183 protein-coding genes and 6 pseudogenes (2 of these 189 only partly in view) are annotated in these 230,686 nt (G+C 58.4%); 96 read left to right on the forward strand and 93 right to left on the reverse strand.

Annotation, left to right across the window (positions count from 1 at the left end):
- Both KUIN1_RS19265 and KUIN1_RS19270 read right to left on the reverse strand, forming a co-directional pair.
- Positions 1-986 carry the 5' portion of an McrC family protein gene (locus tag KUIN1_RS19265; RefSeq protein WP_011268608.1) on the reverse strand. It extends 271 nt beyond the left edge of the window, so 986 of the gene's 1,257 nt are visible here — the first part of the coding sequence; the start codon lies at positions 984-986; the stop codon falls past the left edge of the window.
- The gene (locus tag KUIN1_RS19270) at positions 983-2,536 is read right to left on the reverse strand and encodes an McrB family protein (protein WP_152092184.1); all 1,554 of its coding nucleotides are present in this window, start codon (positions 2,534-2,536) and stop codon (positions 983-985) included. Before KUIN1_RS19270 ends, KUIN1_RS19265 begins: the two co-directional genes overlap by 4 nt.
- Positions 2,537-2,965: 429 nt before the next feature.
- Between KUIN1_RS19270 and KUIN1_RS19275 the strand changes: the two genes are divergently transcribed.
- Positions 2,966-3,541: a BRO-N domain-containing protein gene (locus KUIN1_RS19275; protein WP_011268610.1), complete on the forward strand. Its 576-nt coding sequence runs from the start codon at positions 2,966-2,968 to the stop codon at positions 3,539-3,541.
- A gap of 52 nt (positions 3,542-3,593) precedes the next feature.
- Here the strand turns inward: KUIN1_RS19275 and KUIN1_RS19280 are convergent, their stop codons facing one another.
- From KUIN1_RS19280 to KUIN1_RS28805, 9 genes and pseudogenes are all read right to left on the reverse strand, one after another.
- Positions 3,594-3,905: a hypothetical protein gene (locus tag KUIN1_RS19280; RefSeq protein WP_046722284.1), complete on the reverse strand. Its 312-nt coding sequence runs from the start codon at positions 3,903-3,905 to the stop codon at positions 3,594-3,596.
- 402 nt (positions 3,906-4,307) lie between these two features.
- Positions 4,308-4,676, reverse strand: a complete 369-nt coding sequence (locus tag KUIN1_RS19285) for a hypothetical protein (protein WP_011268612.1) — start codon at positions 4,674-4,676, stop codon at positions 4,308-4,310.
- A gap of 82 nt (positions 4,677-4,758) precedes the next feature.
- Positions 4,759-5,103, reverse strand: coding sequence for a hypothetical protein (locus KUIN1_RS19290; RefSeq protein ID WP_164920505.1), 345 nt, complete (start codon positions 5,101-5,103; stop codon positions 4,759-4,761).
- Positions 5,104-5,139: 36 nt separating this feature from the next.
- Positions 5,140-5,424: a hypothetical protein gene (locus KUIN1_RS19295; protein ID WP_011268614.1), complete on the reverse strand. Its 285-nt coding sequence runs from the start codon at positions 5,422-5,424 to the stop codon at positions 5,140-5,142.
- Positions 5,425-5,439: 15 nt separating this feature from the next.
- Positions 5,440-6,783, reverse strand: a complete 1,344-nt coding sequence (locus KUIN1_RS19300; RefSeq protein ID WP_011268615.1) for a DUF6861 domain-containing protein — start codon at positions 6,781-6,783, stop codon at positions 5,440-5,442.
- Positions 6,784-7,421: 638 nt separating this feature from the next.
- Positions 7,422-10,538, reverse strand: a complete 3,117-nt coding sequence (locus tag KUIN1_RS19315) for an autotransporter serine protease (RefSeq protein ID WP_152092185.1) — start codon at positions 10,536-10,538, stop codon at positions 7,422-7,424.
- Positions 10,539-10,629: 91 nt separating this feature from the next.
- Positions 10,630-13,635 carry an autotransporter serine peptidase EprS gene (gene eprS, locus KUIN1_RS19320; protein ID WP_152092186.1) on the reverse strand — a complete coding sequence of 1,002 codons (3,006 nt, stop codon included), beginning with the start codon at positions 13,633-13,635 and terminating at the stop codon, positions 10,630-10,632.
- A gap of 559 nt (positions 13,636-14,194) precedes the next feature.
- The gene (locus KUIN1_RS19325; protein ID WP_419178427.1) at positions 14,195-15,229 is read right to left on the reverse strand and encodes a methyl-accepting chemotaxis protein; all 1,035 of its coding nucleotides are present in this window, start codon (positions 15,227-15,229) and stop codon (positions 14,195-14,197) included.
- 249 nt (positions 15,230-15,478) lie between these two features.
- A pseudogene (locus KUIN1_RS28805) lies at positions 15,479-15,760 on the reverse strand (PAS domain-containing protein); the annotation flags it as partial.
- A 242-nt stretch (positions 15,761-16,002) separates the two neighbouring features.
- Here KUIN1_RS28805 and KUIN1_RS19330 point away from each other — a divergent pair.
- The gene (locus tag KUIN1_RS19330) at positions 16,003-16,353 is read left to right on the forward strand and encodes a topoisomerase DNA-binding C4 zinc finger domain-containing protein (RefSeq protein WP_003402554.1); all 351 of its coding nucleotides are present in this window, start codon (positions 16,003-16,005) and stop codon (positions 16,351-16,353) included.
- Positions 16,354-16,385: 32 nt separating this feature from the next.
- On the opposite strand, the gene KUIN1_RS19335 is transcribed toward KUIN1_RS19330, so the two are convergent.
- From KUIN1_RS19335 to recQ, 3 genes are all read right to left on the reverse strand, one after another.
- Positions 16,386-18,599 carry a FimV/HubP family polar landmark protein gene (locus tag KUIN1_RS19335; protein ID WP_152092187.1) on the reverse strand — a complete coding sequence of 738 codons (2,214 nt, stop codon included), beginning with the start codon at positions 18,597-18,599 and terminating at the stop codon, positions 16,386-16,388.
- 95 nt (positions 18,600-18,694) lie between these two features.
- Positions 18,695-19,129: a MarR family transcriptional regulator gene (locus KUIN1_RS19340; RefSeq protein WP_003363288.1), complete on the reverse strand. Its 435-nt coding sequence runs from the start codon at positions 19,127-19,129 to the stop codon at positions 18,695-18,697.
- Positions 19,130-19,222: 93 nt separating this feature from the next.
- A complete protein-coding gene (gene recQ, locus KUIN1_RS19345) occupies positions 19,223-21,352 on the reverse strand; it encodes a DNA helicase RecQ (protein WP_003402551.1) in 2,130 nt (709 codons plus the stop codon).
- Between the two features lie 177 nt (positions 21,353-21,529).
- Between recQ and KUIN1_RS19350 the strand changes: the two genes are divergently transcribed.
- Positions 21,530-22,117 carry a UPF0149 family protein gene (locus tag KUIN1_RS19350; RefSeq protein ID WP_003314545.1) on the forward strand — a complete coding sequence of 196 codons (588 nt, stop codon included), beginning with the start codon at positions 21,530-21,532 and terminating at the stop codon, positions 22,115-22,117.
- Between the two features lie 10 nt (positions 22,118-22,127).
- Positions 22,128-22,541 (forward strand): YbaN family protein, encoded by a 414-nt coding sequence (locus tag KUIN1_RS19355; protein ID WP_024639720.1) that lies wholly within the window; start codon positions 22,128-22,130, stop codon positions 22,539-22,541.
- A gap of 38 nt (positions 22,542-22,579) precedes the next feature.
- On the opposite strand, the gene pap is transcribed toward KUIN1_RS19355, so the two are convergent.
- Positions 22,580-24,076: a polyphosphate:AMP phosphotransferase gene (gene pap, locus KUIN1_RS19360; RefSeq protein WP_024639721.1), complete on the reverse strand. Its 1,497-nt coding sequence runs from the start codon at positions 24,074-24,076 to the stop codon at positions 22,580-22,582.
- Between the two features lie 148 nt (positions 24,077-24,224).
- On the opposite strand from pap, the gene mnmC reads away from it, so the two are divergent.
- From mnmC to KUIN1_RS19400, 8 genes are all read left to right on the forward strand, one after another.
- On the forward strand, positions 24,225-26,222 hold the full coding sequence (gene mnmC, locus KUIN1_RS19365) for a bifunctional tRNA (5-methylaminomethyl-2-thiouridine)(34)-methyltransferase MnmD/FAD-dependent 5-carboxymethylaminomethyl-2-thiouridine(34) oxidoreductase MnmC (RefSeq protein ID WP_152092188.1): 1,998 nt from the start codon (positions 24,225-24,227) through the stop codon (positions 26,220-26,222).
- Positions 26,223-26,424: 202 nt separating this feature from the next.
- Positions 26,425-27,093 carry an ABC transporter ATP-binding protein gene (locus KUIN1_RS19370; protein WP_024639723.1) on the forward strand — a complete coding sequence of 223 codons (669 nt, stop codon included), beginning with the start codon at positions 26,425-26,427 and terminating at the stop codon, positions 27,091-27,093.
- Between the two features lies 1 nt (position 27,094).
- Positions 27,095-29,575 (forward strand): ABC transporter permease, encoded by a 2,481-nt coding sequence (locus KUIN1_RS19375; RefSeq protein ID WP_152092189.1) that lies wholly within the window; start codon positions 27,095-27,097, stop codon positions 29,573-29,575.
- Positions 29,565-30,644 (forward strand): lipocalin-like domain-containing protein, encoded by a 1,080-nt coding sequence (locus tag KUIN1_RS19380; RefSeq protein ID WP_152092190.1) that lies wholly within the window; start codon positions 29,565-29,567, stop codon positions 30,642-30,644. Before KUIN1_RS19375 ends, KUIN1_RS19380 begins: the two co-directional genes overlap by 11 nt.
- Positions 30,645-31,216: 572 nt before the next feature.
- Positions 31,217-32,989, forward strand: coding sequence for an N-acetylglutaminylglutamine amidotransferase (locus KUIN1_RS19385; RefSeq protein WP_116866445.1), 1,773 nt, complete (start codon positions 31,217-31,219; stop codon positions 32,987-32,989).
- Between the two features lie 3 nt (positions 32,990-32,992).
- Complete coding sequence (gene ngg / locus KUIN1_RS19390; RefSeq protein WP_024639726.1) at positions 32,993-34,741, forward strand: N-acetylglutaminylglutamine synthetase; 1,749 nt, start codon at positions 32,993-32,995, stop codon at positions 34,739-34,741.
- A 79-nt stretch (positions 34,742-34,820) separates the two neighbouring features.
- Entirely contained in the window at positions 34,821-36,017 is a 1,197-nt protein-coding gene (locus KUIN1_RS19395; RefSeq protein ID WP_003402538.1) for an osmoprotectant NAGGN system M42 family peptidase, read from the forward strand.
- 67 nt (positions 36,018-36,084) lie between these two features.
- A complete protein-coding gene (locus KUIN1_RS19400; protein ID WP_003314533.1) occupies positions 36,085-36,312 on the forward strand; it encodes a YheU family protein in 228 nt (75 codons plus the stop codon).
- Positions 36,313-36,368: 56 nt separating this feature from the next.
- Here KUIN1_RS19400 and csrA read toward each other — a convergent pair whose 3' ends face one another.
- From csrA to KUIN1_RS19425, 4 genes are all read right to left on the reverse strand, one after another.
- On the reverse strand, positions 36,369-36,563 hold the full coding sequence (csrA, locus tag KUIN1_RS19405) for a carbon storage regulator CsrA (RefSeq protein ID WP_003402536.1): 195 nt from the start codon (positions 36,561-36,563) through the stop codon (positions 36,369-36,371).
- Between the two features lie 170 nt (positions 36,564-36,733).
- Positions 36,734-37,066, reverse strand: coding sequence for a YnfA family protein (locus tag KUIN1_RS19410; RefSeq protein ID WP_003402534.1), 333 nt, complete (start codon positions 37,064-37,066; stop codon positions 36,734-36,736).
- Positions 37,067-37,257: 191 nt separating this feature from the next.
- The gene (locus KUIN1_RS19420) at positions 37,258-38,073 is read right to left on the reverse strand and encodes an SDR family oxidoreductase (RefSeq protein ID WP_096127126.1); all 816 of its coding nucleotides are present in this window, start codon (positions 38,071-38,073) and stop codon (positions 37,258-37,260) included.
- A 102-nt stretch (positions 38,074-38,175) separates the two neighbouring features.
- Positions 38,176-38,553 (reverse strand): DUF2784 domain-containing protein, encoded by a 378-nt coding sequence (locus KUIN1_RS19425; RefSeq protein ID WP_172980105.1) that lies wholly within the window; start codon positions 38,551-38,553, stop codon positions 38,176-38,178.
- Positions 38,554-38,869: 316 nt separating this feature from the next.
- Between KUIN1_RS19425 and KUIN1_RS19430 the strand changes: the two genes are divergently transcribed.
- Positions 38,870-39,028, forward strand: coding sequence for a DUF3309 family protein (locus KUIN1_RS19430; protein ID WP_002552554.1), 159 nt, complete (start codon positions 38,870-38,872; stop codon positions 39,026-39,028).
- 118 nt (positions 39,029-39,146) lie between these two features.
- Here KUIN1_RS19430 and KUIN1_RS19435 read toward each other — a convergent pair whose 3' ends face one another.
- The 3 genes from KUIN1_RS19435 to KUIN1_RS19445 form a co-directional block, all read right to left on the reverse strand.
- Entirely contained in the window at positions 39,147-40,811 is a 1,665-nt protein-coding gene (locus KUIN1_RS19435; protein ID WP_152092193.1) for a cation acetate symporter, read from the reverse strand.
- Positions 40,808-41,119 (reverse strand): DUF485 domain-containing protein, encoded by a 312-nt coding sequence (locus tag KUIN1_RS19440; RefSeq protein ID WP_003314526.1) that lies wholly within the window; start codon positions 41,117-41,119, stop codon positions 40,808-40,810. Before KUIN1_RS19440 ends, KUIN1_RS19435 begins: the two co-directional genes overlap by 4 nt.
- Positions 41,120-41,353: 234 nt before the next feature.
- Positions 41,354-42,208, reverse strand: coding sequence for a glycine betaine ABC transporter substrate-binding protein (locus KUIN1_RS19445; protein WP_152092194.1), 855 nt, complete (start codon positions 42,206-42,208; stop codon positions 41,354-41,356).
- A 40-nt stretch (positions 42,209-42,248) separates the two neighbouring features.
- Here KUIN1_RS19445 and KUIN1_RS19450 point away from each other — a divergent pair, with 40 nt between their 5' ends.
- The 6 genes from KUIN1_RS19450 to KUIN1_RS19475 all read left to right on the forward strand — a co-directional run bounded on the left by KUIN1_RS19450 (position 42,249) and on the right by KUIN1_RS19475 (position 48,999).
- Positions 42,249-42,485, forward strand: coding sequence for a hypothetical protein (locus KUIN1_RS19450; protein ID WP_003402529.1), 237 nt, complete (start codon positions 42,249-42,251; stop codon positions 42,483-42,485).
- Positions 42,486-43,388: 903 nt separating this feature from the next.
- On the forward strand, positions 43,389-44,687 hold the full coding sequence (locus tag KUIN1_RS19455) for a serine protein kinase PrkA (RefSeq protein ID WP_011268631.1): 1,299 nt from the start codon (positions 43,389-43,391) through the stop codon (positions 44,685-44,687).
- Positions 44,680-45,492 (forward strand): MlaA family lipoprotein, encoded by an 813-nt coding sequence (locus tag KUIN1_RS19460; protein ID WP_003402525.1) that lies wholly within the window; start codon positions 44,680-44,682, stop codon positions 45,490-45,492. The genes KUIN1_RS19455 and KUIN1_RS19460 overlap by 8 nt, the downstream gene beginning before the upstream one ends.
- A 134-nt stretch (positions 45,493-45,626) precedes the next feature.
- On the forward strand, positions 45,627-46,217 hold the full coding sequence (locus tag KUIN1_RS19465) for a polyribonucleotide nucleotidyltransferase (protein WP_024659541.1): 591 nt from the start codon (positions 45,627-45,629) through the stop codon (positions 46,215-46,217).
- Between the two features lie 203 nt (positions 46,218-46,420).
- Positions 46,421-47,623 carry an MFS transporter gene (locus KUIN1_RS19470; RefSeq protein WP_003402522.1) on the forward strand — a complete coding sequence of 401 codons (1,203 nt, stop codon included), beginning with the start codon at positions 46,421-46,423 and terminating at the stop codon, positions 47,621-47,623.
- Between the two features lie 299 nt (positions 47,624-47,922).
- Complete coding sequence (locus KUIN1_RS19475) at positions 47,923-48,999, forward strand: diguanylate cyclase (RefSeq protein ID WP_152092195.1); 1,077 nt, start codon at positions 47,923-47,925, stop codon at positions 48,997-48,999.
- Between the two features lie 4 nt (positions 49,000-49,003).
- Here the strand turns inward: KUIN1_RS19475 and KUIN1_RS19480 are convergent, their stop codons facing one another.
- The 5 genes from KUIN1_RS19480 to KUIN1_RS19505 form a co-directional block, all read right to left on the reverse strand.
- Positions 49,004-49,873 carry a hypothetical protein gene (locus KUIN1_RS19480; protein WP_011268633.1) on the reverse strand — a complete coding sequence of 290 codons (870 nt, stop codon included), beginning with the start codon at positions 49,871-49,873 and terminating at the stop codon, positions 49,004-49,006.
- A 692-nt stretch (positions 49,874-50,565) separates the two neighbouring features.
- Positions 50,566-51,297 carry a hypothetical protein gene (locus tag KUIN1_RS19490; RefSeq protein WP_003402519.1) on the reverse strand — a complete coding sequence of 244 codons (732 nt, stop codon included), beginning with the start codon at positions 51,295-51,297 and terminating at the stop codon, positions 50,566-50,568.
- Between the two features lie 182 nt (positions 51,298-51,479).
- Positions 51,480-51,749: a helix-turn-helix domain-containing protein gene (locus KUIN1_RS19495; protein ID WP_003402518.1), complete on the reverse strand. Its 270-nt coding sequence runs from the start codon at positions 51,747-51,749 to the stop codon at positions 51,480-51,482.
- A gap of 458 nt (positions 51,750-52,207) precedes the next feature.
- A complete protein-coding gene (locus KUIN1_RS19500; RefSeq protein WP_003402517.1) occupies positions 52,208-53,524 on the reverse strand; it encodes an MFS transporter in 1,317 nt (438 codons plus the stop codon).
- Between the two features lie 281 nt (positions 53,525-53,805).
- Positions 53,806-55,980: a TonB-dependent siderophore receptor gene (locus tag KUIN1_RS19505; RefSeq protein WP_111522635.1), complete on the reverse strand. Its 2,175-nt coding sequence runs from the start codon at positions 55,978-55,980 to the stop codon at positions 53,806-53,808.
- A 302-nt stretch (positions 55,981-56,282) separates the two neighbouring features.
- Here KUIN1_RS19505 and KUIN1_RS19510 point away from each other — a divergent pair, with 302 nt between their 5' ends.
- Positions 56,283-56,591 carry a PepSY domain-containing protein gene (locus KUIN1_RS19510; RefSeq protein WP_003402515.1) on the forward strand — a complete coding sequence of 103 codons (309 nt, stop codon included), beginning with the start codon at positions 56,283-56,285 and terminating at the stop codon, positions 56,589-56,591.
- A 93-nt stretch (positions 56,592-56,684) separates the two neighbouring features.
- On the opposite strand, the gene KUIN1_RS19515 is transcribed toward KUIN1_RS19510, so the two are convergent.
- The 8 genes from KUIN1_RS19515 to KUIN1_RS19550 all read right to left on the reverse strand — a co-directional run bounded on the left by KUIN1_RS19515 (position 56,685) and on the right by KUIN1_RS19550 (position 64,177).
- Positions 56,685-57,848: a PQQ-dependent sugar dehydrogenase gene (locus tag KUIN1_RS19515; protein WP_152092196.1), complete on the reverse strand. Its 1,164-nt coding sequence runs from the start codon at positions 57,846-57,848 to the stop codon at positions 56,685-56,687.
- Positions 57,849-57,903: 55 nt separating this feature from the next.
- Complete coding sequence (locus tag KUIN1_RS19520; RefSeq protein WP_003402512.1) at positions 57,904-58,224, reverse strand: hypothetical protein; 321 nt, start codon at positions 58,222-58,224, stop codon at positions 57,904-57,906.
- A 248-nt stretch (positions 58,225-58,472) separates the two neighbouring features.
- Positions 58,473-59,657, reverse strand: a complete 1,185-nt coding sequence (locus KUIN1_RS19525) for a GAF domain-containing sensor histidine kinase (RefSeq protein ID WP_054091826.1) — start codon at positions 59,655-59,657, stop codon at positions 58,473-58,475.
- A 113-nt stretch (positions 59,658-59,770) separates the two neighbouring features.
- A complete protein-coding gene (locus KUIN1_RS19530) occupies positions 59,771-60,958 on the reverse strand; it encodes a PAS domain-containing sensor histidine kinase (RefSeq protein ID WP_096135054.1) in 1,188 nt (395 codons plus the stop codon).
- Complete coding sequence (locus KUIN1_RS19535; protein ID WP_011268638.1) at positions 60,948-61,769, reverse strand: alpha/beta fold hydrolase; 822 nt, start codon at positions 61,767-61,769, stop codon at positions 60,948-60,950. The genes KUIN1_RS19530 and KUIN1_RS19535 overlap by 11 nt, the downstream gene beginning before the upstream one ends.
- Positions 61,770-62,061: 292 nt before the next feature.
- Positions 62,062-62,499: a nucleoside deaminase gene (locus KUIN1_RS19540; RefSeq protein ID WP_003402504.1), complete on the reverse strand. Its 438-nt coding sequence runs from the start codon at positions 62,497-62,499 to the stop codon at positions 62,062-62,064.
- Between the two features lie 30 nt (positions 62,500-62,529).
- Positions 62,530-63,030, reverse strand: coding sequence for a hypothetical protein (locus tag KUIN1_RS19545; RefSeq protein ID WP_148193639.1), 501 nt, complete (start codon positions 63,028-63,030; stop codon positions 62,530-62,532).
- 133 nt (positions 63,031-63,163) lie between these two features.
- Positions 63,164-64,177 carry an ABC transporter substrate-binding protein gene (locus KUIN1_RS19550; RefSeq protein WP_110393027.1) on the reverse strand — a complete coding sequence of 338 codons (1,014 nt, stop codon included), beginning with the start codon at positions 64,175-64,177 and terminating at the stop codon, positions 63,164-63,166.
- Positions 64,178-64,297: 120 nt separating this feature from the next.
- On the opposite strand from KUIN1_RS19550, the gene KUIN1_RS19555 reads away from it, so the two are divergent.
- On the forward strand, positions 64,298-64,708 hold the full coding sequence (locus KUIN1_RS19555; RefSeq protein WP_152092197.1) for a GNAT family N-acetyltransferase: 411 nt from the start codon (positions 64,298-64,300) through the stop codon (positions 64,706-64,708).
- Between the two features lie 24 nt (positions 64,709-64,732).
- Here the strand turns inward: KUIN1_RS19555 and def are convergent, their stop codons facing one another.
- The 3 genes from def to KUIN1_RS19570 form a co-directional block, all read right to left on the reverse strand.
- Positions 64,733-65,272 carry a peptide deformylase gene (gene def, locus KUIN1_RS19560; protein ID WP_003402497.1) on the reverse strand — a complete coding sequence of 180 codons (540 nt, stop codon included), beginning with the start codon at positions 65,270-65,272 and terminating at the stop codon, positions 64,733-64,735.
- 50 nt (positions 65,273-65,322) lie between these two features.
- The gene (locus KUIN1_RS19565) at positions 65,323-66,288 is read right to left on the reverse strand and encodes a YihY/virulence factor BrkB family protein (protein ID WP_011268643.1); all 966 of its coding nucleotides are present in this window, start codon (positions 66,286-66,288) and stop codon (positions 65,323-65,325) included.
- A gap of 223 nt (positions 66,289-66,511) precedes the next feature.
- Positions 66,512-66,703: a CsbD family protein gene (locus KUIN1_RS19570; RefSeq protein ID WP_003402493.1), complete on the reverse strand. Its 192-nt coding sequence runs from the start codon at positions 66,701-66,703 to the stop codon at positions 66,512-66,514.
- A 212-nt stretch (positions 66,704-66,915) separates the two neighbouring features.
- Here KUIN1_RS19570 and KUIN1_RS19575 point away from each other — a divergent pair, with 212 nt between their 5' ends.
- Complete coding sequence (locus tag KUIN1_RS19575; protein WP_003363371.1) at positions 66,916-67,296, forward strand: hypothetical protein; 381 nt, start codon at positions 66,916-66,918, stop codon at positions 67,294-67,296.
- A 77-nt stretch (positions 67,297-67,373) separates the two neighbouring features.
- Here the strand turns inward: KUIN1_RS19575 and KUIN1_RS19580 are convergent, their stop codons facing one another.
- The gene (locus KUIN1_RS19580) at positions 67,374-67,775 is read right to left on the reverse strand and encodes a DUF2177 family protein (RefSeq protein ID WP_011268644.1); all 402 of its coding nucleotides are present in this window, start codon (positions 67,773-67,775) and stop codon (positions 67,374-67,376) included.
- Positions 67,776-67,919: 144 nt separating this feature from the next.
- Here KUIN1_RS19580 and KUIN1_RS19585 point away from each other — a divergent pair, with 144 nt between their 5' ends.
- Positions 67,920-68,552, forward strand: coding sequence for a DsbA family protein (locus KUIN1_RS19585; RefSeq protein WP_011268645.1), 633 nt, complete (start codon positions 67,920-67,922; stop codon positions 68,550-68,552).
- 69 nt (positions 68,553-68,621) lie between these two features.
- On the opposite strand, the gene KUIN1_RS19590 is transcribed toward KUIN1_RS19585, so the two are convergent.
- Positions 68,622-69,458: a CvfB family protein gene (locus KUIN1_RS19590; protein WP_011268646.1), complete on the reverse strand. Its 837-nt coding sequence runs from the start codon at positions 69,456-69,458 to the stop codon at positions 68,622-68,624.
- A gap of 306 nt (positions 69,459-69,764) precedes the next feature.
- Between KUIN1_RS19590 and KUIN1_RS19595 the strand changes: the two genes are divergently transcribed.
- The 5 genes from KUIN1_RS19595 to KUIN1_RS19620 all read left to right on the forward strand — a co-directional run bounded on the left by KUIN1_RS19595 (position 69,765) and on the right by KUIN1_RS19620 (position 74,000).
- The gene (locus tag KUIN1_RS19595; RefSeq protein WP_002554403.1) at positions 69,765-69,953 is read left to right on the forward strand and encodes a hypothetical protein; all 189 of its coding nucleotides are present in this window, start codon (positions 69,765-69,767) and stop codon (positions 69,951-69,953) included.
- Positions 69,954-70,120: 167 nt separating this feature from the next.
- A complete protein-coding gene (locus KUIN1_RS19600; protein WP_003412760.1) occupies positions 70,121-70,633 on the forward strand; it encodes a hypothetical protein in 513 nt (170 codons plus the stop codon).
- A 144-nt stretch (positions 70,634-70,777) separates the two neighbouring features.
- Positions 70,778-71,506 carry a TorF family putative porin gene (locus KUIN1_RS19605; RefSeq protein WP_011268648.1) on the forward strand — a complete coding sequence of 243 codons (729 nt, stop codon included), beginning with the start codon at positions 70,778-70,780 and terminating at the stop codon, positions 71,504-71,506.
- 69 nt (positions 71,507-71,575) lie between these two features.
- Positions 71,576-72,439, forward strand: a complete 864-nt coding sequence (locus tag KUIN1_RS19610; RefSeq protein WP_003425465.1) for a DUF6279 family lipoprotein — start codon at positions 71,576-71,578, stop codon at positions 72,437-72,439.
- Between the two features lie 185 nt (positions 72,440-72,624).
- A protein-coding gene (locus tag KUIN1_RS19620) for an IS3-like element ISPsy9 family transposase (protein WP_152091779.1) occupies positions 72,625-74,000 on the forward strand; the annotation gives its coding sequence in 2 pieces (ribosomal slippage) (positions 72,625-73,096 and positions 73,096-74,000; 1,377 coding nt in all).
- A gap of 502 nt (positions 74,001-74,502) precedes the next feature.
- Here the strand turns inward: KUIN1_RS19620 and KUIN1_RS19630 are convergent.
- The 4 genes from KUIN1_RS19630 to KUIN1_RS19650 all read right to left on the reverse strand — a co-directional run bounded on the left by KUIN1_RS19630 (position 74,503) and on the right by KUIN1_RS19650 (position 78,414).
- Positions 74,503-74,805, reverse strand: a complete 303-nt coding sequence (locus KUIN1_RS19630; protein WP_003402479.1) for a hypothetical protein — start codon at positions 74,803-74,805, stop codon at positions 74,503-74,505.
- Between the two features lie 184 nt (positions 74,806-74,989).
- Positions 74,990-76,327: a DEAD/DEAH box helicase gene (locus KUIN1_RS19635; RefSeq protein WP_003402477.1), complete on the reverse strand. Its 1,338-nt coding sequence runs from the start codon at positions 76,325-76,327 to the stop codon at positions 74,990-74,992.
- Between the two features lie 150 nt (positions 76,328-76,477).
- Positions 76,478-77,713, reverse strand: a complete 1,236-nt coding sequence (locus KUIN1_RS19645) for a HAMP domain-containing sensor histidine kinase (RefSeq protein ID WP_164920569.1) — start codon at positions 77,711-77,713, stop codon at positions 76,478-76,480.
- Positions 77,714-77,724: 11 nt separating this feature from the next.
- Positions 77,725-78,414 carry a response regulator transcription factor gene (locus KUIN1_RS19650; RefSeq protein WP_011268650.1) on the reverse strand — a complete coding sequence of 230 codons (690 nt, stop codon included), beginning with the start codon at positions 78,412-78,414 and terminating at the stop codon, positions 77,725-77,727.
- Positions 78,415-78,630: 216 nt separating this feature from the next.
- Between KUIN1_RS19650 and bamA the strand changes: the two genes are divergently transcribed.
- Positions 78,631-81,003 carry an outer membrane protein assembly factor BamA gene (gene bamA / locus KUIN1_RS19655; RefSeq protein WP_152092199.1) on the forward strand — a complete coding sequence of 791 codons (2,373 nt, stop codon included), beginning with the start codon at positions 78,631-78,633 and terminating at the stop codon, positions 81,001-81,003.
- A gap of 113 nt (positions 81,004-81,116) precedes the next feature.
- Positions 81,117-81,530 (forward strand): hypothetical protein, encoded by a 414-nt coding sequence (locus KUIN1_RS19660; RefSeq protein WP_003402465.1) that lies wholly within the window; start codon positions 81,117-81,119, stop codon positions 81,528-81,530.
- 19 nt (positions 81,531-81,549) lie between these two features.
- Here KUIN1_RS19660 and KUIN1_RS19665 read toward each other — a convergent pair whose 3' ends face one another.
- Positions 81,550-82,449 (reverse strand): LysR family transcriptional regulator, encoded by a 900-nt coding sequence (locus KUIN1_RS19665; RefSeq protein WP_011268653.1) that lies wholly within the window; start codon positions 82,447-82,449, stop codon positions 81,550-81,552.
- A gap of 88 nt (positions 82,450-82,537) precedes the next feature.
- On the opposite strand from KUIN1_RS19665, the gene KUIN1_RS19670 reads away from it, so the two are divergent.
- Together KUIN1_RS19670 and KUIN1_RS28390 are read left to right on the forward strand one after the other, a co-directional pair.
- Positions 82,538-83,338 (forward strand): NAD(P)H-dependent oxidoreductase, encoded by an 801-nt coding sequence (locus tag KUIN1_RS19670; RefSeq protein ID WP_011268654.1) that lies wholly within the window; start codon positions 82,538-82,540, stop codon positions 83,336-83,338.
- A 279-nt stretch (positions 83,339-83,617) separates the two neighbouring features.
- Positions 83,618-83,971, forward strand: coding sequence for a cyclophilin-like fold protein (locus KUIN1_RS28390; RefSeq protein WP_032619965.1), 354 nt, complete (start codon positions 83,618-83,620; stop codon positions 83,969-83,971).
- A 57-nt stretch (positions 83,972-84,028) separates the two neighbouring features.
- Here the strand turns inward: KUIN1_RS28390 and KUIN1_RS19680 are convergent, their stop codons facing one another.
- Together KUIN1_RS19680 and KUIN1_RS19685 are read right to left on the reverse strand one after the other, a co-directional pair.
- Positions 84,029-85,057 (reverse strand): alpha/beta hydrolase, encoded by a 1,029-nt coding sequence (locus tag KUIN1_RS19680; protein WP_152092200.1) that lies wholly within the window; start codon positions 85,055-85,057, stop codon positions 84,029-84,031.
- The gene (locus KUIN1_RS19685) at positions 85,054-86,316 is read right to left on the reverse strand and encodes an MFS transporter (RefSeq protein ID WP_152092201.1); all 1,263 of its coding nucleotides are present in this window, start codon (positions 86,314-86,316) and stop codon (positions 85,054-85,056) included. The genes KUIN1_RS19680 and KUIN1_RS19685 overlap by 4 nt, the downstream gene beginning before the upstream one ends.
- A gap of 106 nt (positions 86,317-86,422) precedes the next feature.
- Here KUIN1_RS19685 and KUIN1_RS19690 point away from each other — a divergent pair, with 106 nt between their 5' ends.
- Positions 86,423-87,316 (forward strand): LysR family transcriptional regulator, encoded by an 894-nt coding sequence (locus tag KUIN1_RS19690; RefSeq protein ID WP_003425485.1) that lies wholly within the window; start codon positions 86,423-86,425, stop codon positions 87,314-87,316.
- 74 nt (positions 87,317-87,390) lie between these two features.
- On the opposite strand, the gene KUIN1_RS19695 is transcribed toward KUIN1_RS19690, so the two are convergent.
- Positions 87,391-88,305: a hypothetical protein gene (locus tag KUIN1_RS19695; RefSeq protein WP_141250142.1), complete on the reverse strand. Its 915-nt coding sequence runs from the start codon at positions 88,303-88,305 to the stop codon at positions 87,391-87,393.
- 341 nt (positions 88,306-88,646) lie between these two features.
- Between KUIN1_RS19695 and KUIN1_RS19700 the strand changes: the two are divergent.
- Both KUIN1_RS19700 and xopAF read left to right on the forward strand, forming a co-directional pair.
- A pseudogene (locus tag KUIN1_RS19700) lies at positions 88,647-89,216 on the forward strand (mechanosensitive ion channel family protein); the annotation flags it as partial.
- 565 nt (positions 89,217-89,781) lie between these two features.
- Positions 89,782-90,423, forward strand: a complete 642-nt coding sequence (xopAF, locus tag KUIN1_RS28095; RefSeq protein ID WP_332107650.1) for a XopAF/AvrXv3 family type III secretion system effector — start codon at positions 89,782-89,784, stop codon at positions 90,421-90,423.
- Between the two features lie 117 nt (positions 90,424-90,540).
- Here xopAF and KUIN1_RS19715 read toward each other — a convergent pair.
- Both KUIN1_RS19715 and KUIN1_RS19720 read right to left on the reverse strand, forming a co-directional pair.
- Positions 90,541-90,804, reverse strand: a pseudogene (locus KUIN1_RS19715) (transposase); the annotation flags it as partial.
- Between the two features lie 265 nt (positions 90,805-91,069).
- On the reverse strand, positions 91,070-92,182 hold the full coding sequence (locus tag KUIN1_RS19720) for an XAC2610-related protein (protein WP_152092203.1): 1,113 nt from the start codon (positions 92,180-92,182) through the stop codon (positions 91,070-91,072).
- A 158-nt stretch (positions 92,183-92,340) separates the two neighbouring features.
- Here KUIN1_RS19720 and KUIN1_RS19725 point away from each other — a divergent pair, with 158 nt between their 5' ends.
- The 5 genes from KUIN1_RS19725 (at position 92,341) to KUIN1_RS19740 (ending at position 99,736) form a co-directional block, all read left to right on the forward strand.
- Positions 92,341-93,645, forward strand: coding sequence for a mechanosensitive ion channel family protein (locus tag KUIN1_RS19725; protein WP_152092204.1), 1,305 nt, complete (start codon positions 92,341-92,343; stop codon positions 93,643-93,645).
- A 710-nt stretch (positions 93,646-94,355) separates the two neighbouring features.
- Entirely contained in the window at positions 94,356-95,279 is a 924-nt protein-coding gene (locus tag KUIN1_RS19730) for a HamA C-terminal domain-containing protein (protein WP_152092205.1), read from the forward strand.
- 1 nt (position 95,280) lies between these two features.
- Positions 95,281-97,386 carry a DEAD/DEAH box helicase gene (locus tag KUIN1_RS19735; protein ID WP_152092206.1) on the forward strand — a complete coding sequence of 702 codons (2,106 nt, stop codon included), beginning with the start codon at positions 95,281-95,283 and terminating at the stop codon, positions 97,384-97,386.
- 839 nt (positions 97,387-98,225) lie between these two features.
- Positions 98,226-98,843 (forward strand): hypothetical protein, encoded by a 618-nt coding sequence (locus KUIN1_RS27720; protein WP_172980065.1) that lies wholly within the window; start codon positions 98,226-98,228, stop codon positions 98,841-98,843.
- A gap of 65 nt (positions 98,844-98,908) precedes the next feature.
- Positions 98,909-99,736: a DUF6216 family protein gene (locus KUIN1_RS19740; RefSeq protein ID WP_152092207.1), complete on the forward strand. Its 828-nt coding sequence runs from the start codon at positions 98,909-98,911 to the stop codon at positions 99,734-99,736.
- 551 nt (positions 99,737-100,287) lie between these two features.
- Here KUIN1_RS19740 and KUIN1_RS19745 read toward each other — a convergent pair.
- Positions 100,288-100,827, reverse strand: coding sequence for an adenylate kinase (locus tag KUIN1_RS19745; protein WP_152092208.1), 540 nt, complete (start codon positions 100,825-100,827; stop codon positions 100,288-100,290).
- 376 nt (positions 100,828-101,203) lie between these two features.
- On the opposite strand from KUIN1_RS19745, the gene KUIN1_RS19750 reads away from it, so the two are divergent.
- A complete protein-coding gene (locus tag KUIN1_RS19750; RefSeq protein ID WP_152092446.1) occupies positions 101,204-103,324 on the forward strand; it encodes an alpha/beta hydrolase domain-containing protein in 2,121 nt (706 codons plus the stop codon).
- Positions 103,325-103,446: 122 nt separating this feature from the next.
- Here KUIN1_RS19750 and KUIN1_RS27725 read toward each other — a convergent pair whose 3' ends face one another.
- On the reverse strand, positions 103,447-107,190 hold the full coding sequence (locus tag KUIN1_RS27725) for a hypothetical protein (RefSeq protein ID WP_172980066.1): 3,744 nt from the start codon (positions 107,188-107,190) through the stop codon (positions 103,447-103,449).
- A 1,178-nt stretch (positions 107,191-108,368) separates the two neighbouring features.
- On the opposite strand from KUIN1_RS27725, the gene KUIN1_RS19765 reads away from it, so the two are divergent.
- A complete protein-coding gene (locus KUIN1_RS19765) occupies positions 108,369-108,806 on the forward strand; it encodes a DUF3757 domain-containing protein (RefSeq protein ID WP_172980067.1) in 438 nt (145 codons plus the stop codon).
- 56 nt (positions 108,807-108,862) lie between these two features.
- Here KUIN1_RS19765 and KUIN1_RS19770 read toward each other — a convergent pair whose 3' ends face one another.
- The gene (locus tag KUIN1_RS19770; RefSeq protein WP_152092209.1) at positions 108,863-109,438 is read right to left on the reverse strand and encodes a DUF1349 domain-containing protein; all 576 of its coding nucleotides are present in this window, start codon (positions 109,436-109,438) and stop codon (positions 108,863-108,865) included.
- A gap of 464 nt (positions 109,439-109,902) precedes the next feature.
- On the opposite strand from KUIN1_RS19770, the gene KUIN1_RS19775 reads away from it, so the two are divergent.
- Both KUIN1_RS19775 and KUIN1_RS19780 read left to right on the forward strand, forming a co-directional pair.
- The gene (locus KUIN1_RS19775) at positions 109,903-110,448 is read left to right on the forward strand and encodes a BRO-N domain-containing protein (protein WP_152092210.1); all 546 of its coding nucleotides are present in this window, start codon (positions 109,903-109,905) and stop codon (positions 110,446-110,448) included.
- Positions 110,449-110,526: 78 nt separating this feature from the next.
- Complete coding sequence (locus KUIN1_RS19780; RefSeq protein ID WP_044310166.1) at positions 110,527-111,261, forward strand: SDR family NAD(P)-dependent oxidoreductase; 735 nt, start codon at positions 110,527-110,529, stop codon at positions 111,259-111,261.
- A 1-nt stretch (position 111,262) separates the two neighbouring features.
- On the opposite strand, the gene KUIN1_RS19785 is transcribed toward KUIN1_RS19780, so the two are convergent.
- Positions 111,263-112,141: a carboxylate/amino acid/amine transporter gene (locus KUIN1_RS19785; RefSeq protein WP_152092211.1), complete on the reverse strand. Its 879-nt coding sequence runs from the start codon at positions 112,139-112,141 to the stop codon at positions 111,263-111,265.
- A 267-nt stretch (positions 112,142-112,408) separates the two neighbouring features.
- On the opposite strand from KUIN1_RS19785, the gene KUIN1_RS19795 reads away from it, so the two are divergent.
- Positions 112,409-117,241, forward strand: a complete 4,833-nt coding sequence (locus KUIN1_RS19795) for a M10 family metallopeptidase C-terminal domain-containing protein (protein WP_152092212.1) — start codon at positions 112,409-112,411, stop codon at positions 117,239-117,241.
- A 187-nt stretch (positions 117,242-117,428) separates the two neighbouring features.
- Here KUIN1_RS19795 and KUIN1_RS19800 read toward each other — a convergent pair whose 3' ends face one another.
- A complete protein-coding gene (locus tag KUIN1_RS19800) occupies positions 117,429-117,743 on the reverse strand; it encodes a 3-phosphoglycerate kinase (RefSeq protein ID WP_152092213.1) in 315 nt (104 codons plus the stop codon).
- A gap of 67 nt (positions 117,744-117,810) precedes the next feature.
- Here KUIN1_RS19800 and KUIN1_RS19805 point away from each other — a divergent pair, with 67 nt between their 5' ends.
- The 3 genes from KUIN1_RS19805 (at position 117,811) to KUIN1_RS19815 (ending at position 121,465) form a co-directional block, all read left to right on the forward strand.
- Entirely contained in the window at positions 117,811-118,734 is a 924-nt protein-coding gene (locus KUIN1_RS19805) for a LysR family transcriptional regulator (protein WP_003402385.1), read from the forward strand.
- Positions 118,735-118,967: 233 nt separating this feature from the next.
- A complete protein-coding gene (locus KUIN1_RS19810) occupies positions 118,968-119,531 on the forward strand; it encodes a peptidylprolyl isomerase A (RefSeq protein WP_011268675.1) in 564 nt (187 codons plus the stop codon).
- A 101-nt stretch (positions 119,532-119,632) separates the two neighbouring features.
- A complete protein-coding gene (locus tag KUIN1_RS19815; protein ID WP_011268676.1) occupies positions 119,633-121,465 on the forward strand; it encodes an ABC transporter ATP-binding protein in 1,833 nt (610 codons plus the stop codon).
- A gap of 525 nt (positions 121,466-121,990) precedes the next feature.
- Here KUIN1_RS19815 and KUIN1_RS19820 read toward each other — a convergent pair.
- From KUIN1_RS19820 to hrpA, 4 genes are all read right to left on the reverse strand, one after another.
- Positions 121,991-123,118, reverse strand: a complete 1,128-nt coding sequence (locus tag KUIN1_RS19820; RefSeq protein ID WP_152092214.1) for a GNAT family N-acetyltransferase — start codon at positions 123,116-123,118, stop codon at positions 121,991-121,993.
- 39 nt (positions 123,119-123,157) lie between these two features.
- Entirely contained in the window at positions 123,158-128,053 is a 4,896-nt protein-coding gene (locus tag KUIN1_RS19825) for an NEL-type E3 ubiquitin ligase domain-containing protein (protein WP_103714866.1), read from the reverse strand.
- A gap of 120 nt (positions 128,054-128,173) precedes the next feature.
- Positions 128,174-129,295 (reverse strand): beta-ketoacyl-ACP synthase III, encoded by a 1,122-nt coding sequence (locus KUIN1_RS19830; RefSeq protein WP_011268679.1) that lies wholly within the window; start codon positions 129,293-129,295, stop codon positions 128,174-128,176.
- 239 nt (positions 129,296-129,534) lie between these two features.
- A complete protein-coding gene (gene hrpA / locus KUIN1_RS19835; RefSeq protein ID WP_152092215.1) occupies positions 129,535-133,446 on the reverse strand; it encodes an ATP-dependent RNA helicase HrpA in 3,912 nt (1,303 codons plus the stop codon).
- Between the two features lie 173 nt (positions 133,447-133,619).
- On the opposite strand from hrpA, the gene KUIN1_RS19840 reads away from it, so the two are divergent.
- A complete protein-coding gene (locus KUIN1_RS19840; protein ID WP_152092216.1) occupies positions 133,620-133,865 on the forward strand; it encodes a type II toxin-antitoxin system Phd/YefM family antitoxin in 246 nt (81 codons plus the stop codon).
- Positions 133,855-134,145 carry a type II toxin-antitoxin system RelE family toxin gene (locus KUIN1_RS19845; protein WP_011268681.1) on the forward strand — a complete coding sequence of 97 codons (291 nt, stop codon included), beginning with the start codon at positions 133,855-133,857 and terminating at the stop codon, positions 134,143-134,145. The genes KUIN1_RS19840 and KUIN1_RS19845 overlap by 11 nt, the downstream gene beginning before the upstream one ends.
- 317 nt (positions 134,146-134,462) lie before the next feature.
- Here the strand turns inward: KUIN1_RS19845 and fadD1 are convergent, their stop codons facing one another.
- Both fadD1 and fadD2 read right to left on the reverse strand, forming a co-directional pair.
- On the reverse strand, positions 134,463-136,154 hold the full coding sequence (fadD1, locus tag KUIN1_RS19850; protein ID WP_011268682.1) for a long-chain-fatty-acid--CoA ligase FadD1: 1,692 nt from the start codon (positions 136,152-136,154) through the stop codon (positions 134,463-134,465).
- 355 nt (positions 136,155-136,509) lie between these two features.
- Positions 136,510-138,198 (reverse strand): long-chain-fatty-acid--CoA ligase FadD2, encoded by a 1,689-nt coding sequence (gene fadD2 / locus KUIN1_RS19860; RefSeq protein ID WP_024640260.1) that lies wholly within the window; start codon positions 138,196-138,198, stop codon positions 136,510-136,512.
- 368 nt (positions 138,199-138,566) lie between these two features.
- Between fadD2 and KUIN1_RS19870 the strand changes: the two genes are divergently transcribed.
- Both KUIN1_RS19870 and KUIN1_RS19875 read left to right on the forward strand, forming a co-directional pair.
- Positions 138,567-139,037, forward strand: coding sequence for a MaoC family dehydratase (locus KUIN1_RS19870; RefSeq protein WP_003402365.1), 471 nt, complete (start codon positions 138,567-138,569; stop codon positions 139,035-139,037).
- A gap of 171 nt (positions 139,038-139,208) precedes the next feature.
- Positions 139,209-140,840 carry a pectate lyase family protein gene (locus KUIN1_RS19875; RefSeq protein WP_148193625.1) on the forward strand — a complete coding sequence of 544 codons (1,632 nt, stop codon included), beginning with the start codon at positions 139,209-139,211 and terminating at the stop codon, positions 140,838-140,840.
- A 217-nt stretch (positions 140,841-141,057) separates the two neighbouring features.
- On the opposite strand, the gene KUIN1_RS19880 is transcribed toward KUIN1_RS19875, so the two are convergent.
- A complete protein-coding gene (locus KUIN1_RS19880; protein WP_003402363.1) occupies positions 141,058-141,216 on the reverse strand; it encodes a hypothetical protein in 159 nt (52 codons plus the stop codon).
- Between the two features lie 100 nt (positions 141,217-141,316).
- Positions 141,317-141,658, reverse strand: coding sequence for a hypothetical protein (locus KUIN1_RS19885; protein ID WP_003402362.1), 342 nt, complete (start codon positions 141,656-141,658; stop codon positions 141,317-141,319).
- Positions 141,659-141,891: 233 nt separating this feature from the next.
- Between KUIN1_RS19885 and rapA the strand changes: the two genes are divergently transcribed.
- Both rapA and KUIN1_RS19900 read left to right on the forward strand, forming a co-directional pair.
- The gene (gene rapA, locus KUIN1_RS19890; RefSeq protein WP_152092217.1) at positions 141,892-144,738 is read left to right on the forward strand and encodes an RNA polymerase-associated protein RapA; all 2,847 of its coding nucleotides are present in this window, start codon (positions 141,892-141,894) and stop codon (positions 144,736-144,738) included.
- A 396-nt stretch (positions 144,739-145,134) separates the two neighbouring features.
- Entirely contained in the window at positions 145,135-147,426 is a 2,292-nt protein-coding gene (locus KUIN1_RS19900; protein WP_103714870.1) for a putative bifunctional diguanylate cyclase/phosphodiesterase, read from the forward strand.
- Positions 147,427-147,576: 150 nt separating this feature from the next.
- Here KUIN1_RS19900 and KUIN1_RS19905 read toward each other — a convergent pair whose 3' ends face one another.
- Positions 147,577-147,882 (reverse strand): DUF2288 domain-containing protein, encoded by a 306-nt coding sequence (locus KUIN1_RS19905; protein WP_011268691.1) that lies wholly within the window; start codon positions 147,880-147,882, stop codon positions 147,577-147,579.
- Between KUIN1_RS19905 and KUIN1_RS28100 the strand changes: the two are divergent.
- The 8 genes and pseudogenes from KUIN1_RS28100 to KUIN1_RS19945 form a co-directional block, all read left to right on the forward strand.
- Positions 147,881-148,132, forward strand: a pseudogene (locus KUIN1_RS28100) (hypothetical protein); the annotation flags it as partial. The gene KUIN1_RS19905 and the pseudogene KUIN1_RS28100 overlap by 2 nt on opposite strands.
- Before the next feature lie 75 nt (positions 148,133-148,207).
- Positions 148,208-149,332, forward strand: a complete 1,125-nt coding sequence (locus KUIN1_RS19915) for a branched-chain amino acid ABC transporter substrate-binding protein (RefSeq protein ID WP_011268692.1) — start codon at positions 148,208-148,210, stop codon at positions 149,330-149,332.
- Positions 149,333-149,559: 227 nt separating this feature from the next.
- On the forward strand, positions 149,560-150,483 hold the full coding sequence (gene livH, locus KUIN1_RS19920; RefSeq protein ID WP_011268693.1) for a high-affinity branched-chain amino acid ABC transporter permease LivH: 924 nt from the start codon (positions 149,560-149,562) through the stop codon (positions 150,481-150,483).
- Entirely contained in the window at positions 150,480-151,745 is a 1,266-nt protein-coding gene (locus KUIN1_RS19925; RefSeq protein ID WP_011268694.1) for a high-affinity branched-chain amino acid ABC transporter permease LivM, read from the forward strand. Before livH ends, KUIN1_RS19925 begins: the two co-directional genes overlap by 4 nt.
- Positions 151,742-152,509 (forward strand): high-affinity branched-chain amino acid ABC transporter ATP-binding protein LivG, encoded by a 768-nt coding sequence (gene livG, locus KUIN1_RS19930; RefSeq protein ID WP_011268695.1) that lies wholly within the window; start codon positions 151,742-151,744, stop codon positions 152,507-152,509. The genes KUIN1_RS19925 and livG overlap by 4 nt, the downstream gene beginning before the upstream one ends.
- A complete protein-coding gene (locus KUIN1_RS19935) occupies positions 152,510-153,211 on the forward strand; it encodes an ABC transporter ATP-binding protein (RefSeq protein ID WP_003402343.1) in 702 nt (233 codons plus the stop codon).
- A 256-nt stretch (positions 153,212-153,467) separates the two neighbouring features.
- A complete protein-coding gene (locus KUIN1_RS19940; protein WP_003314432.1) occupies positions 153,468-154,148 on the forward strand; it encodes a COG3650 family protein in 681 nt (226 codons plus the stop codon).
- A 97-nt stretch (positions 154,149-154,245) separates the two neighbouring features.
- Entirely contained in the window at positions 154,246-155,859 is a 1,614-nt protein-coding gene (locus tag KUIN1_RS19945; RefSeq protein WP_003402342.1) for an NAD(P)/FAD-dependent oxidoreductase, read from the forward strand.
- Positions 155,860-156,079: 220 nt separating this feature from the next.
- Here the strand turns inward: KUIN1_RS19945 and KUIN1_RS19955 are convergent, their stop codons facing one another.
- The 5 genes from KUIN1_RS19955 to dinG all read right to left on the reverse strand — a co-directional run bounded on the left by KUIN1_RS19955 (position 156,080) and on the right by dinG (position 162,129).
- Positions 156,080-156,544 carry a glycine zipper 2TM domain-containing protein gene (locus KUIN1_RS19955; protein WP_003314430.1) on the reverse strand — a complete coding sequence of 155 codons (465 nt, stop codon included), beginning with the start codon at positions 156,542-156,544 and terminating at the stop codon, positions 156,080-156,082.
- A 147-nt stretch (positions 156,545-156,691) separates the two neighbouring features.
- A complete protein-coding gene (gene pdxH, locus KUIN1_RS19960; RefSeq protein WP_152092218.1) occupies positions 156,692-157,339 on the reverse strand; it encodes a pyridoxamine 5'-phosphate oxidase in 648 nt (215 codons plus the stop codon).
- 74 nt (positions 157,340-157,413) lie between these two features.
- Positions 157,414-158,574 carry an OmpA family protein gene (locus tag KUIN1_RS19965; protein ID WP_011268698.1) on the reverse strand — a complete coding sequence of 387 codons (1,161 nt, stop codon included), beginning with the start codon at positions 158,572-158,574 and terminating at the stop codon, positions 157,414-157,416.
- 153 nt (positions 158,575-158,727) lie between these two features.
- The gene (locus KUIN1_RS19975) at positions 158,728-159,876 is read right to left on the reverse strand and encodes a serine hydrolase domain-containing protein (protein WP_152092219.1); all 1,149 of its coding nucleotides are present in this window, start codon (positions 159,874-159,876) and stop codon (positions 158,728-158,730) included.
- A gap of 108 nt (positions 159,877-159,984) precedes the next feature.
- Positions 159,985-162,129, reverse strand: coding sequence for an ATP-dependent DNA helicase DinG (dinG, locus tag KUIN1_RS19980; protein ID WP_003402334.1), 2,145 nt, complete (start codon positions 162,127-162,129; stop codon positions 159,985-159,987).
- 107 nt (positions 162,130-162,236) lie between these two features.
- Between dinG and KUIN1_RS19985 the strand changes: the two genes are divergently transcribed.
- From KUIN1_RS19985 to KUIN1_RS19995, 3 genes are all read left to right on the forward strand, one after another.
- Positions 162,237-162,701 (forward strand): CopD family protein, encoded by a 465-nt coding sequence (locus tag KUIN1_RS19985; RefSeq protein ID WP_003402333.1) that lies wholly within the window; start codon positions 162,237-162,239, stop codon positions 162,699-162,701.
- Positions 162,702-162,881: 180 nt separating this feature from the next.
- Complete coding sequence (locus tag KUIN1_RS19990; protein ID WP_152092220.1) at positions 162,882-163,841, forward strand: nucleoside-specific channel-forming protein Tsx; 960 nt, start codon at positions 162,882-162,884, stop codon at positions 163,839-163,841.
- Between the two features lie 26 nt (positions 163,842-163,867).
- Positions 163,868-164,899: a purine-nucleoside phosphorylase gene (locus KUIN1_RS19995; protein WP_024661129.1), complete on the forward strand. Its 1,032-nt coding sequence runs from the start codon at positions 163,868-163,870 to the stop codon at positions 164,897-164,899.
- Between the two features lie 66 nt (positions 164,900-164,965).
- Here KUIN1_RS19995 and KUIN1_RS20000 read toward each other — a convergent pair whose 3' ends face one another.
- Positions 164,966-165,724, reverse strand: coding sequence for a hypothetical protein (locus KUIN1_RS20000; RefSeq protein WP_024641631.1), 759 nt, complete (start codon positions 165,722-165,724; stop codon positions 164,966-164,968).
- The gene (locus KUIN1_RS20005; protein ID WP_152092221.1) at positions 165,717-165,992 is read right to left on the reverse strand and encodes a DUF1145 domain-containing protein; all 276 of its coding nucleotides are present in this window, start codon (positions 165,990-165,992) and stop codon (positions 165,717-165,719) included. The genes KUIN1_RS20000 and KUIN1_RS20005 overlap by 8 nt, the downstream gene beginning before the upstream one ends.
- Before the next feature lie 220 nt (positions 165,993-166,212).
- Here KUIN1_RS20005 and KUIN1_RS20010 point away from each other — a divergent pair, with 220 nt between their 5' ends.
- The gene (locus KUIN1_RS20010; RefSeq protein WP_152092222.1) at positions 166,213-166,710 is read left to right on the forward strand and encodes a DUF6231 family protein; all 498 of its coding nucleotides are present in this window, start codon (positions 166,213-166,215) and stop codon (positions 166,708-166,710) included.
- Positions 166,711-166,713: 3 nt separating this feature from the next.
- Positions 166,714-167,187, forward strand: a complete 474-nt coding sequence (locus KUIN1_RS20015; protein WP_011268706.1) for a YchJ family protein — start codon at positions 166,714-166,716, stop codon at positions 167,185-167,187.
- 88 nt (positions 167,188-167,275) lie between these two features.
- Here KUIN1_RS20015 and KUIN1_RS20020 read toward each other — a convergent pair.
- The 3 genes from KUIN1_RS20020 to KUIN1_RS20030 form a co-directional block, all read right to left on the reverse strand.
- Positions 167,276-168,627 (reverse strand): IS3 family transposase gene (locus KUIN1_RS20020; protein ID WP_116892774.1). Its coding sequence is split into 2 segments (ribosomal slippage): positions 167,276-168,168 and positions 168,168-168,627, totalling 1,353 coding nucleotides; the frame shifts between segments, so codons are not numbered across the junction.
- A gap of 237 nt (positions 168,628-168,864) precedes the next feature.
- Positions 168,865-171,300, reverse strand: coding sequence for a TonB-dependent receptor (locus tag KUIN1_RS20025; protein WP_152092223.1), 2,436 nt, complete (start codon positions 171,298-171,300; stop codon positions 168,865-168,867).
- Positions 171,301-171,411: 111 nt separating this feature from the next.
- Positions 171,412-171,963, reverse strand: a complete 552-nt coding sequence (locus KUIN1_RS20030) for a hypothetical protein (RefSeq protein WP_003402313.1) — start codon at positions 171,961-171,963, stop codon at positions 171,412-171,414.
- A 117-nt stretch (positions 171,964-172,080) separates the two neighbouring features.
- Between KUIN1_RS20030 and KUIN1_RS20035 the strand changes: the two genes are divergently transcribed.
- Positions 172,081-172,572 carry an LEA type 2 family protein gene (locus KUIN1_RS20035; protein WP_003402312.1) on the forward strand — a complete coding sequence of 164 codons (492 nt, stop codon included), beginning with the start codon at positions 172,081-172,083 and terminating at the stop codon, positions 172,570-172,572.
- Positions 172,573-172,581: 9 nt separating this feature from the next.
- On the opposite strand, the gene KUIN1_RS20040 is transcribed toward KUIN1_RS20035, so the two are convergent.
- From KUIN1_RS20040 to KUIN1_RS20050, 3 genes are all read right to left on the reverse strand, one after another.
- The gene (locus KUIN1_RS20040; protein WP_003402310.1) at positions 172,582-172,911 is read right to left on the reverse strand and encodes a hypothetical protein; all 330 of its coding nucleotides are present in this window, start codon (positions 172,909-172,911) and stop codon (positions 172,582-172,584) included.
- A gap of 190 nt (positions 172,912-173,101) precedes the next feature.
- A complete protein-coding gene (locus KUIN1_RS20045; protein ID WP_003402309.1) occupies positions 173,102-173,350 on the reverse strand; it encodes a DUF1654 domain-containing protein in 249 nt (82 codons plus the stop codon).
- A gap of 128 nt (positions 173,351-173,478) precedes the next feature.
- On the reverse strand, positions 173,479-174,135 hold the full coding sequence (locus KUIN1_RS20050) for a LexA family protein (protein WP_003402307.1): 657 nt from the start codon (positions 174,133-174,135) through the stop codon (positions 173,479-173,481).
- Between the two features lie 158 nt (positions 174,136-174,293).
- Between KUIN1_RS20050 and KUIN1_RS20055 the strand changes: the two are divergent.
- The 11 genes and pseudogenes from KUIN1_RS20055 to pdeM all read left to right on the forward strand — a co-directional run bounded on the left by KUIN1_RS20055 (position 174,294) and on the right by pdeM (position 189,043).
- Positions 174,294-174,493, forward strand: a pseudogene (locus tag KUIN1_RS20055) (SEC-C metal-binding domain-containing protein).
- Between the two features lie 232 nt (positions 174,494-174,725).
- Positions 174,726-177,200, forward strand: coding sequence for a penicillin acylase family protein (locus KUIN1_RS20060; RefSeq protein WP_152092225.1), 2,475 nt, complete (start codon positions 174,726-174,728; stop codon positions 177,198-177,200).
- A 670-nt stretch (positions 177,201-177,870) separates the two neighbouring features.
- Positions 177,871-178,917 carry a ligase-associated DNA damage response exonuclease gene (locus KUIN1_RS20075; RefSeq protein WP_003402302.1) on the forward strand — a complete coding sequence of 349 codons (1,047 nt, stop codon included), beginning with the start codon at positions 177,871-177,873 and terminating at the stop codon, positions 178,915-178,917.
- Positions 178,914-180,617, forward strand: coding sequence for an ATP-dependent DNA ligase (locus KUIN1_RS20080; RefSeq protein ID WP_111522725.1), 1,704 nt, complete (start codon positions 178,914-178,916; stop codon positions 180,615-180,617). Before KUIN1_RS20075 ends, KUIN1_RS20080 begins: the two co-directional genes overlap by 4 nt.
- A 343-nt stretch (positions 180,618-180,960) precedes the next feature.
- Complete coding sequence (locus KUIN1_RS20085; protein WP_003402298.1) at positions 180,961-181,743, forward strand: transporter substrate-binding domain-containing protein; 783 nt, start codon at positions 180,961-180,963, stop codon at positions 181,741-181,743.
- 77 nt (positions 181,744-181,820) lie between these two features.
- Entirely contained in the window at positions 181,821-182,549 is a 729-nt protein-coding gene (locus KUIN1_RS20090) for an ABC transporter permease (protein WP_152092226.1), read from the forward strand.
- Positions 182,546-183,256, forward strand: a complete 711-nt coding sequence (locus KUIN1_RS20095) for an ABC transporter permease (protein WP_152092227.1) — start codon at positions 182,546-182,548, stop codon at positions 183,254-183,256. The genes KUIN1_RS20090 and KUIN1_RS20095 overlap by 4 nt, the downstream gene beginning before the upstream one ends.
- Before the next feature lie 12 nt (positions 183,257-183,268).
- Positions 183,269-184,387 (forward strand): succinylglutamate desuccinylase/aspartoacylase family protein, encoded by a 1,119-nt coding sequence (locus tag KUIN1_RS20100; RefSeq protein ID WP_024660072.1) that lies wholly within the window; start codon positions 183,269-183,271, stop codon positions 184,385-184,387.
- Positions 184,388-184,396: 9 nt separating this feature from the next.
- Positions 184,397-185,161: an ABC transporter ATP-binding protein gene (locus KUIN1_RS20105; protein WP_152092228.1), complete on the forward strand. Its 765-nt coding sequence runs from the start codon at positions 184,397-184,399 to the stop codon at positions 185,159-185,161.
- Positions 185,162-185,897: 736 nt separating this feature from the next.
- Positions 185,898-188,390 (forward strand): ligase-associated DNA damage response DEXH box helicase, encoded by a 2,493-nt coding sequence (locus tag KUIN1_RS20115; protein ID WP_011268715.1) that lies wholly within the window; start codon positions 185,898-185,900, stop codon positions 188,388-188,390.
- The gene (pdeM, locus tag KUIN1_RS20120) at positions 188,387-189,043 is read left to right on the forward strand and encodes a ligase-associated DNA damage response endonuclease PdeM (RefSeq protein ID WP_011268716.1); all 657 of its coding nucleotides are present in this window, start codon (positions 188,387-188,389) and stop codon (positions 189,041-189,043) included. Before KUIN1_RS20115 ends, pdeM begins: the two co-directional genes overlap by 4 nt.
- Positions 189,044-189,108: 65 nt before the next feature.
- On the opposite strand, the gene KUIN1_RS20125 is transcribed toward pdeM, so the two are convergent.
- Together KUIN1_RS20125 and dcd are read right to left on the reverse strand one after the other, a co-directional pair.
- Positions 189,109-189,330, reverse strand: a complete 222-nt coding sequence (locus KUIN1_RS20125; RefSeq protein ID WP_003405455.1) for a hypothetical protein — start codon at positions 189,328-189,330, stop codon at positions 189,109-189,111.
- A gap of 113 nt (positions 189,331-189,443) precedes the next feature.
- A complete protein-coding gene (gene dcd, locus KUIN1_RS20130; protein WP_002554836.1) occupies positions 189,444-190,010 on the reverse strand; it encodes a dCTP deaminase in 567 nt (188 codons plus the stop codon).
- A gap of 319 nt (positions 190,011-190,329) precedes the next feature.
- Between dcd and KUIN1_RS20135 the strand changes: the two genes are divergently transcribed.
- On the forward strand, positions 190,330-190,539 hold the full coding sequence (locus tag KUIN1_RS20135; protein ID WP_002554837.1) for a cold-shock protein: 210 nt from the start codon (positions 190,330-190,332) through the stop codon (positions 190,537-190,539).
- A gap of 143 nt (positions 190,540-190,682) precedes the next feature.
- On the opposite strand, the gene apbC is transcribed toward KUIN1_RS20135, so the two are convergent.
- Entirely contained in the window at positions 190,683-191,777 is a 1,095-nt protein-coding gene (gene apbC, locus KUIN1_RS20140; RefSeq protein WP_152092229.1) for an iron-sulfur cluster carrier protein ApbC, read from the reverse strand.
- Between the two features lie 185 nt (positions 191,778-191,962).
- Here apbC and metG point away from each other — a divergent pair, with 185 nt between their 5' ends.
- The 4 genes from metG (at position 191,963) to KUIN1_RS20160 (ending at position 195,939) form a co-directional block, all read left to right on the forward strand.
- Positions 191,963-194,011, forward strand: a complete 2,049-nt coding sequence (gene metG, locus KUIN1_RS20145) for a methionine--tRNA ligase (RefSeq protein ID WP_011268718.1) — start codon at positions 191,963-191,965, stop codon at positions 194,009-194,011.
- 128 nt (positions 194,012-194,139) lie between these two features.
- Positions 194,140-195,015 (forward strand): electron transport complex subunit RsxB, encoded by an 876-nt coding sequence (rsxB, locus tag KUIN1_RS20150; protein ID WP_011268719.1) that lies wholly within the window; start codon positions 194,140-194,142, stop codon positions 195,013-195,015.
- On the forward strand, positions 195,012-195,650 hold the full coding sequence (gene nth, locus KUIN1_RS20155) for an endonuclease III (protein WP_003405450.1): 639 nt from the start codon (positions 195,012-195,014) through the stop codon (positions 195,648-195,650). Before rsxB ends, nth begins: the two co-directional genes overlap by 4 nt.
- Positions 195,651-195,756: 106 nt before the next feature.
- Positions 195,757-195,939 (forward strand): PA3496 family putative envelope integrity protein, encoded by a 183-nt coding sequence (locus tag KUIN1_RS20160; protein ID WP_011268720.1) that lies wholly within the window; start codon positions 195,757-195,759, stop codon positions 195,937-195,939.
- 156 nt (positions 195,940-196,095) lie between these two features.
- Here KUIN1_RS20160 and KUIN1_RS20165 read toward each other — a convergent pair whose 3' ends face one another.
- Positions 196,096-196,722, reverse strand: a complete 627-nt coding sequence (locus KUIN1_RS20165) for a response regulator transcription factor (protein WP_002554843.1) — start codon at positions 196,720-196,722, stop codon at positions 196,096-196,098.
- A 1,271-nt stretch (positions 196,723-197,993) separates the two neighbouring features.
- Here KUIN1_RS20165 and KUIN1_RS20170 point away from each other — a divergent pair.
- Complete coding sequence (locus KUIN1_RS20170; RefSeq protein ID WP_152092230.1) at positions 197,994-198,521, forward strand: hypothetical protein; 528 nt, start codon at positions 197,994-197,996, stop codon at positions 198,519-198,521.
- 383 nt (positions 198,522-198,904) lie between these two features.
- Here KUIN1_RS20170 and KUIN1_RS20175 read toward each other — a convergent pair whose 3' ends face one another.
- Together KUIN1_RS20175 and KUIN1_RS20180 are read right to left on the reverse strand one after the other, a co-directional pair.
- Complete coding sequence (locus KUIN1_RS20175) at positions 198,905-200,122, reverse strand: argininosuccinate synthase (RefSeq protein ID WP_003363593.1); 1,218 nt, start codon at positions 200,120-200,122, stop codon at positions 198,905-198,907.
- A 120-nt stretch (positions 200,123-200,242) separates the two neighbouring features.
- Positions 200,243-201,145 carry a flagellar protein MotY gene (locus KUIN1_RS20180; protein ID WP_003405446.1) on the reverse strand — a complete coding sequence of 301 codons (903 nt, stop codon included), beginning with the start codon at positions 201,143-201,145 and terminating at the stop codon, positions 200,243-200,245.
- A gap of 148 nt (positions 201,146-201,293) precedes the next feature.
- On the opposite strand from KUIN1_RS20180, the gene pyrC reads away from it, so the two are divergent.
- From pyrC to bfr, 4 genes are all read left to right on the forward strand, one after another.
- Positions 201,294-202,337: a dihydroorotase gene (pyrC, locus tag KUIN1_RS20185; RefSeq protein WP_024660111.1), complete on the forward strand. Its 1,044-nt coding sequence runs from the start codon at positions 201,294-201,296 to the stop codon at positions 202,335-202,337.
- Positions 202,334-203,011 carry a ribonuclease T gene (rnt, locus tag KUIN1_RS20190; protein ID WP_003412908.1) on the forward strand — a complete coding sequence of 226 codons (678 nt, stop codon included), beginning with the start codon at positions 202,334-202,336 and terminating at the stop codon, positions 203,009-203,011. The genes pyrC and rnt overlap by 4 nt, the downstream gene beginning before the upstream one ends.
- 209 nt (positions 203,012-203,220) lie before the next feature.
- Positions 203,221-203,439 (forward strand): bacterioferritin-associated ferredoxin, encoded by a 219-nt coding sequence (locus KUIN1_RS20195; RefSeq protein ID WP_003350768.1) that lies wholly within the window; start codon positions 203,221-203,223, stop codon positions 203,437-203,439.
- Between the two features lie 200 nt (positions 203,440-203,639).
- Complete coding sequence (bfr, locus tag KUIN1_RS20200) at positions 203,640-204,110, forward strand: bacterioferritin (protein ID WP_002554851.1); 471 nt, start codon at positions 203,640-203,642, stop codon at positions 204,108-204,110.
- A 126-nt stretch (positions 204,111-204,236) separates the two neighbouring features.
- Here bfr and grxD read toward each other — a convergent pair whose 3' ends face one another.
- From grxD to KUIN1_RS20245, 9 genes are all read right to left on the reverse strand, one after another.
- On the reverse strand, positions 204,237-204,563 hold the full coding sequence (gene grxD / locus KUIN1_RS20205; RefSeq protein ID WP_003405440.1) for a Grx4 family monothiol glutaredoxin: 327 nt from the start codon (positions 204,561-204,563) through the stop codon (positions 204,237-204,239).
- A gap of 88 nt (positions 204,564-204,651) precedes the next feature.
- Entirely contained in the window at positions 204,652-206,760 is a 2,109-nt protein-coding gene (locus tag KUIN1_RS20210) for a molybdopterin oxidoreductase family protein (protein ID WP_103714064.1), read from the reverse strand.
- Between the two features lie 190 nt (positions 206,761-206,950).
- Positions 206,951-207,268 carry a PoNe immunity protein domain-containing protein gene (locus KUIN1_RS28105; protein WP_024652097.1) on the reverse strand — a complete coding sequence of 106 codons (318 nt, stop codon included), beginning with the start codon at positions 207,266-207,268 and terminating at the stop codon, positions 206,951-206,953.
- A gap of 688 nt (positions 207,269-207,956) precedes the next feature.
- On the reverse strand, positions 207,957-208,238 hold the full coding sequence (locus KUIN1_RS20220; RefSeq protein ID WP_152092231.1) for a hypothetical protein: 282 nt from the start codon (positions 208,236-208,238) through the stop codon (positions 207,957-207,959).
- Between the two features lie 607 nt (positions 208,239-208,845).
- Positions 208,846-209,238 (reverse strand): hypothetical protein, encoded by a 393-nt coding sequence (locus KUIN1_RS20225; RefSeq protein ID WP_024652095.1) that lies wholly within the window; start codon positions 209,236-209,238, stop codon positions 208,846-208,848.
- Positions 209,235-218,336 carry a hemagglutinin repeat-containing protein gene (locus KUIN1_RS20230; RefSeq protein ID WP_172980068.1) on the reverse strand — a complete coding sequence of 3,034 codons (9,102 nt, stop codon included), beginning with the start codon at positions 218,334-218,336 and terminating at the stop codon, positions 209,235-209,237. The genes KUIN1_RS20225 and KUIN1_RS20230 overlap by 4 nt, the downstream gene beginning before the upstream one ends.
- A gap of 40 nt (positions 218,337-218,376) precedes the next feature.
- On the reverse strand, positions 218,377-218,916 hold the full coding sequence (locus tag KUIN1_RS20235; protein WP_024652093.1) for a toxin-activating lysine-acyltransferase: 540 nt from the start codon (positions 218,914-218,916) through the stop codon (positions 218,377-218,379).
- A gap of 9 nt (positions 218,917-218,925) precedes the next feature.
- On the reverse strand, positions 218,926-220,704 hold the full coding sequence (locus KUIN1_RS20240) for a ShlB/FhaC/HecB family hemolysin secretion/activation protein (RefSeq protein WP_024652092.1): 1,779 nt from the start codon (positions 220,702-220,704) through the stop codon (positions 218,926-218,928).
- Between the two features lie 320 nt (positions 220,705-221,024).
- Positions 221,025-221,318: a hypothetical protein gene (locus KUIN1_RS20245; RefSeq protein WP_003405437.1), complete on the reverse strand. Its 294-nt coding sequence runs from the start codon at positions 221,316-221,318 to the stop codon at positions 221,025-221,027.
- 453 nt (positions 221,319-221,771) lie between these two features.
- Between KUIN1_RS20245 and argF the strand changes: the two genes are divergently transcribed.
- The gene (gene argF, locus KUIN1_RS20250; protein WP_003412919.1) at positions 221,772-222,692 is read left to right on the forward strand and encodes an ornithine carbamoyltransferase; all 921 of its coding nucleotides are present in this window, start codon (positions 221,772-221,774) and stop codon (positions 222,690-222,692) included.
- Positions 222,689-223,762 carry an ABC transporter ATP-binding protein gene (locus KUIN1_RS20255; RefSeq protein ID WP_003405435.1) on the forward strand — a complete coding sequence of 358 codons (1,074 nt, stop codon included), beginning with the start codon at positions 222,689-222,691 and terminating at the stop codon, positions 223,760-223,762. The genes argF and KUIN1_RS20255 overlap by 4 nt, the downstream gene beginning before the upstream one ends.
- A gap of 8 nt (positions 223,763-223,770) precedes the next feature.
- Here the strand turns inward: KUIN1_RS20255 and ybaK are convergent.
- Positions 223,771-224,242 (reverse strand): annotated as a pseudogene (gene ybaK, locus KUIN1_RS20260) (Cys-tRNA(Pro) deacylase).
- Between the two features lie 341 nt (positions 224,243-224,583).
- Between ybaK and KUIN1_RS20265 the strand changes: the two are divergent.
- From KUIN1_RS20265 to KUIN1_RS20290, 5 genes are all read left to right on the forward strand, one after another.
- Positions 224,584-225,441, forward strand: coding sequence for an MIP/aquaporin family protein (locus KUIN1_RS20265; RefSeq protein WP_024652090.1), 858 nt, complete (start codon positions 224,584-224,586; stop codon positions 225,439-225,441).
- Between the two features lie 59 nt (positions 225,442-225,500).
- Positions 225,501-227,006 (forward strand): glycerol kinase GlpK, encoded by a 1,506-nt coding sequence (gene glpK / locus KUIN1_RS20270; RefSeq protein WP_003405430.1) that lies wholly within the window; start codon positions 225,501-225,503, stop codon positions 227,004-227,006.
- Between the two features lie 99 nt (positions 227,007-227,105).
- Complete coding sequence (locus KUIN1_RS20275) at positions 227,106-227,861, forward strand: DeoR/GlpR family transcriptional regulator (protein WP_011169330.1); 756 nt, start codon at positions 227,106-227,108, stop codon at positions 227,859-227,861.
- Positions 227,862-228,381: 520 nt separating this feature from the next.
- On the forward strand, positions 228,382-229,920 hold the full coding sequence (glpD, locus tag KUIN1_RS20285) for a glycerol-3-phosphate dehydrogenase (protein ID WP_152092232.1): 1,539 nt from the start codon (positions 228,382-228,384) through the stop codon (positions 229,918-229,920).
- Positions 229,921-230,267: 347 nt separating this feature from the next.
- On the forward strand, positions 230,268-230,686 hold the 5' portion of the coding sequence (locus tag KUIN1_RS20290; RefSeq protein WP_103378879.1) for a glutamate/aspartate ABC transporter substrate-binding protein. The gene runs 496 nt beyond the window's last position; 419 of the gene's 915 nt are visible here — the first part of the coding sequence; it begins with the start codon at positions 230,268-230,270; the stop codon falls past the right edge of the window.

Raw genomic sequence — 230,686 nt, forward strand, 5'->3', positions numbered from 1 at the left:
CCCTGAGTAATCATGAGATCGGGCCTTAGCTGAAAGACCTTTTTGCCCTCATGAGTACACAGATACTCACTGCTGCGCTGCGTGTGTAGCGTAGCGTCTGGCGGCAGCGAATCCCTCAGGCACGCAGCCACGTAGCGTTCGAACAGTTTCTCCATCGGGAACAGTAAGCTCATGCCCTGCCATTCGCCCGCAATCGCCAGTGGCGTTTGCTGTTGGATGATGAGTTCGCACCACGGCTTCACAGGTTGGTAATGAGCCATGAGCCGATCGTGGCGCCACTGTTTGAAATCTTGAGCGGTGTCTCGGCTGCTTGGAATTTCTAGCAACAGTGAGCGCAGTTCGTGGGCGAGGCGCCAGTTACTGGGGTCTTGAGTGGTTTTACAGACGATACCTAACGCTGTTTTGAGAAGACGGTTCTCGGCCCGGTCGGGCAGGAATACGTCGTGACGAATTTGGAAGTGGTGTTGTCGGCCAGGAGGTTGGCGCATTTGGCGGGCGGTGTTGAGTTGGCCGCGCAAATATCGCTGTTCCTCTTCGACTCGTAGGTAGTCGAAGCGAAGGCCGCGTTTGATGAGGTGGTCGAGCGCTTCCAGAAAGCTGCTCATTACCCATTCGGTCAACGGCGCATCGAAGCGCTGTAACGCGGTTGCGCCGACCTTACGGGTTGGTAGGTCTAATGACCTCTGAATCATGCGCCTGAGCAACGCGCGGCTTTGCTGGATGCAGTCGCCTTGTTCAAAATGCTTAGGCAGGATTTCGATACGCGTACCGCAGGGTGTTTCCAGCGCGCCAACGTAGTTATCGAGCTTAAGCCAGCGGCGGCCTTCAACTTGAACCAGTGCGGCACCCGCTTTGCTAAAGCGGGAACTGGTTTCGCAGAGCCAGTCGAAAGCCGAGGGCGATACCTGGGCTACGTCGAGCGTCGGGCTAAGAACATTGCTGGTTGTCAGCCGAGCATATTCTCGGACCGTTACGGTGGTTTTCACCTTTGCTGTTCGCTAAGGAACTTGATGATCTTACGCCCGAGGCTCCGCGTGTTCAGCTTGATGCCCGACGCTGATGTAATAGGTAGGCCATGTTTGCTGGCAATCTCTCGCAAATGTGGCTTGGCAGGTTTGACCTGCTGGCCTCCACGATAGACCTCAATACTGCCATTGGCGGCTTGTCGTATGTCTACGCCTTCCGTTCTGACGCTCTTCGCTTCCAGCGGCGCGCTGACGCTCAGGTTGTGATCGATCACGCCCAGATATGACTCGATATTTTCGAATGCAGGCAGATTCAATTCCCAACGTTCGTTGTTCTGCCCCACTGTGACAGCATCTCCAAACAGCACGCTGAAGTCTTGGCTCGGCTGGATCAAGAACCTATTTTCTGGAGCTTTGCGTTGGTCGTTGAGGACCCACTGGATACGCTGCCAATCTTCGAAGAAGTACTCCTGAAGTAGCGGCAGGATTTGCTCTTGAAAAATGCCTGCCAGCCGCTCCAATGTCGGATTGCTCTCAAGAGGCATGAAGTACGCGTGCCCCAGGCAATGATCTTGATCAAGCAGGACGGCTATGCGCTGGTTCATCACACTGAGCAATTCGTCGATAGCGATGCCATCAACCTCTATGTCTTCAAGCAGCTCCGGGTTAGGCGGCACCTCAATGAACGTGAAGCGACGACGCAGGGCAATATCAAGTGCGGCCAATGATCGGTCAGATGTATTCATGGTGCCGATCAAGTGGATGTTGCTGGGGATGCTGAAGCGCTCTTTCGAGTAGGGCAGCGTAACCTCGAGTGCCTCTGATGCGCCCGCACGCTTGGAAGGTTCGATGAGGGTAATCAGCTCGCCGAAGATGCGCGAGACGTTGCCTCGGTTGATCTCATCAATGATCAGCACTTTTGGCCGTTCACTCTGAGCGACCTCTGCCGTCCGGAAATCTTCATTTCGCTTGCTGAGCATGTGTTCAATCAATACGGGAACGATATTGCGATAACCTTTGACCAAGTAAGGATCATAAGTAGAGTTCGGTAGTTTTTCCTCCCAATTACCTGTGCTCAAATCATTAACACTCAGTACACCTTGAGAAACGTCATCAGCCAGAGCATTAAGTAGACTCATAGCAAGGCCAAAATTTTTGCCTTTTGGCTTTTCTAACTCAAGAATATCGTCATTTGCTCGAATTACCTTATAGCCTGTGCCGTAGCGCTCACCAACCTTGAATGCTCGGTATTTTCCGCTCAGTTCACTCGCAATTGACTCGCAGAGGCTTTTGAAAACGCCAGATACCACCTCGTAACGGATCTGGCCTTGCTCATCAGTCGTAGCGCGAAGCCCTTCAACAAAGTCTTCATAGCTGAAGCTCTGATGAAAGGTCACAAAGCGCACGTCGCCTGCTGCAAGCAGCTCGTCAAATCGAGCTTTCAGCGCTGACCGATTATCAAGGTTTTTAGCAAGAAAAGGCTGATCAAGGATCTGCAACGTAGCTTCGACTGTGGCGTAGGTTTTCCCCGTACCGGGCGGACCGAAGAAAATCTGATTGAGCGAAGGCATTGCCGAACGTCCCTGTAGGAAAAGTCCGACAACAGTATCTAGATTGCCAGCATGGGTAAAGCGAAGCGTCGGTGGTGTCGTGTTTATGTAGCAGCCCTGAGCATGCGACGCAGAGCGTCGCGAACTGCATTCCTACGCGGAGCGTTGGAACGATATGGGTTGCTTAGCCCGATACCTCGCCTGAAGATCGGAAACCCCTGACATCCTCTCACTCCCCAGTCCGATATCGACACGTTGCCAGCGCCCGTATCGTATGCGCCGGTGCCTAAGAAACACCCAACGTAGATGCAGTGAGTTCACCATAGCCCCAGATTCCAATCGTTCTAATCAAACGGGAATCTCGGCCTTGCTGATCCGCTCAGTTGGGTTTTCTTACGCCCGCTCTACGTTGGTCTTTAACGTCATTTCAGCTCATACGTAGAGGTCAGCATGTTAAGCAATTTATTTCGGGCAAGCGCTTGTCAGGCGCGCAAGGTGTGTGCCGGTTTCACCCCAACCCCCTTCCACCGCCACAACCGCCAACTCCTCGCCCTCCTCCTCGAAGACCAACCCTGGTTCAGTGCCCGCGATCTGGGTCGCATGATTGGCTGGCCATTGAACGAGCGAACGCTGCGCAAGCTGGACGCTGACCAGCACCGAATGATCACGCTCGACCTGCATGGCGAAGCACGGTCAGAGCTGATGGTCAGTGAGTCGGGGGCGTACGCGATGATGGTGCATCACTATCACGCGGAAAATCGTGGGTTGCGGCAGTGGATTACCCATGAGGTGGTGCCTGCGTTGCGGGATGGGCAGGTGCCGTTCGATGACTGCACGCCGAACCTGAGCATGCTGCAGTGGCCGGGGTTGTCGGTAAGTATGTTGCACTGGCACAGCGAGCCGTGGATACGGTTGCGGGATATGCCGAGGGTGTTAACGCATCCGCAGATGCAGGTTGATGCGCGGCCGCATAGCTTGGCGCGGTCGTGGTGGCGGGCGGTGTTACCTGCCTCTCGGTTGAGTTGAATGCGGAGCGATGGCCGTGCCGTGTGTGTGACGGCCATCTTGCCTCATCGGATCAGTCTTTCAGGCGGCGTCGGTAGTCGCTGATCATTTCTTTGGTGACGTCATCCTTGTAGCAAATGGGTGCGTAGCCGCCTTTGCGGCTGTACGCACTGCGTTTGCCACATTGACTGCCATTGCTGGCAGAGTTGTAGGGGCACGGGCAGCGGCCGGGGTAGCTGTCGATGGATTCCTGGATGATGGTTTTGACGATTGAGGCGTCTGTTACCTGGGTTTCTCTGGCCTGTACGGTGAAGGCGCAGAGCAACGCGAGTATGGCGAAGAGGCCTGTCCCTGTCTTTTCATGGCTATTCCTTAGCGAGTGCAGACGAGCGTCTGTTGCAAGGCTTTACCATGGCATCACTAGGCCATCAATTTTTAGTGAGGTCCTTGTCCGGGCCTTGTCACGTCGCGGGAGGGAGTTTTGAGACGTGTGAGGTTTTTGTCATAGCGCACAGGGTCCGCTATATGGGGCGCACGTGAATGCGCTTGTCGCTATACAAAAATCCGAGTGAGTTCGGAAAAAGGGCTAAAAAACGACGTCGCAGACTAGATGTAACCCCAGTGGGGTGAACTAAACCTTCTGCCAGAATCGAAAACAGACTTATGTATAACAACGAGCGCTCTAAGTGGTGATGATGCTTGGGAGGCTCTGTGTCCAATTCAGAGTGTGCAGTGCAACGAAGACTCGTGATACACATCGTCATCTTGGCAATACCACTTTTAAAAGTCAGGAAATCACATCAAGACGTCCACAGGAGAAACTGATCATATCTCCGACGTTGATGTCTCCGGGTAGTACATCATCCAATTCAATAGTGATTTCACCCGCAACCACCAGCGATTTTTCAACACTAGCCACCTCAGCCAGAATTTCATGAACGAATCCATCGTCAATACGTAGTACGTATGGCTGAGAGCCTGCCGCCATCTTGGCTACATTTTTTATTGATATCGCAAGGACAGGCTCAAGCAGCATGTCCCCGACATTCATATGACATGGATGACAAAAGGCTACGCACTGAGTCTCAGCATCACCGATTGTCAGCATTGCCTCTAGAGCATCTTTCGAGATCCATTCACACTGTTTAACAAACATTTAAAATCCTGAGCCTTGGCTTTTTGCTGAGCTATCGATTTCACCATTGCACAACTTCAGTGAGACACATACCCCTTTAGCACTAAAGGCTTTTTAGTTCCTCGGAAATAAATATTTCCGGCCCCGAAAAAACCGCTTCATTTTGGCATGCCTTATAAATTTCCGCCAAGAAACTTTCGAAAGCTTGAAAATAGATACTCTCAACCTCATTATTGTCGTCAAGAAAAATCGACATATTTATCTGACCGTTGGTATATTTCTTGATGCCTGCGTATTCCTCTTCAAACTTAAGACCCAAACACCCAACCAAATACTCTCCGATACTTTCAGGAAGCCTTTCAAGACTATTAAACTCCCACCCATAATCGCCTAGAACCTTAGATGCGCCTGTAGGAACTATGAAAACTGCCTGATAACTTCTCTTCATGCGACCACTCAAGTTCCTACGAGCGCCTCGTAAATTTCAATTGGTTTTTTCATCCAATGGCTGCCACAGAATCCTTTTAATATAATCCTTAGCTTCCTGCTCAGTTTCAAAATCCAAGACCTCGTACTCATCATTTACTAACATGTCTCGCCAAGAAACATTTTGATCACGAAGACATTCAGCTAACTCATACCTCATCTCATCTGTTTTGCCACTAGAATTAAGGCTATTAACATATATACCTATAGCAACGTCTTCTGCCAGATTAAAATCCGAACAAAAAACAGTCTTTAGCATGTGCCGAACATTCTCATATTTCATAAATGCCTTACCTTTTTAGGGAGCAGGTGCTGGAAAAATAGTAATTGTCTCCCAAATTTTCTTGCTGGGATTATACTGATACAAGCCTTCTACACTTCGCAAATTTTCAAGCTTTTCTGGAGCGCCATTTGTCTCAAGGTTTTTAAGGATGTTACCAGTGGGTAATACCCGCTTGAAACCTCTTCCAAGATCAACGCCGATATCGCCTGCCTCTTGAGCCGTAACCCTTATGACATCTTGGCCTGGTTGGCGCGCTATAGCCCTTTCCAAAGCTCCACCATTTCTAATGGTTTGGTCAGCAAAAATCAATAATTCATCGCTGTGGAAAGCCGATGATAAAGGTGGGACTGACGGGCCGACGTCTCCGTTCGGCTTAATGGCTGATTTTGCCCGGAGCATTAGGTCTCCATCAGAGACTTTGCCACCGTGAACACTTAGGGAGTGTGCGTTGGGGTGGCCCGTTACAAGATCTAATTGTTTTGGATCTATCTTGCTTGAAACAGTTTTTTGATCCAATGCATCTGGTTTAGCTGCGTCTGCGGTCTTTGAGCGATTTGTTGACAAAGCCTCTTGAGCTTCCAGCGCCCCCCTACCCGGCTCCGGCCTCTGCAAATCAGGTCGCTTCTTCAGGTCATCTTCATGCTCAAGCATCCACTGGCCCAGTCGCTCGCCTTTGGCGCTGGCCCGCATTTCATTTGCCAACGCACGAGCGTTACCGCGGCCGCGTGTGATGTACTGAACCATCGCGCCCAATAGCAGAATCACAACCTCAACGTGCCCTTGTGCGATTTCCTGAACCGCACTGTTCTGTGCGACCGGGTCGTCTCCCATGAAGGAGCTCCACCCTTGTTCGCGGGGGCCTTGCCATGCTGTGCTGATACCGCGTGTGTAGTAATGAATGATGCGCGGAAAGCCGTCGATGACGGATTCAGCGATGGACTCCAGACCAAGAATCCCCAGTATGAAAGTACTGGCCTGCGCCCCTAATGCAGCGCCCATTAAACCACCGGGAGCAGCACCCACCCCGAAAAAAAGTGCACCCGCGCTTGCACCGGCGACCCCTCCGACAAAAGCACTGCCGACGACGATCATGGCCATCTGGGTGACTACGTCGATCAAGTCCTTGATGATGCTAGAGATGTCGAGGTCAACGAACCGCTGTCCCAGTATGCGGCAAGCTTCCCATTCGGCACGGTCGAACGCGGACCTGACACAATTGAAGCGGCGAATGATCAGCGCGGGCGACGGGAGGGGTTCATTTCGATGGGTGCGAAAATGGCCCCCTCTGTAGGGCTCGATGTCACGGTCAAGCTTTCGCCGTATGTCATCCCATGAAGGCAGCATGTGAAAAAAGAACATTCAGTGTCTCCCTGACAATTCTTGATACAGCTCTGCCTGAGCAACTTAACAGAAGAAGTGCAAAAAATTCCAAGAGCCGCATGGCACCTGCAAAAATTCGGAAAATTCGTACATCAGCGTTGGTTGTTCAAAAACAGCCTTTGCCTGAGTCCTATTCGGGCGTGTGGGGAAGATGTGAAGCTGAATTTGGATATCGTCTCCGAGCGGAGGAATGAAATCTATATACCAGCCCTGTGACCGATTCGGAGAACGAGCTTCTACACGGAGGGCGTAGGCGCTTCAGTAGGTGAAGACGGCTACGATGGGCTGCGAAGCGGCCCTGAAACTGGTGACCTCGTTTGAACCTGACGTACCGGGCGCACAGGTTTTGCTGCCGGTTCCCGGCAGATCGCGAACAAGTTCGCTCCTACGCCCTACGGGCAGAAGCGGGTCAGCGAAACGTCGACCGGTGCGCCCCACGGCCTCCGGCCAGAAGCCGGAGTTGTGAGTGATCAGGCATTTGCCTGATGGCTTCGATATGACGCAGAGCGTCACGAAATGCGTGCCAACGCGGAGCATTGGCACGATATTCATATGGAGTAATGGGCACGACAGGTGGCGAGAGCCTGCGGGGCTACTACACCCCGCAGCCCCCCCCATCAGAACTGCCAATCCAGCGACAGACCCACACCGTGGGTTTTATCCCGTGCACCCAGCAAACCGTTGTAGTCCAGGTTGATGCGCGCATCCCTGCCCAGTGCCAGGCTGGCGCGGGCGCCGACGACGGCGGCGTCGCGGTCCATGGAGACGCTTTGTACGTTGAAGCTGTTGCCAGCGCTGGCGAAGGCCAGGTGTTGTTCAGACGAGGTGTCGCTCAGGTTGTGCTGCCAGCCGAGGGTGGCGGAGACGTCGAGTTTTTGTGTGTCGTTGAGGTTGAAGCGGTTTCCGGCGCGCATGCCCAGGGTTGAGAGCACGGTGTCGCGGGTGTCGTCGCTGCCTTTGAGGGCTGTGGCGCCGCCTTTTTCGTTGAAGCTGTCGCTGTCGAAGTGTACGTAAGCCAGGTTGGCGAATGGCTCCAGTGCCAGCGGTTGCAGGTTCAGGCGGTAGGCGGCTTCGGTGAACACCTGGCTCGACTGGGCGTCGCGCTTGACCTTCTGGCGGTCGGAAAACGCGCCGAATTGCAGGTCGCGTTTCACGTCGATGCGGTGCCAGCTGTGCGACGCGCCTGCGGTGAGGCGCAGTGCGCCCTGTTCGTGGCCGATGTAGGCGCCCAGGTGGTAGCTGTCTGCCGAGGCCCGCGAGTGGGTGTCGTCGCCCAGGCTCAGCGAGGTGTCGCTGTATCCTGCCATCGCGCCCAAGCGGGTGTGCTCGCTGATCAGGCCGTCCACACCGGCAAGCAGGCCGCCCAGCGATGAGGTCGAGCTGGCGCTGTCGCTGCTGCCGCTGTTTTTGCCCCAGGCACCCAGCGCTTTGACCCACACTGAATTGTCTTCACTGCCCGGTGCTGGCTGGTCGTACAAGCCTTCTACACGCAGACGATCACCTACGGCGTCGCGCAGTTGGCGACTGTCGTTGATCAGCTGTGTAGCAATGGCCGGGTGCACTTCGCCCGATAGCTGGGTAAACGCCCGGCGTGCGCTGGCAGTGTCCTGGCTGAGGATGATGCTCTCGTAAACCGAGTTGCCCGCACTCAGTTGCTCGATGGCCTGGGCCACGCTGCGCTGGTTGTCGGTTTGTGCAGCGCTGGCGAAGCTGTCGCCATTGCGTGCAAGGGCCAGGGTCACGCCGGTGCCGGTATAGGCCAGGTTGCCGTCCAGGAATGCGTAGTTATCGGTCACAGAACCGAACTGACCCTGAACGCCGCCAGCCGCCTGCAGCACGTTGAACTGCTGACCCAGAACGCTGCGGGTCTGGTTGCTACTGAGCAGTGCGGGATTGTCGTTTTCCAGAGACAGGGCCATGTTGGCGCCGCTCACGGTCGCGGTGCCGCCGACCACGATACGGTCGCTGGCGGTGGGCGAAAACTCGACCGCGTAGGTCGAGCCCGGTGCCAGGTTGAGGTCGCCCGCCACTTGCAGGGTGCCGATGGAGTTGCCCGGCGCGACGGTGCCGCCCCTGTTGGCGCTCAGCGACGCGACGCTGCCATTGCCACCCAGAATGCCGCCGTTGTTGACGGTGACCGCAGAGGCCAGCGAGCCGTTGATGGCCAGGCGTCCTTGATTGACCAGGGTCGGGCCGGTGTAGCTGTTGGCCCCGCTCAACACCAGAGTGCCGATGCCTTGCTTGGTCAGGCCGCCGTGGCCTGAGATGTCGTTGCTCCACACGTCCAGTCCGCATTGCGGGCCGGTGCAGGTGCGTTGCGTCGGTTTGCCGGCATCGACAATAGCACCGACGCCGGGCAGGTCGGCCACGAACTGGCTGTCGCCGTAGGCGCCGTCGATACGAAACTCGGCAGGGATGTCCGCTTCGGTGACGAACATGCTCGGGCCGTTGATGGCCTTGCCGAGGTTGATCATGCCCCAGCCGTACAGCGCGTCGACGCCCGGCGCGCCAAGGTCGGTGGCGGTGGTTTTCAGGACGTCGGCGACCTGCGCGCCGGTCATGTACGGGAAGCGCTCCATCAGCACAGCCATGCTGCCTGCCACGTGAGGTGCGGCCATCGAGGTGCCGTTCTTGTTGGCCCAGCCGACGGTCAGGTCTGCCAGGCTGGTGCCGTTGAGCACCGAGCTGTAGATGCGCGTGCCCGGTGCCGAGACGCAGAAGCTGGCGGTGTAGCCGCAGCGCGACGAGAAGGTGCTCAGCGTGTAGGGCGTGGTAGCGGCCGCTGCGGCATCCGGATTTTGTTGCAGGGCGGCGACGGTCAGCCAGTTGGGGGCGATGTCTGGTACGAAGTAGCCGAGCCCAGCCATTGCGTCAGGGTTGTTGAGGTTGTAGTCGTTACCTGCGGCAAAGATGGTCACCACGCCGCTGCGTGCGGCGTCGATCGCGCCCTGATACGCGCCACCCGGACGCGTGCCGAGGATCTGGCGAATCTGGTCGAACTGTACTTGCGCGTCCTGCACGGTGAAGTGCGGGAACGCCGGATCGCGACCGCCTTTGTCGAAGCGGTCGGTGATGCCGATGCCCCAGCTGTTGTTGATGACCCGTGCGCCGCTGTTGACCAGCGCGTTCCAGCCAGCCTGATACACCGCGCCGTCGTTGCCCAGCACGATGCCGTCTTCCGGGCCCGGGTCGCCGTTGTCGGCGCTGATGATTTGCGCGTTGTAGGCCACGCCGTGCATCGGCCCGCCGTCGCGATTGCCACCGGCAATGCCGCCGACGTGGGTGCCGTGGTTACCGAGTTTGCCGCCGGAGTCCAGGCTCGGTGCGCCGTCGTAGCGGAAAGCGTCGCCCGCCTTCACCGGGATGTACGGGTCGGTGTATTCGCGGATGCCGCTGGTGACCAGATTGACTACCTTGTTGGGGCTGTCGAATTCCGGATGCGGGGCGTAGACCGGCTGGTCGAAGATGCCCAGTTTGATGTCCTTACCGCTGTAACCTGCGGCATAGGCTTGATCAGCGTTGATCGCGCCCAGGCCCCAGTCGGCATTGAACTCGGCGCTGCGCCAGCTGGCAGCGTTGCCCGCCTGCCCTGCTTCCACATAAGGTGCGGCATGAGCCACGCCCAGTGTCGCCAGGTAGCAGGCGAGCGCGCCGCAGGAGGCGCGATTGACCGCTCGAATGGCCTGTCTTAGGGATTTGACAGAGGTGTGTCGGGTACTGAATGCATCTTTCATGAAAATTACCGTCCTTAGTTAACGCGCGCGAATCTCCGCGCGCATGCATCTGCATGCGCGTCGTTCTTTTGGGTTTAGGGTTGTCTACTGCTTAGAACTGCCAGTTAAGACTCAGGCCGACACCGTGACTTTTCTCACGACTGGACAGCTGGCCGCTGTAATCAAGGCTGATCCTTGCCTCCTTGCTCAACGCCAGACTGGCGTGAGCACCGACCAGCGCGGCATCACGCACCAGCGGCGAGCTTTCGATGCCGAAGCTGTTGCCGCTAGAAGCGAATGCCAGGTGCTGTTCGGAATCGGTGTTGCTCAGGTTGTGCTGCCAGCCAAGGCTGCCGGACAGGTCGACCTTCTGCCGGTCGCTGATCGCGATGGTCTTCAGGGCACGCAGGCCCAGAGTGCTGAGTACCGCATCACGGTTGTCGCTACCGGCAGACAGCGCGGCAGCGTCGCCCTTCTCGGTGAAGCCATCGGTGTTCAGGTGGACATAGGCCAGATTGGCAAACGGCTCAAGCGTGGCGGGTTGCAGGTGAATGCGATACGCCGCCTCGGTGAACACTTGGGTGCTCTGCGCATCGTGTCTGGTTTTCTCCTTGCCCGCTGCACCGCCGACCTGCACGTCGCGTTGCGCATCGATGCGATGCCAGCTGTGTGCGGCGCCGAGGGTCAGGCGCAGTGCACCGATTTCATGGCCCAGGTACGCACCCAAATGGTAGCTGTCCACCGACGCCCGCGAATGCGTGCCGGAGCCCATGTTCAACGAGCTGTCGCTGTAGCCTGCGACGACGCCCAGACGCGTGTCATCGGCAAGGTTGCCATCGACACCGGCCAGCAGCCCGCCAATCGAAGAGGTGTAACCCGCTGTGTCGTCACGCGAGTCGGTCTTGCCCCAGGCACCCAGCGCCTTGAGCCAGACGTTGTCTTGTGCGGCAGTGTTGCCATCAGTGCCGAACACGCTGGCACCCAGGCGCTCACCCACGGCATCGCGGACCTGACGGCTGTCGTTGATCAACACGCTGCCGATGGCCGGGTAAATTTCGCCGGACAATTGCTGGAAGCTGTCGCGTGCAGAGGCAGCGCTCTGGGTGAGCAGCAGGTTTTCGTACACCGCGTTACCGGCGCCGAGTTGTTCAGCGGCAGTCGCCACCGCAGCCTGGTTGGAGGTTTGCGCCACGCTGTTGAAAGCGGCGGTTTGCTCGACGTTCAGTGCGACCGCGTTGGCTGCGTAGTCGAGTCGACCACCGAGGAAGGCGTAGTTGGAGGACACGCTGCCAAACTGACCGTTGATGCCATTGGCGGCTTGCAGCACGTTGTACTGGCGACCGACCACGCTTTGGACGGGTGCAGCACTCAAGGCCACTGGCGTCGCATTCTCCAGCGCCAGTGTCATGTTCGCGCCTGACACAGTGGCGCTGCCGGTGGCGACGATGCGGTCACTGGCGGTTGGTGAAAGCTCCACGGCGTAGGTTGAACCCGGCTCGAGGGTTACATCGCCATTGACCTGCAATGTACCGATGGAATTACCCGGCGCGACAATACCGCCGTTGCGCGCTGTCAGCCCGCCGATCTGGCCGTTGCCGCCCAGCGTACCGCCCGCGTTGACCTGCACGGCTGACACCAGCGACCCATTGACCGACAGCACGCCGCCGTTGACCAAGGTGTCACCGCGATAGGTGTTGGCACCGTAGAGAATCAGGCGGCCTGCGCCGGATTTGATCAGGCTGCCCTGATACTGGCGCTGTGCAGCAGCGGCGGCGCGAGCGGTGCCGGTGGCGTAGTCGGCCTGATCCTGCTGGCTGGCGGTGCTGGCAACGCCGTTCTGCCAGCCTTTGCTGATCAGCGTCTGCTGCCAGGTGGCCTGCTCGGCGCTGTCCTCGGCCTGACGCTGGATCAGCGCCTGATCGGAAATATTATTGCTCCACACATCAGTCAACCCTGCACCCAGACTGGCATCGAAGGTGCCGAGCAATTGGCCCGGACCACGCATCGCCCGCTCCAGGTTCGCCACACCCCAGCCGACGCTGTTGGTCGGTGCCTGAGTAATCGAACCGTCGAGCTGGGTGGCGGTGGTCAGCAGCACTTGCAGCGCCTGCTCGTTGGTCATGTACGGGAAGCGTTCCATCACCAGCGCCAGTGCGCCGGTGGCATGCGGCGCGGACATCGAGGTGCCGGATTTGATGCCATAGCCGCCGCCCGGCACGGTGCTGTTGACCAGCCGACCGGGCATGGTGATGCACCAGTATTTGGACAGGCCGCACTGGTTGTAGCGTTGACCGTTGCTGCTGTCGAGGCCCGACACGGCCAGCCAGTGGCCTTCAAGATCCGGCTCGAAAAAAGGCAGCGAAGCGCGCACGCTGGCGTTGGCGTAACCGGTGTTGCCTGCGCTGAAGACGTTGATCACGCCCTTGCGCGAGACATTCGCCGCTTCGTCCAGCCAGGTGCCGCGGTTGTAGTGCTGAGCGTAGGCAGCGCGCACGCCCGCTTCGGTGGCGTAGGTCACGTCGGCCGGCTGGCTGCCCCAGCTGTTGTTGATGGCGCGCACGCCCGCATCCGCCAGGGCGCCGTACACCGCCTTGAAATACTGCGGGTCAGGGTTGGGGCCGAACAGGAAGCTGTCATTCTGGTTGGTGTTGCCGACGTAGACCTGGGCGTTGTAGGCCACGCCGTGCATGCCGACGCCATCACGCGCCGCGCCCAGGGTGCCGGTGACGTGCGTGCCGTGGGTGTCGTTGTTCGGGTTGATGGCGCCGGTGATGCTGAACGGTGAGCCGTCAACGTAGGTGCCGGTGGCGGTGACTGCGTGGTAGCGGGACGGCGTGGCTTCCGGGTGGGACGGGTCGAAACCCGAGTCCAGCGCACCGATCTTGACGCCTGCCCCGGTGATGCCGGCGGCGTAGGCCTGATCAGCCTGGATACGGCCCAGACCCCAGTCGCTCTGGAATTCTGCCGAGCGCCAGCTGGCCGCGTCACCCGGCTTGCCCTGCTCGACATAGTCAGCATAAGCCGAGCAGCCAAACGTAAAAGACAGCGCACACAGCGCACCTGTTGCTACAGGCTTGAACGAATAACGGACAACACCCACGCACTTCGACTTTTGCATCCCTGCACACCTGATACTGGTTGGCTCTTGATTGAGCGATTCCAGAACATAGTCCGCAGTTTAAAACTTGGCAACAGTTTTATTTCAATTCTGATACAAAGGTTAAGACATAAGGAAAACGCATCGCAGAACATATATATCGTTGATAGGCGCTTGAATCTATTGAGATTATTTTGGATTTTATTGTGCCGTTGAATTATTGCGTAGTGGCCATTTAATTGCACGCGACTTGTTTTTCTTGCGCTCTACCTACTGTTTCCAGTAACAGTTGCCAACAGCGTTACTTGTCTGAACACACCAAGACTTGTCCGGTAATAACAAATGTCCATTCGGAGATTCCCGGAAAAAGCTGACGCAGAGCGTCATGAACGGCATGCCCACGCGGAGCGATGGGCACGATAGAGGTGGGCTGGGGCTTGCGTGAACACCATCAAGCCCCCGCAGCACGGCACCAGGACGCGGAGCGATGGGCACGATAAGTGGCGGTCGATATCGTTCCCACGCTCCGCGTGGTAATGCCGTTCAGGACGCTCCGCGTCCTATCCAGGGAGTGGCCTGCCTAGCGGCTGAACCGTTCCGCCAGACTGTGCAGATACTGCGCCATTTCTTCCAGCTCGCTGCTGATCTGCGAGCCTTGCTGCGCCTGGCTGGCGCTCTCGTCGCAGAGTTGCGCGATGCGGGTGATTTGCTGGCTGATGGTTTCCGCAACGTGGCTCTGTTCTTCAGACGCCGACGCCATCTGCTGGCTCATGCCGGTGATGCGGGTCACCGACTGGCTGATGCCATCCAGCGCCTTCTGCACGGCTTCAACGCTGGCGACACTCTCCTGAGAGATCTGCTCGCCCTTGTTGGCGGTCTTTACCGCCCGGTCGGCGCCATCGCGCAGCGAGGTGATGATTTGCTGGATCTGCTCGGTCGACGACTGCGTGCGAGACGCCAGCGAGCGTACCTCGTCGGCCACCACCGCAAAACCACGTCCCTGTTCACCGGCACGCGCCGCTTCGATGGCGGCGTTGAGCGCCAGCAAATTGGTTTGCTGAGCGATCGAGGTGATCACATCGACCACACTGCCGATCGATTGAGTCGCATCAGCCAGTTCCCCCACGGCGTTGCCAATATCGGTAACCGAGGTGGCCATGTGCCGAATCGCCAACAGGCTTTCATCGGCCAGGCCACGCCCCTGTTGCGCCAGCTTGTCGGCCTCTTCGGCAGCATGGGCAGTGTTCTGCACGTTGTGGGTGACTTCCTGAATGGTCGCCGCCATCTGGTTGATGGCCGTGGCTGACTGATCGGCCTCGCTGCGCTGCTGATCCAGCGACTCGGCCTGGCGCAGGGACAATTGTGCTGACCGACCGGCATGCTGGCGCACGCTTTCGCCGGTATCCGCCAGTCGCGTCAGGGCCGTTTGCAGGCGCGCCTCTTCGCTGAGCATGGCCAGGTCGAGCTGCGCCTGCGGGCCGCGACTGTCGCTGTAGGTCAGCGCAATCAGTGCACTGGTGAAGGCCTTGGGGTGTTCCTCAAGGGTTTTGCGGATGCTGCTGCGCTGACGTACTTCAAGAAAAACGCCCAACACGACCATCACAATCGGGATCATGATGATCGACGGCAAATCGTCGAGCAGGTAAACACCCACAGCCAGCGCAAGCGCGCAGAGAATCATCGGTAACTGACGAATCAGGTGATAGGCCGCCGAGCTGCTGGCGGACACCGCCGCCTTGCCAGCCCGCAACCGCGCATAGAGTGCTTCGGCACGCCGCACCTGATCGCGGGTCGGCAGCGAGCGCACCGACTCGTACCCGACGATACGGCCGTTTTCGTACACCGCGGTTACATAAGCGCTGACCCAGTAGTAATCGCCCTGCCTGGAGCGATTCTTGACCACGCCCATCCACGGCTTGCCCTGTTTGATGGTTTCCCACATATGCGCGAACACCGAGGCTGGCATGTCCGGGTGGCGCACCAGGTTATGCGGCTGCCCGACCAGCTCTTCGCGAGTAAAGCCGCTCAGGGTGACGAAAGCGTCGTTGCAGTAAGTGATGTGGCTGTTGAGGTCGGTGGTAGAGATCAGACGTTCAGAGGCCGGAAAAGTCCGCTCAGTCTGCGTGATAGGCATGTTGACGCGCATTAAGAATCGCTCCGTGATAATGCTGATACTCAGGGCAGTTGTTGAAGGTGTAGCACAGCGTTTCAAAGACAGCCGATAGTCATGATGCACTGTTATCGCCCACAGGACTCAGGGTTTAAAAAGCGCTCGGGGGTTACGCCGCTCAATAAACGGCAGGCATGAGGGCCGAGTCAGGTATTTGCGCCACGACGAGGATGCCTGCACCATGCTGCCCTGATCGCGACCCGACCCAAGGCAATCCCATGGCACGCAACACGGCCTCTGCGCTGAAATCACTGATCAAGGCACTGCGCGGCTTATGGAGCCGGGTTGCACGAGGCACACCGAGCCAGCGACAGCCCCCGGAGCCCGCTACGCCTGCAGTGCAGTCGCCTGAGCCACAAGCGCCGGTCAGAACCCGCCGCGCCAAACCCGACAAGAAGCCCCGTCAAGCTGCGCCGCCAACACCCGCGACGGAGCCTGCGGCACCTGCATGTCCGCACTGCCGGAAAACCATGGTGATCAAGGTGGCGCGCACCGGCAAGAACGCCGGGGAATTCTGGGGTTGTGTGGCCTATCCGAAATGCCGGGGGATCCGACCGATCTTTCGCTAAACGCCAGACCGGTCGCCCCTCAAGAGCTGCGCTCAGCTGATGCTGGCCAGCAGCTCCCGCGCCATGCGCTGATGCTCTTCGTCGGACTCGTCAATGATCTGCTGGAGGATTTCACGGGCCGATTCGAGATCGCCGTCCTCGATCAGCACCTGCGCCTGATTGATCTGGCTGAGCGGCGGCTCTTCCAGGTCCAGCAGGTCGAAATCGGCGTCATCGTTCATGAAACTGTCGAGGAAATCGTCACTCAGACCGTCGGCGGCGGATGGCACGATTACCTCAACAGGCTCAACGACCTCAGGCTCGGAGAAATCACTGAGGAACTGTTCGTCCGAGAGTTCGAAGACTTCCGGCAGTTGGGTCAGGTCCGAAGAAAAACCGGGATCGACTTCAACGGGGGCTTGCGTAGCGGCAGGCTTGGCACGCGGCGGTGGGCTGTCGAACGGGTCGACCAGGTCCCAATCGGCGTCCATCGACAGGTCATCCAGGTTCAACTGAAACTCGTCGGCGGGCTGCGGATTCAGCGCCGCAGCGGCGCTTTCATCCAGCTGCGCGGCGGGTTCTGGCTCAGGCTCGGGCTGCAGGTAGCGCGAAGGCTCGGGCTCGGATTTCTCGAACGACAGTGTGCTGGCTGCCAGCGCGGCAGCCGGGACGATTGCCGCCACGGGAGCGACCTCGGCGGCCTTGAGTTGCGGGAAGCGATCGCGGATGTCCTGAATGGTCTGCGGATCGACGCCATGCTCCAGCGCGGCCTGTTCTTCGCGAACGAAGCCGCTGCCGTCGCCCTGCTCAGCGAGCAACTCCAGCAGGCGGATGCGAATGTCATCACGCTCAGGCTGGGTTTCCAGGGCGCTGCGCAGAATACCCATCGCCTCGGTGAACCGCCCGTAGGCGATGTAAATGCTCACGCCGTCCAGCGCATCCGGGGCAGAACCGGGCGAACGTTGTGCTGGCGATGGCTTGGCCGGAGGCGGTGTCGACGGGCTCTGTGCCACGGGCTGCGGTGCCACGGCAGGCACTTCGAACACCGGCAGCATGGCGGCCTGAGCGGGCTTGATCAGCGGGTCATCCGGAGTGACTCCGGGTGCCGCTGATTCCTTGCGCTGCTGACGTCGCTTCGAATAAGCAAACGCCACCAGCAGTAGTACGATCAATACGGCAGCGAGCAGTATCGGCAGGCTCAGGAAGGAATCGCTGCCCGACGCAGCAACAGGTTGCGCAGGAGCGGCAGGCGCAGCTACCGGCATGGCGGGTGCAGGTGTGGTTGTTGCAGGTGCAGGTACAGCTGGCGTAGCGGCGGATTGCGCCGTGGCCAGATCGCTGCGCAAAGCAATGATCTGTTTGTCCTTGCCGCTCATCTGCTCTTGCAGTTCCTGAGTCTGGGCCTTGAGCGCCTCCAGCGACTGAGTCAATTGCTGGTTTTCGATGGCAGCAGCCGACAACTGCTCGGCGGTGCGCTGCAGTTCGGCAGGCTTTGGCGACGGCGCCGCAGCGCTTGCGGCAGGCGCTGCGGCGGTTGGCAGCACTGCGGCGTCCGGCAGCAACAGGTCCTGGCCGACTTTGAGCGCAGAGCTGGCGCCTGCGGCGAAGACCTGCGGGTTGAGCGAACGGATGCCGTCCGCCAGTTGGCTGGCCGACACCTTGTTGCCCTGCAAGCGGCTGGCGATACCATTCAGCGTGTCGCCACTGGCAACCGTATAGTGTTTGCCCTGCACGGCCGCCGGTGGCGCGACCGGCATGCGGCTTTCCGTGGCGGAGCTGGCCGAGCGCTGCTGGTTGCGGCTGCGCGTGGCGGCCAGGCCTTGCGCCGAGGTGGCAGGATCGAGCAGCAAGGTGTATTCGTGCAGCAAATCGCCATTCGGCCGCGCCAGCTGAACGAGAAAACTCAGGTAGGGTTCGGTGACCGGCTTGCTGGACACCACCCGGATCACGCCGCGGTCACCACGCAGTACCGGCGTGAAGCGCAGATCATTGAGAAAGAACACGCGTTCCATGCCTGCTTTGGCGAACGCTTCGGGCGAAGCGAGCCGGGCGACCACGTCTTCATTGCTCAGACCGCCGGTTTCCAACAGCTGAATCTCGGCATCCAACGGCTGGTTGAGCGCCGAATGCAAGGTGATTTCACCCAGGCCCAACGCCGACGCCAGCGTGGAGCAGGTCAGCAACGAAACCGCCAACACGCCCTTGCCAAACGCCTCGCGCGCCTTGCGACCTGCACCTTCGACAGCAGCCAGTGAACTCTTCAGCATGCGAACCCTTATGGAAACCACGGCAGGCTTCTCACGTAATCAGATGGACGTCAGTATCCGTTTAACGATTATGGTTGAGAATGCGCAGCTTCGTCTCAGGATCTTTCCAGATTGGCCAGAATCTGCGAATGCACGCGCATGCTGACGCGCAAATCCTCCTCGCTCACGCCCTCGAACAACTCGATACGCAATACATTGGCGATGTTTTCAATTTTTTCGATCAGGGGCAATGCCGTGTCACTGAGCAGGATCTTTTTCGCACGGCGATCTTCGAGCACTGCCTGACGCTGCACCAGGCCCTGTTTTTCAAGACTGTCGAGCAAACGCGCCAGGGTGGGGCCTTCTACGCCAACGCTTTGAGCCAGCTCGCGCTGGGTGGGCGGTTCGGTAAAGCGCGCGAGGTGCAGCAAAACCAGCCAGCGGGCCTGGGACAGGCCAAGATCGGCCAGCCGACGATCCAGCTCGGCACGCCAGCCTCGCGTGAGATGTCCGAGCTGCATCCCGAAACGATGTTCATCAGTCATTGGCATAAGGAAACTCGTGATTCAAACTAATTATTAGCGAGCTAAGCATGGTCCTTATGTTCAGGCAAGCACGGGACGGTGACGTTTCGTCGCACGCCGTTATACCTCAAACTCCGATTGCAGCGCTGCACGCACGCAATACAAAACACCCTCAGGCACCCGCCCGGCAAACTGCTCGGCAATCGCCGACACCGGCGGCAGTTCGCCTTCGCCGTCGAGAAAGGCGTCCTGCACCTCACCCAGCAGGTCCTCCGGCAAGTCCAGCGCCTGCTCGATGGATAACTGCTGCTTGCCGATGGCTTCGGCCAGCAGGGTGTAGACATTCTTTTCCGAGCACTGCAACTGACCGGCGATCTGCGTCGGGGTCATACCCGCGCGCGCCAGGCTGATCAGTTCGTGACGCACATCGGCGACCACCCGTGGTGCCTCGGCCTTGCCGCTGAGCACTTCGAGAAAGGCTTCGCCATAACGCTCCAGCTTGCGCGCACCGACGCCACTGACCTTGGCCATCTCGGCCATCGATCCGGGTTTGCTGCGCAGCATTTCCAGCAGGGTCGAGTCCGGGAAAATAACGTAAGGCGGCACGCCGTGCTCTTCGGCCAGCTTGCGGCGCAGCGCGCGCAGGGCTTCCCACTGCTCGCGCTCTTCGCCACGCACCAGTTGACTGGCCGGGCTGCCGGAACTGCTTCTCGACGTGGTTTGTGGCTTGAGGTCCTGGCGCAGTTCCAGAGAAACTTCGCCCCGCAGCAAAGGGCGACACGTCTCGCTGAGGCGCAGCCCGCCATAGCCTTCAAGGTCGATGTCCGCCAGACCCCGCGCAACCAGCTGGCGGAACAGCGAGCGCCACTCGGACTCGGTGCGCGCCTTGCCGACCCCGAACACCGACAGATGCTGATGACCGAAGCTCTCCACCTTGTCGTTGGACTTGCCGAGCAACACGTCAACCAGATGACCGACGCCATAACGCTGGCCGGTACGGTAGATGGCCGACAGCGCCTGACGCGCAGGTTCGGTGGCATCCCAGGTTTGCACGCCATCGACGCAGTTGTCGCAATGGCCGCACGGGTTGGGCATGTCTTCGTCGAAATAGGCCAGCAGGGTCTGCCGACGGCAACGGGTTTCTTCGCACAGGGCCAGCATGGCATCGAGCTTGTGCTGCTCCAGCCGTTTGTGGCGCTCGTCGCCTTCGGAGTTCTGCAGCATCTGCTTGAGCATCAGCACGTCTTGCAGACCGTAGGCCATCCAGGCATCGGCGGGCAGGCCATCACGCCCTGCCCGGCCGGTTTCCTGATAATAAGCCTCAAGCGATTTGGGCAGGTCCATGTGCGCGACAAAACGCACGTTGGGCTTGTCGATGCCCATGCCGAACGCGATGGTCGCAACCATGATCAGCCCTTCCTCGTTGAGAAAGCGCTTCTGGTTGGCCGCCCGGGTTTCGGACGGCAGACCGGCGTGATAAGGCAGCGCGGGATAGCCGTTGTCACTCAGGAATACGGCGACCTCATCGACCTTCTTGCGCGACAGGCAATAGACGATACCTGCGTCGCTGCGGCGCTCGGAAAGAAACGCCAGCAGCTGCTTGCGCGGCTGTTCCTTGGGTACGATGCGATAGAAGATGTTGGGCCGGTCGAAGCTCGACAGAAAGCGCTCGGCGTTCTGCAGGTGCAGACGCGTGACGATTTCTTCACGGGTGCGCTTGTCGGCGGTGGCGGTCAGCGCGATGCGCGGCACCTCCGGAAACAGCTCGGCGAGTTGCCCCAGTTGCAGGTATTCAGGGCGGAAGTCATGACCCCATTGCGACACGCAGTGCGCTTCGTCGATGGCAAACAGGGCGATCTTGAGGTTTTGCAGGAATGACAGCATGCGCGGCTGGACCAAGCGCTCCGGGGCGAGGTAGAGCATTTTGACTTCGCCCAGACGAATGCGGTTGGCCAGGTCGCGCTGCTGCTCGGCGCTGAGGGTCGAGTTGAGTGCAGCGGCCGACACGCCCAGCTCATCCAGTGTGGCAACCTGGTCGTCCATCAGCGCGATGAGTGGCGACACGACCACGCACAGCCCGTCACGCAACAGCCCCGGCACCTGAAAACACAGGGACTTGCCGCCACCGGTGGGCATCAGCACCAGCGCATCACCACCGCTGGCTACACGCTCAATAATGGCACCCTGGCGACCACGAAAGCTGTCGTAACCGAAGATGTCTTTAAGTACGCGTTGTGCCTGCTCAAGCATAAAAAACCCCGGAATATCCTGCTGCACTGCAAAACGGGGGAGTATACCCGAGCACTCGGGAGCAATGGATGACTGGGACATGAGCGGTCGAAATTAACTGCAATTGGCCTGCGCGCTGGCGCCACGGACGCTCAGGGCCTAGAATCCAGCATCGTTTATTTTCAAGGTAGCGCTTCCATGTCCTTCGCTGAGCAATTAACCCGCCTGCAAGTCTTCCTCGATGCAGATGAACTGCACGAAGAAGCACTGGACTACGTGGCCGCGCATGGCTACCTGACCGCCCTGTCCATCTGCGCTGAAGAGGTGCCGGAACGCGAGTGGATCGACGCGCTGTTCTCCGAGCCGCCGCAGTACTCCAGCGAAGCGCAACAGACAGAAGTCGAAGCGACGCTGATCGCCCTCAAGGCACACATTGCCCGCCAGCTGGCTTCGGACGAAGAGTTCGAGCTGCCCTGCGATCTGGACCTGGGCGACGACCCGGATGATTCCGACCTGCGCGGCTGGTGCATCGGCTTCATGGAAGGCGTGTTCCTGCGTGAAAACGCCTGGTTCGAAAGTGCCGAGGAAGAAGTCAGCGAAATGCTCCTGCCGATCATGGTCGGTTCGGGCCTGTTCGACGAGCAGCCGGAGTTCGCCGACATCGCCCAGGACGCCAACCTGATGGACGACATGATCGTGCAGATCCCCGAAGCGCTGACCGCCCTGTACCTGCTCTGCCAGGCACCGGACGAAAAGCCGGCGATCCTCAAGCCCCGCCACCACTGAGTCGGCGCCTATGGCGCAAGGCTCACCGCGCACCAGCCGTCACCGGTCGGTGCGCTATCTGCTTGTAGCGATTGGCTGGCTGAGCGTGGTGCTGGGTGTCATCGGCATCTTCCTGCCCGTGCTGCCCACCACGCCTTTTCTGCTGCTGGCCGCTGCCTGTTTCGCGCGCAGCTCTCCGCGCTTCTACGACTGGCTGGTCAACCACCCGCAACTCGGTCCGTGGGTTCGTGATTACCTCGAAGGCAACGGCATCCCGCTCAAGGGCAAGGTGTACGCCATCGGCCTGATGTGGCTCAGCATCAGCCTGTCCTGCTACCTGGTGCCCTCACCCTGGGCACGCGTCTTCATGCTGACCAGCGCAGTGCTGGTGACGCTCTATATTCTCAGGCAGAAGACGCGAGCGCCGGGCGATCGTACAAGGTAGCGCCGCCCCAGGCGGACGCCACCGCAACACTCAGACCGTCACTTCTTTTTGTCCCTGGCGAACGCCGCTTCCAGCGCTTCGTTGAGGGTGCGCAACACCTTGACCCTGGCCCAGCGTTTGTCGTTGGCCTCGATCAATGTCCACGGCGCGATTTCGGTGCTGGTACGATCCACCATGTCGCCGACTGCCTGGCGGTAGTCAGGCCACTTCTTACGGTTGCGCCAGTCGTCTTCAGTGATCTTGTAGCGCTTGAACGGGATCTTTTCGCGCTCCTTGAAGCGTTCCAGCTGAGTCTGCTGGTCGATGGCCAGCCAGAACTTGACCACCACAACGCCCGCGTCGGTGAGTTGCTCTTCGAAGTCATTGATTTCCGAGTAGGCGCGCTTCCAGTCCGACTCGCTGCAAAAACCCTCGACCCGCTCGACCAGCACGCGGCCGTACCACGAGCGATCGAAGATGGTGAATTTGCCGCGCGCCGGTATCTGCCGCCAGAAACGCCACAGATACGGTTGCGCGCGCTCATCCTGGGTGGGCGCGGCGATCGGCACGATGGCGTATTGCCGCGGGTCCAGCGCCGCCGCCACACGTCGGATCGCACCGCCCTTGCCTGCCGCGTCGTTGCCTTCGAACACTGCCAGCAGCGCGTGGCTTTTCATGCGCTTGTCGCGCATGTTGCCGGACAGCCGCGCCTGCTCGGTGATCAACTGTTGCTGATAGTCGTCCTTGCTCAGGTTCAGGCTCAGGTCGAGGCTGTCGAGCAGGGTCAGCTCGTTACTGTGAATCGCCAGCGGCCCGACCGTCAGCGCCGCGGTCTCGGGTTCGGCCTTGTTCAGCGCGGCCTGCATGCCTTCCAGCAACAGGCGGCCGACGGTCAGGCTGCGGTAGTTGGCGTCCACCCCCTCGATCACATGCCAGGGTGCGTATTCGCGGCTGGTGCGGCGCAGGACCCGTTCGCCGAAGCGCACGAACTTGTCGTAGGTCTTGGACTGCTGCCAGTCCAGCGGGCTGATGCGCCAGCTGTGCAGCGGATCGTCCTTGAGGGTCTTGAGGCGCAGCTTCATCTGTTTTTTGGACAGGTGAAACCAGAATTTGAAGATCAGCGCGCCTTCATCGCAAAGCATCTTTTCCAGACGTTCGGCGCCGCTGATGGCTTGGTCGAGAACGGCGTCCTTGAAGCGCCCGTGAACCCTGTCCTGGAGCATCTGGCTGTACCAGTTGCCGAAGAAGATACCCATGCGGCCCTTGGCCGGCAATTGCCGCCAGTAACGCCATACGGGCGGGTGAGCGAGTTCTTCGTCGGTCTGCTGATCGAAGGTGCGTACCTCGATCAGACGCGGGTCCATCCACTCGCTGAGCAGCTTGACGGTCTCGCCCTTGCCTGCGCCTTCTATGCCGTTGATCAGCACGATGATCTGGCGACCGGCCTGCTCGTGCAGGTCTATCTGCGCTTCGAGCAACGCTTCGCGCAGTTGCGGCAACGCAGCCTCGTAAGTCTCATCGTCAATGGCATGACCGATTTCAGCGGATTCAAACATGCACAGCTCCTGATTGATGTTGGCTCAGAGAACGCCTGATGCAGATTGTGACCATTGATGACCGGCATCGGTCAATCCACACAACCTTGATAGCACTTTTCTCTGCGCAGACGGCTAAAATGCCGCCACTGCCTCCGCTGAGCCCGACATGACCATTACCCGCCACGCCCAGATCGACTGGGACGAACACGGCAACCCGCGTTCCCGCGATTTCTCCGACGTGTACTTTTCCACCGAATCCGGCCTGGACGAAACGCGCCATGTGTTTCTGGTGCAGAACGACCTGCGCCGGCGCTTTACCAAGTTGCCGGACGGCGGCAGGCTGATCATTGGCGAGACCGGATTTGGCACCGGGCTGAATTTTCTCTGCGCCTGGCAGTTGTTCGACGAGTGCGCGCCCGCCAATGCACGCCTGCAGTTCGTCAGCGTCGAGAAGTACCCGTTGAGCCACGCCGACCTGCAGCGTGCCCTGGCGTTGTGGCCCGAGCTGTCGCCGTTCGCGGGTCAATTGCTCGACCAGTATGTGGCTGTGCACGAAGGCTTTCAGCGTCTGGTGTTCGCCGGCGGCCGCGTGACCCTGACGCTGCTGATCGGCGATGCACTGCAGATGCTGCCGCAGCTGGACGGGCAGATGGACGCCTGGTTTCTCGACGGTTTTGCGCCGGCGAAAAACCCGGAAATGTGGACTCCGGAACTGTTCGCCGAACTGGCGCGCCTGTCCACATCGAGCACCACGATTGGCACGTTCACCAGCACCGGCTGGGTGCGCCGCTCGCTGAATGCGGCAGGTTTCAAGATGAAGCGCGTGCCGGGCATCGGCCACAAATGGGAAGTGCTGCGTGGCACGTTTATCGCCTGGCCAGAGGACGTGGCGCATCCGCCTGCTGCCAAGCCGTGGTTCGCCCGCCCCGCGCCGATTGGCGGCGAGCGCAAAGCGCTGGTGATTGGCGCGGGTCTGGCCGGCTGTGCCACGGCGCAGAGTCTGGCGCAGCGCGGCTGGCAGGTCAGCCTGCTGGAGCGCCACGCCGCACCGGCGCAGGAAGCGTCGGGTAATCCGCAAGGCGTGCTGTATTTGAAACTGTCGGCGCACGGTACCACGCTGTCGCAGTTGATCCTCAGCGGTTTTGGCCATACGCGAAGGCTGCTTGAACGCTTGCAGCGCGGGGTCGACTGGGACGCTTGCGGGGTGCTGCAACTGACCTTCGATGACAAGGAAGCGCTGCGCCAGAAACAACTGGCCGATGCCTTCCCGGAATCACTTCTGCACCTGCTGGACAAGCCTGCCGCCGAAGCACAAAGCGGCGTTGCACTGAACAGTGGCGGGCTGTTTTATCCCGAAGGCGGCTGGGTTCATCCGCCTGCGTTGTGTCACGCACAGGCTGAGCACGCCAATATCCGCCTGATCGCTCATCAGCAGGCGCTGGAGCTGAGACGTGTCGATGATCAGTGGCAGGTCTGGAGTGAGGAACAGTTGATCGACAGCGCTCCTGTCGTGGTGTTGGCCGGTGCAGCTGATATCCAGCAGTTTTCGCAGAGCGCCGACTTGCCGCTCAAGCGCATTCGCGGGCAGATCACCCGCCTGCCACAGACTCAGGCCAGCACGGCATTGCGCAGCGTGGTGTGCGCCGAGGGTTATGTGGCTCCGGCGCGTCTGGGCGAGCATACGCTCGGGGCGAGTTTCGATTTCAACAGCACTGATCTGACGCCAAACCTGGCCGATCACCTGGACAATCTGGGGCTGTTGCGGGAGATTTCGGAAGACCTCACTTCGCGCCTCGATACCGCCGATTTGTCGCCCGAGCAATTACAGGGGCGCGCGGCGTTTCGCTGCACCAGCCCGGATTACCTGCCAATCGTCGGGCCGCTGGCCGATCGCGAGGCGTTCATGCAAGCCTATGCCGCGCTGGGCAAGGATGCGCGTCAGGTGCCGGACATCACCTGCCCGTGGCTGGATGGCCTGTACGTTAACAGCGGCCACGGTTCGCGCGGCCTGATCACCGCGCCGCTGTGTGGCGAACTGATCGCCGCCTGGCTCGACAACGAACCACTGCCCCTGCCACGCAGCGTCGCCGAGGCCTGCCACCCCAACCGCTTTGCCCTGCGCGGGCTGATTCGCGGCAAGGGGAAACAGACTGTCGGGCACTGAAACCCGCAGATAATCCTCGCTTGCACGACAGTTGAGATTAGCGTTCCCTACGCTCCAGTGGAATGCAGCTCTCGACGCTCTGCGTCGAAAAGAGGACGCAGAGCGTCCTGAACGGCATGCCGACGCGGAGCGTCGCACGATATTTCCTACGAGCACGCTCAGGCGCTACTCTTGAGCGTCTGTCAGAACAATTGGGCCGCTCATGCTGCAAGTGCGAAACGTATTCAAGCGCTACACCACGGCACAGGGACCGCTGGATGTCTTGCGTGGTGTCGATCTGCATCTGGCACAGGGCGAAAGCCTGGCGTTGATGGGTGAATCGGGCAGTGGCAAGAGCACCTTGCTGCATCTGGTGGCAGGCCTGGATCAGGTCGACGATGGCAGCATCGAGGTCGCAGGCCAGCGTCTGGACCTGATGAACGAAAGCCAGCTGGCCAACTGGCGGCGTACCGAAATCGGTCTGGTGTTTCAGCAGTTCAACCTGATCGGCAGCCTGAAAATAGCCGACAACCTGGCGTTTCAGGCACGCTTGGCCGGGCGTGTTGATGCGGATTGGCAGGCGCATTTGATCGAGCGCCTCGGCCTGGCCGCACTGCTGGATCGCTACCCCGAACAACTCTCCGGCGGACAGCAGCAACGTGTAGCGATAGGCCGCGCCCTCGCCTCCCGACCCGGCCTGCTGCTGGCTGACGAACCCACCGGCAATCTCGACGAAGCCACCAGCGACGAGGTGCTGCAACTGCTGCTGGATATCCTCGCCGACAGCCCTACCAGCCTGCTGATGGTCACCCACAGCCCGCGCGTCGCGCAGCGGCTGTCGCGTAAAGTGGTGCTGCATCTGGGCCGTCTGGCTGACGAAGGCGAGCGCTGAGATGCGGGTTTTCTACTGGACGCTGCGCGCCCTGCTGAGTCATTGGCGCCGTCATCCGGTGCAGTTTTTCAGTGTATTGACCGGTTTGTGGCTGGCTACCGCGCTGCTCACCGGTGTGCAGGCGCTCAATAGCCAGGCGCGAGAAAGCTACCAGCGTGCCAGCCAGCTGATTGGCGGCGAGCCGCAGACCCGTATCACCGCCAGCAGCGGCGGGCTGTTCCCGCAGGCGTTATTTATCGAGCTGCGCCGTGAAGGCTGGCCCGTGTCGCCCATGCTGCAAGGCCGCATCGTGCTTCAAGGGCGCGAAGACCGTCGCCTGCAACTGATGGGTATCGAGCCGGTGACCTTGCCGACCGGCTCGGCACTGGCCGGGCAGACGCTGAACGCCGAACAGGTCGTGGACTTCCTCACACCGCCGGGTATGACCTGGATTGCACCGCAGACCCTGCAAGCGCTGGGGCTTGAGGAAGGCCAGCAGCCGCTGACCGAAACCGGCGTCGCGCTGCCCCCCTTGCGCGCCAAACCCGACATGGCGCCTGGCGTTTTGCTGACTGACATAGGCTTTGCGCAACCGTTGCTGGGCCAGTCGGGGCAGTTGTCCGGAATGCTGCTGGCCAAGGATTTTGCCCGGCAGAACCCTGCGCTGCCGGCAGCCCTGAATGACCTGCTGGTGATCAAGAAAAGCGGCGAGGAAAACAATCTGGAGCGCCTCACCGAGAGCTTCCACCTGAACCTGAACGCACTCGGGGTGCTGTCCTTCATCGTCGGTCTGTTCATTGTCCACGCCGCCATTGGCCTGGCCCTTGAACAGCGTCGCGGCCTGCTGCGCAACCTGCGTGCCTGTGGCGTCAGCGCACGTCTGTTGATAGCTGCGCTGGGCGTAGAACTTGGGGCACTGGCGCTGTTGGGCGGTGTTTTTGGTGTGGTCAGCGGCTATCTGCTGGCCAGCCTGTTATTACCGGATGTCGCGGCCAGCCTGCGCGGCTTGTATGGCGCGGAAGTCGCCGGCCAGTTGAACCTCAGTCTGTGGTGGTGGCTGAGCGGTATCGGCCTGAGTCTGCTTGGCGCGTTGCTGGCCGGTGCCAACAGCCTGTTGCGAGCTGCGCGCCTGCCGTTGCTGGCGCTGGCCGATGCCCAGGCATGGCAGCAAGCCCACGCGCGATGGTTGCAGCGCCAGGCGTGGGTGGCGGTGCTGGGCGCGGTGGTTGGCGTGAGTGCGCTGGTGTTCGGCACCAGCCTGATGCTGGGGTTTGTGATGATGTCCGCCCTGCTGCTCAGTGCCGCGCTGGCCCTGCCGGTTTTGCTGGACGCCATGCTTGGCGGTCTGTTGAAGCGCAGCCGCTCGGTGCTCGGGCAATGGTTTGTGGCGGATTGCCGTCAACAGCTGCCCGCCCTGAGTCTGGCGCTGATGGCCCTGTTGCTGGCAATGGCCGCGAACATCGGCGCAGGCAGCATGACCTCGGGTTTTCGCCAGACGTTCAACAGTTGGCTGGAGCAACGCCTGACGGCCGAATTGTATGTCAGCCCGCAGAACCCCGAGCAGGCCGAGCCGCTGAACACCTGGCTGAACCAGCAACCGGATGTCGGCGCCGTGCTGCCCAACTGGCAGGTGCCGGTGCAAGTCCAGGGCTGGCCTGCGGACCTGTTTGGCGTGATCGATCACAGCATCTATCGCCAGCACTGGGCGCTTCTGGAATCCGTCGCCGGTGATCCGTGGAATGTTTTGCGCGATGAAGACACGGTCATGCTCAGCGAACAATTGGCACGCCGCCTCCAACTGGGGCTGCAAGATACGCTGAGCATCCCGGTGCCCAATGGCAAGTGGACCCCGCGCATCGTCGGGATCTATGCCGACTATGGCAATCCGAAGGGCCATCTGCTGGTCAATGAAAAACACCTGCTCGCACACTGGCCGCAATCGATGCCGGTGCGTTTCAACCTGAGGGTCGATCAGGCGGCAATCCCGTCGCTGGTCACCCGGCTGCAAGCGCGTTTCAAGCTGGACGATAATCACATCATCGATCAGAGCCAGCTCAAGGGTTGGTCGAGCCAGGTCTTTGAACGTACGTTTGCCGCCACGGCCGCACTCAACAGCCTGACATTGGGCGTGGCTGGCGTGGCGCTGTTCATCAGCCTGCTTACTCAAAGCCAGAGCCGTCTCGGGCAGCTCGCCCCGTTGTGGGCGCTGGGGGTCACTCGACGGCAATTGATGCTGCTCAACCTGGGACAGACCTGGCTGCTGGCGGTCCTGACACTGGTGCTCGCGCTGCCACTCGGGCTGCTGCTGGCCTGGTGCCTGGATGCGGTGATCAACGTTCGAGCCTTTGGCTGGCGCCTGCCGCTGCAGGTGTTCCCGCTGCAACTGCTGCAATTGATGGCGCTGGCGATGCTGGCGACTTTGCTGGCCTCGGCCTGGCCACTGCTGAAACTGTACCGCAGCCGTCCAGCGGACCTGCTCAGGACATTCGCCAATGAACCGTAAATGGCTGGTACCGCTGGTCATCGTCGTGCTGCTCACTGCCTGCGACGACAAACCGCAACCTGAAAGCGGTTTCGCCGGTCTGGGCAATACGGCCGACAGCTATGCGCAGGTGACACCCGGCAAGGTCTTTTCATTCCCGCAGGACCACGGCCAGCACCCCGGCTTTCGGATCGAGTGGTGGTACATCACAGCCACCCTCAAGGATGACGCGGGCCAGCAGTTCGGCGTGCAATGGACCCTGTTTCGCAATGCCCTGCGCCCCGGCCAACAGACCGGCAGCGGCTGGAATGACGGCACGATCTGGCTGGGCCATGCAGCGGCGACTTCAAGCAGCGGTCATTATGTGGCGGAGCGTTACGCGCGCGGCGGCATCGGTCAGGCCGACGTGACGCTGGCACCCTTCTCGGCGTGGATCGATGACTGGGCATTTACCAGCCATGTCCGCAGCGGTGATCCGCTGGCGGCCATGCAGCTGAAGGCCAGCGGCAAGGACTTCCGCTACAACCTGAACCTGACATCCAGCAAGCCGTTGGTGCTGCAGGGTGAACAGGGCTACAGCCAGAAATCGGAGGCGGGCCAGGCGTCGTACTACTACAGCCAGCCGTTCTTCGACGCCAAAGGCAGCGTGATCATTGAGGGCAAAACACATCAGGTCACCGGTAAAGCATGGCTGGACCGCGAATGGAGCAGTCAGCCACTGACCGCCAACCAGAGCGGCTGGGACTGGTTTTCGCTGCAACTGGCAGACGGTGATCGCCTGATGCTCTATCGCATCCGCCACAAGAGCACTGCCCCCTACCTGACCGGTAACTGGATCAGCGCCGACGGCACCACCCGGATGCTGCACGCCAACGAGATCAGCCTTGAGCCACTGAAAGAAACCTCGATCGGCGAGCATAAAGTGCCCACCCGCTGGAGAATCAGGGTCCCCGACCGAAATCTGGACATCACCAGCGAAGCGCTGAACCCTGCTGCCTGGATGGGCGTGAGTATCCCCTACTGGGAGGGGCCGGTGAGGTTCAGCGGGAGTCAGGAAGGCGTGGGGTATCTGGAGATGACCGGGTATTGAGCGGGTCTGCTGGCAGTTGCGCCTTCAATTCGAAACACCTGTTGGCGCGGGGACAACCACCGACGCACCTCAGGCTGACTTTTTGAAATAGGGCCATGTGCTCAGGTTTTTCATTTGCCAACAGCTCGGCCAGAGCCAGACACATATCCATATGATTTTTCTCATAAAAAAATGGAGACCGATCGGGGCTCCATTTGAAATTCCTGAACGAGTTTAAAAGCCTTCGTACTCTTCGCAAGCCTGTGCGACGTGCTTGTTCATATCGATACCCCTTTATGTATGCCGAGTGAGTTGACGTGCTTTCATGTGCCCCAAACTAGCGTGCTGCAAACATCACCGTCAATGAGCCGAATCCGCTTTACATGTCAGAAAAATCCGCCCTAAAGCGGGTGCGGTAAGCACGACAGCAACCCCAACCCAGTGAAAGCATCAATTCCAGAAGCAAGCACCCAACCAGCTGAAATCAAACGCTTATAACTTTTTGATCTAAAACTACCATGCCCTCACTGGGTCAGTTTCTGGGTGACTGCACTTTCTCAGTCACCTCCCCAACGGAAACCCGGTAAGGACTTATGTGCGGATTAGCAGGTGAATTACGTTTCGACCATCAACCAGCGGACTTAGCCGCTGTTGAACGCATTACCCATGAGCTGGCGCCTCGCGGCCCGGATGCGTGGGGGTTTCATAGCCAGGGGCCGGTTGCCCTTGGTCATCGTCGCCTGAAAATCATGGACCTGTCGGACGGCTCGGCGCAGCCGATGATCGACAGCAATCTGGGCCTGTCCCTGGCCTTCAACGGTGCGATCTACAACTTCCCGGAACTGCGTGCCGAGTTGGAAAGCCTTGGCTATCAGTTCCATTCCGGCGGTGACACCGAAGTGTTGCTCAAGGGCTATCACGCCTGGGGCGCAGACATGCTGCCCAAGCTCAATGGCATGTTCGCCTTTGCCATCTGGGAACGTGACAGCAAGCAGCTGTTCATCGCCCGTGACCGCCTCGGCGTCAAGCCGTTGTACCTGTCGAAAACCGACAAGCGCCTGCGCTTCGCGTCCTCGCTGCCTGCCCTGCTCAAGGGTGGTGACATCAGCGGGATGCTTGATCCGGTGGCGCTCAACCATTACCTCAACTTCCATGCGGTAGTGCCTGCCCCGCGCACCCTGCTGGCCGGCGTCGAAAAACTTCCGCCAGCCAGCTGGATGCGTATCGACGCCAGCGGCAAGCTCGAACAGAAAGTCTGGTGGACCCTGCCCTACGGCCCGCACGAAGACGAGAAAAACCTCACCCTCGAAGACTGGCGCGACCGCGTACTGGACAGCACGCGTGAAGCGGTAGCGATCCGCCAGCGTGCTGCAGTGGACGTCGGTGTGCTGCTGTCCGGCGGCGTCGACTCGAGCATGCTGGTCGGTCTGTTGCGCGAAGTGGGCGTCGAGGACCTGTCGACCTTTTCTATCGGTTTTCAGGATGCCGGCGGCGAGCGCGGTGATGAATTTCAGTATTCCGACCTGATCGCCAAGCATTACGGCACGCGCCATCACCAGTTGCGTATTCAGGAACGCGAGATCATCGAGCAGTTGCCTGCGGCGTTCCGCGCCATGAGCGAACCGATGGTCAGCCACGACTGCATCGCCTTCTACCTGCTGTCGCGTGAAGTATCGAAGCACTGCAAGGTGGTACAGAGCGGCCAGGGCGCTGACGAACTGTTCGCCGGTTACCACTGGTACCCGCAAGTCGACGGCGCGAGCGATCCGGTTGCCGCCTACCGTGATGCATTCGTCGACCGCAGCTACGCGGAATACGCCGAGACCGTGCAGCCGAAGTGGCGCACTGCCAACGACGCAGCCGGTGATTTCGTTCGCGATCACTTTGCCCAGCCAGGCGCCAGCGCTGCTGTCGACAAGGCATTGCGTCTGGACAGCACGGTGATGCTGGTCGATGACCCGGTCAAGCGTGTCGACAACATGACCATGGCTTGGGGCCTGGAAGCGCGTACGCCGTTCCTGGACTATCGTCTGGTCGAACTGTCGGCTCGCATTCCGGGTAAATTCAAGCTGCCCGACGGTGGCAAACAGGTGCTGAAAGAAGCCGCGCGCATGGTCATTCCTTCGGAAGTGATCGATCGCAAGAAAGGATACTTCCCGGTGCCTGGCCTCAAACACTTGCAGGGCGACACGCTTGACTGGGTGCGCGAGCTGCTGACCGACTCCAGTCAGGACCGCGGCCTGTTCAACCCTGCCATGGTCGACAAGTTGCTGACCAACCCCGAGGGCCAGCTCACGCCATTGCGCGGCTCCAAGCTGTGGCAACTGGCAGCGCTGAACCTGTGGCTCAGCGAACAGGGACTGTGATCGATGAAACAGAACGCGACGACTTATAGCCAGCGCCTGTTGCGCGGCCAGTCGCCCTCGTACGAACGTCTGCAGGCGCGACTCGCTGAAGACGGCAGCCAGATAGATGCAGACCCTCTGGCGTTGCATTGTGGCTGGGGACGCTTGCTGATCGGTCACACCTACCCTGATCCGGCCGCACTGGCTCAGGACCTGCTCAACGAAAAACCCGGCGAGCGCGACATCGCCCTATATGTGGCAGCCCCGCAACAGGTGTTGGCGCAATCGCCGCAGCAGTTGTTTCTCGACCCGTCGGACACACTGCGTCTGTGGTTCAGCGATTACCGCCCGGCGCACCGTGTGTTTCGCGGCTACCGTATCCGCCGTGCGCATAATGAGAACGACTGGCAGGCCATCAACAACCTGTATCTGGCGCGCGGCATGTTGCCCATCGACCCCGAGCTGCTGACCCCGCGCCACGAAGGTGGCCCGGTGTACTGGGTGGCCGAGGACGAGGGCAGCAAGACGATCATCGGCAGCGTCATGGGCCTCAACCACCAGAAGGCCTTCAATGATCCGGAAAAAGGCAGCAGCCTCTGGTGCCTGGCGGTTGATCCGCAATGCACGCGGCCCGGTGTCGGCGAAGTACTGGTCCGGCATCTGATCGAGCATTTCATGAGTCGCGGCCTGAGCTACCTCGACCTGTCGGTGCTGCATGACAACGATCAGGCCAAGGCGCTGTACGCCAAATTGAATTTCCGCAACCTGCCGACCTTCGCCATCAAGCGCAAGAACGGCATCAACGAGTCGTTGTTTCTCGGCCCTGGCCCGCAGGCGGACTTCAATCCGTATGCGCGGATCATTGTCGAGGAAGCCCATCGGCGCGGCATTGACGTGCAGGTGGATGATGCGGACGCCGGGCTGTTCACCCTCAGCTATGGCGGTCGTCGCATCCGCTGCCGCGAGTCGTTGAGCGATCTGACCAGCGCGGTGAGCATGACCTTGTGTCAGGACAAGAGCCTGACCCATCGTGCCCTGAAGGCCGCCGGCCTGCGCCTGCCCGCACAGCAAAGGGCGGGCAACGCAGACGATAATCTGGCGTTTCTCGAAGAGCACGGGCAAATCGTGGTCAAGCCGCTGGACGGTGAGCAAGGTCAGGGCGTCGCGGTTGATCTGCGCACCATTGAAGACGTGCAGAGCGCCATCGAACAGGCCCGCCAGTTCGACACTCGCGTCATTCTGGAAAGCTTTCACGAAGGTCTGGACCTGCGCATCGTGGTGATCGGCTTTCAGGTCGTGGCGGCGGCGATACGTCGCCCGGCTGAAATCATTGGTGATGGTCGCCACACCATCAAACAGTTGATCGAAGCGCAGAGCCGACGCCGCGCCGCTGCAACGGATGGCGAAAGCCGTATTCCGATGGATCAGGAAACCGAGCGCACGGTGCGCGAGGCCGGCTTTGACTACGCCGATATTCTGCCGATGGATCAGCGCCTGGCCGTACGGCGTGCTGCCAATCTGCATACTGGCGGCTGCCTGGAAGATGTCACGGCCATTCTGCACCCGGTGCTCCACGACGCAGCGGTGCGTGCCGCGCGGGCGCTGGACATCCCGGTCGTCGGCCTGGACCTGATGGTGCCGGCCGCCGATCAGCCTGACTACGTGTTCATCGAAGCCAATGAACGCGTAGGCCTTGCCAATCACGAACCACAACCCACCGCCGAACGTTTCGTCGATCTGTTGTTTCCGCACAGCCTCCCTGTGCATATCTGATCGCAGCTGCGGGCACGGCTGCAAATGGCGTATCAGCCTTTGCAGCCCGTGGCTTGCAACTGTTCCATAAGGAGCATCCATGACCCCTGCAAATATCCCCGATCCGGATCTGAAATACCTGCAGAAAGTTCTGTTGGAAATGCTCGCGATCCCAAGCCCTACCGGCTTCACCGACACTATTGTGCGTTACGTGGCCGAGCGTCTCGAAGAGCTGGGCATCCCGTTCGAACTGACCCGCCGCGGCACGATCCGCGCCACGCTGAAGGGCAAGCAGAACAGCCCCGACCGCGCCGTATCGGCGCACCTGGACACCATCGGTGCCAGCGTTCGGGAAGTTAAAGAAAACGGCCGCCTGTCACTGGCTGCGGTCGGCTGCTGGTCGAGCCGCTTTGCCGAAGGCAGCCGGGTCAGCGTGTTCACCGACACCGGCGTGATCCGTGGCAGCGTTTTGCCGCTGATGGCTTCCGGTCACGCGTTCAACACCGCCGTGGATGAAATGCCGATCAGTTGGGACCACGTCGAGTTGCGCCTGGATGCCTATTGCACCACCCGCGCCGACTGCGAATCGCTGGGTATCGGCATCGGTGACTTCGTCGCCTTCGACCCGCTGCCGGAGTTCACCGAGAGCGGACACATCAGTGCCCGCCACCTGGATGACAAGGCTGGTGTCGCGGCACTGCTCGCCGCCCTGAAATCCATTGTCGACAGCGGTGCCGAGCCGTTGATCGACTGTCACCCGCTGTTCACCATCACCGAAGAAACCGGTACGGGCGCGGCTGGCGTGCTGCCCTGGGACGTGAGCGAGTTCGTCGGCATCGACATCGCGCCGGTTGCGCCAGGTCAGCATTCCAGCGAACACGCCGTCAGCGTGGCGATGCAGGACTCGGGCGGTCCTTACGACTACCACCTGTCCCGCCATCTGCTGCGGCTGGGTGTGGAAAACGAGTTGCCGGTGCGTCGTGACCTGTTCCGCTATTACTACAGTGATGCGCACTCGGCCGTGACTTCGGGGCATGACATCCGCACCGCCCTGCTGGCGTTCGGCTGTGACGCGACGCATGGCTACGAGCGCACGCATATCGACAGTCTGGCGGCGCTGAGCAAGTTGCTGGGTGCCTACATACTCAGCCCACCGGTATTCGCCAGCGATGCCAAACCGGCGCAGAGCTCGCTGGAGCGCTTCAGCCATCAGATCGAGCACGATGCGCAGATGGAATCCGATACCCGCGTGCCACCGGTCGACAGCCTGATCGGGCAGAATCGCGAAGAGAGCTGAGGCCCTGTGAATTGCGGTGCGTGGCACCGCAGTTCTATTATCGCCGCTCATCGACACGAGAACCGCCATGCTGATCCCCTACGACCAACTGGAACCTGACACCCTCACTCGCCTGATCGAGGATTTCGTCACCCGTGAGGGCACCGATAATGGCGACGAAACACCGCTGCAAACCCGGGTACTGCGCGTGCGTCATGCGTTGACCAAGGGCCAGGCGGTGATCTTTTTCGACCTTGAGAGCCAGCAGTGTCAGCTGATGCTCAAGCACGACGTGCCGAAGGAGTTTTTCGAATAGCCTCTAAAGGCCGAGTCAGGTCATTTGCCCACAACGTCGCCTGCTGACCACGCCGCTCACCGAAGCGGCGTTGTTGCCTGTTGCGCAAGCGTCCTGGCGATTCGCTTGTAGACTTCAGCGCGGTGAACCTTGACGTCTTTCGGGGCATTGATCCCGAGCCTGACCTGATTGCCGTTGATCCCCAGAATCTGCACGGTGATGTCATCACCAATGGAAAACGTTTCGCCAATTTCCCGCGTCAGTACCAGCATTTTTCCCACCCTTGCGTTGCGCAAAAGAGGCAGGGTGCATGGCGAGACACGGCGCTTCAATGCGCTGATGGCAAATCAGTAACGTCCTGCAACAGCACCGGAAAAGACTGAAGGAAAGGTCTTACTTTCCAGCCAAATCCGTGGGAAATATCGTTCGCGGCAGTGGTTAATCAAGCGGCGGACCAACGCGGCCCCAGCAGAATGATGATCGCACCGATGACGCAGAACGCCAGACCCAGCCAGTCCGTGCCCAGCGGCCTGACTCGCTCGACCAGCCCCAGCCAGGCAATCGAAGCAACAATGTAGATCCCGCCATACGCCGCATAGGCTCGGCCCGCATAAGCCGCCTCCACACGTGTCAGCAACAGTGCAAACACCGTCAGGCTGACAAGCGCAGGAATCACCCACAGCGCGCTCTTGCCCTGACGTAACCACAGCCAGAAGGCATAGCAACCGAATATCTCGAACAGAGCAGCGAGGAAAAACCACAGGTAATTGAGCATGAAAGGTTCTCAGGTCAGGGCTGCAAGGTGCGCGCAACCCTATCAGAAAACAGTGCAGTCATGACCTTGATACCACCCAAGAGGACGCAGAGCGTCGCACGATAGTTGAGGTTATCGTTCCGCACGCTCCAGCGTGGGAATGCAGGTCACGACGCTCTGCGTCGCAAGAGGACGCAGCGCTTCCGGGTTAGTCAGGCATGCCCCTTCTGCGCCTTGGCGCGCATCTTGGCGCACATGACGGTCATTTCGTCGTACATCGCCTGCGGTTGCTTGCGCTTCATTTCCCAGGCCATGCGGCCTTCTTCATGAGGCAGGATCATGAACTCGCCTTCGCCAACCTGCCTGAAGATGCAGTCGGCGATATCCCCGGCGGTGATCGGCGACTTCTCCAGCAACCTGCCGATCTGCGCCTTCATCGCGGGCGTGGGGCCGCGGAAGGAATCCAGCAGGTTGGTCTGAAAGAACGACGGGCAGACCACATGAACACCAACCCCCTGATCATGCAGTTCGACCAGCAGGCTCTCGGAAAGCGCGACGACCCCGGCCTTGGCGACGTTGTAATTGCTCATCGCCGGGGCCTGCATCAGCGCTGCCATCGAGGCGATGTTGATGATCCGGCCCTTGCTGGCCAGCAGCATTGGCAGGAACGCCTTGCAGCCCTTGACCACCCCCATCAGGTTGATCGCGATCTGCCAGTCCCAGTCCTCCAGCGACAATTCGTTGAAAAAGCCCCCCGAGGCCACCCCCGCATTGTTGACGATGATGTCGATGCCGCCAAAGCGCTGTTCGCACGCCTGGGCAAACGCGGTGAGCTGGCTGTAGTCGCGAACGTCGCAACGCTGCACGAAACCGTCACCGCCCGCCTTGCGTACTTGCACAAGGGTCTCCTGCAAGCCGGCATCGTTGATGTCCGAGAGTGCCAGCCGCCACCCTTCGCGTGCCCAGCGCAGTGCAATTTCACGACCCAGACCTGAGCCGGCGCCAGTAATCATGATGCGGTTTTGCATAGCGAGTGCCTTGTGATGTGCAGGAGTTGCCTGAGTGTAATCACAGTAGAAGCACCACAAACCCACCATCAAGACGCTGAATGCCTGGAGCAAACCGCAGCCCTATGAACGCTTGGACCGGGCCACATAGCGCACCAGCAACAGGCCATATACCGACACATTGAGCAGCACGACGATGCCGCCCAGCCAAAGCTGTATGCCCGGCGTAAGCCCGGCCGGGTAAATCAGCGGGAGCAGATAATGCTCAACGAAGCCCCCGCTATAGCCCTGCCCTCCAGCGTTGCTGCGCAGGGTGTTTTCCAGCGGTGTCAGCGGGCAATACAGATGCAGAAACTCGACCGCAGTCCCCCAGGCCGCAGCTGGAACGTGCAGCAGTGCCAGCCAGGGCCTTCTCAATACCAGCAGTCCGCCGAACAGGACGAACACAATGAACAGTAGATGAAACACGACCACGGCATCCGCCGCCACTCGATAAACCATCATTGTGTCCTCTTGTGGCCCATGCCCCAGGTCGAAAGTTCACATCGCGCCGAGACTTTCCAGGGCCTTTAGTTCAATTGTTTTTAAGACCGATTCAAACCCATCAGGTTAAAACGGGCCAAGTTATTGTCAGACAAAAGTACGACAAGATGCTGATTTTCAATGTTTTTTAGAAATGTAAGAAATTATTTAAAATAGATCGAACCTTTCTCCAACCCCCAGAGTCCGATGAGTCAAGCAGGCAAACTTCATACCGTCTGGCGTGACGTTTTAACGGCATCTGTTAATTAACACTACTGTAAAGAGGGAACTCACCATGGGCATCGGCACTATTCTTATCATCGTTCTGATTCTGCTGCTAGTTGGCGGTTTGCCAGTATTCCCGCACTCGCGCAGCTGGGGCTACGGTCCGTCGGGCATCATCGGTACGATCCTGGTGATCCTGCTGATTCTGGTGTTGCTCGGCAAGATATGACCTGCTGCTCCACGCAGCAGCGCATGTAGCCAATAAAAAACCCCGCTTTTTCAAGCGGGGTTTTTTATCGCCCATGAAAAAGCAGCCCGAAGGCTGCTTCGTTCACAACACCGGTACCTTAGTGCGAAACCGCACCACTGGCACCCAGCCCCGTCTGCGAGCGGACGAATTGCGGATAGAACAGAGCGCGCTCGCCCTCCGCCGCTTTCGACTTGTCGGTGATGGAGAAGAACCAGATACCTACGAAGGCGATGGCGATGGCGATGGAAAACAGCGCCGGGTATTCGTAAGGGAAAATGGCTTTCTCGTGGTGCAGGATCTGCACCCAGATGGTCGGACCGAGCACCATCAGCACCACTGCACTGATCAGGCCCATCCAGCCGCCGATCATGGCGCCACGGGTGGTCAGGTTTTTCCAGTACATGGAAAGCAGCAGAATCGGGAAGTTGCAGCTTGCCGCGACCGAGAACGCCAGGCCCACCATGAAGGCGATGTTCTGGCTTTCAAAGGCAATACCCAGAAAGATCGCCACGACCGCCAGGGCAATGGTGGTGATTTTCGAGATACGGATCTCGTCCTTCTCGTTGGCTTTGCCTGCCTTGATGACGCTGGCATACAAGTCGTGGGAAACCGCCGAAGCACCCGCCAGGGTCAGACCGGCAACCACTGCCAGAATGGTGGCGAAAGCGACTGCCGAGATGAAGCCCAGGAACAGACTGCCACCGACCGCATCGGCCAGATGAACCGCAGCCATGTTGTTACCGCCCAACAAGGCGCCTGCTGCATCCTTGAACGCCGGATTGGTGCTGACCAGCAGGATCGCGCCGAAACCGATGATGAAGGTCAGGATGTAGAAGTAACCGATAAAGCCGGTTGCGTAGAGCACCGACTTGCGGGCTTCCTTGGCATCGCTCACGGTGAAGAAGCGCATCAGGATGTGTGGCAGGCCCGCAGTACCGAACATCAGGGCCAGACCCAGCGAGAACGCCGAGATCGGGTCTTTCACCAGCCCGCCAGGGCTCATGATCGCTTCACCTTTTGGGTGAACCTTGATCGCTTCGGAGAACAGCATGTTGAAGTCGAAGTTGACGTGCTTCATGACCATCAATGCCATGAACGACGCACCGGACAGCAACATCACCGCCTTGATGATCTGCACCCAGGTGGTAGCGAGCATGCCGCCGAACAGCACATAGAGGCACATCAGGATACCGACCAGCACCACCGCAACGGCGTAGTCCAGACCGAACAGCAACTGGATCAGCTTGCCGGCACCGACCATCTGCGCAATCAGGTAAAACGCCACCACCACCAGCGAGCCGCAGGCAGACAGGGTGCGAATTTCCTTTTGCTTGAGGCGGTACGACGCCACATCGGCAAAGGTGTATTTACCCAGGTTGCGCAGGCGTTCGGCGATCAGGAACAGGATGATCGGCCAGCCTACCAGGAAGCCGATCGAGTAGATCAGGCCATCGTAGCCGGAGGTGTAGACCAGCGCGGAAATACCCAGAAAGGACGCTGCCGACATGTAGTCACCGGCGATCGCCAGACCGTTCTGGAAGCCGGTGATCTTGCCACCTGCCGAGTAATAGTCCGACGCTGTCTTGTTCTTTTTCGATGCCCAGTAGGTGATGTACAGCGTGAAAGCGACGAAGACCACGAACATGACGATCGCGGCGACGTTCAGGGGTTGTTTCTGCACTGCACCCGTCAACGCGTCTGCCGCCCAGAGGGTCGGCGCGAAGGCGGCCAGGCCAAGTGCTGCTGATAGGCGCCGGATCATTGCTGAGCCTCCTTGAGGATCGCGTTGTTCAGGTCATCGAATTCACCGTTGGCACGGCGAACATAGATGGCCGTCAATATGAACGCGGAAAGGATCAGCCCGACGCCTATCGGCATTCCCCAGGTAATGGTCGAAGTGGGACTTAGTTTGGCCCCCAGAATATGGGGTCCGTAAGCGATCAAAAGAATAAAGGCCGCATACAGGCCAAGCATGATCGCCGAGAGAATCCAGGCGAAACGCTCTCTTTTGGAGACCAGCTCCTTGAAACGGGGGCTGTTTTGAATCGAGAGGTAAATGCTGTCGTTCATTGTTTTTGTCCTCGCAGCACAGATGAGATGTCACGTAACGCACTTTAGTCGGGTCCGGCGCGCACTCCAGACGACCTTAGTATTAGAACGACATTAGCTGTAGATACCTCTTCTCGCACGGCCTGGACCCGCCGGCAGTCGGTCGCACGGAAAATACTTCGGAGCGGAAAAACGAAAGGCCGTCTGGCGATAACACCAGACGGCCTTGAGAAGGGCTATTCAGACACTTTGCGACTATTTGGCAGTCCATGCGGCGACGCGGTCCGGGTGCTTGGCGACCCAGTCCTTTGCTGCCGCTTCAGGTTTGGCACCGTCCTGAATCGCCAGCATCACTTCACCGATTTCGTCCTTGGATGCCCACTGGAATTTTTTCAGGAAGGCCACGACCTCAGGCGCTTTTTTCTCCAGCCCCAGGCTGGCAACGTTGTCGACGGTTTCAGCCTCGCCATAGACACCTTTCGGGTCGTCCAGGAAACGCAGTTTCCACTTGGCGAACATCCAGTGCGGCACCCAGCCGGTAACCACGATGGATTTCTTCGCCTTCTCTGCGCGGGTCAGCTCGGCGATCATGCCTGCGCCGGAGCTCGCCTGCAGCTTATAGCCGTCCAGACCGTAGTCCTTGATGGCCTGATCGGTCTTGAGCATCACGCCCGAGCCCGCATCGATCCCGGTGATCTTCTTGCTGAAGGAGGCATCAGTCTTCAGGTCTTCGATGGTTTTGGCCTTGACGTACTCAGGCACGATCAAGCCAATCTTGGCGTCCTTGAAGTTGGGGCCGTAGTTGACGACCTGATCCTTGTACTTGGCGTAGTACTCGCCATGCGTGCCCGGAAGCCACGCAGACAGCATCAGGTCCAGCTTGTCGGTTGCCACCGCCTGCCACATGATCCCTGCAGCGACAGACTGCAACTTGACGTCATAGCCAAGCTTTTGCTTGATCACCTCGGAAGCCACGAAGGTGGTGGCGACACTGTCGGACCAGCCTTCCACATAGCCAATGGTCAGGGTCTTGGTTTCGGCAATCGCCAGCGTGGAGCTGACCGCAAGTACCAGAGCGGCACCCGCCCCCAGTATTTTTCGCATCATCATTGTCGCTTCCCCGGAAGTCTGCACCGACGGTTGTCGGAACATGGTTAACGTTGTTCTCCAGACCGCCCTCGCGCCCGACCTTGGGGCACGCGGCGCCTTGCACGTTTTTATCGCTGCCACGCGCAGTCAAACGCACCGCAACGCCACCCTGATCATCGACCTGCGGAACAGGCAGGCATGCTCTGTCTGCGACACTGGGGCAATGGGAAACGACAACAACGAGCCATCAACGACAACGCGCCCCGAAAAACGCCTTGATCCGGCCATCAACAGCTGAGGACGCTGCTTCATGCCTATGGGCGAGCCCCCTTCCCCATACCAACGTCGTATAGACGGTAGAGAACTGCAGCGCACCACTCTGGCTCATGTTTCGAAGGACACACGATGTGTTACCGCAGCTTCACGATCACCGACGCGAACGGGTAACACGGAAACATTTTTTCCGGCTCCATGACCAGCCAACAATCATCAGAATCCGCAAATTACTGATTTTAAAGGTTTTTAAAAAACTGGCACGGGTCCTGCTATATCTCTGGTACAACAAAAACAACAAATGATGCGGCAAACCAATAAAAACAAGACGTAACGGCTCTGACACAACAAGAACAAAACGGACAGAGGCGCAGCTAACAGATTTTTTTGGAGTGGATCAGCTTTACAGGGCCCTTTCAATGAAAGGCCTCGCGACCGGACCGAGAACAATAAAACTACCGTCAGGTAGCTCCAGAACCGGTGGGATCACGCTGTTGTGCAGGCAGGTGATTAAAGCGAATCAGCGCTCAAAAAAATACGTTTGCTCTTGACCCCGGATAGGGGTCGCACAACAACGCTGTAAAGGGACTGGTCGCCAACAACAATAACAGGCCGCCCTATAACAATAAAAAGAGCACGTGAACCACATTGGAGGAGAGCTACGGCTCTCCTTTGTGCTTTCCGCGAGCTGGAAAATCCGCCTCCAGGCCATGGTCTGCCAACCTTTACCAGCAGTGCAAACGTCGCGCCGGGGCAGCAAATACGCTAGTCACGCAAAAATAAACCGCATATCTGCATTGCAAAATCCAAAGAACGTGTATTGTTCCGTCATATTTACAGGATTAACCAGTGGATGGGGCACTTTGGCACTACACCTTGGTCATAGCCTGCGTATTTCATCAGCACTTCTTTCCCAAGGGATTTAGTCATGCTCCGTTTTCTGCGCCTCGCCACTGTTATAGGTGGCTTGTGTTTAAGTGCGTCCGCTCTGGCAACCAACGTCGACTCCGCCACCTATGGCTACCCGCTGACTAATCCGTTCGAAGCGACCATTGCGACCACACCGCCCGCTCTGCGCCCCGACCTGCCTGACGATGAAGATATCGATCAGGATGTCTACACCCTGAACCTGCATCCCGAGCGCGAGTTCACCCTGCCCGACAACTTCTGGGCGGTGAAGAAGTTGCACTATCGCCTGGCCAAGCAGGACCACGCTGCCCCGCTGATCTTCCTGATCGCCGGCACCGGCGCGCCGTATAACAGCACGATCAATGAATTCCTGAAAAAGCTCTATTACGGCGCGGGCTACCACGTCGTACAGCTGTCTTCGCCCACCAGCTATGACTTCATGACCTCGGCCTCGCGCTTTGCGACTCCTGGTGTCTCCACCGACGACGCAGAAGACATTTATCGCGTCATGCAGGCCATTCGGGCTCAGCAGGCGCAACTGCCGGTAACCGACTATTATCTGACCGGTTACAGCCTTGGGGCACTGAATGCTGCATTCGTCAGCAAACTGGATGAAACCCGCCGCAGCTTCAACTTCAAGAAAGTCCTGCTGCTCAACCCGCCGGTCAATCTCTACACCTCGATCAGCAACCTCGACAAACTGGTGCAGACCAACGTCAAGGGTATCAACAACACCACCACGTTCTATGAACTGGTGCTGGCCAAGCTGACCCGCTACTTCCGCCAAAAAGGCTACATCGACCTCAACGATGCACTGCTGTTCGACTTCCAGCAGTCCAAGCAGCACCTGACCAATGAACAGATGGCGATGCTGATCGGTACCTCGTTCCGCTTCTCGTCGGCTGATATCGCGTTCACCTCCGACCTGATCAACCGTCGTGGCCTGATTACACCACCGAAATTCCCGATCACCGAAGGCACCAGCCTGACGCCGTTCCTCAAGCGTGCCCTGCAGTGCGACTTCGATTGCTACCTGACCGAACAGGTCATCCCGATGTGGCGCGCGCGCACCGACGGCGGTAGCCTTCTGCAACTGGTCGACCAGGTCAGCCTCTATGCACTCAAGGACTACCTGCACAGCAACACCAAGATTGCCGTCATGCACAACGCTGACGACGTGATCCTGGGCTCGGGTGACCTCGGCTTCCTGCGCAAGACCTTTGGCGATCGCCTGACCGTTTACCCGTACGGCGGGCATTGCGGCAACCTTAATTACCGCGTCAACACCGACGCCATGCTGGAGTTTTTCCGTGGCTAAACGTCTTTTACTTCTTGCCGCTCTGCTCTGTGCCGGCACAGTCCAGGCCGCTGACGCGGATACCAGCAACAAGGCTCAGCACCCGGCCACGGTGGCCCGTCAGACCGATGCTGACGGCTTTACCCAGCCTCTGAAGTCGCTGCAATTCAACCCGGGGCTGGATCAGCGTGAGTTCGAGCGCGCCTCCATCAACGCACTGGAAGTCTATGATCCGCTGGAATCCTGGAACCGCCGGGTCTACCACTTCAACTACCGTTTCGATGAATGGGTATTCCTGCCGGTCGTGGACGGCTACCGCTACATCACCCCTGGCTTCGTGCGCAGCGGTGTGAGCAACTTTTTCAGCAACCTGGGTGACGTCTCCAACCTGCTGAACAGCCTGCTGCAGTTCAAGGGCGAGCGCTCGCTGGACACCACTGGCCGTCTGCTGCTCAACACCACCATCGGCATCGCCGGTCTGTGGGACCCGGCGACCATGATGGGCCTGCCGCGCCAGAGCGAAGACTTCGGCCAGACCCTGGGCTTCTACGGTGTGCCGTCCGGGCCTTATCTGGTGTTGCCATTGTTCGGTCCATCGAACCTGCGTGACACCGGCGGCATGCTGTTCGATTACACGGCTGAAAACCAGATCAACTTCCTCAACGTGGCCGAAGTCAGCAGCGACCATCCGGAAATCACCGTGTTGCGTGCCATTGACCGCCGTTACGTCACCAGCTTCCGTTACGGCCAGCTCAACTCGCCGTTCGAGTATGAAAAAGTGCGCTACGTCTACACCGAGTCGCGCAAGCTGCAGATCGCCGAATAAGCGTAACGCAGTAAAACGACGGCCAGCCGGAGTGATCGGGCTGGTCGTTTTTTTATGGGCACTTTTACCTGCCTGGTTAATCACATGCCTCAGGCGCAAACGCCTGCGTCATTAACAGACAAAAAGGAATTTCCATGCGCTCTTTCGGTTTCAAGACAATCGTTGTGTGTATCGCACTGGCAGCGTGCCAGAGCATGGTCAGCGTTCAGGCTGCCACCAAGCCGCAGGCCGCCGCGCCCGCCGCTGCTGCGGTGCAAAACGCTTCACTGCTGGGCGGCAAACTGGCCTTCACCATTCCTGCGGGCTACGTACAAGGCGAGATGCCCGAGATTGACGCAAAGGCCAAGGCTCAGGGTGTGACGGGGTCGCTTTACACCAATGCGGCTGAAAAGCGCGTGTTGATCGTTACCGAAACGCCGATGCCAATGGGCGTGCAGGCCAGCGATAACGATGGCGCAGTACTTGATGGGCTGGTCACCGGCATCCTTGCCCAGCAGAGTACCGGCTACAAGGATTTCAAAAAGCTGGGTGACAAGAAGATCGTCAAGAAGAACGGTCTTGGTGTGCGCCAGCTGGACACCTCGGCGACCATGAGCGACGCCCAGGTGCTGAGCACGTCGATCATCGCGGCATCGGGTACTCGCGCAGCCGTGCTGAACGTGGTCTCCAATGCAAAGAATCCGAAAGAGCACGCCGCGCTGGTGAAGACCGTTATCGGCCAATGATCTGCGGACCGGTCAGCCGGTCCGATGCGACTCAATCCGCCCGCAACACGCCGAACATTCGCTCGCCCAAGGCCGGCCCCTGGACAGGACGCAGACGAAATTCCAATTAGTGAATTCCAGTCCACAATAAAGGGAAAACTTGGCAAAGATATAAGCTATTTTCTGCAATAAGCTGGCGGACTTATTTTTAATGGGTCTGCACTATGCCTTCTCTGGAAACCACTGCCTCCGGCGCTCGCAGCGCAAGCTCGACCGGCGCCGGCTTGTCCATCGCGATTCTGGCCCTGGCCGGCTTCGTGATCGTCACCACTGAATTTCTCATCATCGGTCTGTTGCCTTCGATGGCCCGTGATCTGGGAATCTCCATCTCTACTGCCGGTTTGCTGGTGACGCTGTTCGCCTTCACGGTGATGCTCTTTGGCCCACCGCTGACGGCCATGCTTTCGCACCTGGACCGCAAGCGCACGTTCATCGTCATTCTGCTGATCTTTGCCGCCTCCAACGCACTGGCGGCGGTATCGAGCAATATCTGGGTGCTGGCGCTGGCACGGTTCATTCCGGCACTGGCCTTGCCAGTGTTCTGGGGCACCGCCAGTGAAACGGCAAGCCTGCTGGCCGGACCGAAGCGCGCTGGCAAGGCCGTTGCGCAGGTCTACCTCGGTATCTCGGCTGCCATGCTGTTCGGTATCCCGCTGGGTACGGTATTCGCCGATGCCGTGGGCTGGCGCGGGGCATTCTGGGCTCTGACGTTGCTGTCAGCGTTGATGGCTTTGTTGCTGGCACTGTCGATGCCGCGTATCGAACCTACCGCAAAGGTCGGCCTCGCGGAGCAGGCAAAAATTCTTCGGGATCCGTTTTTCCTCGCCAACCTGCTGCTGTCCATCCTGCTGTTCACGGCCATGTTCGGCGCCTATACCTATCTGGCTGATACGCTGGAACGCATCGCGGGCATCGAATCGGCTCAAGTGGGTTGGTGGTTGATGGGCTTCGGCGCGGTAGGCCTGATCGGCAATGCCCTGGGTGGACGTTATGTGGACCGCAGCCCGCTCGGCTCGACCATGGCGTTTGCGCTGCTGCTCGCACTGGGCATGACCGCAAGCGTACCCGCCGCAGGCTCCATGCCGCTGCTTGCCGTGGTACTGGTGATTTGGGGCATTGCGCACACGGCGTTGTTTCCGATCTGCCAGATCAGGGTGATGAAAGCAGCGCCTCAGGCCCAGGCACTGGCCGGGACCCTGAATGTCTCGGCAGCCAATGCCGGCATCGGTCTGGGATCGATCATCGGAGGCCTCACCATCGAGCACCTGGGCCTGGGTGCCGTAGGGTATGTCGCCGCTGTTGTTGCGCTGCTGTCCATCGGCGTTGCATGGATGACCAGCATGCAGAAAAACAGGGCACCGTTGTAACCGCCTGACCGTCGCTTTACTGAATTCGCCGGGCAGTGTGTCTGCCAACAACCAGACGCCCTGCCCCGGTTATTCACGGTGTATTAGATTGTAAGTTTCGTCATATTTTTGAACGGGTTTTAGCACTGCTTATGTCATTTAATTGACTTCTAAACAGTGACCCTTCATTAATATGTGGTTATTTGACACCCCTCGGCAAAATACTCTTCCCTTGCCACTAGTGAACGCTCAAACTCCAGCCTTTCGGTCACGCGGCGTCGATTTCCGACCGATTCGAAAGTAATGTCCGGTAAGAATCTATGAGCACCTATCACCGCCGAGGGATGGCATTCGCCAAGCGGATCTACGCCCCGAGATGCTTCGGTGTCAGCGTTGGCTTTGTGACGGTCGCTGTTTCTTTGTATTACGTGAACACAGCACACTGGGCGTGGTTGTTGGCACTGCTCTACAGTCTGGTATGGCCACATGTTGCTTATCAGCTCGCAAGAACGTCACGCGAGCCCTACCAGGCTGAATGGCGCAATCTGCTGTTCGATTCGATGATGGGCGGTTTCTGGATTGGCGCGATGGGTTTCAGCGCCGTTCCCGGGGTCACGGTCCTCGCCATGATGGCCATGCATAACATGGCCGCCGCCGGGCCACGGCTGATGCTGCAAGGCCTGTGCATGCAGGCACTGGGCGTGCTGATTTCGCTGGCCGCGCTCGACCCTGTCGTCAATCTGCATGGCAACATGGCGCAGATCTACGCCTGCCTTCCGGTACTGGTGACCTACCCTATCTTCATTGGCTGGCTGAGCCATCAGGTCACGCTCAAGCTATGGGAACACCGCAACATCCTGCGCAAGGTCAGCCGCACCGACAGCCTCACCGGCCTGCTCAATCATGGTGCGTGGAAGGACCTGCTTGATCTGGAGTACGCCAGTAGCCAGAACGCGTATCAGGAGTGCGTCATCGCGCTGATCGATATCGATCACTTCAAGGTCATCAACGACACTTATGGCCACCTGATGGGCGACACGGTGCTGCAGAGTATCAGCGAAGCACTGATCGAAAACCTGCGTGATTTCGACCTGATCGGGCGTTGTGGCGGCGATGAGTTCTGCGTCATTCTGCCCGACACCAGCTTGCTTCAGGCAAAGGAAATCCTCGAGCGCCTGCGTCTGGCGATAGATGAAATGACCTATACCCTGCATTGCGATCTCAAGGTCAGTCTCAGTATCGGTATTGCCGCCTATTCTCCTGAAATGCCGGATGCCTCGTCGTGGCTGCATGAAGCAGACAAGGCGCTGTATCTGGCCAAAAGCACAGGCCGCAACCGCGTCGCCAGCCCTCAGGATGCGCCGCCAGAACTCCAGTCGCTTGGCGCACAGGCCTGACCTGTCAACGCCTGTCCTTGAACAGCATGTCGAACAGGGATGAGAGACTCTTGACCCCCATCGCTTTCAGGAACGTCTCGCGCATGTCGTTACGCAGGCTTTCCAGGGTTATTTCCTTGGGTTTGGTGGCTTTTTTTACGGATGGCGTTTCTCGAGAGTCTCCTTCGCCGGGAGTGTACGTTTCCTTGGACAGCGTCCTTATGTAGTCACTCTTCTGGCTTTTATAGGTAGTGAAATCTGCCCCCAGTTGCTCGTCTCTTTCCCCCGCCGTTGAAAACCGGTTGATGACTTTTTCCATGAACTCAAAATTATTGTGCCCTATGGAGCCGTAGTCCTTGTCAGTGATGAAGCGAACAAACCCCTGGTCCAGCCGTGTTGTTTTTAGCCCATCGCTCTCGGTAATACGCTTGGCGGTGGCCGCGTGCGGCTCGGTAAAACTGTAGAAAACCTTGTGGCCTTCGAGGTCATATGTTTTGCCCTGGTTCTGGCGGCCCCATATTCTTCCATCATCTTTCTCTCTATATGAGGCCAGCCCAAAAGCCAGATCATCAACATAGCCCAGATCAGCTCCCTGAGCGCTTGCCCATTCATAAACATCACCCAGCAGCCTGCGATCATCCCGGGTTAAAAAAAACGCCTCGGGCATGGACATTCCACATTCGGCTTTCCCGAGCATGGGCGCAGAACGACCAGAGTCCGCGACCCCAAATACCCTGTGTTTCAGGAGGGCCTGGCCGCTGATGGTCACCGCAGAGTCTGGAGAGGTTGATCGAAGGGGGGGATTGGCAATTGAGGATATGGTCTTTGCTGCTCTTTTATCATCAAGTTGTTGCGCGGCTATCAGTGCATCTGCTCCGGAACTTATGACTCGCATGACGTTGGCTCCTGCCCCGAAAGATCCCTGACGGTTATCGCCAGGGATTAACAATCAGTACGTTAAATGAAAGGTGACTGTTTCTGGCCCGGCAGGCTTGCTTTGCCAAGGTCCACTTTCAGCGCTGTGCCTGATCATGACGTCGGAGGCATAGCTAAAACCAAGACTGTTGAATCTCTCAGTACTGCCAGGCACGCCTGGCGTTATAGAGATACAATCAGAATCATGTACACCGCCTCTCCTGAAACAAAGATTTGCGCGTTCGTTCACGCTTTCCGGAAAGGTAGTCGCGGTCCAGGAAATCTTTTGCAACCGAGAGTTGTTAGCCGCGCCGCGGGGGTAATCAGCCAATCTCAACTGGTGTCGGGAAAACGCACTGTGAGCAGGCCCATTGATAAACGTCGGGGTTCTGGTAGTCGTCACCGAATAGTCGGCCGCCTGGCTGGCAGCCGACACTAACAAGAAAACCAAAGGTGTTATTTTTTTCATAGGTGTTACTCCAATATTTATAAATAAAATTCATCGGCCGTGCAAAAGCCCCAGGCTTGAAACGTCTGCACGAGCTGCTATTTCGTATCATTCGCCGGACGCGCTGACGCGCACTGAGCTTGAACGTGTTTTGTTAGAAAAAACCTGAACCGCTTGTAAAACCCTATCAGCCGAGAGGATCAACACCCGCTTCCAACACCTGCTTAGCCACACGCTTGATCAATGGAAAGTTCAAACGAGGACAGGTTATTCAACAGCCACTCAGGCGTATGCATCTCAAGCAATGTACCGATGGGCTGCTCCATCATCAGTGCTCCATAGAGGGCTTCCTCATTATCGAGGTGCGCTTGCTGGACAGCGCGATAGTTGAGCGGATAGATGCTCTTCTCAATGGGCAGTAATCGGTCGAAGTGTTCGAGCAGACCATGGAAGACGATTCGCCGCTCGACGGTGTTGCGCGTGGTGGCAATGAGTTTGACGAAGTACTCACTGTCCTGAGCCCGCAGCGCTTCGCTGGCGGTATAACGCTCGACCAGCGTGTGCGTTGAGGGGTCATCGAACACGATGCAGCACAGGTCTTCGCGCACCAGGCCTTTGAACGGGTTCTCGACTTCTGGCCGACGGCCGTGCAGGCCCAGTGCGAATTGTACGGCGCGCTCGGCCAGCCATTGACGCTTGCGGCCCTCAAGCCGGGCAATGTCTTCGAGCAAGGGTGACTGACGCCCATGCGAACGAAGCTGCCGACAGAGTTTGGCAAACAGGCCAACGGGGCCGGACAGCTTTGCCTGTTGCTCGGCCAGTTGCGCCACCGAAAGCGCGGACTGCCGGGTTGCCAGATGATGGAAGTTTGTTGTCATATTAAAACCGGGCCGCTGCGGATCCAGCCGCAACGACACGTCGGCACCTGACTCGCCCCGAACAAAACAAACAGTCATGAGTGGTTCCTTTTTTATTGTTTACAGTTCGTCGTGCGAGCAGGCTTCGGATATTCCTTTCTGCAGCCAGCCAGGAAGCAGTGCCTGATGGGCGTCACAGCGCAGCACGGTATTATTGATGGCACTGCCAAACGTCAGCAGTGCTCATTGCATTAACAAGTTACAGGTTGCGACAAGACACATTATGTATGTGCTGGCTCGCTGCGCAACCCGACAGATGTAGGGGGTCGGGTAATGTTTCCCGGAAGCAATAGAGATACGCACCTGGCCATGAGCTCGGCACGCGTCCTTACCTGGTTCTTTCTCAGCAGCGAAGAGACGTGATCGCGAACTGTGTAGTCACTGATACTGAGTTGCCTGGCAATTTCCTTGTTCGTACATCCCTGCAACAACAGGCCAAGAACCTCCTGCTCTCTCATTGTCACCCACATGATACTTCCCCTTGCCAGCATTTTGCCAAACAGGCAAATTTGTAGGATGTTTCTTACATTCGTCTTCCATGACCCAAACAGTAAGTCGGCACAGAAATCATTTTATTTAATCTTGTTTTGCATTAAAACGACACACCACTCAAAGTCTCGCAACAAAACCGAAGACTGTAAGAAGAATCGCCGATAATTAAATATCGAGGAAAACTCCTACAACAAACTCGGAATAGTTACACCTATCTATTTACAGACGTCATAAGGGATTCACCTGACGAAACATTTCGCGCAGGCACGAGCCAAGAGCACATTAGATAAACAACGTAAACAATATGGAGAGGCGAAAGATAGACTTGAGGAAACGGAATTACAATCACTTGTTACAAATGAACGCGTCTGCCAGCAGGAACTTTCCGGCCATGTTCGAGCTGCCACTCACCCCACAACAGAGGTGAGCAGCGGGCGTTGCGCCACACGGCCCGGAGTTATCCGGCGTTACCGCTTGCCAGGTCATCCACCACCACGCCCCGGCGCAGGCCGAATACCGCTGCGGTAACCAGGCCCGTGGCGCCCATGATCAGGCTATAGAACACGCACACCCAGATATTCCAGGGCATCAGGGTAATCAGCATCAATGGCGTGGTGCTGGCCCAGAAGGCGTAGGCGATGTTGTAAGTGAACGAGATGCCTGACACTCGGATGTTCGCCGGGAACAGGCCGACCATCACCGATGGCACCACACCGACAATCCCGCACGCCAGCCCGGCAATCGCATAGGCGATGCCCAGTGGCATCCATTGCTCGATGAGGCTGGTGTAAAGCACGCCGATGCCTATCGGCATCAGCAGGCTGTAGAACATGATGCCGCGCCAGGCGCCGATGCGGTCGACCAGCATGCCTGCCAGCACACAACCTATATTGAGAAACACGATGCCGACGGCGCTCAGGGCAAAGGTGTCGCTGGCGCTGATACCAAAGCGCTGCTGCATGACCGTCGGGGTAATCACCACCAGTACCACCACGGCGGAGGTCAGCACAAAGGTCAGCAACGCAGCAGGCAGCAAGGATTGGCGGTGATCACGCAGAACCTGGCCAAGTGGCAGCGCCGGCAGATGTTCACGCTGGGCATGCATGGCGATGAACACAGGGGTTTCGTTCAGCCAGCGGCGTAGCCAGACCCCCACCACGCCGAATACGCCACCGAGCAGGAACGGAATACGCCATGCCCACTCAAGGATCTGGTCAGGGCTGAAGACTCGCGCCAGCCATGTCGCGGTCAGTGCGCCAAGCAGGTATCCGAACGTCAGGCCGGCTTGCAGTACGCCCAGTGCATAGCCGCGATGCCCCTTGGGCGCGTGTTCTGCCACGAATACCCAGGCACTTGGCACTTCACCGCCCACGGCGGCTCCTTGCAGGATGCGCAGCGCCAGCAGCACCAGCGGCGCCCAGTAACCGATCTGTGCGTAGGTGGGCATCACGCCGATCAGCAGACAAGGCAGCGCCATCATCAGAATGCTCAGGCTGAACACCCGCTTGCGGCCCAGCCGGTCGGCGAAGTGCGCCATGAGTATCCCGCCCAGCGGGCGTGCCAGATAGCCGGTCACGAAGATCCCGAAACTTTGCAGCAGACGCAGCCATTCAGGCATGTCCGGGGGAAAGAACAACTGGCTGAGGGTCAGCGCAAAGAACACGAAAATGATGAAGTCGTAGATTTCCAGTGCCCCACCCAGCGCCGCAAGGCTCAGGGTCTTGTAGTCGGCTTTGCTGAAGGGCTGGGAGTGGGAACGTACGATGTCCGTCATGAGGCATCCGAAACATGGCTTGAAAGAGCGCCTGGCGCTCACAGGGCGCGAAGAATAGCAAAGCTTGCGGGCGCACTGATACCGAGCTGACGCCTGCAACGGGAACGATCATCTCAACTATCGTGCCACGCTCTGCGTCGCATGCCGTTCCGGTTGACCAGATCAGACGCTCCGCGTCCTCTTGACGACGCGGAGCGTCGAGACCTGCATTCCCCCGCTGGAGCGGGCGGAACGATGATCTCGACTGTCGTGCCAATACTCCGCGCACTAAAGCCCTTCCGCTAAAAGTTGACAGTGGCCGACAATCTCGCCGTTCTGGGCGCGCCCATGAACAGGTAGTCGTCACCCAGATACTCCCCGGCATCACGCCAGTAGCGTTTGTCGAACAGGTTGTCGACGGTCAGGCGCAGTACCGTGTCGTAACCGCTGATTCGGGTGCTGTAACGGCTGCCGATATTGAACAGTGCGTAGTCATTGACCTGCACGGTGCCTTCACGGTCAGCGTACTTGCTGGCGCTGTACTGCACGCCTCCGAGCAACGCGAGCCCGGGCACCGGCAGGCTGTAGTCGGCTTGCAAGGTGCCACGGTATCTGGGCACATTGAGGGCCTGATGATCATCGTAGGCCTCGGTGCCGCTGTCTTCAACGCGCGCCCGGATGGCCGCCGCACTGGCGGATATCTGCAGGCGGTCAGTCACCCAGCCACTCGCCCCCAGTTCAAGACCGGTGTTTTTCTGCTCGCCTTGCTGCACATAGGTAAACGTACCGTCATCGTTGGGCCTGGAGTACTGGTACGCCTGGCGGGCCTGAAACACCGCGGCGGTCAGGCTCATGCGCTGCCAGTCATACTTGATGCCTGCTTCGAGCTGTCGGGAGACGGTCGGCGCCAGAATTTCACTGGCATTGGTGGTGAACCACGCTGCCGTCCCGCCCAGCGACAGGCCCTTGCTGTAGCTGGTGTAGAGCGAAACATTGTCCACCGGCTTGTAGATCAGCGCCGCCTGGGGCAGAAACACATAGCGCTCGGTGTGTCGCGCATCGCTGCCGTCCTCGTTGAACGCCTGCTCGTCGAGCCGCACCCCGCGTCCGCCCAGCACGGTTTGCCAGTGCTCGTTGAAGCTGATCCGGTCAGTGGCAAACAGCCCGTACTGGCGGCTGTCCAGGCGGCGCTCGGTATGTGGCAGCGCCAGGGTCGAGGGGGCCACCTGCTCAGGCGCCTCATGGATAGTGCCCGAGCCGACGAATTCGTTGAAGGTCCCGCGCGTATCAACCGTACGGCGGTAGGCACTGCTGCCGAAGGTCAGCTCGTGCCCAAGCGATCCGGTAGTGAAGGTGCCGGACATGGCCGCTTCGACTTCGTCATTGCGACGCGTGTCGTCCGGGCTGCGGAAATCATAGATGTCATAACCCCCTTCGGCACTGAAGTGGTTGGGCACCGCCTGCCCTGCGCAGCTGGCCGAACCGTAGCAACCCCACGCAAAGGCACTGTAGTCATCAATGACCACGCGACTGCGCGACGCACTGAGGCTGCCCTTCCAGTTGTCATTGAAGCGGTATTCGAAACGTCCGTTGATGTTCAGCGAGTCGATACCGACCGGATTGGACCAGTTCTGGTAACCCAGCAATTTGCCCGGCGAGGCATCGTGAGGCAGCGTGGTGCCGCCCAGAAGCTGATAACCGGGCACCGAGCGCTGCTCTTTGCTCTGGTACTCGACATCGAGTTGCAACAGGGCGCGCTCACTGATGTTCCAATCGAACGCCAGCGAGGCAAAATCGCGCTGGCCATCGGCGTGTTCGACATACGAACGAATGTCTTCATGGGCAAGGTTGGCGCGCAGGCCGAATTGCTGTTCACTGCCGAACCAGCCACCGACGTCGGTCGCGATGTAGCGCTCGCCGTGTTCGTTGGTAGAGACTGTGACCGACCGGACGTCCTGCGCCCGCTTGGTCTGATAGTTGATAACGCCACCGGGCTCGGCCACGCCGCTCTGCAGGCCGGAAAGCCCCTTGAGCAACTCGACCTGCTGCTTGTTTTCCAGCGCGACGTTCTGCTCGCCGGCAATGCTGCGACCGTTGATGCGATAACTGTTGGCGGCGTTCAACGAAAACCCGCGCATCACAAAGTTTTCGTAATAGCCCACCGGGGCATAGCCGTCGCCGACCGACGCGTCGTTGCGCAGCACTTCACTCAGCAACTTTGCCTGCCGGTCCTTGATCAACGCAGCGTTGAACACCGACACCGAGGCGGGCGTATCCAGCAGTGAAGCCTGATCGAATCCGAACATCGACGCCCGCTCGGCTTTATAGTCGCCGGTGCTTTCCGGCTCGCTGAACCCAGTGACATTGACCGCATCCAGGCTGAGCACCTCTGCGGCCAGCAACGGCGAGGCAACGACCATGCCCAACGGCAACAATCGCCAGGCGTGGCGCATGGCAGGTCGGTAAGGCGTTCTCATCGATCAGACTCCGCAAGGACAGCTGCCTGGACAGACGCGACGCACCTTCCGGCAGGGGGCCAACCTTTTACGTTCACTGCCGGTTTTTTTCAACCTTTACGTGATGCTTTGCCTGTAAACGAAGTGCAGGGGAAAACTTTACTTACGAGTCGGCAGAGCGAGACCGGCTTCAAAACGCTTCGCACACTTGAATAATTAAGCGTGAATTAAGTAAGCGCGGATAATCTGAGTTCAACAAAACCGCTGAACCAATCAGCGTGTGATGAATCAATCAAGACAGATCAATCAAAAAGGAATACCCCATGAAACTTATGCCTGCCGTTTTCGCCGCTGTTGCCCTCACTGCTGTTGCAGGTGCCGCCCAGGCTGACGTTGGTCCCGATGAAGTGATCCGCCTGTACAAGTCTCAGGCGTTGGGTGACTTTGAACAGTTCAACAAGCAGGCCGTTGCCAAGCACACAGGCTTCACGGTCCACGATACAGAACTGGACAAGGACCGCACCGGCCGCCTGATCTATCAGATCGAACTGAAAGACGCCAAGGGTGTGGAGTGGAATTACGACGTTGATGCCAAGACGGGCGAAGTGGTACGTGACGCAAAGGATAATTGATCCGACTGCTTTACCGGCTACCACCGCAAGCAACTCATAAGAAAATTCCCACAATATTGTGGGAATTTTCTTTTTCAAGCGATTAACAGTTTATTACTGGGCCAAGCCTACTTTCAGAAGACTTCCCTTATCGTCGTCGGTCAACAGATACAAGTAACCGTCCGGCCCCTGACGCACATCACGTATGCGCTGTTTCATGTCTTTCAACAGACGTTCTTCATGAACGATCTTGTCATTTTCGAACTGCAGTCTGATCAACTCTTCAGTGGCCAGCGCACCAATGAATACACTGTGATCCCATGCCTTGAAAAGGCTGTGATCATAGAACGCCATGCCACTGAGGCCCGGTGACACTTCCCAGACCTGGAACGGAATTTTGGTTCCTTCGACAACCTTGCCCTTCGACTCCGAAATCGGCTGACCCGAGTAGTCGATACCGTGGGTCGCGATCGGCCAGCCGTAATTCGCGCCACGCTCGATGATATTCAGCTCATCACCGCCCTTGGGGCCATGCTCGTTGGTCCACAACGCCCCGGTCCAGGGGTCGAGCGCGGCGCCCTGCTGATTGCGATGGCCATAGGACCATATCTCGGGGCGAACGCCCTTCTGGCCCACGAACGGATTGTCTTTCGGTACGCTGCCGTCCGGATAGATGCGCACGATCTTGCCCTGCAGCTTGTCCAGATCCTGCGCCGTGGGGCGCTGATTGTTTTCGCCCAGGGCGATGAACAGGTAACCGTCGCGATCGAAGACCATCCGCGCGCCGAAGTGGTTGCCCACCGACAGTTTCGGTTCCTGGCGGAAGATGACTTCGAAGTCTTCCAGACGAGTCATGTCCTTGGACAGACGACCACGCCCTGCGGCAGTGCCGGCGGTATCACCTTCGGCGGCGGTCTTGCCGCTGCCCTCGGAGTAGGTCAGATACACCATGCGGTCCTTGGCGAAGTCCGGTGACAGCACCACATCAAGCAGACCGCCCTGCTTCTGCGCCCAGACTTGCGGGACACCGGAAAGCGGTGCGGACAATTTGCCATCCGCCGATACCACGCGCAGGTTGCCCGAACGCTCTGTCACCAGCATGCCTTGCCTGTCAGGCAGAAAGGCCAGCGCCCACGGATGATCCAGACCTTCGACAACAGGGGTCACCGTGACGGTGCCCAGTTCGCTTTTGTAGGTTTCCGTAGCGGCGCTGGCCGTCAGTGGCAGGCTCAGAATGGCTGCAGTACACAATGTCGCGATCAGGTTTTTTCTAAGCATGAGCGTTTCCTTATGCATTGAGTCGACGTCCACACGGGTTCGCCGGGTTGAAAATTCAGTTGCCGCGTTTGGGGTCGGTTATCGGTGTAGAAGGACGTGGCGTGTTCTGGCGCGTAGGGTAGCCGTTACCAATGCCACCGTTTTCCAGAGTGGGCTTGCGCACCGGCGGCGCGATGTTGGGGCCACGGGACGGTGGCACGCTGGACTCGGTGCCCTGACGGCTATTGGGGTTGGCACGGTGGATCGGGCTGTTATACGGGTTGCTGCTGGCACCGTTGTTGAGGGTGCTGTTTGGCAGCGTCTGCGCCTGGACCGCACCGATGCAGCATGACGCAACAAGCACGCCGCCGACAAGATTACGCACAAAACTGTTCATCACTACCTCTGGGCAAGGTGAAACTTCGGAGTAACCGTGAAGACTCAGGCCTTTGATGGCAACCCGGGCCTCAGGTTCGACCCGGCACTGCCGATGAGCAAGCAAAGCGGTAGGAGAGTTTGTAACAAGGATGGTCAAGGCTGTCGCAGCCGAACGACGCGACGGCCTGCACCCGAGGTTTGCGGAGCACAAAAAAGCGCCTGGCGGGCAGTCTGTGTGATCACAGGACACAGGCTGACGCAGGATGCCTATGCAGACTTCAAAGGCATACTGAAGGTAAAGACCGTGCCCAGCTCTCGCGTCGAGCACACCTCGAGCGTACCTCCATGAGCAATGGCGATCTCGCTGGCGATGTACAGCCCCAGCCCGAGCCCGGCTTGCGGCTCGTCGGTGATGGGTCTGGAGTACGGCAGGAACAGTTGCGCACGAACCGATTCAGGTATCGGCTCTCCCTGATTGGTAACGCTGAGCACAAACACATCGCCATGCACGCCTGCCGTCACTTCGACCGGGCTCTCGGCATCACCATGGCTGATTGCGTTGGACACCAGGTTGGAGAGCAACTGCGCGATCCGCTCATGATCGCAGCGGATACGCTCCAGCGCGCCTATGTTCGAGTGAATCGGCCGCGACGGGTGAACGCGTTGCACCTCTGAAATCACATGCTCCAGGGTTTTATCCAGACCGTGTGCCTCATGGATACTCAGAGGAATGCCATGCCCCATACGACCACGGGCAAAATCGAGCACGTCATCGACCAGCTGCGAGGCGCGCTGGCCAGAGGTCAGGATGTGTTGCACGATCTGCTGGGCCTTTTCATCCAGCGGACGACGCAGCAGCAATTCGGCACTGGCATTGATGGCAAACAACGGGTTGCGCAGGTCGTGCCCCAGCACCGCGATAAACTGCTCGCGCAGCTCAGCCACCTCACGTTCGGCGAGCAGGTCTTCACGCGCCTGTTGCAGGTTTTCCTCGGCCTCGATCTGCAGCGCCAGAAGACGTGCGAACGACACCATCATGGCCTCGATGGGCGTCCCGATCAGCTTTGCAGGCTTGGGATCCAGCGCGCAGATAGTGCCGAAAAAGGAGCCGTCGGAAAGAAAGATCGGCACCGAGATATAGCTCTGGAAGCTGTACAGACGTGGTGTGTCGTGCGCACAGAACAACGGGTCCTCGGCGACATGGTCAATCACCACAGGCTTGTGGGAGCTGCGAATCTCGTGGCAGATGGTGCTGCTCAGCTCCAGCTCACCGCCGGGCTTCAAACCGAAGTCGAGCTTGTCCAGGACCGCACAGGCCGTCCAGCTGGTTTCGGTTACACGCGCCACGGCGGCGAAACCCAGCCCGGTGGATTCGGCAATGACCTGCAGGATGGCCGGCACTGCGCTGATCCGGTTGATCGTGGCCACATCATTTGAAATGGATCGCCGCATGTAGAACCTGTATGAGCCTTGAGGTGATGACGCAGCACGTTAGTTTAGGACTGTAACGATTTTTCTGCACCCGTGAATAACACGGGTTGCTCGTCAACCTGTACGAAACCTGATCAAACCTCGGATTTCACCGGGGGACGCGGAAACGCCACCGTGAACGTCGTGCCCTCTTCAGCCGAAGAGCGAACCGTCACATCGCCCAGATGGGCTCGAACGATCTCGCGCACGATAAACAGGCCGAGCCCGACGGTGCGGGTCTCGTCACTGTCGCTGACCACGCGTACGACGGGCTCGTACAGGTCGTCTACCTTCTCCATCGGTATCGGTTCACCGAGGTTGTGCACCGACAGCTTGATCATCCAGGTGTCGAACGACGACGTAATCAAAACCTCACCGTCGTCGGCGCCGTAATTGATGGCATTGCTGACCAGATTGCCGAGCATCTGCAGCAGGCGGTCAGGATCCGCCGAACAGGCGCCCTGTCCTTCGCTGCGATGGGTCAGCACCCGATCCGGGAAAACCTGGCGCAGCTCTTCGACGCCCCGGGCAACGACTGCGTGAAAATCGATAGGCTGAGGAACGACGGTAATGCCACTGCCCACCCGGGCGTGAGTGAAATCCAGCAGGTCGACAATCATGCGATCGGCACGGTCGGTGGAATGATTGATGTGTCCCAGAATCCGCTCCTGCCGCGACTCCAGTGGGGTGCGCTCCAGCAGTCCGGCGGCCATCTTGATCGCGGCCAGCGGGTTGCGCAGGTCGTGGCTGACGATGCCAATCATCTGCTCGGCAAAAATAGCCCGGATCTCCGCCTCGGCATGCGCCAGACGCAAGCGATTGCGCGCCGAGGTCAGCTCGCTCTGCACGGTCATCTGCTGTTGCAGGAGTTCTTCGGCAATCTTGCGGGCAGCCAGCAGTTCGCGCTCGTACTTGTTGCGCTCTTCGGCCAGGAACACGGCCACTTCATGCAGATACCCCGACGGGTACTCGCGGCGTACGGCGTTGAGCATCATCGGGATGGGGCGGCCATCGGCATGAATCAGCTCGACCTTGACTTCGGCAATTGACCCTTGCGACTGCAGCGTGGGCGCCCAGTGAGTCTGCAGAAAGGCCTTGCCTGCCAGGCTCAGCAAATCCTGAAAGCGGCGGCCCACAACAGCGTCGCGCTCCAGACCCAGCCATCGGCAAAACGTCAGATTGGCGCGCTCTATGGTGCCGTTGGGCAACGTGATCAACAGACCACAGGGCGCATGCTCGTAGAGGTCTTCGGTGACGGGCAGGCTCACCTGTTCAACGGTCATGGGCGGCACTCTCGCAAGAGGCCAGAAACTGATTCATCGCAGTAATGCATTCCTGTGCTGCGCTCATGTGCGGGTAGTGCCCTACATTGTCGATCATGTGCAGGGTGCTGTCGGTAATGACGCGGTGCAAGTACTCACCCACCTCGACCGGCACCACCATATCGTCGCTGCTTTGCAGAATGAGTGTTCTGCTCTTGAGTTGCGCGACATCGGCACGATGGTCGGATAAAAACGTCACGTGGGCAAACTGTCTGGCAATCTCCGCATTGGTGCGACAGAAACTGTTGGCGAGTTCTTCGCTCAGCTCAGGTCGATCCGAAGCACCCATGAGTGTCGGTGCGATGGTGCTGGACCAGCCCAGATAATTGCTTTCCAGCGTCTCAAGCAACGAATCGACATCGGCGCGAGTGAATCCACCCAGGTAACCTTCTTCGTTGAGGTAACGCGGGGACGGACCAATCATGATGTGACTGTCGAACCGACCGGGAGACTGAAGCTCGGCCAGCACGGCAATCATGCAACTGACCGAATGACCGACGTGCACCACCGGCCCCTCTGCGGCGAACTCGTTGACCACCTCCAGCAAGTCGGTTGCGTAGCCCTTGAGCGACGAATACTTGTGCGGATACCAGGCCGATACGTCCGAATTGCCGTTGCCCACCAGGTCGAACAGCACGACTTTGAAGCGCTCTGCGAAGTGCGGCGCTATAAAACGCCACATGTTCTGATCGCAACCAAATCCATGAGCGAAAATCAGAGTGATCGGTCCGTCGCCCATAATGTTGACGTTGTTGCGCTGCTGGACCGACATATCGGGCTCCGAAAATGGCCAGGTAAACGGCTGGGTATGTGCATACCGTGATAAAGATGAGAGGAGGTTATCACCGTTAAAGGCACATTAGTGGCACAAACCGCACTTTAAGGCAGGAGCCAAAGAAGATTAATGATGGGCAGTGTTCTGAGGCGCACCTGAACTTCGCAGGTATCGGAGCGGTGTCGGGTGACGCAGAGCGTCACGAACTGCATGCCAACGCGGAGCATTGGCACGATAAGCCGTTGGATTTACGATGAGCGCGGAGCATGGGGCTGACAAGAAGCGGTCTTTACTCGCCGATGTCTTCGTTCCACAGTTCGGGCTTGCTGGCAATAAAGTCTTTCATCATGTGTGTGCACTCAGGGTTATCCAGCACCTCGATCTGCACGCCACGCGAGCGCAGCAGTTCTTCCTCGCCCATGAACGACTCATGCTCACCGATGATCACTTTGCGAATACCGTAGAGCAGGATCGCACCGCTGCACATCGCACAAGGCGACAGTGTGGTGTAGAGCACCGAGTCACGGTAGACACTGGCCGGCTGGCGACCGGCATTTTCCAGCGCATCCATCTCGCCGTGCTTCGTCGCACTGCCCTCTTGTACACGACGGTTATGGCCTCGACCGATAATCTTGCCGCCGTGGACGATGACCGAGCCGATGGGGATTCCGCCTTCCTTCAGCCCGAGTTGCGCCTCATCGAATGCTGCCTGCATGAATGCGTCCATGTTTTTTGCCTCGTCTCGTCAAAATAGCTGTCAGTGTTGCAGTGCTGCCTCGGCATTGCCCAGCGCACGACTGACAAATTGTCCCAGCAGCTCCGATGATCGGGCTTTCATATCGGCGCTGACCTGAGTGTTTCTGGCCCTGAAGCTGTTCCCCAATGAAGGCGAATCCCCGCCCTGATTGAGCGAGCGCAATTCCTCGGCGGTAAATGAATGAGCATAAGCGGCTGCCAGATTGCGGTCCCACTGCGCCTGATATTCCGGTTTGAGGCGCTGTAATTCCTTCTGTACCAGTTCCTGCGCTTCAGTCTTGCCGACTGCCTGCACGATACCGGCAAACGTCGCCGTGCGCGAGGCGACCTGATACCCCAGCCAGGCAAGGCCCTCGCCCAGGTTTCGTTGTTCCACCAGGGCCAGCGCCATGTCGTCGGCCTCTTCGGCGCTGGCCGGATGCATCGCGTCCAGGCACAGACAGGCCAGCAATGCCAGGCAGGTCTGCCAATTGCCCCGCGAGCCCCGAGCGTGATCAGTCATGACGCCTCCCGAGCATCGATTGACCCAGACCTGAACTTATCAGCTCGGCGGGGCTTTACCACTCGGCGCGTTGCATACCGGTCATTGATGCCGTTATCAGCTATGCGCCTCGCGTCATGCAGCAGAGTCATAGTTAAAGACTGCTGCTGACCCGGGTGGCAACATCGGCAGGTAACCAGGCTTTCCAGACCTCGGGATGCTGCTTGAGAAAGCGGGCAGCCACGACCTTGGCATCCTCGTGCTTGTCACTCATTTCGCCCAAGGTCTTGTTCAGCAGGTCAATCGGGAAATCCACGCCCTTGAAGACACTCACCAGCTCAGGGTATTGCTTGCTGAATTCTGCCGATACGCCGATCGACAGCGTTGCCGCCAGCGAAGACGTGCCGCGCGGGTTGGGGTTGCTGGCGTCGGTCAGGGTTTTCCAGGCTTCAGCGTCAAAGGCGGGCTCGTCCAGTTTGATCAGCTTGTACTTGCCCAACAGGGGCGTAGGTGACCAGTAGTAAAACAACACCGGCTTGCCGCGCCGGATGGACGATGCGACCTCGGCGTCCAGTGCTGCGCCCGAGCCGGTGCGGAAGTTGACGAAGCTGTCGGCCAGGCCATAAGCCTTGAGTTTCTGGGTGTTGACGATTTCCGAGGTCCAGCCGCTCGGGCTATTCAGGAATCGGCCTTTGTCCGGCGATTCCGGGTCTTTGAAGACGTCCTTGTAGCGCGCCAGGTCCGCGACAGACTTCAGGTCCGGCGCCAGCGGTTTGATGCCTTTGGCGGCGTCACCCTTGATCACGTATTCAGGCACCCACCAGCCTTCGGTCGCGCCCTTGACGATGTTGCCCAGGCCGAGCACCTTGCCTTCCTCTTCAGCCTTGACCCACACCGGACTGCGTCCGGTCCACTCTTCGGCGATCACCTGGATATCATTTTTCGCCAGCGCGGTTTCCAGGCTGACCGTACTGCCTGGCAGGGTATCGGTCGGGTAGCCATAGCCCTTCTCGACAATGGTACGCAGGACTTCAGTGATCAGGCTGCCGCTTTCCCAGGTCAGCGCGCCAAACTGGATAGGCTTGGTTTTTTCAGCCGCTGTCGCGGTCTGCCCGAGCAGGCCCAGCGCCAGAAGTGAACAGCCCAGTAGTCGTGTTATTGATTTCATGCTCACCTCAAATGGCGCGGAAGAAACGGGTCTGAAAGTATCGACACCAGCCTGCGCCGATTAGTTGTCACGGCTTGAGCCTCTGTATGATGCAAGGCTCCTATTTCAAGCGCAGCCGCGATGTCCGAAATCCAGTTCTACCCGCTACCTGATGAATGTCGCCCATTGCTGGGCAAGCTCTACCGCGAGCACCAGTCGTCAATGCGCGCTGCCAGCAAGGGCCAGGCCTGGGTTGCAAAACGGGCAGAAATCATCGGTGCGTTGTGCCTGACGCCTGTCGCAGAGGGGCATTGGCTGACCGGGCTGTTCGTCGCGCCGGCGGCTCGCGGGCAAGCAGTGGCGCAGGGCCTGATCGAAGCGGCATTGCAACCGCTGAACGGGCCGGTGTGGCTGTTCTGCCATCCGGACCTGCTGGGCTTTTATCAACGTTCAGGGTTCGCGACGGCCCGGCGTCTGCCACAGGCCCTGGGTGAACGGTTCATGCGTTACAGCCGCAGCAAGCCGCTGATCGCACTGTGCCGCGAAACCTGATGGCGTCGCAGCACAACACGACGATCACTCGTCGGCGTTGGGGTCCATGTCCGGAAACATCACGTCCATGAAGCCGAATTTGCTGAAATCGGTGATGCGCGACGGGTAAAGCCGACCGATCAGGTGGTCGCATTCATGCTGAACGACCCGCGCGTGAAAACCGTGGGCAACACGCTCGATGGGCTGGCCCTGAGGATCGAAGCCTTCGTAACGAATGCTCTGATAACGGTCCACCATGCCGCGCAGGCCGGGCACTGAGAGGCAGCCTTCCCAGCCCTCTTCCAGCGTCGGGCTCAATGGGGTAATCAGCGGGTTGATCAGGATCGTCTGCGGGACCGCCTCGGCCTGCGGATAGCGCTCGTTGCGCTCGAAACCAAAAATCACCAGTTGCAGATCAACGCCGATCTGCGGCGCCGCCAGGCCAACACCGCCGACGCTGTGCATGGTTTCGAACATGTCGGCAATCAGCGTATCGAGCTCGCTGCTGCCGAACATCTCTGCGGGTACCGGAGGGGCGATGCGCAACAAGCGCTCATCGCCCATCTTCAGGATTTTGTGGATCATGACTGCGTGTCTCTTGCCGACTTAAAAAGCGATCTTGCCACACAACACGATCAGGCTTCGTCCGCCTTCTGCAACGGCACCGAATGGTCGCGGCCCAGACCGGAGACATGCTGCTTGACTGTCTCGCTGCTCTCTTCGCCGCCGTCACCGGCTTCCTTCTCGCCTGCGTCCTTGCCTTCGGCGGACATGTGCTCGATCACCGCATTCATTTCCGCACCCAGCAACAGCACCGCCGCGGAAATATAGAAATACAGCAACAGCACGATGATCGCGCCGATGCTGCCGTACATGGCGTTGTAGTCGGCAAAGGTCTTGACGTAAAAACCGAAGGCCAGGGAAGCGACGATCCACACCACCACGGCCAGCACCGAGCCTGGGGTGATAAAGCGAAACTCCTGTTTGACGTCCGGCATCACGTAATAGATCAGCGCCACGGCGACCATCAGCAGAATAATGATCGCGGGCCAGCGCAGGATGGTCCACAGCGTGACGATGAAGTCTTCCATGCCGATCTGCGCGGCAATCCAGTTCATGACCTGCGGCCCCAGCACCATGAAGGCGGCTGCCGCCAGTAACATGCCGGCAATGCCTACGGTGTAGAGAATCGACAGCGGCAGGCGTTTCCAGATAGGACGCCCTTCGACCACGTCATACGCTGCGTTCATGGCGCTCATCATCAGGCGCACACCCGCTGACGCGGTCCACAAGGCGATGACGATACCGATCGACAGCAAGCCGCCCTTGGACTGCTGCAACTGGTCGATGACCGGGTTGACCTGCTCGAGCGCCTGCGGCGGCAAGAGAAACTCCGACTGCAGTCGCAACCAGGAAAAAAAGTCCGGCAGATGCAGAAAGCCGATCAACGCGATCAGAAACAGCAGGAACGGGAACAGAGAAAACAACATCTGGTAAGCCAGCGCCGAGGCATAGGTGGACATCTCGTCATCGAGGAACTCGTTGACGGTTCTCACCAGCACTTTGCCGACTTTCAATTTACGCAAATGGGGGAAAATCATGGCGCTTCCTCTCGCTCCCTTACTGGAAAACCTTACATCCTGAAAACCGGCATGTCATAGATGACGTGTCGCGTTGACGAACCGATACGCGAATACCGATGGCACATTGACTGGACAGGCCATGAAAGGTTTCAGTCCCGCAGAGCAGAAAGCATAACGGCCATCCGTGGATGACCGTTATCGGTAAAACTGCCCCGGCGCCAGGGCGCCGGGAACAATCGACTCAAGCCTTGTCCACGCCCTTCTTGATCGCGTCCTTGACCTTGCCTACGGTCTGCTGGCCTTCGCCTTTCAGCTCTTGTACCTTGCCTTCAGCCTGAAGTTTGTCATTGTCGGTAGCCTTGCCAACAGCCTGCTTGACGTTACCAACTGCTTCGTTGGCCATACCTTTGGCTTTATCGCTGGTGCTGCTCATCGAAAATCTCCTGGGTCTGAAGACCGCGCTGGAATCGGACGTCGTACTCGACAGAAGATTGACCTGTGCCGGTGGCCAAGAGTTTCAACTATTTTCCAGGCCACTCGTCTGCCGAGCATTTGGGCAGGTTTGCGGCAGAGTTTGTGCGAGAATGCGCGCCACCGTTGTCCGGCAGGGCCGACACGCTGAACACACCGATTCACAGGAACGTTATGAAACTCGATAAAAAGCTGGCCATTGCACGCAGAAACCAGGATCTGGGTGGCGCAGTGCTGGGCGTCAACAACACGCATTTCGCCGTGCTGGACCACAAAAGAAACATCTGGTGGTTCGACCTGCCTGTCCCGCGCCTGCAAGTAGGCCAGTACGAGTGGCTGCACCTGCTGCTGCACACGCCTGAAACCGACCAGTTACTGCATTTGAAAGTGACCACGGTATTCATGCGCGATCACATGGAAGGCCTTGAAGTGCGCAATGCCGACAAGCGCAAACCGACCGTCAGCCTGGAGCTGAGCGCCGACAAGGACTCTTTCCTCAAGGACATGCGCCCCAAGGGCAGCAACCTGAGTTTTGCCGGCTTCCTGCAGAAGTAGCGGTAAACCCGCCACCAGATTCGCGCACTGCGCCGGGTGAGCGTTGCGAGCAGCCAACCCTCACCCGGCACACCGCTTCAGGCAAATCGACGTACCGCCAGATAGCCCGCCGTACCGGCCAGCGCCGACACCACCGTGCCCCACGCATGATCCACCAGCGCCAGCTGCGCCGGCCAGCCCTGCAAGGTGGCCCAGTTGGTCAGGTCATAGGTGCCATAGGCAATCAGCCCCAGCAGACCGCTGCACAATGTCGCATGGCTCAGTCGTTGCACTCTGAGCGCAGGCATGACGCCGAAAAACACCACCCCCGCCCCATACAGCAGATAAAACGCGATGGCAGGTCCTAATACGGGCGTATCGAGCATCAGCGGTCCGAGCCATTCACGGTAGGTCGGCCCCATCAACACGCCCAGCCACAGTCCGTCGAGGATCAGAAACGCCAGCAATGTGCCGAAGTAAGCGATCAGTATTCTTTTCATGGCGCGTCCTTGATCAAGTTTCAGGGCCGGGAAAGCCCGCTTGAGGGTATGACCGACCAAAGGTAGACATTGATCCATCCAACTTCAGGACTTTTAAAAGGTGAAGGGAGTCAGTGTTAACGAGCGTTATGGAGTTTCAAGCACATGAACACTGTTGGTCCCCTGAAAATAGATGTCTGGAGCGACTACGTCTGCCCGTTCTGCTACCTGCAACTGGCCGTCCTGGAACAGCTTCAGCAAACCTACGGTGAGCGGCTCGAATTTAACTGGCATGCCTTTGAACTGCGCCCTGACCCATTGGCACTGCTCGACCCGAGTGCTGATTATCTGCGTGAAACCTGGTCACGATCTGTACTGCCGATGGCCGACAGGCGTCAGGTGATGATGAAGATGCCCAGCGTTCAGCCGCGCAGCCGCAAGGTTCTGGAAGCCGCAGTCTTTGCCAGGAATGCAGGAGGTTTTGAAGCGTTTCACAAAGAGGCTTACCGGGCGTTCTTCGAAAAGGGGCTGGATATCAGCGAGACGCACACGCTGCTCGAGCTGGCCACCACCACCGGACTGGATCGGCAAGCGATGGAGCAGGCACTCAATGCCGGTCATTTTGAAAAGGCCGTGTTGGACGACCGGCAACTGGCACAGAAGCTTGGGTTGAGAGCGGTGCCGGTCGTGCTGCTGCGACGCAGCGACGAGGCGCTGGAAGACGCGCGGGTATTCAACGGCACCTTGCCGTTTGAGCGCCTGAGCCAGGAAATAGACGCGCTCGCCACTTGGGCCTGAGGCATCGCGAGCTGCATTGACTGCAGCTCACATCAATTGCCGCTCAGGCACCCAGGCTGCGACGTGTTGTCAGACCAGCTCGATACGGTCGGCGTGAATCACGATCTGGCCCTGCTTGTACAACGCACCAATGGCCTTTTTGAAGTTGCCCTTGCTGACGCCAAACAGGCCGCTGATGACCTGCGGATCACTTTTATCGCTGACCGGCAGCGTGCCGTTGTTCTCGCGCAGCTTGGTGAGAATCTTCGAGTTCAGGCTGCTCGCGGCCTCTGCACCGACGGGTTGCAGGCTCAGGCTGATATTGCCGTCGCTGCGAATTTCCTTGATGTAACCCTTTTCCTGCTTGCCGGCGCGCATGAACTTGAACACTTCGTTCTTGTGAATCAGGCCCCAGTGCTTGTTGTTGATGATCGCCTTGAAGCCCATGTCGGTCGCTTCAGCCACCAGCAGATCGACTTCCTGGCCCACGCTGTAGTTGGCGGGAGTCTTGTCCAGGTAGCGATCCAGACGCGCAGTCGCGGTAATGCGCCGTGTGTGTTTGTCGAGGTAGACGTGAACCACGCAGTAATCACCGGCCTGCAAGGTGCGCTTCTCTTCGGAGTACGGCAGCAACAGGTCCTTGGGCAGGCCCCAGTCAAGGAATACACCGATGCTGTTGACTTCAACCACCTTCAGGCTGGCGAACTCACCGACCTGCACCTTGGGTTTTTCAGTGGTGGCGAGCAGCTTGTCTTCGCTGTCCAGATAGATGAACACATTGAGCCAGTCCTCATCTTCCGTAGGAACGTCCTTGGGGATGTACCGATTGGGCAGCAGGATTTCACCATCCTGCGCACCGTCCAGATACAGACCGAAGTTCGTGTGCTTGACGATTTGCAAGCTGTTGTAACGCCCGATTAAAGCCATTTCCAGATACCCTCATTACGTGGGCGGCATTCTACCCGACTTTGAGTCCGGGTTCGCGTTGCGTGGCCGAAGGTGTCGATACAGCCTCCACTCGTCAGTTTCCCCGATCCCCGTCGATCGACCTTGCTGCACTGCGGCGCAGCGCCACGTCGAAATTTTGTATCTGAAAACAGGCGCTTAGCGGCTTCCGGAATAAATTCGCCAAGCCACCGAGTGCAGGTTCGGCTCGGGCGAATGCCATATTCACCAAGCAATAATCAAGCGTTTCCTGTACTCTGGCTGGCCGTATTACGTTTATGAAGGTAAATGGCAGCCATGCGTATCAAAGCATCCCACTCGAAAGCCAAACCCGCCCCAGCCGTTGAAACGAGCGACTCGATCAACGCGCAGATTGCAGCTTTCCTGAAGTCCGGCGGTGAAATCCAGCAAATTGCCAAAGGCGTGAGTGGCCAGACCTTCGCACCTTCCAAGCAGATCAATCTCGGTAAAAAGTAAAACCGCGTCCTGCCTGTCGATCTCTACGCGCCTTGACGCTCAAGGCGCTAGATTGACCATCCTTCGCTGGATATTCTTCCGGTCACGCTGCTACTCTCTCCTCTGATATCACTATGACCACGAGCTGGATCACGCTCTGGACGTTATCTTCTTTGTGGAATGCTCGAATGAAGAACTGGATGCTTTTCGGTGCACTTGTCTACCTTGGCGGCTGCGCGTCGCACCACTGCGAAAACGGCCCCAACGACAGTCAGCTCACCGACAGCCCTTGCCGGGCGGAGCATCTGCTCTATCAGAACGACATGCTGCAGGCCAAACTGCTGATCAGCGAAGACAACCGCGAAAACTATGAGCTGGCCGAAGCCATGCTGCGCCGTGCCGCACTTGACGACGCGTCGGGCGAAGCCGAGTTCTATCAGGCTGTATTGCTGATTCGCCAGCAGGCCGACCAAAAGCAGATCATCGATTTGCTGCAAACCGCCGCGAAACACAAGCATCCACTGGCCATCGCCCTGCTCTCCCAGCAACTGAGTGTCAGCGATCCAAAGCTTGCCGAACGTTATCAGTCTGAATACGCCCAACTGGACGTCGCCAAGAGTGGCTACCCGTCGTTTGAGCAGGCGCTGGTGGTGATTCGAGGGCTGATCATCCCGTCTGCGCGCACCACTGCGGCCAACTGACACACGACGGATCGACGAACGGTCCGCCCCGAGCTCATTTAAACGGTATGCTTGCGAGGCTCTAGCTCGCGGCTTGTGTCGGCTCCTGAGCCATTTTCGATACGCCATCCCTGACCACACTCCTCGCAGATCAAGGAGTGAGCCATGCTCAGCCATCGCTTACACGTGCTGTCTTTCAGCGCCATGCTTGTTTGTCAGTCCGTCTCTGCCCAGGTTCTGGAGCGGGATCTGGGCGACTTCGACCTGAAACTCGCCACCACGCCTACGCGCAGCATGGCCCAGGGTCTGGTGACGCCCACCGGCGGTTCCGGGTCCTTTCATGGCGGCATGGACCTGACCCACGAAAGCGGTTTCTACTTCGGGCAGTGGGCGCCCAACATGGGCCTGGCCTCCGATACCGGGATGGAGCTCGACTCCTACATGGGCTTCAAGAAGCCCTTCGATAACACCCTTGGCTACGAGCTGGGGATGATTCGTTACAGTTACCCCGACACCAGCCAGATCGACAGCCACGAGTTCTATGCCGGCCTGCGCATGCGCGACAGCCGGATCGGCGCGGCCTTCAGCAACGATGTCGGCACCCGCGACAGCACGGTATTCGTCGATCTGGGCGCCATCGAGCAACTCGGCGTCGGCGTGCGCATGCAGTACGCCAATCACCAGTTCGATACCCCGCAGTCCGCCGCCGACGGCGGGTTGATCAACGGCTTCAACGACTGGTCGCTGAACCTGTCACGCCCCTGGCTGGGCATCGACATGAACCTCATCTATAGCGGCTCAAGCCTGAGCGGCGGCGATTGCAGCGTCTACAGCGGCCACAACGCACGCTGTGACGGGACGTTCACCCTTAAAGCGGTGCGTTCATTCTTTTAAAGGCCCAAACCGGTTGAACTGCCAGACGCTACACTCCTCTACTGCACGTCAGTACGCCAAGGAGATGTCATGCAGTCTTTATTCAAAGCATTCGTCACACTGTTGATGACCGTTGCACTGCTCGCAGGATGCAATCAGGTAGGACTGGCGTACCGCAACCTCGACGTGATCATTCCGTGGACGCTCAGCGACTACCTGGACATGAATTCGGAACAGAAAGGCTGGCTGGACGTGCGCCTCAAGCAACACTTGAGCTGGCACTGCAGCACCCAGCTGCCGGAGTACCTGACCTGGCTGGACAAGCTCGAGGACATGGTCAAGACCGATCAGGTGACCTACGAAGGGCTGCAGGCTCGTACCAGCGAAGCCAAAGAAGCAATCGCCAAGATCTCGAAGGAAATCACGCCCTCTGCGGTAGAGTTGCTGTCGCGCTTTGACGACAAGCAGGTGCAGGAGATGCAGGAGTCGTTCGCCAAGGATCAGCGCAAGCGCGAGAACAAATACCTCGACCAGCCACTGGAACGTCAGATCGCAGAGCGCGCCGACCGTATGCAGAAACGTGTGACGCCGTGGGTCGGCAAGCTCAATCAGGCGCAGAAAGACCGCATTCAGGCCTGGTCTGCATCGCTCGGCGAACAGAACAAGGCGTGGATCGAGAACCGTACGCGGTGGCAGAACCTGTTTCTGGCCACGGTCCAGCAGCGTCAGGCCAGCGACTTCCCGCAACGCATCGCCGCGTTGCTGCAGGACCGCGAGACGTTCTGGACCCCTGAATACCGCAAGGCCTACGACCAGACCGAGAAGGCCGCGATATCGCTGATCGTCGACATCACCGCCCTGAGCACCCCGGAACAACGCGCCAAACTGCTGAGCCGCATCGCCGACATGCGCAAGGACTTCACCGACCTGGACTGCCTGAAGTCGCAGAAGTAGTTCGATAGCCCTCTCACCACAACTATCGTACCCATGCTGCGCATGGGTATGCCGTTCTGGACGCTCTGCTTCCTGCCTTGAGTACGCGGGCGCGGCGCAGAGTCGTGACGCGGAGCGTCACCCAAGGCATTCCCACGCTGGAGTGGTGTGACCCCCGAAGGTTGGATGCAACCTTTGGAGGCGTCATGGGTAAATATACAGAGCAGGCAAAACTCGCAGCCGTGAAAGAGTATTGTGCCGGCAAGGCAGGTTTGAGGGATGTTGCGCATCGCCACGATGTGGACTTTTCCTGCCTTCGTCAGTGGGTCGCGGCTTATCAGATCCACGGCCCAGCCGCTCTTAAAGAGAAAAGGCGACAGCGTTACAGTGACGAATTCAAGCTAGCTGTTTTGAAGCGCATGCATGATGAGCGATTATCACTGCGCCAGACAGCGGCCTTGTTCGATATCCGTCAGTTCGGCATCATCAATCTATGGCAGCGCCTTTTTGACGAAGGTGCTCTTAACGCATCCTCAAAGCCCCCTAAGAAAGTTGGACGCCCAAGAAAGATGACGACGCCCCTTCCCCCTGTGAACTCCGCTCCGATCAACGATGAATCGCGCTCGCGTGACGAGTTGCTTGCCGAGGTGAAGCAACTGCGGATGGAGGTCGATTATCTAAAAAAGCTCGATGCCTTGGTTCAGAAGAAGCAACGAATAGCGCAGCAGAAAAAGCGCAAATCGTGATGGAACTGAGGCCTTTACATCCTCTGGACGGCCTGCTGAAGTTTGCCGGTCTGGCACGCAGCACTTTTTACTATCAACAAAAGGTACTGCTGGCAGATGACAAATACGCCGGGCTGAAAGACCTGATTCAGGCAACTTTCTACGAGCACAAGGGCCGGTATGGCTATCGTCGCATCACGGCAGCTTTGCGCAGGGCGGGCCATCTTGTGAACCACAAGACGGTGCAGAAACTAATGGGGCAGCTAGGCCTGAAGAGCCTGATACGCGTGAAGAAATACCGTTCCTACAAAGGCGAAACAGGCAAGGCCGCGCCTAACCTGCTAAAGCGTGATTTCAAAGCGCAATACCTTAACCAGAAATGGGCCACCGACGTGACCGAATTCAAAGTAGGAGGCCAGAAACTCTATCTGTCGCCGATCATGGATCTGTACAGCGGCGAAATCATTTCCTATGCGATTGCCAGGCGCCCGCTGTACTCCATGGTCGACGAAATGCTTGAAGGAGCATTTAAGCGGCTTGGACCGCATGAAAAGCCGATTTTGCATTCCGACCAGGGCTGGCAATATCGGATGCCTATTTACCAGCGACTGCTCAATGAGAATTCGATCGCAGCCAGCATGTCGCGCAAGGGTAACTGCTACGACAACGCGGCTATTGAGAGCTTTTTTAGCACGCTGAAATCCGAATTTTTCTACCTGAACAAATTTAACGATCTGGATGAGCTTCAAGCGGGTATCGAAGAGTACATTGAGTATTACAATCACTCACGCATAAAACTGAAGCTTAACGGCCTGAGTCCTGTGGAATACAGAATGCAGGCCGCCAAGGCAGCGTAGGTGGATAATTGTCCAACCTTCGGGGGTCACACCAGAGCGTGAGGAACGATCGGTATCTACCGTGCCCAAGCCTTTCCGCTATCGTACCCATGCTCTGCGTGGGTATGCCGTTCCGGACGCTCTGCGTCCTGCCTTGAGTGCGCGGCGCGGCGCAGAATCATGACGCGGAGCGTCACCCAATGCATTCCCACGCTGGAGCGTGAGGAACGATGGTCATCTCAGCACAACTATGACTATCGTACCCATGCTCCGCCTGGGTGTGCCGTTCTGGACGCTCTGCTTCCTGCCTTGCGCACGCGGGCGCGGCGCAGAGTCGTGACGCGGAGCGTCACCCAAGGCATTCCCACGCTGGAGCGTGAGGAACGATGGTCATCTCAGCACAACTATGACTATCGTGCCCGCGCTCCGCATGGGTATGCCGTTCTGGACGCTCTGCCTCCTGCCTTGAGTGCGCGGACAGCTCTCTGACTATCGTACCCATGCTCCGCGTGGGTATGCCGTTCTATGCGATCTGGGGCTTTTTGGCGATGATGTCGAAGAGCGCGGGGTCAAGCGGGTCGCCGGCCTGCTCATTGAGGACCTGACGTGGGTGATCATCCCCCGGAATGCTGCTATCGATCAAAGCCAGCAGGCTCGCGCCGCGCTTTGTCAGCATGTAGGTCGAGCCATCTCCGCCTTCCTCGCGAGGACGCGGTTCGATGTAGCTGCGATTGAGCAGCGTCTCGAATTCCGTGGATGTCGATGGGCTGCGGTTGTTCTGCACATCGTGCAGCAAACGCTCGATAAGGTCCCATTTGTAAGTCATGTCTATACACCTCCGTCCAGCATGGAATGGTCACCCATGACCTCCAGCCACGGGCATGCGACTCAAAGGGTGTGACCTGCGAGGTGAATGACGGTTCAGAGAAGCTGGCGGACGGTGTAACGAGGCGTTATCAGTACTGTAAAGAGATTGATCGCTCCCGAATGCTCGGGAGCGATCACGGCAATCACTCGGCAGCCGGGGCCGGGGTGCTGCGTTTTTTCAGCGGGGCCATGCCGTCCTGGCTGACCAGGTCAGACTTGGGACGGTTGACCGTCTTGCGTTTGGTCGGCCCTTTGGCCGCGACCTTCTTCTTGTCGCCCTTGGCGTCGGTCTTTTTCTTCTTGACGCCGACTGCCTTGCCGGAGGCCTTGACCTTCTTCGGCCCGCCGTAGGTGCCTTTGACTTCCTTGATGACGCGACGCTCGAAGCTCTGCTTGAGATAGCGCTCCACGCTCGACATCAGGTTCCAGTCGCCATGACAGATCAGCGAGATCGCCAGACCGTCGCTGCCCGCGCGGCCGGTACGCCCGACGCGGTGGACGTAGTCGTCGCCGCTGCGTGGCATGTCGAAGTTGATCACCATGTCCAGACCTTCGACATCAAGGCCACGAGCCGCCACATCGGTGGCAACCATGATTTTCGCGCCGCCCTGCTTGAGACGGTCGATGGCCGCCTTGCGGTCCTTCTGGTCCTTGTCGCCGTGCAGCACGAACGCCTTGTATTCCAGCGCTACCAGGCGGCCATACAGACGGTCGGCCATGGCCTTGGTATTGGTGAAGATAATGGCTTTCTGGTAAGTCTCGTTGGCCAGCAGCCAGTTGAGAACCTGCTCTTTGTGCACGTTGTGGTCGGCGGTGATGATCTGGTGGCGTGTGCCGGAAGCCAGCTCGCTGACGCTGTTCACTTGCAGGTGCTGCGGATCCTTGAGCACCTTGCCGATCATTTCCCGCAGGCCAGCGCCGCCGGTGGTCGCCGAGAACAGCATGGTCTGCTCGCGACCGGCACATTCGCCGGCCAGACGCTCGACGTCTTCGGAGAAGCCCATGTCCAGCATGCGGTCGGCTTCGTCCAGTACCAGCACTTCAACGTGCTTGAGGTCCAGGTTGCCTGCGTTCAACTGCTCCAGCAGGCGACCCGGCGTGCCGATCAGAATGTCCGGCACCTTGCGCAGCATGGCAGCCTGAACCTTGAAGTCCTCGCCACCGGTGATCAAACCGGCCTTGACGAAGGTGAACTGCGAGAAGCGCTCGACTTCCTTGAGCGTCTGCTGAGCCAGCTCACGGGTCGGCAGCAGGATCACCGCGCGAATATCGACACGGACCTTGGCCGGGCCGATCAGACGATTGAGGATCGGCAGCACAAATGCGGCGGTCTTGCCGCTACCGGTTTGCGCAGTCACCCGCAGGTCGCGCCCTTGCAGTGCGAGCGGAATGGCGGCCGCCTGCACGGGCGTAGGCTCGACAAATTTAAGCTCGGCCACAGCTTTGAGCAGGCGTTCGTGCAGGGCGAATTCGGAAAACACGGGTGCTACCTCGACGAAAAACAAAAATACAGCTGCATAGCGTAACGGTTTCGAGCGCCGGGGCCGAGTTTCTTTACCACCAAAGGCCGATTTTGTTTACCAACGGGCGGATAACGGCCATTCGAAACGCGGCAAAACCAGCAAGCGCCGTCACGACACCGGCAGCAGCACATCGACCACCAGACCGCCGCCGGGCCTATTGCGCGCGGCGATCTGCCCGCCGTGCATTTCGATAGCCCGCAGGGCGATGGCCAGGCCCAGGCCAAAGCCCTGCGCGGCATTCTCCGGGCCGCGCTCGAAGGGCTGGAAAATCCGTTGCAGGCACGCCTCGTCCACACCTGGCCCCTGATCGATGACATTGACCATCAGGCACAGCGGCTGGGCCTGAACGTTGGCGACAACCACCACATCCGTGCCGACCGCCGTGTGGCGAACGGCATTGCGGATCACGTTTTCGAAGGCCCGGTAGAGCAGTTCGCTGTCGACCTGCGCGACGAAAGACCCGGGAGCCTGCAGCCTGACCCAACACTGCTTCAGTCCGGCCTCGAATTCGGCATCCTCGACGATGGCCGCCAGCAGGCTGATGACATCGACCTTTTCCCGCGTCAGGCTTTCGACATCGCTCTGCATGCGCGCCAGGGTCAGCAATTCTTCGATCAGTGAGTCCATGCGCTCCGATTCGCGCTCGATGCGTTCGAGCATGTCCAGTTGGGTCGGCTCCTGGCGCAACAGGCCGATGGCGGCACTCATGCGCGTCAGCGGCGAACGCAGCTCATGGGAAATATCATGCAGCAGTTGTTGCTGGGAGTCGGCCATGACCTTGAGCTGATTGGCCATGCGGTCGCAATCCTCGGCAAGGTCGACGATTTCATCGCGCCGCCGGCCCATGTCGGGTTTTACCCGTGTGTCGAAACGGCCTCTGGCGACCTTGCCCATCGCCTCTCGCAATTTCATCAGCGGCGCCACCAGATAGCTGCTGAGAAACCAGCTGAACAGCGCACTCATGACCGTGCCGGTGATCAGCGGATTGAGGTGAGAAGGTTGATCGTCATGGTTGGGGCGCTGGGTAGAGCGGATGTGCACGAGTGCACCTTCGCGTGTGTGCACAGCCAGTTCGAAGCGAGGATTCTCCAGCGCCTCGCCCGCCAGCAGCAGACCCTGGTTGTCGTACAGCCCGACCCTGCCTTGCCCCTCCGGCTGCCAGGCATCGAGCAACGCCTGCCCTGCGGCAATGCCCGAGCGCTGCAAAATGCGCACTTCGTTATCGAGCACCGTGCTGAACGAAGGATCGCCCCGCCCTGACTGGGTGAACATGAACAGGCCGGCACCGACCATGAAGGTCAGGCTGGTCGCTAGCCAGAATGCCAGGAACAGCTTCCAGAACAGCCGGTTCGGCCTCATGGCGTGAGCAACATATAGCCCAGATTGCGCACGCTCTGTATCCAGCTCTGGTTATCGTTGCGCGGCCCGAGTTTGTGGCGAATGCTGCTGATGTGCACATCGATACTGCGATCGTAGCGCGCCAGCGGCCGTCCCAGCGCGTTCATCGACAGGTTCTGTTTGCTGACCAGTTGCCCGGCATGCCGCGCCAGCTCTTCGAGCAGGCAGAACTCGTTGCCGGTCAGTTCAAGCGTCACGCCCTGCCAGCGCGCTTCACGCTTGCCTGGCCAGAGCATCAGCTCTCCGGCCTGAATCACATCCCTGACCGCATCGACTACCGACACCGCACGCACCCGGCGCATGATCGCCCGCAGACGCGCCACCAGTTCACCCGGCGAGCTGGGCTTGGGCACGTAATCGTCGGCGCCCAGTTCCAGCCCGGAAATACGGTCGATATTGTCGCCGCGGGCGGTCAGCAGAATCACCGGCACCTGGCTTTGCGCACGGATCCGCCGCAGCACTTCGATCCCGGAGATGCGCGGCATCATGATGTCCAGCACAACGATGTCGTGACGCCCGGACAAGGCTTCAATCTCGCCCTCTTCAGCGCTGTTGGTGCAGGTCACGTCGAAGCTTTCACGGGTCAGGTACTGGCTGAGCATTTCCGTCAGTTCCCGGTCATCGTCGACAAGCAATACGGAAGTCATGGCAGGCCCTTGATTGGTGGTTGCCGATTATCCCGACGCTGCTGCGGCGTGTCAGCCGGGCTCGATGATCTTTACCTAACCTTACACGGCGTTAACCGTCCCCAACATGCCCTCGCCCTATGCTGCGCAGCCAACAGCGCCCGCCGGACCGGCCCTTTCTGGCGTGTCATCGGCAGCGCTCAAATGCCTTTGTCGCAGCTTTCTGGAAAGGGTTTGATGATTTCTTCGCGTCTGCTTCTATCGTTCTGCCTGTTACTCAGCGTCCCGCTGGCACACGCCGACACGTTTTCCATCTCGGACATCCGCGTCAACGGCCTGCAACGCGTATCAGCCGGCAGCGTATTCGCTGCGCTGCCGCTCAATGTCGGCGATCAGGCCGATGAGCAGCGCTTGGCCGACGCGTCGCGCTCACTGTTCAAGACCGGTTTCTTTCAGGACATCAACGTTGCACGCGATGGCAATGTGCTGGTGATCAATGTAGTCGAACGCCCCTCTATCGCCAGTATCGAGATTGTCGGCAACAAGGTCATCAGCACCGACGACCTGATGAAGGGGCTCAAGCAGTCGGGGCTCAGTGAAGGCGAGATATTCCAGCGCGCCACGCTGGAGGGCGTGCGCAATGAACTGCAACGCCAATATGTCTCCCAGGGCCGCTACAGTGCCTCGGTCGATACCCAGGCGCTGCCTGCACCACGTAATCGCATCGCCCTGAAAATCACCATCGACGAAGGCACGGTGGCGTCGATCCAGCACATCAACGTGGTCGGCAACACCGTGTTCTCCGATGAACAGCTGGCTGATCAGTTTCAGCTCAAGACCAGCAACTGGCTGTCGTTTTTCAAGAACGATGACAAGTACGCCCGCGAAAAACTTTCCGGCGACCTGGAGCGACTGCGCTCCTGGTACCTGGACCGTGGCTACATCAACATGGATATAAATTCGACGCAGGTGTCGCTGACGCCTGACAAGAAAGGCGTGTTCATTACCGTCAATATCACCGAAGGCGACCGCTATACGGTGGGCAGCGTCAAGCTGGGCGGCGACCTGAAAGTGCCGAAGGACCAGCTCGAACAACTGATTCTGGTCAAACCGGGTCAGGTGTTTTCGCGCAAGGTCATGACTGACAGCACCAACCTGATCACCCGCCGTCTGGGCAACGATGGCTACACATTCGCCAACGTCAACGGCGTGCCGAAAGCCAACGATGCCGATCACACCGTTGATATCAGTTTCGTGGTCGACCCCGGCAAGCGTGCCTACGCCAACCGCATCAACTTTCGCGGCAACACCAAGACTGCCGATGAGGTGCTGCGCCGTGAAATGCGCCAGATGGAAGGCGGCTGGGCATCAACCTACCTGATCGACCAGTCGAAGGTGCGCCTCGAGCGTCTCGGTTTCTTCAAGGAAGTGAACGTCGAAACGCCAGCGGTCCCCGGCACCGACGATCAGGTCGACATCAACTACGCCGTCGAAGAACAGGCCTCGGGCAACATCACCGCCAGCGTGGGATTTTCGCAAAGCGCCGGGCTGATACTCGGCGGCTCCATCTCACAGAACAACATCCTCGGCACCGGCAACTTCGCCAGCCTCGGCATGACCCGCTCCGAGTACCAGACCAAGTACAACTTCGCGTTCACCAACCCGTACTTCACGCCTGACGGGGTGAGCCTGGGCTACAACGTTTTCTACAACGCAACTGACTACAGCAAGTATTACGATGACGACGACGAGGTCTCGTACTACTCGCTCAACAGCGTGGGCGCCGGGGTCAACCTCGGCTATCCGATCAGCGAAACATCGCGCCTGACCTACGGGCTGTCGATCCAGCGTGACACCCTCGACCCCGGCAGCTACAGCGCTGACGAGATCTACGACTTCATCGAGCGCGAGGGTGATGCGTTCACCAACCTCAAGGCCAGCGTCGGCTGGTCGGAATCGACCCTCAACAAGGGCGTGCTGGCCACCCGCGGTCACTCGCAAAGCCTGACCCTGACCAGCACCGTGCCGGGCAGTGACCTGCAGTTCTACAAACTCGACTACAACGGCCAGACCTTCCTGCCGCTCAGCGACACCACCTCGCTGCGCCTGCATACCAAACTCGGCTACGGCAACGGTTACGGCGATACCGACGGCCTGCCCTTCTACGAAAACTATACGGCGGGCGGCCAGGCCACGGTGCGCGGCTTCAAGGACGGCACGCTGGGGCCGCGCAATACCCCGGCCACCGGCACCTACGCCAGTCAGGGGCAGATCTACTATTCGGACCGCGACACCGAAGCCCTGGGCGGCAACATCCTGATCACCGGCGGCATGGAATACCTGTTCCCGATGCCCTTCGTCAAAGACCAGAAATCCCTGCGCACCTCGCTGTTCTGGGACTTCGGCACGGTTTACGCCGACAAGTGCTACCTGACCACCACGCAGAACTGCGGCAACATCAATATCGACCAGATGGCCAGCTCGGTCGGCGTCGGCGTGACCTGGTACTCGCCGCTCGGCCCCCTGAGCTTCGACCTTGCCGTGCCAATCAAAAAACCTGAAGACGCCGAGACTCAAGTGTTTCAGTTCTCGCTCGGCCAGACCTTCTGACCTTTTTAACCGTGAATCAGGCGGTCTTTACCCAGCATTACCTGGCCCGGACCGCGCTTTACATCCCGTCGTTGAATACTGCCTGCACTACTCATCAGGTCAGGAGTCGTTACATGAGCCGCGAAGTCAGACAGATCACCCCCGATGTGCAGGAAATCATCCAGCACGCCTTGCGCTCACTGCTGGGCAAAGGCTTCGTCATCGCGCTGTTCGGCAGCGAAGATGCAACCGGGGCCATGCACTACCACCTGCGCATCGACCACGACGCCACGGGGCTGGGCATCGAGCATCACGACCACGTCGAAGACGGCTTCATCGACGACATCTTCATGCTCGCCACCCGCATGAAAGCCATGCTCAAGCAACGCGAAACCCTGTCTCGCATGCACGGCGGCAGCCAGGCGACGGGTCAGGTGCGGCTGCTGACCTGGATCACCGAGGACAACAGCCAGACAGTCGTGCAAACCGCCGAGGCTGCGGGGCGCGAGTGTCTGAGTGCGTTGCGCGAGCGCAGGCTGCGGGCTTGAGTCACGGGCGCCGCACGGCTTAATCGATGGCCGCGACCATCAGTTCTCGCAGCCACCTGTGAGCCGGATCGCGGTGCAAACGCTCTGGCCACAGCATGAGCATTTCAAACCCGGGAATCGAAAGCGGCGGTTCCTGAACCACGAGCGTCGGCTGATTGCGCACCAGCCGTTCAGGCACTACCGCAACCAGGTCGCTGCAGGTCAGTGCAGACACCAGCGAGCCGAAATGCGGAGCCGACAACACCACCCGCCGGCTTAACCCCAGCGCCGCCAGAGCCTGATCGGTGCTTCCGGCGAAGCCGCCGCCGTTGGGAGACATGACCGCATGCTCCAGCTCACAGAAACGTGTCAGCGACACAGGTTGCACAAGGTCTGGATGATCATGCCGGGCAGCAAGCACATAACGCTCATGGATCAACGACCGCTGGCGCAGCTTGGGCGGCGCCTCGTCGCGGGTGTGCAACGCCAGATCCAGCCGACCACTTTCAAGATCCGCGGCCAGGCTGACCGGCTGCTTGTTCAGCATGGCCAGGCGCGTGCCCGGAGCACTGTTGCGCAACCTGCCGAGCGACGGCCATATCAAAGCGGTGGTCGCGTAATCGCTGGCGGCCACGCGCCAGGTGTGATCGGCCGTTGCCGGATCAAAATCCCGGCCGGGCAATAACGCAGACTCCAGCGCTGCAAGCGCCTGCCTGAGTGGTTCGCGCAGTTCTTCAGCCCGCGCAGTCGGGGTCATGCCCCGCGGTCCCGGCAGCAACAATGGATCCTCCAGCACCTGCCTCAGCCTGCCCAATTGCAGGCTGACCGTGGGCTGGGTCAGGTTCAGCCGATGCGCCGCGCGGGTCACGTTCTGCTCCGAGAGCAATGCATCCAGCGTGACCAGCAGATTGAGGTCGATACGTCGCAAGGTATTGTTCATGCAAATACCCAGTGTTTGGGAGATTGATTTCCAGCATACCCGAGCGAGTCTGTAGCGTTGCCTCATTACCGACAAACCGGAGACTCTCATGAACGTACTTATTGTCTACGCCCACCCCGAACCGCGCTCGCTGAACGGGTCGTTGAAAGACTTCGCCGTCGATCATCTGCAGAACAACGGCCATCAGGTGCAGGTGTCCGACCTTTACCAGATGGGCTGGAAGCCGATCATCGACGCCAACGATGCACCCGGTCTCGAGAGCAGCAGCCGCTTTGACCCTGCCCTTGAGTCGCAACGCGTATTTGCCGCCGGTATTCAGCCGCCGGACATCGAGGCCGAACAGGCCAGATTGCTCTGGGCAGACGCCGTCATATTTCAGTTTCCGCTCTGGTGGTTTTCGATGCCCGCGATCATGAAAGGCTGGATAGAGCGGGTGTACGCCTGTGGTTTCGCCTACGGCGTGGGCGAGCACAGCGACCAGCACTGGGGTGATCGCTACGGTGAAGGAACGCTGGCAGGCAAGCGCGCCATGCTGACGGTGACCATGGGCGGCTGGGATTCCCATTACAGCGAGCGTGGCGTAAACGGGGCGCTGAACGACGTGCTTTTTCCTATCCAGCACGGCATCCTGTTCTATCCAGGTTTCGATGTGCTCGCGCCCTTCCCCGTGTACCGGGCAGGCAAGGTGGACAGCGCAACCTTTGCGCGGATTTGCGCCGACTACGGCAACCGCCTGGATACCCTGTTCACCCTTGAGCCCTTGCCATTTCGCAGACAGAACGACGGTGACTACGAGATCCCGGCACTGACCTTGCGTCCTGAGCTTGCAGCGGGTCGGCAGGGACTGGGCATTCACCTTCGTGATGAGGATGGGCCTGCGGATCTTTAGGACAGAGTGTCAGAGGATTGATGAGCAGCGCTCAGCAGCGCATGTACCCCAGACCACACAGAAAAAAGCGGCATACCCGGTATGCTGCTGTCGGAGCATTTCAGCGGGTACACAGCCATGGTAAAAGCACGATTGCGAGACTCGAAAACGACCCTAATCGCACGCGTGACGTTCGCAGCCTGCGTGGGCTTTGGCGCTCTGATGCCGGACCTTGCCGAGACGGCCTATGCACAACAGCCCGTCTCTTCATCTTCAAGCGACAAAGACCAGGAGCGCGGTATGAACGTCAGGATGTATGCGGGTGACAAGGTCGTCATGCTCCATCTGGACGACAGTGAAACGGCAAGGGACTTTGTCTCGCTGCTGCCCGTTGAACTGACACTGGAGGACTACGCCGCCACCGAAAAAATAAGCATGCTGCCACGCAAACTGAACGTGACCGGTGCTCCGGCGGGCGTTACGCCAATCGAGGGGGATATCGCCTATTACGCGCCTTGGGGCAATCTGGCGATTTTTCATAAAGGCTTCAAGTACTCGCACGGCCTGATCAGGCTGGGGCGGGTTGAATCAGGTATCGAAGTCATTCGGCAGCCGGGGACTGTAGCCGTCCGGTTTGAAGTTGCCAATGACTGATCACACAGAAGGCCCTGCAGTTGCAGGGCCTTCTCATGCGTAGCGCTTTCCGGCGGACTACTTCAGGTTGTTCTTGAAGAACTCGCCCAGCTTGTCGAACGGGATCAGATCGACCCGATCGTACAGATCCACATGCCCGGCCTCCGGCACGATGATCAGTTGCTTGGGCTGGCCGGCCAGTTTGTAAGCCTCTTCGCTGAACTCCAGTGAATGCGCCTCTGAACCGGCGATGAACAGCATCGGCCGTGGCGAGATGGTCGCGATGTCGTTGAACGGATAGAAGTTCATGAACTTGATGTTGCTGGTCAGCGTCGGGTGAGTGGTCAACTCGGGCGACTGGCCTTCGGGCGTGAACTCGCCGCGTGGCGTGCGATAGAAATCGTAGAACTCGCGTTCGATCGGACCGGATGTGTCAGTCAGCTTGTGTACGGTGCCGCTGGTATAAGCCGTATCACCGCCGCTGTATTCCACGTCGCGCTGCAGTGCCGCCTGCTCGATGATCTTCTTGCGCTGCGCCAGCGTCTGCGAATGTTTCAGGCCGTTGCGGTTGGCGGCGCCCATGTCATACATGCTCACCGTGGCAATGGCTTTCATGCGCGGGTCGATCTTCGCGGCACTGATGACAAAGCTGCCACTGCCGCAGATCCCCAGCACGCCGATTCGTTTTTTGTCCACGAAGGTCTGAGTGCCCAGGAAGTCCACTGCGGCACTGAAGTCCTCGGCGTAGAGATCGGGTGAAACGGCGTTACGCGGCTGGCCTTCACTGCCGCCCCAGAACGACAGGTCCAGCGACAAGGTGACAAACCCTTGTTCGGCCAGTTTCTGCGCGTACAGATTGGCGCTTTGCTCCTTTACCGCCCCCATTGGATGGCCGACGATGATGGCCGGAGCTTTAACGTTCGGGTTCGAGCCTTGGGGTATAAACAGATTGCCCGCGACTTTCATCTTGTACTGGTTGTTGAACAGCACTTTTTGCGCAACGACCTTGTCGCTTGTGTAGAAATTATCGGCACCGTGAGACATGTCTGCTCCTGTCGCAGCGTATGAGCTTATTAAAAGCCCAAGCATCAAAAGAATCTTTTTCATGGCGTGTTACCTCGTTGAGAAATTGACCCGCGTTTATCTGCCCGGCCCTGACCGGTGTTTTTTTCCTGCAGTAACGCGTTGTCGCGTGCCGTCCAGGCCAGCGCGGCCGAACACGCCAGTAACACGCCACCGAATGCGAACGGGCTCCACCAACCGAGGCTGTCGAACAGCGCGCCGCCGATGCCGGCCCCGGCGGTGATCGCCAATTGAATGGTCGCCACCATCAGGCCGCCGCCTGCCTCGGCATCGTCGGGCAGCGTGCGGCTCAACCACAGGCCCCAGGCGACTGGTGCCGGCGTGGCAATCAGGCCCCAGACGGCAAGCACAATGGCGACAGCCTGAGGCGAATGGCCCAGACCGGTCAGCGCCACGGCCAGCACCGCCATCAGCAGCGGAATGACAATCAGGCAGGCATACAGGCCTTTGTGCAGCAGCCTGCCGATCAGGTAGGTGCCGACCAGCCCGCTGGCCCCCAGCGCCAAAAGCATCAGGGACAACGTGTTGACGCTGACGCCGGTGATCTCTTCCAGAAACGGGCGCAGGTAGGTGAAGACGGCGAACTGGCCCATGAACAGCAACAGGATCGCGCTCATGCCGACGGCCACTTGCGGGTTACGCAGCAGGCGGAACGGATTGCGTGCCCGGTTGTTCGGCTGACTGCGCATGGCCGGCAGGCTCAGCCACTGCCAGGCAAACGCCAGCGCCGCGAGCGGGATGACCAGGAAAAACGCGCCGCGCCAGCCAATGTACTGGCCCATGAAGCTGCCCAATGGCGCGGCGACCGTCGCCGCCAGCGCATTGCCGCCGTTGATCAATGCCAGGCCCTTGGCGACCGATTGCTTGGGCACCAGCTTCATCACGGTAGCGGTCGACATCGACCAGAACCCGCCAATGGCAATACCGAGCAATGCACGGCCTGTCATGAACAACCAGCCGTTGGAGGCCAGCGTGACGATCACGCCAGACACCAGCAGCAACAGGCTGAAGCCCAGCAGGACAGGCTTGCGATCCAGATGCCCGGTCAGCGGCGTGTTCAGCAGACTGGTCAGCACGGCAAAAAAGCCGGAGATCGAAATCGCCTGCCCGGCCTGCCCCTGACTGATGCCGAGGTCCTGCGCGATGGGTGTCAGCAGGCTGACCGGCATGAACTCCGACGCAATCAGCACCACCACACACAGCGCCATCGAAAACACGGCGCCCCAGGCTGGCGGATGTGTTGTCGCCTCAGCCCCCTTTAGCGTTGAATCGAATGCTTGCATGCGTCACTGACCTGGCGATGTTGAAAATAGTCGGCACAGGTTAGGGCAAAGGTATTAGGATGATTAGACACCACAATTTAAACGCGCTTGTGAGAAGGATTCAGCAATGAGCACACCCAAACTCAATGATCTACAAGCCTTCCTGCAGGTAGCACGCGATCAGAGCTTTACCAAGGCGGCCACCAAGCTGGGCGTTACGCCTTCAGCCCTGAGCCACACCCTGCGCGGCCTTGAAGAGCGCATGGGCCTGCGCCTGCTGGCGAGAACCACCCGCAACGTGGCCCCGACCGAGGCAGGCGAACGGCTGATGCGCTCGATCGGGCCGCTGCTGGACCAGATTGCCGCAGAAGTCGAAGTGCTGGGCGAGCTGCGCGACAAGCCCGCCGGCACCATTCGCATTACCTGCTCCGATGACGCCGCAGAGGGCATCATCCGCCCGATGCTTGCAGGATTTCTGGCGCAGTACCCGGATATCCAGATCGAGATCTGCATCGACTACGGCTTCACCAATATTGTCAGCGAACGTTTCGATGCAGGCATCCGTCTGGGTGAATCCATCAGCAAGGACATGATTGCCGTACGCCTAGGACCTGACTGGCGCTTGTCAGTGGTGGGGTCGCCGGCCTACTTCGAGCGACATCCCGTCCCGCTGCAGCCTCAGGACCTGACTCAACACACCTGCATCAACATCCGCCACTCGCCGAACGGCAGTTGCTACGCCTGGGAGTTCGAGAAGGGCAGCCGCAAGCTGAACATACGGGTCAATGGGCAATTCACGTCAAACAGCATGATTCATGTGCTCAACGCCGCACTGGACGGCGTAGGCCTGGCCTACGTGCCGGACTCCATGGCCGAGCCGCACATCGCCAGCGGCCGCCTGAAAGAAGTGCTGGTCGACTGGAGCCCGTATTTCGAAGGCTTTCACTTGTACTACCCGAACCGGCGACAGGCGTCGCCGGCGTTCAGTGCGTTTGTCGAGGCGGTGAGGTATCGGGGGTAATCAGGGGGCTACATTTAGATCCACCAATTTCGTCGGCAACCGACCCCAGCGGCGTATCAGAAGCTGAGGCCGCTTCATAAGGCGGGTAAATCAATATAAATAAAATGCGGGTGCTTCACCACCAATTCCGACCGACTGGCACCAGAGTTATATTTAAAAGCACCATAAACAAACAGGTAGATTTTTTGGGCAGGATCAAAAGTATTCAGCTGATTTAGCAATGCACGACCCGCTGCTCCGACCTCAAAGACTTCTGAATTTAGCACGACAACCTTCGGAGCTTGCCCAAGGGTTTTCTCTTGTAGAACTAAATAAAAATTTCCCCCAACCTTATCTACGGAAATGACGGGAGCAGTAAATATTTTGGTGCCCACTTTCCCAAGAAATTTAGTGCTATTGAGCTCAAACGAGTAAAAAGCAGAATCGTAGGTGCCTTCCGGGTTCCATGGCGCTCTCAAGGAACTCATTCTTCTGGATTGAGCAGTCATATCCAACCACGCCTTGGCAAACCTCTTTACCATCTCTGAACGACCTTCACTGGCACCAAGGCCAGCCTTGGAGCGCCCGCCAACTCCTGATCCTGTCCGTTGATCCTGGTTCGCAGAAGCAAGCGAGCTTCCAGACGGGTTCGCCGCTGTACTTGATGGATCTATCCAAACCTGCGGAAAATCTTTTTTCACTGGATTTGCGTTGAGCTGCGAGGATGCGCTGGTAGGTGTTGTAGATGAGGGTTGGGGCTGTCTGTCGCACCCCTCAGGATGATGCCCCCTGAAGTGAGCAGAGGGTGAAATTTTTCTACCTGCTTTTTCCTTGTCTGGTATAACGATGCTTACCTTGACGCCACATGAAGGGTTAGCACATTTCACTTTAACAGCGTTATTGGCTGATGCAGATGTCTTGTATAACTCTTCTATCTGGTTTATTCCGACCAAAGCACCGACACTTCCAAGACCTGGATGATTTTCTGTCAATAACGCTTGTTCATGCATATGTGAAACCCCTATATAAATTTATTCTATCCTCCATGACAATCAGCATGGAATTCAACCCTTAGCGATATTGGAACAGGCCTCTATGCCTGTTCTTTTTTTGAATTCTAACGTATTGGCGGAGCACGAAACAGGCTGGCGAGATCAGAGAGTTCTGACCGGCCATCATTACAGCGATTATTGTGTGTTCTGTCATGAGGGGGTCGCTCCTTCTGAGCCGTAAATACTTTAATCACGCCCCCCCTCTTCGCTCAACGGGCCCGATGCTTTTATGGATATTCACTCGCTTTGGCTCAAGACCCAGGAAATCTGGGACATGCTCGATCAGCACCCGTGGGTACGTACCGGGCTGGCGCCTGATGTCAGAGTCGTTCCGCAACTGGCGCGGCATGCAGCAATCAGGCGGACGGCGCATCAAGCGCAGCCTGTTCATCGACGCCAGCGGCGTGCGCTTCGTCCGTGACGATGAAGAACAGCAGCTCATGCAAATCCACCTGCTCACCGACTACATCGGCCGCAAACAGGCCGAATTGCTCGCCTGGAACCAGGCACAAGGCAACGTCGCACAAATGTCCGCCAACCGCCGCCGCATGACCAACATTGGCACCTTCCGCGCCTACGCCCTGGTGTACCTGAAAAGCCACGTCGACATCAACCCGAACATGACCTGCATGGTTCGCCAGCTGGAACCCACCTCGCAGGGCATCCCGCTGGAAATCTACTGCTTCACCCGCACCACGGCGTGGGTGGATTACGAGCGGATACAGGGGGATATTTTCGATTATCTGATTACGGTGATGCCGGAATTTGGGTTGAATTTGTATCAGCAGCCTAGTGGGGCGGATATGCGGGTGGGGTTGAGGGGGGAGACTGTGAATCAAGCCAAAGCTGACTGGACGAGAGAGCGTTGAGGTTGGGATTTGAAGGTTTTTGGAATGGGGTAGTGATTCCATCGCTCCCCGCTCCCAGCTATCGTGATTTGGGGATATGGAACCGCTGAAGAGTTTTAGCCACTCAGTAGCTTTCTTTTTTGAGCTACACGCATGCACGTATCCAACTGTTCAGCACATACCATTCAAACGTGTGCCGCCCGCTCGACATTGAGCAGTGTCGCAATCGAAATCCAAGCATCACATAATCAACGGAAAGCAAACTAGCGAATTCTATACATTAGACATGTGGGGCCTGGCAACGACCATACTAAGTTTTCGGTTATGTCGCTGCGCGCCTATCGCTTAATGCTACATCGAAGAGAGAACCGTCATGGGACTATGTATTTCAAAACATTCTGGCAGCAGCTACAGCTACAGTGATAGCGACCGCTGGGAAGTGCCTGTAAACCCTTCAAATGCCAGGCCTGCTTCTAGTCATCAAACGGCATCTGCGAGCGATAGAGCCTCAGACGAGGTGGACGAACGTCCTGCAACATTTTCTCATTTTCAACTCGCGCGGTGCGGCGAAGATTATACTCTTAGTATGGTTTCTTTAGCAGCTTATCAAGCAGAAAGACGGCATCGCGGTAATTTAATAAAGGATCGTAGTCAATCCGCACTTCCCTGGGTGCAGGTATATCACTCTGAAACAGGCCTGGATTACAGTTTCCAGATTGACAGAACCACGACTGTCAAAGTGGCCGGATTCAACTACAATGTCCCCAATGATGGACAGACTCGGCATTTATACAGTGCCGGCACGAGCCAGGTAAATATGCCTGTCATCACAGACAACATGAGTGCGTGCATTGCTGTCGCGTGTGCGGCGGAAAACGTAGATGCCGGTACGGGTGAACGTAGGCCGGGGGCGAAAGTTCGCGTATTCCATCTGTTCCCTTTTCGTCGCGAAGACCTTATGCCAAAACAAGTGTTAGCGTCTGTGCGCGATTATCTGCGGGATATTAAGGAACAGGGGCTAACAATGCGCGCAGCCCTGCATGGAGGAAATAGAGAGGGTGATTTCTCAGTCAGCACTGCGGAGGCATTGAAAAGCCTGTTTGCTGATGAAGGAATCCCGCTTGAATTCGACGAGACTTGTGCAAACCGAACATCTGAAACACTGCTTGGCGCCGTTATTCTTAATGACAACTCGACTCAATTCATAAAGCATTTGGTCGCTTTATGACACGATACTGCAGCTGTCGGCAGCGCTTCGATTTTGCCTGAACAGTTCCGTAGACGAACCCGCTTGGGGGGAGCCCGACGTCGCAAGCAATGGTCGTAGTAGCAAGAACGAGGTGTCCTTTTTTAAAACGGATTTCTCCCGCTCAAGACGGGCGATACGGGCTTCCAGTTCCTGGATTTTCTGCTGCTCTGGCGTCAGGGCTGTGCTCTGCGGGGTTACGCCATTGCGCTCCTGTTAGAGTTGGCTCACCCAGCCACGCAGCGCAGACTCGACTGCCCCAAGCGAGCGGGAGGCCTCGATATGACTGTAGCCTTGATCGAACACGTATCCTGAGGCCTCGCGCTTGAATTCAGCGAAGAAGGTACGGCATTGTTTGATCATCGGACACCCCTGTCTGGCGATATTCTCGCCTACTAAATGAGTGTCCGAAATCATTAGACCACTACAAGGCGGATTGATATCAAGCCAGAGCTGAATTTGGCATCTCATGAAGTTTCGCATACGAAATACCGTAGCAGCATGATTGGCATTGGCATGGCCCGGATCTGATGCAGCTGCATCTGAGTCGAACCGGCGACAGGCGTCGCCGGCGTTCAGTGCGTTTGTCGAGGCGGTGAGGTATCGGGGCTAGCCCCCCGCCGCCTGATTACTGCGCGGCTTTCAACGCATCCGCGACCTTGTTCAGCGAACCTTGAGCAGGCTCGGCAAGCAGTTTCAGCTCGGTGGTTTTGCCACGCACCACCACTTGCATGGCGGTGGGCGCACCCTTTGCGTCACCCACGATCCGGTAAACGGTGTCGCCGCGCACGAAGCTCAATACGTGACTGGCAGCGTCGTACTTCAGTTGCTCACCTTCAGCCTGGGGAAACAGCAGCCCGACCTGATTCTTGCTGTCCACGGCCGCGTAGAACAACGGGCTTGCGTCCCCTGAGCGGAACAACACAATGCGCTTGCCAGACGGCGCGAGCCTGAACGACAGGAGAATTTCACGCTGCTGGTCTTCCTCCCAGACAATGCGGGTGGTGTGCGTCATCTTGCCATTCTGATTGCGACTGACTGTTTCAGTCGGCAACCCCGACCCGCCGGTATGGTCAAGGACCGTCTGCGTTTCAAGAACCGGCTCGCCATTACGGATGCTATACGTAGACGTCTGGTGCCAGCAGCAACCGTCCTTGGTCATAGTCTCGATCTTGCGGGCTTTCTCATCCACGCTGAACAGGCCGCAGTTGTTTTGCGCCAGTTGGGTAAACGAATCGCTGTGCCGAAAACCATCTGCCGTGCCGAGAAAGACCTGATACGAGGGGCCGTGGTAACAGCTGTTCTGCCCGTCCATCAAGGCCAGATCCTTGATGCCATCGAAGTTGAAATCCTGATAGATCAGTACGCTTTGTTCGCCATAGGGCAACTCGTGCACATTGGTTTTGACCTTGCCGGTTTTGGGGTCAGTGCCAAGCACCAGTTCATCGGACTGCACGCGGATCAAGGCCGCACCGCTGGCCTTGTCGTACACGTTGATGACGCCGGGACGAAACACATCGTCTTTGGCGGAAATATCCAGCGTCGCACGGTATTTATCGGAAAAATCCTGCAGGGTGTAGCTCTCTCGGGGAGCGCCCGCGAACCCTGCTGCATCCATTTCCCCGTAGGTCGGTAACGCACCGGCGGCACTGACCAGTGTCGACGAGGCCAGGCCGACCAGTACCCACAAGGCCTGCAACCCGAGACGTGACGCACAGCGTTGAACGATGGATAGGTGCAAGACGCAACTCCTCTGATAATGAGCGATGAGTCTACTTCAGCAATTGATACAATTTGAAATCATTGCCCAACGTGCACTTCGTGCTCACAGGCCGCCCCGTCCGCCCCGGTAAATGTTCTAATCACGCCCCCTCTTCGCTCAACGGGCCCGATGCTTTTATGGATATTCACTCGCTTTGGCTCAAGACCCAGGAAATCTGGGACATGCTCGATCAGCACCCGTGGGTACGCACCGGGCTGGCCCTGATCCTGTTGCTGACCGCCGCACTGGTGCTTGGCCGCGTGGCGCGCTTTCTGGTGCTGTACGCCGTCAGGATGCTCGGCCGTCAGCCGTCCCTGCACTGGGTCAACGACTTCCGCCACAACAAGGTCTTTCACCGACTGGCGCAGATGGTGCCGTCGCTGGTCATTCAGTTCGGCCTCACCCTGGTCCCGGGCTTGAGCACTGCGGGCCGGAACGTGATCGGCAACATCGCCATGGCGTTCACCATCCTGTTCATGACATTAGCCATCGGCACCCTGCTCAATGCCCTGCTGGACATCTATGCGCGCACCGAACACGCCCGCACGCGCTCCATCAAGGGTTACGTGCAACTGTCGAAAATGATCCTGTACGTCTTCGCCGGGATCATCATCGTCGCCACCCTGATCGACCGTTCGCCCCTGCTACTGCTGTCCGGCCTCGGCGCCATGTCGGCGGTCATCCTGTTGGTCTACAAAGACACCCTGCTCTCCTTCGTCGCCAGTGTGCAACTGACCAGCAACGACATGCTGCGCGTCGGCGACTGGATCGAAATGCCGCAAGTGGGCGCGGACGGCGATGTGGTGGACATCACCCTGCACACCGTCAAGGTGCAGAACTTCGACAAAACCATTGTCTCCATTCCGACCTGGCGCCTGATGTCCGAGTCGTTCCGCAACTGGCGCGGCATGCAGCAATCAGGCGGACGGCGCATCAAGCGCAGCCTGTTCATCGACGCCAGCGGCGTGCGCTTCGTGCGCGACGATGAAGAACAGCAACTCATGCAAATCCACCTGCTCACCGACTACATCGGCCGCAAACAGGCTGAACTGCTGGCCTGGAACCAGGCACAAGGCAACGTCGCACAAATGTCCGCCAACCGCCGACGCATGACCAACATCGGCACCTTCCGCGCCTACGCCCTGGCGTACCTGAAAAGCCACGTCGACATCAACCCGAACATGACCTGCATGGTTCGCCAGCTCGAACCCACCTCGCAGGGCATCCCGCTGGAAATCTACTGCTTCACCCGCACCACGGTGTGGGTGGATTACGAGCGGATACAGGGGGATATTTTCGATTATCTGATTACGGTGATGCCGGAGTTCGGGTTGAGTTTGTATCAGCAGCCTAGTGGGGCGGATATGCGGGTGGGGTTGAGGGGGGAGCCGGCGCGGGTGGGGTCTACACCGTTGGTGGAGCCGTTGCCTACAGAAAGTTAAGGCTGACATGTAGTGATCTAACGATTCTGGACACCTCTATAGGTGGAAAATAAATTTATCGAGCAGCTCTTCATGACCAAAAGCGCAAACCATTTGATGACAGCTATAAGCTGCAAATCGTGAAGGTGATCAAGGATTAGGGGCTGGCCGTTCCACAGGTTTGTCGGGATCAGAACATCGGTAAAACGGCTCTGCGACACTGTGTAAAGGCTATTCTGGACTTAGCAACATTCTCCCGCGATTCCGACATAAGCTGACCATGCTTATGACTTGTCGGCTAAGGGTGACGGAGTACGGATAGGTCCAAAGGCAGCCAGCAAGCCCTCAATCGCTCCAGACCCCAAATCGACGCCGTGAGCGGTCTAGGCGAAAGCCTTTTACGAAGGTCTAAGCCGCAATAGTCGAAGCCCCACTTCGCTGATATCATAATATCATCATACCATTGAGAATTTGTGCTGCCAGCCAAGCGCTTGCAGCTTTAGACAGGGATGCTGACTCATGAACCAAGCGCTCAATTGGGCTGAAAAATGTCTCGGACCGGACTTGAACAAAAAACTTCACTGTAGAAGTAGTACCCGAAGGATCTTAAGCCTCATCAGCGTCCCTCATGCTTCCTCTGACGTTGTCCCAACTAGGCAATATTCCCGTACTACGGGTCCCCGTCATACCCCCAATATCTCGCCGTTAGCCAGCTTTCATAGAGCAAAAAAATGAAAAACAATCCAAAATTTTCATTTGATATATTGATAGATGACTTATTTGAGAATTTAACTTTAGAATCAGGGATGGCTCCTATTTCTAACAAAAAAGTCTTAAGTTTTTTAAATAACTATGAAGAGGGGAAGTGGCGATACCCAATATTTCAAAATTTTATATGGGATAACATTGCCGAAACCGCTCTATCGCAACGAGAGCGAGATAGTCTAGTGAACCATTCCTTACTCGCCGCAGCCGCCAAAAATTTGAGATTGAGCGATAATGATAAAATCGGCGAAGGCAGCGAGTTGGCGGAGATCGTACTGTATGGTGTTATGAAGCATCACTTCAAGGCACTTCCAGTTGTACCGAAAATTTATTACAAGCAGAATCCGCAGGATAATGCAAAAGGGGCTGACAGTGTCCATATCGTAGTGGCAAATGGCAATTTCACACTTTGGTTCGGTGAAGCAAAATTCTATACCAGTATTGAAGATGTGAGCCTGACAAAAATAGTCAACTCCGTATACAACTCTTTAAAAATAGATAAATTAAAAAAAGAAAACTCCATCATTATTGATGTCAATGATGTTGATCTCATACTGAACGATCCCGCAATGTGCAATAGAATCAAAGAAGCACTCAGCCCTCACGAGTCGATTGACCCACTCAAAAGCAAACTAAATATCCCCATCCTCTTACTTTATGAATGCACGCTTACCAAAACTCACACCGAGATGTCGACTACCTATAGGGATCAAGTAATTCAGCACCAGCGTGAGCGTGCAACTGCATACTTCAAAAAACAGATATCGAAAATGAAGAGTGCTCACAAATATCAGGAAGTTTCATTTCATATTATTTTATTCCCGGTACCTTCAAAATCCGAGATTGTAAAAAAATTCGTATCAAACGTTAAATTTTACAAGGATCAGTAAAATGGACATTTTCTCCCGCTGCTCCGAAATAAATGAATTAATAAACAGCAACCTAGAAAACGAAGCCAGAAATGCGTTGATCAGGCTGTTAGCACATCATGAAAAAAATGATATACCATACAGTTCCTTGGTGAATCATCTGATCCGCTCGACCGGATTGTATCCATATATGAAAGTCGAGACTGCAAATTGGCAAGACCGCTATGTTTACGATGCTTTTAAAGTAGACACCGGAAGCTCAGCGCCACTCACCTTGCATCGGGAACAGTCAGGCTTACTCAAGTCTCTATTACTTGGTGAAAGCTTAGCAATTAGTGCCCCCACAAGCTTTGGTAAGAGCTTTGTTATTGACTCGTTTATTTCACTCAAAAAACCAGACAACGTCGTCATCATAGTTCCAACAATCGCTCTAACAGATGAGACTCGTCGGAGACTTAATGCAAAATTCTCAAACGAATACAAAATAATTACGACAACTGAAGCCGCACCTGAAGCCAAAAACATCTTTATATTTCCACAGGAGCGAGCAATAAGCTACATACCAAAACTAAAATCAATTGACATACTCGTAGTTGACGAATTTTATAAGGCCAGTGCTGTGTTCGATAAAGAACGCTCAGCATCCCTGATAAAATCCATCATAAAATTGGGCGACATAGCCAAGCAACGATATTTCTTAGCTCCGAACATCTCAAAACTATCTGACAACCCATTTACCAAAGGCATGCGTTTCATTTCTCTTGAATTCAACACTGTATTTCTTGAAAAGCACGAGTTGTATAAAGAAATACATGGTGAAGTGCAAAAAAACCAAGCGCTCAAAAAGCTCTTTAAAAAATGTACGGGAAAGACTCTGATTTACGCTGGGACCTACGCTGACATAGATCGCGTCTCGATCCTAGCTATTGCCAACATCGAGAATGCCGATAGTCAAATTCTTAAGAGTTTTTCGGCATGGGTTGCAAAAAACTATTCACAGTCGTGGAGCCTGGTTGAGCTAATAAAAAAATCTACCGGCGTGCACAACGGCCAGATCCATCGCTCATTGAGCCAAATTCAGATTAAGCTGTTTGAAGAGCCGGAAGGATTGAAAAATATAATTTCAACCTCATCAATTATTGAAGGTGTTAACACTTCCGCAGAAAACGTTGTAATCTGGCGCAACAAAAACGGCATATCCAAACTTAATGATTTTACATATAAAAACATTATCGGTAGAAGTGGGCGAATGTTCAAACATTTTATTGGCCATGTCTACATCCTAGAAGAACCACCAGCACCAATCGAGACATCCCTTGATCTTGTGCTACCAGAAGCGCTACTGAGTGATATAAATGAGCAGGACTACAAAGGGGATTTAACTAAAGAGCAGATCGGGAAGATCATTGCATACCGTGAGGAACTATCCGAAATCATCGGGACAAACAATTTCGAAAAATTCCAAAGTGAAAATTTACTACAGTGTAATGGCGCGATTATAAAAGCCATCGCCACTGACTTGAGAGAAAATCCTGAGGACTGGAGAAGTCTAGGATATTTAAACTCGGACGAGACCTTTCGCTGGGATTATTCGCTCTACAAAATAATGAAATTCCAGCCTGGAGTCTGGGAAATTGAACATAGTCGATTCGTCGCCTTCGTTCAGGCGCTTTCAAAGAACTGGACGAAAACGCTGCCGGAACTACTGTCAGAGCTAGAAAAGTACAAAATTGATGTAAACATTTTTTTCAAACTAGAAAAAAATGCGACTTATAAGCTTTCCTCGCTACTGAAAGACGTCAACACCCTGCAAAAGGTTATTCTCAAAACGTCAACGGTTGATATATCTGCCTTTGCCTCCAAAGTCGCTCATGCCTTCTTGCCCTCAATCGTCTACCAGCTTGAGGAGTATGGACTGCCTCGAATGATATCAAAGAAGTTACATCGGGCTCAGGTCGTGAATTTTGAAACCGAAGACTTATCAATTCACCACGCCATCGATCAATTCAACAAAATTGGTTTGCGTCAAACGATTGTAAACACCCCAAATCTCACGTCGTTTGAAAAATATATAATTAATTATTTTTTTGAGGGTATCAAAAGGAAAACGGACCAAGAGCATTTATAGACACCAAGAGTGACTGAGTGAAGTACTCCTCACCCTATTTTCCATCTTACTCAACGGCGGAGCTATTTGCGATTATCTGTAGGACGACATTGTAATTCTCTATATAGCGTTCCAAACCGCAAAGCCATAGGCCAATTCTTGGGCTAGGGTGCCGAATCCAGATGTAGAGACGCGTCGGATAATGACTAATGTCTCGCGGCACCTTCATCTAGCCTAAGGTCGGTATACACTCGGTTTTAAAACTTAGGAACACCCGTTGCATAGGAGTATTATTCCAGCAGTTTCCGCGATTACTTATTATACTGCTAGAGCAGTTTCAGAAACTTTTGGCCACCGTATGGGGTGCCCCGATGCGAGTGAAGCAAAGGCCCCACTGCTTGCAGCATTGCTAATAGGCCCTCCAGCGCCTCGTATCCGGCGGGCTAAGCTCGCAGCAGATCAAAGAATCAAATTGCCTAGAAAAAACTTTGAGCTAAGGATGATATCAAGGTCAAACTTAGGCAACAGGTCAGGTGTCACCCCTTCACTTGGCCTATGTTGCACACAGAAATCGTGATAGAGCCGGTGCCTCTATCGACAGGTAGCCCAACAAGCAGCACAAGCAACTAACCATCAAGTGCCTTCAGGCAGGCAGTCCCAAGACGCGTCAGACGAAGCTCTGGTCAACGTACAAGCCAGGTACAGGTGCAGCTCAAGTTTTAAGGCTTGACGCAGAAGCAGATCGCCGGAAAACTAGAATATCTAAACAGACTGTGCATAATCTGTGGTATAGAAAGATGACGCTTAGGCACTTGGTCATACAAACGAACAGGGAATTTTTACAACATGGATAGCGCAGTATGAGATGGAGCAGATTTCGAGTCGGCTGGCGGACAAGCATCGGCGCAACGGTAATCTTTCTACTCGCGTTTTTCAGGGATTTTTCGACCATCCTTGGGCCTTGGGTACCCTACATTAATCCCCCAAGTTCATCCGACGGTTTGAACTACAAATTACTCGGCATGTGGAATGAGAAATTCCAATACCCTCAACAAAATGGAGTGGTAGGCTTCGAGGGCACTATTCAGTATTTTCGCAACAGAACATACCGAATCACTGGTTTGCTGAAAAGCACAACCTTTTTGCAAGTCCCCTTCCCTCCATACGCCACAAGCTATAGCTTCCATGGCAATGGAGAATGGCAGGCCACTGATAATGAATTGGTAATCAAACTAGTGAATGTGAGAACTCGAGTAATCGCCAAATCGATAGCCGGCCTGAACACAGACCTGCGTGGCACTTCACATTATCAGAGTGCTGAAGAATCCGAGATTGAGAAAGCTCTCCTATTGGCTCAGTCCCAGCGATATGACATTCGTAGCACAAAAAAGGACGAAGTCGTATTAGAAACAATTGGCCTTTTCGCTGACACCTATGTCATTAAAATGACCCGAACCAAGCAGATGTACATGAGATAGCAGCATAACGTTGCGAAACGCACCAGCTCTCCCTTGCCATTCACCATATTATTGGAAACGCCTCCTTGTCCGAACAGCTCGTTAAATCTCCTTTGGAATGGCTCGACGTTGCAATCAAAGTACTCCCCTATCTGGGAACTGCAGCATTGATGGTCTATGTGATGCTCAGAACCAACGCGATGTTCTATGTGGTCTACCGATGGCATCAGCTGTTGGGAGCGACAAAGGGCTTCAACAGCAAATTTGCACAGCGTGTGTGGGCGGATCACGAAGACTTGCAGCGCTTTAATCTGTGGTTCGGACTGCAACTAAGGACGTCCAAACACATGACAAAGCTGCTTTCTTGGCTGGATCGTCATGAGCTGACAATCGAGGAACTCTGCCGCGCACGTCGCTACTTCGATGCAAACGAACTCGCCTTCAGAATCCCCTCAAAGCTTCGGCGAAGAACCGTACGAACCATGATGCTACTTGTAGCGGCATTTCTATCCTCGGCAGCCTATGTGTTCACGCAGACCCCCTACGCGTTGCTAACGATCAAGAAAACGCATACCACGTTCTGGGTTCAGCCAAACGACGCCTTCAATAGCACCGGCAATTGGTTGCCGTGGGGCGGGTCTACCCGGTGGGCGATAGACAATAAGTACTGTCTTTTTTCGGATAATGTGGCACCTTTTAAAGAGCAGTGGGACAAGGAGGTTGTCTGCAACTTGGTGCTGGGCAATTACAACCAAAAAATCGAAGAGATCACCGGTGAACAGTGGGCATTTGGAATGGGAGCGGGCTGTGCCGCAATTATCTGCCTCTACTTTCTAATCTTCATCATGCTTTGTGAGGTCAACGCCACGGTTTTGGAGAAAAGGGTTGCTGAGGTGTCGGGGAGCGCTCGGTAGGGCTGCTCCCTTCGGCCTCAGTCCTATTTGGATCCTCTCCAGACTCATCAGGGGGCGCCCTGTTAGTATTGCGCGACTCTGAGCGCTAACAACACGGCAAGAAAAAGCAGTCCTGGTAATGAACATGCTACAAGCGTAGATGAGCGCCCATCTGGTAACCGAAGACTCAGCCGTCAGTAAAGTACTCGATTACAGCCTCGAATACTGGGCTGCGCTGCCTTGATGACGGGGTCGCACCAGTAGACGACATTGGGCCGAAAACCAAATCGGATAATGAGCTTTTGGTCGAAAAAATGGCTGTTCGCAGGGTAGTTACTTAGTGGAAAAACGGGCGCCGATTGTGAGCTTGATCCAACCTGCGGATATGAGCGGGCATGATCCGTATGCGTCTCTCCAGGATGCGCTGACAGGGTTGCCTGCGCAGAAAGTCCGTAAGGTCGAGCAGCTATTGCCGCATCAATGGATACCTGAAAAACTTGCGCAAGGTACATTCAGGATACGCTTCCTCTTCATTGGAAATCACCTCAGGAAAATTCTTCGCCTGAGGCCTGCTACGATGCTTGCGACAGCGCACGAGTAACTTCAGCAGCCATCTCTTCCGCACTATTTGCACCGTCAATTTGCAACACTGGAGACGCTTGCCCCAATAGCCATCGCTCGTGCCACGCCCGATTTCGTCCTGAAAAGTCCGGATTATCGTATTGCGAAGCCCATTCCCTGAATCCCGCATGTATTTCATGCATGTCACCTCCGGGAGCTATACGCTCTCCAAAGCGTGATTTTTCACGAGCGTCCAGCCGTTGCAGTCGAATGGGTGTTGGCGTCACAACGAACACGATCAAATCGACTTGATCCACTAGTGCATCTCCCCAGACCATGCAAGAACCCGTTAGTACCCAATCCTTGTCTCCGAGCGCGTGTTGGATCAAAGTCACACGCTCGCTGACAGGCCGCTTCGTCGTAAAAGGCGGGTTCGTCGGCATCCAAAAATAATCATCGACGTCGGCGTGCAGCAACTCGAGTTGCATGGCAAGGTTCTGGCCTAACGTGGTGACGCCCGCACACGAGGCGCCTGTAATGTAAATTCGCATTTCTTCCTCCCAAAGTGCAGGTCGGGTTGTGGGCGGAAGATACCCCATTCCCTTTTCGATCTCACATTCACTCCCCCGTTGGCGTGACCGATGAGGGGCTTAGTTCTGCATGGAAATCAGATTTTGCTGGATACAAGCAAAAGGTAGCGCTGCTTCAGGTCCAGCACAAAGTCATGAATACGCCATGGCTACATTCCTCACCTAGCCACTGACCACCTGAATGCTGAAATTGGCAAGGAATGCTCTCGGAACGCTGACGAATTCATGATAACCGAGCTAGCTGCGGGCTATGCTTGACGCCCTATGGTCTGTACAAATCATCGTCATCAGAGCATCAAAAGCCATCCATAAAAAAAATGACAAATTGGGGGTAAGGATGAATCGCCTATTTCATGCTGCAGCGTTTGCAAGCGCCATGATGATCGTTGCAGCACCCGCCCAAGCCCGTATTACACAGTTAGAGATCCTGCGGACCGAACCTGCTTTCGGAGGCGAAAGCTTCGGGAATACAGGGACTTACGAACGCGTCTTTGCGCGCGCTCATGGTGAGTTAGACCCAGGAGCGGCTGAAAACAAGATTATTCAAGACATCGAACTTGCACCCCGTAACGGTCGCGGGATGGTTGAATACACGACTGATGTTGCAATCCTGCGTCCCGCTGACGTGGCTAAATCGAATGACATTCTTCTATTCGACGTGCCAAATCGAGGCTCTAAGCGCGCGATGTTATTGTTCAACGCTGATATGCAGGGTAGTCCAGCAGCGTTCAATAACTTCGAAGTCGCCGGGGACGGTTTTCTGCAGCGCCAGGGTACGACGCTGATCGCGTTTGCCTGGCAGGGGGACGTTGCCCCGGGTGACAACCGCATGATGGTGCAATTGCCGACGGCCATAAATACTGATGGGTCTCCGGTAACAGGTGTGGTGCGCAGTGAGTTGACCACGCTCTCACCGACCGCCAGCCTTAACCTGTCCGCAGGTTGGTTCACCTCCACCCCGCCTCATACCAGCTATAAATCGGTTGAAACCGACAATACCAAAGTGCTCGCGGATGGCTTTCGTCCGACGTTGACGGTGCGTTCGCGGGCAAATGCGCCCCGACAGGAAATTCCAGTGAATGACTGGAATTTTGGCGATTGCACTACGCCGAGCGAAACCCAAATATGCCTACCCGCCGGTTTTCAGCCCGGTAAGCTTTACGAGCTGATTTACCAGGCCAAGGAGCCGGCGGTAATGGGTATCGGTTTTGCGATTGCACGGGATGTTGGTGCGTTTTTCCAGCAGGCTGAGCATGACGATACCGGTGTGCCCAACCCTGTAGTGCATGGGCCCAAGGTCAAGTCGATTATCACTGGTTCATCACAAGCCGGGCGATTCATCCGCAGCATGATCGCGCTGGGTTTCAACCGCAGCGAGGAAGGTCAGCGGGTCTATGACGGTGCGATGCCGCATATCGGTGGCGGCCTGATGCCGCTCAACATCCGATTTGCTCAACCTGGCCGGGCGTGGGGCCAACAGGTCGATCATGACTACCCTGCTTACGATTTTCCGTTTACCTATGGCCGGGAAACCGACCCTGTTACCGGACGCTCGCAGGGTTTGCTGGATCGCTGCAACGATAACAATACTTGCCCTCTGATATTCCACATGGCAACGGCCCTTGAACTTTGGGAAGGACGCCAGTCGCTTGGCCTTACCGATCCACTCGGCTTGCGCGATGCACATGAACCAGCAAACGTCCGCACTTTTATTATGGCAAGTACGCAGCATGCCCCGCCGTCTTTGCCACTCCCGGCTAACCCACCCTTTGGGCTTTGCCAGGTGCAATCAAATCCAAATCCACACACCTGGACCATGCGCGCAGCGTTCATCAATCTCGTTGGCTGGGTTCGTGATGAGACAACACCGCCAGCTTCGATAAAACCCTCTGTGGCGGACGGCACCCTCGTGCCGGCGGACAGGGTCAGTTTCCCGCTCATCCCCGCGACCCATTACGGTGGCGTTTCGCGCCCCGAGCTCCGCTACACCGGTGCCGTCAACAGCCTGCAAGTGCTTGATTTTGGACCTGGTTTTCGTCCCGAAGACAGCTCTGGCATTCTCACAAACGAGCCGCCGAAATCGGGGGTCGGCAGTTACGGCCTCCTGGTGCCTCAAGTGGATGCAGACGGAATTGATGTGGGTGGCGTTCGGGATGTGTATCTAGGCGCTCCCATCGGAACTTACACGGGTTGGAATACCTTCCGGCCCGAATTTTTTGATGGTGGCTTTTGTAACTTCCAAGGCAGCTTCCTCCCGTTTGCCGCGACGAAGAAAGAGCGAATCGTGGCCGGAGACCCTCGCCTTTCCCTGGAGGAACGCTACCCCACGAAGGAGGCTTATGTGTCTGCGGTGAGTAAAGCTGCAGACTCGCTGGTTGAGGTGCGAATGCTGCTTCCTGAAGATCGTGAACGGCTTGTAAAGGAAGCGCAGGAGAAAGGTGTGCGTGTAGGGCCTTGAGCAGGGGTGACCGGAGGAAATCTGCTTGCAGATGTGTCAGTACCCGCTCTATTGGATCGTATGTAATAGCGGATGAATCACTGCGAGTCAGGAGACCTGACTCGCAGGAATGACACGGGAAATCAGCGTTTCAGCTTGTCGACTTCCGCACTAAGATCTTCCCTATCCGCCATCCGACTCCACGACTCTGACACCCTCTCAAGCATCGCAGATGTCCGGGTGAACTCCACGGCCAGTGCTGCCCAACTTGAGTACTGCCTTGCTAGCACTCGCTCCTGAGCCCCTCCCTCCCCAAACGACTTCATGTAGGCGCCACGCTTGTTAAAGCACTCCATCTCAAAACCGGTTTCAATTTGCTCTGAAGCAAGGTTTTCTATGACCATGCAAACCTCAGTCGGAGGCCAAATTGCCGCTACATCGAATCGCGGGGAGTGCGCGAAAGTCTTCCCTATATGCTGATCCGCAATATCGGCAATGTCTCTCTCAACTGCTGCCGTACGTACACCTGCAATCCAAGACTCAAGCTTCGCTTGATCAACACCCTCTGCGGTAGCTCCAGGCAATGTTTCGAAAGCTGAAAGCAACCTGAATGAGACACTCGCTATATTCCTTTCGCGAGCTGTCAACTCCTTCCTTGCAGGCGAGTTCTTACCTCTAAAAACGTGGGACAGAATCTCTACAAAAATATCCGAGTCTTCGGCCATCTGCTTATAGATAACTAAGGGTCGTCGCTGATCCTGAATGGCAGGTAGATACGCATACTCCAAACGTGCGATAGCAAGTGGTTCAACATCATCACGCCCATCAAGCTCTTTGAAAGCTGATTCGAGGTAATAAGAGAGCATCGTTCCATTTTGTTTACTGTCAGACTGCCGTAACCCTTCAGAAAGCAGAGCAACAATCATCTCAGAATCAAATTCAGCTAGCCGGCGGTGCCCTAGACATAGGACGTCAAGACTCCGCTCGACAGCACGAAATTCTTTCACGACCCTCATCAAATCGTCCGAAGCCCCCTCATTCGGAACGATGTTAAGACGCCGCCAGTATTGCTCGTGAACTTCCGGCCCTTGAGACTCAACAAAATCCCAAGTCCAGCTGTTAACCGGCCAACCGAGCAGCAAATAACATTTATCTCCTGCGTCAGGCACCAATGGAAATATCTTAGCCTCGATAATCTGAGACCAGGAATCTCCGTATCTTTGTGCGCCAAGTGCTGACGCGTAGAGGGCCAGCTCGGGAACTGGAGACTGAATTACCGTGGCCTCAACTAGCGTGACAAGATCTGTTTGAGTGATCTGCTCGATATCGATTGCCTGAGCCACGAGCATCGGAATGGCGACCTTTTTTGTTAGTTCAAGTATACCGAGTGGACCGGCGCGCTCCAGGATACGGACCAAAGCCTCTTTTCTTAGAGCATCAGGCTCGAAATCCGTAATCTCCTGATAACGCCCGATATGTGGCAACCAGTCATCAAAAAGCTGCTTGTCCTGGTAAATCGGATCGACAGGGCGATGCTTATCCAAAAGAGATTGAATCCCCAGCCGCTCTTCCTCCTCAATAGCCCAGTCACTGTCTGCATAAAACTCGTGCTTGGCTGCCATCGCTTGAAGTGCACTCCAGACCGGGCTAGCTCCGTCCGATTGATGCGTGGCCAGATACGTATCAATAAACGCAAGCACAGCCTCCCGGTCGTCCGGCCTGAAGGCAGAGAAAGAGTTAACCAGCACTATTGCCCTTTCTTCATTATCAGCAGCCAATTTTATTGCACGACTTACCACTGCATGCTGTGCATCCCAAACTACTCCAAACGTAAGCTCCTCGGGATTTACAGATGCAACATCGCGAAGTTTGGGTTTTTGGGTCGGCGAGACAGAGTCATGCGACCGTGGGAGCAGCTTGACCAAGAGCTGCCATCCTACCGCTGGAACGTTGGAAAGCACGCTATCGATGCATGCAATACGCTGGCGAAGAGTTGCATGGGTGTTGGGCGACCAGGTAAGCAGAATGTCCCTCAAGCTATTGATCGGACGGTTGACTCTGTTTGAGTCCGGCGTGGGATCCAGCTCGGCAAGCTTTGCTAACACTATTGCAGCTCGATTCAAAAGCTTTGGGTCCCAAGCTAAAACCTCAAGCGCCCAGAGGATTTGGATGTAGGGACCTGATGCACCAACCGACCAATCATCTTTGTCATGAAACAGACCAACGATCTTGTCCTGCTCGCCCTCGAACATAGATTCGAGGGCCGTCAAAAAAGGGCTAGGCGCAGCCTCTGCGATCAAGGTTGTCTGACCCGATAGCCCCACCAATGTCCGGTGGTTCTTCCCCCACTCAGGCAGTGAGCTAAGTATTTCATCGACAAATTGCTGGGCGGTTGCCTGATTCATATACAACCCACCGACCTGGTCCATCGTCGCGATAATAAGGAGCGTAAGCGCCAGCCCTTCTCTCAACCATTTGCTGTAGTCCGCAGGGGAGACGTAATGAAGGGTAAATTTTTCATCACGAGACGGCTCTTCTACTACATGACTGAAAACCTTCAGCACCGCAGCTTTTAAACGCTGCAAATCCTGCTCGCCAATCAATTGCCCGTAGAAGCTGAACGCATCAACCGGGGCCCGCACTTGCCAATATTCACCAACCCGATCAAACGGGGGATCAGCCAACATGGTTGAAGGAAGCAGCTTTTCTTCCAAATCCGAGTATTCCCCCACCCCAGAAAGCTCCGCCACCAAAAGCCGGTCGAGTTTCTGATTGATGGACCAACCGCCAGCTAGAAAAGCGGCCTTCATTCCCGCGGCGCCACTTACCCACTCGGGCGGAGAATAGGGTCGATTAGAAATGAGTCGTTCCAGAATTGTGAGACTACGCCCACATCGGTGAGCTAATTCATACCCTTCGTCGCGCTCAATTCCCATCGCCGTAAAGCCGTCAACCATTCCAGTCGCTGATGATCGCTTAAGCGACTTGTGCTTTCTGGCCTGAACCCCAGTTACTGCGGACAAAGTCGGCCCTTTAGCGGAAAGGACACCTGACATCCGATCGCCATCGTTTGTAGTAATAAATATCAGGTTTGTACGCTGGCTTAGGAAACGTGCGGCGGCCTCAGTCTCGACAATCAGCGTTTTGACCTCCAACGCTCTTTTGATGTCGGGAGGGGCCATCCGGATCGCCGCGACTGCAAAAGCAACAACTTCAATACCCGTCTCAGCCCCAAGCATGATTGCTTGAGCTGGCCCCGCGAGGTTTTGAAGCAACTCTTCGGCAACCTCCTGACGGTCACCCAGCACAACCTTCTCGTGCAAACGAGGCTTGAAGCGCAAGCTGTACATCTCCCAAAACTCGTCCGTGCTGAGCGCACCATTCCGTGGCGCATTACCCAAGACGTCTCTTGCGTACAGCGCCGCCACAGCTGGATGTAGATCAAGCCAGTGGACCAACTCGACGGCATCGAGATAAATGACCTTCTTCCACTTACCCTCCCTAGTCCTCTCGTCTTCCCATTCCGTGAGAAGCTCCCGCGGCGTGTCCCATTTTTCCAGATTTACTAGCACCAGAGTGCTCTCAGCCATCTCGACGGGATCTGTTTTCCCTGTGCGCTTGTTGTAGTCATCGGTGGCCTTTCTTGCACCCGCACCAGCTCCAAATTCCCATTTGGATTTGCCAGCGGGTACAAACTCAGCCGGCCCAGCTGTCTCAAGGACGCCATCCCAGCCTCGAATTTGGCCAGCATCCCCGCCCGGAAATCGAAATCGGCTAGCATCGGTGATGGACGCCCTTATCAAGTCAGCTATCAGGTCAGGAAGGTGCGCGCGAGCGTCAATCCTCTTTGCCCATTTTGCTAACCCCGTCTCATCGATCCACTGCATGTCGCAATCCTTTTTCACATGACTAACAGACTGAAATCTCGATCACCGAGAACATGGATCCGATTATGCCTGAGATACCTAAAAGGGGACCTCCCCCGCAGACAAGTTGGATGCCGACCCAGTGTGGACTGTCGCACGGCGCGTCTTCTGATCGAAAACGGATCTCAGCGGCTCGCTAGCTGCCTAGGAGTTTAAGCGACGAGTTTCAGCAGATTTACCAACAGCTCTTTAAGCTCAGCGCGATCTGTATCATTTTCCCGGTACTCAGACCGGTTGAGTATCTGCTCAGCCGTCATCAGCGGCCAGAGTTTACCTACAGACTTCGGCGGTCGGAAGGAACGACCGGTTGGGCGTCAACGTCAGAGATGCTCGTCCAGAAGCTCACGAAGCCCAGAGAGCTGGCTGCATTCGACCCAAAGCAGTCATTAACAGCAGGCCCGACCAAAAGAGAGTTCAAAGGTCAGACCTTCATAGCCTAGTCGCTCCTACCCATCAGAATCGATCTTTTCCCATAGCCCTGAATATCGAAAGGAAAGTCCTAAAATACTGGGTACGCCGGATGGCCTCTGGTTAGCCAAAATGAAGTTATGGCGCTGGCTTGGTCGAGGCGCACATACGTGAATGGCGTCTCAAGAATGATCATGATTCTGAGCGCTTCGGCGTTAGATCTGATGGACCATAACCGCCATCCCGCCAGCCGAAGATTTCGGTTCCCATCTGCGGATACCGCAAAGGCATTATTGGTTCGTACGCCTGTGGGGAGTGGCTTTCACGAACCAAGCCTTGGTGAAGCCTCCGGCTGGGTCTTTCGAGCAGTCATCCCGCGCGCTGCCCTTGCCATGCCGGTTTGGACAGGGCCTCAGGAGTAATAAGTCAACTCACTACCCCCACACAAACCAACGTCATTTCCTACAAACAATTAAGGCCTGAAGGCGCAGACAATAGACAGACTAACGCCTACGATAAATCCATCCACACTGGATACGATCAAGTTATTACTAAAGCACGCACCTTGCTTAATAACTAGATAACAAGTAACACAACTCTTGCTGCACACTAGATAGCCATATACAACCAACTAGCGGACTTGGAAAACAATCTCGCTCGGCCTAACCTCGTAAAAATTCTGCATATACGATTATATACACATCAAGAATTAAATCAATTTAAGGAATATCATGAAAAAACTATTGATCGGCGTCGCAATGGCTACGTCCCTGCTGGGCATATCCATGACCGCTCAAGCAACGGAAAACTGCCCTGCTGTCTCGAAGATCGAACAGGTCTCACCCGGTGTATACCGGGCGAGCGGCCATGACGGCGAGTGGACCGGCGTTCTGCAAGGCGTTGTTACAAAGAAAATGCCTGTGCAGTCCTTTGACCTGGCTATCGCTATTCAAGAGGGTGCAGACGCGCCTCAGATGTTGCAGCACTGCACCTACAACATCGGTGGACGCGAGGCGCTGGACATGCGTTTCATCGCTAAAAACAATAAGGATTTCACTATAAAAACTGCAGGCAATACCTGGAAAAAAGAAGATGGGCCTTTTGGTCTTGTCTATAACGTGTGTGAAAAAACATCACCTGAAAACTGCAAGTTCACTGTCGTTCAGTAATACGAAATAACCTTGTCGCTCTTCAGCAAGCCTGCAATGGCTCGCTGAAGAGTCACTCACGTCAGATCATGCAAATCCTTGCCCAATGCAGGCATGACCTCGAAATGAGAGAACACCACCTCCAGCCCTCCCCGTTCCGGGCTGCAGCACATTGGGCCTACGGCATAAGACTCACTCACGGGAAATGGTGCCAGGCGCAGCAGCGGCCAGCGCAGGCCGTCGCTGGAGTGCTGAATACGCAGTACGCCCTTGGCGACGGTGACCCGCAGCCAGAGACCGGAGGACGACTCATCAAACGCACCCGTTGCCCAATCGGATTGTCCGCAAGTTAGAACGCTACCCAGCATCAAGGCTCCGTCGCTGACTTCAACGCCGGTTTTGACCCAGTTGCGCTCGTCAATGCGGACCATCAAGCCCGCCTGATCGTAAAGTGTCTTGAAATCACCCTGCACATGCACTTGCGCAGTGAAATCGCCGGTCACCGATACACCCAGAAAATGACCGGTGTCGCGGCAGAAACCGTAGTGCGTCTGCTGCCAGAAATCGGTTTGCGGGTCTGTGATGACTGTCAAACGCTCGTCCGTCACGCTGCAATGCCGGGGTTGGTTCAGCCAGATGCCTTTGTCGAACATGTCGCCTCCTGTGTGGGGTTGTCGAGGGTGATCGAGGGTTTACTGACCTCATCTACTCCATATGCATGGACACCTTCCCAGTAATCAACATCAACCGACAACACAGATATCTGACCACACCCTAAAACCTCACGCACCTTACCCACCCCAAAAAAACGACATTTCCTACGCCCCAACCCACCCCCACACCCTTGCCACCCCACCCCTGCCACGCTAACCTCCCCGCCGTTCGCTGCAAAATCAGCGGCTGGGTTTGGCGACCCAAAGAAAAGACAAAAATACGCTCCATCGCGAAACAGCAGATCCTGTCGGCCTGCATGTCGCGCTATGGCGGCTGTGCGCGGGAGATCTTCGGGTCTGCCGGGGTTTGTCTTTTTGCCCGGTTCGCCAACCTGCACACAGCTGCCACCCAATGTTTGGCGACAATCCGTGGCGGCTCTCGATAACCAAAAAGAGCGTCACCCATGCAAAATATCGTTCTCAGAAACACCCATACCCCCCATTTCGAAGCCACCCTCTTCCTCCGCCACCGCCGCACCCTGCGCGCCATTTTCACTGAATCTCAAGCCTGGTTCTGCCTCGCTGACCTTGCCCGTCTAATGGGCAGGCCGCTGGATGAGCGCGCCACGCTCAAGCTCGATGCGGATCAGCGTCGCGAGGTCTGGCTGGAAGCTCATGGCGAGTGCCAGCGGCAGTTGATGATCAGCGAGTCCGGCGTGCTGGCGCTGCTGGTTCATCACTACGTGCCCGAGAACCGCGCGCTGCGTCAGTGGCTGACGCATGAGGTGCTGACGACCTTGCATGATCAACAGAACGTCACGCTGGATAACCCCAGAATGAGCCAGCTGCAATGGCCCGGCACATCGCTGAGCGTGCTGCACTGGCGCAGCGAAACCTGGGTTCGCTTGCGCGACATGCCGAATGTGGTGGCCGAGGCAGCTCCTCGTCCGAAGCGGCCGTTATGGCGCAGGGTGTTGAAGCGCATCAACACAATGCGCACTGCCGCCTGACCGGTACTGCCTGAACCCCGTTGACACCCCACCCACCAAAAAACATGATGCATCCACCCTAAAAACCGGAACGCACTCATGAGCGACAAGAAAAAGCTTTTGCTGACTGGCGCAAGCCGGGGTATCGGTCATGCCACGGTCAAGCATTTCAATGCCGCTGGCTGGGAGGTGTTTACCGCGTCGCGGCAGAACTGGGTCGATGACTGCCCGTGGGCCGAAGGTCTGCTCAACCACATTCACCTGGACCTGGAAAACATCGACAGCGTCAGCGAGAGCATGGCGGCGATCAAGGACAAGCTCGGCGGGCGGCTCGATGCGCTGGTCAATAATGCCGGCGTTTCACCGAAGACCGAGGACGGCGGGCGCATGGGTGTGCTGGAGTCGGATTACAGCACCTGGATCAAGGTGTTCAACGTCAATCTGTTCTCCACCGCGCTGCTGGGTCGGGGTTTGTTTGACGAGTTGAAGGCAGCCAAGGGCAGCATCATCAATGTCACCTCGATCGCCGGCTCAAAGGTCCACCCGTTTGCAGGCGTCGCCTACGCCACGTCCAAGGCGGCACTGTCGGCGCTGACCCGGGAAATGGCCTTCGATTTCGGTCCGCACGGGATACGGGTCAATGCTATTGCGCCGGGTGAAATCGATACGTCGATTCTGTCACCCGGCACCGCCGAGATTGTCGAGCGGCTGGTGCCGATGCACCGGCTGGGCAAGCCCGAGGAAGTCGCCTCGCTGATCTACTTCCTGTGTACGGCTGGCGCGTCCTACGTGAACGGTGCGGAGATTCACGTCAACGGCGGCCAGCACGTCTGACTCAACGTGTGCCGGAAACGCTCTCCGGCACGCGTCGCACGCCCAGGCGACTGATCCACACCGACGCCACGATCACCCCGCCGCCGATCAGCAAGCGGGGGAAGCCCTCATGCTGGTTCCAGATCAGCAGATTGATCAACAGCCCCAGCGGCACATGCAGGTTATTCATCACCGCCAGTGTGCCGCCGTTGACCATGCACGCGCCTTTATTCCACCAATACATGCCCAGCGCCGTCGAACACAGGCCGAGAAATAGCAGCACGATCCATTGGGTCGGCGCTTCGGGCAGGTGTTGCGGGTTGCCGAACATCAGGAACGCGGGCAGGACCACCGCCAGTGCGCCGAGGTAGAAGTAGCCGAAGCGTCGGTAATGCGGCAGGTCGCTCGGGTGGCGCGCCACCAGATGCTTGTACAGCACCTGCCCGGCGGCGTAGGTGAAGTTGGCCAGTTGCAGCAGCAGAAAGCCGCCAAGGAAGTCGCCGTCCAGGCCATCGTAACGAATCACGCCGGCGCCCAGCACTGCGACCACCGCCGCCAGCAATGCCCAAGAGTTGAAGCGTCGGTTCAGCGCGTCTTCGATCAACGTTACGTGCAGTGGCGTGAGGATGGTGAACAGCAGCACTTCCGGCACCGTCAGCACCCTGAAGCTCAGGTACAGGCAGACATAGGTCACGCCGAATTGCAGCGCGCCGATCAGCAGCATGCTGCGCATGAAGCGGGGTTCGACCTGACGCCAGCGGGTCAGCGGAATGAATACCAGACCGGCCAGCACCACGCGGACCAGCACCGCGAAATAGCTGTCGACGTGCCCGGCCAGATAGACACCGATCAGGCTGAACGAAAACGCCTGAATCAGTGTGACGAAAAGTAGATAACCCATGCCCGCCCCCCATTTTTGAAGGGCGCGACCATAGCGGTTGCGTCACTCACTGTCCACTCGACGGCCGCCGCTTTTTGACGCCAAGCCGTCGCCGCGCCCCGCGTTACCCGTCACAAATATGACAGTCGCATTATTGACGTACATGTCGTCGGTTTCGACGAAAATATAGCCCATATCGGCAACTTTTCCACAGAAAAAGGTCTTATCATCCCGGCGCTGCAATATTGACTTAATTCATCCACATTCGTCGTCGCCTGGAGTAACACCATGATATTCAACACAAAAGACTTCGGAGCACTTGGCGACGGCGTCACTGACGATACGGCAGCCATTCAGGCCGCAATCGACGCAGCTGCTGCGGCAGGCGGCGGTGAAGTGGTCATGGGCGCCGGAACGTACGTCGTGTCCGGTGGCGAGGAGCCTTCGGATGGCTGCCTGATGCTCAAGAGCAACGTCACCCTGTCGGGTGCAGGCATGGGCGAGACGATCATCAAGCTCGCGGATGGCTCGGACACTAAAGTGACCGGCATCGTGCGCTCGGCCTATGGCGAAGAAACCCACGACTTCGGCATGAAGAACCTGACGCTGGACGGTAACCGCGACGCCACCACCGGCAAGGTGGACGGCTGGTTCAACGGTTACATTCCAGGCTCTGACGGCAAGGACTCGAACGTCACCCTCGACAGCGTCGAGATCAAGGATTGCTCGGGCTACGGCTTCGACCCGCACGAGCAGACCGTCAACATGGTGATCAAGAACAGCGTGTCGCATGGCAACGGCCTGGACGGCTTCGTGGCCGATTACCTGAGCGACAGCGTGTTTGAAAACAACGTCGCCTATGACAACGATCGCCACGGCTTCAACGTGGTCACCAGCACCCACGACTTCACCCTGAGCAACAACGTTGCCTATGGCAATGGCAGCACCGGCATCGTGGTGCAGCGCGGCAGCGAGAACATCCCCTCGCCCGCCAACATCACCATCACCGGCGGCGCGGTATATGGCAACGCCGCAGAAGGCGTACTGATCAAGCTGTCCAGCCAGGTTTCGGTCAGCGGCGTGGACATCCACGACAACGGCAACGCCGGCGTGCGCATTTACGGCAGTTCCGGGGTGGATATCTTCGATAACACCCTGAGCAACAACGCGCTGGGTTCAGCGGTTCCGGAAATCATCATTCAGTCCTACGACGACACCACAGGCGTGTCCGGCAAGTTCTTCAGCGGCAGCGACAACCTGATCCGTGGCAACACGATCACCGGCAGTGACAACTCCACCTACGGCGTCGCCGAGCGCAACGAAGACGGCACCGACCGCAACAGCATCGTCGGCAACACCATCAGCCACACCAGCAAGGGGCTGACCCTGGTGTATGGCGATGGCAGCTTCGCCGGTGATGCGTTCCCACTGGTGACCGTCAATGGCACCGAGGGCAACGACGTCATTACCGGTGGCGCGGCCCACGAGCAGATCTTCGGCCTGGCGGGCAAGGACACCTTGAGCGGCGGTTCGGGTGACGACATCCTGATCGGCGGTGCCGGGGCCGACAAGCTCACCGGCGGCGCGGGGGCCGACACCTTTCGCTTCGATCAGTTGACCGACAGCTACCGGACGGCGACCACCAGCGCGACCGATCTGGTCACCGACTTCGACATCAGCCAGGACCGCATCGACCTGACCAACCTGGGCTTCACCGGGCTGGGCAGCGGCAAGGGCGGTACGCTGAACATCAGCTACAACGCCACACTGGACCGCACCTACGTCAAATCACTCGACGCCGATGCCAGCGGCAACCGCTTCGAGCTGGGTTTGAGCGGCAACCTGAAAGACACGCTCAATGCCAGCCATTTCATCTTCCAGCATGTCGTGGAAGGCACGGCGGGCGGCGATACCCTCACCGGCACCGACGGCAATGACGTGCTCAACGGCAATGCCGGTACGGACCGCATCGACGGCGGCGCGGGCGCCGACACGATCACTGGCGGAGCCGATGCCGACACCCTGACCGGCGGCGCAGGCGCGGACCTGTTCATCTACAACTCGCGCCTGGACAGCTATCGCAATTACACCGCCAGCGGCACCAAGCAAAGCGATACGATCACCGACTTCAACCCGGCCGAAGACCGCATCGATCTGTCCAGCATCGGCCTGCGCGGCCTGGGCGATGGCAGCGCCAACACCATTTACCTGTCCGTCAATGCCGACGGCAGCAAGACCTACATCAAGACCGATGCGGTCGACAGCACAGGCAATCGCTTCGAGATTGCCTTGCAAGGCAACCTGGCCGACAAACTCAGTGCGTCCAACTTCATCTTCTCTACCGCCTCAGCCGCCAATCAGGCACCAGTGCTCAATACGCCGCTGATGGACCAGAACGTTACCGAGCTGAAGGCGTTCTCCTACGCCGTGCAGCCCGGCAGCTTCAGCGACCCGGACAGCGACACGCTGACCTACAGCGCGACCCTGGCCGATAACAGCGCCCTGCCCGAGTGGCTGAAGTTCGACAGCAAGACCCTGACCTTCAGCGGCACACCGGGCGGCACGGCATCCGGGCTTTACTCGGTATTGCTGACTGCGAGCGACGCCACCGGCGCTTCGGTGGCCGACAGTTTTGCCATCAATGTGGGCAACGTGACGCCGGGGATCCTCACCGGCACCGAGAACGCCGAGGCGCTGTACGGCACCGAAGGCAACGATACGATTCTGGGCCTGGGCGGTGACGACACGCTGCGTGGCGATACCGGCGCCGACATCATCAACGGTGGCGCAGGACGCGACGCCCTGTACGGTGGCGCCGATGCCGACACGTTCGTCTACAGCGCACTGACCGACAGCTACCGCGATTACGACGCTGGCGGCCTGACTGCCACCGACACGATCTATGACTTCACCCCCGGTCAGGACAAGATAGACGTCTCCGCACTGGGCTTTCTGGGGCTGGGCAACGGCGAAGACCACACGCTGTACATGACCCTCAACGAAACCGGCGACAAGACCTACATCAAGTCCGCCACGGCGGATGCCGACGGCAATCGCTTCGAGATCGCCCTGAGCGGCAACCTGATCGACACCCTCACCGACGCGGACTTCGTATTCGGCCAGCGTGAGGCGCAGGAGATTCTCTACCTGCCGACCCTGGGCCAGTCCAACGCGCGCCTGCTGCGCATGACTGAAGACGATAACCAGTCCGGCACCTCGGAAATGGTCAAGGACCTGACCCGCTACACCGATTACGACGTGCGCAGCCAGTTCACCGACGCCAACGGTGATGGCATCGACCTCGCCGTGGGCGGCAGCACCGTGGTCGGCTACTCGACCGGCACTCAGGATGAACAGCGTGTTTCCTGGTGGCTGGTCGACACCGATGAGCCGGGCCCTGCGCTGTTGCGCGCCACCGAGTTGCTCAAGTCGCAACTGGCGTCGCTGACCGCCATTGACAAAGTGACCACCGGGATCATCTGGGGTCAGGGCGAAGAAGCCGCTCAGGAAATCGCCCGCGCCACCGACAAGCAGGCGGCGGCCGAGCTGTACAAGGCCTCGACCCTGAAAGTGTTCGACTACCTGCACGCGCAGATCGGTGATTTCACCGTGTACATCGCCGAAACCGGGCACTACCAGACCGACGCGGCCAAGGCGCGTGGTTACACCGACGAAAAGATCAACGCCATTGTCGAAGGCGCCGGGTACGTCAGAAGCGTCCAGGAAGCCATTGCCACTGAGCGCGCCGACGTCAAGCTGGCGGTTGACTACACCGACCTGCCCCTGCGTTACGAGGTCAACCCGCTGGTTTACCCCGATGACGTCTGGCACTTGCATGAAGAGTCCGCCGAGATCGTCGGCCAGCGTCTGGCCGATTTCATCGCCGATGACCTGGGTTTTCAGGGCAACGCCGCTGACAACAACGACCCGGCGGCCATTTTCGAGAGTGGCCAGAACGAAGGTGGCCATATCTTCGGCACCAGTGACGACGACACGCTGGTCGGCAGTTCCGGCAATGACGTACTGGACGGCGATCAGGGCGCGGATGACATGAGCGGCGGCGATGGCAACGATATCTACGTGGTCGACAACGCCTTCGATACCGTCACCGAAAGCAACGACTCGCCCTCGCAGGTGGACACCGTGGTGTCGTCTGTCAGCTGGACGCTGGGCGCCAACGTGGAAAACCTGGTGCTTACCGGCGTGTCTGCCATCAACGGCACCGGCAACGCCGTGAAAAACGTCATCATCGGTAATGCCAACAACAACATTCTCGACGGCGCTGCAGGTGCCGACATGCTGACCGGCGGCGATGGATCGGACAGTTATTACGTCGACGATGCCGCCGACCGGGTGGTCGAGACCAATACCGATGCACAAGTGGGCGGCGTCGATACGGTGTACAGCTCGCTGGCCAGCTACACGCTGGGGGCCAATCTGGAAAACATCGTCATCAACAGCAGCGGGGCCGCCAATGCCACCGGCAATGCCCTGGATAACCTGATTTACGCAGGCGCTGGCGACAACGTCATGGACGGCCGCGACGGCAATGACACCGTGTCGTATCTGTTCGCCACCGCCGGCGTCACCGTTGCGCTGAACACCAGCGCTCAGCAAGCCACCGGCGGCTCGGGTCTGGACACGCTGAAAGGCACTGAAAACCTGATCGGCAGCCAGTTTGCCGACACGCTGACCGGCAACAAGAACGCCAACACCCTGAGTGGCGGCGATGGCAATGACACCTTGTCCGGTGGCGCGGGCGACGACGTGCTGATCGGCGGATCAGGCGCGGATACGCTGATCGGTGGCACCGGCGCAGACCACTACGTGTTCAATGGCATCAGCGATACGGGCCTGGGCGGACTGCGCGACATCATCAATGGCTTCAAGACAGTCGAAGGCGACAAGCTGGACTTCTCCGGCTTCGATGCCCGGCCGCTGACCGATGGCCACGATGCCTTCGTGTTCATCGGCAACGCGGCGTTCAGCGCCAACAACAGCGGTGAGCTGCGTTTTGCCGACGGCGTGCTATACGGCAACATCGATGACAACGTCGGCGCGGACTGCGAAATCCAGCTCACAGGCGTGCAGACGCTGCAGGCCGCCGACATCATTGTCTGATCGTCGCAAAGCACATCACTCATAAACAGCCCTGGAAACAGGGCTGCACTCTCAGAATATCTGCGAAAGCGACCGGGGTAAGTGACACCCACCACAACCCCGGTCAATCACCAACGCGTTGCGCAAAAACGCGAAGCCTTTGTGCCCCCACCCACAAATTTGTCTTATCCATAAGAGCGCTCTACTCTCAGGCGGGCTGACAGCTGAGCCTGATTCGCAACTTTATGATGCTGCGATTGAATCGGGATGAGACGTCGAGACTCTTGCCTGCGCCAACCTGCACACGCCGGGTGCGCGATGCCTCCGGCCCGTTGATGAACACCACCGAACATTTGGCGTCTACTTCACCGTAGTTGTTGACGGTGATTGACCCGGTATCGTGATAGACGTCGTGGGCAACATAATCGATCTTCACGTCCTGGTACTGTTTTTCCACCTCGATGGGGTACGCCAGGGCCGTCACCGGCAACATGACCAGCAGCGCACAACACAGTCGATTCATTCGGCAATCTCCGAGTCGGGATTGTCAGAGTAGAACAACAAGCCCGTATTTAAAGAGGAATTACAGCATGAAAGCGCCCCGCGTGACTCTCGACCAGTGGCGCACATTGCAGGCCGTGGTCGATCACGGTGGTTTTGCTCAGGCCGCCGAAGCGTTGCATCGCTCGCAATCATCGGTGAGTTACACCGTGGCGCGCATGCAGGAACAGCTCGGCGTGCCGTTATTGCGTATCGACGGGCGCAAGGCGGTGCTGACCGAAGCCGGTGGCGTACTGCTGCGCCGTTCGCGGCAGCTGGTCAAGCAGGCCAGCCAACTGGAAGACCTCGCGCACCATATGGAACAGGGCTGGGAAGCGGAAGTGCGCCTGGTGATCGACGCGGCGTACCCTTCGGCACGTCTGGTCAAGGCGCTGACCGCGTTCATGCCGCAGAGCCGCGGCTGCCGGGTGCGACTGCGTGAAGAAGTGCTCTCCGGCGTCGAAGAAGTCTTGCTCGAAGGCGTGGCGGACCTGGCCATCAGCGGCTACAGCATTGCCGGTCATCTGGGCACCGAGATGAGCTCGGTCGAGTTCGTCGCCGTCGCGCACCCGGACCACGCCCTGCATCAGGCCAATCGCGAGCTGACCTTTCAGGACCTGGAAAGCCAGTTGCAGGTGGTCATCCGTGACTCCGGCAGGCAGCAACCCAGGGACTTCGGCTGGCTGGGCGCGGAACAGCGCTGGACCGTCGGCAGCCTCGGCACCGCCGCGACCTTCGTCAGCAACGGCCTGGGCTTCGCCTGGCTGCCGCGGCACATGATCGAGCGCGAACTGCGCGAAGGCTTGCTCAAGCCCCTGCGCCTGGACAAGGGCGGTAGCCGTAACCCGACCTTCTATCTTTACTCCAGCAAGGACCGGCCGCTGGGCCCGGCCACGCAGATCCTGATCGACCTGATCCGCAGCTTTGACACGACACCGCTCACCGCTGCACTCGGCACGCCGCAAAATGCCTGACCGGCGCAGGCACTTGGCGCTCTTCGCTCAGTCAGGGCTGCCTGCGGCACTTCAATCACACGCGGCTGGAATTCATCGCCAGCAACGCAGTCTGAAAATCCTGTGCGGTCCATGGACGTGCAGCCTGATCGCCTGAAGTGCTGCAAACCCGCCAATACGCTGGGCAAAAAAAGCCAAACGTGGTTACCTTGCCGGTCACAGTCGATATCTCTTAATGAAGGACGTGTTGCCACATGCTGAAAAAAATCGCTCTCGCCGCCTGCTCCGTGCTGTTCGCCGCCAACCTGATGGCTGCCCCGGATAAAGCCACGCACGTGGTGCTCGACACCAGTTTCGGCCAGATTGAAATCGAACTCGCAGACACCAAGGCGCCGGTCAGCACCCAGAACTTTCTGGGTTATGTCGACAGCGGCTTCTACACCAACACCATCTTTCACCGGGTGATTCCGGGCTTCATGGTGCAAGGCGGTGGCTTCACCCCGCAGATGGTTCAGAAGCAGACCAAGGATCCGATCAAGAACGAAGCCCAGAACGGTTTGCATAACGTCCGCGGCACCATTGCCATGGCGCGTACCTCGGACGTGAACTCGGCCACCAGTCAATTCTTCATCAACACCAACGACAATGCCATGCTCGACAACGGCGCACGCGACTTCGGTTACGCAGTGTTCGGCAAAGTCGTCAAGGGCATGGACGTCGTCGACAACATCGTCAACGCCCGCACCACTACTCAGAAAGGCATGCAAAACGTGCCAGTCGACCCGATCCTGATCAAGTCCGCCAAACGCGTCAACTGATCGGGAAACCTGCACCGCATGAAGCCTTGGGCTTCGTGCGGTCCGGACGGGAGAGCCTCCACTTATCAAGGAGAACCCACGTCGCGTGGGTGTGATAGCCAATGCTTTATCGTCGTTTCGAAAAACTGATCGATATCTTCAAAGACGCTCCTACCGCTGCCCCGCCCAATACCGTCTTCGCGTTCTACCTCTACTACCTGCGTCAGGTATGGCCGACGTTCACCGCGCTGCTGGTGGTCGGGCTGATCGGTGCGCTGATCGAAGTGTCGCTGTTCAGCTACCTGAGCCGCATCATCGACCTGGCGCAAACCACGCCGCCGGAGAATTTCTTCAGTATTCACGGTTCCGAGCTGATCTGGATGGTGGTGGTGGCCCTGCTGCTGCGGCCGATTTTCGTCGGCCTGCATGACCTGCTGGTACACCAGACGATCAGCCCCGGCATGACCAACCTGATTCGCTGGCAGAACCACAGCCACGTACTCAAACAGAGTGTCAATTTCTTCCAGAACGACTTCGCCGGGCGTATCGCCCAGCGCATCATGCAGACCGGCAACTCGTTACGTGACTCGGCCGTGCAGACGGTGGATGCGCTGTGGCATGTGCTGATCTACGCGATCAGCGCGATGGTGCTGTTCGCCGAGGCCGACTGGCGGCTGATGATTCCGCTGGGCACCTGGATCGCGGCGTTCATCCTCTCGCTGATGTATTTCGTGCCGCGGGTCAAGCAACGCTCGGTGGATTCGTCCGATGCGCGCTCCAGACTGATGGGCCGCATCGTCGACGGCTACACCAACATCACCACGCTCAAGCTGTTCGCCCACACCAACCACGAGCAGCAGTACGCGCGCGAAGCGATGCGCGACCACACCGAAAAGAGTCAGCTGGCTGGCCGCGTGGTCACCTCGATGGACACCACCATCACCACCATGAACGGCATACTGATCGTCACCACGACCGGTCTGGCCCTCTGGCTGTGGACCCAGTCCATTATCTCGGTGGGTGCGATCGCGCTGGCCACCGGTCTGGTCATCCGTATCGTCAACATGTCCGGCTGGATCATGTGGGTGGTCAACGGCATCTTCGAGAACATCGGCACCGTGCAAGACGGCCTGGAAAGTATTTCGCAGCCCGTCACGGTCAATGACAAACCCGGCGCCCTGCCGCTGAAGATCGAAAACGGCGGTGTCAGGTTCGACGGCGTGGATTTCCATTACGGCAATGGCAACGGGATCATTCACAACCTCAACCTGGACATCAAACCGGGTGAGAAGATCGGCCTGATCGGGCCTTCCGGCGCGGGCAAGTCGACGCTGGTCAACCTGCTGCTGCGCATGTACGACGTGCAAGGCGGGAGGATCCTCATCGACGGCCAGGACATTTCCGAAATCACCCAGGAAAGCCTGCGCGCGCAGATCGGCATGATTACCCAGGACACCTCGCTGCTGCACCGCTCGATTCGCGAGAACCTGTTGTATGGCAATCCGCACGCAACCGATGAACAGCTCTGGGAATCGATCCATAAGGCCCGCGCCGACGAGTTCATCCCGCTGCTGTCAGACTCCGAAGGTCGCACCGGCTTCGACGCCCATGTCGGTGAGCGCGGCGTCAAGCTATCCGGCGGGCAACGCCAGCGTATCGCGATCACCCGCGTGCTGCTCAAGGACGCGCCGATCCTGATCATGGACGAAGCCACCTCGGCACTCGACTCGGAAGTCGAAGCAGCGATTCAGGAGAGCCTGGAGACGTTGATGCAGGGCAAGACCGTGATCGCCATCGCGCACCGCCTGTCGACGATCGCGCGCATGGATCGCCTGGTGGTTCTGGAGAAAGGCCAGATCGCCGAAACCGGCACGCACAGCGAACTGCTGGCGCATGGCGGGCTGTATGCGCGGTTGTGGCAGCATCAGACGGGCGGGTTTGTAGGCGTGGATTGATAGGGCGAGGCTGCCGGCCTCTTCGCGAGCAAGCTCGCTCCCACAAGATCTGCACACGCCATAAGATCTTCAGGGGCAGTGATCTCCCCGCTGCCCCGCCTGCCGGTCAGGTGTACACCGCACTTGTGGGAGCTTGCTCGCGAAGAGGCCCGTGCAGTCGCTGAATATCTGCTGGGTAGCTGCTCACCTGTCGGTCAGGTGTACACAGAAGTTGTGTGAGCTTGCTCACGAAGGTGCCAGTGCAGTCGCTGGATGTCTTCTGGGTAGCTGCTCACCTGTCGGTCAGGTGTACACCGAACTTGTGCGAGCTTGCTCGCGAAGAGGCCCGTGCAGTCGCTGGATGTCTGCTGGATAGCTACTCACCTGTCGGTCAGGTGTACACCGAACTTGCTCGCGAAGAGGCCAGTGCTGTCGCTGAATGTCTTCTGGGTAGCTACTCACCTGTCGGTCAGGTGTACACCGCACTTGTGGGAGCGAGCTTGCTCGCGAAGAGGCCCGTGCAGTCGCTGAATGTCTTCTGGCCGGTTACTCCGCCTGCCGATACGGCAGCGCGCTGCGCGCTTCCTCGGCATAGGCCAGTACGCCGACTCGCTCCTGCTCCAGAAACTCGCTGACCGCGTCTTTCAGGCCTGGGTGCATCAGGTAGTGCCACGAACGGGTGATCTGCGGTTCGAAGCCGCGGATCAGTTTGTGTTCGCCCTGCGCGCCGGGGTCGAATCGTTGCAGGCCGTGGGCGATGGCATAGTCCATACCTTGATAGAAACAGGTTTCGAAATGCAGCCGGTCAAACTCGGCCAGGCAGCCCCAGTAGCGCCCATAGAAACTGTCATCGCCAATCAGGCTGAAGGCCATCGCCACAGGCCGTGAGCCCTGCAGCGCGATGACCACACGGATCGATTCGGGCATGCGCTCGGCCAACAGGCTGAAGAACTCACGCGTCAGGTAAGGCGCCTGCCCACGCACCTCGTAGGTATTGGAGTAGCACGCATAAACGAAGTCCCACAGCACTTCGCTCATCTGCGCGCCCTCGAGCCATTCAAACTCGATGCCCTGCCCCGCCACTTGTTCACGTTCCTTGCGCATCTGTTTGCGCTTGCGTGAACTCAATGCGTCAAGAAAGTCCTGAAAGTCCCGGTAACCCCGGTTATGCCAGTGAAACTGGCAACCGATGCGCTGCAACCAGCCCGGCTGGGTTTCAAGCAAGGCATCGGCCGCCGGATCGGTAAAGTTCACGTGTGCGCTCGACAGCCCCTCACGTTGCAGGTATGCCGGCAGCTCGCCGAGCAACTCGATGCCACCCTGAGGCGTCGCGGACAGAATCCGCGAACCGCCGACCGGGCTGAACGGCACGGCGATCAGCAGCTTGGGGTAATAGGCGATGCCGGCGCGACGGCAGGCGTCTGCCCAGGCGTGATCGAACACGTACTCGCCATACGAATGCCACTTTCGGTAGGCTGGCAATGCCGCCACCAACTGATCGTTTTCGTAGTGCAGCACATGTTCGGCACGCCAGCCCGATCGTGGCCCGAGACTGCCGCTGTCCTCCAGCGAGCTGAGAAACGCATGCCGCAGGAATGGCTGATTGCCAGGTACCAGCGCATCCCACTGGGCAGGCGCAACGGTGGCGAGGCTGTCGATTACGTGAACAGGCATGCAGGTTCCCCGATAGGCTGACAGGGTGAAGAATATCCCTTATTGAGGCGTCATGTTCACCGCCTCGGCAATCTGCCTGGAAAGAGTGATCGCGAAATCATTGAGCGCCTGCTCACGCTCACTGGAGATCAAGCCAATCTGCTCGAGGTACTGTTGATCGGATTGCCGGTTTGGCGGCAACTCATCCAGGAGGGTCAGACGCTCGCTGAAGGGCTTCTTTACCCGTTCGAAATCAGAGGCGTAACGAGTTTCCAGATAACTCATCCAGAATTCCCTGGCGACCAGCGACTCGAAAAATGCCCGCGTACTTTCACGCGTGATTATTTCGCTGTGCGCATCCTGCAAATCAGCGTCGGTCACCTTCGCGATATTGCTGAACAGCATGGTTTGGGGCTGACCGGGCAGCTCAAGCCGAGCTTGCAGGCCGATACGGTAGGCCAGGCGTACTTCAGCCTCATCTACCCTGTAGCCGTGCTGCTGGCGAAGAGCAATCTCGCGCAGTGCAATTTTTTCCACCTGATCCAGACGGTCCAGGCTCCGGCTCATCTTGAACAACTCCAGTGGCTGCGCGGCGTGTGGCGTGGACGACATGATCGAGAACACCCGCACGCGTACTTCCATGTCGCCAAAGATCAATGCAAGTCCATCGCCACAGGTCTGAGGGTGGGCGGCAATATCGAATAACTGGAGACGCAACTCTGTACTTGCCGAGGCCGCGTCTATCATTGCCCAGACTCTTGCGGCCAGTGCTTCATGGTGACTTGAAAAATCAGCCGAGTACGTCAGGTCGCCCAGCATCTGAAAAAAGTCCGTAGAACCAGCGCAGGCTCGCAGATCCTGCCAAAGCCTGGTACGCACAGCCGCCTGCTCACTGCTCAGACCTGCAAGCCAGGCGGCACTGCCAGGTCCGGCTTCAAGTGGAGAACGGTTCTGGCTGACACCCAGCCGCGGCCGCGTCCTGCCCTCGAGAAACAGTCTGATGCTAGCCAGCGTTGGCGGAGTCAACGGGTTGCCACTCAAATGCAGGTGAAGGCGGGTGGAACTGAGCGAGCGCTCGATATTATCAAGCTCCTCGATCGATATTTCCGAGATGCGATTATCGCGCACATCCAGACGAATCAAGTCAGACCTGCGCCAATTCCACACTGGCAACGTTTCAATGCCTGTAGAACGCAAAAACAGCATACGTAACGAGTTGAGCGCTGTGAGACGCGCCTGCGATCCAAGCGAACAATAGTTGAGATCAAGAACCTCCAGTCGGCGCAGATTCAGCAAAATGGCGTTGCAGGCGGCTGTCCAGTTCAAGGGGTTATGGTTGAGCGACAGCTCTGTAAGCAGTGTCATTCTTCCTATCGACTCTGGCAGGGATTGCAGTTCATTGAAGCCCAGGCCCAACGACCGCAGGTTAGGGAAGTTGTTCAGCAATGCATCGACATGTGCAGGGGTAAGCTGCATGTTCCGCGCTTTCAACTCAGCCACATGGCCAAAGCTGGCGGTTATATCCGGTATTTGCTCTACTCGCAGGTTATCCAGATCAAGCGTGTAGCCTAAAAACTCCCCCTGAAGACTGATGCTGTGAACGCTGAGTCTTCTCCAGCAGCCATGAAGGCGCCTCGCCGCGACCTCCCTTGACCTGCGCTGCAACGAGGACGTCGCTTGCGCTATCCAGGCATCCAGAGTGTTTTGCAGGGTGCGTAATTCATCAGCAAGACCGCGCAGCCTTCGCTTGACGAACCGGGGCAGTTGCCTGGCCGACCCGGTGTGTTCGGCGCGCAACTCGTCAAGGAAGCTCGCCACCTGAGCATCGGAAAAGTCCGGGTATAAACTTTTCACGGCAAGCTCCGGCGAGTGGCTGGACGCGCCAATACCCAGGCGACGAAACAAGCCGCGCAACCGTCCACTCAAGGGATAGCCAATGCGGCCATGGGGCAGGCGTTGCGGCCATTTGATACCCGGCTTGATCGGCTGCAATTGCAGAACGGCAGCCATCCGCTCACGTCGCTGAACCGCCGTATTGCGCAACAGACTGCGCAGTTGCGGCTCATCCGCGCCAGCTGGTAACTGAATGTCGAGCCGTACCTGTTCGGGAAGCGCCTGCAACAACGCCCTGAAAAACTGCTGATCGACCTCGCCGAGCGGCTCACCTGACGGTTCGAAACACTGGATCCCCGCTTCGGTGCTGACCAGCAGCCGATGCATTGAGGCCTGATCGCTGTCGAGACTGGCGATTTCGTCGCCCTCCAGCGAGTCCTTCAACAGATCGATCGAAACCTCACCCCGCCAGCCTGGCAGGTACTGCAGCATGCCCAGCGCCGCAGCCTGCGTGTCCAGATTGTCGGTTACCGCCCGATAGAAGCCTTCGGTGGCGCGGTTTATCCGCAGTTGCTGCTGATACTCGCGGGCATGCTCGGCCAGCGCCAGAGGAATGCGTTTTTCCGTGGTCATTCGCGCTTTGTCTGCATCGCTGGCCATGCCGATGAGTTCGAGCGCCACGCTGCTCGGCAAGCTGCCGAAGTCGCGCTGTATCAGTTGCACATGCGGGTCGTCGCTGCGACCTTCGAGCAGTTGAACGTCATCCAGCAGGCGCCCCACGTGCGTCTGGGCGTAACCGGCCAGATAGCGTTTGAAGCCGCGCAGTTGAACAGCCTTGTCGTCACTGTCGCTCCCCGTCAGGCGAGTGACTTCATCGGCGGGCAGACTTTCCAGCAACTGGCCGAGCACTTGACTGAGGTGCCCGGTCGGCCCGGCGACATGGGACGACAGTGTCATCTGCGATCCCGCGTTCCAGGCTTCCAGCAGCGCCCCTTGCGCGTCGAGCAGTAACAGGCCGCGGGTCTCATGCCAGCGTGGTGACGACACCAGCAGTTTCAGCCACGGCTCAAGATGAGCAACATGAACCTGCGGCACATCATCGGCCTTCAGGGCTTCGATACAGACGTGCAACTGCCGTTCTGTTGCAACGCGCTGAATGGCGTCTTTCAGCAAGGCCGGAGGCCGGAGGTTTTCGACATGTATCTGACGCAGCAAGGCCTCGTTGGCGCCGGTAATCTGCAGGACTTTGTGTATATCTTCTTCCGGCAGCGCATGACACGTCGGGTTCAGGCGCCTGAACGCCGTTACCTCGTCCCACCCCATGGGGTTTTCCCATTCATGGCGCCATGCGCCAGCACCGTTGTGCTTGAGCCTTGGCGCGTACGAACGCTCATTCACCGGATGCCTGACGCGCCATTGGCTGCCGTCTGCATCGGACTCGACACAATACAGTTTGCCGTCCAGTGGCAGCCAGGTCTTGCCGTCGTGCTCATAAAGCCCAAGGGCGTTGCTGCTCAGGTTGTCGGGCAGGGAGACCGTATGGGCATAGGCATCGATGCTCGGCTTGCCGAGGCGCACCGCCCCATCGACACGCCTTTGCACCAGACTTTCGATGAACATCGAGGGTTGCAGCCCGTTCACCGCAGCCACGACGCCGCCTGCCACCAGCATCTGTGCAACGTTTTCGCCGATGTCGTAGACATGTTGCATGGCGTCTTCGACTTCATCGTGCTTCCAGTCTTCGTAAGCAACGAACGCTTCGCTGGCAAGCTGATAAAGGGCGACCACGGACATGATTTCACCCAGCACCGGCACAAAGAACCCGGCCACGTTGAGCAGGTTCATGCCATTGTTTTCAAGGCTTTCGATCAGTGCATCGTGAGCCTGCTGGTCGACCTGTGCGGATGGCACCGCGATTACTTTTGAGTCGTCATAGGTTTTGGCCAGCAACTGCTCGTACAGCCGCTCGAACGGTGGCTTCGAGAATGGCTGTGCCTGCACGACCAGGTCGGCGTCGGGGTCCAGCGTGCGGTCCCCGGCGGGATACAGCCGCGCATCCAGTTTGGCAAAAAATGCCGGAGCCTGGCCGAGACTGACGAAACGACTGAAGTAGCGTCGATAGTGCTTGCTGTCCAACGCCGTCACCAGCCAGGCGTTGAAGGCCCGCAGCGACGCAAACTGCTTGACCGGATGCGCAGGCTCGGCAGGCAGGTAGACCAGACAAGGACCGTCATCGGGCTTGGCGCCGTCCTGCTGTATCAATAAGGCACCCTGTAACAGCGAGCCTGAAAACGTGTAGGTATCGAGCATGTGCAACTGGCAATAGCGCACGCCCTTGCCATCCCAGCGTGGCTGGTCAACGGACTTCACCATGTCCAGCAGGGTCTGGTACGCCGCGTCAGTGATATCGCCTTTCATCATGGCGATATGCGCAAGCACCTCGACGGCGGCCCGCTCGCTGTCCATGAACGCGCTGGCAACCGCTTGCGCAGCCGGGCCTGGCGGCTTGAACACGCTGTCCAGGTGGGTCTGATACTGACGGCCCAGATCCAGTTCATGGCAAAAATCAGCGAACTGCTCAAGATCGATCGCCTGACGGTCCCGGTATTCGACCTTGTAGCGGCGTTCGGCGCTGTCGATCAGCCAGTAACGCAGGCCCCCTGTACGCAGGATTGCCGAGTAGGGATCGAAGCGGCTTCTGTTGCTCGGAGCGAAGTTCTGCAAGGCTGCCTGAAGCAAAGTCTGCTCGAGCGGAGCCGGGTTCCAGGTGCTGTCGTAGCGCCAGGTCATCAGTTGAAAGGCTTCAACGTCGAGGTCGAGCTGGAAACGTTCGACAAACGCTTTCGACAGCAAGGGGGCTGCAAATTGCTGCGCCGATAACAGGCGGGCGCGCACTGGCTCCAGCGCCTGCGCGTAACGCCGTGCGCTTTGCTGGCTGGCATGCAGTGTCTGGCGCAATACCGTGGGCGCACCCACATACCAGTCTGGCAAGTTGAGCCTGATGAATTCGCTGTTGACGTGCTCCGCTTCGAACGGGGCGCAATCCTGTGGTCGGGGCGTTACAGAGGCGTGTGCAACGGACGATTCTATGGTTTCAAAAGGGTTGTATCTGAAGGTGAACATGGTCGATACCGCTAATGGCTTTGTGAATAGCCAATACGATAAAGACCCAACGGCCTGCACATGACATAACGGGATATGACAGGTAGCGCCCGTCTCGAGAGCGCTACCCGTCGAACGCGATCAGCGCTTGCGCAGGATCACGCTGCCGATCGAGTAACCGGCGCCGAACGAACTGAGTACCGCCAGCGCGCCTTGCGGCAAGTCATCCTGGTAGGTGTGAAACGCAATCACCGAACCCGCGGAGCTGGTATTGCCGTAGGTGTCGAGAATCACCGGCGCTTCTTCGACCGTGGCGTCGCGGCCCAGCAGCTTCTTGACGATCAGATGGTTCATGCTCAGGTTGGCCTGATGCAGCCAGAAGCGTTTGACGTCGGTGATGTTGATGCTGTTGTCCTGCAAATGCGCAGCGACCAGTTCGGCGACCATCGGGCACACTTCGCGGAAGACCTTGCGGCCTTCCTGCACGAACAGCTTGTCCGGCGCGTTCTGGCCCTCGTCCGAGGTACGGTTGAGGAAGCCGAAATTGTTGCGGATGTTGTTGGAAAACTGGGTCAGCAAACGGGTGCTGACGATATCGAACTGATAAGGCGACGTGGCAAGGTCGGCGCGCTCGACCACCACCGCCGTGGCGCCGTCACCAAAGATGAAGTGGCTGTCACGATCCCGGAAATTAAGGTGCGCGGTGCAGATTTCCGGGCTGATCACCAGCAAGGCGCGGGCCTGCCCCAGTTGCACGCTGTTACAGGCTGCCTGAATGCCGAAGGTGGCCGAGGAACAGGCCACGTTCATGTCAAACCCGTATCCGGCGACACCCAGCGCCTGCTGAATCTCGATGGAGACCGCCGGGTAGGCCCGCTGCAGGTTGGAGCAGGCAACGATTACACCGTCGATGTCGGCCGCGGTTTTGCCCGCGCGTTGCAGCGCCTGTCTGGCGGCAGCTACACCCATCTCACAGAGGATCGACCACTCGTCATTGCTGCGCTCCGGCAGGTTGGGCTTCATGCGCTGCGGATCGAGAATGCCCTGCTTGTCCATGACGAAGCGGCTCTTGATACCCGAAGCCTTCTCGATGAAAGCGGCGCTGGATTCGCTCAGTGCCTGCACTTCGCCACGTTCGATAGCGGCGGCGTTATCGCTGTTGAACTGTGCAACATAGGCATTGAAAGACTGCACCAGCTCTTCGTTGGAGATGCTGTTGGCCGGGGTAAACAGGCCTGTGCCGCTGATGACGACGTTGTGCACGGTCGTTCCTCTCTTATTGGTTGCAGGTAATGACCTGCTCAGGCACGGCAACTGAAGGCCCACTGTTTTCCGGACCGACGTACCCGTGCGACTGTAAAAGCTGCCCGCAACAGGCAGCAGCATTTCATGACACGGTGAAGACAGGCGCGGAGTGTGCCACAGAGCCCGGTTTTGGCGCTATCGGGCCAATGAATATAGGCACGACAGGCGCCCTTTACTTCGCGGCGTGAAGCCGCGGATCAGCTCTCCACCTGACTCCACTGCTTGCTCAACCGTTTGTCCGACACCGGCATTTTTGTGCCCAGTTGCTGGGCGAACAGCGAGACGCGGTATTCCTCCATCCACCAGCGGTACAGGGCCAGTTCCGGGTCGCGCTTGCCCTCTTGAGCGTGCTTGTCGGCGCGCGCCTGGTATTGCGCCCACAGACCTGCAAGCTCGATGCTCCACACCCGATCCTTCTGCACCTGAGCCGGGAGTTTTTCCAGACGCATCTCGATGGCCTTGAGGTAACGCGGCAGTTCCTTGAGCCATACCGCCGGGGTCTCGCGAACGAATCCGGGGTACACCAGCTTGCTCAGTTGCGCCTTGATGTCGTTGAGTGCAACGGCCTGGGACAGGTCGATCTTGCCTTTGAAGCGCTTTTGCAGACCGTGCCACAGCTTGAGGATTTCCAGCGTCAGCTTCGCGAGCCGCTCGGCATGCTCGGTCCAGTCGGCGCGCTTGCGTTCAGCCAGTGACAGCAGACCGGCACCGTCGCGCGGCAATTCGGCCTCACCTTCCAGCACGCAACTGTCGAGGCTGGCCAGCAGGATGTCTTCGATCAACGCATCGATGCGCCCCAGTTCGCGATGCAGCAAGGCCAGCTCGGTCTGCCCCGGCAATTTGTTGCGCAGAAACTTGGCGGGTTCGGCCAGCTGCTGCAACAGCAAACGCTGCAAGGCACGACGATGCTGATACTCGGCCTCGGCCTGGGTCGAGAACCGGCCTTCCTTGACCGCGCCGCCCTCTTCGACCAGCGCCGGATAAACCGTCATCGACAGCCCGGCGATGTTCTGCTGGGTTTTCTGCGCCACTGCTGCAAAGGCCTTGGCCTGCACCGGTTGCTGGCTCTTCGCGGTTTGCGGCACGGCCAGCGCGGCCTGGCTCGCCTCGGCGAAGCGCGCGGTCAGCTCGGCCAGATCACGTCCCTCACCGAGAAACTTGCCGCCGCCATCGACGATTTCCAGGTTCATCTTCAGATGGCCTTCAAGCTGCTGTGCCGCCTCGGCCCAGGCTTCGTCGCTGACCCGTACACCGGTCATGCGCAGCAGTTCACGGCCCAGCGCCTGAGGCAACGAGCCCTCGCCGAAGGTGATGCGCTGCAACGCCGCCTTGATGAAATCCGGGACCGGCACAAAGTTCTTGCGTACCGCCTTGGGCAGGTTGCGGACCAGCGCGATGCATTTGCTCTCGAGCAACCCCGGCACCAGCCACTCAAGACGTTCGGCAGGCAGCGACAGCAACAACGGCGCGGGAACACGCAAGGTCACGCCGTCACTCGGGTGATTGGGTTCGAAGTGGTAGCTCAGTGACAGGCTCAGGTCGCCCAGACGCAAGGTGTCCGGATATTGCGCGGCGGTGACTTCGCTGGCCTCGCGGGCCAGCACGTCCTCTTCACGCATGATCAGCAACTGCGGATTCTTCTGGCTTTCGGTCTTGTACCAGCTGTCGAACGTGGCCGTCTGATGAATCTCGGCCGGAATGCGTGCTTCATAGAAGCTGTACAAGGTGTCTTCGTCAGCCAGAATATCGCGACGCCGAGCCTTGGCTTCCAGTTCGTCGAGCTGTTCCAGCAAACGGGTATTGGCGCTCAGACACTTGGCCCGCGACAGGATATCGCCACGCACCAGGCCTTCACGAATGAACAGCTCGCGCGAAACCACCGGGTCGATCGGCCCGAAATGCACCGGGCGACGGCCCACCACGATCAGGCCGAACAGCGTGATCTGTTCGAACGCCACGACCTGTCCGCGCTTCTTCTCCCAGTGCGGCTCGAAGTGATTTTTCTTGATCAGGTGGCCGGCCAGCGGCTCGATCCAGTCCGAATCAATCTTGGCAACCATGCGCGCGTACAGCTTGGTGGTCTCTACCAGCTCGGCAGTCATCAACCACTGCGGACGTTTCTTGCCCAACCCGGAGGACGGGTGAATCCAGAAGCGCCGCTGCCGTGCGCCGAGGTAATCGCCCTCGTCGGTCTTTTGCCCGATCTGACTCAGCAGGCCGGAAAGAATGGCCTTGTGAAACTTCGGGTAATCGGCCGGCTCCTTGTTGACCGTCAGTTGCAGGTCGCGACAGATCAGGCTCAATTGCCGATGGGAATCGCGCCATTCACGCAGGCGCAGGTAATTCAGGAAATTGCGTCGGCACCATTTACGCAGCGGGCTGGCAGTCAGGGTCTGGCGCTGCTCTTCGAAGCCGCGCCATAGATTGACCATCCCGGCGAAGTCCGAGTCGGCGTCCTTCCATTGCGCGTGGGCCTGATCCGCAGCCTGCTGACGCTCGGGCGGGCGCTCGCGCACGTCCTGTACCGACATGGCGCTGGCGACGATCAGCACTTCCTGCAGACTGCCCTGCTTCGCCGCTTCCAGCAGCATGCGGCCCATGCGCGGGTCCACCGGCAGACGCGCCAGTTGGCGGCCCAGCGGGGTCAGCTGATTTTCGCGATTGACCGCCGAAAGCTCCTGCAACAGGTTGAAACCGTCGCTGATCGCCTTGCCGTCCGGCGGCTCGATGAACGGGAAGTCGGTGATCTCGCCCAGGCGCAGGTGCAGCATCTGCAGGATGACTGCGGCCAGGTTGGTGCGCAGGATCTCGGGGTCGGTAAACTCCGGCCGACCGTTGAAATCCTCTTCGCTGTACAGACGCACACACAGGCCGGGCTCGACCCGCCCGCAACGGCCCTTGCGCTGGTTGGCACTGGCCTGCGACACCGCCTCGATCGGCAGGCGCTGGACCTTGGCGCGATAGCTGTAGCGACTGATGCGCGCCGTACCGGTGTCGATCACATAGCGGATGCCCGGCACGGTCAGCGAAGTTTCAGCGACGTTGGTAGCCAGCACCACACGCCGACCGGGATGCGATTGAAAGATACGCTGCTGCTCGGCCGGCGAGAGGCGCGCGTAGAGCGGCAGAATCTCGGTGTGCTTGAGTTGCGCCTTGCGCAGCACCTCGGCGGCATCGCGGATCTCGCGCTCGCCGGGCAGGAACACCAGCACATCACCCGGGCTCTTGCGCTCGCTGCGCTCAAAGGCCGCCAGTTCGTCCAGCGTGGCCAGAATCGCCTGATCGACGGTCAGGTCCTCTTCGACGCTGTTGCCGTCTTCATCCTGCTCGCTGGTCAGCGGGCGATACCAGACGTCCACGGGGAAGGTACGCCCGGACACTTCGATCACCGGCGCATCGTTGAAGTGCTCGGAAAAGCGCTGCAGGTCGATGGTCGCGGAGGTGATGATGACCTTCAGGTCCGGACGGCGCGGCAGCAGGGTTTTCAGGTAACCCAGCAGGAAATCGATGTTCAGGCTGCGTTCGTGGGCTTCGTCGACGATGATCGTGTCGTAGCGCTCAAGAAAGCGGTCGTGCTGGGTTTCGGCCAGCAGAATCCCGTCGGTCATCAGCTTGATCAGGGTGTTGCTGTCGCTCTGGTCCTCGAAACGCACTTGATAGCCGACCAGCGCACCGAGGGGCGTGCCGATTTCCTCGGCAACCCGGCTGGCCACGCTGCGCGCAGCGATCCGGCGCGGCTGGGTATGACCGATCAGACCGTGCTGACCGCGACCGATTTCCAGGCAGATCTTCGGCAACTGGGTGGTTTTCCCGGAGCCGGTCTCGCCGGCAATGATCAGCACCTGGTGCTTGAGCAGCGCCTCCTTGATCTCGTCACGCTTGGCCGCGATGGGCAGGTTATCGTCATAACGGATCGCCGGCACACTCTCGCGCCGCGCCGTGACCTGCGCGCAGGATGCCTGCACCCGCGCAACCCACTGCGCCAGCTTCGCCTCGTCGGGTTTTTTGCGCAGATCGTGCAACTGACGGCGCAGACGATGACGTTCGCTGATCATCGCGTGGTCGAGGTTTTTCAGAAGTTGGTCGATAGAGGGCGATTCGTCGGTCATCAGGCGCGCAGGGTCTTTTTTCAAATGGCAGATGCGGATTGTCGCAGATTGCGGTGGGTCGTGACGATGGTCTGAGGATTGGGCGGTCTATGACGGCAACGACGCAGCATCTTCTCTCTTGCACCAGCGCATCAAAAAAGACCAAAATAGAGCACTAACTGGAGTCCTAAATCATGCAACGCATCCTTGCAGATGTCGCGGTCAGCGTCTCTGAACTCAAGAAAAATCCGTCAGCGGTCCTGAGTGGCGCTCATGGTTTACCTGTGGCCGTCCTTAATCACAATAAAGTCATGGGCTACATGGTCCCTGCCGAGGTGTTTGAAGCAATGATGGAGAGGCTTGATGACCTTGATCTGGCCGAGCTGATCAAATCTCGCCAACATGAAAAGCCGGTGTCGGTAGATATAGATGACCTTTAAGCTTGAATTTCTGCCCTCGGCCTTGAAGGAGTGGGAAAAACTGGGCCATACCATCCGTGTTCAGCTCAAGAAAAAGCTTCTCGAACGACTCGGACTACCAAGAATTCCAGGCGATGCGCTTCATGGCATGCCAGATCATTACAAAATCAAACTGCGCAGTGCAGGATACCGACTCGTCTATCGAGTCGAGGAAGATAGGGTAGTGGTAACCGTCGTTGCGGTAGGCAAGCGCGAGCGCGGGAATATTTATGATTCGGCCAAAGGCAGGCTTGGCCCTTGAGGTGCAGTGCATCTGCATTACACATCGGCATCCTGCAACACGCTCGGACAGGACGCAGAGCGTCAGGAAAGGCATTCACATGCGGAGCGTGAGGAACGAGAGGTGTCCGGGAGAACACTTCTCGTGGCTATGCGTGGGGCGAGCGCTATCGCGATCTGAAAGGGTCAGTCCAATCGCTGAAAATGCATCGCATGGACGCACCGTCTTCGCGAACAAGTTCGCTCCTACAAAAGCCCTGCTCTGCACTCATCGAGATTTTTATATAACGATGAGCGCCTGGCGTGGAAATGAACGTCAATCCGGTTTCGGGCCTGCTCTTACTTCTTCACACCCAGTTTCTTCAGTTCCTCGTCACGCAGCTCGCGACGCAGGATCTTGCCGACGTTGGTGGTTGGCAGCACGTCGCGGAATTCGACGCTGCGCGGCACTTTGTAGCCGGTCAGGTTGGCGCGCATGTGCGCCATGACCTGTTCCTTGGTCAGGGTAACGCCGGGTTTGGCCACCACGAAGACCTTGATGGTCTCGCCCGACTTCTCGTCCGGTACGCCGATCGCGGCGCACTGAAGCACACCGGGAAGTGTCGCCAGTACGTCTTCCAGTTCGTTGGGGTACACATTGAAACCGGAGATCAGGATCATATCTTTCTTGCGATCGACAATCCGGATGTAGCCGTCAGGCTGGATGATCGCGATGTCGCCGGTCTTCAGCCAGCCTTCGCTGTCGATCATTTCATCGGTCGCTTCCTGGCGCTGCCAGTAGCCTTTCATGACCTGCGGCCCCTTGATGCACAGCTCGCCGGTTTCACCGAATGCCAGCTCATTGCCCGCATCGTCGATGACCTTGCACAGGGTCGACGGCACGGGAATGCCGATGCTGCCCATCTGCACGTACTGAGAAGGATTGACCGTGGCCACCGGACTGGTCTCGGTCATGCCATAGCCTTCGCAGACCTGGCAGCCCGTCACCTGCTTCCAGCGCTCGGCGGCGGCCTGCTGCAAGGCCATGCCGCCGGACAAGGTGACTTTCAACGCCGAGAAATCGAGGTTGCGGAAGCCGTCGCTATTGCACAGGGCCACGAACAGCGTGTTAAGACCGACAAAGCCGCTGAACTTCCATTTCGAAAGTTCCTTGACCATGGCCGGCAGGTCACGCGGGTTGCTGATCAGGATGTTGTGATTGCCAAGCAGCATCATCGCCATGCAATGAAAGGTGAAGGCGTAGATGTGATACAGCGGCAGCGGCGTGATGATGATTTCACAGCCTTCGTCCAGGTTGGACGCCATCAGCGCCCGGCATTGCAGCATGTTGGCGATCAGGTTGCGGTGCGTCAGCATTGCCCCCTTGGCCACCCCGGTGGTGCCGCCGGTGTACTGCAGCACGGCAACGTCGACGCTGCCGGGCGACACGTCGGTCACTGGCTGACCACGGCCCTTGCCCAGCACATCGTTGAATTTGATGGCCTTGGGCAAGTGATAGGCCGGAACCATTTTCTTCACGTACTTGATGACGCTGTTGATCAGCAAGCGCTTGAACGGTGACAGCATGTCGGCCACTTCGGTGACAATCACCTGCCTGATCTGCGTCCTGGGTACGACCTTCTCGGCCAGATGGGCCATGTTTGCCAGACACACCAGCGCCTTGGCACCGGAGTCATTGAACTGGTGTTCCATTTCCCGCGCGGTGTACAGCGGGTTGGTGTTGACCACGATCAGCCCGGCGCGAATCGCACCGAAGACGGCAATCGGGTACTGCAATACGTTGGGGAGCTGCACGGCGATACGGTCGCCCGGCTGCAGGTCGGTATGTTGCTGAATCCAGGCGGCAAACGCGCCGGACAGCTCATACAGCTCACCGTAGGTGATGGTCTTGCCCAGATTGCTGAACGCCGGCTTGTCGGCGAAGCGCTGGCAGGACTGCTTCAGGACCGCCTGGACGTTAGGGTACTCGTCGGGGTTGATATCGGCAGGGATACCGGACGGGTACTTGTCCTTCCAGAAGTTATCAATCATTCAGTCGGCTCCGTAGCGATAGCGAATTCTTCACATCGCCTGAAGCGATGATTTTCTTGTGCTTGGAATTATGCAGTAGACGCTTTTTCCGCTTTATGACTGATCAAAAAGCGCGCCGAGAGTAGCAGCTTTGCCAAACGTCGACTAGAGGCAGAAGCAGGCCGCACAGTCACCAATAAGACCAGAAAATCACATCTGGTCACTTTTAATGCATTTAATAAAAACCTCATCACTGCCTCAAAAGCACCGGACCAGAGCGGCCAGTCAGCATAATCGCCTGTTTCCGAAAAAAATCGACCCCGTTTGCAGCGGTCTGCGAACGGGGCCAGGTACACAGATGGAGACGATTAAAGGGTCAGGCGATGTCACGAAGCTCGCGGCGCAGAATCTTGCCCACCGGGGTCATCGGCAATGAATCACGCAGAACGATCTGCCTGGGCACCTTGTAGCCGGTGAAATTCTCTTTGCAGAAGGCCTTGAGCTCTTCAATGCTCAGCCCCGGGTCTCGCGCCACCACGAACAGCTTCACAGCCTCCCCCGAGCGCTCGTCCGGCACGCCGATACAGGCGCAGTTGGCGACTTTCGGATGAGCCATGACCACGTCTTCGATTTCGTTGGGGTAGACGTTGAAACCGGACACGATGATCAGGTCTTTCTTGCGGTCGACGATACTGACAAACCCGTCAGCGCCAATCACGGCAATATCACCGGTCTTGAACCAGCCTTCGGCATCCAGGCACTCGGCCGTGGCATCAGGCTGGTTCCAGTAGCCTTTCATGACCTGCGGCCCCTTGATGCACAGCTCGCCACGCTCGCCGAAAGGCAACTCGACGCCATTGTCATCGATGACTTTCATGGCGGTGCCGGGCACGGGAATACCCACGGTTCCCAGACGCGCCAGCGCGCCGTAGGGATTGGCACTGGCAACAGGCGACGTCTCGGTCAGGCCGTACCCTTCGACGATCGTGCAGCCGGTGATCTGCGCCCAGCGCTCGGCCGTGGCCTTGACCAGTGCAGTGCCGCCGGAGTTGGTGCTTTTCAGCGCCGAGAAATCCAGTTTTTTGAATTCCGGATGGTTCATGAGCGCCACGAACAGTGTGTTGAGGCCGATCATGGCAGTGAACTGCCACTTGCCCAGCTCCTTGATGAAGCCGCCGATATCGCGAGGGTTGGTAATCAGGATGTTGTGATTGCCACTGATCATCATGCACATGCAGTTCGCCGTAAACGCGTAGATGTGATAGAGCGGCAGCGGCGCGATCATCACCTCTTTGCCTTCTTCAAACAGCGATCCGCCTTGCGGCCCTTGCTGACGCATGCAGGCATAGACCTGCTGCATGTTGGCGACCAGATTGCCATGGGTGAGCATCGCGCCCTTGGCCAGCCCCGTGGTGCCACCGGTGTACTGCAGAACGGCAACATCCTGCAGACCTCGCGGTACGACCTGCATGCGGCTGTCACGCCCCAGGCGCAGCGCCCGCTTGAAGCCGACGGCCTGAGGCAGATGGAATTCAGGGACCATCTTCTTGACCTTGTCGACGATGGTATTGACCAGCCAGCCCTTGGCCGCCGACTGCATGTCGCCCATTTTCACTTCGATCAGGTATTCGATGGCCGTGTCCGGCAGCACTTCCTGCACCAGCTTGCCGAACAGGTTGAGGTAAACCAGCGCCCGGGCACCGGAGTCCTTGAATTGATGGCGCATCTCGCGCGCGGTGTACAGCGGGTTGGTATTGACCACCGTCAGACCGGCACGCATCGCACCGAATACGGCGATCGGATACTGCAGGATATTGGGCATCTGTACGGCAATGCGGTCACCCGGCACCAGTTGCGTGTGCTGCTGCAAATACGCGGCGAAGGCGGCAGAGTGACGCTCGAGCTCCGCGTAGGTCAGCGTCACGCCCATGTTGCTGAACGCAGGTCGGTCGGCGAATTTCCTGCAGCAGCGCTCGAACACATCGACGACCGATTGGTAGGTCTGCAGATCCACCTCGGCGTCGACACCCGCCGGACGCTTGTCATCCCAGAAGTCAGCTTGCATTATTTTTATCCTTTTTCCCTGCATAGGTCTGGGCGGACGTTAGCAGTTAAAGTGCCGCAGGCAAATAATCGTCCGGGCCTCATCAGCAGCATGAATCTTGTCTCTGTTCAGACTGAAATCCGTCGCCGGCGATACACTGCCCAAGGCAATCGGGCTGGCAAAGACACTTGCCCGATAGCGCAATAGCTGTATTCACACAACGTTTGCTTATTATTTGCCTTGAATGTGATCCGGGGAGCGCCAGCAAGCGTCTGAATGATCTTGTCCGCGCATTGGCGGCGACAGGTCATCAAGTGTTACAAATCGAGGCCAGGTCGGATTGCACGAACCGGCGCGCTTCAATTCATTTTTATTGTCAGGACAGCCACATGACTCAAGTCACCAACACGCCTTACGAAGCCCTTGAAGTCGGTCAGACCGCCAGCTACAGCAAGACAGTGGAAGAGCGTGATATTCAACTGTTCGCCGCCATGTCCGGTGACCACAACCCGGTCCACCTGGACGCCGAATACGCCGCCAAGACCATGTTCAAGGAGCGCATTGCCCACGGCATGTTCAGCGGCGCGCTGATCAGCGCGGCGGTTGCGTGCGAGTTGCCTGGCCCCGGCACCATCTATATCGGTCAGCAGATGACCTTCCTCAAGCCGGTAAAACTGGGCGATACCCTGACTGTGCGCCTGGAAATCCTGGAAAAACTGCCGAAGTTCCGCGTGCGCATCGCCACCCGCGTTTTCAATCAGAACGATGAGCTGGTTGTAGACGGCGAAGCCGAGATTCTCGCCCCGCGCAAGCAGCAGACCGTCGACCTGACCGTATTGCCCGAGATCACTTTCGGCTGATACCGCGCACGGGCGTGCGCCACGCAGCGCGCACGCCCGACTCGCCAGTGGCCTGAACAAAAAATTCATGATGCATCCGGAACTGCTTTTCTGCGCTTTCCACTCAGGGAACCAGTAGCGCTCCCTTATCCGGGTCACGAATTGTTCATCCCACAGGCGGGGAAATCAGCCATGAATACGATCAACAGAAACTACTACCCCGTCTCCGGGATTCCTGCGCAGGACGCCCCGGCACAGACCGATCAACTGCCGCCTCAAGGCCAGGGCATCAAGCCGGGCCACAATAGCAACCTGATCGACTTCGGCCTGACACAGCAGGCCAATGGCCCGCACTCCTCGCTGAATACCTTGGGCTCCAGAGTCCAGCCGACTGACACGAACACGTCTTCAAATATGCCGGGTGGCAACGGTGAGCAGGTACTGAACAAACTTGTGCAAGCGATCCGCAACATCCTCAACAACCTGCTCTCGCTGCTGGAAGGAAATCTACACAACGGCTCTGGGCCTGCACAGCCTCAACGCGATCAGACGCCGACGCTCGCTCAATCGCCCTCTTCCGCCTCCCCTTCCTCGTCGCCGCCTTCAACACCTCAGGGCAACGCAGAAAAACCCTTTGTGGTGCAGAACGATCACCCTTCAGAAAAACCTGTATCACTGCAAAAGAATACAGAGCCGACGTCCGCTGCGCCGTCACAAACAGCACCCCGGACGACCGAGCGAAGCAGTGCCACCCCAGACAAGACACCCGCCAGACCCGATGCGGTAAACCCGGCAGTGGTCCATGACCTTGCGCTGCCGAAAACTTCGACGGACACCACCGCCAAACCCGATAACACGGTTAACGCAGCCAAAACCGCGACCCCGGCCGCGCATGGCCAGGGCGCGGACATGTCCGGCATCATGGGTTTCGCCAAAGAGGCCAACACCACCGGCGGTAACGGCGGCGAAGTCGTCACGGTCAATACCGTGGCGGACCTCAAGAAGTACATGGAGGACGACAAAGCCCGCACCGTCAAACTGGGGGCCAACCTGTCTGCCGACAGCAAGGTGACCATCAACTTTGGCGCCAACAAGACCCTGCTGGGCACCGACAAGGGCAACAGCCTGCACAACATCTACCTGGCCAGCGGCAAGACCGCCAGCAATGACATCTTCCAGAACCTGAACTTCGACCACGACAGCCGTTATCGCGAAAACGGTGACATGCAGATGTTCATCAGCAGCGGTCAGAAATACTGGATCGACCACAACACCTATTCAGGCACCAAGGATCAGAACGCCAAAGGCCTGGACAAGCTGCTGTATGTCGGCGGGACGGCAGACAACGTCAGCCTGACCAACTCTAAATTCCAGAACAACGAATACGGCGTGATTCTTGGTCAGCCGGACGACTCCGCTCAAGCCAAGGCCGAGTACAAGGGTTACCCGCGCATGACCATCGCCAACAATGTGTTCAGCAACCTTGATGTTCGCGCACCCGGCCTGATGCGTCATGGGCAATTTGATGTGCTCAACAACTCGATCGACAACTTCCATCTTGGCTTCACCGCGACGGGGGATGCGACCATCCTTTCGCAGGACAACTATTTCGCGAAAGGCGTGGATGTTTCCGACAAGGCCAGCAACTCCGGCGTGCTGGATGACTATGGCGATGCGCACTTCAAGGACATCGGCAGCAATGTCAGCTTCACCCAGAAGTCACCCGTGACCGCCTGGACGCCGAGCTATCAGCGCGACATCAAGACCGCCGAAGCCGCCAGAGCCTATGACCTGGCCAATGCCGGCGCCAAAACCGTGAGCTGATAGCGCGCGGCGCTCGATGCAGGGCGCGGCATGCAGACGAAAAAAAGGGCGACCGAAGTCGCCCCAAGTGCCTTGCGTGCTCATTGAATGCGGGAGGCGCGTGTCCGCCCGCAGCGCATTCGATGGAGCAAGATTAAGGCAGCGTGCATAAAGACGAGTTGATCCAGATCAGCTGTTGTAAAACCAAACTGATCAGATCAAGGGTGTGGCGGCGGGATCAGCGCTTTTTAGGCTTTTTGCCGGACTTTTTCGGCTTGCCCAACGGCATGGCCTGCTCGAAGGCATTGCGTACTTCATTGAGGCGCTTGTCATTCAGATCGTGGATACGCCTGGCGCGCTCGGCACCCAGGTCGATCAGTTGTGCATCGTCGCTCATGGCTTGCGGTTCTCGAACACGGGGAATCAGGACCAATAATGCTCAATCGCGGCAGCCCTGACCAGTCCCGTGACCCGCACAGACATGGGCAGTGCAGCGATCAGATCTGAATATCCACCCAAAGCCCCTGGCGCGGCTCATCGTCGATGAGCGGTACGACGGGTACGGTGTTGTCGGCGTTCAGCGAGTCACCCGGGACCACCAGCCCCACGTATTCCTCGGCTTCTGCGCCGCCATGAGCCTGCTGCTGTTGCTGCTGGCGCTGTTGCTCTTCACGCAACAGCAACGCGCTGCGCTCAGTATCTTCATTGCGCAGGTCGATGGAAGTCTCGCTGGAGCTCTGCTGAACCGGCGCTACAGGCGGAATGTCCGGCATGCGTTTGGCCGGATCCAGCTGTGATGTCACAGGCACCACACTTAACGGAAGCATAGGTTGCAGCATGGTTTTATCTCCTCTTACCGGGGTGTCGGCCGTGCACGAGGCAACTTGAACCGGGCTGAAATAGCCAGTAGTGGTTTATAAGATCTTTTTTGACCCCTCTCAGTGAAATAAGTGTCATGGAACCAAAAATTCGATAGGTTCCGGCGCTGACCATGAGTTTTTTCACGCCGCCTTTGGCCTTCGGGGCGCGTTCCGTTAACATACTCAGCTTTTTCAAGCGGGAGACAGGCAGCATGGCGCAGCAGTATCAACCGGGGCAACGCTGGATTAGTGACAGCGAAGCCGAGCTGGGTTTGGGCACCGTTCTGGCACAGGACGGCCGCTTGTTGACCGTGCTCTATCCGGCCACTGGCGAAACACGTCAGTACGCACTGCGTAACGCGCCGCTGACCCGCGTGCGCTTCTCCCCTGGCGACGTGATCACGCACTTCGAAAACTGGAAAATGACCGTTCGCGAAGTCGACGATGTCGATGGCCTGCTGGTCTACCACGGCCTGAACGCACAGAACGAACTGGTCACGCTGCCGGAAACCCAGTTGTCGAACTTCATCCAGTTCCGCCTGGCGACCGACCGTCTGTTCGCCGGCCAGATCGACCAGTTGTCGTGGTTCTCGCTGCGCTACAACACGCTCGAGCATACCAGCCGCCAATTGCAGTCCTCGCTCTGGGGCCTGGGTGGCGTGCGCGCACAGCCTATCGCCCACCAGTTGCACATCGCTCGTGAAGTTGCAGATCGCATCGCGCCACGCGTTCTGCTGGCCGACGAAGTGGGCCTGGGTAAAACCATCGAAGCCGGCCTGGTGATCCATCGCCAACTGCTGTCGGGCCGCGCCAGCCGCGTACTGATCCTGGTCCCGGAAAACCTCCAGCACCAGTGGCTGGTGGAAATGCGTCGCCGCTTCAACCTGCAGGTCGCACTGTTCGACGCCGAGCGCTTCATGGAAAGCGATGCCGGCAACCCGTTCGAAGATACCCAGCTCGCGCTGGTTGCCCTGGAATGGCTGGTGGAAGACGAAAAAGCCCAGGACGCCCTGTTTGCGGCAGGCTGGGACCTGATGGTGGTTGACGAAGCGCACCACCTGGTCTGGCACGAAGACAAGGCCAGCCGCGAATATTCGCTGGTCGAACAGCTGGCCGAAGTCATTGCTGGCGTACTGCTGCTGACCGCGACGCCGGAACAACTGGGCCAGGACAGCCACTTTGCCCGTCTGCGCCTGCTGGACCCGAACCGTTTCCACGACCTCAAGGCCTTCCGTGCCGAGAGCGAGAACTATCGCCCGGTGGCTCAGGCCGTTCAGGAGCTGCTCGACAAGGGCAAGCTGTCCGCAGCAGCACAAGAGACCATTCACGGCTTCCTGGGTGCCGAAGGCGATTCGCTGCTGGCCGCGGTGAATACCGGCGACGAAGAAGCCAAATCGCGTCTGATTCGCGAACTGCTCGACCGTCATGGCACCGGCCGCGTGCTGTTCCGCAACACCCGCGCCGCGGTGCAGGGCTTCCCGGAGCGCAAGCTGCATCAATACCCGCTGCCCTGCCCTGTCGAATACCTCGAATTGCCGGTCGGCGAGCACGCCGATCTTTACCCGGAAGTCAGCTTCCAGTCGCATTCGGACGTCAGTGAAGAAGAGCGCTGGTGGCGCTTCGACCCACGCATCGACTGGCTGATCGATACCCTGAAAATGCTCAAGCGCGTCAAGGTGCTGGTGATCTGTGCCCACGCCGAAACCGCCATGGACCTGGAAGACGCGCTGCGTGTGCGTTCCGGCATTCCTGCCACGGTGTTCCACGAAGGCATGAACATTCTCGAGCGCGACCGTGCCGCGGCCTATTTTGCGGACGAAGAGTTCGGCGCCCAGGTGCTGATCTGTTCGGAAATCGGCAGCGAAGGCCGCAACTTCCAGTTCTCCCACCATCTGGTCCTGTTCGATCTGCCGTCGCACCCGGACTTGCTGGAGCAGCGTATCGGGCGTCTGGACCGGATCGGCCAGAAGCACACCATCGAGCTGCACGTGCCTTTCCTGGAAACCAGTCCGCAGGCCCGCCTGTTCCAGTGGTATCACGAAGCGCTCAACGCGTTCCTCAATACCTGCCCGACCGGCAACGCCCTGCAGCATCAGTTCGGCCCGCGCCTGCTGCCGCTGCTGGAAAGCGGTGACGACGACGAGTGGCAAACCCTGATCAATGAAGCCCGCAGCGAACGCGAGCGTCTGGAAAGCGAACTGCACACCGGTCGCGACCGCTTGCTGGAGCTCAATTCCGGCGGCGCTGGCGAAGGTGAAGCGCTGGTCGAAGCAATCCTCGATCAGGACGATCAGTTCAGCCTGCCGATCTACATGGAAACCCTGTTCGACGCGTTTGGCATCGACAGCGAGGACCATTCGGAAAACGCCCTGATCCTCAAACCGAGTGAAAAGATGCTCGACGCCAGCTTCCCGCTGGGCGACGACGAAGGCGTGACCATTACCTACGACCGCAATCAGGCGCTGTCCCGCGAGGATATGCAGTTCATCACCTGGGAACACCCGATGGTGCAAGGCGGCATGGACCTGGTGCTGTCCGGTTCGATGGGCAACACCGCCGTGGCACTGATCAAGAACAAGGCGCTCAAGCCGGGCACCGTTCTGCTCGAACTGATCTACGTCAGCGAAGTGGTTGCGCCTCGTTCACTGCAGCTGGGACGTTATCTGCCGCCTGCCGCGCTGCGCTGCCTGCTCGACCCGAATGGCAACGATCTGGCCAGCCGTGTGTCGTTCAACACGCTCAATGATCAGCTCGAAAGCGTGCCCCGTGCCAGCGCCAACAAGTTCATCCAGGCCCAACGTGACCAACTGACCCCGAGGATCAACGCGGGCGAAGAGAAAATCATGCCGAAACACGCCGAGCGCGTCGCCGAAGCGCAGCGTCGCCTGGCAGCCGACACCGAAGAAGAACTGGCCCGCCTGACGGCATTGCAAGCGGTCAACCCGACCGTGCGCGACAGTGAACTGGTGGCTCTGCGCACTCAACGTGAACAGGGTCTGGCCATGCTTGAAAAAGCGGCCCTGCGTCTGGAAGCGATCCGGGTACTGGTCGCAGGCTGAGGCCGGTTACACACCCGCCTGCCACGCCCATGCACCGCATGGGCATGGCGCTCCTGCTCAGGCTATGACGCAGAGCGTCATGAAAGGCATTCCCACGCTGGAGCGTGAGGAACGATGTGTACCGTAACCAAGCCCATGCTCCGCGATATCCGCAACACCCCCTATCGTGCGCCTGTTCCCGATATCCGCAACACCCCCTATCGTGCCCATGCTCCGCGTGGGTATGTCTTTCCGGACGCTCTGCGTCCTCCCAATCATAGCGTCCAAACGCGCCAGCCATCACTTTGATGCCAAATTGGCACCTCGTGTATTGGCAGGTTGTAAACAGCTTCTATACTCAGCTTACAACGCCAGGCTTTCAGCCCTGGCGCCCTTGCAGTGAGAATAGGGCAAGCTATGGATTGGCTGGGTTTGAACGTATTCGCTGACCCACCAGCGGACGTGAAATTATTGATCGACTGTAGTCACAACCTGTTTCTGGTCGCGCTGGCTTACGGCGTGGCCTGTGCTGCGTGCTTTGCCACGCTGGATATTGCGGACCGTGTCATCCAGGTCGACGCCCTCAAAAGCCGTCGCCTCTGGAAAGCGCTGGGCGCGTTGTGCCTGGCCGGTGGCGTGTGGGCGATGCACTTCATCAGCATGCTGGCCTTTCAGGCACCGCTCAAAATCGCTTACGACCTCTCCATCACGCTGATTTCCCTGCTGATCGTATTGATTACCGCATTGGTGGCCATGCGAGCACTGACAGTCCCGGAACTGACTCTGAGACGCTGCCTGATCAGCGCGGTGGTGATGGGGGTCGGCATCAGCGTCATGCACTACCTGGGCATGTCGGCCATGCGCTCCACTGCCACGCAGTACTACGAGCCGCGGATGTTCGCCCTGTCGATTCTGGTCGCAGTCCTCTCCAGCATTGCGCTCCTGACACTGCCGCGGCACTTGCGCCAGTACAACGGCATGTTTCATCAGATGTTCCGATATGCGGTCAGCCTTCTGCTGGGCGCGGGCCTGTTGACCATGCACCTGATGGGCATGAAGGCGCTGCGGCTGGTGATCCCGGAAGGCACTGAGCTGCACGGGCCCGCCACCGAAAACAGCCAACAGCTGGGGCTGACCATCGCGGCCATCGCCCTGCTGATCATCGCCGGCAGCATCAGTGCGGCAATGGCTGACAAGAAACTGCAAGGCAAGGAGCATGACCTGCAGCGGGTCAATGCACTGCTTACCCAGCTGGATCAGGCACGCGTCTCGCTTCAGCAGGTTGCGCATTACGACCCGCTGACCAATCTGATCAACCGCCGCGGTTTCAATCAGATCTTCGCCGAGAAGCTGCAGGAGCACACTTACAACAACGGCATGCTCGCAGTGATGTTCCTCGACATCGACCACTTCAAGCGCATCAATGACAGCCTGGGCCATGATGCGGGTGACGAGCTGCTCAAAGTGATAGCCGACCGCATCCGTGGTGCTACCCGGGTTCAGGACGTGGTAGCGCGCTTCGGCGGCGATGAATTCTGCATCCTGCTGAGCATTCCGGACTACGAAGAGGCACGACACCTGGCCCATCGGGTCATGCAAAAAATGAAAGAGACCATCGCGCTGGCAGGAAGACGCATGGTCATGACCACCAGTATCGGTATTGCCGTGTTCCCGCGTGACGGTTCGACCTGCGATGAGCTGCTCAAGCACGCGGACCTCGCGCTCTACCAGTCCAAGGACAAAGGGCGCAACGGCGTCAACTTCTTCAACCCGGCGCTCAAGACCAAGGCCAGTCTGGAGCTGCAACTGGAAGAAGAACTGCGCAATGCCCTGCGCGAAGGCACGGGGCTGCAGGTGTACTACCAGCCTATCGTCGACATGCGCACCGGCCACGTTGCCAAGCTCGAGGCGCTGGTGCGCTGGAATCATCCGCACCACGGCCTGCTGGTACCCGCCCGCTTCATCGGCATTGCCGAAGCCAACGGCCTGATTGCAGAGCTGGATAACTGGGTGCTGCGCCGCGCCTGTCACGACCTGCGCACTCTGCATCAGGAAGGGCTGGAACAGCTGATCATCTCGGTCAACTGCTCAGCGCTGACGCTGGGCCGCAACGAGTTGGTCGAAGAGGTTGAACGGGCGCTGGCCGATGCTGACGCAGCGCCTGGACGGCTGGAACTGGAGGTCACCGAAAATGCCTTGATGGGCAACATCAGCAACACCATCCTGATGCTCAAGCACATTCGCAGCCTGGGTGTTTCCCTGTCGATCGACGACTTCGGCACGGGTTACTCGTCGCTCGCCTATCTCAAGCGGCTGCCACTGGACACGCTGAAGATCGATCGTTCGTTCATTATCGACATTCCCCAGTCACCGCAGGATATGGAAATCGTTCAGGCAATCCTCGTCATGGCGCATACCCTGCGCTTGAAAGTCGTGACGGAGGGCGTCGAAACCCAGGCTCAGCTGGAGTTTCTCAGGCAGTTTGGCAGTGATTACGTACAAGGTTATATGTTCAGCAGGCCTCAGCCGCTGGAGCGAATCCTGCCCCTCGCCAGACAGATGAATGAGCGTGAGGCCAGCTTGCAGTGGTCTGCCCTGCCACCACCGTATGCCCACGGACCTGACATCGGGATATCAGAAGCATCGGATGTGTTCGCCGAACTGTCTGACAGTGACGATTTCGCCAGTCACAGACCTGTTCGCACCTGAAGCGGCGCTGCATGGAACCATCGCCGAAAAGCCAGCACAGCCCGCTGAAACCGCCACCTCGAAAGGTGTGGTTTTACGCTACGCGGGCTGCCAAAGAGTTACCTTCCAACTCACCCGCGAAAACCGCAAGGCACCCAACTGGTGCGCAAATCATTCCTGCGCCCTGTTTTGAATCAATACCCAGGGTGCCACTACTACAGCCCACAGCACTGGATCTGTCTCCACCAGCTCAAGCGCCTTGGTTTCAGACACCTTGCCAACCTGCCCTTCAGCCAGCCATGCAGACACCCTGGCTGCATCATTTTCGGCCACTGCCTCGGCGACTTCGATCAAATCCAGAGGCAGCTCGACCCACAACAGGGCACCCTTGGCAAAGAATGGTTGCAATTCAGTCCAGGTGATTGAGGCCGTTTCGCCAAGCAGTTTGGCATAGAGGGTGCTAGGTTCTTGCGTCATGGGTTTCACCAAAAAGAAAATCGGCGCAATGATAGCGCCGAGTTTCCCACCGGCAAGCCCAGAAGCAGGCGATTTATCGCAGGGAAGTGCAGATAACCTTATGGATCTGAAGTGATTTCAGACACTCAAGCGGTTCGATTCTGTAACTTTCTTTCGATTAGGCGACACGCACAGGTTTGTCCCCGGACGCCCGGCTTTCCAAGCCCGCGAACGGCGCTCTAAACTGTTCCGGTACAGTTGGCGGTGCGGGACAACCGGTGATCGAATCGGTCCTGGAGCCTTGGCCATCAGGATTATAAAAACTACAACGCAAGAGTGGAGCATCATGACTAAGGGTACCAATAAGCTTTCAAGGCTGTTTGCCGCACTGGTTATGGCGGGGGTTGCCAGCCATTCGTTCGCAGCTGACACCATCAAGATCGGCATCGCCGGCCCCAAGACCGGCCCTGTCGCCGAATACGGCACCATGCAGTTCAATGGTGCCAGGATGGCCATCGAGCAGATCAACGCCAAAGGCGGCGTAGATGGCAAAAAGCTTGAAGCCGTCGAATATGATGACGCCTGCGATCCGAAACAGGCCGTTGCGGTCGCCAACAAGGTGGTCAACGACGGCGTGAAATACGTGGTCGGCCACCTCTGCTCTAGCTCCGCCCAGCCAGCCTCCGACGTTTACGAAGACGAAGGCATCATCATGGTGACCCCGGCTGCCACCAGCCCGGAAATCACCGCGCGCGGCTACAAACTGGTGTTCCGCACCATCGGTCTCGACAGCGCCCAGGGTCCGGCCGCTGGCAACTACATTGCCGACGTCGCCAAGCCGAAAATCGTTGCAGTGATCCACGACAAGCAGCAGTACGGCGAAGGTATCGCGACAGCCGTCAAGCAAACGCTGGAGAAAAAAGGCGTCAAGGTTGCACTGTTCGAAGGCATCAACGCTGGCGACAAGGACTTCTCCTCGCTGATTCAAAAACTCAAGCAGGCCAACGTCGACTTCGTCTACTACGGCGGCTACCACCCTGAGCTGGGCCAGATCCTGCGCCAGTCCAAGGAAAAAGGCCTGAACGCCAAGTTCATGGGCCCTGAAGGCGTCGGCAACGAGTCGATCTCGCAAATTGCTGGCGAAGCTTCCGAAGGCCTGCTGGTCACCCTGCCAAAATCCTTCGACCAGGACCCGGCCAACCAGGCGCTGACCGAGGCCTTCAAGGCCAAGAGTCAGGACCCGAGCGGCCCGTTCGTGTACCCGTCCTACTCCGCCGTACAGGTCATTGCTGACGGCATCGCTGCCGCCAAGTCCGAAGACACCACCAAGGTGGCTGCTGCCATCCACGCCGGTACCTTCAAGACGCCAATGGGCGAGCTGAGCTACGACGAAAAAGGTGACCTGAAGAACTTCCAGTTCGTGGTCTACGAGTGGCACTTCGGCAAGCCCAAGACCGAAGCCGCCAAATAAGCTGCTTGCGTTAACCCTCAAAGCCCACTGCCAGCGCAGTGGGCTTTGTTTTACGAATCCAGGCCCGTACGCAGGTTTCGGCAACCCGAACTGTATGCACGAGGCCCCCTGAAAATCTTAAAACCGTCAATAGCGGTTCCTTGACAGCGCAACAGGCTACGCATCGACAGAATGCCACCCCGGCGCACGTCAGAGAAATGCAGATCAGGTTTTTAGGAGCGCGGTAAATGCCCGAGTTATTCCACTACATGCAGCAGCTGGTCAATGGCCTGACCATTGGCAGTACGTATGCATTGATCGCCATCGGTTACACGATGGTGTACGGCATCATCGGAATGATCAACTTCGCCCATGGCGAGGTGTACATGATCGGTTCCTATGTCGCTTTCATGGCACTCGCCGGTCTGGCGATGCTGGGTATTCACAGCCTGCCGCTGCTGATGATTGCCGGTTTTGCCGCTGCGATCATCGTGACCAGTGCCTACGGATACAGCATCGAGCGTGTGGCCTACCGTCCGTTGCGCAACAGCAACCGTCTGATCCCCCTGATTTCTGCCATCGGCATGTCGATCTTTCTGCAGAACTCGGTCCAGCTTTCCCAGGGCTCCGGCAACTTCGCCATCCCCAACCTGCTGCCCGGCAGCCTCTCGTTCGGGCCTGGTGGCGCCGAGGAAGTGCTGATTTCCTACATGCAGATCGTGGTGTTCGTCGTCACCCTGCTGGCCATGACCGGCCTGACCCTGTTCATCTCCCGCTCGCGAATGGGCCGCGCCTGCCGCGCCTGCGCCGAGGACATGAAGATGGCCAATCTGCTGGGCATCAACACCAACAACATCATCGCCCTGACCTTCGTGGTCGGTGCTGCACTGGCCGCCGTCGCCGCCATGCTGCTGAGCATGCAATACGGCGTGATCAACCCCAACGCCGGCTTCCTCGTCGGCCTGAAAGCCTTCACGGCTGCAGTACTGGGCGGTATCGGTTCGATCCCGGGTGCCGTGCTCGGTGGTCTGGTGCTGGGCGTCGCCGAAGCCTTCGGTGCCGACATTTTTGGTGATCAGTACAAGGACGTCGTGGCTTTCGGCCTGCTGGTCCTGGTGCTGCTGTTCCGACCGACCGGCATTCTGGGTCGTCCGGAGGTTGAGAAAGTATGAGCAAGTCTTTCAAACAGGCGCTGTTCAGCGCCGCACTGGTCTGGGCTGTAGCCTACCCGGTGTTCGGCCTGAAACTGGCCTTTTCCGGCGTCACCCTGCAAGTGCAGAACGCCAGCCCGCTGACCCTGACCATCATTGCCGTGTGTTCGGTCCTGCTGTTTCTGCGCGTATTGTTTGCCGAGCAGATCAGCGGCCTGCGTCGCGGCTCCGACAAACCGCTGATCCCGCAAAAAACCAGCGACTTCCTGACCCAGCCGAAAACCCAGCGCTGGGGCCTTGCGGCGCTCATCGTGCTGGCCTTCATCTGGCCATTCTTCGGGTCGCGCGGTGCGGTGGACATTGCCACGCTGATCCTGATCTACGTGATGCTCGGCCTCGGCCTGAATATCGTGGTCGGCCTGGCAGGTCTGCTTGACCTGGGCTATGTCGGTTTCTATGCGGTCGGCGCCTACAGCTATGCCCTGCTGTCGCACTATTACGGGCTCGGCTTCTGGATCTGCCTGCCGATCGCGGGGCTGATGGCGGCGCTGTTCGGGTTCCTGCTGGGCTTTCCGGTGTTGCGTCTGCGCGGCGACTATCTGGCCATCGTGACGCTGGGGTTCGGCGAGATCATCCGCATCTTCCTGCGCAACCTGACCGATATCACCGGCGGTCCGAACGGCATCAGCAACATCGAAAAGCCGACCTTCTTCGGCCTGACTTTCGAGCGCAAGGCTGCTGAAGGCATGCAGACCTTCCACGAGTTCTTCGGCCTGCCGTACAACTCGATCAACAAGGTCATCTTCCTCTACCTGATCGCCCTGCTGCTGGCACTGGCGGCGTTGTTCGTCATCAATCGCCTGCTGCGCATGCCGATCGGCCGGGCCTGGGAAGCCTTGCGCGAAGACGAAATCGCCTGTCGCGCACTGGGTCTGAACCCGACCGTGATCAAGCTCTCGGCCTTCACCCTTGGCGCTGCGTTCGCAGGTTTCGCAGGTAGCTTCTTTGCTGCACGTCAGGGTCTGATCACCCCGGAATCGTTCACCTTCATCGAGTCGGCAATCATCCTGGCCATCGTGGTGCTGGGTGGCATGGGCTCGCAACTGGGCGTGATTCTCGCGGCCATCGTGATGATCCTGTTGCCTGAGCTGATGCGTGAGTTCAGCGACTACCGCATGCTGATGTTCGGCGCGCTGATGGTGCTGATGATGATCTGGCGTCCACAAGGCTTCCTGCCGATGCAGCGCCCCGAAATGAAATTGAAAGCGGAGCTGCCGAAATGAGCCGCCCATTACTGCAAGCCACCGGCTTGAGCATGCGTTTTGGCGGCCTGCTGGCGGTCAATGGCGTTGCCCTGACCGTCAATCAGGGGCAGGTCGTATCGATGATCGGCCCCAATGGCGCAGGCAAGACCACAGTCTTCAACTGCCTGACCGGGTTCTACCGGCCGAGCGCGGGCACGATTCTGCTGGACGGTGAGCCGATCCAGGGCCTGGCTGGTCACCAGATCGCGCGCAAGGGCGTGGTGCGTACCTTCCAGAACGTGCGCCTGTTCAAGGACATGACCGCCGTGGAAAACCTGCTGGTTGCCCAGCACCGGCATTTGAACACCAACTTCCTGTCCGGCCTGTTCAAGACGCCCGCGTTTCGCCGCAGCGAACGTGAAGCCATGGACTACGCCGAGCACTGGCTTGAGGCGGTCAACCTGCGTGAATTCGCCAATCGCCCTGCCGGGACGCTGGCCTATGGTCAGCAACGCCGCCTGGAAATCGCCCGCTGCATGATGACGCGTCCGCGCATTCTGATGCTCGACGAACCGGCGGCGGGTCTGAACCCCAGGGAAACCGATGATCTGAAAGCGCTGATCGGCGTGTTGCGCAGCGAGCACAACGCGACGGTCCTGCTGATCGAGCATGACATGAAACTGGTGATGAGCATTTCCGACCACATTGTGGTGATCAACCAGGGCACGCCTCTGGCCGATGGCACGCCGGAGCAGATTCGTGACAATCCCGATGTGATCAAAGCCTACCTGGGGGAAGCGTAAATGCTGCAGTTCGAAAACGTTTCCACCTTCTACGGCAAGATCCAGGCGCTGCACAGCGTCAACGTGGAAGTACGCCAGGGTGAAATTGTCACCCTGATCGGCGCCAACGGCGCGGGCAAGTCCACCCTGCTGATGACCCTGTGCGGCTCGCCGCGCGCCCACAGCGGCAGTATTCGCTACATGGGCGAGGAACTGGTCGGGCTGGAGTCGTCGATCATCATGCGCAAGAGCATTGCCGTGGTGCCGGAAGGCCGCCGGGTATTTGCGCGCCTGACCGTTGAAGAGAACCTGGCAATGGGCGGTTTCTTCACGGAAAAGGAGGATTATCAGGAACAGATGGACAAGGTCCTGCAGCTTTTTCCACGCCTCAAGGAACGCTTCAATCAGCGCGGCGGCACCATGTCCGGTGGCGAACAACAGATGCTGGCCATCGGTCGCGCACTGATGAGCAAGCCCAAGCTGCTGTTGCTGGACGAGCCTTCACTGGGTCTGGCGCCGATCATCATCCAGCAGATTTTCGAGATCGTCGAACAGCTGCGCCGCGATGGGGTGACGGTGTTTCTGGTCGAACAGAACGCCAACCAGGCCCTGAAAGTCGCTGATCGCGCCTACGTACTGGAAAACGGCCGCGTGGTCATGCAAGGCACAGGCGAAGAACTGCTGGTCGATCCGAAAGTGCGGGACGCGTATCTGGGCGGCTAAGCGCACGCCACGTCCGGAGAGGCCGAAACGGTTTTGCAGGAGCGAATCGGCCGACGCTTCGCCTGTTCGCGAAGGCGTTCGTTTAAACGATGTATTTTCGTCGAACAAAACGGCCCTTTCGCGAACACGTTCGCTCCTACTGTCAGAGTCAGGCCTGCACGATAGTCAAAGCCACTGCTCGCGCGATAAGCATCCCGCCCCTTGTGATGCACCTCCAGTCTGAGTAACGTGGCGGCACCTGTCTGGAGACCACATCATGTTTGCTGCCCGTTCCGTCCTCGTATTTGCTCTTCTACCGCTGTTTGCCGGGTGTCAGTTGCTCGGTAAACAGACCGAGGAACCGAAGGTTTCCACGGCGGGCATGCTCCGTATGCAGGGCGATCTGACCGGGGAGAACGGCCAGTTGCTGTTCAAGCCGTGTAACGAGCAGCGTCGCTACGTGGTCAAGGATCGCGGCAACACCGGCATTCTGCAGGAAGCGGCCTCGCTGGCGGACAGCAAGGGCACGGTGTTTGCCGATCTGCGCGGCAGCTTTGCCGCGAGCAAGGCGGCCAACAGTGACGGTCAGCTGGACCTGCATCAGCTGTACCGCGTCGAACGTCCAGGCCAGGCCTGTGAAGACCTCAACTTCAAACGCCTGACATTGCACGTCAATGGCAACAAACCCGCCTGGAACGTCAATGTCAGCGGCAAGGGCATGGTTCTGGAGCGCGAGGGCGTCGCGCCACTGGCGTTGCCCTACGTGGAAGAGAAGCTGCCGGACGGCAGTTTCAGCGTCAGCAGCGAAGCCAACAACCAGCGTATCGAGATATGGGTCGCACCACAGCGCTGCGTCGACAGCGTCGACGGCTCGGTGCAACACCTCACCGCAGAGCTGCGCATCAACGGCCAGGCCCAGCGTGGCTGCGGTTATTACGGCGGTTCACGCGACGACTGATCGCCCAGGCTCGCCGCCAAAGGGGTTCAGCGCTTATAATCGCCGGTTCTTGTAGTGCTGTCGGGCTGAACCTGCGGCCCGAAAACTGGACCCCTTAATGTTACGAATCACCGAACTCAAGCTGCCGATCGATCATCCGGAAGAAGACCTGCGCGTTGCGCTCTTGAAGCACCTGGGTATCGACAGCGGCGAACTGCTGGACTTTACCCTCTTCAAACGCAGTTACGACGCGCGCAAAAAGTCTTCCGAGCTGTGCTTCATCTACACCATCGACTTCCAGGTCAAGGATGAAGAGGCACTGTTGCGCAAGCTGGCCAACGACCGCCACGTCGGCCCGGCACCTGATGTCAGCTACAAAGTCGTCGGTCACGCTCCCGAGGGGCTGACAGAGCGCCCGATCGTGGTGGGTTTCGGGCCCTGCGGTATCTTTGCCGGGCTGCTGCTGGCGCAGATGGGCTTCAAGCCGATCATCCTCGAGCGCGGCACCGAAGTTCGTCAGCGCACCAAGGACACCTGGGCGCTGTGGCGCAAAAACGTACTCAACCCCGAGTCCAACGTGCAGTTTGGCGAGGGCGGTGCCGGGACCTTTTCCGACGGCAAGCTTTACAGCCAGATCAAGGACCCGAAATTCATCGGCCGCAAGGTGCTGCACGAGTTCGTGAAGGCCGGCGCGCCGGAAGAAATCCTCTATGTCAGCAAACCGCATATCGGCACGTTCCGCCTGACCGGTGTGGTCGAGAACATGCGCCATCAGATCGAAGCGCTGGGCGGCGAAGTGCGCTTTCAGCAGCGCGTGACCGACGTGATGATCGAGGACGGCCAATTGCTGGGCGTGCAGCTGGACAGCGGCGAACAGCTCGAGTCCCGGCACGTGATTCTGGCGCTGGGCCACAGTGCCCGTGACACCTTCCGCATGCTGCACGGCCGTGGCGTGTTCATGGAAGCCAAGCCGTTCTCGGTGGGCTTCCGCATCGAACACCCGCAATCGTTGATCGACCGTGCGCGACTGGGCAAATATGCCGGTCACCCGAAGCTCGGCGCAGCCGATTACAAACTGGTGCACCACGCCAGCAACGGCCGCTCGGTCTACAGCTTCTGCATGTGCCCTGGCGGCACGGTCGTGGCAGCCACGTCAGAGCCCGGCCGAGTGGTCACCAACGGCATGAGCCAATACTCGCGCAACGAGCGTAATGCCAACTCGGGCATCGTGGTCGGTATCTCGCCGGAACAGGACTACCCGGGCAGCCCGCTGGCCGGTATCGAATTGCAGGAGCGTCTGGAGTCTCACGCCTATCTGCTCGGCGGCAGCAGTTACGAGGCCCCTGCGCAACTGGTCGGCGACTTCATTGCCGGCAGGGCCTCGACAGCCCTGGGCAGCGTTGAACCGTCCTACAAGCCGGGCGTGAAGCTGGTGGACCTTGCCGAGGCTCTGCCCGCCTTTGCCATCGAAGCCATTCGTGAAGCCCTGCCTGCGTTCGACAAGCAGATCAAAGGCTTCTCGCTGCACGACGCCGTCCTGACCGGCATCGAAACCCGTACCTCGGCACCGCTGCGCATTACCCGCGGGCCGACTATGCAGAGCCTGAACACCAAAGGCCTTTACCCGGCCGGTGAAGGCGCTGGCTATGCGGGCGGGATTCTCTCGGCTGGCGTGGACGGCATTCGGGTGGCCGAAGCGCTGGTGCGGGACATGCTGGGGATCGAGGGCTGAGCCCAGGGTGACTATCGTTCCCGCGATCCGTGCGGGAATGTATTTCGTGACGCGCCGCGTCACACATAAAAGCTGCGGTTCACCGTCAGGATCGGACGCGGAGCGTCCAGAACTGCATGCCAACGCAGAGCATTGGTACGATATTCACGCGCCATGCCTGGCGCACCAATAAAAAACCCCGAGCATTGCGGCTCGGGGTTTTGCTGTGCGGTGTTGCAGATCAGTGGGTAACGCGGCTGGTGCCGTTGACGCTCATGATACGCACGCGCTCGCCGACCCGGAAAATCTCGTTTTCCTGAACCTGCTGCACGTAGGCACGCATGCTGCCGTCGTCCTCACGCACGGTGATCTCGACACCTTGCGTACGGGTCAGGCCTTCCTCGGTCGCCGAACCCAGCAAACCACCGGCCACTGCGCCGATCACCGCTGCCACGATACTGCCGCGACCACCGCCGATGGCGCTACCGCCCACACCACCAACGACTGCACCCGCCGCGCCGCCGATCGGGGTCTTGGTGCCCTCGATCTTGACCGGACGCAAGGATTCGATCGTCCCCATGCGAACTGTCTGTACGGTCCGGGCCTCGTCACGGGAGTAGGAATCACCGGTCAGATTCGAGGTACAGCCGCCCAGCGTCAGAGCCATGGCAGTGAACGAAGCAACCAGAAGAGCAGACTTGCGCATAAAAGGAATCTCCAGAGGAATCAGTGGCCATTAGACTACCCGACAAAGGTGCTGTCACGGCCCCGAGCCTGCAAATTAAATTGATTCAGGCCTCATACAGCCATAGCCCGTATAACGCTCAGACGATTGGCCAAACGAATAATTCAATCAGGGTGCAAGGCGCTCACGTGTCCATCTGTCGTCTATCAAACGATAGTTCAAACGGTCGTGAAGTCGACTGGAGCGACCCTGCCAGAACTCGATTCGCTCGGGCAAAAGACGATAGCCACCCCAGTGCTCGGGGCAGTGTGGCTGGGTGTCTGCGAAGCGTTGTTCCGTCTGTCTGATCAGGCCTTCCAGTTCGTCGCGATCCGCGATTACACGACTCTGTGGCGAGGCCCATGCCCCCAGACGACTGCCCAGGGGGCGCACCTGGTAATAAGCGTCGGACTCTTGCGCAGAGACTTTCTCGACCCGCCCCTCGATACGCACCTGGCGCTCCAGTGTCGGCCAGAAGAAAGTCATCGCGGCAAATGGACGGGCAGCCAGTTGCTGGCCCTTGGCGCTTTCGTAGTTGGTGAAAAACGTGAAACCCTGAGTGTCGAGGCCCTTGAGCAGCAAGACGCGGCAATGTGGACGTCCTTCCTCATCAACCGTCGCCAATGTCATGGCGTTAGCCTCGACAGGCGGCTGCTCGGTGTTCACCGCATCGGCGAACCATACATGGAAGAGTGCAAAGGGCTCGTCCGGCGATTGCGCTTCGGTCAACCCGTCGCGCGTGTAATCACGGCGCATATCGGCCAGGGTCTGGGTCATGGTCTGGTTCCTGCGAGGGCACGGATCGACTCCACGCGAAGCGTCAGTGACGATCCGCGTGGGTGCTGACAGGCTTAGTTACTGGCCTGGCTGTCATCCTTCTTGGCGGGCGTTGTGCTCTTGGCCGGAGCCTTGGCCGCCGCTTTGGTCGCTGCCGGCTTCTTGGCCGCTGCGGTGGTCTTGGCTGGCGCGGCCTTCTTGGCGGTGCTGGCCTTGGCCGGTGCAGCTTTCTTGGCGGTGTCTTTCTTCGCAGCGGCTTTCTTGGCCGGTGCGGCGGCAGGTGCCGGAGCAACCGGCTTGACGTCCTGGGTAGCAACCATGGTCGGCGCCACTGGCGGCAGTGCATAGCGGCTCATCAGCGCGCGCATGGTGTCCTGCGGCGTCATGAGAATCTCGACCCGGCGGTTGAGCGCACGACCCTGCAGGCTGTCGTTGGCGGCGCGCGGCATCACCGCACCCATGCCACGCTGGCTGAGGCGGTTACGCTCCAGGCCACTGAGACGGAAAATCGCGGCAACCGACTGCGCGCGTTCCTGGCTGATCTTCTGGTTGGCGTCGGTAGGACCCGACGTGTCGGCATGACCGAGAATCAACACGGCAGTTTTCTGATCGCCTTCGACCACCTTGGCCAGACGGGTGATCGGACCCAGCGTGTTGGGCAGCAGCATGGCTGGACGGTCAGGGTTGAACGAGCTGTCGACTGGCGCGGTGATTGCCAGCAGGTCTTCGCGGCGCTCCAGCTGGAACGGGCTGTCCTTGATTGCAGCGCGCAGGCGCGGCTCGTACTCGTCCAGCCACGCCTGGGTCACTTTCGGATCAGGCATCGGCAGCGCTTTAGGCTCGTCCTTGGCGGAGTCGTTGCCAAACGGCCACCACCACTTGGTGTCGGTTTCCGACTTGGCGACCATCGACGGCGCCGCTGGCTTGGCTGCCGGTTTGTCGGCAACGGCATCAGGTTTGGCCTGAGCACTGTCGCTGGAGCCGAACGGCCAGTACCACGGCGCGCTGTTTTCAGCACCCGTCGCAGGTGGCGGCGTTGCAGCAGCCTTGGCAACCGGAGCGGGCGCCGGGCTCGGTGCCGGAGCCTTGGCAGCGGTGCCTGCGTCAGCGGACTCGCTGCCGGAACCGAACTGCCACCAATGGCCTCCGGTTGCAGCAGAGTCGGATTGTGGGGTTTGGGCACAGCCGGTCACGGCGATGCACAGGGCGAGAACGAGGCTTTTATTAGACGACATGGGTAACCCGCAACGGTTTTGATCAGACAGAAGGACGTAACTACGCCGGTATAACATGCATAAAGATGCAGTTGGAAAAAGAAACCGTCGTACGGTTCCTGTTACAGCCATTTAACTGACAGTCGGTATGAAACAAGCACTTATAGCCGATACTTACTGCAAACACTCACGCAGAACCCCGACCATTTTCTGAGCGCGTGGGTCCATCAGAATGTAGGGCCCCAACGTATTGGTAACGAAGCCAAAGGCAACCTCGTGATCGGGATCGGCAAACCCTACCGAACCGCCCGCCCCCGGATGGCCAAAGACCTTGGGCCCCAGGCCGTAAGTCGCGTTGGCAACGCCTGGCTGATCGAGCATGCAGCCCAGCCCCAGACGGGTCGAGGTCAGTAATGTCTTGTCCTGACCGAGACTGTGTTCACGGGTCAGCTCGCTGAGCATGTCTGCTTCAAGCAGGCTGCCATCGAGCAAACCGTTATAGAAACCGGCAAGACTGCGCGCATTGCCGTGGCCGTTGGCCGCCGGTTGCTGCATGCGCCGCCACTCCGGCTTGTTGGTGCTGGTCATGATCGACGGCGGGTTGGTGAACGCCTTGGCGGTGATCGAAGCCGGCTCGCGCATCGTCGCCTGCAGCACGCGCTGGGCAGCGTCGTCACCGGCATTGCCTTTGCCACGCGCGATGTGGGCAACGCGATGAAACTGGTCATCGGCCAGGCCCACATGAAAATCCAGCCCCAGCGGGCGGGCAATACGCGCCGCAATGGACTCCCCCGGGCCTCGGCCATCGGCGCGGCGCAGCATCTCGCCCACCAGCCAGCCATAGGTGATCGCCGCATAACCATGCCCCTGGCCCGGGGTCCACCAGGGTTCTTCGGCTGCCAGGGCGGCGGTCATGGTGTCCCACTGGTAAAGCGCTTCGGCGGGCAACGGTTCACGCACCGCGGGCAGGCCGGCCTGATGGCAGAGCAATTGGCGCAGAGTGATGGAAGCCTTGCCCGCCGCGGCGAATTCGGGCCAGAGCCTGGCCACGGGCTCGTCCAGTTGCAACTTGCCCTCTTCGACCAGTTGCAGAACCGCCACACTGGTGAAGGTCTTGGTGCAAGAGAACAGGTTGAGAATAGTGTCGGTGTGCCACGCCTCGGCACCGTCCTTGTCGGCAGTGCCCGCCCACAGATCGATAACGGTCTGGCCGCCGACCTGAATGCACAAGGCAGCGCCGCGCTCCTGAGGGTCGTCAAAGAGCGCCGCAAAGGCTTCACGTACTGCTTCGAATTGAAGTTCGTAATGACCCTGGATCTGCAACGGCTGACTCCTGACTGCAACATGAGCCCGACGACAGGCTAAACGGCCCGTATTGTTTCAGTGATCGAGCGCTTTGGGAACAGATGTGAAACGCTCTTCATCTTTGGCTCACGTTATTTCCCGGCGGAACGGTGGCAGCGCATTGAGAATCGCCTTGCCATAGCGCTGGGTGACCACCCGCCGGTCCAGCAGCGTGATGGTGCCGCGGTCCTCTTCGGTGCGCAGCAAGCGGCCACAGGCCTGCACCAGACGCAACGAGGCATCGGGCACGGCGATCTCCATGAACGGGTTGCCGCCACGCGCTTCGATCCACTCGGCCAGCGCGGCCTCGACCGGGTCATCCGGCACCGCGAACGGGATCTTGGCGATGACCACGTGTTCGCAGTAGGCACCGGGCAAATCCACACCCTCGGCGAAGCTGGCCAGCCCGAACAGTACGCTGGACTCGCCGCTGTCGACGCGTGCCTTGTGCTTGTTGAGGGTTTCCTGTTTGGACAGGTTGCCCTGAATGAACACCTGCTTGCGCCAGTCACGGTCCAGACCGTCGAACACATCCTGCATCTGCTTGCGCGACGAATACAGCACCAGCGTGCCCCGCGAACCTTCCACCAGACCGGGCAGGTCGCGAATGATCGCGGCGGTATGCGCCACCGAGTCACGCGGGTCGGCCTTGAGGTCGGGTACGCGCAGCACGCCGGCATCAGCGTGATGGAACGGGCTTGGCACCACCGCGGTCACCGCCCCCTTGGGCAGGCCGGCGCGCATGCGATAGCGGTCGAACTTGCCCAGCGCGGTCAGGGTCGCCGAGGTGACCAGCGCTCCGTAGGCGATGTTCCACAAGTTGCGACGCAGCATTTCCGCCGCCAGGATCGGGCTGGCATTGACCTCGATATCGAACATTGCACCGCTGTCGGCCAGGGTCAGCCAGCGCGCCATTGGCGGGCTGTCTTCCGGGTCTTCGGCGGTGAAGGCTGTCCACAATTCCCAGTTGCCATGCGCGCGAGCCAGCAGGCTGCCGAACAGCGGATACCACTCTTCGGCCTGATGGCTGGCGATGCCGATGTTGACCTCACCGTCCATGCCTTCCTTGAGCAGCTCGGTCAGGCGCGTGAACAGGTCGTCGAGGCGCGCGAAGCCCTTCTTGAGCTCGATGCCCATCTCGCGAATGTGCTCGGGAATCACGCCGCCGACAAAGCGGTGACGTGGGCGCTCGCGGCCCTGCATGTCTTCACCGGCGCGGAAATCCGCCAGTTGCTCGCAGGCACCGAACATGAACTGCTGATGGCCCTTGATCTCGCGAGCCAGCTCCGGCACCTGCTCGATCAGCTTGCCCAGATCGCCGGGCAGCGGATGCTGGGCCAGCAGTTTGGCGAGGTTCTTGGCGGTCTGTTCCAGCCAGTCGGCGGTCGACTTCAATCGGGTGTAGTGGGCAAAGTGGCCGATGGCTTTGTCCGGCAGGTGATGACCTTCGTCGAAGACATACAGGGTGTCACGCGGGTCCGGCAGCACCGCACCGCCGCCCAGTGCCAGGTCGGCCAGCACCATGTCGTGGTTGGTGACGATCACATCGACCTTGCCCATGCCTTCACGCGCCTTATAGAAGGCGCACTGCTGAAAGTTGGGGCAGTGCCGGTTGGTGCACTGGCTGTGATCGGTGGTCAGACGCGCCCAGTCCTGATCGGCGAGTTCCTGTGGCCAGCTGTCGCGATCGCCGTCCCACTTGTTGCCCGCCAGCTTCTGCAACATGCTGGTGAAAAGCTTCTGGCTGGCCTCATCGACTTCGATCTTGAAGCCTTCTTCCTCGAACAGCTGCGCGGTCGCGTTGGTCGCGTCACTTTCCTGCAGCAATGCGTCGAGCTTGGACAGGCACATGTAACGCCCGCGCCCCTTGGCCAGGGCGAAGGTAAAATTCAGACCGCTGTTGCGCATCAGGTCCGGCAGGTCCTTGTAGACGATCTGCTCCTGCAGGGCGACGGTCGCGGTGGCGATCACCAGCCGCTTGCCTGCCGCCTTGGCGGTGGGGATCGAGGCGATGGCGTAAGCCACGGTCTTGCCGGTACCCGTCCCGGCTTCGACGGCCACTACCGCAGGATCGCCCGAACGACGGCCCTCTTCATCGGTGTCAATGTCCCCCAGCACCTTGGCGACTTCAGCGATCATCAATCGCTGGCCATAGCGTGGCTTGAGGCTCTTGGCTTCGAGGAAACGCGAGTAAGCGCCCTGGATCTGGGTTTTGAGTTCGGTACTGATCATTGGCTTCGGTTCGGGGGCACGGCTAAAAAGGCTGGATAAATTTTCAGTAGTTCTGAGTGGGCGCTATCATAGCGCGCTAAATCCATCCGCGCAGAACGGAGTGTCCGATGACCGCTTTTTCTACTGTCTATACGTTGCATCTGCTGGCTGCCCTGGTGTGGGTTGGCGGCATGTTTTTCGCCTGGATGGTGTTGCGCCCGGCAGTCATTGCAGCACTTGAAGGCCCTTCTCGCCTGAAAGTGTGGGTCCAGGTATTTCCGCGCTTCTTCGCCTGGGTCTGGGCTGCGGTGGTGCTGCTGCCGATAACCGGCATCGGCATGATTCAGCTCAACTTCACCGGCTTTGAAACCGCACCGCGTTATGTGCAGATCATGATGGGCCTGTACGTCGTCATGGTTGCGCTGTTTTTGCGTATCCAGTCATTGCAGTTGCCTGAGCTGCGTCGCGCCGTGGAAGCCGAACAGTGGGCCGAGGGCGCGGCAGCACTGGGCAATATCCGCAGCCTGGTCGGCATCAACCTGATTATTGGTCTGGCCGTGGTCATGCTCGCCGCTGCTCGTCCGGGCCTTTGAGGTAAAACGGAACATCACGGGGCACTGGCGGTGACACCGCGCACAGCTTGCGGGCGTTTTCCTGCCCGATCGGTCATCTTCTGCACTTGATATCCAAGGCATTCAACATCTTGAAACAGTTTGGCATGGGCTGTGCAAACGCTTGCGATCAGCAGTACGCGCCCACGAAAAGGAGCTTCAATGCCACAGCCGCCATTCACCCGACCCGCAATGCCCTCAAGATTTCTCATGCCTCTGCTGTTCGCCGCCGCCGCGGCGCTGCCCTATACAAGCGTCCTGGCAGCACCCGCCACTGCCGAAGACTCGGCGCAAGGCGAAGCACTCAGCCCGCCCGCCTCGCCCAAGGAAGGTAAAGGCGCGTATTTTTCAGACTGGTTCAACCAGGACCTGACGCTTATCGGCAGCAAGGACATCAGCTTCGGCCCCAAGCCCAACGATGACATCTACCTGGAGTACGAATACTTCGGCCGCAAAGGGCCGTTCGAGCTGTATGGCTATGTCGACGTGCCGAAGATCCTCGGCATCGGCAATGATAATGACAAAGGCGTCTGGGACCACGGCTCGCCGCTGTTCATGGAGCACGAGCCACGCGTCTCGATCGACTACCTCGCCGGACGCAGCCTGGCCATCGGCCCATTCAAGGAATGGTACGTCGCCTTCGACTGGATCTATGACCACGGCAGCAATACGGCCAACCGGGCCAACACCCTGTACAGCGGCCTGGGCACTGACATCGATACCCACTCGCGGGTCAATCTGTCAGCCAACTTCTATGGCCGCTACCAGTGGGAGAACTACGGCGCCAGCAACGAGTACTCGTGGGACGGCTACCGCGCGCAGCTCAAATACATCGTACCGATCAGCACCTTCGATAACGGTGCGTCGCTGACCTACATCGGCTTCACCAACTTCGATTTCGGCTCGGACCTCAAGAACGATCCGGCACGCACCGGCAACTCCACGGTCGCCACCAATGTGCTGCTTTATGCCTTCACGCACCTGCGCTTCACCCTGGTTGGCCGCTACTTCCACAACGGCGGCAACTGGCAGGACGGCAGCGAGCTGAACTTCGGCGATGGCAACTTTCGCGCGCGCTCCGATGGCTGGGGCTATTACGCAGGCGTGGGTTACCAGTTCTGAACCTTATTATGACGACAGGAGTTTTCATGAAACACACCACTCGCAACACGCTCTGCGCCACGCTGGCACTGCTCAGCCCGGCTGTCTGGGCGGCTACCGCACCGGTGGCACCGGTCACACCCAAGGTCATGCTGATCGCGATGTTTGCGCCCGAAGCACAGAACTGGATCGACCGGCTGCACCTGACCAAGGAAATCCAGGTGCCCGGCCTTGCCGCCGAGTACCCGGCCATACGCTGCAATGATCAGGACGTGTGCCTGCTGGTCACCGGCATGGGCCAGACCAACGCTGCGGCATCGACCCTGGCGCTGGCCCTGTCGCCGCAATTCGACCTGCGCAAGACGTACTTCATTGTCGCGGGCATTGCCGGCATCAACCCGCACCGCGGCACACTCGGCACCACGGCCTGGGCGCATTATCTGGTGGAGTTCGGCACGCAGTGGGAAATCGACTCCCGCGATGTGCCCAAGGAATGGCCGACCGGTTATCTGGGCATCAACACCAAGGGCCCGAACGAGAAGCCGCCACTGGATTACAAGACCGAAGTCTTCGAGCTCAACCCCAAGCTGCAGGCCAAGGCGTTTGCCCTGTCGCACAAGGTGACGCTCAGCGAGAGCAAGGAATCAGCCGCGTGGCGCGTCAAATACCCTTATGCGCCGGCCAACCAGCCGCCGCAGGTCACGCAGTGCGACACGCTGGCGGGCAATACCTGGTTTTCCGGGACGCGTCTGAGCGAGCGTGCGGAAGTCTGGACCAAGCTGCTGACCGACGGTAAAGGCGAGTATTGCACCACTCAGCAGGAGGATAACTCCACCTACGAGGCTCTGTTGCGAGCCAGCAAGGCCGGCAAGGTCGATGTCAATCGCCTGGCTGTCGTGCGTGCAGGCTCCGACTTCGATCGTCCGTATCCGGGTTACAGCGAAGTGGACAACCTGCTCAAGTACGCCGATCAGGGTGCCTTCGTCCCGGCGCTGGAAAACCTTTACCGCACCGGTAACCCGCTGGTGCAGGCGATTGTCGGCGACTGGAAGAATTGGGAAAAAGGCGTACCGCAATAATATGATGTGAAGCGATTCGCGACTGTCCGGATCATGGCCTTGCACCTGATCCGGACATCTCGCAGATTACAGACGTTGCAGGATCAACGCGCCTGCCGGTCCTGGAGCACCTGGCAGACCGGGCTCACCCTGTCTGCCAGCCTTGCCGCCTTCAGCGCGGTAGACGATACAGCCCTTGGACGCACCGCCCTTGCCTGCCTTGCCGCCTTCGCCAGCCTTGCCCGCTGCGCCACCCGCGACATTCACCTTGATGCGTTCGGCCGGATAGCTCTGTGGCAATTCGAGACGAACCTGCGCGCCCGCAGCACCATCGTGGCCATTGCCGCCGCTGTCGCCGTTATAACCACGCCCGGCCCGGCCCCAGGTGCAACCAGGGTCTTCGCCCGTGCCGCCGTCCAGCCCGGCATAGCCTGGGCTGCCTGCACCACCGCGGGCGTCAATCGACAGTTCTTCAGCATCCAGGCTCTGCAGGCGCAGGGTCAGGTTGCGTCCAGGCCGTGCCGGTTTCTCGAACGTACCCGGCGCGCCCCGTGCGGTGATCTGGCTGCCGGTGCCGAACTCACCGTGCAGCACGACCATGTTGAACGCCTGCACACCAGGGACGATGGCAATTCGCGCTTCGTGCCCCAGCACCAGCTCGCCAATCTTCACATCATCGATACCGGCCGGGATCAGCAGAGTGCCGTAGTCGGCCACTTCAAGGCGCTCGACCTGCAGAACGCTGCTGTTGCCAGGCAGACGCATCAGCGAGTGCGGAGCAACGATAATTGCCTGGGCCATGGCCAGAGGGCTGAACAATGCTGCCAGCAGAACGAGCTTACGCATGAGTGTGTCCCCTGACCGGACGGCCGATGGATTGAACGTGAAAGATGCCGAACAGGATGATTTTGCCCCGGTCGCGCCACGGAAGCCGGCGACCGCGCAGGCTGCCGTTGAACAGGATCAGTTCCAGCAAATGAGTCAACAGCAGTACCGCGCCGGCCATGTCGATCATCACGCCAAACGGGCTGGGCGCCTCAATCACCGCGTTGACCAGCACCACCAGCCAGAAGCCCAGCATCAATATCTTTCCCAGCCCCCAAAACACCTTCATTGCCTGCCCACCCCTTGTCATGATCCGTTACGAAATTGCAGTCTTCGCATGCTTTTCGTCGCCGCACAGTAGACGTGCTGTACGCCGAATATGCCAGCGGTGTGTTGAAAAAGATCAAGCATAGATCGTTGTCGTGCATCTGTGGACACCGGCCTTGGACTGACGGCTGTTCAGAGCCGGCCCGGCAGGCTAGTCTTGTTCGTCAACCAGAGGACTTTCAATGACCGTCGGCTACTCGAACCGTACGCCCCAACAAGCGCTGGCCGCCCTGCTCGATCGCTGTGCGCCGCACCGCCTGCTGTTGATCGGCGCTCAGGCGTTCCCGGCGTTGCAAGCCTTTCAGGAGGCCCACCCGCAGACCGAGGTGGCGCTGGCCGAACCCGGTGCGCTGCCTGCCCATCTGGCGGCGCAACGTTTCGATCTGGCGCTGGTGGTCGATTGTCTGGAACACATCCCCAAGCGCACTGGCCTGGAACTGCTGGGTGGCATCCGCAACCTCAACGCCAGCCGCATCGCGGTGCTTGCCGATTTGCAGGCCTGCGGTTGGCAGGAGACCGATTTTTTCTCGCTGGCGCTGCAATGCAGCGAACGCTTCGCCCGCGACGAGCAGGTGCTGAACCTGTTTACGTACGACTTGCGTGAGTACAAACAGGTGCCCGACTGGCTGAACGCGAAGTACTGGGCCAACCCGGAGAATTTTGGAAAGTATTGGTGGTGACCTATGAGTAGTGCCATTTGCCCCTGCGGCAGCGGCGATCTGTTGTTGGCCTGCTGCGGTCGCTATCACGCAGGTCAGCCTGCACCCGGCGCGGAAAAGCTGATGCGCTCGCGCTACAGCGCCTATGTGCTGGGGCTGACCGACTACCTGGTGCAGACTACTTTGCCGGTGCAGCAAGGCGGTCTGGACCGTGAGGCCATCGCTCAGTGGAGTGCGCAGAGCACCTGGCTGGGTCTGGAGGTAGAAAGCTCGGAGGTGTTCGGCGGCAAGCCGGAGCATGCGTTCGTGACCTTTACCGCTCGCTGGCACGATGGCAATGGTGAGCACAGTCATAGGGAGCGTTCGTCGTTCGTGCAGAATCAGGGGCGCTGGTATTTTATCGACTCAACCGTGCCGTTGAAGGCTGGGCGTAATGATGCGTGTCCGTGTGGCAGTGAGCAGAAGTTCAAGAAATGCTGTTCGGCTTATGTGGAGTGAGTTGCGGCTCTTTGCCTGAGCGTCCAGAACTCCGCGTTCGACTATCGTTCCCATGCTCCGTGGACTGCCCCCCGAAAGTTGGACAGTTTTAGCTCGCCGCCTGAGCCCTGTATTTTACGGGGCTCAAGCCGTTTAGCTTCAGCTTGATGCGGTCATGGTTGTAGTAGCGGATGTACTCATCCAGACCTGCCTTCAGCTCTTCTATGCTTTCAAATCGTTTCAAATAGAAAAACTCGGACTTCAGCGTACCAAAGAAGCTTTCCATTGCGGCATTATCCAGGCAATTTCCCTTACGAGACATGCTTTGCTTTACACCCTTTACCGCCAGTTTCTGACGGTACTGCGCGTGTTGATACTGCCAGCCCTGATCCGAGTGCATCACAAGCTTCGGCTCGTCCTGCAACTGCTGGAGAGCCTTGTCCAGCATATTGGTGACCAGCTCGAAGCACGGCCTGGTAGACACTTCGTACGCCACGATCTCACCGTTGTACAGGTCCATCACGGGCGAGAGATACAGCTTTCGATTGGCCACTTTAAACTCGGTCACATCGGTCACCCATTTCTGGTTCGGGCGTTGCGCCGTGAACTTGCGCTCCAGCAAATTCGGCGCAATTTTCCCGACGGTGCCCTTATAGGAGCGGTACTTCTTGGGTCGCACAACTGATCTGAGGCCCAGTTCAGCCATCAATCGCTCCACAACCTTCTTGTTGACCAACGTGCCTGAGTTGCGAATGACCGCCGTGATACGCCGAGCCCCATAAAGACCTCTCTCCTCGTGATAAACACGCTCTATCTCCTGCTTCAGAGCTGCATCTGGATCGGGTCTGGATTGCACCTGAGCCTGATAGTAAAACGTGCTGCGCGCCAGGCCCGCCAGCGTCAGAAGGGCGCACATCGGAAACCGGTTCCTCAGTTGTTTGACGATCAGGGCTTTTTCTTTTGCCGTCGTTGCTGCTCCTTCAACTCTTCCAACTTTTTTAGGTAAGCGTTCTCCATGCGCAGGTATTCAAGCTCGGCCATTAACTGGTCGCGTGTCTTGTGCGTATCGTCAGCGGTTACGGGTTCGGTGGGATAAGGCTTCTTGGGCATGGCAGCAGGCTTTCTTCTCGTGGGAACGCGCGGGGCTAGACCGTCACTGTAATGCTGCTGTTCCCAAATGACTATTTGGCCAGGATCACCAATACCAAAATGCGCTGCGGTCTGGCGAAGCGACAGCCCATGCTCGCGCTTGTGCTCAAGCACTGAGCGTTTGAAGGCTTTACTGTACCGAAGACCAGGCTTGCGATGGCCTGTGTGCCCATGGCTCTTGTAATTGGCGACCCAGCGTCGAAGCAGGCTGAAATCGATCGAGAACTGGCTGGCCACCTTGCGAAAGCCGATGTTGCCTTCAAGGTACGCTTTGACGACGGTGAGTTTGAATTGCTCTGAATACTTGGCCATTTGAACACCCCCATTAGGTCGGATTGGTGTCCAACTTCTTGGGGGCAGTCCACCGCGTGGGAATGCAGTTCGTGACGCTCCGCGTCACACGGCGCTTCTGCGCTGTCAGGTGGATTGGGGCTCGACTCAGGTCACCTTTTCGCCTCTGACTATCGTTCCCATGCTCCGCGTGGGAATGCCGTTCGTGACGCTCTGCGTCACACGGCGGTCTGCGTTATCAGGTGGGTGTGGCTCGCCTTAAAACTCCAATTGCGCCGAAAACGCGACGGTGCGTGGGTCGCCCAGGTAGCTGCTGTTGAGCCAGTATTCTTTGTTGGTCAGGTTGCTGACGTTGACGCGCAGGGTCAGGTCGTTTTCTGCAAGGCGCAGGCGGTAGCGGGCTCCGGCGTCGAAGGTGGTGAAGGACGGCAGGTCGTTTTCGTTGCTTTGATCGGTGTATTGCTTGCCGGTGTAGAACGCCCCGCCGGTCATGGCCAGGCCTGGTACAGGGTTGATGTCGTATTCGGCATAGACCTTGGCCAGTTGCTTGGCGACGTTGGTTGGTACGTTGCCTTCATCCGCTGCGACACCGGTTTTCTTGATTTTCGGGTCGAGCAAGGTAAAGCCGCCCACCACGGTCAGTTCCGGGATGACCTTGCCGGTGACGCTGAATTCCAGGCCGTTGTTCTCCTGACGTCCGTCCACGACGTAGATGTTCGCGCCTGTGGTGTAGCCGTTGGGCTTCTCGATGTTGAACAGCGCCAGGGTCAGCAGGGTTTCGCCCAGTGTCGCCTTGGCACCGATTTCGTATTGTTCGCTGATTTCAGGCGCAAACGCCTGGCCGGCATTGGCGGTGCCGCCAGGCGCGACGCCGCCCGATTGCAGGCCTTCTATATACGTCGCGTAGGTGGTCAGCCACGGCAGCGGTTTATAGACCAGCGAGATGTTCGGCGAGGTCTTGCTCTCGTTGTAGGTGGTCTCGGTTTCGGCGGAACCGAACGCCTTGGCGTAGACGAACTCGTTGGCGTAGGTTTTGATCTGTGTGTTGGTCACACCCAGGATCGCCGACCACTGCTCATTGAAAGTAATGACGTCACCGATCAGGACGTTATTGCTTTCCGAACTGTTGGCCAGGCGCTGGTCGCCATGCCCGATGGAGTAAGACGGTTTACCGACCTGAGGCGTCTGGTCCAGCGGTATCGTGCCCACCGGCGAGGTGTATTGCGGGCCTGGCTGATCGGGCGTGTACGGAATGTGATCCTCGTACTGTTTCTGCCGTGAGGTATTGCCCTGATAGCCCACAGTGACCTTGTGACCGATAAAGCCGGTATCGAACGCCGCATCGAGGAACAGCGAACCGGTCTTTTCTTCGGTTTCAATCGGCGCGAAGGCATACAGCGGCTGCGAGTAAAGGCCCGCGCTGTAGACCGTCGGCCCGGTGTAGGTGTTCTCCGAGGTGTACTGCTGGGCAGCGAAGGCCGCGCGCAAGGTGAACGTGTCGTTCAAGCGCCACTTGGCACGCACGCCGGCCTTGTCGGACTCGTAATCGGAAAACGACCACTTCTGGCTGTAGAGCTTGTCGTTGTCCAGCGATGCCGCGCCGGGGCGCAGGGATTGGTCACCGAAATACCAGTAACTGGTCAGGCCGCGAATTTCGGTCTTCTTGTGCGAGGCGTCGAACTGCACCAGCAGGTCGTCGGACACGTTCCAGTCCAGCGCCAGGGAAATCATCTCGCGGCGACGCTTGTTCAGATCGACAGCGGTTTCGCCATCCTGAGTCAGCACATTGAGGCGATAGGCGAATTTGCCCTCGCTGTCGATCGGCCCGCCGAAGTCACCATGCAGGTAGTAATTCTCACCCCCGGCATTGCCCAGGGTGACGCTGTTGTAGCGTTGATAGGTCGGGCGCTTGAGCACGTAATTGACCAGCCCGCCCGGCGAGGCCGGACCATACAGGAAGCCGGTCAGACCGGTGATGACTTCCAACTGCTCCATCTCTTCCATGTAGTTGCTGCCGTCGGCACCGTTGGTGAAACGCAGGCCATCATTGGCGATGTTCAGGCTGCCCGCGCTGCTGAAGCCTCGAATGTTGACGGCACTGGCATAACCGGCGCTGGTCGGCGAGTACATCTGGGTGAACGGGTTGTGCTTGATGACATCGTCCAGCGAGGTGGCCTGGATGTTTTTCAGCAGCGCCTGAGGCGTTACGCTGATGGAATAAGGCGCGTCCTGCAGCCGCATGCCACCCAGCGCGCCGACACTGCTGACGTTCTCGCTGCGATAACCTGCGGCTTCCGAGCCTTCGAGGGGCGTGCTGTTGGCGTTGATGTTCACGTCCGACAGGTTCAAGGCGTTCTGTTCCATGACCATCAGCGTGTACGTCCCGGCGCTGCTCTGCACCAGTTGCAGGCCGCTGCCACGCAGAGCCTCGCGTAAGGCCGTGGCCGCATCGAAATTGCCTTTCACCGCCGAGCTGGTCTTGCCGGCGACCAGCGCCGGGGCAAGACTCAATGCCAGGCCACCCTGGCTGGAGATCTGATTCAGCGTAGTGGCCATCGGGCCTGCGGGCAGATCATAGGCAACCACGCTGGCCTGCTGCGCCGCCATCGACAGCGGGCTGGTCAGAGGCGTGCACAGGGCGATCGCCACGGCCAACAGACTGGGACGCAGAAGGGTGTCTAACGAACGGGACATCGGGCAACTCCTGATGGAATACTTCTCAATGCCTGTTAGCCGGACGAACGCTCGAAAGTAACAGGGCTGATTGAAAATAATTCCGTTTCAGGAATCAGCTGACTGGCAGCATCATTCCGGGATGATCTTCAGGTGCGACGTATCGGGCGCCTCCTGCGCCTCGGCTTTTTCGACCTGGCCCATGTCGCTGCCCAGCGGGGCCAGGCTCAAACGCGAGAGATCCAGCAGCGGCGCAACAGGCTGAGGCTTGCCGGGCAGCAACTCGACGCCCGCTTCTGCGACCGAGTAATCCGGCGCATCGACGTCCACAAAAGCCGCCATGTAAGCGTCGCGCGGTTTGATCTGCAAACGCCCCGGACTTACCGAGGCTTTGCGCAACCAGTTCGGTGCGTCGGGCGGTGGCGCCAGTTCGACCTCTTCCATGGGCGGTGGCGTGTTCATTTCCAGCACACGCACCAGCGCGCCTGCGCGCTCGAGGGTGGCGCGGTATTTCTCTGCGGTTGCCGCGTCGAGATTGTTTTTCAGAACCAGTCGGCGCCCCGAGAACAGCAGGTCCAGACGTTCGGCATCTGCATTGAACAGCTTGCCAAGGTTAGCCCTTACCTTCTCGGGTTGTGCTCCAGCGACCAGTTCGGCGCTGAAGACAATTTCGTAGAGATTCATGGAAGAAGACACCAATATGCACGTCAGTAAAAGTATGGCGTAGCGTCAGACAGCGCAACAAGCGCGTTGCCCTCGACCGTCGAGTTGGTAGACTCAGGTGTCAAAGGGAGCACATCCATGTCTTTTCAGGCGCACATTACAAGAATCATAAGCCTTGCGTTGATCCTGTTCGGGCTCAGCGGATGCTCGCTCCTGAGCTTTGACCGCGCTCAGGAACCGGAAGTGCATTTGCTGAAGGTCCAGGTGGTCAAGGCGAGGCTGACACAGCAGGATTTCAAGCTGTACTTCGAAGTTGATAACCCCAACGAAGACAGCTTGCTGGTGCGTGGCCTGAAGTACAAGATCACCCTCAATGACATGGTCCTTGTCGATGACACGTTCAGCGACTGGTTTGTCGTCGACGGTAATAGCCGCAAAACCTTCGTGGTGCCGATTCGCACCAACCTCTGGCGCTACGCACGGTACATCGCTCAACTGCTGAAAAAACCTGATGAGCTGATCCATTATCAGCTGGACGGCAAGCTCAAGACCGGAATCGTGTTCAGGCACAACGTCCGCGTCGGCACATCAGGCGATGTGCTGCCGCAAGACCTGATCCAGCGCCGATGATCATTCAGCCTATCCGCCTAGCTTGCCCTTGATCAGTTCCAGAAGAAACTTCCAGATGTCCGCGGCCCACAATGCCCGGTTGACGGCACTGATCAGCGCACCACCGAACGAGCCCAGCAGAAACCCCACGCCCGTGGTGTTGCGCGGATCTGCGATGCCAAGGTAATCACTGGCGATGCCGGTGAGGAACACCGCACAGGCCACACCGGTCACCAGAAAAACCAGCCAGGCACGCCAGTCAAGCAGACCTGCCTTATGCCACCAGCCAGAAATGATCGCACCCACCAGACCGGCTACCAGCCATTCGCCTCGGTCTGCCAAACCATTCAAGATATCCATCACTTCTGACTCCGTTCAAGAAATACAGCCGTTCACGAACACAGAAAAATTCAGACACTGGGGGACCTGCCGGGGGATTGCCGCGGCGCCGGCACCGTTCAAAAAACTAAAAATTAAGCATGCTTAAAATCACAGGCAAACGTGCACCATCAACCCACCGGGCTATCGGGAGAGCAACGGAGGCTTGAGGTCAGTTATCGATGTAGCGCTGCCAGCCGATCCTTACCGAACCGTCTGGCTGACGGTCAATCTCGATCCCTTCGGTCTCTTCGATTTCCTGCAGCACCACGTTCCAGCTGTCCACGGGCTCATCATCACGACGGGCGACGATGACCCACTGGGTCTTTTGAACATTGGGCGCGGATACCAGCCGTTGAATGCGCTTGCCGATCTGCTCGTAGGAAGACCTGCCTGCCGATCCATTATCATTGCCAGCCATGACAGCCTCCGAGGCATAACTGTATATAAATACAGTATTCCAGCTGTAGGAACCTCGCAAGCATTTCGTAGGACGTTTCCTGACGAGCATTTTCGGTGAAAACGCCCGCACGCCTTGTCAAACAAGGCTTACAGCTTGCCGGTCATCCTCACCGCAACGCCGATAATGCGACAGTCGGCACCGCACTCGATCATTTTGTACGCCGGGTTCAAGGGCTTCAGGTAGCGTGTGCCGCCGTCCTCGACCAGCTTCTTGAACGTCGCCTCGTTGCTGGCGGGCAGCTTGGCGATCACCAGCTTGCCGGGCTGCACATCGGCCTCCGTGTCCACCAGAATCATCATCCCTTCCGGCACACTGACGCCAGTGGGCGCGGTCATCGAATCGCCCTTGACCTCCAGCCAGAACGCCGGCCCCTTGGAGTCATAGTCGGAGATTTCATAGCGGTCGGAAAAACCGTCGGGGTAAGGCTGAACCGCTTCCTCCCAGGAGCCTGCCGACACCCAGCTGATCACCGGATAACGGAAAGACATGTCCGGCTGATCGATCAGCGCAACGTTGGCGTCGAAGGCAGGCGCTTTTTCCGGTCCCTCGCCAATCGCCAGCCATTCGGCACGAAAGCCCGTGGCCCGCGCCAGTGCGTAAAGGTTTTCCGGCCGCAGGCTTTTGCTTTCCCCGCTGATCCATTGGGTAACGGCAGAGTTGGCCACGCCGCACTGGGCGGCAATTTCACCTTTCTTCAAGCCACTGGCGGCGATTGCCCTGGCGATACGTTCCTGTCGGGTCATGAGTCGGCTCTGCATAAGGGAATAAAGAACGCTGAAAAACGCTCGACTGAAACTAAGCATACTTAAAAAATGGCGCTGTGCGAATCGCAATATGCCGATACTGCTTGGCCATGATTTACGGGATAATGCGCGCCAGATTTAATTGCGGAGTAAAACCGATGAACCAGCAAGACCATGTGCAGGCCCCGATTGCAACCATGACCACGATCACCACGACCACCAGCACGGCCATGTACACGGTCCGAACTGCGGTCATGCCCACCAGGAGCCGGTGCGTAATACCCTTAAGGATGTCGGTCGTAACGATCCCTGCCCGTGCGGCAGCGACAAGAAATTCAAGAAATGCCACGGCGCGTAAGGCGCGGAGCATTCTGACGACGGCCTGCATTGCAGGCCGTTTTCATTTGAGTGTGCTGCATGCTTTCAAGGCATGTAGCCATGGCTGCAATGTGGCGCAGAGCGTGGCGAGCAAGAGGCGTCTGGCCAGCCTCTGCAAAATCCTGAAATAAACTAGTCCGTGCCGCTTGCGTGCGGCTTGCCTGCTCTCTAACGTAGCGACTTTTGTACGTTACCCCTCCAGGAGCTTGCCCATGGCCTCGCCAGCCCTTCGTCATTTTCTACTCCGATTCGGCGCTGCCGCTGCTGCGGCGAGCTTCCTGAGCCTTGCCGGCTGCCAGTTGGGCGGCAACGATCCCGAGACCGTGCTGCCTGTTTCCGGGACGTTCCCGCTCAAGGGGCTGGCGCAGAACGTTTCCGTGCGCCGCAACAACATGGGCATGCCGCTGATAGAAAGCAGCAGCTACCACGATGCGCTGTTCACGCTGGGCTACGTTCATGCCGGTGATCGAATCAGTCAGATGCTCGGCATGCGCCTGCTGGCGCAGGGCCGTTTGTCGGAAATGGCCGGCGCGGATGCGCTGGACGTCGACCGCCTGATGCGCTCGGTCAACCTCAAGCAGAACGCCAGCGACCTGTACAACGCCGCTTCGCCGCGTTTGAAACGCTTCTTCGATGTTTATGCGCGCGGTGTGAACGCCTACCTGTTCCGTTATCGCGACAAGCTGCCTGCCGATATCGCCAGCTCGGGCTACAAGCCGGAATACTGGAAGCCGGAAGACTCGGCGCTGATCTTCAGCCTGCTCAACTTCAGCCTGTCGGTCAACCTGCAGGAAGAGCTGTCGGCGCTGGTCCTGGCGCAGAAAGTCAGCGCGGACAAGCTCGCCTGGCTACTGCCGACCTACCCTGACGAAGAATTACCATTTGCCGAAGCCGACAAGCTCAAGGGCCTGAACCTGAACAATCAGGTCACCGGCCTGAGCGATCTGAACAGGATCGCCCTGCAGCTCTCGGACCTGAACATGCTCGGCGTCGCGGCCTCCAGCAACTGGGCCATCGCGCCACAACGCAGTCGCAACGGCAAAAGTCTGCTGGCCAGTGACATGCAACTGCCTGCCGGGCTCAATTCTGCCTGGAGCTTCGTGCAGATCCGTGCACCGAAATACCAGGTGTCCGGTGTCACCATCGCCGGTATGCCACTGGTACTCAGCGGTTTCAACGGCAAACTCGCGTGGAGCATGAGCAACGTCAAGGGCGACAATCAGGACCTGTTTCTGGAGAAGATCAAGCGCGAAGGCAACCGCGTTTCCTACATGGTTGACGGCAAATGGCTACCAGCGACGGCCCATCAGGAAACCTTTCTGGTCAAGGGCGGCAGCCCGCTGCGTGAAACCGTGTACGAAACCCGCCACGGCGCGCTGCTCAACGCCTCTGCAACCCCGCCCGGCAACGGTTTGAGCCTGGCGCTGCAAGTCCCGAACTTCAAGGACGACAAGAGCCTGGATGCGTTCTTCGATCTGTCCCGTGCACCTAACGTCGAGAAAGCCTTCGACACCAGCCGCGAGATTCGGGCGATCACCCTGAACATGATCTTTGCCGACGCCTCGAACATTGGCTGGCAGGTCACTGGCCGCTTCCCGAACCGCCGCGAAGGCCAGGGCCTGCTGCCTTCGCCGGGCTGGGATGGCAAGTACGACTGGGACGGTTTTGCCGACTCGATGCTTCATCCCTATGATCAGGACCCGCGCCAAGGCTGGCTCGCCGCAGCCAATCAGCGCACGATTCCGAAAGGCTACGGCATGCAGCTCTCCAACTCGTGGGGCTACCCGGAGCGCGCCGAGCGAATTGCCGAACTGGCCAACGGGGGCAAGCAGGACCTGCGCAGCACCATCGCCATGCAATACGACCAGACCACGACGTTCGCCGCCAAGCTCAAGAGCATGTTTCAGGCGCCCGGCATGAGCAAGCCGCTCAAGCAGGCCGTTGATGCCCTGCCCGAAGCCGATCGCAACAAGGCCCGTGAAGCGTTCACGCGCCTGATGGCGTTTGACGGCAAGCTCAGTGCTACCTCGGCTGATGCGGCGCTGTACGAGCTGTTTCTGCAGGAAAGCGCCAAGCAGATTTTCCTTGATGAGTTGGGTCCGGAGACCAGCCCTGCCTGGCAGGCACTGGTCGCCAACGCCAGTTCGTCCTACTCGCCACAGGCCGACCACTTGCTGGGTCGCGATGACAGCCCCTATTGGGATGACGTCAAAACCCCGCAGAAGGAAGACAAACCGGCCATCCTCGCGCGCAGTCTGGCGGCCGCCATCACCAGCGGCGACAGCCTGTTGGGCAGCGATCACAAGGCCTGGCAATGGGGCAAGCTGCACCGTGACAACTGGGCCTCGACCAGCCCGCTGGCCAAGCAGTTGGGTGGCGGCGAGTTCAACCGGGGCGCCACGCCGACGGGCGGTGATCACACGACGCTGAACGTATCCGGCTTCGAGTGGGGCAAGGGCTTCGACGCCCGCATGGCACCGGGTCTGCGCATGATCGTAGACTTCAGCCTGGTCGAACCGATGACCGGCCTGATCAGCACCGGCCAATCCGGCAACCCGGCCAGCCCGTACTACGCCAACAGCATCGAGCCGTGGCAGAAAGGCCAGTACCAGTCGATTCCGGTGCAACAACAGAACTACGAAAAGGGCTACGGCAAACAGCGCCTGACGCTGACGCCGGGCAAGTAAGCGCCGAAAACCGGACGCAGAGGGAGCATGGGCACGATGGTGTTCTTCAGTACACCTATCGTTCCCACGCTCCAGCGTGGTAATGCAGTTCGTGACGCTCCGCGTCACACAGTTCTGCGATTCAGTGAGATTCAGGCTCGGCTTGAGTCATCAATGTCCGGGAGAAACACCATCGTGCATAAAAGCGCTTTTCTGTCGCGATGGCACTGACGACGCAGAGTGCGACGTAAGTGACGGCTGAGTCCTGGCGCTGATCCGGGGGTAGCCTGGCAGGACGCCAGGCTAGCCGCACCGCGCCATGGATGGCGCGTTGCGGCGACCCCCGGATCAGTGACAGGGCGAAGGAACCCGACGAAGTCGGGCCGGAAACCGGAGCGAGGGGGTTTGCCTACTTTGGCCCCATCAAAGTAGGTCGCCGAGGGGCGAAAAGGTGACCTGAGCCGAACATCAACCCACCTGACATCGCAGAACCCCTGTGTGACGCGGAGCGTCACGAACGGCATTCCCACGCGGAGCATGGGAACGATAGTCAGAGGCGAAAAGGTGACCTTGAGTCGAGCCCTGATTCACCTGCTGTCGCGCCTCACACTCCGCAGCGCTCACGCAAACTCCCCGAACTTCCAGATCCTTCCCGGCTCATAGCTAACAAGCCCATCCATACGGTTGCCCCATGGATCTTGTCGTTGCGCGCCCCGAAGGTTTGTACTGCCCACCCGGTGATTTCTATATCGATCCATGGCGTCCTGTCGAACGCGCCGTCATCACCCATGCGCATGGCGATCATGCCCGCACGGGCAACGAGCATTACCTGTCAGCCGCCAGTGGCGAGGGTATTCTGCGTTCGCGCCTTGGGCAGGACATTAATCTGCAGACTCTGGAGTACGGCGAAACCATCACCCATCACGGGGTGAAACTGAGCCTGCATCCGGCCGGGCATGTATTGGGGTCGGCGCAAGTGCGACTGGAGTACCAAGGCGAGGTCTGGGTTGCTTCCGGCGATTACAAAGTCGAGCCGGACGGCACCTGTGCGGCCTTCGAACCGGTGCGCTGCCATACCTTTATCACCGAATCGACCTTCGGCCTGCCGATCTATCGCTGGGCGCCGCAGGCGCAGATCTTCGAAGGTATCAACCAGTGGTGGCGTGCCAATGCAGCCCAGGGCAAGGCCAGCGTGTTGTTCGCCTACTCGTTCGGCAAGGCCCAGCGCATCCTCCACGGCATTGACGCGCAGATCGGACCGATTCTGGTCCACGGCGCCGTCGAGCCGCTGAACCGCGTGTATCGCGAGGGCGGCATCTACATCCCGGAAACCCAATACGCCGGCGATTTCAAAAAGACCGATCCCGCGCTGCGCCAGGCGTTGATCCTCGCCCCGCCTTCAGCGGGCGGCAGCAGCTGGATGAAGCGCTTTGGCGAATACAGCGATGCGTTTGCCAGCGGCTGGATGATGCTGCGCGGCACACGACGCCGGCGCGGTGTGGACCGCGGTTTTGTGCTGTCCGATCACGCCGACTGGCCGGGCCTGCTGTGGGCTGTCGAACAGACCGGTGCCGAACGCGTCATGGTGACCCACGGCTCGGTCGGCATACTGGTGCGTTACCTGCGTGAACTGGGTCTCGACGCACAGGGCTTCAGCACCGAATACGGCGATGAAGAAGACAGCAACCCGGCAGCCGGCGAACCCGAGGCGGCAGGCACGGGTGAGGCTCAGTCATGAAAGCCTTTGCTGAACTCTACGCACAGCTGGACGCGACCACTTCCAGCAACGCCAAACTCGCCGCAATGCGCGACTACTTCGAAAAGGCGGCAGCAGAGGACGCCGCCTGGGCGGTGTACTTTCTGTCAGGCGGCCGCCCACGGCAACTGGTGCCGACCCGTGTACTGCGCGAACAGGCCATGACCCTGGCAAGTCTGCCGGAATGGCTGTTCGAAGAGAGCTATCAGGCGGTCGGCGACCTGGCGGAAACCCTGTCGCTGTTACTGCCCCAGGCCGACCACAGTAATGACGAAGGTCTGGCCACCTGGATGGAAGACAAGCTGTTGCCATTGCGCGGCCTGCCGCCTGAAGAACTTGCCGAGCGGCTGCCGATGTTCTGGTCGCAGTTGGACCGCAGCAGTCTGATGGTCTGCATCAAGCTGATCACCGGCAGCTTCCGCGTCGGCGTGTCGAAGCTGCTGGTCACCCGTGCGCTGGCGGCGCTGGCAGATATCGACAGCAAACGCGTCGCACAACGGCTGGTGGGCTACACCGATCTATCGCACAGGCCCAGCGCCGAACGCTATTTGAAGCTGATCGCGCCGGAATCCGAGGATGAGCACGCCCAACGCGGCGGCCAGCCCTACCCGTTTTTTCTCGCCCACTCCCTGCAACAGCCCGCCGATCAGTTTGAGGCGTTGCTCGGTCCGGCGCAGAACTGGCAGGTGGAATGGAAGTGGGACGGCATTCGCGCGCAACTGGTCAAACGCGACGGGCGCTTGTGGATCTGGTCACGCGGCGAAGAACTGGTGACCGACCGTTTTCCGGAGCTGCACAGCCTGGTGCAGTGCCTGCCGGACGGCACGGTGATCGACGGCGAAATCGTGGTCTGGAAAGCCCCCGATGCGAACCCCGATGCCGATGCGGAGTTTGCCTTGAACAGCGATGCTCCTGCGGCAGCGCCTTCGGTCCAACCGTTCGCCCTGCTGCAACAGCGCATAGGCCGGAAGACGCTGGGCAAAAAGATTCTTGCCGACGTTCCGGTCGTGGTGCTCGCCTATGACCTGCTGGAGTGGCAAGGCGATGACTGGCGCAGCCGCCCGCAACATGAACGCCGCTCGCAACTGGAAGCCTTGATCGAAACCTGCAAGAGCGAGGTGCTGATGCCCTCCCCGGTGCTCAGCGGCAAGGATTGGCTCGACCTGGCCACCCAGCGCGAAGCCTCCCGCAGCCTGGGCGTCGAGGGCATGATGCTCAAGGCTCGCGACTCGCTGTATGGCGTCGGTCGCACCAAGGACATGGGGGTGTGGTGGAAATGGAAAATCGACCCGTTCAGTGTCGATGCCGTGCTGATTTACGCGCAACGCGGTCACGGACGACGCGCCAGCCTGTACAGCGACTACACCTTTGCGGTATGGGATGGCCCGCCCGAAGCCAGTGAACGCACGCTGGTGCCGTTCGCCAAGGCCTACTCGGGGCTGACCGATGAAGAAATGCGCAAGGTCGACGCCATCGTTCGAAAGACGACGGTGGAGAAATTCGGGCCGGTCAGCAGCGTAACGCCGACGCTGGTGTTCGAGCTGGGCTTTGAAGGCATCGCCCTGTCGAAGCGCCACAAGAGCGGCATCGCGGTGCGTTTCCCGCGCATGCTGCGCTGGCGCCAGGACAAGCCCGTCGCCGAAGCCGACAGTCTGGCGACGCTGCAGGACCTGCTGAACTAGAGCACCAAAAAGGCGCACGCCAAATAGCGTGCACCTTTTTGAAACACCGGAGAACGAATCATCCCGCCTCCCTGCAGGAAACTTCCTGATTCGTTACCAATCTTCCGCTCTGTATCACCTGACACCGCACCTTGCGTAGGACCGGGCGATGAACACCAACCCTGTAAGCGCGCATGGGCGGCCAATTGCCAGCCGTATATATGAAATAGCGACAACCCCTTATATTTCAAACGCACGTTCGTTCCTCTGGTTCGGAAATTGCTAACCAATGCCTATCTGGCACTTGCCGGTAGCACGCTTCGCGTATTCCCAACGCCCCATTTAAGGTTTTAAGGACTGAACAATGAAAAAAGCATGGCTGACTCTTTCTGCACTGGCTCTGTGCATCGCCGCCGGTAACACCATGGCCAAGGAATACAAGGAACTGCGCTTCGGCGTCGATCCATCTTATGCACCGTTCGAATCCAAAGCAGCCGACGGCAGCCTGGTCGGCTTCGATATCGATCTGGGCAACGCAATCTGCAAAGAGCTGAAAGTCAAATGCAAATGGGTCGAAAGCGACTTCGACGGCATGATCCCCGGCCTCAAGGCACGCAAATTCGACGGCGTTATCTCCTCGATGACCGTGACCCCTGCTCGCGAAAAAGTCATCGACTTCTCCAACGAGCTGTTCTCCGGCCCGACCTCGCTGGTGTTCAAGAAAGGTGCAGGCTTTACTGCCGACCCGGCCAGCCTGAAAGGCAAGACCGTGGGCTATGAGCAAGGCACCATTCAGGAAGCCTACGCCAAGGCGGTACTGGACAAGGCCGGTATCTCCACCAAGGCCTATGCCAACCAGGATCAGGTTTACTCCGACCTGACCTCGGGCCGTCTCGACGCCTCGATCCAGGACATGCTGCAGGCCGAACTGGGCTTCCTGAAATCGCCAGCCGGTGCTGACTACGAAGTCAGCAAGCCTATCGACAGCGAACTGCTGCCAGCCAAAACCGCCATCGGCATTGCCCAGGGCAACAAGGAACTCAAGGCGTTGCTGGACAAAGGCATCGAGGCGATGCACAAAGACGGCACCTACGCTGAAATCCAGAAAAAACACTTTGGCGACCTGAACCTCTACAGCGGTAAATAACACCCCGACGCCCATCGATTTCGGCGATCATTCGTCGCCCGATCGGTGGGCGTTTTTGTTGGTAACAAGGCCTATCCATGCTCGATGCACTCATGCAAAACCTGGGACTCTCGGCATTCAGCCTGAAGGGCTTTGGCCCGCTGTTGCTGGAAGGCACCTGGATGACCGTCAAACTGGCTGTGCTGTCGCTTGCGCTGAGCATTTTGCTCGGACTGATAGGGGCCAGCGCCAAACTGTCGAGCTCTGCGCTGCTGCGCGTGCCGGCGCAAATTTACACGACACTGATCCGCGGTGTTCCGGACCTGGTGTTGATGCTGCTGATTTTCTACAGCCTGCAAACCTGGCTCACCATGCTGACCGACGCGATGGAATGGGAATACATCGAGATCAACCCGTTCGGCGCAGGCGTCATCACTCTGGGCTTCATCTATGGTGCGTACTTCACCGAGACCTTTCGCGGCGCGATTCTGTCCGTGCCTCGCGGTCAGGTGGAAGCAGCGACGGCCTATGGATTGAAACGCGGCCAGCGCTTTCGTTACGTTGTGTTCCCGCAGATGATGCGTTACGCGCTGCCGGGTATCGGCAACAACTGGCAGGTGCTGCTCAAGGCGACTGCGCTGGTATCGATCATCGGCCTGGCCGATCTGGTCAAGGCGTCACAGGATGCGGGCAAGAGCACCTATCATCTGTTCTATTTCCTGGTGCTGGCAGCATTGATCTACCTGCTGATCACCAGCGCCTCGAACTTCGCCCTGCGTTGGGCTGAGCGGTATTACGCCGCAGGCAGCCGGGAGGCACAGCGATGATCGAATTGCTGCAGGAATACTGGAAACCCTTCCTTTATACAGATGGCGTCAACGTCACCGGCCTGGCGATGACCATGTGGCTGCTCAGCGCCTCCATCGCCATCGGCTTCTGCGTGTCGATCCCGCTGTCGATTGCGCGGGTGTCGAGAAACCGCTGGGTGCGCTGGCCGGTGCAGTTCTACACCTACCTGTTTCGCGGCACGCCCCTCTATATACAGCTGCTGATCTGCTACACCGGCATTTACAGCCTTGCCGCGGTGCGTGAACAGCCGATGCTCGATGCGTTCTTTCGCGATGCGATGAACTGCACGATCCTGGCCTTCACCCTGAACACCTGCGCCTACACCACGGAGATCTTTGCCGGGGCGATCCGCAGCATGGCCCACGGTGAAGTCGAAGCGGCCAAGGCCTACGGCCTGACCGGCTGGAAGCTTTATGCCTACGTGATCATGCCGTCAGTGCTGCGCCGCTCTCTGCCTTATTACAGCAACGAAGTGATCCTGATGCTGCACTCGACCACCGTGGCCTTTACCGCCACGGTGCCGGACATCCTGAAAGTGGCGCGGGATGCCAACTCCGCCACCTTCATGACCTTCCAGTCCTTCGGTATCGCCGCCGTCATGTACCTGACCGTGACGTTCATTCTGGTCGGGCTGTTCCGCCTTGCCGAACTCCGCTGGCTGGCCTTTCTCGGCCCGGCCCATTAATCAGGACTGAACATGCGCCATCACACCCATGACTTGCTGTCGCCAGTGCCCGGCACTGGCCGGCAAATCCACAGCTTCCATTACGGGCCGCAAAACGGCGCCGGCAAAGTCTATGTCCAGGCATCGCTGCATGCCGACGAGCTGCCGGGCATGCTGGTGGCCTGGTACCTGAAGCAGCGTCTGGCCGAACTGGAAAACGCCGGTCGTCTGTTGGGCGAAATCGTTGTGGTGCCCGTCGCCAATCCGATCGGTCTGGAACAGGTGCTGATGGACACCCCGCTGGGCCGCTACGAGCTGGAAAGCGGGCAGAACTTCAATCGCGGGTTCAGCGACCTCGGCACTCAGGTCGGTGATGACATCGAAACCCGACTGACTAACGACGCAGACCACAACCGCGCGCTGGTAAGGAACAGCCTGCTGGCGGCGCTGAATGCCGTACCGGCGACCACCCAGTTGCAATCGCTGCGCCTGACTCTGCAGCGCCTGGCCTGCGATGCCGACATGGTGCTGGACCTGCATTGTGATTTCGAGTCGGTCGAGCACCTGTACACCACGCCCGAAGCCTGGCCGAAAGTCGAACCGTTATCACGCTACCTGGGCGCGCAAGCCAGCCTGCTGGCGACCGACTCAGGCGGACAGTCGTTCGACGAGTGCTTCACCCTGGTCTGGTGGCAATTGCAGCAACGCTTTGGCGAGCGCTTTCCGATGCCCATGGGCAGCTTTTCAGTGACCCTGGAGCTGCGCGGGCAAGGCGATGTCAACCATGCGCTGGCCAGCCGCGACTGTCAGGCGATCATTCATTACCTGATCGATGCCGGCATCATTGACGGCGATCTGCAGCCGCTGCCCGAACTGCTCTACCCCGCTACGCCACTGGCAGCGGTCGAACCGGTGGCTACGCCGGTCGGCGGCCTGCTGGTGTTCTGCGCGATGCCCGGCGAACACGTCGAAGCCGGCCAGCTGATTGCCGAGGTCATCGACCCGATCAGCGACACCGTGACCTGCATCCATGCCCTCAACGCAGGCCTGCTGTATGCGCGTTCCCTGCGCCGCATGGCGACTGCCGGCATGGTCATTGCGCATATCGCCGGTACCCACGCCTATCGCAGCGGCTATCTACTTTCTCCTTGAGGACCTGTCATGTACAAACTGACCATCGATGGCCTGCACAAAAGCTATGGCGACAACCACGTGCTCAAAGGCGTATCGCTCAAGGCCAGCAGCGGTGACGTCATCTGTCTGATCGGCGCCAGTGGCTCCGGCAAGAGTACCTTTTTGCGCTGCATCAATTTTCTCGAACAACCCAGTGACGGGGCGATGAGCCTGGATGGCAAGCAAGTGCGCATGGTCAGCGACAAAGACGGTATGCGCGTTGCCGACCCGGATGAGCTGCAGCGTATCCGCACGCGGCTGGCGATGGTGTTTCAGCACTTCAACCTGTGGGCGCACATGACCGTGCTGGAAAACATCACCATGGCGCCGCGCCGGGTGCTGGGCGTGCCCAAGGCCGAAGCCGAGGCTCGCGCGCGCAAATACCTGGAAAAGGTCGGTCTGCCGGAGCGTGTCGCCGATCAGTATCCTGCGTTTCTTTCCGGTGGTCAGCAGCAACGCGTTGCCATCGCCCGTGCGCTGGCGATGGAGCCGGAAATCATGCTCTTCGACGAGCCTACATCCGCGCTGGACCCGGAGCTGGTCGGTGAAGTGCTGAAGGTCATTCAAGGCCTGGCTGAAGAAGGCCGGACAATGATTCTGGTCACCCACGAAATGGGCTTTGCGCGCAAGGTGGCGAGCCAGGTGGTATTCCTGCACCAGGGCCAGATCGAAGAATCCGGCCATCCGGATGAAGTCCTCTACAACCCGAAAAGCGAGCGTTTGCAGCAGTTCTTGAGCGGCAATCTGAAGTAGCACGGATTGCTGCGTACACACGTCTGGATCCCCCCTCAAATCTCGTTCCCACGCTCAAGCGTGGAAGACGCTCTACGTCATCAAGAGGACGCAGAGCGTCCAGAACGGCATACCGACGCGGAGCATCGGCACGATGGTGTTATCCCTGACGACTATCGTTCCTCACGCTCCAGCGTGGGAACGCACTTCGTGACGCTCCGCGTCATCAAGAGGACGCAGAGCGTCCAGAACGGCATGCCGACGCAGAGCATCGGCACGATGGTGTTATTCCTGACGACTATCGTTCCTCACGCTCCAGCGTGGGAACGCATTTCATGACGCTCTGCGTCATCAAGAGGACGCAGAGCGTCCAGAACGGCATGCCGACGCAGAGCATCGGCACGATGGTGTTATCCCTGACGACTATCGTTCCTCACGCTCCAGCGTGGGAATGCACTTCGTGACGCTCCGCGTCATCAAGAGGACGCGGAACGTCCGGAACGGCATGCCGACGCGGAGCATCGGCACGATAGTCATGGTGTTACCCCTGACGACTATCGTTCCTCAAGCTCCAGCGTGGGAACGCATTTCATGACGCTCCGCGTCATCAAGAGGACGCAGAGCGTCCGGAACGGCATGCCGCCGCGGAGCATCGGCACGATAGTCAATCCAGGAACGATCAGCCACATAACCATTTAAACTATTACCCTTTCTCTGCTGTCTCTGACTTAACGCCACTCAGAGCACACTCAGACGGATGAGCAGACCCACCGATTTCGCTCGACGATGGTTTCTCGCCCGGGGCTGGAAGCCCTTTGCGTTTCAGAAAGAGGTCTGGGCAGCGGTGAAGAATGGCGAGTCCGGTTTGCTGCATGCCAGCACCGGCTCGGGCAAGACCTACGCCGTGTGGTTCGCCGCGCTCAACCGCTTCGCCAAAGCCAATACGCTCACCGCTGACAACAAACCCCGCAAACGCAAACCGCCTGCTGAACCGCTGAGTGTCCTGTGGATAACGCCCATGCGCGCCCTGGCCGCCGATACCGCCCGGGCCCTTGAGGCACCACTGGCCGAACTGGATATCCCCTGGTCGGTCGGCTTGCGCACCGGCGATACCAGCGGCAGTGAACGCGCCCGGCAGAGCCGGCGGCTGCCCTCGGCCTTGATCACCACCCCTGAAAGCCTGACGCTGCTGCTGACCCGTGCCGACGCTCAGGTCGCCTTGTCGACGCTGAAGATGGTGGTGGTGGACGAATGGCACGAGCTGATCGGCAACAAGCGTGGCGTGCAGTTGCAACTGGCCCTTGCCCGCCTGAGGCGCTGGAATCCACAGCTGATCGTGTGGGGCATTTCCGCGACGCTGGGTAATCAGCAACACGCGCAGCAGGTGCTGATCGGCGACGGCGGCGTGACCGTGCAAGGCAAGATCGTCAAGGACTTGCAGGTCGATACGCTGTTGCCGTCTTCCATCGAACGCTTCCCGTGGGCCGGGCACATGGGCTTGCGCATGTTGCCGCAGGTCGTCGCCGAGGTGGAAAGCAGCGCGAGCTGTCTGGTGTTCACCAACACCCGGGCGCAGTCGGAAATATGGTATCAGGCGCTACTGGAGGCCCGCCCCGACTGGGCCGGGCTGATTGCCCTGCACCATGGATCGCTGGCCCGAGAGGTACGCGACTGGGTCGAACGCGCGTTGAAAGAAGGCGCACTCAAGGCCGTGGTATGCACCTCCAGCCTGGACCTGGGCGTGGACTTTCTGCCGGTCGAGCGCGTGTTGCAAATCGGCTCGCCCAAAGGTGTCGCGCGCCTGATGCAGCGCGCCGGTCGTTCGGGCCACGCGCCGGGTCGCCCTTCGCGCGTGACGCTGGTGCCGACCCACAGCCTGGAACTGGTCGAAGCCGCTGCTGCACATGACGCCGTCGAAGCTCGGATGATCGAGCCCCGTGAGTCACCACACCAGCCGCTGGACGTGCTGGTCCAGCACCTGGTCAGCATCGCCCTGGGCGGTGGTTTTCTGCCCGATGAACTGCTGGGCGAAGTACGCAGCGCCTGGGCTTACCACGACCTCAGCGACGAGCAATGGCAATGGGCGCTGGCGTTTGTCCGCAACGGCGGCCACTCACTGACCGCCTACCCCGATTACCGCCGCGCCGAACCCGACGAGGACGGCGTCTGGCGGGTCCCTGATGCGCGTCTTGCCAGACGCCACCGCATGAGCGTGGGGACCATCGTCAGTGAGGCCACCGTCAACCTGAAATACTGGAAAAAAGGCGGCGGTGGTGGCTCTCTGGGCAGCGTCGAGGAAGGCTTTATCGCCAGACTCAAACCCGGTGACGGCTTTCTGTTCGGCGGACGCTTACTGGAATTGGTTCGAGTAGAAAACATGACGGCCTACGTCAAGCGCGCGACCGGCAAGAAAGCCGCCGTGCCACGCTGGAATGGCGGTCGGATGCCGCTGTCCAGCGAACTGGCAGATGCAGTGGTGGAGAAGTTCGATGCCGCTGCGCGGGGCCAATTCAACAGCCCGGAAATGCGCGCCATCAAACCCCTGCTGGAAGTGCAGCAGCACTGGTCAGGGCTGCCGAGACGCGACACGTTGCTGGCCGAGACACTCAAATCCCGCGAAGGCTGGCATCTATTCCTCTACCCGTTCGCCGGCCGTCATGTGCACCTGGGGCTGGGCAGCCTGCTGGCCTGGCGCCTGAGCCGGCATCGGCCGCTGACCTTTTCCATCGCCGTCAACGACTACGGGCTGGAGCTGCTCAGCGCCAGCGAGATCGACTGGTCGCAGACGTTGCAGGCCGAGCTGTTCAGCGAAACGGATCTTTTACCCGATATCATCGCCAGCCTGAACGCTGGCGAGCTGGCCCTGCGGCGCTTTCGGGAAATCGCGCGTATCTCCGGGTTGGTGTTTTCCGGCTACCCTGGCGCGGCCAAGAGCAATCGTCAGCTTCAGGCATCCAGCGGACTGTTTTTCGAGGTGTTCAAGCAATACGACGCTGACAACATGCTGCTGACTCAGGCCGAACAGGAGGTCCTGCGTCAGGAACTGGACCTGCAGCGCCTGGAGCTGACGTTGCGCCAGATCAACAGCCGCACGCTGGACCTGCACGCTATAAAACGCGCGACCCCGCTGGCCTTTCCACTGCTGGTCGAACGCTTTCGCGAAAGCCTCAGTTCGGAGAAACTTGCCGACCGCATCGCGCGCATGGTTCGCGATCTGGAGAAAGCCGCTGGCCCGGAGCCTGAACGATGACGCCGTATCTTGCTGTCACGCTGGCAGGAGAAGAACTGTGGTTGCTGGCCGACAAGGCCATCTACTACCCTGCCGAACGATCCTTGCTGATTGCCGACGCGCACTTTGGCAAGGCGGCCGCCTATCGCAAGCTCGGCCAACCGGTGCCGCACGGCACTACACAGGCGAATCTGCGCCGCCTGGACAGCCTTCTGAATGCCTATCCCTGCGATCATCTGATCTTTCTGGGCGATTTCCTGCACGCGCCGGAGTCTCACGCAGTCGGCACCTTGGCAGCGCTGGAACAATGGCGGGCAGAGCGCTCGACACTGCGCATCACACTCATCCGCGGCAACCACGACAAGCGGGCCGGCGACCCGCCTGCCTACCTGGGCATCGATGTGGTTCCCGAGCCCTTGGCGCTTGGGCCCTTTGCCCTGCAGCACGAGCCCGATGCGCACCCTGACCTGCATGTACTGGCCGGGCATGTTCATCCGGTGTATCGGCTAAACGGTCGCGGTCGGCAAAGCTTGCGGCTGGCGTGCTTCTACCTGGGCCAGCGCGTCAGCCTGCTGCCGGCCTTCGGTGAATTTACCGGCGGTTTTCAGATTCGCCCGGCACCGGACAGCACGATCTATGTGACCGGCGGTGATGCAGTGTGGCGAGTGGCATAGCGGCAACGGTCGCCACATACAAAACTGCCTGCCGCTCGCGAGCGCAGCAGGCAGTTTGGTGATGATCAGGCCACAGGTGCGGGTGGCGGCTCGTCAGGAACAGTAGGACCGCCTGGCTCGGTAGGCTCCGGGAACGGCGTGTCGGGGCCTGGATCACCCGGGATCCCGCCGCCGACCATGTTCAGCTCCGGGCTGAGATCGGAATGAGCCATCAATGACCAGGCGAGTAACCCGATCTCGTTAAGCGGAGATTGAACCTGTTCAGAGATTTTGAAAGTAGTCTTCATAGGGCACTCCAGATCAAAGGCCGTCGCACGTAATGAATTATGCGAAAGCATGTGAGCAGATAGAGTGCGAAATAGAGTATTAATTCAATTCCACTAGTCACCTGGACCGCAAATCAGGTACGCGGCAGGGTGACGCCACGCTGGCCCTGGTACTTGCCACCCCGATCCTTGTAGGAGACTTCACACTCCTCATCGGACTCCAGGAACAGCATCTGCGCCACACCCTCGTTGGCGTAGATCTTGGCCGGCAGTGTCGTGGTGTTGGAAAACTCCAGCGTCACATGGCCTTCCCACTCAGGCTCGAGCGGCGTGACATTGACGATGATGCCGCAGCGCGCGTAGGTGCTCTTGCCCAGGCAGATGGTCAGAACGTTACGCGGAATGCGGAAATATTCGACGGTGCGCGCCAGTGCGAACGAGTTGGGAGGGATGATGCATACGTCGCTCTTGATATCGACGAAGCTTTTTTCATCGAAGTTTTTCGGATCGACCGTGGCCGAATTGATGTTGGTGAACACCTTGAATTCGTCGGCGCAACGCACGTCGTAGCCGTAACTGGACACCCCGAAAGAGATCACCCGATCAGCACCTTCGCCACGTACCTGGCGCTCTACGAAGGGCTCGATCATCCCGTGTTCCTGCGCCATGCGGCGAATCCACTTGTCCGATTTGATGCTCATGGCGGTGTCCTGAATAGCGAGGTGAAAAAGATATCCGGCATCTTACCGGGCTGAGGCCGACGGTTCAAAGGCAACAGATCGCGAGTTTGCGTGACCGGCCGGGCTGTTTCGCCGCGAATGGAAATAATCATCAACAGACCATTGGCACGTTCGGAAAAAAGGGTTAAGGTGGCGTCACTGTGTTGCTTGTGTCACTGAGAATCTCTACACGATGTTGAATTTCGATCCAACCATCTCCATGAATTTTCCAGCTCTTTGCACTCAGTCTCGGCCAGGGCTCTTCCTACGCCGCAGTTAACTTTGTCCAAGGAGATTTACTATGTCCAATCGCCAAACTGGTACCGTTAAGTGGTTCAACGATGAAAAAGGCTTCGGCTTCATCACTCCACAATCCGGTGACGATCTGTTCGTGCACTTCAAAGCTATCCAATCCGACGGCTTCAAAAGCCTGAAAGAAGGCCAACAGGTTTCTTTCATCGCTACCCGCGGTCAGAAAGGCATGCAAGCTGAAGAAGTTCAAGTTATCTAACTTGTACTGATTCGCTTAAAAACCCCGCCCTTAAAAGCGGGGTTTTTTATTGTCCGTCTTTTGACCTCTCGCGGCTTGAGCACCTCCTGCACAGCTGACCGGAACGAGAGAAGCACCTCCCCCGCCCGATCACCGCCATGCAATCAGTCGTCGCTTACCGAAATGGTCGGCATGGCCGGACTTGCAGCTTCCTGCAACACGATCCGTGCACCGACGTGGCGTGCCAGTTCCTGATACACCATCGCAATCTGACTCTCCGGCTCGGCAATCGCCGTAGGCTTGCCGCCATCTGCCTGCTCGCGAATCAGCATCGACAGCGGCAGTGACGCCAGCAGTTCGACATCGTACTGCGTCGCCAGCTTCGCGCCGCCACCCTCACCGAACAGATGCTCGGCATGGCCGCAGTTGGAGCAAATGTGCACCGCCATGTTTTCCACTACGCCCAGCACCGGAATGTTGACCTTGCGGAACATCTCGACACCTTTTTTCGCATCCAGCAAAGCCAGATCCTGCGGTGTGGTGACAATTACGGCACCGGCGACCGGGACTTTCTGCGCGAGCGTCAACTGGATATCACCGGTGCCGGGCGGCATGTCGATGACCAGATAATCCAGATCATTCCAGGCAGTCTGCGTGACCAGTTGCAGCAACGCCCCTGAAACCATCGGCCCGCGCCAGACCATCGGCGTATTGTCGTCGGTCAGAAAAGCCATCGACATCACCTCGATGCCATGCGCCTCGACCGGCACGAACCACTTCTGATCCTTGATCTTCGGTCGCGTACCTTCGGGAATACCGAACATCACCCCTTGGCTCGGTCCGTAGATATCGGCATCGAGGATTCCGACGCGAGCGCCCTCGCGAGACAGCGCCAAGGCCAGATTGGCGGCGGTAGTGGACTTGCCGACACCGCCCTTGCCGGACGCGACGGCGACAATGTTTTTCACATTGGCAAGCCCCGGAATCTGGCTCTGCGCCTTGTGCGCGCTGATCACGCTGCTGATGGCGACCGTGGCCGAACTGACACCGTCCAGATTCTCGATGGCAGTTTTCAACAGGTGCGCCCAACCGTTCCTGAACAGGTCGGCGGCATAGCCCAATTCGAGTTGCACGCTGACCTGCGCCCCCTGAATATCGATCGACCGCACGCAACCGGCAGTGACCGGATCCTGATTCAGATAGGGGTCGGTGTACTGGCGAAGAATCGTCTCCACCGCTGCGCGATTGACTGCGCTCATGGGCTTACTCCGTAAAAAGACTGACTGGAACAGCCGACTATCGTACCTGTTCTGCCAGCAGCCCACATGATTTCACTGAACTGCGCCCAGCCTTTCAGGAGCATTCCCACAACCGCACGGGTGAAAAAAATCGTTCAGACCTTTATAGTGGCCGGTCTCCGTTTCACTTCAAGTAGCCGAGCCCCATGTCCGAGCCACGCAAGATTCTCGTTACCAGCGCCCTGCCCTATGCCAATGGTTCCATTCACCTTGGCCACATGCTCGAGTACATCCAGACCGACATGTGGGTGCGTTTTCAGAAGCACCGCGGCAATCAATGCATTTATGTCTGCGCGGACGACGCCCATGGCTCGGCAATCATGCTGCGCGCCGAAAAGGAAGGCATTACGCCAGAGCAACTGATCGCCAACGTCAAGGCCGAGCACAGCGCCGACTTTGCCGACTTCCTGGTGGAATTCGATAATTTCCACTCGACGCACTCGGACGAGAACCGCGAGCTGTCGAGCATGATCTACAAGCGTCTGCGCGATGCCGGTCATATCGCGACGCGCTCGGTCACCCAGTACTTCGACCCGGAAAAGAAAATGTTCCTGGCCGACCGTTTCATCAAGGGCACCTGCCCGAAATGCGCGGCCGAGGACCAGTACGGCGACAACTGTGAAAAGTGCGGCGCCACCTATGCCCCGACGGACCTCAAAGACCCCAAGTCGGCGATTTCCGGGGCCACGCCGGTGCTCAAGGACTCGAAGCACTTCTTCTTCGACCTTCCTGCATTCGACGCCATGCTCAAGAGCTGGACACGCAGTGGCACCCTGCAGGACGCCGTTGCCAACAAGATCGCCGAATGGCTGGACAGCGGCCTGCAGCAGTGGGACATCTCCCGCGATGCGCCCTATTTCGGCTTTGAAATTCCCGACGAGCCCGGCAAATACTTTTACGTGTGGCTCGATGCGCCGATCGGCTACATGGCCAGCTTCAAGAACCTGTGCGCGCGTCGTCCGGACCTGGACTTCGATGCTTACTGGGGAAAGGGCGCGACCACCGAGCTCTATCACTTCATCGGCAAGGACATCGTCAACTTCCATGCGCTGTTCTGGCCAGCCATGCTGGAAGGTGCTGAGTTGCGCACACCGACCGGCATCAACGTCCACGGCTACCTGACCGTCAATGGTCAGAAGATGTCGAAGTCGCGTGGCACCTTTATCAAGGCGCGCACCTACCTCGACCACCTGCCGCCCGAGTACCTGCGCTATTACTACGCGTCGAAGCTGGGCCGTGGCGTCGACGACCTGGACCTGAACCTCGAAGACTTCGTGCAAAAGGTCAACTCCGACCTGATCGGCAAGGTCGTCAACATCGCCAGCCGTTGCGCCGGGTTCATTCACAAGGGCAACGCCGGTGTGATGGTCGAAGCCAATGCGGCGCCCGAACTGACCGACGCGTTTCTGACGGCTGCACCCAGCATCGCCGACGCCTACGAAGCCCGTGACTTCGCCCGCGCCATGCGCGAGACCATGGCCCTGGCGGACCGTGCCAATGCCTATATCGCGGAAAAGGCGCCATGGGCGCTGGCCAAACAGGAAGGCAGGCAGGATGAAGTCCAGGCCGTCTGTGCGCTGGGCATCAACCTGTTCCGCCAACTGGTCATTTTCCTCAAGCCGGTCCTGCCGAATCTGGCCGCCGATGCAGAAAAATTCCTCAACGTCGAACCACTGACCTGGGAAGACCACAAGACCCTGCTGGCCAATCATCAGCTCAACCCTTTCTCGGCACTGATGACCCGTATTGATCCGGTCAAGGTCGAGGCCATGGCCACTGCCTCCAAGGAAGACCTGACCGCTACCGACTCGTCGGCGGACACCGCGCCTGCCGGTAATGGCGAACTCGCCAAGGACCCGCTGTCGGCGGAAATCGACTTTGACGCCTTTGCCGCCATCGACCTGCGCGTCGCGCTGATTCTCAAGGCCGAACATGTAGAGGGTGCCGACAAACTGCTGCGCCTGACCCTGGACATCGGCGACGAGCAGCGCAATGTCTTTTCCGGCATCAAGAGCGCCTACCCGAACCCGTCCGAACTCGAAGGCCGTCTGACCATGATGATCGCCAACCTCAAGCCGCGAAAAATGCGTTTCGGCATTTCGCAGGGCATGGTGATGGCCGCAGGCCCCGGCGGTGAGGAGATCTATCTGCTCAGCCCGGACAGCGGCGCCAGGCCAGGCCAGCGCATCAAGTAAACGACGCGAGGCCCGGTATCCTGCCATCAGGCGGATACCGGGCCTTTGCGCATTCGCAAGCTCCCTGATCTGTCCGATAATGCTGCTCTCTCGATAGACAGAACACCTGTTGGTCACCTGGCAAGACCATGACTGAATTGATTCGCCTGCTTCCCGACGTGGACCTCATCCGCAGTATCGACGCCCTCCTGCCGCAGACTCAGTGCGGCAAGTGCGGCCATCCCGGCTGCAAGCCTTACGCCGAAGGTATCGCTGGCGGTGAAGCCATCAACAAATGCCCACCGGGCGGCGACGAAACGATAGTCCAGCTGGCCGAACTGCTGTCTGTTCCGGTCCTGACACTGGACCTGCAACGCGGCACTGCACCTGCGCAGGTTGCCTTCATTCGCGAAGCAGAGTGCATCGGTTGTACCAAATGCATTCAGGCCTGCCCCGTGGACGCCATTCTCGGCGCAGCCAAGCTGATGCACACCGTGATTATCAATGAATGCACAGGCTGTGATCTGTGCATTGCTCCATGCCCGGTGGATTGCATTGAAATGCACCCGCTGCCACTGGCAACGGTCACGCCCGTCGTGGGTGGTCTGGCCCCTACTCCCGAGCTGCAGGAGGCGCGGCAGCGCAAGCGTAGCCATGCGCGGATGCGTTTCGAAGCCCGAAATGCACGCTTGCACCGCGAGCAGCAAACGCGGCTGGCAGAGCGCCTTGCGCGGTCGCAGCGCGTTGAATCCGCTCGTGACGTGCTGCCTCGATCCGCCGCCGCCCTCGCCCGGAACGACAAGCCTGCCGGTCCGGATGAAGCAGTGAAAAAAGCCCGGATTGCCTTGGCCATGAGCCGCGCGCAGCTCAACAAGTCACTCAAGGCATTTGGGCACCCTCCCATTGCGGAGCAGGCCGCCAGGCTTGTGGAATTGCAGCGCGAATACGAAGCTGCCGAGCAGGCACTTGCAGCGCTTCTACCGCTCCCCGCACAGGCTCATTCCGAGGAAAAGCTCCGCCCATGAATGCCGCAAAACGCCAGGAAATCTTTCGCAGGCTGCATGAGGACAATCCGGACCCAAAAACCGAATTGGCCTACACCACGCCTTTCGAACTGTTGATAGCCGTCATCCTTTCCGCCCAGGCCACCGACGTAAGCGTCAATAAGGCGACTGCCAGGCTCTACCCGATAGCCAACACCCCACAGGCCATCTATGAACTGGGTGTAGAGGGGCTTTCCGAGTACATCAAGACCATCGGCCTCTACAACAGCAAAGCCAAAAACGTGATCGAAACCTGCCGCATGCTGGTGGAACTGCACAACGGTGAAGTACCGCAAACCCGAGAAGCACTCGAGGCGTTGCCGGGCGTCGGGCGCAAAACCGCTAACGTTGTGCTCAACACCGCTTTCCGCCAGATCGCGATGGCGGTAGACACGCATATCTTCCGCGTCAGTAACCGCACAGGCATCGCGCCAGGGAAAAATGTGGTGGAGGTGGAAAGGCAACTGATGAAATTTGTGCCGAAAAACTACCTGCTCGACGCTCATCACTGGCTGATTCTGCACGGGCGCTATGTTTGCCAGGCCCGTAAACCGCGATGTGGCAGTTGCCGTATAGAAGACCTGTGCGATTACAAGGCAAAAACGTCCGACGATTGAGCCAGACAGCTCATTGCTGTCCTGGCGATTGAAAAAATCTTTTTTACCGACCTGTGGATTGTCGATATAAGAAGCGCCAGAGAGCCCAAGCCCTGGAGTCGACTTCATGAGCAATGACAACGAACAACTGGATGTAGACGACGACCTTGTCTCCATCGACACGGACGACACAGAACCCGCGACTGTCGAGCCAGCGAAGACCAACCTGAGCAAACGACGCACCATCGACAACCTGCTTGAAGAGCGGCGTTTGCAGAAGCAGTTGGCTGATTACGACTTCGATTTCTAGGCAGGCCTGAAATCCCGCATTGACTCCCTGCTCGATCAAGACATTTGAAGCCTCTCGCAGAAGAGGCTTCAATACGTGATCAATACAGGAAATGAATACTGAATGGCTGACCTGCATGGCCAGGCATCAGCCACAACCCTTTTCGACAATCCCTACTCAGACAAGCCCGTTACGCTGGGCGAGCTCGATCAGATCGACCAGCGAATGCGCGTTGAGCTTGAGCAACAAACGCGTTTTATAGGTGCTAACGGTCTTGTTGCTCAGAAACATGCCGTCTGCAATTTCCTTGTTGGTCTTGCCTCGAGCCAACTGCTGCAGAACCATCATCTCCCTGCCGGAAAGTCGGTCGACCATGTCCGACTCACTCGCGTTGCCCATACTGGAGCGAACGGTGTGCAATGCCTGGTTGGGAAAGTAGCTGTACCCTGACAGTACCGCCTTGATGGCACTGAGAAGTTCGGTCAGATCCTGCTGTTTGCAGACATAGCCGGCGGCCCCGGCCTGCATGCAGCGCATGGAGAAATGGCCTGGCGCCTGGGAGGTCAGGATCAGCACCTTGAATGGCAGCGTCATGGCTGACAGACGGGCAATCACCTCCAGCCCGTCGAGCTTGGGGATACCGATATCAAGAATGACGATATCCGGGAGGTGCTCACGCGCCAGTTGCAGCGCATCCACACCGTTGTCAGTCTCCGCGATGACCTCATAGCCATGACGCTCCATCAGCATGCGTACAGCAAGGCGAATGACGGGATGATCATCCACGATCAGCACTTTATTCATGGGCAGTCCATTTTTCGCTATTCGAATTTTCAGAGCCAGCACAATAACTTAGTCGTTTACTGCTTTGCATGGCGCTCACCCTTGTGGACTGATAGCCAAAGACCGTTCCTACAATTACAGCAGAAACTTCCTACAATACTTGGCAGGAACGTACATTTTTTATTAATTCTCACAAAGCCTTCCTTTTGGGAACCTGGTGAATGTGTTGCTGATAGCCGCGGCACAAGCATCGCAACATCAGTAGATAAATGCGTGCAACAGGCGCCCACCGAACGCTTACATTCAAAGGTGACCCTGCCACACCGGTTAAAAGTATTGCCGGAACATTCCTGCATCAGTGTCACAAACCGACCAATACATGGCTTATCGCCAGCAATGTAAAACCAATTCCCTTTAGCTGAATCATTAAGAAAACAGGTCGTTCCCTGTGCCCGATAGAGCACAGCTGCTGTCACAGCCCCTTGTAACCGGTCTGCGGAGTGGAAAGCGACACCTGCACATAACGCCCCTGTAGCAGGGCGACTGAAAAGCTTCTGCATGCGGATGCCCTAGCCTGCAGACATATGATCGAAGACTACTGGATGCATCCCACACGCTAAATACGTAAACAAGGTTTAAAAATTACACATTATTTACAGATTTTCGTACAAATATTTATTTAAGGAAAGACCTCACAGAACAGCAAGAAAAATCCTACAAACAAAACGCACGGCAGCAACGTGCCACACCGCTACGAACCGCTCATTGACATGTCTATGCTCAACAAGCCCACAGTCTCACTGTCGCAAAATCTTACATACACACTAGCATTAGCCTACATCATTCAAGACCATCAGTAGGTCTTTCGACAAGTAGCAAATACCATTTTTCATTTCAAAGCCAGACGCATTCTTTCGAATAGGAAACGGACTACACGATTAGCGGACGCAACATTACAACCCGTAAGACATTATAAAAACCGCCCAATCAATTCTTGTAACCCGCTATTTTTCCCTTGCAAATTTTATTACCAGTCGTTACTTTTTTAACAGCAACTTCATTACTTACTGCCCTTGAACACGCGCAGCTATATGAAACACCGTCGCTGCGCACTGTACTTGTGTACTTCATCAGCGATGCATTTAAGCAGGCTTCATGTAGTGCACGTCCGAATGAGTTCGGGCACTGGGTATATAGCCGATCCGGCATCGCTGCTCTCTGCAAACTCCCGGGGCGCCTGGCAACTTTTTGAATGGCCCCTGTGTATAACCATGTTCAAAAAGGGATGTACCATGAACACTAAATACACTCGTACGCGGTCATCAACGCCCACCGCGTCTGATCTCGCCACCGCAGTAGAAGCCTTTATTGCCAGCGGTGGTGTTGTTGCAGTCATTCCCGAAGGAGAGACCGCTGAATTGGCCGCCCCGTCATCACCTCGTACAAAACCTGCGCAGGAACAGGGGCTTGAACTCGCGGGTAAGGTGCAGCAACTGAGGTACCTGGCGGCCAAGGGCGCCGGTTTTACCGCGCTACAGTATTCACTGCGAATGAGTAAAAGGGATGTGCGCCGGCTGGACACAGAAAATAGCGTGACCATCAACCTCAGCCAGCCCCTGCTTACCCCACGCAGGAAGGCCCTCGATGACGTTACGGATATCGATGACGTCGTTGCAGGTCATGCCATGCATTACTCGGCATTGGGCTACACCGCGTCCGAGATAGCCCGGATACTCGATCTGAGCCTTCGCCAGGTACTCGGTATTGGCAAGGCGTATCGATTTGAGTTCAGCCAACGACGGGAGAGCGACAAGCTCTGAATAACGACGCAAAAAAAGAAGCAGACTGCGATACGTATCAGGGAGCCGATGGAAAACCCTGTTATTCCCTGCCCTGAACTTCCACAGCTGTTGTAGGAAAAGACTAAAACAAATACGCACTTTTCGACGCTAATCGTAAGAAGGACTTCAAAGATTCAATACTTGATGCGCCTGGCGATCGCTGCACGCTGAGAATGCAGGGTAAAACAGGCATAACCCTACAGGCATAAGGCTACCTTGCATCGCACATATACCCTGCCTATCAACCATTATGACGACACTGACTTAGCGTCTTTTTACATGACGCCCGGAAGGAATAACCCTGTCGATATTATTTGCAGTGCAGCCCTGAACGGGCTGCACTTGTCGAACAACTTGCTGTATCAGAACAGCTTGCGGCCCTTGTTGGCGGCAATCCGCATGCGCAATGCGTTGAGCTTGATGAAGCCCGCTGCATCGGCCTGATCGTAGGCACCTGCGTCGTCTTCGAACGTGGCAATGTTGGCGTCGAACAGCGAATCATCCGACTTGCGACCGGTGACGATCACATTGCCCTTGTACAACTTCAGACGCACAACGCCGTTCACGTGAACCTGGGACGCGTCGATCATCTGCTGCAACATCAGACGCTCAGGGCTCCACCAGTAACCTGTGTAGATCAGGCTGGCATACTTGGCCATGAGTTCGTCCTTGAGGTGGGCGACTTCGCGGTCCAGGGTGATCGACTCGATGGCGCGGTGAGCACGCAGCATGATGGTGCCACCAGGCGTCTCGTAGCAGCCACGGGACTTCATGCCCACATAACGGTTTTCAACGATATCCAGACGGCCGATACCGTTTTCGCCACCGATGCGGTTCAGGGTCGCGAGCACAGTGGCCGGGGTCATTTCGACACCATCCAGGGCAACGATGTCGCCATTGCGATAGGTCAGCTCAAGGTAGGTCGCAACGTTTGGCGCGTCCTCAGGGGACTTGGTCCAGCGCCACATGTCTTCTTCGTGCTCGGTCCAGGTGTCTTCCAGCACGCCGCCTTCATAAGAGATGTGCAGCAGGTTGGCGTCCATGGAGTACGGAGATTTCTTCTTGCCGTGACGCTCAATGGGAATGTTGTGCTTCTCGGCGTAGTCCATCAGTTTCTCACGCGACAGCAGATCCCATTCGCGCCACGGAGCGATGACCTTGACGCCTGGCTTGAGCGCGTAGGCACCCAGCTCGAAACGTACCTGGTCGTTACCCTTGCCGGTTGCGCCGTGGGAAATGGCGTCAGCGCCGGTTTCGTTGGCGATCTCGATCAGACGTTTGGCGATCAACGGACGGGCGATGGAGGTACCCAGCAGGTACTCGCCTTCATAGACAGTGTTGGCACGGAACATCGGGAAGACGAAATCGCGCACGAACTCTTCGCGCAGGTCATCGATGTAGATTTCTTTCACGCCCATGGCCTGAGCCTTGGCGCGTGCCGGCTCGACTTCTTCACCCTGACCCAGGTCAGCGGTAAAGGTCACCACTTCGCAGTTGTACGTATCTTGCAGCCACTTGAGGATTACCGAAGTATCCAGGCCACCGGAATACGCGAGAACTACCTTGTTTACGTCCGCCATGCCATCACTCCACCGGGTTGTACGGAAAACCGCTGATTCTACCGTTCAAACCAGCAAATTTACAGGGGCGCGACAGCTTGTGACGACCAGGCGACGTCTGACAGATGCTTTTTACAGGCTTTAAGAGGTGTGCGCTGCGCTGGCAGACGCAACCGGCACCGGGCGCTCATCGGGCGCAACACGCTCGAGGTGCACATTCACCCGACGGTTGCGCGCACGATTGGCTTCGTTGGTGTTGGGCGCCAATGGGTAACGTTCGCCGTGAAAGCGCAGGGTGATTTGCTGCTCGGGAACGCCCTGAGCCTTGAAATAATCCATGACCGCCAACGCGCGACGGCGAGACAGGTCACGGTTGGTCAGGCGATTGCCGCTGTTATCCGAATGACCGTCCAGTTCGATACGGTTCACAGTCGGGTCAGCTTTCAAATAGGCGACCATGTTATCCAGGCGCGCCCTGGCACGGGCATCCAGTTCGATACCGCCGCCAGGGAAACCCACTTCAGCCTGTTTGATCTGATCGAAGTTCATCGGCAGCAGCTTGGCAGTACATGCCTGGTAATCGCTGAATGCCTTGCTGAACTTGACCGGCAGCAGACGCACCTCCATCTGGCCGCCGTCCCGGGTGTAATGGCGAATCAGCGGACTGCGCCCGTCCATCAGACCACTGATCAGGCGGCCGGCCTGGGCCTGGGAGGTATTGAAGGGAATATCGCCATTGCTGACGCGCACTGATCCCAGGTTGATATCGCCGCGACCCGGCTGCCACGGTGCCGCAGCGGCCAGCAATGTCGCGGAGCCGTTGCCGAGCATGTTGTATGAAGCCTTGAGGCGAAACGTCGCCTGCTCACCCGCGCGACGCACGAACTCACCGGCACCGAAGTCGGTGATTGGTTGAGTCAGGCGGCACTCGAACTGATCGCCTTCGACCTTCCACTCAATGCTCTCCAGACGCGTCTGGAAACTGATAGCCATCGCCGGGAGGCTGGCAAACATGCTGAGCAGGGCTAAATATCGCTGGCGCACGGGAGGCTCCACTGGAAATGAACGCGAAACAGAAATTACCGACTGACAAGGGAGCTATCGGTAACTTCATGCAAAACTTGATAGCGGATGCCTGAGAGAGTCTTTTCCGGTAGCATTCCCAGCGAGTTTGACCCGCCTGGAATCCCCAATGTCTGACCGCCTGACCCTCCTGCGTCCCGACGACTGGCATATTCACCTCCGTGACGGAGCTGTCTTGCCTCACACCGTTGCTGACGTAGCGCGAACTTTTGGCCGCGCAATCATCATGCCCAACCTCGTGCCTCCGGTACGCAACGCGCAGCAAGCCGATGCCTATCGCCAGCGCATTCTGGCGGCACGTCCGGCCAGCAGCCGCTTCGAGCCATTGATGGTGCTGTACCTCACCGACCAGACCACGCCCGACGACATCCGCACCGCCAAGGCCAGTGGCTTCGTGTATGCGGCCAAGCTGTATCCGGCCGGCGCGACCACCAATTCCGATTCCGGTGTCACCAGCATCGACAAGATCTTCCCTGCCCTCGAAGCCATGGCCGACGTCGGCATGCTGCTGCTGGTGCACGGGGAAGTAACACGTGGCGAAATCGACGTGTTCGATCGCGAGAAGGTCTTCATCGATGAGCACCTGCGCCGTGTAGTCGAGCGCTTCCCGACCCTGAAAGTGGTGTTCGAACACATCACCACCGGTGAAGCGGTGCAGTTCGTCAATGAAGCTTCAGCCAATGTCGCGGCGACCATCACCGCGCATCATCTGCTGTACAACCGTAACCACATGCTGGTCGGCGGGATTCGTCCGCACTTCTATTGCCTGCCGATCCTCAAGCGCAATACTCATCAGACAGCCCTGCTCGACGCGGCCACCAGCGGCAGCGGCAAGTTCTTCCTGGGCACCGACTCGGCGCCGCATGCCCAGCATGCCAAGGAGAACGCTTGCGGTTGCGCCGGGTGCTACACCGCCTACGCAGCCATCGAACTGTATGCAGAAGCTTTCGAGCAGCGTAACGCCTTGGACAAGCTGGAAGGCTTCGCCAGCCTTCACGGTCCGGCGTTCTACGGCTTGCCCGCCAATCAGGACACCATCACGCTGGTGCGTGACGAGTGGACCGCCCCTGCCAGCCTGCCGTTTGGCGAGTTGACCGTTATCCCGCTGCGCGCAGGTGAAACACTGCGCTGGCGTCTGGAGGAACACGCGTGAGTGAAGATCATTTTGACGACGAACACGAAGGCCACGGCGGTGGCGGCGGTTCCCGTCACCCGATGGCGGCGCGCTTTCGCGGCTACCTGCCAGTGGTCGTCGACGTAGAAACCGGCGGTTTCAATTCAGCCACCGATGCCTTGCTGGAAATCGCTGCGGTGACGATCGGCATGGATGAAAAAGGCTTCGTGTTCCCGGAACACACCTATTTCTTCCGCGTAGAACCGTTCGAGGGTGCCAACATCGAAGCGGCGGCGCTGGAGTTCACCGGCATCAAGCTCGATCACCCGCTGCGCATGGCGGTCAGCGAAGAAACCGCGATGAACGACATCTTCCGCGGCGTGCGCAAGGCCCTCAAGGCCAATGGCTGCAAACGCGCGGTGCTGGTCGGCCACAACGCCAGCTTCGACCTCGGCTTCGTCAATGCCGCCGTCGCGCGGATGGACATGAAGCGCAATCCGTTTCACCCGTTCTCCAGCTTCGACACCGCCACCCTCGCCGGCCTGGCCTATGGTCAAACCGTACTGGCAAAGGCCTGTCAGGCTGCCGGCATCGACTTCGACGGACGCGAGGCGCACTCGGCCCGTTACGACACCGAGAAGACCGCCGAGCTGTTCTGCGGCATCGTCAATCGCTGGAAAGAAATGGGCGGTTGGCAAGATTTCGACGACTGACGTCGTTACGTCTGTGAATGGACCGGCCTTGCGCCGGTTTTTTCATGTCTGCAGCGGGACGATCCAGAGGGCGGACAAATGATGCGATTCTCGCGAAAGCAACCGCTCATCGCTCGACCTGAATACAACCCAAAACAGTTTTGACAAGCATTCTCATTAACATTAAGCTCCTCGGCACCAAGCAATAAACCAGCGACGGTCCATAGCTTATGTATGTTTGCCTCTGCCAAGGTGTCACCGACGGTCAAATCCGGGATGCAATTCTGGAAGGCTGCTGCAGTTATCGTGAAGTCCGTGAAACACTGGGTGTTGCGAGTAAATGTGGAAAATGCGCCTGCCTGGCAAAGGAAGTGGTGCGTGATACGCTGACCGAGCTGCAAACCAGCCATGCCTTGCTGGCCTATCCGGCAAAATTTTCAGCTGCCTGAATCCCCTCTTTTAAAGAACCGGACACCACGTCCGGTTTTTTTATGTCTGTAATTCAAGCGCTTAGCGTCAAGATGCGGAACTCAAACATTCTTATTCCTATTTAATTTCACTTATTATTCAACAACTTAGGTTTGACAGACGTTTAAGCGCAGCTCACACTCGGCACTTATATACACAAGCCACCGGCAGGACCTCGAACATGAAAGGCGACATTACCGTCATCCAGCATCTCAACAAGATCCTCGGGAACGAGCTGGTCGCTATCAATCAGTACTTCCTGCATGCGCGCATGTACGAAGACTGGGGTCTGAAAAAGCTGGGTGGCCACGAATATAAAGAGTCCATCCATGCGATGAAGTACGCTGACAAGCTGATCAAGCGCACCTTGTTTCTGGAAGGGCTGCCAAACCTGCAGGACCTGGGCAAGATCCTCATCGGTGAGCACACCAAGGAAATGCTGGAGTGCGACCTGAAGATCGAGCAAAAAGGTCTGGCCGATCTGAAAGCCGCGATCGCTCACTTCGAGACCGTCGGTGACTTCGGCAGCCGTGAGCTGCTGGAAGACATCCTTGAGCCCAAGGAAGAGCAAATCGACTGGCTGGAGACTCAGTTGGGTCTGATCGTCAAGGTAGGTATCGAGAACTACCTGCAGTCGCAGATGGGTGACTGATTCCCCCATCGCGCTGCAATGAAAAAGCCCGCCTCAATCGAGAGCGGGCTTTTTCTTGTGTGTAAAACCATGCTGGAGCGCAGGGAACGATAATCTCGACTATCGTGCGACGCTCTGCGCAAGGCTTTACCCGGCCTTGGCGGCGGATGCTTCCTTGACCAACGTCTGCAACGAACCGTCATCCATCATCTCGGTGATGATGTCGCTACCACCGACCAGCTCACCGGCAACCCACAGTTGCGGGAAAGTCGGCCAGTTGGCGTACTTTGGCAGGTTGGCGCGGATTTCAGGGTTTTGCAGAATGTCGACGTAGGCAAACTTTTCGCCACACGCCATCAATGCCTGGGAAGCCTTGGCCGAAAAGCCGCATTGCGGAGCGTTCGGAGCGCCTTTCATGTAAAGCAGAATGGTGTTGTTGGCAATCTGCTCTTTAATCGTTTCGATGATATCCATGGAGCACCTCGGCTGAAATATCCGACTCAGTTGTCGGCACGGTGACACATTGTAACGAAATCCCGAGCATGACGCTCTGTCTTGAGGCTTAACACGCCACGACCTGCACCGGTACGCCGTTCAACGCCGCGTTGCCGGACAGCACGTCGAGTTGCCGTTCGTCGGTCAGGTCATTGGCACTGACGCCGGGCAGGCCCTGCGCGATCGCCATTTTTACCCCTGAACGCGAATGCCCCCAACCGTGCGGCAGGCTGACCACCCCGCGCATCATGTCCAGACTGCCCAGCACCTGAACCTCGATCATCCCGACCCGGGAGCTGACCCGGACCTGCTGGCCGTCACTCAGACCACGGCACGCGAGATCGTCAGGATGCATCAACAGTTGATGCCTGGGTTTGCCCTTCACCAGCCGATGGTAGTTGTGCATCCATGAATTGTTACTGCGCACATGCCTGCGGCCAATCAGCAGCAACTCGCTTGCCTGAGGAGAAGGATCGGCTGCAAAGCGCGCCAGGTCGGCCATGATCACCTCAGGCGCGGCCTGAATGCGGCCATTGGCGGTCTTCAGGCGCTGTGCAAGATTGGCCTTCAACGCCCCCAGATCGAGGCCGTGCGGATGACTGTCCAAGGTTTCCAGTGACAGCTTATGGGACGATGCATCGCCATAGAGGCCTGCACGCAGCCCGCGATCGATCATCTGCGCAGGCGGCAACGTGGGTTTCAGCGCTCGCTCGGCCTTGGCAGCAAAGGCGCTGGCCAGCCCGACGAAGATCTCCCAGTCGTGCAGGGCACCTTCGGGCTTGTCGAAAATGGCCCGATTGAAGCGCGTGACGTTGCGCACTGCGAGCGTGTTGAAGGTGGTGTCGTAGTGATCATTTTCCAGTGCCGAGGTGGACGGCAGGATCAAGTCGGCGTGGCGAGTGGTCTCGTTGATGTAAAGATCGATGCTGAGCATGAACTCAAGCCCTTCGAGCGCCTGCTCCAGCTGACGGCCGTTGGGCGTCGACAGAACCGGGTTACCCGCAACGGTCACCAACGCGCGAACCTGCCCTTCTCCGTCCACAAGCATTTCCTCGGCCAGCGCCGAAACCGGCAACTCGCCGCCATACTCCGGCAGGCCGGACACCCTGCTTTGCCACCGATTGAAATGACCGCCGGATGTCGAGCTGACGAGGTCGACGGCGGGCTCCGTACAGAGTGCGCCACCCACACGGTCCAGGTTGCCCGTCACCAGATTGATCAGTTGTGCCAGCCAATGACACAGCGTGCCAAAGGTCTGAGTCGACACGCCCATTCGCCCATAACACACCGCCTTGTCAGCGGCCGCGAAATCCCGTGCCAGTTGCCGGATCTGCTCGGCGGCGATACCGCAGCGCGGGCTCATGGCCTCTGCAGTGAAGCCGGCAATGGCCTGGCGAACCTGCTCCAGGCCGTCGACAGGCAAATGGCTCTCGCGGGTCAGCCCCTCTTCGAACAGCGTATTGAGCAGCCCGAACAGCAACGCTGCGTCACCGCCCGGACGTACGAACAGATGCTGGTCAGCGATGGCAGCCGTCTCACTGCGGCGCGGGTCGATGACCACCAGTTTGCCGCCGCGCTGCTGGATCGCTTTCAGACGCTTTTCAACATCCGGAACCGTCATGATGCTGCCATTGGACGCCAACGGATTGCCGCCGAGAATCAGCATGAAGTCGGTGTGATCGATATCCGGAATCGGCAACAGCATGCCGTGGCCATACATCAGGAAACTGCTGAGGTGGTGCGGCAACTGATCGACCGACGTCGCCGAAAAACGATTGCGGGTCTTGAGCAGGCCGAGAAAGTAATTGCTGTGGGTCATCAACCCGTAGTTATGCACGCTGGGGTTGCCCTGATAGACCGCTACCGCGTTCTGCCCATGGCGCTGCTGAATGGCGTAAAGCCGCTCCGCCACCAGATCGAACGCCTGCTGCCAGGCAATTGGCTGCCACTGATCACCGCTGCGCAGCATCGGCTGGCGCAAACGATCAGGGTCATTCTGGACGTCCTGCAACGCAATCGCCTTGGGGCAGATATGACCGCGGCTGAACGTGTCCAGCGGGTCGCCCTTGATCGAGGCAATGCGCGGCGCAGAATCCGCCTCCACGACGGTCTCGATCACAAGACCGCAGATGGCCTCGCACAGGTGGCAGGCTCGGTAGTGTTCAGTCCGGGTCATCACAGCCTCAGATCTTGTCATGGCAATCCGGTTGATTGCCTAACACTCACTATGCTGCCTTGCCATGCCCCGCGCCACTGATGTTCGGCCCGTGAATCGAGGGGCATCAGGCGCGCGGATGTTCTAATGAATCGATATCTGGTTAAGGGCGTTTTGCAGCAATCGCTGTCTCAAAGAGCATGTCGTTAAACTACACCATGAGATGTGCTGAAAACGCCATGACGGTGCCGAGGTTTCCGATTTTTCGTTCCGGACTACGGCTGGCTATGACTCGATCTAGTAGTAGGTCTTCGCCGTCATTGCCGATCAGTATCAGCAAGCGCCGCCATTGGTCGTCTGGAATTTCAAGCTCCAATGCCAGCCCGACCAAACAGAAGCAAATGATGTAATGGTCGTAGTGGAAACGCCAGTGGTGCCGCGTGAATTGCTGATCTGAAGTCCATACCGTAGCTCCGAGGCGTTCAGCTTCCTCCCAAGCGTTCAATAGACCGGGGAAGTAGCGCGCCAAGTCATTTACTGGGTGTCCCGCGGAGTATTTGCGCAGGATTTGGTGCCAGTGTTTTGGGGCAAGAGTGAACTGATACTAGGGAGCGTAGTCCGGATCTCCTGACGTTTTTTGGAGGTCAAAGACTCCTCAGCAATATATTCGTCGTTATATTGTGTTCATTCTAGCCAGTAGCTCGTGCCCCACATCGGTACCCGAATCATTTAGCTGCGCCTCCTAATAACTTTGATGCAGCAACGGGATCAGCTACAAATTTCCCATTTTTTTGCAAGACATGTAACAAATCGGTTGATTAACGCGGCTTTAGATAAAATAGACTAAGAGGTTCCCGAGTTGATGTATTAGTACTCGTAGTGAACCTTAGCTTCGCTTTTTTGCCTATGGATCAGGTCATCCATTCCCAACAACCACCGATTTGTTTTTTCATAATTTAGCTTAGCTCAAATACAAGGCCAGACATGCTTTCTTCAGCAGCATCAGTTAAGAACACTGATTTTGCTTCATTGTTAATATTGAATTTAAAGCTGGACTCCACCTAGCCTTCTTCAGTATCAACCTCACCTTTACAACAGAGGAATTGATAGTCGCAATCAGCTTCGCCAGAAAGATTTTCAGCAAGCTCATTTAGAACTTCAAACTGTCTTTGAATTGTATTATCCACCCTACTCAAACTATGCCGTATAATTATATTTCAGCCGCCTACAGCCTCATCTCTAATAGCCCAATTATGAATTGATACATATTCGATTTTTTGCTTTGGGGCATTTTCTAGGGGTGCCCTGTAACCTGTCAAAAGGCTAATACCATCAATGACAGTTTCTCCATTCAAAATAAGAAAATCATCATCAAACTCATTAAATTCAATTAGCAAAGGTGATTTTATAGACCCTAACTCCAATCCTGGCCTAACGCCTTCAAAATTACCAGAATAACCTATACCCACATTTATGTTATATAGAGAGGTTCCGTTCATGAATGCGAGCATCAGTAGCCTGTTCTTGAAGAATAGATAATTCACAAAGTCGCCGTGCTCCTTAAATCGTATTTCCTCCCTAATACCTAGCCAACCGGTGTTGTTTTCCAAGAGTTCATATGTGGTAGATTTAAAGTCATACCATGTTACCTGACCTATTTTTTTTAGATTCCCTCAAGTGAGCTACCCAGCTCAAAGCCTGCTGCGCTGAGCCCTGGTACCAAATCTGCTTCTAAATCGAAAACGGCATTCATGTTCACTTCTCTCACCATGGTAGCCACTTACCACCCTCGCACTTCAGTCGATTAACCTTTGTATCATAATATTGTTGATTTCGTGTGATAGTACCGGGCTGCACTGATATGAGTTTGCATATAAGCACTCTTCGATCTAGAAGTATTAAACAAGAAAATCCTTTTTAGATGGCGCCGTAAATACATGGCCGGCGTCGTCGAAGCGCCATTTTGCCTATTTTTTAGGCGTAAATCGATGACTTCAAACTTCTTGTATGCATGATTTTAATTATGGTCTTCGATTTGCTTTTTCAGTGGTTAAGTATGCGGGCTAAAATACCGGGCAAAACGATTCGGTTTTGGAGCTTCATGAGTCAATCAATCATATTCTTTAAAAAGCGAATTCCGCTATTGTCGCGAAGTGCGTATACCTCTTCAAACTGGAAGGATAATATGAATTTAAACTGAGTCTGTTTAACAAGTTCGCTAAGGAATGCTTTTATGTCTTCCGAACTTTCAGATAATGTATCGATAGGTGAGTGAAACGCTCCTCTCATGCCAACCTTCCAATCAGCTATTACGTTTTCTGCTACAATTTCCTCGTAAGGAATTATGTGGCGAAACACGAAGTAAGCGTTAGAGCTTATAAAGTTTCCTGTCAAGTGTTTTTCTTCGATCTGATAGTCCGTATTCATACTGGATAATGTGCGGCATATATCGTCAAAAGATATACCTTGTTCGATCTCCAAGTTCATAGTGATGGTCATTTTGCTACCTCGATTATTTTAAATTCATTGTTTTTCATTAGGTAAAGTTTTTTCAGCCCTTCCACCGGGCGTGTAGACAGCGCTTTTTCAATCTCACCAAATGTTAACGGTGAATCAGCTAGATTTACAACTACGCTACTAGCTTGTTTTTGAACTTTTTCAGTTACTGTCATCAATACTGAAATAGGGCTATTAGTTCTTGGGGAAAATACATCAGCTAGGTCGCCATTAATTTTCAAATCAGGATTTCCCCCTTTTCTCCCAGTATTGGGTAATTGCTCAACATCATACCCTGCCTGAGCAAGCTTTTTTGACGCCTCATTCTGACGCTCAATTGATCTGACCATATCTGGAGAAGCATTTTTTGGAGGAAGTTCAGGTTCTCCTTTCAAAGAGCCAAGTTTGGGTAGGCTGTTAACACCCGCCTCAGAATCCGTCATCGCACTCATCGGATTCCGATTTTTAGCATTCTCAGCAGCGATCTTCTCAAGTCTAGCCAGATCAGCCATCTTATCAAGCTCTGCGCTGCTCACCTTGATCCCGGCTTTGGCCAAGCCGACGACGCCTTTCGCTGCAGTGCCCACTCCTGTAACGGCGGTGCCGATTTGCCACGCCAGTTCGCCCATGGCTTGGCCCATTGCTACAGCGTTATCGTCGCCGCCTACTTCCAGGGCGTTTTTGATCGTGTCTATCCTGGCGCTGAATTTGTTAGCGACATCTTCACCAAGCTGCGCTCTGACCTCCGGGTCGCTGATCAGGCTGCTCAGGCCATTGAGGCCATCGATGGGGTGCATCGCGAAATCAGCCAGGCCCGTAATGTCCCCCCAGCTGGACTCCGCCAGACCCTTGCCAATCCCGTACCGGGTCAGTATTTCCTGCTTGCCGCTGATGGCTAACCACTTGCCAGCCACTTGGGCCTTGGCAACCAGTCCTTTTGCAGCTTCATATTCCTTTCTGGCCTGCGCTTCTTGCTGCGTCGCCAACCAATTGTTATCCACCGCCGCCCCTGCCGCCGTATTCGCGGCAGTCGGGTCGATGGAAGCACTGGTCGCAGCCAAACCCGTCACCAAGCTGACGATCAAATTACGTTTGGCTTCGCGTTGTTCTTCGCTTTCGTCCGGGCTGCTTTGCGAGAACAAACCGGTCAGCAGGCTGGACGCCGCTGCGCCTGCTGCACCGCTGCCGCAGCTTTGGTTGCTGGCCGCCGCACCTGCGCAGGCGACGATGCCATGTAGCGCGGCGTGCAGTGGGGAGCCTTCGGTCAGTTCGCCATTTGCTACAAGGTCGCCGATGTAGCCTGCGCCGCGTTGCTGGACGTAATTGACCACCAGACTTTGCACGAACGCGGCGTTGCCGGCGCTGATGTTGCCACCGGCTGCACCGATCAGGGCGGTGGTAATTTGTCGGTAAGTGCCGCCTGCGCCCCAGTTTTCGGAGATGTCGTTGGCTTCTGCCGACAGTTGCCTTGCACTGTTCTGCAAGAGCATGCGTTCTGTATCGCTTAAGCCACCGGCTTTATCAGCTTGCTCCTGCAGCTCTTTGGACTGTTGTCGCTTGAGGTCCGCTTCCCGCGCCTTGTTGGCGAGGAAGGTGCTGGCTTCGTTGGAGAACGCAGTGACGATCTCGAACCCGGCGCGGACTTCATCTTCGTCGAAGATCGGCTTGAGCGAGTTGCTGCCGTTGCGATCGCTGGACACATCGCGGTTGAGGCTGGCGACGGTCTGTTCGGGGTTCTGACCCGTGCGTTTCTGCTGTTCGGCGTCGTCGGTGATAACGACGGCACCGCCACTGATGCCGCTGCGCGTTACGCTGCTGGCCTTGTCGCTGGCGCTGATGGCGATCGGCATGTTGGCGCCGATATTGTTTTCGTTCTTCGCCAGGTCGGTGCCAGGGTTGACCGTGCCGCCGCTCTGCACGTTGCCCTTCTGGTCCTTGCCGATTTCGTTGTAGCCACCGCCGAGGCTGACGGTGTTGGCGTCGTAATCGGCCTTGTTCTTGATGTCACGGCTGGTGAGGCTGGAGGTGACCAGGCTGTTCTTGCCGTCCTGCACGGCTTTGTCGCTGCTGGCGATAACGGCGCCGACCAGATCGGTGTTGCCCCGCACGTTGATGTCGAAACCGTCATCACCGGCCTTGATGCCTGATTGCTCGGTGACGCTGGCGTAGTTGGAGTCGATGTTGGTCGCGCCGAAGTTGCCGCTGGCACCACTGATGGTGCTCATGCCGGTGCAGAACGGCGGAATGCAGAGGCTGACGCCAAAGCCGAGGCTCTTTTCGTCGACCTTGTAGGTGTTGGTGTCCTGCAGGCTTTCGATATTGAGATCACCGCCGACGTCGGCGATGACCTTCTTGCCACTCGCCACCGCGCCTTTGATCTGCGTGTCCCCGCCAGACGCCAGCAGCAACTGGTTGCCAGCTTCCACTTTGGTGTTGGTATGGGTCAGCTCGTCACCGTCGGCCAGGCCCTTATTGCCGGTGACGCCCAAGTCCAGGGTAAAGCCGTTTTTGGTGCCGCCCAGCGAGAAGCCGATACCCACGCTGGCGCTGCTGCCTTTGCTGTCGGTGTTTTGTTGGCTGGTGTTGTTGGCGGCCAGCAGGTTGATGTCGCCGTCGGCCATCAGGCTGGCGTCACGCCCGGCCTTGATCTGGCTGCCTTGTACCGTGATGTCGCTGTCTGCACCTGCGCCGGTCGCGCGCAGACGCACATCTTGACCGGCGGTGATGGTCGATCCGGCGGCGCTGTCGCTGGTCTGGGTGGTTTTGCTTTCATTCTTTTTGGTGCCCAGTGACAGGCTGATGTTGAGGCCGCCCGCCATGTCGGGGTTCATCGCCACCGCCGTGGCGGCGTTGTTACCGCCCAGCAGGACCGTTGCTGCCGCCAGCGCTTTCATGCGCCCGTCGTCGGTATTCTCCGACGCATGCTTCATCTGTTGAGTGGTCTGGATGGCGCTGATGACCGGGTTGGTCACGGTCAGGGTAAAACCGGTCTGCTTGAACAGCGTTTCGCGTTCGCGCTTGCTGCTGTTACGTGCCTCGACGACATCGATGGTTTGCCCGGTGATGTCGACGCTGCCTTCAGGCGCGCTAACCTGGCTGCCCACTTGGCGGTAGCCTTTGCCCGCTTCGATCAGCACATCGCCCTTGGTCGAGCCCACCGTACTCGCCGCTGCCGTCTGGCTGGTGGTGAGGTCCTTGACGCTTTGCTGCTGAGTGCCGAGCGTCAGTGCAATGCCGCCACCGCTGAACAGGCCGCTTTTCTTCACCGACTTGTCGTGACGTTCGCTGCTGCTCTCGGTCGCGGCTTCGATGTTGATGTTGTTGTCAGCCGCCAGAATGGTCTGGTTGGTAGACACCACGTTGCTGCCGCTGACGTTAATGTCGCGACCGGCCTGGACATAGGTTTGCTCGCCACTCAGCGTCGAGCCCTGCGCCTGGGTCTGGTTGACAGTGTCACGTGTGGTGGTGGTCTTGCTGGAGAACAGACCGTTGCTGCCCTTGAACTTGTGCGCCTCATCTGCAAACTGGGTGTTTTGCGCAGCAGTGAGGTTCACGTCGCGCCCGGCGTCGGCAATGATCGCACCTTGCTGGCTGGTGACACTCGCGCCTCGGGCGTTGATGTCCTGCGCTGCGCTCAGGCGAACGTCGCCCTGCCCTTGAATGGTCGAGCCGACTTCGGTCTGACTGGCATCCTTGCGCCAGTTGCTGCCGTTCCAGTTAACCGATTGCTGATGGGCTTCGCCGACAGTCGTCAGGTTGATGTTATTGCCAGCCTGCAACGATGTGCTGCCGCCAGTACCTGCGTTGACCACCTGAGCGCCGGTCAGGTTGAGGTCTTTGCCCGCGTTGACGTCCATGGTGCCGCCAGCGCCGCTAACGAACAACCCGGCCACTCGCGACAGGTTGGTACGAGTGCCTTGAGCGCTGCTGCTATCGCGACTGCTGGAGATGACATTGACGTTTTGCCCGGCATTGATCGCCAGGCTGTCTGTAGCGCCGATCAGCCCACCGAGATTGTCGAGGTTTTCCCGAGCGGTCAGCGAGACCTTGTCAGCCTGGATGCGACCACCGAGGTTTTCGATGTTCTGCGCGGTAATCGCCATTACACTGCGCCCGGCCAGGCTACCGCTGTTGACCAGGTCGCCCGCGATGTTCAGGTTCAGGCGTTGTCCGGCAATCAGCGAGCCAGAGCCGTTGAGGTCGCTTTCCTGCACGCGCACGTAGACCTGAGGCACCAGCACGTCGCGTGTTTCGCCATTGGCGAGGGTGACTTTCTTCTGCACCAGCCAGACGATATCGCTGGTCAGCTGCGCCATCTGCTCGGGGGACAGCTCGACGCCAGGCACCAGCTGCCATTGATTGGCGAGGGTCACAGCGTTGTCGATCAGCGCCCGGTATTGGGCTTCGTCATTCGCATAGCCATCGAGGAAGCGTCGACCGGTGAGTTGCGCGACCTGTTCGCGAATCAGCTTCTGTTCGTAGAAGCCATCACCGAGGCGTTGCTGGGTCAGGGCCGGGTCGACTTGCAGGCGCTCAAGCATGTAATCCGACGACAACCAGGTACGGTAACTGGCAAAGCGCGGATCGGTTTCGATCAGGTAACTGCTGCTGGGCTGCGGGTTGGTGGTAAACAGACTGTTATTCGGCAACTCAAGAGACGGGCCACCGGTGCGAATCTGTTCGGCGACGCCTTGGGCATTTTGCGTAGTTTGCGCAGCGACCTGCACGATAGGGGCGACCTGAAAGGTTCTGGCCGCTGGCGCATTCACCGCACCGGTGGACGTAATCTTCTGGCCGACTGTCTGGGTCCCGCGCGCGCTAATCTGCGTGCCGGTGCCAGCGACGGCAGAGTTTTGTGCGAAGACAGTTGGTTGCAGGGATATCTCCTGGATCAACGGCGCAGGAGTGTAAGCCGCCGTATTCGAGCCTTGCCGGTCGCGACCCTTGCGCTGGATACGATAGAAGTTGGTCACCGTCCCGCTGTCGACCGTAGTGCGCTGGCCGGACAGTTCGGTGTTGGTCAGGCTGGTAACGTCCGCCTGCAATAGCCCACCGGCAATGATGCGACTCTTGTCGTTGAGCACATCGCCAGCGCTGATCAGCATCGTTCCACCGGACAGTATCTGCGCGGGTGCCGAGGTGGCAATCTGGGTTTCATTGACTACGCGGGTGTAGTCGTAGCGATTCCAGTTGTCGCGCTGGCCCTCAGGGGTGACCAGATAATTGACCTCATCGTTACGCAGGGAAATCTCATTGGCCTGATAGCGATTGGTCGAGCCAGTGAGCTGAAATTCCTGCTCTGGCGTACGGCTGACTTCCACTTCACGAGTGCTGAAATGTTCGTTGGTGTTGCGCGCGCTTTGTACGTTCAGCGAGAGATTGCCAAGTGCTTCGATCGTTGCGCTGGCATTGGTCAGCAGTTGAGCGCGACCCTGTGCAGTATCTGCGGCGCTCAAGCCGCCGCCGATGGCGAGGTCGCCAGCACTGAAAATCAGCGATTGCTCGCGGTTGTTAACGGTGCCGGCGCCGATGTTCAACGACTCTCGTGCTGCGAGCGTGGCCGCAGTACCGTTTTCGTCGAGGTTGTTCAATGTGGTAGTGGCAATCGCCAGTTGGTCACCGTACAGACGCGCAGTCCCAAGATTGTTGAGCGTCGTGGCCTGCACGCGCACCTGCTGGCCATCGATCAGACCACGGTTGGTCAGCGTGTCAGCGACGTTCAGGCGAACCTGGCCCGCGCTGACTTCGGCATTGGCGCTGTTGTCGAGCGTCTGTGCGCTGACCAGCAACGACTTGCCCGCCAGTAAACGCCCGGTGTTGTTAAGCGCCCCGGCGATGCTCAGATCAACGTTATTGTTGGCCTGAATCTGCCCGCTTAAATCAAGGCCGCTCTGCAACCTGAAGTTGATGTCACCCAGGCTCAAGGCTCGGCCAGTACCGCTGTAGTAAGCCGCGTTGAGCGACAACAGCTTGCCCGCAATCAAGGTGCCGTCGAGGTTATTGACCGACAGCAGGTTGCCCGCCATCAGCGTACCGTCGAGGTTGTTTGCGGACTGGCGACGCTGTGCCGTATCGCGGTCGCTTATGGTCAGGTCGCCGGTCGAAGAGATCAGGCCATTCTGGTTATTCAGCGTCTGGCTCACGCCCAGCAACAGACCTTCATCGGTGCGTACGGCACCGCCTTGGTTGTTGAGGGTGTTGACCGCCAGATTCGTGCTGCGGCCTTCAAGGCCTTGGTTGGTGCCCTGCGTGGCGCTGTTGTCGAGTACGTCGGTGCTCAGGCTCAAAGCGCCCGCACTGCGGACCAGCCCACCCTGATTGTTGAGGGTCTGACCCAGCACCAGCTCGACGTCGCCGAGGCTTTGCAACTGGCCACCACGGTTGTTCAGTTGTGAGCCTTCGATGTGTACGGTTTTCTCACCGATGATCTGGCCGCCGTCGGTGTTGGCCACGTCGCTGGCGTTGAGCAACAGGTTGCCCTTGGCGCTCAAAAAGCCTGCGCTGTTGTTGAGGCTGGCGCTACGGATTTCCACCGCATCCTGGCCGCTGATGCCTTTGGTGGTGCCGGATTGCAGGTTATTGAGCGCCTGGCTGCCGGTGTCGATGAACAGTTTGCCTTTGGACTGAATCAAGCCTGCCGCGTTACGCAACTCGCCGCTGCGCAGGTCCAGGGTGGCACGGGCGTCGAGTGTACCGTCGCTGTTGTCGGCCAGATTACCGTTGCTGTTGAGGTCCAGTGCCTGACCGCTGATCACACCACTGCGGTTATCCAGACCCTTAGCTGCAACAGTGATGTCACCCTGGGCTTCCAGGCGTCCGCCATTGTTGTTCAGAGCGCCATTGCTCACGTTGACCGACAGGCCGGACTGCACCGAGCCCAGCACGCCATTGGTATTGTTGAACTGCCCGGCGATGATTGCCATGCGCTGGGTGGACGCCAGCGTGCCGCCGATGTTATTCAGCTGGCTGAACTGCGCTTGCAGTTCGCCACCGGCGCTGACCTTGCCCTGAGTATTTTCCAGACGTGCGCCGTTCAGTTGCGCGGTGCCGCTGGCCGCCAGCGTGCCGCCGCTGTTGTCGATCAGATCGCCCGCAGTAACGGTCAGCAGGCCGCCGTCGGTGACGATGACTTTGCCGCTCTGGTTATTCAGCGTACCGACGTTGAGCGCCACAGCGCCCGGGCTGCTGACCTGTCCGTTCTGATTGTCGAACTGCTGGCTGGCGTTGATCTGCAAAGGCTGAGCACCGGTTTGCAGAATGCGACCACGCTGGTTGGACAGGTTGGTGGTGTCGAGCGTGATCTGCTGGCCCTGGGTCAGGCCATCATCAACCACCGCGTCAGCAGCCTTGATCGACAGACTGGCGTTGCTCGCGATCTTGCCTGCGTTGCCATCCAGCCGGTTGGCCTGGATACTCAGCGAGCCCTTGCCTGCGTGCTCGATAGTGCCACTGCGGTTATCGACATGGCTGGCGCTGAGCCGGGCATTGTCAGCGTTGGAGGCGATACGACCGCTACGGTTATCGAGGGTCCCTGCAGCCTTAATCGAGGTATCGGCAACGCCGGTCTGCACCAGTTCGCCACCGACGTTGGACAGGTCACTGGCGTTCAGTTGCAGGTTGTCGGCGTTGACGGTGGCGCTGTCGGTGCGCAAGGTTTTCGTCGCGCTGGCCGTGAGTGTCTGGCTGGCATCGACCTTGCTGCCGCTGAGGTTGGCGTCGCCGTTGTTGGCGGTCAGGGTGACATTGCGACCTTGAGTCTGGCTGCCGCTGAGGTCCAGATCATCGGCCTGAATGCTGACATCGCCTGCCGCCAGGTTCTGACCCTGGGCTTTGACGCTGGTGGCGCGTACTGCAAGATTGCCGCTGCTACCCAGTTTGCCGTCCACGCCTGCGCCCGCTGCCAGGCTTGAGCCTTTAGTGCTGCGAATCGCCTTGGCGCTGATGCTGGTTTGATTCTGGCTGGCGATGGTGCCGCTGTTGTCGATATCGCCGGAGCTGGCGAGGTTCAGATCCCCTTTTGCGTACAGCGAGCCGCTGTTATCAACGCTGGTGGCATTGATACGGGCCGTCGTTGCACTGCTGATAGCCCCCTGGTTTTGCAACTTGCCATCGGCGCTGATCACGACTTCGCCGGCCATCGCACCGATCTGCCCGGCATTGCGCATGCCGACGCCTGATTCAGTACCCACCAGCATGATCTTCCCGGCATACATGCCACCCAGTTGCGCCACATCGATGGCAACGGTCGGCTTGTCGCCATCAGCTCCGGCCTGAGGTGTGGCCTGCGTGTTGTCGGCGTTGACCTGATTGCGTCCGGCAGTCACTTTCAGGTCATTGGCCCAGATGCCTGCATTAACCTGCACGGTGCGGGCGATCAGGTCTGTGTAGTCGGCGTCGCGGGTATCAAGGCCTTTGCCCTGAATATTGATAGCGCCGCGATTCACCGTGTAGCCGGTGATGCGGCCGTTCTCCAATTGCGCCTGACCGGTGCTCAAGGTTGCACGGTTGGCGTTGATGAAGCCGCAACCGTCGCAGGTAATACCGGCCGGGTTGGCGATCACCACCTGGGCACGCTGCCCGGCGACTTCGACATAACCGCGCAGCTGGCTGGGATTGCTGGCGTTGACTTCGTTGAGGATGACCCGCGCGTTGCCATTGGCCAGCGCCGCGTTGCCTTCGATCCAGCCACCCAGCTGAGTCTGAGAGTTCACCCCGCTGTTGTTGAGAATAACCCCACGGTTGTCGACATCGAACTGGTTGTACGTATTGCGCGAAACACCGGCGGCGCTCGGCGTCTGAATATTGACCTGTGGCGTGCCATTGGCGCTTTCGATCACGGTCGGACGCTGACCGGCTGCGGCAGAGGGATCAGCGACTATGGTGCCAGCGGCCCAGACCGGCCCTGCGCTCAAGGACACCAATCCGATCGCAGTCATCAACGCGAAACGCAGCGCGCCCAGCGTCGCTACACAGCCGGGCGCCACCGCGGCTCGGCTGGCGCGGGTACCGGGGGCCTTGACCTGGCTGGCGACGTTCTCAGCCACGACCATCAACAACCCACGTGCCTTATTGAAAACGATTCGGTAAAGGTGCTTGTTCATAGCAATTCCATCTGCGGAGCCAGCCCCGCGAAACTAACGTTTATAAAGGCGAAGTCTTGGAGGCCTGAGCAGCGGCGACCGGGTGCGCAGCGAACCAGGCTTTCGCCTGCTCAGGGATCACACCAATGCCCTGAAATGTCTTTATCCGTAGCCCGCGCTCTTCACCACGGTGATAGAGAGCGCGCCCGCATTTGTTGGCAAACAGCCGGCGGTGCAGTAAACGTGACAACGCGGCGGTATGCCCAAAAGGCGCTACCCAGTCGTTGAGCCAGATTCGCTCGCCGCAGTTCCAGTCCGCTTGGCTCAGGGCCAAAGGCGATTGCTGGAGATAGCGCTGCTCTGCGGCCTCGTCGAGGTTAAGCCAGGACAGGTAGCACACCGGCTTGCCGTTCTCGCTGCCAAGTACGAACTGACGATGCTTTAGCGCTGGCAGCAGCAGTGTGGGCAAGGTGTGCAGCGGTGCATCGCGATGAGCGCTGGAGTGCATCCACAGCCAGGTCACCGAACCGAGTACCGCGGCTTCGTTCCAGGGCTCGTCGATCAGGCCAGGGGCCGTTATGTCTAGCGATTCAAAGCGCATGGCATGACCTCAGAATGACCAGATAACGGTAAAAGCCGTGGTGACGTTGGCCGTCTCGAAACCATCGGGTTTCTTCAGAGGCGTGCCCACCGACCAGTCATAAGACAGGCCTTTGTAGCCACCACGGACACCGATCACAGCGCCGGCCAAGCGTTTACCGATCAGAAATTCGCTGGCCTGACCGCTGACTTCGCCGTAGTCGATCCCGGTGTAAAGCTCCTGGCCGGTTTGCCCCAGCGCCAGACCGAGTTCGTTGCGCAATGTCCAGCCGCGATCCGCAGACAGAATATTTTCCCCGTCAAAGCCGCGCACGCTGTAGCGCCCGCCGATAGAAAAGCGGTCCTGCGGCACTAGCGGCGTCCGGTTCCACTGCGACCGCCAGCTGCCGATGTAGCGCAGGCGCTGGTCACTGAGGGTGAATGGCACTTGCAACTGGGCGTCGGCGGTGATGATCTGCGAACGTGATGTGCCTGCACCCAGCGCGTCTTCAGGCGCCTCAAGCGAGTCATGGGCTCCGGTGCCACGACGATAGGCGACCCCCAGGTCAAGAATTGACGCGCCAATGAACTCGCGATGATCCAGACCGAACTGCCAGCCGGCCATGCGTCGGTCCTGGTTGCCGATCTCGGTATCATCAATGAAGTTTTCCGAAGAACGCGTCCACAGCCCGCCCCACACCGTGGTCTTGCGCACCGCATCGCGATACAACAGGCGCGACAGGCGCAGGTCGTTATTACGACTTTCGCCGCGATACTGATAGGTCTGCGTGGTGCCGGCTACCGACTGCTCGTAGTTGTACTCGCTGGTGGTGAACGCCAATTGCCAGTAACCGAATGGCAGTGAATAGTGAAACGTATTGCCGTCGGAGCCACGTCGGCCGGATTCACCACCGCCCAGATCGTGGTTGAGGCTCGCGTAGAACAGATCGTTCAGCGAAAGCAGGTTGTCCAGCGAAAGCGAGACGTTGCCTTGGTATTTGCCTGTGGTCTTGCTGCCGGAGTTATCCAGCGACAGGCTGACGCGGGCCGGGAACTGCTGGCTCCATTTGATCACCACGTCGCTTTCGCCAGGTTTGGCATCTGCCGCGCGGGCTGGCGTGATCTGAATATCGGCCTCGGCTGTAGGCACACGCTTGAAGTTTTCCAGCGCCTGTTCGATGTCACGCAGGTTGAGCAGATCGCCAGGATTGGCGGGCATCGCATTCCACAGGTTGGCGCGACGACTGGTGCCTTCCGCAAAACGAATTTCGCGAATGCGCCCGGGCACTATCGTCAGTACCAGAACACCACTGTTCAAATCCTGGGCTTCGGCGAGGACGCGCGTCGTGACGTAGCCTGCCTCGATGATCGCATTCTGCATGCGCTTCATCGTCATGTTGATACCCGCGCCCCCCAGGCAACGACCGACAGCAGGATCATCCTTGGGATTGGCAGCCTTGAGCGCCCATTGAAACTGTTCCGACGCCTCGCCAATCAGACGAATGTCCTCAATCGCAAAGCAAGGCGTCTCCTTGGCCGGGAGACGTGAGCCACCCTCGTCCAGCGTTGGCGACTGCAAGCGCACGTCGGGGCGTGTTTCCAACTGATCACGCAACGCGCGCTCGCGATCCTGCTGGCGCAGCAGCTCTTCTTCGGGGCCTGCAGCGTGAGCGCCTGTGCTCGCCAGAAAGCTCCAGACGGTCAGTGCCAGCGCGATATGCCTGGTATTCACGGATGACAAACGTATCACCTCCACAAAACGTCGAGCGGGGCTTGGCTTGAGCGACAGGCAGCGAGCATCCGGGTGCATTTCACATCCTTGTGGACAGAATCAGAGGCGCAATAAATGCCCCGCCGGGAACGGCAGTAGCACTGACAGAATTAGAAATACGTAATGGTTTTGACGTGCAGAAAAAGGACTTTCCTACATGGCGTCGGAGATTTCAGATAGCGGAAGGTGGCAAAAGTTTCGCAGTGAGTAAGCAATTTGTTACAAAGTTCAAAGAATGTGACAACTTTCACACGTCCAGGCTGGCTGGAGCGTGTGTTCAAGGCACATAGAGAGTGAGGCTCGCGCCACGTCCCGTAACACAGCGACCGGGGCTCAAGCGGTAGCAGCCCCTTGCCGAATCAACCGCCGATAGGCGTGACGACCTTGCGCTGTTGCTGGATTTCAGCCACGGTTTCGATCTGCTCCTGCGCCAGGTGGACGCCGGTCAGGTCGCCGATCAGCCGCCAGTGCTCGTCGAGGCCGGAGCTGATGGTGGCCATGCGATCGATCATGCGCCGCCCCGCCGTACGCGTGACTTCGTCCTCGCTGCGCAGCAACTCGAAAGACATCGAGGTCATCGACGCTGTCAGATGGGTAAGTGTGCGGGCGGTGAGCCCGAGCAACTCCGTTAATTGATGCTCTTTTGAGTCCATTCCCCCACCCCTTGATCAGTAATGTATCGGCAACGATTTATAACTCACGTCCGGGATTAAAGAAACGGTCCTTGTTTCAAGCCCGTGAAGCGCGTCCCATCAGGCAACGCCCGCGCAGACGTGGACTGTTACAGGATTGGTACTAATTGCCAAGCGCTATTTGGGCAGTGTACAAATGCTGCCTTCGGAAAAAGTGCAGATGGCTGTCAACCTTCTCAGCGTAGCCAGTTTTTGCCCCGTCAACACAGAATAACGGCGTCCCCTCTATCCGGGACGCCACTAGTACCCATGTTTCAGAAAAACGCATGCTATTGGTAAGACGCGACATTTTTTTATACTATCGCGCCTTTCTTATTCGTCGCCCCGTGCGGCTTCCGCCGCAGGTCTAGCCCGTTTTATCGATAAAAACCGGCTTTGATAACCTGCGGTCTGTTGCAGAAAAGGTAGTTAATCATGAACGCCAGGCACTTTCTCTCGATGATGGATTACACCCCGGATGAACTCTTGGGCTTGATCCGTCGTGGCGTAGAGCTTAAAGACCTGCGAAATCGCGGTGTACTTTTTGAACCGCTGAAGAACCGGGTCTTGGGGATGATTTTCGAGAAATCCTCGACACGTACCCGTCTTTCTTTTGAAGCAGGGATGATTCAGCTCGGTGGCCAAGCCATCTTTTTGTCGCATCGGGACACCCAGCTGGGCCGTGGCGAGCCGATTGCCGACAGTGCAAAAGTGATGTCGCGCATGCTGGATGCGGTCATGATCCGTACTTATGCGCACAGCAATCTGACCGAATTCGCCGCCAATTCACGCGTGCCGGTTATCAACGGCCTGTCCGATGACCTGCACCCGTGCCAGTTGCTCGCCGACATGCAGACCTTCCTGGAGCATCGCGGCTCGATCAAGGGCAAGACCGTTGCCTGGATCGGCGATGGCAACAACATGTGCAACAGCTATATAGAAGCGGCGATTCAATTCGACTTCCAGTTGCGTGTGGCCTGCCCTGCCGGCTACGAGCCAAACGCCGAGTTCCTGGCACTGGCTGGCGAGCGGGTCACCGTGGTCCGCGATCCGAAAGCCGCAGTTGCCGGCGCCCATCTGGTCAGCACCGATGTGTGGACCTCCATGGGTCAGGAAGAGGAAACCGCCCGGCGCAAGAAGTTGTTCGCGCCGTTTCAGGTCACGCGCGCCCTGCTCGACCTAGCCGACAAGGACGTGCTGTTCATGCACTGCCTGCCTGCCCATCGCGGCGAAGAAATCAGTGTCGACCTGCTGGATGATTCGCGCTCGGTCGCCTGGGATCAGGCAGAAAATCGCCTGCACGCGCAGAAAGCACTGCTGGAGTTTCTCGTCGCGCCGTCCTGCAAGCCCGCATGAACCCGTTGCTGCTGAATCTGCGCAACCTCGCTTGCGGCTATCAGAACCAGCGCGTGGTGCAGGATCTGAACCTGCACCTCAACGCGGGCGATATCGGCTGCCTGCTGGGCTCGTCGGGCTGCGGCAAGACCACCACACTGCGCGCCATTGCCGGTTTCGAACCGATCCATGCGGGTGAGATCACCCTGGCGGGCGAAGTGATCTCCCGGCCGGGCTGGACCCTGCCGCCGGAGAAACGCCACATCGGCATGGTGTTTCAGGATTACGCGCTATTTCCGCACCTGAGTGTCGCCGAAAACATCGCATTCGGCATTCGCAACCACCCGCGCCTGGATCAGGTGATCGCCGAGTTGCTTGAACTGGTCAACCTCGGCGCGCTGGGCAAGCGTTATCCTCACGAGCTGTCCGGTGGGCAGCAACAGCGAGTGGCGCTGGCCAGAGCGTTGGCGCCCGAGCCGCAGCTCCTGCTGCTCGATGAGCCCTTCTCCAACCTGGACGGCGAGTTGCGTCGGCGCCTGAGCCATGAGGTGCGCGATATTCTCAAGGCGCGTGGCACCAGCGCGATTCTGGTGACTCATGACCAGGAAGAGGCTTTTGCCGTCAGCGATCACGTCGGTGTATTCAAAGAAGGGCGCCTGGAACAGTGGGACACGCCCTACAATCTTTATCACGAACCCCGTACGCCGTTCGTTGCCAGCTTCATCGGCCAAGGCTATTTCATTCGCGGGCAGATGATGGACCCGCAATCGGTGCATACCGAACTCGGCGTATTGCGCGGCAACCGGGCATACCCGGGCGTCAGTGGCACCGCCGTGGATGTCTTGTTACGTCCTGACGATATCGTCTACGCGCCGCACAGCGACCTGAAAGCAAGGGTCATCGGTCGAACCTTTCAGGGCGCCTCGACCCTGTATCGCCTGCAACTGTCGACCGGCAGTCAACTGGAAGCCATTTTCCCCAGCCACGCCGACCACGGCCAGGGTGAGGAAGTCGGTATTCGTGTGGCAGCTGACCATCTGGTGCTGTTCCCGGCGCCCGGCAGTGTGGCCGTGCAGACGCTCAATAACTGAGGCGCAGGTCATTCCCTGCCGATCGGGGCAAACCTGGCCTGGGTATGTTCAGCCAGCACTGCTGGCGAAAGCTCGACCTCAAGCCCCCTCCTCCCGGCACTGACGTAAATGCTTGCAAAGCGCTGCGCGGTCTCGTCGATAAAGGTGCGCAGGCGCTTCTTCTGGCCCAAAGGGCTGATACCACCCAACAGGTAACCCGTCGAGCGTTGCGCCGCCGCAGGGTCGGCCATCTCGGTTTTTTTTGCTCCGGCAGCCTGCGCCAGCGCCTTTAGATCAAGTGTTCCGACGACCGGCACGACGGCGACCAGTAACTCGCCTTTTTCGGTACTGGCGAGCAGCGTCTTGAAAACCTGTGCAGGCTCCAGACCCAGCTTTTCCGCTGCCTCCAGCCCATATGACGGCGCTTTCGGATCATGTTCATAACTGTGAATGCGATGTTCGGCGCGGTTTTTTTTTCAGCAAATCCAGTGCAGGTGTCATGCAGCGCTCCAAAAGGTTCCGAATGCCCATCACTTTAAGCGAAGTAAAGTGAACATGCCTTGATTCACGCCACCTGCGACACTGATAGCCTTTTGATAACAGCCTGAATTACCCGGTATAAAAGGGCCTTGCGGGGTGCTGGCGACTTTCTGACCGTTCGGTTCCGACCTTTGACAGCGGTGTTTCTTGCCTATATTTTTTCGTTTACGAATATTATCGAAAGCGATTTTTCGGTATAACTCGCAACGGCGATCAGAAATGGGGTTTTTTCTGAGACGCACGAATAACGAGCACCCACGCCTGTCTCAGGGTGCCGAGACAAAAACAAAAATGAGGTTTCCATGTCCATCGCATTAAAACAACCGACGCTCACCGGGCAATGTGTGGCTGAATTTCTTGGCACCGCCCTGATGATTTTTTTCGGCACAGGATGCGTTGCAGCGCTCAAGGTCGCGGGAGCCACTTTCGGTCTTTGGGAAATCTGCATCATCTGGGGCATGGCCGTCAGCATGGGGATCTACCTCAGCGCCGGCATCTCAGGTGCCCATCTCAACCCGGCCGTCAGCATCGCGCTGAGTCTGTTCGCCGGTTTTGAAAAACGTAAATTGCCCTTTTATATCTCGGCACAGATCGCAGGCGCGTTCTGCGGAGCGGGTCTGGTGTACCTGCTGTACATCAGCCTTTTTTTCGACTTCGAACATGCTCACCACATCATTCGCGGCAGCGAGCAGAGTCTTGAACTGGCGTCGGTGTTCTCGACGTATCCAAACCCGGCCATTTCGGTCGGTCAGGCCTTTCTGGTCGAAGTGGTCATCACCACCATTCTGATGGGTGTGATCATGGCCTTGGGCGATGACAGCAATGGTTTGCCACGCGGCCCGCTGGCACCCTTGCTGATCGGCCTGCTGGTAGCCGTGATCGGCAGCTCGATGGGCCCGCTGACCGGTTTCGCCATGAACCCGGCGCGCGACTTCGGTCCGAAGCTGATGACCTTCTTCGCTGGCTGGGGTGAAATGGCCTTCACCGGTGGTCGCGACATTCCTTATTTCCTGGTTCCGATTTTTGCGCCCATTCTGGGTGCCTGCCTTGGTGCTGCCGGCTACCGCGCGCTGATTGCGCGTCATCTGCCAAGCGCCGCTCCTGTTGAAAATGAAAAAGAGGCTCCTGTGGTTCGCGGCAAAGTTCAGGCTTCATCTTGATTTCACTCAATTTGAATCTCACCCAACTGAATCCCACCCAATAATGCAAGGCAATCGACATGACTGACACACAGAACAAGAACTACATCATTGCTCTTGACCAGGGCACCACCAGCTCGCGCGCGATCATCTTCGACCGCGACGCCAACGTGGTGAGCACTGCCCAAAGCGAATTCGTTCAGCATTACCCGCAGGCAGGCTGGGTCGAACACGACCCGATGGAAATCTTCGCCACTCAGACCGCGTGCATGACCAAGGCGCTGGCGCAGGCCGATCTGCACCACAACCAGATCGCCGCGATCGGTATCACCAATCAGCGTGAAACGACCGTCATCTGGGAACGCGACACCGGCCGCCCGATCTACAACGCCATCGTCTGGCAGTGCCGCCGCAGCACCGAGATCTGCCAGCAGCTCAAGCGCGATGGCCTTGAGGAGTACATCAAGGACACCACAGGCCTGGTGATTGACCCGTACTTCTCCGGCTCCAAGGTCAAGTGGATCCTGGACAACGTCGAAGGCAGCCGTGAGCGCGCCCGCAAAGGCGAGCTGATGTTCGGCACCATCGATACCTGGCTGATCTGGAAATTCACCGGCGGCAAGGTTCACGTCACCGACTACACCAATGCCTCGCGGACCATGCTGTTCAACATCCATACGCTGGAATGGGATCAGCGCATGCTCGACGTGCTGGATATCCCGCGCGAGATGCTGCCGGAGGTCAAAGCCTCCTCCGAAGTTTACGGCCACAGCAAGAGCGGCATCCCGATCGCCGGTATCGCAGGCGACCAGCAGGCGGCGTTGTTCGGCCAGATGTGTGTCGAACCCGGGCAGGCCAAGAACACCTATGGCACTGGCTGCTTCCTGCTGATGAACACCGGCAAGAAAGCCGTGAAATCGGCGCACGGCATGCTCACCACTATCGGCTGCGGCCCGCGTGGCGAAGTGGCCTATGCGCTGGAAGGCGCGGTCTTCAACGGTGGCTCGACGGTGCAGTGGCTGCGCGACGAACTCAAGCTCATCAACGACGCGCTGGACACCGAATACTTCGCCGGCAAGGTCAAGGACAGCAACGGCGTGTACCTGGTGCCGGCGTTCACGGGTCTGGGCGCACCTTATTGGGACCCCTACGCACGAGGCGCATTGTTCGGTCTGACCCGTGGCGTGAAAGTCGATCACATCATTCGTGCAGCGCTGGAATCCATCGCCTATCAAACCCGCGACGTGCTCGATGCCATGCAGCAGGACTCCGGCGAACGCCTCAAGTCGCTGCGTGTGGACGGTGGTGCCGTGGCCAACAACTTCCTGATGCAGTTCCAGGCAGACATCCTCGGCACCCACGTCGAGCGCCCGCAAATGCGTGAAACCACGGCACTGGGTGCCGCCTTCCTGGCCGGTCTGGCGATCGGTTTCTGGAGCAGCCTGGACGAGTTGCGCAACAAGGCCGTGATCGAGCGTGTGTTCGAGCCATCGTGTGAAGAAGCGCATCGCGAAAAACTTTACGCAGGCTGGCAGAAAGCAGTCGCGCGTACTCGCGACTGGGAACCGCACGAAAACGAAGAGTGACAGCGCTGTTGTAAGGAGGGGAGCAGGATTCCGGCTGACAGGTTGTACTTTCCTGCGGCATGATGGGCGCCATTTGTAGAGGGCGCCCAAGGAAAAACAATGAACCTGCCTCCCCGCCAACAACAGATCCTCGAACTGGTCCGTGACCGTGGCTATGTCAGCATCGAGGAGATGGCGACGCTGTTCGTCGTGACCCCACAAACCATTCGCCGTGATATCAATCAATTGGCGGAAATGAACCTGTTGCGCCGCTACCACGGCGGCGCGGCCTATGACTCCAGCATCGAAAATACCGCCTACGCCATGCGTGCGGACCAGATGCGCGACGAAAAACAACGGATCGCCGAGGCCATCGCCGCGCAGATCCCGGACAACGCCTCGTTGTTCATCAATATCGGTACCACCACCGAATCCATCGCACGTGCGTTGCTCAACCACAACAACCTGAAGATCATCACCAATAACCTGCATGTGGCGTCGATCCTCAGCACCAAGGATGATTTCGAGGTGCTGATAGCAGGCGGCAATGTGCGACGTGACGGCGGCGTTGTGGGCCAGGGCAGCATCGACTTCATCACCCAGTTCAAAGTGGACTTCGCCCTGGTGGGCATCAGTGGCATCGACGAAGACGGCAGCCTGCTGGATTTCGATTACCAGGAAGTTCGGGTGTCCCAGGCGATCATCGCCAACGCTCGCAAAGTGCTGCTGGCGGCTGATTCCAGCAAGTTCGGACGCAACGCCATGGTCCGCTTGGGGCCGATTACCCTCATCGATTGCCTGGTCACCGACCAGCCACCGGTGCCCGCACTGCAGCAACTGCTGACCCAGCACAAGATTCGTCTGGAAGTGGTGTGATTGTCAGGCGCGAGCGGTGTTCGCGCGGCGGTCCGCAGTGCTCATGAAGACGGTGCATCGAGCGCCCCATTTTCTGGAGTCTGTACCGGCCTCTTCGCGAGCAAGCTCGCTCCCACAAGACTTGTGTATGTATGGCGCAGCGCGCATCTGTGACGCGGAGCGGCACCCAAGGCATTCCCACGCTGGAGCGTGAGGAACGATAGATGTCCTGAAGAACACCATCGTGCCCATGCTCCGCGTGGGTATGCCGTTCCGGACGCTCTGCGTCCTCTCCTGTTTCGGCGGGGCAGCTCAGAGCTGTGACGCAGAGCAGTTCCGTGCCGACTGTGCACCGATCCTCCCTGTGCTAATTCCCGCCCTACAATGTTCACATTTGTTCTTTTCTTTGTTTCATCATCAGTATTTTCAATCGATACGTGCTGGCAACGGTCATTTTATTGAGCTATGATTTTCGGAAATGAACATTAATGTTCAGATTCGCCTTTCGAGCACTGCTCACGAATTGTCCAGGAGGCCACCAATGCCCCACACCAACGTGCCAACCCCGCCCCTCTCAGAGGTTTACGACATTGCCGTTATTGGCGGTGGCATCAACGGTGTCGGCATTGCAGCGGATGCCGCCGGTCGCGGCCTTTCGGTTTTTCTGTGCGAAAAGGACGACCTGGCCAGCCACACGTCTTCGGCCAGCAGCAAGCTGATCCATGGCGGCCTGCGCTATCTGGAGCACTACGAGTTCCGCCTAGTGCGTGAAGCCCTGGCAGAACGCGAAGTGCTGCTTTCCAAAGCACCGCACATCGTCAAGCCAATGCGCTTTGTGCTGCCTCATCGCCCGCACCTGCGTCCGGCCTGGATGATTCGCGCCGGGATGTTCCTGTATGACAACCTCGGCAAGCGTGAAAAGCTGCCGGCATCGCGAACCATTCATTTCGGTGCGGACAGCCCGCTCAACCCGAGCATCACCCGCGGTTTCGAATATTCCGACTGCTGGGTCGACGACGCGCGTCTGGTCGTGCTCAACGCCATGTCCGCTCGTGAAAACGGTGCGCACATTCATACTCAGACCCGCTGTGTCAGCGCCCGCCGTATCAAGGGCATGTGGCATCTGCATCTGGAGCGCAGCGACGGCAGCCTGTTTTCGATCCATGCCAAGGCATTGGTCAATGCGGCAGGCCCGTGGGTGGCCAAGTTCATCCGTGAAGACCTCAAGCTCGACTCGGCTTACGGCATCCGCCTGATTCAGGGCAGCCACCTGATCGTGCCGAAACTGTACGAAGGTGAGCACGCGTTCATTCTGCAGAACGAAGACAAGCGCATCGTGTTCACGATTCCGTACCTGGAGCACTTCACTATCGTCGGCACCACCGACCGTGAGTATCAGGGCGATCCGAACAAGGTGGATATCACTGAAGGCGAGATGGATTACGTACTGAAAGTGGCCAATGACCACTTCAAGAAACAGTTGAGTCGCGCAGACGTGCTCCACACGTTCTCTGGCGTGCGCCCGCTGTGCAACGACGAGTCCGATAATCCGTCTGCCATCACCCGTGATTACACGCTTTCGTTGTCAGGCGGCGCTGACGAAGCGCCGATTCTGTCGGTGTTCGGCGGCAAGTTGACCACCTACCGCAAACTGGCCGAGTCGGCGATGGCGCAGTTGGCACCGTTCTTCAAACAGATGAAACCGAGCTGGACGGCCAAGGCTGCCCTGCCGGGTGGCGAAGACATGACCACCGCCGAAGCGCTGGCAACAGAAATGACCCGCCGCTGCAGCTGGCTGCCAGCCCCTATCGCCAAACGCTGGTCGATCACTTACGGCAGCCGCAGCTGGCGCTTGCTGGAGGGTGCGCAAAGCCTGGAAGACCTTGGTCAGCATTTGGGGGCGGGCCTGTATACCCGCGAGGTCGATTACCTGTGCGACCAGGAATGGGCCACCAGCATCGAAGACATCCTGTGGCGCCGCACCAAGCTCGGTCTGTTCACGACGCCTGAAGAACAGGCTGCCGTGAGCAGCTACCTGGAAACAGTGGTGCGCAACAAAGCCTCTTTCGAAGCGGCCTGATCATCCGCCTGCAACCTGTTCACCCATCGCGCGGTGAACAGGCTTCTATACTTGCTGCCCTCTTCCTGCACAACCCCTTCCATTCGGTTTTCCGAACAATCGACCCCGCCTTATTCGGCTTCCCGGACGCATTGATCCGTAACACCAAAGCCAATATAAAGAAATCCCTTTAAATTCAGCATGTTGACTTCTTAAAAAAGCTTGGCACGACTCATGCTCTACATTCTGAACCGAGCGTTTCGACAAGGGCGTGTGTCTGGATGTGGACGCCGTTGAAGCATTCGCCAAGAAGCGGGCCGACTCTGATGGCGGCCCCATCAATAAAAAATGAAATCAAGGACTCACCCATGCGCATCGTTCCCCACCTGTTGGGCGCAGCAATCACTGCCGCTCTGATCAGCACGCCGGTTTTCGCCGCCGAACTCACCGGCACTCTGAAGAAGATCAAGGAATCCGGCACCATCACGCTGGGCCATCGTGACGCCTCCATTCCGTTTTCCTACATAGCGGATGCTTCGGGCGTACCTGTGGGCTACTCCCATGACATCCAGCTGAAAATCGTCGAAGCCATCAAGAAAGACCTCGACATGCCTGACCTCAAGGTCAAGTACAACTTGGTGACTTCGCAGACCCGTATCCCGCTGGTTCAGAACGGCACCGTCGATGTGGAATGTGGCTCGACCACCAACAATGTCGAGCGTCAGCAACAGGTCGATTTCTCCATCGGCATCTTTGAAGTCGGCACACGCCTGCTGTCGAAAAAGGA

This window comes from Pseudomonas sp. KUIN-1, assembly GCF_009176725.1.
In the GTDB taxonomy this organism is placed as follows: domain Bacteria; phylum Pseudomonadota; class Gammaproteobacteria; order Pseudomonadales; family Pseudomonadaceae; genus Aquipseudomonas; species Aquipseudomonas fragariae.

Coding starts and splice junctions, on each gene's coding strand:
- KUIN1_RS19820 (WP_152092214.1), bottom strand. CDS start 123,118: ATGCCTGTTCACGTAATCGACAGCCTCGCCACCGTTGCGCCTGCCCAG.
- KUIN1_RS20095 (WP_152092227.1), top strand. CDS start 182,546: ATGATCGAATTGCTGCAGGAATACTGGAAACCCTTCCTTTATACAGAT.
- KUIN1_RS19765 (WP_172980067.1), top strand. CDS start 108,369: ATGAAAAAACTATTGATCGGCGTCGCAATGGCTACGTCCCTGCTGGGC.
- glpD (WP_152092232.1), top strand. CDS start 228,382: ATGCCCCACACCAACGTGCCAACCCCGCCCCTCTCAGAGGTTTACGAC.
- fadD2 (WP_024640260.1), bottom strand. CDS start 138,198: ATGCAAGCTGACTTCTGGGATGACAAGCGTCCGGCGGGTGTCGACGCC.
- KUIN1_RS19725 (WP_152092204.1), top strand. CDS start 92,341: ATGGATATTCACTCGCTTTGGCTCAAGACCCAGGAAATCTGGGACATG.
- KUIN1_RS19695 (WP_141250142.1), bottom strand. CDS start 88,305: ATGCATGAACAAGCGTTATTGACAGAAAATCATCCAGGTCTTGGAAGT.
- pdeM (WP_011268716.1), top strand. CDS start 188,387: ATGACGCCGTATCTTGCTGTCACGCTGGCAGGAGAAGAACTGTGGTTG.
- KUIN1_RS19665 (WP_011268653.1), bottom strand. CDS start 82,449: ATGAACAATACCTTGCGACGTATCGACCTCAATCTGCTGGTCACGCTG.
- KUIN1_RS19530 (WP_096135054.1), bottom strand. CDS start 60,958: ATGACCGTTGAACAGGTGAGCCTGCCCGTCACCGAAGACCTCTACGAG.
- KUIN1_RS19955 (WP_003314430.1), bottom strand. CDS start 156,544: ATGCGCAAGTCTGCTCTTCTGGTTGCTTCGTTCACTGCCATGGCTCTG.
- KUIN1_RS19840 (WP_152092216.1), top strand. CDS start 133,620: ATGCAACGCATCCTTGCAGATGTCGCGGTCAGCGTCTCTGAACTCAAG.
- KUIN1_RS19490 (WP_003402519.1), bottom strand. CDS start 51,297: ATGACTGTTTGTTTTGTTCGGGGCGAGTCAGGTGCCGACGTGTCGTTG.
- KUIN1_RS19780 (WP_044310166.1), top strand. CDS start 110,527: ATGAGCGACAAGAAAAAGCTTTTGCTGACTGGCGCAAGCCGGGGTATC.
- KUIN1_RS20005 (WP_152092221.1), bottom strand. CDS start 165,992: ATGAAGGTGTTTTGGGGGCTGGGAAAGATATTGATGCTGGGCTTCTGG.
- KUIN1_RS20010 (WP_152092222.1), top strand. CDS start 166,213: ATGACCGTCGGCTACTCGAACCGTACGCCCCAACAAGCGCTGGCCGCC.
- argF (WP_003412919.1), top strand. CDS start 221,772: ATGAACGCCAGGCACTTTCTCTCGATGATGGATTACACCCCGGATGAA.
- KUIN1_RS19685 (WP_152092201.1), bottom strand. CDS start 86,316: ATGCAAGCATTCGATTCAACGCTAAAGGGGGCTGAGGCGACAACACAT.
- KUIN1_RS19430 (WP_002552554.1), top strand. CDS start 38,870: ATGGGCATCGGCACTATTCTTATCATCGTTCTGATTCTGCTGCTAGTT.
- pyrC (WP_024660111.1), top strand. CDS start 201,294: ATGTCTGACCGCCTGACCCTCCTGCGTCCCGACGACTGGCATATTCAC.
- ngg (WP_024639726.1), top strand. CDS start 32,993: ATGAAACAGAACGCGACGACTTATAGCCAGCGCCTGTTGCGCGGCCAG.
- glpK (WP_003405430.1), top strand. CDS start 225,501: ATGACTGACACACAGAACAAGAACTACATCATTGCTCTTGACCAGGGC.
- KUIN1_RS19550 (WP_110393027.1), bottom strand. CDS start 64,177: ATGAAATCAATAACACGACTACTGGGCTGTTCACTTCTGGCGCTGGGC.
- KUIN1_RS19410 (WP_003402534.1), bottom strand. CDS start 37,066: ATGCTCAATTACCTGTGGTTTTTCCTCGCTGCTCTGTTCGAGATATTC.
- KUIN1_RS20015 (WP_011268706.1), top strand. CDS start 166,714: ATGAGTAGTGCCATTTGCCCCTGCGGCAGCGGCGATCTGTTGTTGGCC.
- KUIN1_RS19600 (WP_003412760.1), top strand. CDS start 70,121: ATGAAGAACTGGATGCTTTTCGGTGCACTTGTCTACCTTGGCGGCTGC.
- KUIN1_RS19395 (WP_003402538.1), top strand. CDS start 34,821: ATGACCCCTGCAAATATCCCCGATCCGGATCTGAAATACCTGCAGAAA.
- KUIN1_RS19585 (WP_011268645.1), top strand. CDS start 67,920: ATGAACACTGTTGGTCCCCTGAAAATAGATGTCTGGAGCGACTACGTC.
- KUIN1_RS20125 (WP_003405455.1), bottom strand. CDS start 189,330: ATGAAGACTACTTTCAAAATCTCTGAACAGGTTCAATCTCCGCTTAAC.
- KUIN1_RS19590 (WP_011268646.1), bottom strand. CDS start 69,458: ATGGCTTTAATCGGGCGTTACAACAGCTTGCAAATCGTCAAGCACACG.
- KUIN1_RS19270 (WP_152092184.1), bottom strand. CDS start 2,536: ATGCCTTCGCTCAATCAGATTTTCTTCGGTCCGCCCGGTACGGGGAAA.
- hrpA (WP_152092215.1), bottom strand. CDS start 133,446: ATGACCGACGAATCGCCCTCTATCGACCAACTTCTGAAAAACCTCGAC.
- KUIN1_RS19435 (WP_152092193.1), bottom strand. CDS start 40,811: ATGATCCGGCGCCTATCAGCAGCACTTGGCCTGGCCGCCTTCGCGCCG.
- KUIN1_RS20085 (WP_003402298.1), top strand. CDS start 180,961: ATGAAAAAAGCATGGCTGACTCTTTCTGCACTGGCTCTGTGCATCGCC.
- KUIN1_RS19545 (WP_148193639.1), bottom strand. CDS start 63,030: ATGACTGATCACGCTCGGGGCTCGCGGGGCAATTGGCAGACCTGCCTG.
- KUIN1_RS19355 (WP_024639720.1), top strand. CDS start 22,128: ATGGCGCAAGGCTCACCGCGCACCAGCCGTCACCGGTCGGTGCGCTAT.
- KUIN1_RS19810 (WP_011268675.1), top strand. CDS start 118,968: ATGCTGAAAAAAATCGCTCTCGCCGCCTGCTCCGTGCTGTTCGCCGCC.
- KUIN1_RS19880 (WP_003402363.1), bottom strand. CDS start 141,216: ATGAGCGACGATGCACAACTGATCGACCTGGGTGCCGAGCGCGCCAGG.
- KUIN1_RS20000 (WP_024641631.1), bottom strand. CDS start 165,724: ATGCGTAAGCTCGTTCTGCTGGCAGCATTGTTCAGCCCTCTGGCCATG.
- KUIN1_RS19775 (WP_152092210.1), top strand. CDS start 109,903: ATGCAAAATATCGTTCTCAGAAACACCCATACCCCCCATTTCGAAGCC.
- KUIN1_RS19500 (WP_003402517.1), bottom strand. CDS start 53,524: ATGACGGACATCGTACGTTCCCACTCCCAGCCCTTCAGCAAAGCCGAC.
- bamA (WP_152092199.1), top strand. CDS start 78,631: ATGATTTCTTCGCGTCTGCTTCTATCGTTCTGCCTGTTACTCAGCGTC.
- pdxH (WP_152092218.1), bottom strand. CDS start 157,339: ATGACCCAGACCCTGGCCGATATGCGCCGTGATTACACGCGCGACGGG.
- KUIN1_RS19670 (WP_011268654.1), top strand. CDS start 82,538: ATGAACGTACTTATTGTCTACGCCCACCCCGAACCGCGCTCGCTGAAC.
- KUIN1_RS19885 (WP_003402362.1), bottom strand. CDS start 141,658: ATGCTGCAACCTATGCTTCCGTTAAGTGTGGTGCCTGTGACATCACAG.
- KUIN1_RS20230 (WP_172980068.1), bottom strand. CDS start 218,336: ATGAACAAGCACCTTTACCGAATCGTTTTCAATAAGGCACGTGGGTTG.
- KUIN1_RS19515 (WP_152092196.1), bottom strand. CDS start 57,848: ATGCTTAGAAAAAACCTGATCGCGACATTGTGTACTGCAGCCATTCTG.
- KUIN1_RS19495 (WP_003402518.1), bottom strand. CDS start 51,749: ATGCTGGCAAGGGGAAGTATCATGTGGGTGACAATGAGAGAGCAGGAG.
- KUIN1_RS19480 (WP_011268633.1), bottom strand. CDS start 49,873: ATGCGAGTCATAAGTTCCGGAGCAGATGCACTGATAGCCGCGCAACAA.
- KUIN1_RS20220 (WP_152092231.1), bottom strand. CDS start 208,238: ATGAACGGAACCTCTCTATATAACATAAATGTGGGTATAGGTTATTCT.
- KUIN1_RS19340 (WP_003363288.1), bottom strand. CDS start 19,129: ATGCCAATGACTGATGAACATCGTTTCGGGATGCAGCTCGGACATCTC.
- apbC (WP_152092229.1), bottom strand. CDS start 191,777: ATGAGCGCAGTCAATCGCGCAGCGGTGGAGACGATTCTTCGCCAGTAC.
- KUIN1_RS19570 (WP_003402493.1), bottom strand. CDS start 66,703: ATGAGCAGCACCAGCGATAAAGCCAAAGGTATGGCCAACGAAGCAGTT.
- KUIN1_RS19985 (WP_003402333.1), top strand. CDS start 162,237: ATGACCGCTTTTTCTACTGTCTATACGTTGCATCTGCTGGCTGCCCTG.
- KUIN1_RS19945 (WP_003402342.1), top strand. CDS start 154,246: ATGTTACGAATCACCGAACTCAAGCTGCCGATCGATCATCCGGAAGAA.
- KUIN1_RS20100 (WP_024660072.1), top strand. CDS start 183,269: ATGCGCCATCACACCCATGACTTGCTGTCGCCAGTGCCCGGCACTGGC.
- KUIN1_RS19275 (WP_011268610.1), top strand. CDS start 2,966: ATGTTAAGCAATTTATTTCGGGCAAGCGCTTGTCAGGCGCGCAAGGTG.
- KUIN1_RS20030 (WP_003402313.1), bottom strand. CDS start 171,963: ATGAATCTCTACGAAATTGTCTTCAGCGCCGAACTGGTCGCTGGAGCA.
- KUIN1_RS19385 (WP_116866445.1), top strand. CDS start 31,217: ATGTGCGGATTAGCAGGTGAATTACGTTTCGACCATCAACCAGCGGAC.
- KUIN1_RS19400 (WP_003314533.1), top strand. CDS start 36,085: ATGCTGATCCCCTACGACCAACTGGAACCTGACACCCTCACTCGCCTG.
- KUIN1_RS19845 (WP_011268681.1), top strand. CDS start 133,855: ATGACCTTTAAGCTTGAATTTCTGCCCTCGGCCTTGAAGGAGTGGGAA.
- KUIN1_RS19650 (WP_011268650.1), bottom strand. CDS start 78,414: ATGACTTCCGTATTGCTTGTCGACGATGACCGGGAACTGACGGAAATG.
- KUIN1_RS20175 (WP_003363593.1), bottom strand. CDS start 200,122: ATGGCGGACGTAAACAAGGTAGTTCTCGCGTATTCCGGTGGCCTGGAT.
- KUIN1_RS19935 (WP_003402343.1), top strand. CDS start 152,510: ATGCTGCAGTTCGAAAACGTTTCCACCTTCTACGGCAAGATCCAGGCG.
- rsxB (WP_011268719.1), top strand. CDS start 194,140: ATGACTGAATTGATTCGCCTGCTTCCCGACGTGGACCTCATCCGCAGT.
- KUIN1_RS19770 (WP_152092209.1), bottom strand. CDS start 109,438: ATGTTCGACAAAGGCATCTGGCTGAACCAACCCCGGCATTGCAGCGTG.
- recQ (WP_003402551.1), bottom strand. CDS start 21,352: ATGCTTGAGCAGGCACAACGCGTACTTAAAGACATCTTCGGTTACGAC.
- fadD1 (WP_011268682.1), bottom strand. CDS start 136,154: ATGATTGATAACTTCTGGAAGGACAAGTACCCGTCCGGTATCCCTGCC.
- KUIN1_RS20060 (WP_152092225.1), top strand. CDS start 174,726: ATGGCCTCGCCAGCCCTTCGTCATTTTCTACTCCGATTCGGCGCTGCC.
- KUIN1_RS19630 (WP_003402479.1), bottom strand. CDS start 74,805: ATGACTTACAAATGGGACCTTATCGAGCGTTTGCTGCACGATGTGCAG.
- KUIN1_RS19540 (WP_003402504.1), bottom strand. CDS start 62,499: ATGGACGCATTCATGCAGGCAGCATTCGATGAGGCGCAACTCGGGCTG.
- livG (WP_011268695.1), top strand. CDS start 151,742: ATGAGCCGCCCATTACTGCAAGCCACCGGCTTGAGCATGCGTTTTGGC.
- KUIN1_RS19905 (WP_011268691.1), bottom strand. CDS start 147,882: ATGACGCAAGAACCTAGCACCCTCTATGCCAAACTGCTTGGCGAAACG.
- KUIN1_RS19380 (WP_152092190.1), top strand. CDS start 29,565: ATGAACCGTAAATGGCTGGTACCGCTGGTCATCGTCGTGCTGCTCACT.
- KUIN1_RS19925 (WP_011268694.1), top strand. CDS start 150,480: ATGAGCAAGTCTTTCAAACAGGCGCTGTTCAGCGCCGCACTGGTCTGG.
- KUIN1_RS20090 (WP_152092226.1), top strand. CDS start 181,821: ATGCTCGATGCACTCATGCAAAACCTGGGACTCTCGGCATTCAGCCTG.
- def (WP_003402497.1), bottom strand. CDS start 65,272: ATGATCCACAAAATCCTGAAGATGGGCGATGAGCGCTTGTTGCGCATC.
- KUIN1_RS20080 (WP_111522725.1), top strand. CDS start 178,914: ATGAAAGCCTTTGCTGAACTCTACGCACAGCTGGACGCGACCACTTCC.
- KUIN1_RS20275 (WP_011169330.1), top strand. CDS start 227,106: ATGAACCTGCCTCCCCGCCAACAACAGATCCTCGAACTGGTCCGTGAC.
- KUIN1_RS19535 (WP_011268638.1), bottom strand. CDS start 61,769: ATGTCGGTCCAGCAGCGCAACAACGTCAACATTATGGGCGACGGACCG.
- KUIN1_RS20075 (WP_003402302.1), top strand. CDS start 177,871: ATGGATCTTGTCGTTGCGCGCCCCGAAGGTTTGTACTGCCCACCCGGT.
- KUIN1_RS20035 (WP_003402312.1), top strand. CDS start 172,081: ATGTCTTTTCAGGCGCACATTACAAGAATCATAAGCCTTGCGTTGATC.
- KUIN1_RS19290 (WP_164920505.1), bottom strand. CDS start 5,103: ATGAAGAGAAGTTATCAGGCAGTTTTCATAGTTCCTACAGGCGCATCT.
- KUIN1_RS19510 (WP_003402515.1), top strand. CDS start 56,283: ATGAAACTTATGCCTGCCGTTTTCGCCGCTGTTGCCCTCACTGCTGTT.
- grxD (WP_003405440.1), bottom strand. CDS start 204,563: ATGGATATCATCGAAACGATTAAAGAGCAGATTGCCAACAACACCATT.
- KUIN1_RS20115 (WP_011268715.1), top strand. CDS start 185,898: ATGAGCAGACCCACCGATTTCGCTCGACGATGGTTTCTCGCCCGGGGC.
- KUIN1_RS20225 (WP_024652095.1), bottom strand. CDS start 209,238: ATGACCATCACTATGAACTTGGAGATCGAACAAGGTATATCTTTTGAC.
- KUIN1_RS19335 (WP_152092187.1), bottom strand. CDS start 18,599: ATGCTGAAGAGTTCACTGGCTGCTGTCGAAGGTGCAGGTCGCAAGGCG.
- KUIN1_RS20235 (WP_024652093.1), bottom strand. CDS start 218,916: ATGCGCTTTGAATCGCTAGACATAACGGCCCCTGGCCTGATCGACGAG.
- KUIN1_RS19815 (WP_011268676.1), top strand. CDS start 119,633: ATGCTTTATCGTCGTTTCGAAAAACTGATCGATATCTTCAAAGACGCT.
- KUIN1_RS19375 (WP_152092189.1), top strand. CDS start 27,095: ATGCGGGTTTTCTACTGGACGCTGCGCGCCCTGCTGAGTCATTGGCGC.
- KUIN1_RS19735 (WP_152092206.1), top strand. CDS start 95,281: ATGGACATTTTCTCCCGCTGCTCCGAAATAAATGAATTAATAAACAGC.
- KUIN1_RS19680 (WP_152092200.1), bottom strand. CDS start 85,057: ATGAAAAAGATTCTTTTGATGCTTGGGCTTTTAATAAGCTCATACGCT.
- KUIN1_RS19525 (WP_054091826.1), bottom strand. CDS start 59,657: ATGCGGCGATCCATTTCAAATGATGTGGCCACGATCAACCGGATCAGC.
- KUIN1_RS27720 (WP_172980065.1), top strand. CDS start 98,226: ATGAGATGGAGCAGATTTCGAGTCGGCTGGCGGACAAGCATCGGCGCA.
- nth (WP_003405450.1), top strand. CDS start 195,012: ATGAATGCCGCAAAACGCCAGGAAATCTTTCGCAGGCTGCATGAGGAC.
- KUIN1_RS20210 (WP_103714064.1), bottom strand. CDS start 206,760: ATGACCCGGACTGAACACTACCGAGCCTGCCACCTGTGCGAGGCCATC.
- KUIN1_RS19870 (WP_003402365.1), top strand. CDS start 138,567: ATGACTCAAGTCACCAACACGCCTTACGAAGCCCTTGAAGTCGGTCAG.
- rapA (WP_152092217.1), top strand. CDS start 141,892: ATGGCGCAGCAGTATCAACCGGGGCAACGCTGGATTAGTGACAGCGAA.
- KUIN1_RS19425 (WP_172980105.1), bottom strand. CDS start 38,553: ATGGTTTATCGAGTGGCGGCGGATGCCGTGGTCGTGTTTCATCTACTG.
- KUIN1_RS19595 (WP_002554403.1), top strand. CDS start 69,765: ATGGCAGCCATGCGTATCAAAGCATCCCACTCGAAAGCCAAACCCGCC.
- KUIN1_RS19825 (WP_103714866.1), bottom strand. CDS start 128,053: ATGTTCACCTTCAGATACAACCCTTTTGAAACCATAGAATCGTCCGTT.
- KUIN1_RS19795 (WP_152092212.1), top strand. CDS start 112,409: ATGATATTCAACACAAAAGACTTCGGAGCACTTGGCGACGGCGTCACT.
- KUIN1_RS19455 (WP_011268631.1), top strand. CDS start 43,389: ATGCTCCGTTTTCTGCGCCTCGCCACTGTTATAGGTGGCTTGTGTTTA.
- xopAF (WP_332107650.1), top strand. CDS start 89,782: ATGGTTTCTTTAGCAGCTTATCAAGCAGAAAGACGGCATCGCGGTAAT.
- KUIN1_RS19805 (WP_003402385.1), top strand. CDS start 117,811: ATGAAAGCGCCCCGCGTGACTCTCGACCAGTGGCGCACATTGCAGGCC.
- KUIN1_RS19940 (WP_003314432.1), top strand. CDS start 153,468: ATGTTTGCTGCCCGTTCCGTCCTCGTATTTGCTCTTCTACCGCTGTTT.
- KUIN1_RS19575 (WP_003363371.1), top strand. CDS start 66,916: ATGAAACTCGATAAAAAGCTGGCCATTGCACGCAGAAACCAGGATCTG.
- KUIN1_RS19325 (WP_419178427.1), bottom strand. CDS start 15,229: ATGATCCCGATTGTGATGGTCGTGTTGGGCGTTTTTCTTGAAGTACGT.
- KUIN1_RS20170 (WP_152092230.1), top strand. CDS start 197,994: ATGAACACTAAATACACTCGTACGCGGTCATCAACGCCCACCGCGTCT.
- KUIN1_RS19800 (WP_152092213.1), bottom strand. CDS start 117,743: ATGAATCGACTGTGTTGTGCGCTGCTGGTCATGTTGCCGGTGACGGCC.
- KUIN1_RS20025 (WP_152092223.1), bottom strand. CDS start 171,300: ATGTCCCGTTCGTTAGACACCCTTCTGCGTCCCAGTCTGTTGGCCGTG.
- KUIN1_RS19965 (WP_011268698.1), bottom strand. CDS start 158,574: ATGTCGTCTAATAAAAGCCTCGTTCTCGCCCTGTGCATCGCCGTGACC.
- livH (WP_011268693.1), top strand. CDS start 149,560: ATGCCCGAGTTATTCCACTACATGCAGCAGCTGGTCAATGGCCTGACC.
- KUIN1_RS19520 (WP_003402512.1), bottom strand. CDS start 58,224: ATGAACAGTTTTGTGCGTAATCTTGTCGGCGGCGTGCTTGTTGCGTCA.
- KUIN1_RS20105 (WP_152092228.1), top strand. CDS start 184,397: ATGTACAAACTGACCATCGATGGCCTGCACAAAAGCTATGGCGACAAC.
- KUIN1_RS19505 (WP_111522635.1), bottom strand. CDS start 55,980: ATGAGAACGCCTTACCGACCTGCCATGCGCCACGCCTGGCGATTGTTG.
- KUIN1_RS20045 (WP_003402309.1), bottom strand. CDS start 173,350: ATGGCTGGCAATGATAATGGATCGGCAGGCAGGTCTTCCTACGAGCAG.
- KUIN1_RS20165 (WP_002554843.1), bottom strand. CDS start 196,722: ATGAATAAAGTGCTGATCGTGGATGATCATCCCGTCATTCGCCTTGCT.
- KUIN1_RS20195 (WP_003350768.1), top strand. CDS start 203,221: ATGTATGTTTGCCTCTGCCAAGGTGTCACCGACGGTCAAATCCGGGAT.
- KUIN1_RS19315 (WP_152092185.1), bottom strand. CDS start 10,538: ATGAAAGATGCATTCAGTACCCGACACACCTCTGTCAAATCCCTAAGA.
- KUIN1_RS19295 (WP_011268614.1), bottom strand. CDS start 5,424: ATGAAATATGAGAATGTTCGGCACATGCTAAAGACTGTTTTTTGTTCG.
- KUIN1_RS19745 (WP_152092208.1), bottom strand. CDS start 100,827: ATGCGAATTTACATTACAGGCGCCTCGTGTGCGGGCGTCACCACGTTA.
- KUIN1_RS20245 (WP_003405437.1), bottom strand. CDS start 221,318: ATGGACTCAAAAGAGCATCAATTAACGGAGTTGCTCGGGCTCACCGCC.
- KUIN1_RS20040 (WP_003402310.1), bottom strand. CDS start 172,911: ATGGATATCTTGAATGGTTTGGCAGACCGAGGCGAATGGCTGGTAGCC.
- KUIN1_RS19420 (WP_096127126.1), bottom strand. CDS start 38,073: ATGCAAAACCGCATCATGATTACTGGCGCCGGCTCAGGTCTGGGTCGT.
- KUIN1_RS19605 (WP_011268648.1), top strand. CDS start 70,778: ATGCTCAGCCATCGCTTACACGTGCTGTCTTTCAGCGCCATGCTTGTT.
- mnmC (WP_152092188.1), top strand. CDS start 24,225: ATGACCATTACCCGCCACGCCCAGATCGACTGGGACGAACACGGCAAC.
- KUIN1_RS19330 (WP_003402554.1), top strand. CDS start 16,003: ATGGCACGCAACACGGCCTCTGCGCTGAAATCACTGATCAAGGCACTG.
- KUIN1_RS19915 (WP_011268692.1), top strand. CDS start 148,208: ATGACTAAGGGTACCAATAAGCTTTCAAGGCTGTTTGCCGCACTGGTT.
- KUIN1_RS19350 (WP_003314545.1), top strand. CDS start 21,530: ATGTCCTTCGCTGAGCAATTAACCCGCCTGCAAGTCTTCCTCGATGCA.
- KUIN1_RS19580 (WP_011268644.1), bottom strand. CDS start 67,775: ATGAAAAGAATACTGATCGCTTACTTCGGCACATTGCTGGCGTTTCTG.
- KUIN1_RS27725 (WP_172980066.1), bottom strand. CDS start 107,190: ATGCAGTGGATCGATGAGACGGGGTTAGCAAAATGGGCAAAGAGGATT.
- KUIN1_RS19470 (WP_003402522.1), top strand. CDS start 46,421: ATGCCTTCTCTGGAAACCACTGCCTCCGGCGCTCGCAGCGCAAGCTCG.
- KUIN1_RS19440 (WP_003314526.1), bottom strand. CDS start 41,119: ATGAACGACAGCATTTACCTCTCGATTCAAAACAGCCCCCGTTTCAAG.
- KUIN1_RS19465 (WP_024659541.1), top strand. CDS start 45,627: ATGCGCTCTTTCGGTTTCAAGACAATCGTTGTGTGTATCGCACTGGCA.
- KUIN1_RS19660 (WP_003402465.1), top strand. CDS start 81,117: ATGAGCCGCGAAGTCAGACAGATCACCCCCGATGTGCAGGAAATCATC.
- KUIN1_RS19750 (WP_152092446.1), top strand. CDS start 101,204: ATGAATCGCCTATTTCATGCTGCAGCGTTTGCAAGCGCCATGATGATC.
- KUIN1_RS28390 (WP_032619965.1), top strand. CDS start 83,618: ATGAACGTCAGGATGTATGCGGGTGACAAGGTCGTCATGCTCCATCTG.
- KUIN1_RS19875 (WP_148193625.1), top strand. CDS start 139,209: ATGAATACGATCAACAGAAACTACTACCCCGTCTCCGGGATTCCTGCG.
- csrA (WP_003402536.1), bottom strand. CDS start 36,563: ATGCTGGTACTGACGCGGGAAATTGGCGAAACGTTTTCCATTGGTGAT.
- KUIN1_RS19900 (WP_103714870.1), top strand. CDS start 145,135: ATGGATTGGCTGGGTTTGAACGTATTCGCTGACCCACCAGCGGACGTG.
- KUIN1_RS19785 (WP_152092211.1), bottom strand. CDS start 112,141: ATGGGTTATCTACTTTTCGTCACACTGATTCAGGCGTTTTCGTTCAGC.
- dcd (WP_002554836.1), bottom strand. CDS start 190,010: ATGAGCATCAAATCGGACAAGTGGATTCGCCGCATGGCGCAGGAACAC.
- eprS (WP_152092186.1), bottom strand. CDS start 13,635: ATGCAAAAGTCGAAGTGCGTGGGTGTTGTCCGTTATTCGTTCAAGCCT.
- KUIN1_RS19730 (WP_152092205.1), top strand. CDS start 94,356: ATGAAAAACAATCCAAAATTTTCATTTGATATATTGATAGATGACTTA.
- pap (WP_024639721.1), bottom strand. CDS start 24,076: ATGTTTGAATCCGCTGAAATCGGTCATGCCATTGACGATGAGACTTAC.
- KUIN1_RS20050 (WP_003402307.1), bottom strand. CDS start 174,135: ATGACCCGACAGGAACGTATCGCCAGGGCAATCGCCGCCAGTGGCTTG.
- KUIN1_RS19450 (WP_003402529.1), top strand. CDS start 42,249: ATGGTTAACGTTGTTCTCCAGACCGCCCTCGCGCCCGACCTTGGGGCA.
- KUIN1_RS19300 (WP_011268615.1), bottom strand. CDS start 6,783: ATGTTCTTTTTTCACATGCTGCCTTCATGGGATGACATACGGCGAAAG.
- KUIN1_RS20240 (WP_024652092.1), bottom strand. CDS start 220,704: ATGCACCCGGATGCTCGCTGCCTGTCGCTCAAGCCAAGCCCCGCTCGA.
- KUIN1_RS20265 (WP_024652090.1), top strand. CDS start 224,584: ATGTCCATCGCATTAAAACAACCGACGCTCACCGGGCAATGTGTGGCT.
- dinG (WP_003402334.1), bottom strand. CDS start 162,129: ATGATCAGTACCGAACTCAAAACCCAGATCCAGGGCGCTTACTCGCGT.
- KUIN1_RS19445 (WP_152092194.1), bottom strand. CDS start 42,208: ATGATGATGCGAAAAATACTGGGGGCGGGTGCCGCTCTGGTACTTGCG.
- KUIN1_RS19610 (WP_003425465.1), top strand. CDS start 71,576: ATGCAGTCTTTATTCAAAGCATTCGTCACACTGTTGATGACCGTTGCA.
- KUIN1_RS19990 (WP_152092220.1), top strand. CDS start 162,882: ATGCCACAGCCGCCATTCACCCGACCCGCAATGCCCTCAAGATTTCTC.
- KUIN1_RS19285 (WP_011268612.1), bottom strand. CDS start 4,676: ATGTTTGTTAAACAGTGTGAATGGATCTCGAAAGATGCTCTAGAGGCA.
- KUIN1_RS19565 (WP_011268643.1), bottom strand. CDS start 66,288: ATGATTTTCCCCCATTTGCGTAAATTGAAAGTCGGCAAAGTGCTGGTG.
- KUIN1_RS19995 (WP_024661129.1), top strand. CDS start 163,868: ATGAAACACACCACTCGCAACACGCTCTGCGCCACGCTGGCACTGCTC.
- KUIN1_RS19690 (WP_003425485.1), top strand. CDS start 86,423: ATGAGCACACCCAAACTCAATGATCTACAAGCCTTCCTGCAGGTAGCA.
- KUIN1_RS19475 (WP_152092195.1), top strand. CDS start 47,923: ATGAGCACCTATCACCGCCGAGGGATGGCATTCGCCAAGCGGATCTAC.
- KUIN1_RS20135 (WP_002554837.1), top strand. CDS start 190,330: ATGTCCAATCGCCAAACTGGTACCGTTAAGTGGTTCAACGATGAAAAA.
- KUIN1_RS20255 (WP_003405435.1), top strand. CDS start 222,689: ATGAACCCGTTGCTGCTGAATCTGCGCAACCTCGCTTGCGGCTATCAG.
- metG (WP_011268718.1), top strand. CDS start 191,963: ATGTCCGAGCCACGCAAGATTCTCGTTACCAGCGCCCTGCCCTATGCC.
- KUIN1_RS19555 (WP_152092197.1), top strand. CDS start 64,298: ATGTCCGAAATCCAGTTCTACCCGCTACCTGATGAATGTCGCCCATTG.
- KUIN1_RS20160 (WP_011268720.1), top strand. CDS start 195,757: ATGAGCAATGACAACGAACAACTGGATGTAGACGACGACCTTGTCTCC.
- bfr (WP_002554851.1), top strand. CDS start 203,640: ATGAAAGGCGACATTACCGTCATCCAGCATCTCAACAAGATCCTCGGG.
- KUIN1_RS19370 (WP_024639723.1), top strand. CDS start 26,425: ATGCTGCAAGTGCGAAACGTATTCAAGCGCTACACCACGGCACAGGGA.